This window comes from Ruegeria sp. BH6, from assembly GCF_056538105.1.
This window is the reverse complement of sequence record NZ_JBQFSR010000001.1, coordinates 115,067-341,987: the sequence shown is the minus strand read 5'-3', so window position 1 is coordinate 341,987 and position 226,921 is coordinate 115,067. Positions and strand designations below refer to the sequence as shown.

225 protein-coding genes, 4 tRNA genes, 1 other RNA gene and 2 pseudogenes (2 of these 232 cut by a window edge) are annotated in these 226,921 nt (G+C 58.2%); 104 read left to right on the top strand and 128 right to left on the bottom strand.

Annotated features, from left to right (window positions below):
* Positions 1-407 carry the 3' end of a 3-deoxy-D-manno-octulosonic acid transferase gene (locus ACR0B8_RS01700; RefSeq protein WP_264187242.1) on the top strand. It extends 904 nt beyond the left edge of the window, so 407 of the gene's 1,311 nt are visible here — the last part of the coding sequence; its start codon lies beyond the left edge, outside the window; its stop codon occupies positions 405-407.
* A gap of 53 nt (positions 408-460) precedes the next feature.
* On the opposite strand, the gene ACR0B8_RS01695 is transcribed toward ACR0B8_RS01700, so the two are convergent.
* The 8 genes from ACR0B8_RS01695 to ACR0B8_RS01660 all read right to left on the bottom strand — a co-directional run bounded on the left by ACR0B8_RS01695 (position 461) and on the right by ACR0B8_RS01660 (position 8,407).
* Entirely contained in the window at positions 461-1,624 is a 1,164-nt protein-coding gene (locus ACR0B8_RS01695) for a M20 aminoacylase family protein (protein WP_480657865.1), read from the bottom strand.
* A 58-nt stretch (positions 1,625-1,682) separates the two neighbouring features.
* Positions 1,683-2,825 carry an MFS transporter gene (locus ACR0B8_RS01690; protein ID WP_226688682.1) on the bottom strand — a complete coding sequence of 381 codons (1,143 nt, stop codon included), beginning with the start codon at positions 2,823-2,825 and terminating at the stop codon, positions 1,683-1,685.
* A gap of 61 nt (positions 2,826-2,886) precedes the next feature.
* A complete protein-coding gene (locus tag ACR0B8_RS01685) occupies positions 2,887-4,164 on the bottom strand; it encodes a DUF3422 family protein (RefSeq protein WP_170360210.1) in 1,278 nt (425 codons plus the stop codon).
* 107 nt (positions 4,165-4,271) lie between these two features.
* Positions 4,272-4,436: a VOC family protein gene (locus ACR0B8_RS01680; protein WP_319003455.1), complete on the bottom strand. Its 165-nt coding sequence runs from the start codon at positions 4,434-4,436 to the stop codon at positions 4,272-4,274.
* A 75-nt stretch (positions 4,437-4,511) separates the two neighbouring features.
* Positions 4,512-4,628: a VOC family protein gene (locus tag ACR0B8_RS01675; RefSeq protein ID WP_367647801.1), complete on the bottom strand. Its 117-nt coding sequence runs from the start codon at positions 4,626-4,628 to the stop codon at positions 4,512-4,514.
* 160 nt (positions 4,629-4,788) lie between these two features.
* Complete coding sequence (locus tag ACR0B8_RS01670; RefSeq protein ID WP_170360212.1) at positions 4,789-6,243, bottom strand: NAD(P)(+) transhydrogenase (Re/Si-specific) subunit beta; 1,455 nt, start codon at positions 6,241-6,243, stop codon at positions 4,789-4,791.
* A 13-nt stretch (positions 6,244-6,256) separates the two neighbouring features.
* Positions 6,257-7,828, bottom strand: coding sequence for a Re/Si-specific NAD(P)(+) transhydrogenase subunit alpha (locus tag ACR0B8_RS01665; protein ID WP_480636027.1), 1,572 nt, complete (start codon positions 7,826-7,828; stop codon positions 6,257-6,259).
* A 129-nt stretch (positions 7,829-7,957) separates the two neighbouring features.
* Positions 7,958-8,407, bottom strand: a complete 450-nt coding sequence (locus tag ACR0B8_RS01660) for a methyltransferase family protein (RefSeq protein ID WP_480657869.1) — start codon at positions 8,405-8,407, stop codon at positions 7,958-7,960.
* Between the two features lie 171 nt (positions 8,408-8,578).
* Between ACR0B8_RS01660 and kynU the strand changes: the two genes are divergently transcribed.
* The gene (gene kynU / locus ACR0B8_RS01655) at positions 8,579-9,772 is read left to right on the top strand and encodes a kynureninase (protein WP_480657871.1); all 1,194 of its coding nucleotides are present in this window, start codon (positions 8,579-8,581) and stop codon (positions 9,770-9,772) included.
* Here kynU and ACR0B8_RS01650 read toward each other — a convergent pair.
* The gene (locus ACR0B8_RS01650; RefSeq protein ID WP_480657873.1) at positions 9,765-10,343 is read right to left on the bottom strand and encodes a TetR/AcrR family transcriptional regulator; all 579 of its coding nucleotides are present in this window, start codon (positions 10,341-10,343) and stop codon (positions 9,765-9,767) included. The two genes, kynU and ACR0B8_RS01650, sit on opposite strands and share 8 nt — an antisense overlap.
* Before the next feature lie 99 nt (positions 10,344-10,442).
* Between ACR0B8_RS01650 and ACR0B8_RS01645 the strand changes: the two genes are divergently transcribed.
* Together ACR0B8_RS01645 and ACR0B8_RS01640 are read left to right on the top strand one after the other, a co-directional pair.
* On the top strand, positions 10,443-10,907 hold the full coding sequence (locus ACR0B8_RS01645; RefSeq protein ID WP_170348095.1) for a (2Fe-2S)-binding protein: 465 nt from the start codon (positions 10,443-10,445) through the stop codon (positions 10,905-10,907).
* 3 nt (positions 10,908-10,910) lie between these two features.
* On the top strand, positions 10,911-13,151 hold the full coding sequence (locus ACR0B8_RS01640) for a xanthine dehydrogenase family protein molybdopterin-binding subunit (RefSeq protein WP_226688686.1): 2,241 nt from the start codon (positions 10,911-10,913) through the stop codon (positions 13,149-13,151).
* Between the two features lie 40 nt (positions 13,152-13,191).
* Here ACR0B8_RS01640 and ACR0B8_RS01635 read toward each other — a convergent pair whose 3' ends face one another.
* From ACR0B8_RS01635 to ACR0B8_RS01625, 3 genes are all read right to left on the bottom strand, one after another.
* Positions 13,192-13,971, bottom strand: coding sequence for a gamma-glutamyl-gamma-aminobutyrate hydrolase family protein (locus ACR0B8_RS01635; RefSeq protein WP_170348090.1), 780 nt, complete (start codon positions 13,969-13,971; stop codon positions 13,192-13,194).
* A 220-nt stretch (positions 13,972-14,191) separates the two neighbouring features.
* The gene (locus ACR0B8_RS01630; RefSeq protein WP_170348089.1) at positions 14,192-14,617 is read right to left on the bottom strand and encodes a GlcG/HbpS family heme-binding protein; all 426 of its coding nucleotides are present in this window, start codon (positions 14,615-14,617) and stop codon (positions 14,192-14,194) included.
* A gap of 25 nt (positions 14,618-14,642) precedes the next feature.
* The gene (locus tag ACR0B8_RS01625) at positions 14,643-16,775 is read right to left on the bottom strand and encodes a malate synthase G (protein WP_480657875.1); all 2,133 of its coding nucleotides are present in this window, start codon (positions 16,773-16,775) and stop codon (positions 14,643-14,645) included.
* 206 nt (positions 16,776-16,981) lie between these two features.
* Between ACR0B8_RS01625 and pepN the strand changes: the two genes are divergently transcribed.
* The 5 genes from pepN to ACR0B8_RS01600 all read left to right on the top strand — a co-directional run bounded on the left by pepN (position 16,982) and on the right by ACR0B8_RS01600 (position 23,483).
* Positions 16,982-19,534 carry an aminopeptidase N gene (gene pepN / locus ACR0B8_RS01620; RefSeq protein WP_480657877.1) on the top strand — a complete coding sequence of 851 codons (2,553 nt, stop codon included), beginning with the start codon at positions 16,982-16,984 and terminating at the stop codon, positions 19,532-19,534.
* On the top strand, positions 19,531-19,959 hold the full coding sequence (locus ACR0B8_RS01615; RefSeq protein ID WP_226688689.1) for a hypothetical protein: 429 nt from the start codon (positions 19,531-19,533) through the stop codon (positions 19,957-19,959). Before pepN ends, ACR0B8_RS01615 begins: the two co-directional genes overlap by 4 nt.
* Positions 19,960-20,219: 260 nt before the next feature.
* The gene (locus ACR0B8_RS01610; RefSeq protein ID WP_480657879.1) at positions 20,220-21,350 is read left to right on the top strand and encodes a hypothetical protein; all 1,131 of its coding nucleotides are present in this window, start codon (positions 20,220-20,222) and stop codon (positions 21,348-21,350) included.
* A gap of 70 nt (positions 21,351-21,420) precedes the next feature.
* Positions 21,421-22,932: an Asp-tRNA(Asn)/Glu-tRNA(Gln) amidotransferase subunit GatB gene (gene gatB, locus ACR0B8_RS01605; protein ID WP_480657881.1), complete on the top strand. Its 1,512-nt coding sequence runs from the start codon at positions 21,421-21,423 to the stop codon at positions 22,930-22,932.
* Positions 22,933-23,072: 140 nt separating this feature from the next.
* The gene (locus ACR0B8_RS01600; RefSeq protein WP_170360230.1) at positions 23,073-23,483 is read left to right on the top strand and encodes a DUF4177 domain-containing protein; all 411 of its coding nucleotides are present in this window, start codon (positions 23,073-23,075) and stop codon (positions 23,481-23,483) included.
* A gap of 17 nt (positions 23,484-23,500) precedes the next feature.
* On the opposite strand, the pseudogene ACR0B8_RS01595 reads toward ACR0B8_RS01600, so the two are convergent.
* Positions 23,501-23,605: pseudogene (locus ACR0B8_RS01595) on the bottom strand (GDCCVxC domain-containing (seleno)protein); the annotation flags it as partial.
* Positions 23,606-23,757: 152 nt separating this feature from the next.
* Positions 23,758-24,012, bottom strand: a complete 255-nt coding sequence (locus tag ACR0B8_RS01590) for a BolA family protein (protein WP_226688692.1) — start codon at positions 24,010-24,012, stop codon at positions 23,758-23,760.
* A 108-nt stretch (positions 24,013-24,120) separates the two neighbouring features.
* On the opposite strand from ACR0B8_RS01590, the gene ACR0B8_RS01585 reads away from it, so the two are divergent.
* Complete coding sequence (locus ACR0B8_RS01585; protein ID WP_170348074.1) at positions 24,121-24,744, top strand: J domain-containing protein; 624 nt, start codon at positions 24,121-24,123, stop codon at positions 24,742-24,744.
* A gap of 6 nt (positions 24,745-24,750) precedes the next feature.
* Here ACR0B8_RS01585 and ACR0B8_RS01580 read toward each other — a convergent pair whose 3' ends face one another.
* On the bottom strand, positions 24,751-25,653 hold the full coding sequence (locus tag ACR0B8_RS01580; protein ID WP_226688693.1) for a Hint domain-containing protein: 903 nt from the start codon (positions 25,651-25,653) through the stop codon (positions 24,751-24,753).
* A gap of 460 nt (positions 25,654-26,113) precedes the next feature.
* Between ACR0B8_RS01580 and cobS the strand changes: the two genes are divergently transcribed.
* The 5 genes from cobS to ACR0B8_RS01555 all read left to right on the top strand — a co-directional run bounded on the left by cobS (position 26,114) and on the right by ACR0B8_RS01555 (position 32,169).
* Positions 26,114-27,100: a cobaltochelatase subunit CobS gene (gene cobS, locus ACR0B8_RS01575; RefSeq protein WP_170360236.1), complete on the top strand. Its 987-nt coding sequence runs from the start codon at positions 26,114-26,116 to the stop codon at positions 27,098-27,100.
* A 4-nt stretch (positions 27,101-27,104) separates the two neighbouring features.
* Positions 27,105-27,824 (top strand): sulfotransferase family 2 domain-containing protein, encoded by a 720-nt coding sequence (locus tag ACR0B8_RS01570; protein ID WP_226688694.1) that lies wholly within the window; start codon positions 27,105-27,107, stop codon positions 27,822-27,824.
* 210 nt (positions 27,825-28,034) lie between these two features.
* The gene (gene cobT / locus ACR0B8_RS01565; RefSeq protein WP_170348067.1) at positions 28,035-29,912 is read left to right on the top strand and encodes a cobaltochelatase subunit CobT; all 1,878 of its coding nucleotides are present in this window, start codon (positions 28,035-28,037) and stop codon (positions 29,910-29,912) included.
* A 73-nt stretch (positions 29,913-29,985) separates the two neighbouring features.
* A complete protein-coding gene (locus ACR0B8_RS01560) occupies positions 29,986-31,767 on the top strand; it encodes an aminopeptidase P family protein (protein ID WP_226688695.1) in 1,782 nt (593 codons plus the stop codon).
* A gap of 60 nt (positions 31,768-31,827) precedes the next feature.
* Positions 31,828-32,169 (top strand): DUF427 domain-containing protein, encoded by a 342-nt coding sequence (locus tag ACR0B8_RS01555; protein WP_170360242.1) that lies wholly within the window; start codon positions 31,828-31,830, stop codon positions 32,167-32,169.
* 81 nt (positions 32,170-32,250) lie between these two features.
* Here the strand turns inward: ACR0B8_RS01555 and ACR0B8_RS01550 are convergent, their stop codons facing one another.
* Complete coding sequence (locus tag ACR0B8_RS01550) at positions 32,251-32,745, bottom strand: hypothetical protein (RefSeq protein WP_226688696.1); 495 nt, start codon at positions 32,743-32,745, stop codon at positions 32,251-32,253.
* Between the two features lie 9 nt (positions 32,746-32,754).
* Positions 32,755-33,018: a hypothetical protein gene (locus tag ACR0B8_RS01545; protein ID WP_226688697.1), complete on the bottom strand. Its 264-nt coding sequence runs from the start codon at positions 33,016-33,018 to the stop codon at positions 32,755-32,757.
* A gap of 165 nt (positions 33,019-33,183) precedes the next feature.
* Between ACR0B8_RS01545 and ACR0B8_RS01540 the strand changes: the two genes are divergently transcribed.
* Positions 33,184-34,548 carry a DUF3179 domain-containing protein gene (locus ACR0B8_RS01540; protein ID WP_480657886.1) on the top strand — a complete coding sequence of 455 codons (1,365 nt, stop codon included), beginning with the start codon at positions 33,184-33,186 and terminating at the stop codon, positions 34,546-34,548.
* Here the strand turns inward: ACR0B8_RS01540 and ACR0B8_RS01535 are convergent.
* The 16 genes from ACR0B8_RS01535 to ACR0B8_RS01460 all read right to left on the bottom strand — a co-directional run bounded on the left by ACR0B8_RS01535 (position 34,545) and on the right by ACR0B8_RS01460 (position 52,347).
* Positions 34,545-36,230, bottom strand: coding sequence for a chloride channel protein (locus ACR0B8_RS01535; protein WP_170360248.1), 1,686 nt, complete (start codon positions 36,228-36,230; stop codon positions 34,545-34,547). The genes ACR0B8_RS01540 and ACR0B8_RS01535 overlap by 4 nt on opposite strands.
* A gap of 100 nt (positions 36,231-36,330) precedes the next feature.
* The gene (gene recN / locus ACR0B8_RS01530; RefSeq protein ID WP_170360249.1) at positions 36,331-37,980 is read right to left on the bottom strand and encodes a DNA repair protein RecN; all 1,650 of its coding nucleotides are present in this window, start codon (positions 37,978-37,980) and stop codon (positions 36,331-36,333) included.
* A gap of 35 nt (positions 37,981-38,015) precedes the next feature.
* Positions 38,016-38,858 (bottom strand): outer membrane protein assembly factor BamD, encoded by an 843-nt coding sequence (locus ACR0B8_RS01525; protein WP_170360251.1) that lies wholly within the window; start codon positions 38,856-38,858, stop codon positions 38,016-38,018.
* A gap of 127 nt (positions 38,859-38,985) precedes the next feature.
* Positions 38,986-39,906, bottom strand: a complete 921-nt coding sequence (lpxC, locus tag ACR0B8_RS01520) for a UDP-3-O-acyl-N-acetylglucosamine deacetylase (RefSeq protein WP_170360253.1) — start codon at positions 39,904-39,906, stop codon at positions 38,986-38,988.
* Between the two features lie 213 nt (positions 39,907-40,119).
* Entirely contained in the window at positions 40,120-41,730 is a 1,611-nt protein-coding gene (ftsZ, locus tag ACR0B8_RS01515; protein ID WP_170360255.1) for a cell division protein FtsZ, read from the bottom strand.
* Positions 41,731-42,079: 349 nt separating this feature from the next.
* Complete coding sequence (locus ACR0B8_RS01510; RefSeq protein ID WP_226688700.1) at positions 42,080-42,496, bottom strand: hypothetical protein; 417 nt, start codon at positions 42,494-42,496, stop codon at positions 42,080-42,082.
* On the bottom strand, positions 42,483-43,817 hold the full coding sequence (gene ftsA / locus ACR0B8_RS01505) for a cell division protein FtsA (protein WP_170360645.1): 1,335 nt from the start codon (positions 43,815-43,817) through the stop codon (positions 42,483-42,485). The genes ACR0B8_RS01510 and ftsA overlap by 14 nt, the downstream gene beginning before the upstream one ends.
* Positions 43,818-43,825: 8 nt before the next feature.
* Positions 43,826-44,827, bottom strand: a complete 1,002-nt coding sequence (locus tag ACR0B8_RS01500; RefSeq protein WP_170348048.1) for a cell division protein FtsQ/DivIB — start codon at positions 44,825-44,827, stop codon at positions 43,826-43,828.
* Positions 44,815-45,738 carry a D-alanine--D-alanine ligase gene (locus ACR0B8_RS01495; RefSeq protein ID WP_170360258.1) on the bottom strand — a complete coding sequence of 308 codons (924 nt, stop codon included), beginning with the start codon at positions 45,736-45,738 and terminating at the stop codon, positions 44,815-44,817. The genes ACR0B8_RS01500 and ACR0B8_RS01495 overlap by 13 nt, the downstream gene beginning before the upstream one ends.
* A gap of 101 nt (positions 45,739-45,839) precedes the next feature.
* Positions 45,840-46,769, bottom strand: coding sequence for a UDP-N-acetylmuramate dehydrogenase (gene murB, locus ACR0B8_RS01490; protein WP_170360260.1), 930 nt, complete (start codon positions 46,767-46,769; stop codon positions 45,840-45,842).
* A 792-nt stretch (positions 46,770-47,561) separates the two neighbouring features.
* Positions 47,562-47,810: a DUF2484 family protein gene (locus ACR0B8_RS01485; RefSeq protein ID WP_170360262.1), complete on the bottom strand. Its 249-nt coding sequence runs from the start codon at positions 47,808-47,810 to the stop codon at positions 47,562-47,564.
* Positions 47,807-48,055 carry a DUF2484 family protein gene (locus ACR0B8_RS01480; protein ID WP_480657890.1) on the bottom strand — a complete coding sequence of 83 codons (249 nt, stop codon included), beginning with the start codon at positions 48,053-48,055 and terminating at the stop codon, positions 47,807-47,809. The genes ACR0B8_RS01485 and ACR0B8_RS01480 overlap by 4 nt, the downstream gene beginning before the upstream one ends.
* 75 nt (positions 48,056-48,130) lie before the next feature.
* Positions 48,131-49,540 (bottom strand): UDP-N-acetylmuramate--L-alanine ligase, encoded by a 1,410-nt coding sequence (murC, locus tag ACR0B8_RS01475; protein WP_480657892.1) that lies wholly within the window; start codon positions 49,538-49,540, stop codon positions 48,131-48,133.
* Positions 49,537-50,634: a UDP-N-acetylglucosamine--N-acetylmuramyl-(pentapeptide) pyrophosphoryl-undecaprenol N-acetylglucosamine transferase gene (locus ACR0B8_RS01470; RefSeq protein WP_170360268.1), complete on the bottom strand. Its 1,098-nt coding sequence runs from the start codon at positions 50,632-50,634 to the stop codon at positions 49,537-49,539. The genes murC and ACR0B8_RS01470 overlap by 4 nt, the downstream gene beginning before the upstream one ends.
* A complete protein-coding gene (gene ftsW / locus ACR0B8_RS01465) occupies positions 50,634-51,797 on the bottom strand; it encodes a putative lipid II flippase FtsW (protein WP_170395647.1) in 1,164 nt (387 codons plus the stop codon). Before ftsW ends, ACR0B8_RS01470 begins: the two co-directional genes overlap by 1 nt.
* A 214-nt stretch (positions 51,798-52,011) precedes the next feature.
* Entirely contained in the window at positions 52,012-52,347 is a 336-nt protein-coding gene (locus tag ACR0B8_RS01460; protein ID WP_170374536.1) for a cupin domain-containing protein, read from the bottom strand.
* Positions 52,348-52,529: 182 nt separating this feature from the next.
* Between ACR0B8_RS01460 and ACR0B8_RS01455 the strand changes: the two genes are divergently transcribed.
* Entirely contained in the window at positions 52,530-53,708 is a 1,179-nt protein-coding gene (locus ACR0B8_RS01455) for a BaiN/RdsA family NAD(P)/FAD-dependent oxidoreductase (RefSeq protein ID WP_170360273.1), read from the top strand.
* Here ACR0B8_RS01455 and ACR0B8_RS01450 read toward each other — a convergent pair.
* The 9 genes from ACR0B8_RS01450 to mraZ form a co-directional block, all read right to left on the bottom strand.
* Positions 53,705-54,079, bottom strand: coding sequence for a glycine zipper family protein (locus ACR0B8_RS01450; RefSeq protein WP_226688706.1), 375 nt, complete (start codon positions 54,077-54,079; stop codon positions 53,705-53,707). The genes ACR0B8_RS01455 and ACR0B8_RS01450 overlap by 4 nt on opposite strands.
* Positions 54,080-54,184: 105 nt before the next feature.
* Complete coding sequence (gene murD / locus ACR0B8_RS01445; RefSeq protein ID WP_226688707.1) at positions 54,185-55,585, bottom strand: UDP-N-acetylmuramoyl-L-alanine--D-glutamate ligase; 1,401 nt, start codon at positions 55,583-55,585, stop codon at positions 54,185-54,187.
* 150 nt (positions 55,586-55,735) lie between these two features.
* Complete coding sequence (mraY, locus tag ACR0B8_RS01440; RefSeq protein WP_170360278.1) at positions 55,736-56,818, bottom strand: phospho-N-acetylmuramoyl-pentapeptide-transferase; 1,083 nt, start codon at positions 56,816-56,818, stop codon at positions 55,736-55,738.
* A 24-nt stretch (positions 56,819-56,842) separates the two neighbouring features.
* Positions 56,843-58,237, bottom strand: coding sequence for a UDP-N-acetylmuramoyl-tripeptide--D-alanyl-D-alanine ligase (locus ACR0B8_RS01435; protein ID WP_170360280.1), 1,395 nt, complete (start codon positions 58,235-58,237; stop codon positions 56,843-56,845).
* Positions 58,234-59,715: a UDP-N-acetylmuramoyl-L-alanyl-D-glutamate--2,6-diaminopimelate ligase gene (locus ACR0B8_RS01430; protein WP_226688708.1), complete on the bottom strand. Its 1,482-nt coding sequence runs from the start codon at positions 59,713-59,715 to the stop codon at positions 58,234-58,236. The genes ACR0B8_RS01435 and ACR0B8_RS01430 overlap by 4 nt, the downstream gene beginning before the upstream one ends.
* Before the next feature lie 21 nt (positions 59,716-59,736).
* A complete protein-coding gene (locus ACR0B8_RS01425) occupies positions 59,737-61,524 on the bottom strand; it encodes a peptidoglycan D,D-transpeptidase FtsI family protein (protein ID WP_170348030.1) in 1,788 nt (595 codons plus the stop codon).
* Positions 61,521-61,889, bottom strand: coding sequence for a cell division protein FtsL (gene ftsL / locus ACR0B8_RS01420; RefSeq protein ID WP_170360285.1), 369 nt, complete (start codon positions 61,887-61,889; stop codon positions 61,521-61,523). Before ftsL ends, ACR0B8_RS01425 begins: the two co-directional genes overlap by 4 nt.
* Positions 61,886-62,878: a 16S rRNA (cytosine(1402)-N(4))-methyltransferase RsmH gene (rsmH, locus tag ACR0B8_RS01415; RefSeq protein WP_170505331.1), complete on the bottom strand. Its 993-nt coding sequence runs from the start codon at positions 62,876-62,878 to the stop codon at positions 61,886-61,888. Before rsmH ends, ftsL begins: the two co-directional genes overlap by 4 nt.
* Positions 62,879-62,882: 4 nt before the next feature.
* Positions 62,883-63,386 carry a division/cell wall cluster transcriptional repressor MraZ gene (mraZ, locus tag ACR0B8_RS01410; protein ID WP_170348028.1) on the bottom strand — a complete coding sequence of 168 codons (504 nt, stop codon included), beginning with the start codon at positions 63,384-63,386 and terminating at the stop codon, positions 62,883-62,885.
* 909 nt (positions 63,387-64,295) lie between these two features.
* Here mraZ and ACR0B8_RS01405 point away from each other — a divergent pair.
* On the top strand, positions 64,296-64,520 hold the full coding sequence (locus tag ACR0B8_RS01405; protein ID WP_170374516.1) for a DUF1127 domain-containing protein: 225 nt from the start codon (positions 64,296-64,298) through the stop codon (positions 64,518-64,520).
* 520 nt (positions 64,521-65,040) lie between these two features.
* Here ACR0B8_RS01405 and ACR0B8_RS01400 read toward each other — a convergent pair.
* The gene (locus ACR0B8_RS01400) at positions 65,041-67,437 is read right to left on the bottom strand and encodes an ATP-dependent helicase (RefSeq protein ID WP_480657897.1); all 2,397 of its coding nucleotides are present in this window, start codon (positions 67,435-67,437) and stop codon (positions 65,041-65,043) included.
* A gap of 190 nt (positions 67,438-67,627) precedes the next feature.
* Here ACR0B8_RS01400 and ACR0B8_RS01395 point away from each other — a divergent pair, with 190 nt between their 5' ends.
* The 4 genes from ACR0B8_RS01395 (at position 67,628) to ACR0B8_RS01380 (ending at position 74,633) form a co-directional block, all read left to right on the top strand.
* Positions 67,628-69,415 (top strand): sensor domain-containing diguanylate cyclase, encoded by a 1,788-nt coding sequence (locus tag ACR0B8_RS01395; RefSeq protein WP_480657899.1) that lies wholly within the window; start codon positions 67,628-67,630, stop codon positions 69,413-69,415.
* A 39-nt stretch (positions 69,416-69,454) separates the two neighbouring features.
* Positions 69,455-70,591, top strand: a complete 1,137-nt coding sequence (locus ACR0B8_RS01390) for an alpha-hydroxy acid oxidase (protein ID WP_170360295.1) — start codon at positions 69,455-69,457, stop codon at positions 70,589-70,591.
* 146 nt (positions 70,592-70,737) lie between these two features.
* Positions 70,738-74,175 carry a pyruvate carboxylase gene (locus ACR0B8_RS01385; RefSeq protein ID WP_226688711.1) on the top strand — a complete coding sequence of 1,146 codons (3,438 nt, stop codon included), beginning with the start codon at positions 70,738-70,740 and terminating at the stop codon, positions 74,173-74,175.
* 74 nt (positions 74,176-74,249) lie between these two features.
* Positions 74,250-74,633, top strand: a complete 384-nt coding sequence (locus ACR0B8_RS01380; protein WP_170360299.1) for an MAPEG family protein — start codon at positions 74,250-74,252, stop codon at positions 74,631-74,633.
* Between the two features lie 16 nt (positions 74,634-74,649).
* On the opposite strand, the gene ACR0B8_RS01375 is transcribed toward ACR0B8_RS01380, so the two are convergent.
* The gene (locus ACR0B8_RS01375) at positions 74,650-74,802 is read right to left on the bottom strand and encodes a hypothetical protein (protein ID WP_170360301.1); all 153 of its coding nucleotides are present in this window, start codon (positions 74,800-74,802) and stop codon (positions 74,650-74,652) included.
* A gap of 148 nt (positions 74,803-74,950) precedes the next feature.
* Between ACR0B8_RS01375 and ACR0B8_RS01370 the strand changes: the two genes are divergently transcribed.
* The 3 genes from ACR0B8_RS01370 (at position 74,951) to ACR0B8_RS01360 (ending at position 76,086) form a co-directional block, all read left to right on the top strand.
* Positions 74,951-75,025 (top strand) — tRNA-Gly (locus ACR0B8_RS01370).
* 34 nt (positions 75,026-75,059) lie between these two features.
* Positions 75,060-75,134 (top strand) — tRNA-Gly (locus tag ACR0B8_RS01365).
* A gap of 85 nt (positions 75,135-75,219) precedes the next feature.
* Positions 75,220-76,086 carry a GNAT family N-acetyltransferase gene (locus ACR0B8_RS01360; RefSeq protein WP_226688712.1) on the top strand — a complete coding sequence of 289 codons (867 nt, stop codon included), beginning with the start codon at positions 75,220-75,222 and terminating at the stop codon, positions 76,084-76,086.
* On the opposite strand, the gene ACR0B8_RS01355 is transcribed toward ACR0B8_RS01360, so the two are convergent.
* Positions 76,083-76,322, bottom strand: coding sequence for an Lrp/AsnC ligand binding domain-containing protein (locus ACR0B8_RS01355; protein WP_058280212.1), 240 nt, complete (start codon positions 76,320-76,322; stop codon positions 76,083-76,085). The genes ACR0B8_RS01360 and ACR0B8_RS01355 overlap by 4 nt on opposite strands.
* A gap of 154 nt (positions 76,323-76,476) precedes the next feature.
* Between ACR0B8_RS01355 and hisB the strand changes: the two genes are divergently transcribed.
* Positions 76,477-77,064, top strand: coding sequence for an imidazoleglycerol-phosphate dehydratase HisB (gene hisB / locus ACR0B8_RS01350; protein WP_170360305.1), 588 nt, complete (start codon positions 76,477-76,479; stop codon positions 77,062-77,064).
* On the top strand, positions 77,065-77,703 hold the full coding sequence (gene hisH, locus ACR0B8_RS01345; RefSeq protein WP_170360307.1) for an imidazole glycerol phosphate synthase subunit HisH: 639 nt from the start codon (positions 77,065-77,067) through the stop codon (positions 77,701-77,703).
* Positions 77,704-77,707: 4 nt separating this feature from the next.
* Here hisH and ACR0B8_RS01340 read toward each other — a convergent pair whose 3' ends face one another.
* Entirely contained in the window at positions 77,708-78,109 is a 402-nt protein-coding gene (locus ACR0B8_RS01340; protein ID WP_170360309.1) for a DUF2147 domain-containing protein, read from the bottom strand.
* A gap of 134 nt (positions 78,110-78,243) precedes the next feature.
* On the opposite strand from ACR0B8_RS01340, the gene hisA reads away from it, so the two are divergent.
* Positions 78,244-78,966: a 1-(5-phosphoribosyl)-5-[(5-phosphoribosylamino)methylideneamino]imidazole-4-carboxamide isomerase gene (gene hisA / locus ACR0B8_RS01335; RefSeq protein WP_170360311.1), complete on the top strand. Its 723-nt coding sequence runs from the start codon at positions 78,244-78,246 to the stop codon at positions 78,964-78,966.
* A 49-nt stretch (positions 78,967-79,015) separates the two neighbouring features.
* Here the strand turns inward: hisA and ACR0B8_RS01330 are convergent, their stop codons facing one another.
* Entirely contained in the window at positions 79,016-79,462 is a 447-nt protein-coding gene (locus ACR0B8_RS01330) for a DUF302 domain-containing protein (protein ID WP_254428517.1), read from the bottom strand.
* Between the two features lie 416 nt (positions 79,463-79,878).
* Here ACR0B8_RS01330 and ACR0B8_RS01325 point away from each other — a divergent pair, with 416 nt between their 5' ends.
* The 4 genes from ACR0B8_RS01325 (at position 79,879) to ACR0B8_RS01310 (ending at position 83,736) form a co-directional block, all read left to right on the top strand.
* A complete protein-coding gene (locus ACR0B8_RS01325) occupies positions 79,879-81,921 on the top strand; it encodes a fused MFS/spermidine synthase (protein ID WP_226688716.1) in 2,043 nt (680 codons plus the stop codon).
* A 99-nt stretch (positions 81,922-82,020) separates the two neighbouring features.
* Positions 82,021-82,782 (top strand): imidazole glycerol phosphate synthase subunit HisF, encoded by a 762-nt coding sequence (gene hisF / locus ACR0B8_RS01320; RefSeq protein WP_117872606.1) that lies wholly within the window; start codon positions 82,021-82,023, stop codon positions 82,780-82,782.
* Positions 82,779-83,096: a phosphoribosyl-ATP diphosphatase gene (locus ACR0B8_RS01315; RefSeq protein WP_170360315.1), complete on the top strand. Its 318-nt coding sequence runs from the start codon at positions 82,779-82,781 to the stop codon at positions 83,094-83,096. Before hisF ends, ACR0B8_RS01315 begins: the two co-directional genes overlap by 4 nt.
* 73 nt (positions 83,097-83,169) lie before the next feature.
* Entirely contained in the window at positions 83,170-83,736 is a 567-nt protein-coding gene (locus ACR0B8_RS01310) for a hypothetical protein (RefSeq protein ID WP_170348011.1), read from the top strand.
* Here the strand turns inward: ACR0B8_RS01310 and ACR0B8_RS01305 are convergent.
* From ACR0B8_RS01305 to rlmB, 4 genes are all read right to left on the bottom strand, one after another.
* Entirely contained in the window at positions 83,733-84,203 is a 471-nt protein-coding gene (locus ACR0B8_RS01305; protein WP_170360316.1) for a CoA-binding protein, read from the bottom strand. The two genes, ACR0B8_RS01310 and ACR0B8_RS01305, sit on opposite strands and share 4 nt — an antisense overlap.
* Before the next feature lie 198 nt (positions 84,204-84,401).
* Complete coding sequence (locus ACR0B8_RS01300; RefSeq protein WP_170360318.1) at positions 84,402-84,854, bottom strand: YHS domain-containing (seleno)protein; 453 nt, start codon at positions 84,852-84,854, stop codon at positions 84,402-84,404.
* Between the two features lie 106 nt (positions 84,855-84,960).
* Entirely contained in the window at positions 84,961-85,275 is a 315-nt protein-coding gene (locus ACR0B8_RS01295; RefSeq protein WP_174821702.1) for a hypothetical protein, read from the bottom strand.
* Positions 85,256-86,029: a 23S rRNA (guanosine(2251)-2'-O)-methyltransferase RlmB gene (rlmB, locus tag ACR0B8_RS01290; protein WP_170395618.1), complete on the bottom strand. Its 774-nt coding sequence runs from the start codon at positions 86,027-86,029 to the stop codon at positions 85,256-85,258. Before rlmB ends, ACR0B8_RS01295 begins: the two co-directional genes overlap by 20 nt.
* A 116-nt stretch (positions 86,030-86,145) precedes the next feature.
* Between rlmB and ACR0B8_RS01285 the strand changes: the two genes are divergently transcribed.
* Positions 86,146-86,229 (top strand) — tRNA-Tyr (locus ACR0B8_RS01285).
* A 34-nt stretch (positions 86,230-86,263) separates the two neighbouring features.
* Here the strand turns inward: ACR0B8_RS01285 and ACR0B8_RS01280 are convergent.
* The 4 genes from ACR0B8_RS01280 to ACR0B8_RS01265 form a co-directional block, all read right to left on the bottom strand.
* On the bottom strand, positions 86,264-87,382 hold the full coding sequence (locus ACR0B8_RS01280) for an alanine racemase (protein WP_170395616.1): 1,119 nt from the start codon (positions 87,380-87,382) through the stop codon (positions 86,264-86,266).
* Complete coding sequence (locus tag ACR0B8_RS01275; protein WP_480657905.1) at positions 87,379-88,626, bottom strand: D-arabinono-1,4-lactone oxidase; 1,248 nt, start codon at positions 88,624-88,626, stop codon at positions 87,379-87,381. The genes ACR0B8_RS01280 and ACR0B8_RS01275 overlap by 4 nt, the downstream gene beginning before the upstream one ends.
* Before the next feature lie 87 nt (positions 88,627-88,713).
* A complete protein-coding gene (locus ACR0B8_RS01270) occupies positions 88,714-89,235 on the bottom strand; it encodes a DUF2478 domain-containing protein (protein ID WP_226688719.1) in 522 nt (173 codons plus the stop codon).
* 72 nt (positions 89,236-89,307) lie between these two features.
* A complete protein-coding gene (locus tag ACR0B8_RS01265) occupies positions 89,308-89,973 on the bottom strand; it encodes an NnrU family protein (protein WP_170360324.1) in 666 nt (221 codons plus the stop codon).
* 168 nt (positions 89,974-90,141) lie between these two features.
* Between ACR0B8_RS01265 and ACR0B8_RS01260 the strand changes: the two genes are divergently transcribed.
* Together ACR0B8_RS01260 and ACR0B8_RS01255 are read left to right on the top strand one after the other, a co-directional pair.
* Complete coding sequence (locus ACR0B8_RS01260; RefSeq protein ID WP_170360326.1) at positions 90,142-90,804, top strand: DNA-3-methyladenine glycosylase I; 663 nt, start codon at positions 90,142-90,144, stop codon at positions 90,802-90,804.
* A gap of 40 nt (positions 90,805-90,844) precedes the next feature.
* Entirely contained in the window at positions 90,845-91,531 is a 687-nt protein-coding gene (locus tag ACR0B8_RS01255; protein ID WP_170360328.1) for a hypothetical protein, read from the top strand.
* A gap of 3 nt (positions 91,532-91,534) precedes the next feature.
* On the opposite strand, the gene ACR0B8_RS01250 is transcribed toward ACR0B8_RS01255, so the two are convergent.
* Positions 91,535-91,939: a c-type cytochrome gene (locus ACR0B8_RS01250; protein ID WP_170360330.1), complete on the bottom strand. Its 405-nt coding sequence runs from the start codon at positions 91,937-91,939 to the stop codon at positions 91,535-91,537.
* 92 nt (positions 91,940-92,031) lie between these two features.
* On the opposite strand from ACR0B8_RS01250, the gene ACR0B8_RS01245 reads away from it, so the two are divergent.
* The gene (locus ACR0B8_RS01245; protein WP_170360332.1) at positions 92,032-92,469 is read left to right on the top strand and encodes a DMT family transporter; all 438 of its coding nucleotides are present in this window, start codon (positions 92,032-92,034) and stop codon (positions 92,467-92,469) included.
* Here ACR0B8_RS01245 and ACR0B8_RS01240 read toward each other — a convergent pair.
* Positions 92,453-93,139: an ABC transporter ATP-binding protein gene (locus ACR0B8_RS01240; RefSeq protein ID WP_480657909.1), complete on the bottom strand. Its 687-nt coding sequence runs from the start codon at positions 93,137-93,139 to the stop codon at positions 92,453-92,455. The two genes, ACR0B8_RS01245 and ACR0B8_RS01240, sit on opposite strands and share 17 nt — an antisense overlap.
* On the bottom strand, positions 93,132-94,427 hold the full coding sequence (locus tag ACR0B8_RS01235; protein ID WP_170360336.1) for a lipoprotein-releasing ABC transporter permease subunit: 1,296 nt from the start codon (positions 94,425-94,427) through the stop codon (positions 93,132-93,134). Before ACR0B8_RS01235 ends, ACR0B8_RS01240 begins: the two co-directional genes overlap by 8 nt.
* Before the next feature lie 377 nt (positions 94,428-94,804).
* Between ACR0B8_RS01235 and ACR0B8_RS01230 the strand changes: the two genes are divergently transcribed.
* Positions 94,805-95,158 (top strand): hypothetical protein, encoded by a 354-nt coding sequence (locus tag ACR0B8_RS01230; protein ID WP_170347997.1) that lies wholly within the window; start codon positions 94,805-94,807, stop codon positions 95,156-95,158.
* 2 nt (positions 95,159-95,160) lie between these two features.
* On the opposite strand, the gene ACR0B8_RS01225 is transcribed toward ACR0B8_RS01230, so the two are convergent.
* Positions 95,161-96,072 (bottom strand): glycosyltransferase family 2 protein, encoded by a 912-nt coding sequence (locus ACR0B8_RS01225; RefSeq protein ID WP_170577353.1) that lies wholly within the window; start codon positions 96,070-96,072, stop codon positions 95,161-95,163.
* The gene (proS, locus tag ACR0B8_RS01220; RefSeq protein ID WP_226688723.1) at positions 96,056-97,396 is read right to left on the bottom strand and encodes a proline--tRNA ligase; all 1,341 of its coding nucleotides are present in this window, start codon (positions 97,394-97,396) and stop codon (positions 96,056-96,058) included. Before proS ends, ACR0B8_RS01225 begins: the two co-directional genes overlap by 17 nt.
* Before the next feature lie 168 nt (positions 97,397-97,564).
* On the opposite strand from proS, the gene ACR0B8_RS01215 reads away from it, so the two are divergent.
* From ACR0B8_RS01215 to ACR0B8_RS01195, 5 genes are all read left to right on the top strand, one after another.
* Positions 97,565-98,929, top strand: a complete 1,365-nt coding sequence (locus ACR0B8_RS01215; RefSeq protein WP_226688816.1) for an FAD-dependent oxidoreductase — start codon at positions 97,565-97,567, stop codon at positions 98,927-98,929.
* Complete coding sequence (locus tag ACR0B8_RS01210; protein WP_170360342.1) at positions 98,929-99,903, top strand: isopenicillin N synthase family dioxygenase; 975 nt, start codon at positions 98,929-98,931, stop codon at positions 99,901-99,903. The genes ACR0B8_RS01215 and ACR0B8_RS01210 overlap by 1 nt, the downstream gene beginning before the upstream one ends.
* Before the next feature lie 91 nt (positions 99,904-99,994).
* Positions 99,995-101,068, top strand: coding sequence for an AI-2E family transporter (locus tag ACR0B8_RS01205; protein WP_170360345.1), 1,074 nt, complete (start codon positions 99,995-99,997; stop codon positions 101,066-101,068).
* Complete coding sequence (locus ACR0B8_RS01200; protein ID WP_480657912.1) at positions 101,069-101,758, top strand: HdaA/DnaA family protein; 690 nt, start codon at positions 101,069-101,071, stop codon at positions 101,756-101,758.
* Positions 101,759-101,807: 49 nt separating this feature from the next.
* Positions 101,808-103,352 (top strand): Ppx/GppA family phosphatase, encoded by a 1,545-nt coding sequence (locus ACR0B8_RS01195; RefSeq protein ID WP_170360348.1) that lies wholly within the window; start codon positions 101,808-101,810, stop codon positions 103,350-103,352.
* Here ACR0B8_RS01195 and ACR0B8_RS01190 read toward each other — a convergent pair.
* The 6 genes from ACR0B8_RS01190 to scpA form a co-directional block, all read right to left on the bottom strand.
* Positions 103,349-103,720: a hypothetical protein gene (locus tag ACR0B8_RS01190; protein ID WP_170347990.1), complete on the bottom strand. Its 372-nt coding sequence runs from the start codon at positions 103,718-103,720 to the stop codon at positions 103,349-103,351. The genes ACR0B8_RS01195 and ACR0B8_RS01190 overlap by 4 nt on opposite strands.
* Positions 103,721-103,758: 38 nt before the next feature.
* On the bottom strand, positions 103,759-104,736 hold the full coding sequence (locus ACR0B8_RS01185; protein ID WP_170360350.1) for an endonuclease/exonuclease/phosphatase family protein: 978 nt from the start codon (positions 104,734-104,736) through the stop codon (positions 103,759-103,761).
* A 4-nt stretch (positions 104,737-104,740) separates the two neighbouring features.
* Entirely contained in the window at positions 104,741-105,421 is a 681-nt protein-coding gene (locus ACR0B8_RS01180) for a molecular chaperone DjiA (RefSeq protein ID WP_170347988.1), read from the bottom strand.
* 9 nt (positions 105,422-105,430) lie between these two features.
* Positions 105,431-105,955, bottom strand: a complete 525-nt coding sequence (locus ACR0B8_RS01175) for a GNAT family N-acetyltransferase (RefSeq protein ID WP_170409079.1) — start codon at positions 105,953-105,955, stop codon at positions 105,431-105,433.
* Positions 105,952-106,554 (bottom strand): VOC family protein, encoded by a 603-nt coding sequence (locus tag ACR0B8_RS01170; RefSeq protein WP_480657914.1) that lies wholly within the window; start codon positions 106,552-106,554, stop codon positions 105,952-105,954. Before ACR0B8_RS01170 ends, ACR0B8_RS01175 begins: the two co-directional genes overlap by 4 nt.
* Positions 106,555-106,661: 107 nt before the next feature.
* Positions 106,662-108,788, bottom strand: a complete 2,127-nt coding sequence (gene scpA, locus ACR0B8_RS01165; protein WP_170374428.1) for a methylmalonyl-CoA mutase — start codon at positions 108,786-108,788, stop codon at positions 106,662-106,664.
* Positions 108,789-108,956: 168 nt separating this feature from the next.
* On the opposite strand from scpA, the gene ACR0B8_RS01160 reads away from it, so the two are divergent.
* Positions 108,957-109,403: a DUF4174 domain-containing protein gene (locus ACR0B8_RS01160; protein WP_170360357.1), complete on the top strand. Its 447-nt coding sequence runs from the start codon at positions 108,957-108,959 to the stop codon at positions 109,401-109,403.
* Positions 109,404-109,479: 76 nt separating this feature from the next.
* Here ACR0B8_RS01160 and ACR0B8_RS01155 read toward each other — a convergent pair whose 3' ends face one another.
* Both ACR0B8_RS01155 and ACR0B8_RS01150 read right to left on the bottom strand, forming a co-directional pair.
* A complete protein-coding gene (locus ACR0B8_RS01155; protein WP_480657916.1) occupies positions 109,480-111,525 on the bottom strand; it encodes an acetyl-CoA carboxylase biotin carboxylase subunit in 2,046 nt (681 codons plus the stop codon).
* A gap of 114 nt (positions 111,526-111,639) precedes the next feature.
* On the bottom strand, positions 111,640-111,843 hold the full coding sequence (locus tag ACR0B8_RS01150) for a hypothetical protein (protein WP_170347982.1): 204 nt from the start codon (positions 111,841-111,843) through the stop codon (positions 111,640-111,642).
* A 650-nt stretch (positions 111,844-112,493) separates the two neighbouring features.
* Here ACR0B8_RS01150 and ACR0B8_RS01145 point away from each other — a divergent pair.
* Complete coding sequence (locus ACR0B8_RS01145) at positions 112,494-113,657, top strand: DcaP family trimeric outer membrane transporter (RefSeq protein ID WP_226688727.1); 1,164 nt, start codon at positions 112,494-112,496, stop codon at positions 113,655-113,657.
* Between the two features lie 87 nt (positions 113,658-113,744).
* On the opposite strand, the gene ACR0B8_RS01140 is transcribed toward ACR0B8_RS01145, so the two are convergent.
* The 4 genes from ACR0B8_RS01140 to ACR0B8_RS01125 form a co-directional block, all read right to left on the bottom strand.
* On the bottom strand, positions 113,745-114,098 hold the full coding sequence (locus ACR0B8_RS01140) for an alpha-amylase family protein (protein ID WP_170347980.1): 354 nt from the start codon (positions 114,096-114,098) through the stop codon (positions 113,745-113,747).
* The gene (locus ACR0B8_RS01135; RefSeq protein WP_170360362.1) at positions 114,092-114,229 is read right to left on the bottom strand and encodes a hypothetical protein; all 138 of its coding nucleotides are present in this window, start codon (positions 114,227-114,229) and stop codon (positions 114,092-114,094) included. Before ACR0B8_RS01135 ends, ACR0B8_RS01140 begins: the two co-directional genes overlap by 7 nt.
* Before the next feature lie 2 nt (positions 114,230-114,231).
* Positions 114,232-114,639, bottom strand: coding sequence for a DUF6497 family protein (locus ACR0B8_RS01130; protein WP_254437221.1), 408 nt, complete (start codon positions 114,637-114,639; stop codon positions 114,232-114,234).
* Positions 114,640-114,814: 175 nt separating this feature from the next.
* Positions 114,815-116,347 carry an acyl-CoA carboxylase subunit beta gene (locus ACR0B8_RS01125; RefSeq protein WP_170347979.1) on the bottom strand — a complete coding sequence of 511 codons (1,533 nt, stop codon included), beginning with the start codon at positions 116,345-116,347 and terminating at the stop codon, positions 114,815-114,817.
* Positions 116,348-116,530: 183 nt separating this feature from the next.
* On the opposite strand from ACR0B8_RS01125, the gene ACR0B8_RS01120 reads away from it, so the two are divergent.
* Together ACR0B8_RS01120 and ACR0B8_RS01115 are read left to right on the top strand one after the other, a co-directional pair.
* Positions 116,531-117,736 carry a multidrug effflux MFS transporter gene (locus ACR0B8_RS01120; protein ID WP_170347978.1) on the top strand — a complete coding sequence of 402 codons (1,206 nt, stop codon included), beginning with the start codon at positions 116,531-116,533 and terminating at the stop codon, positions 117,734-117,736.
* Between the two features lie 65 nt (positions 117,737-117,801).
* On the top strand, positions 117,802-119,202 hold the full coding sequence (locus tag ACR0B8_RS01115; protein ID WP_170360364.1) for a helix-turn-helix domain-containing protein: 1,401 nt from the start codon (positions 117,802-117,804) through the stop codon (positions 119,200-119,202).
* A gap of 74 nt (positions 119,203-119,276) precedes the next feature.
* Here the strand turns inward: ACR0B8_RS01115 and ACR0B8_RS01110 are convergent, their stop codons facing one another.
* From ACR0B8_RS01110 to ACR0B8_RS01085, 6 genes are all read right to left on the bottom strand, one after another.
* A complete protein-coding gene (locus ACR0B8_RS01110) occupies positions 119,277-119,516 on the bottom strand; it encodes an HP1242/YdcH family protein (protein WP_170347976.1) in 240 nt (79 codons plus the stop codon).
* A 79-nt stretch (positions 119,517-119,595) separates the two neighbouring features.
* A complete protein-coding gene (gene betA, locus ACR0B8_RS01105) occupies positions 119,596-121,254 on the bottom strand; it encodes a choline dehydrogenase (protein ID WP_170360366.1) in 1,659 nt (552 codons plus the stop codon).
* Positions 121,255-121,326: 72 nt separating this feature from the next.
* Positions 121,327-122,835: a choline-sulfatase gene (gene betC / locus ACR0B8_RS01100; RefSeq protein ID WP_170360368.1), complete on the bottom strand. Its 1,509-nt coding sequence runs from the start codon at positions 122,833-122,835 to the stop codon at positions 121,327-121,329.
* Positions 122,832-123,404 carry a choline-binding transcriptional repressor BetI gene (gene betI / locus ACR0B8_RS01095; RefSeq protein ID WP_170347973.1) on the bottom strand — a complete coding sequence of 191 codons (573 nt, stop codon included), beginning with the start codon at positions 123,402-123,404 and terminating at the stop codon, positions 122,832-122,834. The genes betC and betI overlap by 4 nt, the downstream gene beginning before the upstream one ends.
* An 89-nt stretch (positions 123,405-123,493) precedes the next feature.
* Positions 123,494-124,402, bottom strand: a complete 909-nt coding sequence (locus ACR0B8_RS01090) for a DMT family transporter (RefSeq protein ID WP_170347972.1) — start codon at positions 124,400-124,402, stop codon at positions 123,494-123,496.
* Positions 124,403-124,442: 40 nt separating this feature from the next.
* Positions 124,443-125,042 (bottom strand): LysE/ArgO family amino acid transporter, encoded by a 600-nt coding sequence (locus tag ACR0B8_RS01085; protein ID WP_170347971.1) that lies wholly within the window; start codon positions 125,040-125,042, stop codon positions 124,443-124,445.
* Between the two features lie 88 nt (positions 125,043-125,130).
* Here ACR0B8_RS01085 and ACR0B8_RS01080 point away from each other — a divergent pair, with 88 nt between their 5' ends.
* Positions 125,131-126,021, top strand: a complete 891-nt coding sequence (locus ACR0B8_RS01080; protein ID WP_480657919.1) for a LysR family transcriptional regulator ArgP — start codon at positions 125,131-125,133, stop codon at positions 126,019-126,021.
* Here the strand turns inward: ACR0B8_RS01080 and ACR0B8_RS01075 are convergent.
* Positions 126,016-127,305 (bottom strand): permease, encoded by a 1,290-nt coding sequence (locus ACR0B8_RS01075; RefSeq protein WP_170374411.1) that lies wholly within the window; start codon positions 127,303-127,305, stop codon positions 126,016-126,018. The genes ACR0B8_RS01080 and ACR0B8_RS01075 overlap by 6 nt on opposite strands.
* Before the next feature lie 135 nt (positions 127,306-127,440).
* A complete protein-coding gene (locus ACR0B8_RS01070) occupies positions 127,441-128,181 on the bottom strand; it encodes a YebC/PmpR family DNA-binding transcriptional regulator (protein ID WP_170347968.1) in 741 nt (246 codons plus the stop codon).
* A 110-nt stretch (positions 128,182-128,291) separates the two neighbouring features.
* Between ACR0B8_RS01070 and ACR0B8_RS01065 the strand changes: the two genes are divergently transcribed.
* The 4 genes from ACR0B8_RS01065 (at position 128,292) to ACR0B8_RS01050 (ending at position 133,418) form a co-directional block, all read left to right on the top strand.
* Entirely contained in the window at positions 128,292-130,064 is a 1,773-nt protein-coding gene (locus ACR0B8_RS01065; RefSeq protein WP_170395579.1) for an SLC13 family permease, read from the top strand.
* Positions 130,065-130,080: 16 nt separating this feature from the next.
* Complete coding sequence (locus ACR0B8_RS01060) at positions 130,081-130,815, top strand: glutamine amidotransferase (protein WP_226688731.1); 735 nt, start codon at positions 130,081-130,083, stop codon at positions 130,813-130,815.
* 72 nt (positions 130,816-130,887) lie between these two features.
* Positions 130,888-131,745, top strand: coding sequence for a bile acid:sodium symporter family protein (locus ACR0B8_RS01055; protein ID WP_170360378.1), 858 nt, complete (start codon positions 130,888-130,890; stop codon positions 131,743-131,745).
* An 11-nt stretch (positions 131,746-131,756) separates the two neighbouring features.
* The gene (locus tag ACR0B8_RS01050; protein WP_170360380.1) at positions 131,757-133,418 is read left to right on the top strand and encodes an FAD-binding dehydrogenase; all 1,662 of its coding nucleotides are present in this window, start codon (positions 131,757-131,759) and stop codon (positions 133,416-133,418) included.
* Positions 133,419-133,428: 10 nt separating this feature from the next.
* On the opposite strand, the gene ACR0B8_RS01045 is transcribed toward ACR0B8_RS01050, so the two are convergent.
* From ACR0B8_RS01045 to ACR0B8_RS01035, 3 genes are all read right to left on the bottom strand, one after another.
* Complete coding sequence (locus tag ACR0B8_RS01045) at positions 133,429-134,169, bottom strand: YbaY family lipoprotein (protein WP_226688732.1); 741 nt, start codon at positions 134,167-134,169, stop codon at positions 133,429-133,431.
* A gap of 95 nt (positions 134,170-134,264) precedes the next feature.
* Complete coding sequence (locus tag ACR0B8_RS01040; RefSeq protein WP_170374398.1) at positions 134,265-136,043, bottom strand: SLC13 family permease; 1,779 nt, start codon at positions 136,041-136,043, stop codon at positions 134,265-134,267.
* Between the two features lie 90 nt (positions 136,044-136,133).
* Positions 136,134-136,949, bottom strand: coding sequence for a TIGR00282 family metallophosphoesterase (locus ACR0B8_RS01035; protein ID WP_226688733.1), 816 nt, complete (start codon positions 136,947-136,949; stop codon positions 136,134-136,136).
* An 89-nt stretch (positions 136,950-137,038) separates the two neighbouring features.
* Here ACR0B8_RS01035 and ACR0B8_RS01030 point away from each other — a divergent pair, with 89 nt between their 5' ends.
* Positions 137,039-137,272, top strand: coding sequence for a putative hemolysin (locus ACR0B8_RS01030; RefSeq protein WP_170347960.1), 234 nt, complete (start codon positions 137,039-137,041; stop codon positions 137,270-137,272).
* 5 nt (positions 137,273-137,277) lie between these two features.
* Here the strand turns inward: ACR0B8_RS01030 and ACR0B8_RS01025 are convergent, their stop codons facing one another.
* Both ACR0B8_RS01025 and mgtE read right to left on the bottom strand, forming a co-directional pair.
* Positions 137,278-137,841 (bottom strand): 5-formyltetrahydrofolate cyclo-ligase, encoded by a 564-nt coding sequence (locus ACR0B8_RS01025; protein ID WP_170347959.1) that lies wholly within the window; start codon positions 137,839-137,841, stop codon positions 137,278-137,280.
* Positions 137,838-139,232, bottom strand: a complete 1,395-nt coding sequence (mgtE, locus tag ACR0B8_RS01020; RefSeq protein WP_170347958.1) for a magnesium transporter — start codon at positions 139,230-139,232, stop codon at positions 137,838-137,840. Before mgtE ends, ACR0B8_RS01025 begins: the two co-directional genes overlap by 4 nt.
* A gap of 140 nt (positions 139,233-139,372) precedes the next feature.
* On the opposite strand from mgtE, the gene guaD reads away from it, so the two are divergent.
* Positions 139,373-140,662: a guanine deaminase gene (guaD, locus tag ACR0B8_RS01015; protein ID WP_480658000.1), complete on the top strand. Its 1,290-nt coding sequence runs from the start codon at positions 139,373-139,375 to the stop codon at positions 140,660-140,662.
* On the opposite strand, the gene ACR0B8_RS01010 is transcribed toward guaD, so the two are convergent.
* From ACR0B8_RS01010 to ACR0B8_RS01000, 3 genes are all read right to left on the bottom strand, one after another.
* Positions 140,659-141,993: an 8-oxoguanine deaminase gene (locus ACR0B8_RS01010; RefSeq protein WP_480657923.1), complete on the bottom strand. Its 1,335-nt coding sequence runs from the start codon at positions 141,991-141,993 to the stop codon at positions 140,659-140,661. The two genes, guaD and ACR0B8_RS01010, sit on opposite strands and share 4 nt — an antisense overlap.
* Positions 141,994-142,107: 114 nt before the next feature.
* Positions 142,108-142,899, bottom strand: coding sequence for a histidinol-phosphatase (gene hisN / locus ACR0B8_RS01005; protein ID WP_170516517.1), 792 nt, complete (start codon positions 142,897-142,899; stop codon positions 142,108-142,110).
* 46 nt (positions 142,900-142,945) lie between these two features.
* Complete coding sequence (locus tag ACR0B8_RS01000) at positions 142,946-143,317, bottom strand: helix-turn-helix domain-containing protein (RefSeq protein WP_170347955.1); 372 nt, start codon at positions 143,315-143,317, stop codon at positions 142,946-142,948.
* 338 nt (positions 143,318-143,655) lie between these two features.
* On the opposite strand from ACR0B8_RS01000, the gene ACR0B8_RS00995 reads away from it, so the two are divergent.
* A complete protein-coding gene (locus tag ACR0B8_RS00995; RefSeq protein WP_170548006.1) occupies positions 143,656-144,612 on the top strand; it encodes an NADPH:quinone oxidoreductase family protein in 957 nt (318 codons plus the stop codon).
* Here the strand turns inward: ACR0B8_RS00995 and ACR0B8_RS00990 are convergent.
* Entirely contained in the window at positions 144,609-145,490 is an 882-nt protein-coding gene (locus tag ACR0B8_RS00990) for a LysR family transcriptional regulator (protein ID WP_170347953.1), read from the bottom strand. The two genes, ACR0B8_RS00995 and ACR0B8_RS00990, sit on opposite strands and share 4 nt — an antisense overlap.
* A 127-nt stretch (positions 145,491-145,617) precedes the next feature.
* On the opposite strand from ACR0B8_RS00990, the gene ACR0B8_RS00985 reads away from it, so the two are divergent.
* Complete coding sequence (locus tag ACR0B8_RS00985) at positions 145,618-145,827, top strand: DUF1127 domain-containing protein (RefSeq protein WP_170347952.1); 210 nt, start codon at positions 145,618-145,620, stop codon at positions 145,825-145,827.
* A gap of 182 nt (positions 145,828-146,009) precedes the next feature.
* Positions 146,010-146,789, top strand: coding sequence for a Bax inhibitor-1/YccA family protein (locus tag ACR0B8_RS00980; RefSeq protein ID WP_170347951.1), 780 nt, complete (start codon positions 146,010-146,012; stop codon positions 146,787-146,789).
* Between the two features lie 167 nt (positions 146,790-146,956).
* On the opposite strand, the gene ACR0B8_RS00975 is transcribed toward ACR0B8_RS00980, so the two are convergent.
* Together ACR0B8_RS00975 and rpmG are read right to left on the bottom strand one after the other, a co-directional pair.
* Complete coding sequence (locus ACR0B8_RS00975) at positions 146,957-147,463, bottom strand: hypothetical protein (RefSeq protein ID WP_170347950.1); 507 nt, start codon at positions 147,461-147,463, stop codon at positions 146,957-146,959.
* A gap of 207 nt (positions 147,464-147,670) precedes the next feature.
* Positions 147,671-147,838 carry a 50S ribosomal protein L33 gene (rpmG, locus tag ACR0B8_RS00970; RefSeq protein WP_037309480.1) on the bottom strand — a complete coding sequence of 56 codons (168 nt, stop codon included), beginning with the start codon at positions 147,836-147,838 and terminating at the stop codon, positions 147,671-147,673.
* Between the two features lie 280 nt (positions 147,839-148,118).
* Here rpmG and ACR0B8_RS00965 point away from each other — a divergent pair, with 280 nt between their 5' ends.
* From ACR0B8_RS00965 to ACR0B8_RS00955, 3 genes are all read left to right on the top strand, one after another.
* Positions 148,119-148,754 carry a DUF1326 domain-containing protein gene (locus tag ACR0B8_RS00965; RefSeq protein ID WP_226688736.1) on the top strand — a complete coding sequence of 212 codons (636 nt, stop codon included), beginning with the start codon at positions 148,119-148,121 and terminating at the stop codon, positions 148,752-148,754.
* Between the two features lie 11 nt (positions 148,755-148,765).
* On the top strand, positions 148,766-149,587 hold the full coding sequence (locus tag ACR0B8_RS00960) for a DUF2182 domain-containing protein (RefSeq protein ID WP_226688737.1): 822 nt from the start codon (positions 148,766-148,768) through the stop codon (positions 149,585-149,587).
* Between the two features lie 85 nt (positions 149,588-149,672).
* The gene (locus ACR0B8_RS00955; RefSeq protein WP_170347947.1) at positions 149,673-150,005 is read left to right on the top strand and encodes a GYD domain-containing protein; all 333 of its coding nucleotides are present in this window, start codon (positions 149,673-149,675) and stop codon (positions 150,003-150,005) included.
* Positions 150,006-150,014: 9 nt separating this feature from the next.
* Here the strand turns inward: ACR0B8_RS00955 and rnpB are convergent.
* From rnpB to gatC, 5 genes are all read right to left on the bottom strand, one after another.
* Positions 150,015-150,430, bottom strand: an RNA gene (gene rnpB / locus ACR0B8_RS00950) — RNase P RNA component class A.
* A 44-nt stretch (positions 150,431-150,474) separates the two neighbouring features.
* Positions 150,475-151,188: an N-acetylmuramoyl-L-alanine amidase gene (locus tag ACR0B8_RS00945; RefSeq protein WP_254437222.1), complete on the bottom strand. Its 714-nt coding sequence runs from the start codon at positions 151,186-151,188 to the stop codon at positions 150,475-150,477.
* The gene (locus tag ACR0B8_RS00940) at positions 151,133-151,846 is read right to left on the bottom strand and encodes a hypothetical protein (RefSeq protein ID WP_170360406.1); all 714 of its coding nucleotides are present in this window, start codon (positions 151,844-151,846) and stop codon (positions 151,133-151,135) included. The genes ACR0B8_RS00945 and ACR0B8_RS00940 overlap by 56 nt, the downstream gene beginning before the upstream one ends.
* A gap of 40 nt (positions 151,847-151,886) precedes the next feature.
* The gene (gatA, locus tag ACR0B8_RS00935; protein WP_170360408.1) at positions 151,887-153,374 is read right to left on the bottom strand and encodes an Asp-tRNA(Asn)/Glu-tRNA(Gln) amidotransferase subunit GatA; all 1,488 of its coding nucleotides are present in this window, start codon (positions 153,372-153,374) and stop codon (positions 151,887-151,889) included.
* Between the two features lie 3 nt (positions 153,375-153,377).
* Positions 153,378-153,665, bottom strand: a complete 288-nt coding sequence (gene gatC, locus ACR0B8_RS00930; protein WP_058280141.1) for an Asp-tRNA(Asn)/Glu-tRNA(Gln) amidotransferase subunit GatC — start codon at positions 153,663-153,665, stop codon at positions 153,378-153,380.
* A gap of 228 nt (positions 153,666-153,893) precedes the next feature.
* Here gatC and ACR0B8_RS00925 point away from each other — a divergent pair, with 228 nt between their 5' ends.
* Both ACR0B8_RS00925 and ACR0B8_RS00920 read left to right on the top strand, forming a co-directional pair.
* Entirely contained in the window at positions 153,894-154,052 is a 159-nt protein-coding gene (locus tag ACR0B8_RS00925; RefSeq protein ID WP_170360410.1) for a hypothetical protein, read from the top strand.
* A gap of 149 nt (positions 154,053-154,201) precedes the next feature.
* Positions 154,202-154,765 carry a DUF4202 domain-containing protein gene (locus tag ACR0B8_RS00920; RefSeq protein WP_226688739.1) on the top strand — a complete coding sequence of 188 codons (564 nt, stop codon included), beginning with the start codon at positions 154,202-154,204 and terminating at the stop codon, positions 154,763-154,765.
* On the opposite strand, the gene ACR0B8_RS00915 is transcribed toward ACR0B8_RS00920, so the two are convergent.
* Positions 154,756-155,412, bottom strand: a complete 657-nt coding sequence (locus ACR0B8_RS00915) for a ceramidase domain-containing protein (protein WP_480657928.1) — start codon at positions 155,410-155,412, stop codon at positions 154,756-154,758. The genes ACR0B8_RS00920 and ACR0B8_RS00915 overlap by 10 nt on opposite strands.
* A gap of 60 nt (positions 155,413-155,472) precedes the next feature.
* Here ACR0B8_RS00915 and ACR0B8_RS00910 point away from each other — a divergent pair, with 60 nt between their 5' ends.
* Positions 155,473-156,165, top strand: coding sequence for a metal-dependent hydrolase (locus ACR0B8_RS00910; protein ID WP_170395542.1), 693 nt, complete (start codon positions 155,473-155,475; stop codon positions 156,163-156,165).
* Here the strand turns inward: ACR0B8_RS00910 and ACR0B8_RS00905 are convergent.
* On the bottom strand, positions 156,155-156,616 hold the full coding sequence (locus ACR0B8_RS00905; RefSeq protein WP_170347939.1) for a nucleoside deaminase: 462 nt from the start codon (positions 156,614-156,616) through the stop codon (positions 156,155-156,157). The genes ACR0B8_RS00910 and ACR0B8_RS00905 overlap by 11 nt on opposite strands.
* 61 nt (positions 156,617-156,677) lie before the next feature.
* Between ACR0B8_RS00905 and ACR0B8_RS00900 the strand changes: the two are divergent.
* The 15 genes and pseudogenes from ACR0B8_RS00900 to ACR0B8_RS00830 form a co-directional block, all read left to right on the top strand.
* Positions 156,678-157,484, top strand: a pseudogene (locus ACR0B8_RS00900) (pseudouridine synthase); the annotation flags it as partial.
* A gap of 177 nt (positions 157,485-157,661) precedes the next feature.
* Positions 157,662-158,576 (top strand): 5-bromo-4-chloroindolyl phosphate hydrolysis family protein, encoded by a 915-nt coding sequence (locus tag ACR0B8_RS00895; protein ID WP_170516532.1) that lies wholly within the window; start codon positions 157,662-157,664, stop codon positions 158,574-158,576.
* Between the two features lie 30 nt (positions 158,577-158,606).
* Positions 158,607-159,797, top strand: coding sequence for a toxic anion resistance protein (locus ACR0B8_RS00890; protein WP_170347936.1), 1,191 nt, complete (start codon positions 158,607-158,609; stop codon positions 159,795-159,797).
* Between the two features lie 13 nt (positions 159,798-159,810).
* Positions 159,811-160,767 carry a DUF2927 domain-containing protein gene (locus tag ACR0B8_RS00885; RefSeq protein ID WP_226688741.1) on the top strand — a complete coding sequence of 319 codons (957 nt, stop codon included), beginning with the start codon at positions 159,811-159,813 and terminating at the stop codon, positions 160,765-160,767.
* 22 nt (positions 160,768-160,789) lie between these two features.
* Complete coding sequence (locus tag ACR0B8_RS00880; RefSeq protein WP_170360424.1) at positions 160,790-161,938, top strand: SPFH domain-containing protein; 1,149 nt, start codon at positions 160,790-160,792, stop codon at positions 161,936-161,938.
* 35 nt (positions 161,939-161,973) lie between these two features.
* A complete protein-coding gene (locus ACR0B8_RS00875; RefSeq protein ID WP_170360425.1) occupies positions 161,974-163,062 on the top strand; it encodes a TFIIB-type zinc finger domain-containing protein in 1,089 nt (362 codons plus the stop codon).
* Between the two features lie 103 nt (positions 163,063-163,165).
* On the top strand, positions 163,166-163,834 hold the full coding sequence (locus ACR0B8_RS00870) for a nitroreductase (RefSeq protein WP_170347933.1): 669 nt from the start codon (positions 163,166-163,168) through the stop codon (positions 163,832-163,834).
* A gap of 25 nt (positions 163,835-163,859) precedes the next feature.
* Positions 163,860-164,297 (top strand): D-aminoacyl-tRNA deacylase, encoded by a 438-nt coding sequence (dtd, locus tag ACR0B8_RS00865; protein ID WP_226688743.1) that lies wholly within the window; start codon positions 163,860-163,862, stop codon positions 164,295-164,297.
* Positions 164,297-165,400, top strand: coding sequence for a glycerate kinase type-2 family protein (locus ACR0B8_RS00860; protein WP_226688744.1), 1,104 nt, complete (start codon positions 164,297-164,299; stop codon positions 165,398-165,400). Before dtd ends, ACR0B8_RS00860 begins: the two co-directional genes overlap by 1 nt.
* Before the next feature lie 51 nt (positions 165,401-165,451).
* Positions 165,452-165,853, top strand: a complete 402-nt coding sequence (locus tag ACR0B8_RS00855) for a hypothetical protein (protein ID WP_226688745.1) — start codon at positions 165,452-165,454, stop codon at positions 165,851-165,853.
* A 259-nt stretch (positions 165,854-166,112) separates the two neighbouring features.
* Entirely contained in the window at positions 166,113-167,699 is a 1,587-nt protein-coding gene (locus ACR0B8_RS00850) for an ABC transporter substrate-binding protein (protein WP_170360434.1), read from the top strand.
* Positions 167,700-167,714: 15 nt separating this feature from the next.
* Positions 167,715-168,671 (top strand): ABC transporter permease, encoded by a 957-nt coding sequence (locus ACR0B8_RS00845; RefSeq protein ID WP_170347928.1) that lies wholly within the window; start codon positions 167,715-167,717, stop codon positions 168,669-168,671.
* Complete coding sequence (locus ACR0B8_RS00840; RefSeq protein WP_170347927.1) at positions 168,668-169,483, top strand: ABC transporter permease; 816 nt, start codon at positions 168,668-168,670, stop codon at positions 169,481-169,483. Before ACR0B8_RS00845 ends, ACR0B8_RS00840 begins: the two co-directional genes overlap by 4 nt.
* Positions 169,480-171,117, top strand: coding sequence for an ABC transporter ATP-binding protein (locus ACR0B8_RS00835; protein ID WP_170347926.1), 1,638 nt, complete (start codon positions 169,480-169,482; stop codon positions 171,115-171,117). The genes ACR0B8_RS00840 and ACR0B8_RS00835 overlap by 4 nt, the downstream gene beginning before the upstream one ends.
* Positions 171,118-171,267: 150 nt before the next feature.
* Positions 171,268-172,104 (top strand): alkaline phosphatase family protein, encoded by an 837-nt coding sequence (locus ACR0B8_RS00830; RefSeq protein ID WP_226688746.1) that lies wholly within the window; start codon positions 171,268-171,270, stop codon positions 172,102-172,104.
* Between the two features lie 4 nt (positions 172,105-172,108).
* On the opposite strand, the gene ACR0B8_RS00825 is transcribed toward ACR0B8_RS00830, so the two are convergent.
* The 8 genes from ACR0B8_RS00825 to ACR0B8_RS00790 form a co-directional block, all read right to left on the bottom strand.
* On the bottom strand, positions 172,109-173,032 hold the full coding sequence (locus ACR0B8_RS00825; RefSeq protein ID WP_170360440.1) for an alpha/beta hydrolase: 924 nt from the start codon (positions 173,030-173,032) through the stop codon (positions 172,109-172,111).
* Positions 173,033-173,044: 12 nt separating this feature from the next.
* Positions 173,045-174,934, bottom strand: a complete 1,890-nt coding sequence (locus ACR0B8_RS00820; protein WP_170409025.1) for an acyl-CoA synthetase — start codon at positions 174,932-174,934, stop codon at positions 173,045-173,047.
* A 157-nt stretch (positions 174,935-175,091) separates the two neighbouring features.
* Positions 175,092-176,912: an ABC transporter transmembrane domain-containing protein gene (locus ACR0B8_RS00815; protein WP_170360444.1), complete on the bottom strand. Its 1,821-nt coding sequence runs from the start codon at positions 176,910-176,912 to the stop codon at positions 175,092-175,094.
* A 128-nt stretch (positions 176,913-177,040) separates the two neighbouring features.
* Positions 177,041-177,115: transfer RNA gene (locus tag ACR0B8_RS00810), tRNA-Gly, on the bottom strand.
* Between the two features lie 108 nt (positions 177,116-177,223).
* The gene (gene nagA / locus ACR0B8_RS00805) at positions 177,224-178,360 is read right to left on the bottom strand and encodes an N-acetylglucosamine-6-phosphate deacetylase (RefSeq protein WP_226688747.1); all 1,137 of its coding nucleotides are present in this window, start codon (positions 178,358-178,360) and stop codon (positions 177,224-177,226) included.
* Positions 178,357-179,385, bottom strand: coding sequence for an SIS domain-containing protein (locus ACR0B8_RS00800; protein ID WP_480658002.1), 1,029 nt, complete (start codon positions 179,383-179,385; stop codon positions 178,357-178,359). The genes nagA and ACR0B8_RS00800 overlap by 4 nt, the downstream gene beginning before the upstream one ends.
* Before the next feature lie 18 nt (positions 179,386-179,403).
* Complete coding sequence (locus ACR0B8_RS00795) at positions 179,404-180,153, bottom strand: GntR family transcriptional regulator (protein WP_170347919.1); 750 nt, start codon at positions 180,151-180,153, stop codon at positions 179,404-179,406.
* Positions 180,140-181,015: a glucosamine kinase nucleotide-binding domain-containing protein gene (locus ACR0B8_RS00790; protein ID WP_480657934.1), complete on the bottom strand. Its 876-nt coding sequence runs from the start codon at positions 181,013-181,015 to the stop codon at positions 180,140-180,142. Before ACR0B8_RS00790 ends, ACR0B8_RS00795 begins: the two co-directional genes overlap by 14 nt.
* 170 nt (positions 181,016-181,185) lie before the next feature.
* Between ACR0B8_RS00790 and ACR0B8_RS00785 the strand changes: the two genes are divergently transcribed.
* The 7 genes from ACR0B8_RS00785 (at position 181,186) to ACR0B8_RS00755 (ending at position 189,293) form a co-directional block, all read left to right on the top strand.
* On the top strand, positions 181,186-182,070 hold the full coding sequence (locus ACR0B8_RS00785) for an N-acetylmuramic acid 6-phosphate etherase (RefSeq protein ID WP_226688749.1): 885 nt from the start codon (positions 181,186-181,188) through the stop codon (positions 182,068-182,070).
* A gap of 23 nt (positions 182,071-182,093) precedes the next feature.
* Positions 182,094-183,347 (top strand): ABC transporter substrate-binding protein, encoded by a 1,254-nt coding sequence (locus ACR0B8_RS00780; protein ID WP_170347916.1) that lies wholly within the window; start codon positions 182,094-182,096, stop codon positions 183,345-183,347.
* 65 nt (positions 183,348-183,412) lie between these two features.
* A complete protein-coding gene (locus ACR0B8_RS00775) occupies positions 183,413-184,327 on the top strand; it encodes a carbohydrate ABC transporter permease (protein WP_170347915.1) in 915 nt (304 codons plus the stop codon).
* A 10-nt stretch (positions 184,328-184,337) separates the two neighbouring features.
* Positions 184,338-185,177 (top strand): carbohydrate ABC transporter permease, encoded by an 840-nt coding sequence (locus ACR0B8_RS00770; protein WP_170360456.1) that lies wholly within the window; start codon positions 184,338-184,340, stop codon positions 185,175-185,177.
* A complete protein-coding gene (locus ACR0B8_RS00765; protein ID WP_170360458.1) occupies positions 185,174-186,208 on the top strand; it encodes a Gfo/Idh/MocA family protein in 1,035 nt (344 codons plus the stop codon). Before ACR0B8_RS00770 ends, ACR0B8_RS00765 begins: the two co-directional genes overlap by 4 nt.
* On the top strand, positions 186,205-187,200 hold the full coding sequence (locus ACR0B8_RS00760; protein ID WP_170347912.1) for an ABC transporter ATP-binding protein: 996 nt from the start codon (positions 186,205-186,207) through the stop codon (positions 187,198-187,200). Before ACR0B8_RS00765 ends, ACR0B8_RS00760 begins: the two co-directional genes overlap by 4 nt.
* 203 nt (positions 187,201-187,403) lie before the next feature.
* A complete protein-coding gene (locus ACR0B8_RS00755; RefSeq protein WP_226688750.1) occupies positions 187,404-189,293 on the top strand; it encodes a PhoX family protein in 1,890 nt (629 codons plus the stop codon).
* Between the two features lie 39 nt (positions 189,294-189,332).
* Here the strand turns inward: ACR0B8_RS00755 and ACR0B8_RS00750 are convergent, their stop codons facing one another.
* Positions 189,333-189,896 carry a tetratricopeptide repeat protein gene (locus tag ACR0B8_RS00750; RefSeq protein ID WP_170347910.1) on the bottom strand — a complete coding sequence of 188 codons (564 nt, stop codon included), beginning with the start codon at positions 189,894-189,896 and terminating at the stop codon, positions 189,333-189,335.
* Positions 189,897-189,926: 30 nt separating this feature from the next.
* On the bottom strand, positions 189,927-190,415 hold the full coding sequence (locus ACR0B8_RS00745) for an Lrp/AsnC family transcriptional regulator (protein WP_170347909.1): 489 nt from the start codon (positions 190,413-190,415) through the stop codon (positions 189,927-189,929).
* A gap of 102 nt (positions 190,416-190,517) precedes the next feature.
* Here ACR0B8_RS00745 and putA point away from each other — a divergent pair, with 102 nt between their 5' ends.
* Together putA and ACR0B8_RS00735 are read left to right on the top strand one after the other, a co-directional pair.
* Positions 190,518-193,919 carry a bifunctional proline dehydrogenase/L-glutamate gamma-semialdehyde dehydrogenase PutA gene (gene putA, locus ACR0B8_RS00740; RefSeq protein WP_170360461.1) on the top strand — a complete coding sequence of 1,134 codons (3,402 nt, stop codon included), beginning with the start codon at positions 190,518-190,520 and terminating at the stop codon, positions 193,917-193,919.
* A 42-nt stretch (positions 193,920-193,961) separates the two neighbouring features.
* On the top strand, positions 193,962-194,705 hold the full coding sequence (locus tag ACR0B8_RS00735; RefSeq protein ID WP_170395499.1) for a rhomboid family intramembrane serine protease: 744 nt from the start codon (positions 193,962-193,964) through the stop codon (positions 194,703-194,705).
* 3 nt (positions 194,706-194,708) lie between these two features.
* Here the strand turns inward: ACR0B8_RS00735 and ACR0B8_RS00730 are convergent, their stop codons facing one another.
* Positions 194,709-195,539: an IclR family transcriptional regulator gene (locus ACR0B8_RS00730; RefSeq protein WP_170409018.1), complete on the bottom strand. Its 831-nt coding sequence runs from the start codon at positions 195,537-195,539 to the stop codon at positions 194,709-194,711.
* A 185-nt stretch (positions 195,540-195,724) separates the two neighbouring features.
* Between ACR0B8_RS00730 and bhcA the strand changes: the two genes are divergently transcribed.
* The 4 genes from bhcA to bhcD all read left to right on the top strand — a co-directional run bounded on the left by bhcA (position 195,725) and on the right by bhcD (position 200,144).
* Entirely contained in the window at positions 195,725-196,915 is a 1,191-nt protein-coding gene (gene bhcA / locus ACR0B8_RS00725) for an L-aspartate--glyoxylate aminotransferase BhcA (protein ID WP_170360466.1), read from the top strand.
* 11 nt (positions 196,916-196,926) lie between these two features.
* Positions 196,927-197,901, top strand: coding sequence for a beta-hydroxyaspartate dehydratase BhcB (gene bhcB / locus ACR0B8_RS00720; protein WP_170424820.1), 975 nt, complete (start codon positions 196,927-196,929; stop codon positions 197,899-197,901).
* 12 nt (positions 197,902-197,913) lie between these two features.
* Complete coding sequence (bhcC, locus tag ACR0B8_RS00715; protein WP_170374326.1) at positions 197,914-199,077, top strand: 3-hydroxy-D-aspartate aldolase BhcC; 1,164 nt, start codon at positions 197,914-197,916, stop codon at positions 199,075-199,077.
* Positions 199,078-199,154: 77 nt separating this feature from the next.
* Positions 199,155-200,144: an iminosuccinate reductase BhcD gene (gene bhcD, locus ACR0B8_RS00710; protein WP_226688753.1), complete on the top strand. Its 990-nt coding sequence runs from the start codon at positions 199,155-199,157 to the stop codon at positions 200,142-200,144.
* 71 nt (positions 200,145-200,215) lie between these two features.
* On the opposite strand, the gene ACR0B8_RS00705 is transcribed toward bhcD, so the two are convergent.
* Together ACR0B8_RS00705 and ACR0B8_RS00700 are read right to left on the bottom strand one after the other, a co-directional pair.
* Positions 200,216-201,001: an inositol monophosphatase family protein gene (locus tag ACR0B8_RS00705; protein WP_170347901.1), complete on the bottom strand. Its 786-nt coding sequence runs from the start codon at positions 200,999-201,001 to the stop codon at positions 200,216-200,218.
* Positions 201,002-201,097: 96 nt separating this feature from the next.
* Positions 201,098-202,003 (bottom strand): LysR family transcriptional regulator, encoded by a 906-nt coding sequence (locus ACR0B8_RS00700; RefSeq protein ID WP_170349338.1) that lies wholly within the window; start codon positions 202,001-202,003, stop codon positions 201,098-201,100.
* Between the two features lie 94 nt (positions 202,004-202,097).
* Between ACR0B8_RS00700 and metF the strand changes: the two genes are divergently transcribed.
* Positions 202,098-202,964, top strand: coding sequence for a methylenetetrahydrofolate reductase [NAD(P)H] (metF, locus tag ACR0B8_RS00695; protein ID WP_170360473.1), 867 nt, complete (start codon positions 202,098-202,100; stop codon positions 202,962-202,964).
* Between the two features lie 205 nt (positions 202,965-203,169).
* Positions 203,170-203,817 carry a DnaJ domain-containing protein gene (locus ACR0B8_RS00690; protein WP_170360655.1) on the top strand — a complete coding sequence of 216 codons (648 nt, stop codon included), beginning with the start codon at positions 203,170-203,172 and terminating at the stop codon, positions 203,815-203,817.
* A gap of 52 nt (positions 203,818-203,869) precedes the next feature.
* Here ACR0B8_RS00690 and ACR0B8_RS00685 read toward each other — a convergent pair whose 3' ends face one another.
* A complete protein-coding gene (locus ACR0B8_RS00685; protein ID WP_170504590.1) occupies positions 203,870-204,388 on the bottom strand; it encodes a YHS domain-containing (seleno)protein in 519 nt (172 codons plus the stop codon).
* 231 nt (positions 204,389-204,619) lie between these two features.
* Between ACR0B8_RS00685 and yghU the strand changes: the two genes are divergently transcribed.
* Entirely contained in the window at positions 204,620-205,498 is an 879-nt protein-coding gene (gene yghU, locus ACR0B8_RS00680) for a glutathione-dependent disulfide-bond oxidoreductase (protein WP_170547978.1), read from the top strand.
* 46 nt (positions 205,499-205,544) lie between these two features.
* Here yghU and ACR0B8_RS00675 read toward each other — a convergent pair whose 3' ends face one another.
* Together ACR0B8_RS00675 and ACR0B8_RS00670 are read right to left on the bottom strand one after the other, a co-directional pair.
* Positions 205,545-206,333 carry an SseB family protein gene (locus ACR0B8_RS00675; RefSeq protein WP_170577328.1) on the bottom strand — a complete coding sequence of 263 codons (789 nt, stop codon included), beginning with the start codon at positions 206,331-206,333 and terminating at the stop codon, positions 205,545-205,547.
* A complete protein-coding gene (locus ACR0B8_RS00670) occupies positions 206,326-206,913 on the bottom strand; it encodes a uracil-DNA glycosylase family protein (RefSeq protein WP_480657940.1) in 588 nt (195 codons plus the stop codon). Before ACR0B8_RS00670 ends, ACR0B8_RS00675 begins: the two co-directional genes overlap by 8 nt.
* Positions 206,914-207,146: 233 nt before the next feature.
* On the opposite strand from ACR0B8_RS00670, the gene ACR0B8_RS00665 reads away from it, so the two are divergent.
* From ACR0B8_RS00665 to ACR0B8_RS00650, 4 genes are read left to right on the top strand one after another with little or no spacing between them, the layout of a single operon-like run.
* Positions 207,147-207,806: an ABC transporter ATP-binding protein gene (locus tag ACR0B8_RS00665; RefSeq protein ID WP_480657942.1), complete on the top strand. Its 660-nt coding sequence runs from the start codon at positions 207,147-207,149 to the stop codon at positions 207,804-207,806.
* Complete coding sequence (locus ACR0B8_RS00660) at positions 207,784-209,358, top strand: KpsE/RkpR family capsule polysaccharide export protein (RefSeq protein WP_480657944.1); 1,575 nt, start codon at positions 207,784-207,786, stop codon at positions 209,356-209,358. Before ACR0B8_RS00665 ends, ACR0B8_RS00660 begins: the two co-directional genes overlap by 23 nt.
* A 5-nt stretch (positions 209,359-209,363) precedes the next feature.
* Positions 209,364-210,197, top strand: a complete 834-nt coding sequence (gene kdsA, locus ACR0B8_RS00655; protein WP_170360482.1) for a 3-deoxy-8-phosphooctulonate synthase — start codon at positions 209,364-209,366, stop codon at positions 210,195-210,197.
* A gap of 14 nt (positions 210,198-210,211) precedes the next feature.
* Complete coding sequence (locus ACR0B8_RS00650; protein ID WP_480657946.1) at positions 210,212-211,708, top strand: phosphomannomutase/phosphoglucomutase; 1,497 nt, start codon at positions 210,212-210,214, stop codon at positions 211,706-211,708.
* 33 nt (positions 211,709-211,741) lie between these two features.
* Here ACR0B8_RS00650 and ACR0B8_RS00645 read toward each other — a convergent pair whose 3' ends face one another.
* A complete protein-coding gene (locus ACR0B8_RS00645) occupies positions 211,742-213,700 on the bottom strand; it encodes an AsmA family protein (protein WP_480657948.1) in 1,959 nt (652 codons plus the stop codon).
* A 96-nt stretch (positions 213,701-213,796) separates the two neighbouring features.
* Here ACR0B8_RS00645 and rimO point away from each other — a divergent pair, with 96 nt between their 5' ends.
* Entirely contained in the window at positions 213,797-215,185 is a 1,389-nt protein-coding gene (rimO, locus tag ACR0B8_RS00640) for a 30S ribosomal protein S12 methylthiotransferase RimO (RefSeq protein ID WP_226688757.1), read from the top strand.
* Between the two features lie 508 nt (positions 215,186-215,693).
* On the opposite strand, the gene ACR0B8_RS00635 is transcribed toward rimO, so the two are convergent.
* Positions 215,694-216,050, bottom strand: a complete 357-nt coding sequence (locus ACR0B8_RS00635; protein ID WP_480657950.1) for a diacylglycerol kinase — start codon at positions 216,048-216,050, stop codon at positions 215,694-215,696.
* A 131-nt stretch (positions 216,051-216,181) separates the two neighbouring features.
* The gene (locus tag ACR0B8_RS00630; protein ID WP_170347886.1) at positions 216,182-216,370 is read right to left on the bottom strand and encodes a hypothetical protein; all 189 of its coding nucleotides are present in this window, start codon (positions 216,368-216,370) and stop codon (positions 216,182-216,184) included.
* Between the two features lie 229 nt (positions 216,371-216,599).
* On the opposite strand from ACR0B8_RS00630, the gene ACR0B8_RS00625 reads away from it, so the two are divergent.
* Positions 216,600-216,842, top strand: coding sequence for a CDGSH iron-sulfur domain-containing protein (locus ACR0B8_RS00625; RefSeq protein ID WP_170347885.1), 243 nt, complete (start codon positions 216,600-216,602; stop codon positions 216,840-216,842).
* Here the strand turns inward: ACR0B8_RS00625 and ACR0B8_RS00620 are convergent, their stop codons facing one another.
* The 4 genes from ACR0B8_RS00620 to ACR0B8_RS00605 form a co-directional block, all read right to left on the bottom strand.
* Positions 216,843-217,103, bottom strand: coding sequence for a DUF6455 family protein (locus ACR0B8_RS00620; protein ID WP_170347884.1), 261 nt, complete (start codon positions 217,101-217,103; stop codon positions 216,843-216,845).
* A gap of 118 nt (positions 217,104-217,221) precedes the next feature.
* Positions 217,222-217,473, bottom strand: a complete 252-nt coding sequence (locus ACR0B8_RS00615; protein WP_170374306.1) for a DUF6455 family protein — start codon at positions 217,471-217,473, stop codon at positions 217,222-217,224.
* Between the two features lie 69 nt (positions 217,474-217,542).
* A complete protein-coding gene (locus ACR0B8_RS00610) occupies positions 217,543-217,911 on the bottom strand; it encodes a YigZ family protein (RefSeq protein WP_170409006.1) in 369 nt (122 codons plus the stop codon).
* Positions 217,908-218,615: a M48 family metallopeptidase gene (locus ACR0B8_RS00605; RefSeq protein ID WP_226688759.1), complete on the bottom strand. Its 708-nt coding sequence runs from the start codon at positions 218,613-218,615 to the stop codon at positions 217,908-217,910. Before ACR0B8_RS00605 ends, ACR0B8_RS00610 begins: the two co-directional genes overlap by 4 nt.
* A gap of 122 nt (positions 218,616-218,737) precedes the next feature.
* On the opposite strand from ACR0B8_RS00605, the gene ACR0B8_RS00600 reads away from it, so the two are divergent.
* Positions 218,738-218,986: a hypothetical protein gene (locus tag ACR0B8_RS00600; RefSeq protein ID WP_170347880.1), complete on the top strand. Its 249-nt coding sequence runs from the start codon at positions 218,738-218,740 to the stop codon at positions 218,984-218,986.
* On the opposite strand, the gene ACR0B8_RS00595 is transcribed toward ACR0B8_RS00600, so the two are convergent.
* On the bottom strand, positions 218,974-219,249 hold the full coding sequence (locus ACR0B8_RS00595; protein ID WP_170360495.1) for a DUF167 domain-containing protein: 276 nt from the start codon (positions 219,247-219,249) through the stop codon (positions 218,974-218,976). The two genes, ACR0B8_RS00600 and ACR0B8_RS00595, sit on opposite strands and share 13 nt — an antisense overlap.
* A 138-nt stretch (positions 219,250-219,387) precedes the next feature.
* On the opposite strand from ACR0B8_RS00595, the gene ACR0B8_RS00590 reads away from it, so the two are divergent.
* Together ACR0B8_RS00590 and ACR0B8_RS00585 are read left to right on the top strand one after the other, a co-directional pair.
* Entirely contained in the window at positions 219,388-219,966 is a 579-nt protein-coding gene (locus ACR0B8_RS00590; protein WP_170360496.1) for a nitroreductase family protein, read from the top strand.
* A complete protein-coding gene (locus ACR0B8_RS00585) occupies positions 219,966-220,661 on the top strand; it encodes an EI24 domain-containing protein (protein WP_170360657.1) in 696 nt (231 codons plus the stop codon). The genes ACR0B8_RS00590 and ACR0B8_RS00585 overlap by 1 nt, the downstream gene beginning before the upstream one ends.
* A gap of 3 nt (positions 220,662-220,664) precedes the next feature.
* Here the strand turns inward: ACR0B8_RS00585 and ACR0B8_RS00580 are convergent, their stop codons facing one another.
* On the bottom strand, positions 220,665-220,940 hold the full coding sequence (locus ACR0B8_RS00580; RefSeq protein ID WP_170347877.1) for a DUF1467 family protein: 276 nt from the start codon (positions 220,938-220,940) through the stop codon (positions 220,665-220,667).
* 15 nt (positions 220,941-220,955) lie between these two features.
* Positions 220,956-221,360 carry a methylmalonyl-CoA epimerase gene (gene mce, locus ACR0B8_RS00575; RefSeq protein WP_170347876.1) on the bottom strand — a complete coding sequence of 135 codons (405 nt, stop codon included), beginning with the start codon at positions 221,358-221,360 and terminating at the stop codon, positions 220,956-220,958.
* A 134-nt stretch (positions 221,361-221,494) separates the two neighbouring features.
* Between mce and ACR0B8_RS00570 the strand changes: the two genes are divergently transcribed.
* Entirely contained in the window at positions 221,495-222,211 is a 717-nt protein-coding gene (locus tag ACR0B8_RS00570; RefSeq protein ID WP_170360497.1) for a response regulator, read from the top strand.
* Between the two features lie 220 nt (positions 222,212-222,431).
* On the opposite strand, the gene aspS is transcribed toward ACR0B8_RS00570, so the two are convergent.
* The 4 genes from aspS to ACR0B8_RS00550 all read right to left on the bottom strand — a co-directional run bounded on the left by aspS (position 222,432) and on the right by ACR0B8_RS00550 (position 226,683).
* On the bottom strand, positions 222,432-224,207 hold the full coding sequence (aspS, locus tag ACR0B8_RS00565) for an aspartate--tRNA ligase (RefSeq protein ID WP_170347874.1): 1,776 nt from the start codon (positions 224,205-224,207) through the stop codon (positions 222,432-222,434).
* Positions 224,208-224,285: 78 nt separating this feature from the next.
* Positions 224,286-224,957, bottom strand: coding sequence for a CPBP family intramembrane glutamic endopeptidase (locus tag ACR0B8_RS00560; protein WP_226688760.1), 672 nt, complete (start codon positions 224,955-224,957; stop codon positions 224,286-224,288).
* Positions 224,954-225,601: an aminotransferase class IV family protein gene (locus ACR0B8_RS00555; protein WP_480657954.1), complete on the bottom strand. Its 648-nt coding sequence runs from the start codon at positions 225,599-225,601 to the stop codon at positions 224,954-224,956. Before ACR0B8_RS00555 ends, ACR0B8_RS00560 begins: the two co-directional genes overlap by 4 nt.
* The gene (locus ACR0B8_RS00550) at positions 225,556-226,683 is read right to left on the bottom strand and encodes an aminodeoxychorismate synthase component I (protein ID WP_226688761.1); all 1,128 of its coding nucleotides are present in this window, start codon (positions 226,681-226,683) and stop codon (positions 225,556-225,558) included. Before ACR0B8_RS00550 ends, ACR0B8_RS00555 begins: the two co-directional genes overlap by 46 nt.
* Positions 226,684-226,859: 176 nt before the next feature.
* On the opposite strand from ACR0B8_RS00550, the gene carB reads away from it, so the two are divergent.
* Positions 226,860-226,921: the 5' portion of a carbamoyl-phosphate synthase large subunit gene (carB, locus tag ACR0B8_RS00545; protein WP_226688762.1), read on the top strand. 3,283 nt of this gene lie beyond the right edge of the window; 62 of the gene's 3,345 nt are visible here — the first part of the coding sequence; it begins with the start codon at positions 226,860-226,862; the stop codon falls past the right edge of the window.

The following is a 226,921-nucleotide window of genomic DNA, read 5'->3' as shown; positions in this document are numbered from 1 at the left end:
TCACCGACAAAACGCAGGTCTACATGGCAGATACGCTGGGTGAAACCGGCACATGGTACGCGCTGTGCCCTATTGTGTTCCTTGGCGGATCACTGAAAGAGATCGGCGGCCACAATCCGTTCGAACCGGCACAGGCGGGTGCCGCTGTAATCACCGGCCCCGGCTATTTCAACTTTGCCGAAACATTCGCCCCGCTGATCGAATCCGGCGGGGCGCTACAAGTTCAATCTGCTTCCGAACTGACCGAGGCCGTGGAAACCTGGCTATCGGACCAAACCACGCTGGACAAAGCCCGTACCGCTGCGAAATCCTGCGTAAACACCCAACAATCGGCGCTGGATGCAATTGTCGAGACGCTATGCAACGAACTCAGCTTAACTGGGTCGGGTGTAACTTCATCTAACTAAGCATGCCCCGGGTAGCGCGAGGGGCTGGCCCCTCGCGCTACCCAACGCCAAGATCAGGCCGCCGGCATCCGCTGTTCGACAATCTCAGCCCACCAGCTGCACCCTGCCGGAATGGCCTCGTCGTTAAAGTTGTACTCAGGGTGATGCACCGCCGCCGTGTCGCCATTGCCAACCAGAATATACGCCCCCGGCCGTTCTTCGAGCATAAAGGCGAAATCCTCGCCGCCCATGATCAACGGCGCTTCGTCGCAATTGCCCGCCACTGAACGCGCGACATCCGCTGCAAAGTTGGTCTGCTCGTCGCTGTTCACCATCACCGGATAGCCCAAGTAATAGGTGACATTGGCCGTTCCGCCAAACGTCGCCGCGATTCCGTTGCAAATCTCTTTGATGCGCTTTTCCGCCATTTCCCGCATTTTTGAACTCATCGTACGGACGGTACCTTTGATCTGTACCGTTTGGGGGATGACGTTAAAGGCGGTGGTCGAGGTTTCAAACGACGTAACTGAAACCACGACCTGATCCACCGGATCTGCATTGCGCGACGCCACCGTCTGCAATGCCAGAACCGCCTGCGCCGCCATCACGGTTGTATCGACTGTCTCATGCGGTTTGGCCGCGTGACCGCCCTTGCCCTCAAAGGTGATGTCGAATTGATCTGTGGCCGCAAAGAACGCGCCCGGACGAATGGCAAAACTGCCGACAGGACGGCCAGGCCAGTTGTGCATGCCATAGACCTCTTGGATGCCCCAACGGTTCATCATGCCGTCCTCGCACATCTCGCGGCCTCCGCCGCCACCCTCTTCGGCGGGTTGAAAGATCACCACGACGGTGCCGTCGAAATTTCGCGTTTCCGAGAGGTATTTCGCCGCGCCCAGCAACATCGCCGTATGCCCGTCATGGCCACATGCGTGCATCGCCCCATCGGTCTTGGATGCATACTCCAGACCCGTCGCCTCATGTATCGGCAGTGCATCCATATCGGCCCGCAGACCGATCACCTTGCCCCCCGTGTCGACCTTACCTTTGATCACCCCAACGACCCCGGTGCGACCAATTCCGGTGACAACCTCATCACAGCCGAATTCCTTCAGCTTCTCAGCAACCAGTGCGCTGGTGCGGTGCGTTTCGAATAGAATCTCGGGGTTTTCATGAATATCGCGCCGCCACCTAGTGATTTCACTCTGCAATTCGGCAAAACGGTTTTTGATCGGCATAGGCTTCTCCCATCTTTTTTTCTTTGCCCCGGCTTTATCCCGGCGCGGAATTCTCAAGTCAGTCCAAAGACGCAGGCCGCAGCACGCCGGACAGCAGGACAATCAGGATGGCCAAGGGCAACAAAACCATGAATGCCAATCGTAATGTAAGCATCTCGGCCAAAATCCCAATAAGCGGTGGGCCGATCAGTAACCCTCCGTACCCCAGCGTCGCCACACTGGCGATGGCCTGCCCCGGCGGCACATGCGGATCATTGGCTGCCCGGCTGAAGGCCAGCGGCATGATCACAGCATAACCAACCCCCATCAGGGCAAAACCCGCCAAGGCCAATCCCGCCTCTGATGTCGAGACCACACCGAACACGCCAAGTGCCGCGCAAATGCCTCCAAAACGGGCCGTTGCGACAGGACCAAACCGCGCGATTGCAAATCCGCCAGCCAGCCGAAACGCCACCATCGTCACCGAAAACACGGCATATCCCAACGCAGCGACGCTTTCGGCGGCACCGGTCACATCGCGCAGGAATATTGCACTCCAATCCGCTACGGCACCTTCCCCCAAAGCGCCGCACAGCGCAGTGAACCCAACCAGAATCAACGCACCGGACGGCAGGGCAAAGACACTGCCGTCATGTGAGACAGCTCTGCGCGACGTCCACTTAACCCAGGACAGGGTCAGCGCCAGCGCCACGACAACTCCGCCAGCCAGTAAAAAGTGCTGCATTACTGTCAGTCCCAGCTGCACCGCCCCGTATCCGCTAAGCGCCCCCAACCCGGCGCCCAAACTCCACATCGCGTGGAACGAGGACATGACTGGTTTGTCATAGGCTTGCTCGACCTCGGCGGCCCAGGCGTTCATGGCCACATCCATTGAACCGTGAAAGGCACCGAATACGAACAGGAACCCCGCCAGCGCCCAGAACCCATCGGCCACGGCCAACAGGATTAGAGACAACGTGTACAGCACCGCAATAACCCGCGTGATGGCTACGGCCCCGAACCGATCAGACAACCGCCCCGTCACCGGAAAGGAACACACTGCCCCCGCTGCCATGAACAGCAGACCATAGCCCAATGCCTCATGCGTCAATTCCAGCCTGTCCCGCACGGCTGGAATGCGAGATGCCCAAATGCCAAACAGCGCACCGTTCAGGATGAACATGGCAGCCACCGCCCGCCATGCAGACATAATTCCGATCACAGAAAACTCCCACGCGCAGCTTGCTGTTCCTAAAGCGCCCTAGGTAATTCGCAATTGCGGGCTATTGCAAACGCTTTCGAATCTGACGGATGGCAACCCAGACGCACAGAATGACAGGGATCGTCACAACTGAAGTCAACCGTCCCTGACTGATCCCATCCTGGGTCAGCGGGTAAAGAAAGTCACTGACCAGCGTCACCGCGTAGAAACTGATAGCTACCACAGACAGCCCTTCGACGGTGTGCTGCAGCCGCAGCGCAATCTGGGCGCGCCGATCCATGCTTTCCAGCAGCGCCTGGTTTTGCGCACTGCGTTCCACATCGACCCGGGTACGTAACAATTCTCCGGCACGGATCGCCCGATCGGACAAAGCCTGCAGGCGGCGCTCGGTGGATTTGACGGTTCGAATGGCCGGATCGTACCGGCGCATCATGAAATCGGCGAAACTCTGACGGCTCTCAAACCGCTCTTCTCGCAGCACTTCGATCCGTTGGTTCACGATAGCCTCATAGGCCCCCGTAGCCCCAAACCGAAAGGAACACTGGGCGGACAGGGTTTCCAGCTCGGTCGAGGTGGACAATAGATCGGGCAGCAGTTCATCTGGGTGGGCCGTGTTGTCGGTCATTTGCCCCATCAACTCGGTCAGCCTACCGTCCAATTCACCGATACGTGGGGTCAGCTGTTTGACGCGGGCAAACCCAAGCATTGACATCGCTTTGTAGGTCTCGATCTCACACAGACGCTGAATGATCCGTCCCGTCCTGCGTCGCCCTGTGCCCTTGCTGACAAACAGCGCAAAGCGCATGTGCCCGGCCGGATCGATACGGAAATCACTGGCACAAATGGCGGTATCGTCCAGCACCCGGGCCACGGCAAGGCTTTCAGGCTCGAACCAGTTCCCCAAAGAGGACCGGACCGCTTCGTCGTCCTGGCGTTCAACCACGCGGAGCATGGCCGACGTCACCCTCTGCCCTGGGCTGGCCATCAACCAATCAGGGGGAAAGACTTCGAAATCTGCCGGGTTGAATGGGCGATCGCTGACATTTTGTGTAATCGCAGTGTAAGTGACGAATTCGGTATGCTGTTCCCATTTCAACCAATGACGGCCAATCTGACCAGCGTAATGCGTCGCCTCCGGCTGCGGATGTTGTGCGCCGTGGCGATCCAGCAGATTGATCAGATGGGCCAGATCCTCATTCCGGTCCCGCGCCACGGCTGCGTCTGGCTTCTTGATCGCCAAGAACACCACCGTGCACGGCGTCGCGGCCACCGGAAAGGGGCGCGCGTGCAGTTCATTGGCCAGCGCATAGCGCAGCGGGTGATCATCAATGGGCGTCATGCAGAGCTCCGTTTTGTCCGGGGCACTATACGCCACCTCAAAAATACATCAATTCTCTTTTTATTTCATATACTTAAGTGGATACGGCTGTATACATTCCCTCTATCTCATTGATTTGGCTGCCACAGCTCAATTGTTTTGCCCTCGGGATCGTGAATGCGGGCAAACTTTCCCACCTCACTGTCCCACTCAGCACATGTTTCTACGGTGATCCCGGCGGCCTCAAGCTGCGCTATCAGTGCCGCCAAATCGTCTACTCGGAAATTGATCATCCATTGCTGATCTGCGCGGCCGAAGTATTCCGTAATTTCGGCAAATGGGGCAAAGACAGTAAACCCTTCGCGCTGCTACCAGGGCAAAGGATCGTAATGATTGACGCCCAAGTGTTTCTCATACCACGCGCTCAACGCGTCTGGGTCGCGGGCCCGAAGGAACACACCACCTATGCCGTTTACTTTCTGCATGGCTACTCTCCTGACACCCACCACGTCAGACCAGTCTATCAAAATCCGCCTGCTTCATCTGGCTACAAATATCCCCAAGGTCCGGAGGCAGAGCCTCCTTCAATACAAATAAGAAAAGGGCGCCCGAAGGCGCCCTTTGCAATTTGGTTACACCCCAAGCTCAGTCGATCATGGGAAGCAGTTTGTCGAGGCTGGCCTTTGCGTCGCCATAGAACATGCGGGTGTTTTCCTTGAAGAACAGCGGGTTTTCGATGCCCGAATACCCGGTGCCCTGACCGCGTTTGGACACGAACACCTGTTTCGCCTTCCAGCATTCCAGAACCGGCATGCCGGCGATGGGGCTGTTGGGGTCTTCCTGTGCCGCAGGGTTCACGATGTCGTTCGAGCCGATGACGATGGCCACATCCGTTTCGGGGAAGTCGTCGTTGATCTCGTCCATCTCCAGCACGATGTCATACGGCACCTTCGCCTCGGCCAGCAGCACGTTCATGTGGCCCGGCAGACGGCCCGCGACCGGGTGGATCGCAAAGCGCACGTTCTTGCCCTGGGCGCGTAGCTTGCGGACCAGTTCGGAAACGGACTGCTGCGCCTGCGCCACGGCCATGCCATAGCCGGGGATGATGATGACACTGTCAGCATCGTTCAGCGCTGCGGCCACACCATCGGCCTCGATGGCAATCTGCTCACCCTCCACGGCCATCTGTTCGCCCTGCGGGCCACCAAAGCCGCCCAGAATTACGCTGACAAAGTGACGGTTCATCGCCTTACACATGATGTAGGACAGGATCGCACCGGACGAGCCCACCAGCGCACCAACCACGATCAGCAGGTCGTTGCCCAACGAGAAGCCGATCGCCGCCGCAGCCCAACCCGAATACGAGTTAAGCATCGACACAACCACGGGCATGTCGGCACCGCCGATTCCCATAATCAGGTGATAGCCAATGAACAGCGCGGCCAGCGTCATCAGGAACAGCGGGAAAAAGCCGCCGGTCGAGGTATACCAGACCAAGCAGATCAGCGAGAGACCTGCAGCCGCCGCATTTAGCGCATGACCGCCCGGAAGCTTGGTCGCCGCCGATGTGACCTTGCCGGCCAGCTTGCCATAGGCCACGACCGACCCGGTAAAGGTGATCGCACCGATGAAGATGCCCAGGAACAGTTCGACATGCAGGATTGCCAACTCAGCCGAGGTTTTCTTGGCAATCAGCTTGGCGAATGCCCCCAGATCAGAAAGGTCCGCTTCTTTAGCGCTGTCGGCAATGGCCATGACCTGCGCCACGTTGCCAATCTCAAAATGCGCGTTGAAGCCAACGAACACAGCCGCCAGACCCACCAGCGAGTGCATCGCAGCCACCAGCTGCGGCATCTCGGTCATCTGCACGCGTTGTGCGACGTACTGACCGATCAGACCACCGCCCGCAATCAGCAGCAGCGACAGCAGCCACAGCCCCGAACCGGGACCAACCAGCGTGGCAAAAACCGCCAGCGCCATACCGACGATGCCATACCAGACCGCGCGCTTGGCGCTTTCCTGGTTCGACAATCCGCCGAGCGAAAGGATGAACAGAACAGCCGCAACAACGTAGGCGGCAGTAGTGAAGCCAAATTCCATGTGCCCGGCCTCCTTAAGATTTCTGGAACATGGCGAGCATGCGCCGGGTTACGAGGAAGCCGCCGAAGATGTTGATCCCGGCCATGAAGACAGACAGCGCCGCCAGCAGAATGACCAGGAACGATCCCGACCCGATCTGCATCAGCGCCCCAACGATAATGATCGACGAGATCGCGTTGGTGATCGCCATCAGCGGTGTGTGCAGGCTGTGTGCAACGCCCCAGATCACTTGGAAGCCCACAAAGATCGCCAGCACAAAGACGATGAAGTGCTGCATGAAGCTGGCCGGGGCGATCAGCCCCACCAACAGCATCAGCGCGCCACCGACACCCAGCAGGGTGAACTGCTGTTTGGTCTGCGCCTTGAAGGCCGCAATCTCTTGCGCCTTTTTCTCTTCCGGGGTCAGTTCCTTGACCTCGGGTTTTTTCTGCGCCGCAATCGCCTGCACCTTAGGCGGTGGCGGCGGGAAGGTGATCTCGCCCTCATGGGTCACGGTCGCGCCACGGATCACGTCATCTTCCATGTCGTGATTGATCTGACCGTCTTTCTCAGGGGTCAGGTCCGTCATCATGTGGCGGATGTTGGTCGCGTACAGAGACGACGATTGCGCCGCCATCCGGCTGGGGAAGTCGGTATAGCCGATGATGGTCACGCCATTGTCGGTCACGACCTTCTCATCCGCGACGGTCAGCTTGCAGTTGCCGCCCTTTTCCGCCGCAAGGTCAACAATGACCGAGCCCGGCTTCATCGCCTCGACCATATCCTTGGTCCAAAGCTCGGGCGCTTCGCGGTTGGGGATCAGCGCCGTGGTGATGACGATGTCCATCTCGGGGGCCAGTTCACGGAACTTGGCCAGCTGTGCCTCGCGGAACTCGTCCGACTGGACGCTGGCATAGCCGCCGGTGGCCGCGCCGTCCTGCTGGTCTTCTTCAAAATCCAGATAGACAAACTCGGCGCCCATGGATTCGACCTGTTCGGCCACTTCGGGGCGCACGTCGAACGCGTAAGTGATCGCACCCAGCGAGGTCGAGGTGCCGATCGCCGCCAGACCGGCAACACCGGCCCCTACGATCAGCACCTTCGCAGGCGGCACCTTACCGGCCGCCGTCACCTGACCGGTGAAGAACCGGCCAAAGTTGTTGCCCGCCTCGATCACCGCGCGGTAACCGGCGATATTGGCCATTGACGACAGCGCATCCATTTTTTGTGCGCGGGAAATACGCGGCACCATCTCCATGGCGATGACGTTGGCGCCCTTGGCCTTAGCCGCTTCCATCCCTTCTTCGTTCCCTGCCGGGTTGAAGAAGGAAATCAGCGTCTTGCCCTTGGTCAGTCGCTTTAGCTCGGTTGCGTCGGGCTGTCGGACCTTGGCAACAATGTCAGCCGCTTTCCACAGCGATGCGGCGGTCTTGACCAACTCAACGCCTGCAGCCTCATACGCCGCATCCGAAAAGCCCGCAGCAGCCCCAGCGCCTTTCTCAATCAGGCACTCATAGCCCAGTTTCTGCAACTGCACAGCAGAGTCCGGCGTCATCGCAACGCGGTTCTCGCCCTCATATATTTCCTTCGGTGTGCCTATCTTCACTGGCAGTCCCCCTAGTTCTCACTCAAGCTGAGCGGGTGGTCGGTATTCTTCGTTAAGCAAACATGTATCTTGCGCAACATTATTTCGCAAGTGCAGCATTCACGATATGATATTATCGGTCTGTCCATCCTAAACCCACCGGCGGGTTTTACGTTCATAACGTGCAAAATCAGCGTGAAAAGTACGGCGCAGGCGGTCTTCTTCGGGCAGAATGAACCGGCGCTCAAGCACCCAGACGAAGATTGGGATCAGGATCAGGGACAGCACCGCATCGAACCTTAAAACCAAACCAGCCAGAATCAGAACGTCGCCAACATAGATCGGGTTGCGGCTGCGTTTATATATGCCTGACTGAACCAGCGCCGAAGGTGTTTCGTGCGGGATAACGGTTGTCTTGTGACGACGAAATTCCACTATCGCCAATACCGCGATCAGGATGCCACCCCCGATCAGCAACCCGCTTAACAAGTCAGTCAATCCGCCGTCCAGCGACAACCCCAAAGGGAAATGACGCGACTGCAGCCAGGCCAGAAAAGCGAACCCAACAAGCCAGACGGGCGGTATGTCGATCCGGTGCATGCGCATCCCCGCAACTGACAACATGCACAGGCATGTCGTTTCTGGCCGATGTCCTACCGCTTTCGAACCGAATTGGCAAAAGCTCAGGTTGTCGCATCAATGGACAGGCCGATACGGATCGGCTAGGCCGAAAGAAAGCAACACAACACAACACAAAGTAGTGAGCCGCCCATGACCGACTTTGCCGCGACCAAAGCCATGTTCGATCTGCCCGAGGATGTCATTTATCTGGACGGCAATTCGCTGGGTCCGTTGCCGCTAGCTGCCAGTGATCGTGTCAGTGACATGATGGTCAAGGAATGGGGCCAGATGCTGATCACCGGCTGGAACAAGGCCGGATGGATGGGTTTGCCGACCGGCCTGGGCGACCGCATTGGCCGTCTGATCGGCGCGGAACCCGGGACGGTTGTGACCGGCGACACCCTGTCGATCAAAGTGTATCAGGCCGTGGCATCTGCGCTGGAACTGTGCCCGGACCGCAAGGTGGTCCTGTCGGATAACGGCAACTTCCCGTCTGATTTGTATATGGTGGACGGGCTGCTACGCTCGCTGGGGCCGGGTTATGAACTACGCGTTGTCGCACCCGAGGACGTGGCCGCTAACATAACCGACGACGTCGCCGTGTTGATGCTGACCGAGGTCGACTATCGCAGCGGGCGCATACACGACATGAAGGTGCTGACCGAACTGGCACATGCAAACGGGACGGTCACTGTCTGGGATCTGGCCCATTCCGCCGGAGCTATCCCAGTGGACCTGTCCGGCTGCAACGCCGATTTCGCGGTGGGCTGCACATATAAATACCTTAACGGGGGCCCCGGTGCGCCAGCCTTTATCTATGTCGCGCCACGCTTGACAGATCGCGCCCGTCCGGCCTTGTCAGGTTGGCTGGGGCACGAGGCCCCCTTCGCCTTCGATCTGGACTATCGCCCCGGCAGCGGGATCGAGAGGATGCGGGTCGGCACCCCTCCGATCCTTCAGATGACCGCCCTGTCCGCCGCGATGGACATCTGGGACATGGCGGACATGGCTGATGTACGCGCCAAATCCATCGACTTGACTGAATTGTTCATAGCCCGTGTCGAAGGCACCTGCCCTGAGTTGGAACTGGCCAGCCCACGTGATCCGCAGCAGCGCGGCAGTCAGGTCTCGTTCCGGTTTACTGAAGGTTACGCCGCCATGCAGGCTCTGATCGCGCGCGGCGTGATCGGAGATTTCCGTGCGCCGGATATCATGCGCTTCGGGTTCACGCCTTTGTATATCGACGCGAGGGACGTCGAGCGCGCTGTCGAAATCTTGGCTGACATTATGCAAAACCGTTTATGGGATGCACCGGAATTCAAAGTGCGGCAGCGGGTTACCTGACCTCAAGCCCCGCACCGATCAACGCCGCGATCTGCGCAACCTGCTGTTCATAGACCTCTGCACCTGCACCGATCAGCTTAAGCCCCTTAAGCGTGGCCGTAATCGTCCGACCAGTCTCGGCCGCACCGGCCAGCAGGCGCACCCGCCCGGCCCCTTCTTGCTGTGTCAGCCAATCCGCGTATAGCCCTGACAGTTTAGCCTCACCCTCCGCGATGATCTCGGCGGACAAGGATTTGGTGTTGTCCAGCATCTCAAGCCCATGAGGCGAGGCCAGTATCGCGGCCATCCCTGCCGTCTGCGCCTGAATCGCACTGGCTAGAACCTCGGACACTGAACCTGACGTTGCCAGCGCCTCGGCAACAGCCGCGCATTTTTCGACATAGTAGATCTCGGTCAGTTTACTGACGATCGCCTCTTTGTTCTTGAAATGCATATACAGCGCCGGCCGGGACATCCCCGCCCCCTGCGCAATGTCATCCATCGAGGTTTTTCGGTACCCATAGGCGGCAAAAGCCTGAAAAGCCGAGTTCAGGATGGTTTTTTGCCGTAAATCGTCAACTGCTTCCGTCATACCAGAACCTCTGACATTTTTTGTATATTTTGTCAATTGACACACTGACACTTTGCGCTAAATATGTCAGCAACCAGCCACAGCCAGATGAGGTGCGCCATGGCGACCACCCTGAAGATTAACGGTAAGCAACATCAGGTTGACCTGCCCGATGACGTCCCCTTGCTTTGGGTCTTGCGCGATGAGGTCGGCCTGACCGGCACCAAATTCGGCTGCGGCGTGGCGGCCTGTGGTGCCTGCACGGTTCATATTGATGGCGAGGCTGTACGCTCGTGCCAGGTGAGCCTGTCGGATGTTTGGGGCGATGTCACCACGATTGAAGGTATCGGGACGCCTGGTACGATGGCGACAATCCAGCAAGCCTGGGTCGATCATCAGGTGGCGCAGTGCGGATATTGCCAGTCGGGCCAGATCATGCAGGCCGCTGCGTTGCTGGCTGAAAACCCTGCACCTTCGGACGCCGATATTGATGAGGCGATGCAGGGCAACCTGTGTCGTTGTGGCACCTACCCCCGTATCCGCGCTGCGATCCATGACGCGGCTGGCAAACTGAAGGAGGCGTAACTCATGGCTTCTGTTGGTAAAATCCTTCGCCGCACTTTCCTGATCGGCTCGGCCGCAATTGTCGGCGGCGTAGCATTCGGCGCCTATTATGTCAGCCGCCCCGCCGCGAACCCGCTAAAACCTGGCGAGGGTCAGGCGGCGTTGAACCCGTTTGTCCTGATCGACCAAAACGGCGTAACCCTCTTTGCACCGCGCGCTGAAATGGGTCAGGGCGTCAAGACCACATGGGCCGCGCTGATTGCCGAGGAATTGGACGTGGATCTGAACCAGATCACTGTGCTGCACGGTCCGGCGGCAGCGGCCTACTATAACTCTGCCATGCTGGGGGAAGGTTTGCCCAACAAGGGTTATGACATCTCGGACTTCCAGCACAATCTGGGCGAAGCGCTGGGTGTGCTTGGCAAAGCTCTTCACCTCCAGGTCACGGGTGGTTCGACATCGATGAAGGATGGGTTCGAGCGAATGCGTCAGGCCGGTGCCTCGGCCCGAGACACGCTCAAACGCGCTGCGGCCCTTCGTTTGGGTGTTGACCCGTCGGAACTGGGAACTGCCGCAGGGCATGTCATCGCGCCAAATGGCGACAAGATTGCCTATACGGACTTGGCCGTAGACGCCGCTGGGCTTGAGCCGGTTGAAGTGCCCCTTCGCGATCCGTCCGAATGGCGTTATCTGGGCCAAACCCAGCCGCGTCTGGACATGGTCGAAAAGGCAACTGGTACCGCCGAGTTTGGCGTCGATGTTCGCCTGCCGGGGATGAAATTCGCGGCCGTGCGCATGAACCCCAAGCTGGGCGGCGCGATGAATGGTTTTGACGACAGCGCCGCGCAATCCATGCCGGGGGTCGAGAAAATCGTTGATCTGGGCACAGGTGTCGCCGTGATTGCCAACAACACGTGGCTCGCCAATCAAGCAGTCGAGGCCATCGACGTGGATTGGGGTGACGCCCCCTACCCGCCCGAGACGGATGGCATTTTCACCAAGATCGCCGAGGCGTTTGATGACTCGGCGAATTCGACAATGCGCGACGATGGCGATGTCAGCGTCACACCCGAAGGCGCAACCGAGATTACCGCAGAGTATCAAGTGCCCTATTTGGCCCATGCCACGATGGAGCCGATGAACGCCACCGCGCTGTATACCGGCGATGCGTTGGAGCTGTGGTGCGGCAATCAGGCCCCAACCCTGATCCGGTTCCGCGCGGCCAACACCGCTAATCTGGACACCGAAGCGGTACAGATCCACACCACATATCTGGGTGGTGGGTTTGGTCGCCGGGGTGAACTGGATTTCGGCGAGATTGCCACCAAGGTTGCCATGGCCATGCCCGGCACCCCGGTTCAGACGACCTGGAGCCGCGAAGAAGATATGCGCCACGACTATTACCGCCCCGGCGCCATTGCCCGGATGCGCGGGGCAGTGCAGGACGGCAAGGCAGTTCTGATTGACGGCAAAGTTTCGGCGCAATCCTGCACGCAGCAGGCCGTGACGAGATACACTGGCATGCCTGGTGCCGGCCCGGACAAGGTTCTGGTCGAAGGTTTTTTCAACCAGCCCTACGCGGTGCCGAACTACCGCATGAGCGGCCACATCCCCAAACTTGACGTCCCCGTCGGGTTCTGGCGGTCGGTCGGCAACAGCCATAACGGCTTCTTCCACGAAACCTTCATGGATGAGATGGCTTATGCCGCGGGCCGCGACCCGCTGGAATTCCGGTTGGAACTGATGAAGGGTGAACACGCCCCCTCGGCCGGTTGCCTCGAAGCAGTGCGCGAGATGTCCGGATGGACCGGGCAGACACCGGACGGCGTGGGGCGCGGCGTGGCGTTCACCTACAGTTTCGGTACTCCGGTCGCACAAGTGATCGAGGTGGTAGACGAAGACGGCACCATCCGCATCAACAAGGCGTGGATTGCCTGTGATATGGGGCTGGCTCTGGACCCCGAGAACGTCAAAGCGCAGATGTTCGGCGGCATGATGTATGGTCTGTCAGCAGCCTGCTACGGCGAGATCACCTTTGCCGAAGGTGAGGTCGAGCAATACAACTTCCCCGACTACGATGCGATCCGAATGCATACTGCTCCGCAGGTTGAGGTGCGCGTGCTGGAAACCAACCGCCACATGGGTGGCGCGGGCGAACCCGGAACGCCGCCATCAATGCCGGCGCTTGGCAATGCGTTGTTTGATCTGACCGGAGAACGCGCCCGAAAGCTGCCTCTGAATCAGCAGTTTGATCTGTTGATTTGATTGCAATGCGCCGGTCCCCTTTTGTGGATCAGCGCGACATTCACGCCCGTTGCTGTACCAGACTGGCATCCGAACCGGTGGCCCATGCCCGTACGGCGGCACCGAATGCCTCGAACAAAGGTCGGGAAACGGGATCGTTCATTGCATCCCATTCAGGGTGCCATTGCACCGATAGAGTAAAGCCTGGTGCATCCTTGATATAGATCGCCTCGGGCGTACCATCAGGCGCGTGGCCGTCGATGACAACACGGTCACCGACCGTCTTGATACCCTGCCCGTGCAAAGTGTTGGTCATCACTTCGGGCGCGCCGAATAGTTGGTGGAATACGCCACCTTCGTCCAGTGTCACCACATGTCGCAAGGCAAACTTCTCTTCCAAAGTCCCGTCCGGGGGCATGCGGTGGTTCATTCGACCCGGCAAATCGCGTATTTCAGGGTAGAGCGTGCCGCCCATGGCGACGTTGACCTCTTGAAACCCGCGGCAGATGCCCATGAAGGGCTGACCACGCTCGACACAGGCCCGAACCAAAGGCAAAGTGACCGCATCCCGCGCCCGGTCGAACTCACCATGCGCGTCAGTGGCGTCCTCGCCGTATTCTTCGGGATGTACATTCGGGCGCCCACCGGTCAGCAGGAACCCGTCGCAGACCTCAAGCAATTCCTCAACCGTGACAAAGCGCGGGTCGGATGGAATCAGCAGCGGCAGGCAATGCGAAACATTTGCCACGGCCTCAGAGTTCATCGTTCCACCCGCATGGGTAGGGTATTCATCGTTCATAAGGTAAGAGTTGCCGATGATACCGACGACAGGTCGAGACATTCCGCATTCCTTGCAGTTTCTGTAACTAACAGGGAAGCTATCCTCAGCAGAAAGAACGTGCAACAGAACACGCCCTGCATGACGGCGCAAGGACGTGTTCAACTGCGCACAAAACGTTCGGGCTATATGGCAAATGTCGGAACAGAATTACAAATGATACCAAGTTTTTGAGAGTTTTTCCCTATTCTCTGGAAAAACCAGCACCACAGACTGATCGAAATCAGGCTTCTCCGGTCAGGCCTGCCCCCTCGACCCCGGTCATACCCGCAACGACATCATTGTCCGAAGTGTCGCCTGTCACACCAATGGCCCCGATCACCGCGCCCTTGCGATCACGCAGCAAAATTCCCCCCGGAACCGGCACAACCTGACCACCATAAACGCCGTTCACCGCATTCATGAAATAAGCCTGAGCTTCGGCACGTTGCATTTGCGCAGTGCCCGCCATGCCCAGCATGACCGACCCGTAAGCCTTACCATGCGCGATAGCGAAACGGCCGGGCGCTGCGCCATCTTCACGTTCAAACGCGATGACGTGCCCGCCCGCATCCAAGACCACGACCGAGAGCGGCTTCAGCTCCATCTCGCGGCCTTTCTCAAGAGTTTTGCGAATGATCGTGCGGGCTTTGCGCAGAGAAATGGTCATGGTGTGTCCTAACGTTTTTGCGAAGTTAAAGGCTGGCTTTCAGTTCAAGACGGCGCGCATGCAGAACCGGCTCGGTATACCCCGAAGGTTGAATACGTCCCTTGAATACCAGATCACACGCGGCCTGGAAGGCGATCCCGTCGAACCCCGGCGCCATCGGCGAGTATTCAGGATCATTTTCGTTCTGACGGTCCACCACGGCAGCCATTTTTTGCATCGCAGCCATCAATTGTTCTTTACTGACGACACCATGATGCAGCCAGTTGGCTAGTGCCTGCGAGGAAATCCGGCAGGTTGCCCGATCCTCCATCAGACCCACATCGTTGATATCCGGCACTTTCGAGCAGCCCACGCCCTGATCAATCCAGCGCACGACATATCCCAAAATGCCCTGCGCGCTGTTTTCGATCTCACGCGTGATCTCATCTTCGCTGAGGTTGCGGCCATCCAGCAGCGGTATCGTCAGCAAATCCCGCAACGTGCCACGGGCGCCACCAGCGGCCAGTTCGTCCTGACGGGCCAGAACGTCGACCTTGTGGTAATGCGTGGCGTGCAGGGTCGCAGCGGTCGGTGACGGCACCCAGGCGCAGGTCGCGCCGGATTGCGGATGGCCGATCTTGACCTCAAGCATCTCACCCATACGGTCGGGCATCGCCCACATGCCTTTACCGATCTGGGCTTTGCTCTTCAGGCCGCAAGCCAGACCGATATCGACGTTACGGTCTTCGTAAGACGCAATCCAGGGCGTGTTCTTGATGTCGCCTTTGGGCAGCACCGGACCTGCTTCCATCGAGGTATGAATCTCGTCCCCCGTCCGGTCCAAAAAGCCGGTATTGATGAAAGCCACGCGCGATTTCGCAGCTCGGATACATTCCTTGAGGTTGGCCGAAGTGCGGCGTTCCTCATCCATGATGCCCAGTTTTACGGTGTTGCGCGGCAGACCGAGAATGTCTTCGACCAAGTCAAAAATCTCGACCGAGAATGCCACCTCTTCCGGTCCGTGCATCTTGGGTTTCACCACGTAAACCGACCCGTTGACCGAATTGCCGCCTTCGCGCTGCAGATCGTGCATTGCGATCACAGTGGTGCAGAGCGCATCCATTAGACCTTCACCGGTCTCATTGCCGTCGGCATCCAGTACGGCGGGGTTGGTCATCAGGTGACCCACGTTACGCACCAGCATCAGCGAGCGGCCTTTCAGCGTTGCCTGCTCGCCATCTGCGGTGGTGTAATCGACATCCTCTGCCAGCTTGCGGGTGAAGGTATTTCCGCCTTTGGAAACCTCTTGCGTCAAGTCACCTTTCATCAGGCCCAGCCAGTTGCCATAGGCCACAACCTTGTCTTCGGCATCAACACAAGCAACCGAGTCTTCGCAGTCCATGATCGTTGACAAGGCCGCTTCGACGACCACATCGGCGATGCCTGCCGGGTCGGATGCGCCAATCGTGCTGGACGGATCGATCACGATTTTGACGTGCAGACCGTTGTTCTTCAGCAGTACGAATTCGGGGTTTTCAGCGGCGGCGCCATATCCAACAAAACGCGAGGAGTCCGCCAGCGCGGGCACCAGTGCCCCGTTTTCCACACGCAGTTCCGAGACATCCGCCCACGATCCGCTGGCCAGCGGTGCAGCGTCATCCAGAAAACCTTTGGCCCAGGCGATCACCCGTGCGCCGCGTTCAGTGTCATATCCTTTGCCAATGGGAAGATCACCCATCGCATCAGTGCCATACAGCCCATCATACAAACTGCCCCAACGGGCGTTCGCAGCGTTCAGGGCAAAACGGGCATTGGTAATCGGAACAACCAACTGCGGCCCGGGGATTGCTGCGATTTCGGGATCGACATTTGCCGTTTCAATCTGGAAATCGGGGCCTTCTTCTACCAGATACCCGATTTCTCGCAGGAATGCCTCGTATGCGGCGGCATCATGGGCTTGCCCCTTGCGTTCCAGATGCCAACCATCAAGACGGCTTTGAATTTCCGACCGCTTAGCAAGCAGTTCCCGATTTTTTGGGCCAAGCTCATCAACCAAGCGGGCGAAACCGGACCAGAACACCTCGGGCGTGACACCTGTTCCAGGCAATGCCTGATTTTCGATGAAATCCGCCAGCTCCCAGGCAATCTGCAGCCCTTTCCGGGTTTCTCTGCCGCTCATAAGTCAATTCTCCCGCATTGTGTACGTTGGCATGCAGGCGTCAATTAGTGCGAAAGTTTCCGATAGGCAACAGACCCCTCAAGTTTCCGGTGGAATTTGAAGACCAAATTGACCTGCTTGGTGGTTCGGAATACCCAGCATCGGCTTGCGGCTGTCAAGTGATCCCCATAACGTCACGCCAGAACTCAACCTATACGAGGCCCCCGATGCGTGACGCTGCCCCCACCACGATCTATCTGAAAGATTACACGCCTTTTGGCTATCTTGTGGACAGCGTGCATCTGACCTTTGATCTGGCAGATCATGCCACACGCGTTACGTCTCGTATCGCGTTCCGCCCCAACCCCGAGGCAACGGATCGTACGTTTTTTCTGCATGGCGAAGACCTGACCCTTATCCGGGCGGTTGTTGACGGGGTCGAAGTCACCCCCAATGTCACCGACAAGGGCCTGACTGTTGAAGTCCCCAATGCGCCCTTCATCTGGGAGGCCGTTGTCGAGATCGACCCCGGTAACAACACCGCGCTTGAGGGCCTGTATATGTCGAACGGCATGTATTGCACCCAGTGCGAGGCTGAAGGTTTCCGCAAGATCACCTATTACCCCGACCGGCCCGACGTGATGTCCGTGTTCACTGTACGCATCAACGGTGACTTGCCGGTCTTGCTGTCCAACGGCAACCCCTCGGGCAAGGGAGAAGGCTGGGCTGAATGGACCGACCCGTGGCCCAAACCCGCCTATCTGTTCGCGCTGGTCGCAGGCGACCTGATCGCCCATCCCGGTCAGTTCACCACCATGTCGGGCCGTGACGTGGAACTGAACCTCTGGGTGCGCCCCGGAGACGAAGGCAAATGCGCCTTTGGGATGGAGGCACTGAAAAAGTCGATGAAATGGGACGAAGACGTCTATGGCCGCGAATACGATCTGGACGTGTTCAACATCGTGGCCGTCGATGACTTCAACATGGGCGCGATGGAGAACAAGGGGCTGAACATCTTCAACTCTTCCGCCGTTCTGGCCAGCCCCGAAACCTCGACCGATGCCAATTTCGAACGGATTGAAGCGATCATCGCGCACGAATACTTCCACAACTGGACCGGCAACCGAATTACCTGCCGCGACTGGTTCCAGCTGTGTTTGAAAGAGGGCCTGACGGTGTTTCGCGATGCGCAGTTTACGTCCGATATGCGCTCGGCCCCGGTGAAACGCATCCATGATGCGATCGACCTGCGCGCACGGCAGTTCCCCGAGGATAACGGTCCGTTGTCACACCCGGTTCGCCCTGAAAGCTTTCAGGAAATCAACAACTTCTACACCGCGACTGTTTACGAAAAAGGCGCCGAAGTCATCGCCATGCTCAAGCGGTTGGTGGGGGATGAGGCCTATGCGCAGGCGCTGAACCTCTATTTCGACCGTCATGACGGGCAGGCCTGCACCATCGAAGACTGGATCAAGGTGTTCGAGGATACGACCGGTCGCGATCTGACCCAGTTCAAGCGTTGGTACAGCCAATCCGGCACACCGCGCATCTCAGTTGCCGAAGACTGGCAGGATGGCACCTATACCCTGACCCTGTCACAAAGCACCAAGCCAACACCCGGCCAGCCCAAGAAACTGCCGCAGGTAATCCCCGTCGCCGTGGGCCTGCTGGGCCAGAACGGGGACGAAGTGCGCGCCACCGAAGTGTTGGAGCTGACCGAAGCCGAGCAAAGCTTTACTTTCACTGGACTGGCAGCAAAACCTGTGGCCTCGATCCTGCGCGATTTCTCGGCCCCGGTCATTCTGGAACATGACCACACGGATGCCGAACGCGCATTTTTGCTGGCCCACGACACCGATCCGTTCAACCGTTGGCAGGCAGGGAGGTCGCTTGCGCAAGATACGCTGCTGCGCATGATCCGCGAAGATGCAGCGCCGGGAACAAACTATCTGGATGGTATGTTGGCCGTGCTGCGTGACGGCGATCTGGACCCAGCCTATCGCTCTTTGATGTTGGGTCTGCCAACGCAATCCGAACTGGCTGCGGCCTTGTTTGAAAGTGGTAATACCCCTGATCCGATGGCGATATGGACCGCCGTCGAAACCCTGCGCCAAGCGACCGCACAGCATGTGCAGGACCTGCTGCCAAGGCTGCGCAGCGAAACATTGATCGACGCGCCGTTCAGCCCCGATGCTGATCAGGCCGGCAAGCGGGCACTTGGTGGCGCAGTACTGTACTTGACTTCGCGGCTGGATGGCGGTGCCAAAGCGGCCGAGGAATACGCAGCAGCCGACAACATGACCCGCCAACTGACCGCCTTGTCTTGCCTTTTGCGGGCGGGCGCGGGCCAAACCGAACTCGCGGACTTTTACAGGCAGTGGCAGCATGACCGGCTGGTTGTCGATAAGTGGTTCGGCCTGCAGGTGACAACGGTCTCTCCTGAAACTACGCCGGATGTTACGCGCACATTGACCGAGCACCCTGATTTCAATTGGAAGAACCCCAACAGGTTCCGGGCAGTCATGGGGGCGTTGGCGATGAACCACGCCGGGTTCCATCGTGCGGACGGGGCAGGATATGCGTTGTTGGCAGACTGGCTGATCAGGCTGGACCCGGTTAACCCCCAGACCACCGCCAGGATGTGTTCTGCCTTCCAGACCTGGAAACGCTATGACACCGACCGTCAGGACCTGATGAAAGCTCAGCTGACGCGTATCGCCGACACACCGAACCTGTCGCGGGATACAACGGAAATGGTGTCTCGTATCCTCGGCGTATGACCCCGTTTACTTTCCAACGCCACAACAGGACCCCACGCGCCGTCGTGATCCTGATGTGCGTCTACGCGGGGCTGATCGCGTTGGTGATTCTGTTCGATGCGGCGTGGTGGCTGGTTGGTTTGCTGAGCTTGCCCACCCTGCCCGCCCTTTGGGACATTGCGCATGGCACAAGTGCCGGACTAACCCTGGATCACCGCGCAATACGATGGTTTTCAGGCAATCGCGAGGCCGAGGTTGCCTTGGCCGATATCGACCATGTCCGGCTCGACACGCGCTGGGACTTTTCCGTGCGCACGTCACTGGTTCTGGCCTCGGGCAAGCGGATTCGGCTGCCGGATGAAGCCACACCACCCCACAAGACCCTTGAAACTGTCGTGCAAGACGCCGGACTACGGGTTGAACGGCACCATTTCACTGTTTTCTGAAACAATCAGTCCGAAAGGGACCTATTCTCCCGGCTTGTCACGCAACACCCCCCAAAAAGCTTGAATTTGAGGCGATTTTCGGTCAAAGTTTCAAGCTAGCTTACCAGTTTTTTACGGTTTCGAGTTTTACCATGTTTCGGTTTTTCAGGGCACGTGAGGCCCTTTCTTGTTTATCCAAAGGTCAATCCACGCAAAACGTGCGGGCAACCGACTGCGCGGTGACGGCATCACTGCCGGATAAAGGGCAACTGAACATTCCAGTGGCCGATAACAGGGCCGAAGACCTGACAGCCCGTAACACCATTGAAGAAGGGCGCACACTGGCCAGACAGGACCGCTGGGCCAAGCTGTCCAAAATGATGCATGCCGCCGACAAGGACCGCGCTATCGCATCGGACGCAACACCGATTGCCGATCTGTTGGCCTTTGGCGCGCGTTCCGACGTTGTATTGGCAGTGGAACATGCCCTGTCGGATGGCAGCGCGCTGTGCGAATATGACTTGCTGGGCGGTATCTCAGAGCTTGAAGACGAAATGCGTGAGCATCCGAGTGATCCGATGATTACGCTGGTGGTCGCCTTAGCACACATTGACCTAGCCTGGGCATGGCGCGGAACCGCAACGGATGCCACGTTGCCGCCCCTTCACCGGTCGCGTTGCGCGGCCCATTTCGACCGGGCCGCAGACCTTTTGCCGACATGCCGCGCTGCGTTGCCAGACAGCCCCATTGTCGCAGCCGCAAGCTGTGCCCTGTTGGCAGGTCAACGGAAGACCAACCAGCGTGTAGCCGAAGAATACGAACGCCTGATCTCCCTGGACCCGCACAATCAGCGGCCTATGCGGGCGATGGGCACGCATCTGCTGCCGCGTTGGTTTGGCAGCTATGAAAAGCTTGAAGTTCAGGCACTGCGGAACGCCGCGCGGACTGGCGACATCTGGGGCGCTGGCGGCTATACTTGGGTCCAGTTTGACGCCATCGCATTGGACGAAGAGGCCTGCGCTCGTCTGGATGTCGAGTACTTCCTGGAAGGGTTGGATGACATTTTGCATCGCCGCCCCGATCAGCAGACCGTCAACATGCTTTCGGCCTATTGCGCCATCACGATACAGAACGGTCAGGGCCTGAACGAAAAGGCCGACCTTGTGCGCTCGCAAATTCACGAAGCTGCAAACAGGCTGATCCGCGACCACATGACTGAACTGCACCCGCTGATCTGGGCACATGCCGCGAATGGGTTCAACAACTCGGTTCGCATCAATTCTGCCGAACGGTTTGCAGCCCGCGGCAAGCGCGATGCGTTGCGTGCCATCCGTGATCTGTTCCGCGAGGAACTGCGCAGCGGCACGGACGTGACCTTTACACCGTCTGGTCTGCGCCTGTCTCAACACTGATTCCCCCTTGCCCCTCGCCCCTGCCGGGCCTAATACGCAGGCTTAGACTTCTGCGGAAATGAGGCGCGCCATGCTCGACCTGACATATGAAATGCCCAAACCCAAAACCATTGCCGGGGCCAAGCACGATTGGGAACTGGTGATCGGGATGGAGGTGCATGCGCAGGTCTCGTCCAATGCCAAACTGTTCTCGGGCGCATCGACCCAATTTGGGGCCGAACCGAACGCGAACGTGGCCTTTGTGGACGCGGCGATGCCGGGGATGCTGCCGGTGATCAACGAATATTGCGTGGAACAGACAGTACGCACCGGACTGGGCCTGAAGGCGGATATCAACCTGAAATCGGCTTTTGACCGCAAGAACTATTTCTATCCTGACCTGCCGCAGGGATACCAGATTTCCCAACTTTATCACCCGATTGTGGGTGAAGGTGAAGTGCTGGTTGAAATGGGTGATGGAACCGCGCGCAACGTGCGGATCGAACGCATCCATATGGAGCAGGATGCGGGCAAATCGATCCACGACATGGACCCGCATATGTCCTTTGTCGATTTGAACCGGACCGGTGTCTGCCTGATGGAGATCGTCAGCCGCCCCGACATTCGCGGACCCGAAGAAGCGGCGGCCTATATCGTCAAGCTGCGTCAGATCCTGCGCTATCTGGGCACCTGTGATGGCAACATGCAAAACGGCAACCTGCGGGCTGATGTGAACGTCTCAATCTGTTTGCCGGGCGCGTATGAGAAATACCAGGAAACGCAGGATTTCTCGCATCTGGGCACCCGCTGCGAAATCAAGAACATGAACTCGATGCGTTTTATCCAACAAGCGATCGAGGTTGAAGCCCGTCGTCAGATTGCCATCGTCGAAGCCGGCGGCAAGGTCGATCAGGAAACCCGCCTCTATGACCCGGACAAGGGTGAGACCCGCTCGATGCGGTCCAAGGAAGAGGCGCATGACTATCGCTACTTCCCCGACCCCGACCTGCTGCCGCTTGAGATCGAGCAGGCGTGGGTGGACGACATCGCCGCCAAACTGCCGGAACTGCCCGACGACAAGAAAGCTCGCTTCATCAGCGAGTTTGGCTTGACCGATTATGACGCGTCCGTGCTGACCGCCGAGGTGGAATCGGCCGCCTATTTCGAAGAAGTTGCCAAGGGCCGCAACGGTAAGCTGGCCGCAAACTGGGTCATCAACGAACTGTTCGGTCGTCTGAAGAAAGAAGACCACGACATAACGGAATCGCCCGTGTCTCCGGCACAATTGGGTGGGATCATCGACCTGATCGCATCGGACGCGATCTCGGGCAAGATCGCCAAGGACTTGTTCGAGATCGTCTATACCGAAGGCGGCGATCCGGCGCAGATCGTCGAAGAGCGCGGCATGAAACAGGTGACCGACACCGGCGCGATTGAATCCGCACTGGATGAGATCATCGCAGCCAACCCGGCGCAGGTTGAAAAGGCCAAGGTGAACCCGAAACTGGCGGGCTGGTTCGTCGGCCAGGTGATGAAGGCCACGGGTGGCAAGGCCAACCCCAAGGCGGTGAACGAACTGGTCAGCAAGAAGCTGGGCTCGTAAAGCCTTCGAGATATCGAACAGTCGCGGCGGGGTTTGAACAAAACCCTGCCGTTTTTCTTTCCGCCACGTCCATGCGATGATGACTTTCCCAAAATCGCCAACATGTTAGATTGCCGGAACCCGGCAACCAGGAAAATCCGATGCAGCGCTACGAATACAAAGTTGTCCCAGCCCCGCAAAAAGGCACCAAGGCCAAGGGCGTCAAAACCGCCGAAGGACGGTTTGCAGCATCCGTGGAACAGCTGCTGAACGAGATGGGGCAAGACGGCTGGGAATATCAGCGGGCCGAATTGCTGCCCAGCGAGGAACGCACTGGCCTGACCGGTTCAGCCGTGAACTGGCGCAATGTGTTGGTCTTTCGGCGCGAGATCGAAGCGTCTTTTGTCTCGACCCGTAACCCAACAGAAACGCCGGACAGCGTGCCGCTGGCGCAACCCGTACCTGGACCCGAAACAGTTGCTGCCCCGGCTCCGATTGCCGAAGAGGTGAATGACCCGCCCCTGTCGCTGAAAGGGTCCGAGGCGAAATCCGAACCTCAGGAAAAGCCCTGATCGCGGCGAGTCTCAAGTCAAGCGCAGCACGTTTTTCCCTGTTGTATCGGAGGGCAAGGCACCGTTGCGTATGAGCAATAGACGCAGCAATCGCCCTCCAGAGGCTTCAGCACTTGGTGGCAGGATTTGCATTCTTAGAACCACTGACACGCGTCCGTGGGCATGGTTTCCGTTTCGACGTGCCCACAGGATGGGCAGGTCAGGGTGGACTCGAGCGTAAAGGCCGTCTCCGTTCTGGACATTTGATCCCTCCCCTCAAAGCACTTTGGGCCAGCTACCCCCCAATATCCAGCGCCAGAGCATGGATGCGCGGCACGATATCGCCCAGCGCCTTGTGTACAGCGCGGTGGCTAACGACGCGGGACTGGCCCTCGAACGCGCTGGCGCGGATGCGGACATTGAAATGGCTCTCGCCTCCGTCCTGATACCCGGCATGGCCGCGGTGGCTTTCGCTGTCGTCGATGACCTCTAGCTCACGCGGATTGAACGCGGCTTCAAGGCGCTGATGGATTTCGTCACTCACGCTCATTTTTTCGCTCAGCGGCAAAAAATTTACCGCTCCCCCTCTTCTACTTTCGGCTGCTTAGACTAAACTGCTGCCTCCGAGTCGAAAAGATGCCTTGTCGAGGATCAGAGCATGGTAAAATCAGACCCCTTCGGATTCGATATGTCCGTTTCCAGCGCAAAGAAAAAGAACCCGCGCGGGCGCCGGGGGATGTCGGGCGCATCTGAGACCTCGACGCGAATCTGCGATCACGAGGGTTGTGAGGAAGCCGGTAAGTTCCGTGCGCCCAAGGCGCCGGACGTGCTGGACGACTTCTACTGGTTTTGCCAGCAGCACGTCCGCGAATATAACAACAAGTGGAACTTCTTCGACGGCACCACCGAGGCCGAGTTGAACGCTCAGCGCTCAAAAGACAAAGTGTGGGAGCGTGAGACCAAGCCGATGGGCGACCCCGAAGCGCGTGCCTGGGCCCGTCTGGGCATCGAAGACCCGCATCAGGTTCTGGGCGAGAACGCTACTAAGAACCCCGGCCGCGCCAATTCCGGAGGACGCCGCCTGCCCCCCACCGAACGCCGCGCAATCGAGATTCTTGAAGCGCAGGACAGCTGGTCCAAGGCTGAGGTGCGCAAGGCCTACAAAAAGCTGATCAAGGTATTGCACCCGGACATGAACGGCGGCGACCGTTCCCAAGAGGAACAGCTGCAAGAGGTCGTCTGGGCCTGGGATCAGATCAAGGACAGTCGGAATTTTAAGTAAGCTCTACTACGCTGAAAACGTACCCCGCAGCGCCTGCGCTTCGGGGCGTTTCAAGCAACGCAGTTTGGTTTTTGGCACCTGCGCGCTGTCACTGAGTTCGGGAAATAGCGCGCGCAGTTCGTCAACATCTTCGCGGCTGAAAGAATTCAAAGACTGACCGCCGACATACAGGCTTTCACTTTGCAGGCCATGCGAGGACAGGATGGCATGCTGCTCGCAGGCAATGTGAAAGTAGGTGACGGGCTCATCCGCTCCTATCTGACGGATCGTATCATCGTTGACCAGATGAATAGCGGCCGAGAAGACCATCGGTTCCCCAAATAGCAACTCGGCCCGCCAGCCTTCAATCACAATCCGGTGTTGCGGGGATACGTACAGATCGCGGTTGGGCAGACCTCTGCCTAGCGCGTTGCGCTGAATTCTCACTGGGCGAAATCTTGGCTGGAGACGCAAGGTCTGAGCGCTGAGTGTTCGTTTCCCGATCCAAATAATAGGAAGGGTTTGACCATCAGATACGCAAACCCTGTCGCCAACCGACAGTTCTTCGACGGGGCAAGGGCCATTTTTAGTTTCTATCAGCGTCCCCTTCACAAAACACGGTACTGTTCCGGCAGGGAGGTCAACTGTCACACTGAGAGAGGCATTGTTACCATTTCCCGGATTCCCCGTCGTCGCCCGTATTAGAACCGTAAGTTGTGTATTCGGGGGAATGTCAGCGCCCGGCGTAAGTTCAACGGTCAAAACTCCGCTGGATGAAATCGATACAGTGTAGTCGGAAGGATTCAAGCCACCTGAGCCAGTTACGGTCACGCTCCAAGACACAGCTTTGGTCGTGGTATACTGCTGCATAACCGAGGTCGACCCGCTGGGGATCGCGATCGAAGAGGGGCCTGAAATAACAAGCGACATCGCAAAACTCACTGTTTAACGCACAACGGAAACGATATCCGGAGCTTATCACGCGTCGATTAACCCAACATTAACTTCTGAATATTCTAATTCATTAGTTTGTTTTTTGGGACCCCGATTCATGAGCTTACCCTGTTGGTTACCGTTAATTTGGTCTTGTCCCCTAGCGCCTATCTCAAGCTGAACCTGCACTCTGCCTAATTAGCACTATCAGCCAGAGCGCCAACGGTTGGAGGAAGAACGAGACCCTCGGCCTGTTTCGAATGGAACTTATTTGTGTCGCCCAAGGTTCGAATGAGCGACCACGATCGCTTGTCGCGCACTTCTATAAGGCCAGTTTCGAAGAAACATCCTCTCAGCCTCCGCGCGGCGCCTCTTTCCCTTGCCCTTCCCGGCAATATGTTGCACCACACACGGGTTCAAACCCGGCAAAACGGGCCAAAGGATAAGGACAAGGCGAATGGCTGACGGATCGATTGATATCAACGCAAAACCCACCGAGGAAATCTCGGTTCGGGACGTATTCGGCATTGATACCGACATGGCGGTCAAAGGCTTTGCAGAGCGCAGTGATCGGGTTCCAGCCATCGACCCGACCTATAAGTTTGATCCCGAAACCACACTGGCGATTCTGGCAGGGTTTTCACATAACCGCCGGGTTATGATTCAAGGCTATCACGGCACCGGTAAATCGACCCATATCGAGCAAGTTGCCGCCCGTCTGAACTGGCCCGCTGTACGTGTGAACCTGGACAGCCACATCAGCCGGATCGACCTGATCGGTAAAGACGCGATTAAACTGCGCGACGGCAAGCAGGTCACAGAATTCCACGAGGGCATCCTGCCGTGGGCGCTGCGCAACCCCGTAGCCATCGTATTCGACGAATACGACGCAGGCCGCGCCGACGTGATGTTCGTGATCCAACGCGTGCTGGAACATGACGGCAAACTGACTTTGCTGGACCAGAACGAAATCATCACGCCGAACCCGAATTTCCGCCTGTTCGCCACTGCAAACACCGTGGGTCTGGGTGACACCACTGGCCTCTATCACGGGACGCAGCAGATCAACCAGGCGCAGATGGACCGTTGGTCGCTAGTCTCAACCCTGAACTACCTGAGCCACGACGCCGAGACGATGATCGTCCTGTCGAAAGCGCCGCATTACAATACCGAGAAAGGCCGCAAAACCGTCAGCCAGATGGTGACCGTTGCTGATCTGACCCGGACCGCCTTTATGAATGGCGACCTGTCTACCGTGATGAGCCCGCGAACCGTGATCAACTGGGCCCAGAACGCCGAGATTTTCCGTGACGTAGGATACGCCTTCCGCCTGTCTTTCCTGAACAAATGTGACGAACTGGAACGCCAGACCGTTGCCGAGTTCTATCAGCGTTGCTTTGACGAGGAACTGCCGGAAAGCGCTGCCAGCACAAGCCTGGGATAAGTAGGTGCAATTTGCCGCGCAAAAATGCGTGTTCATCCACGTACCAAAAACCGGAGGAAACTTCTTTACGCGCTGTTTCCTTCGGTTCTCAGACGATGCCATCGTCACCAGCGGCCATCAAGACGGCACAGACCGGTTCGAATTAAGCGGTGACGCTACCAAATCCAAGCATCAGACACTTGCGGAATACAGCCAACTGATTGGCCCGGCCTTTGCCGAATATACCGCTTATGCCTTTGCCCGCCCCCCGGTCGAGCGGATGATCTCGCTATACTATTCGCCCCACCGATGGATGCGCGCGCAAGAAGGGGGTGGTTTCGGCCTTGATCCCCGCAGCGAACCAATAAACCTTGAGGAATTTGAGACACTTGTGTCGGCTAACAAATCCATCTCGGACTTGTTGGATATCAAAAATGTTTCAGGTAGGTTAACCGTCAACAAAAGCGCCCGGCATGCGTCAGGGGCGCGCGTGTCGCTGTTGGATTTTGCCGATTTACGGCACGGGCTTGAGACATTTGGCCGGAAAAACGGCTTTGACCTAACCGACATGCCCGGCAAGAAAGTGAACTCCAGTGCTGTAAACGATCCCATGAAGCTCAACACCGGACAGATGCGTGACTTGACGAATATCGTTATGCGCTCGCACCACGGCAAAGATCAGAAATTGTTCCGGGAAAATGGGCTTAAGGGAGTGTTTGAGGGTTTTATAGGATGGTTCAAGTAGGAACCGCCAAGTCGTTCTGGGGCGCACAAGGCTGGGCAATCTCCTAGGCCTGTAGTTCATAGTTAGTTTGACACACGCCACCCTTCGAGACACCCCATGATTTTACCATAGGTCCCGCTCTGGTTTCATGCGAAAACGGGGTTGGCCCTATGGTCAAGGCCCTGAATTGGCACTAGGTTGCCGGGACAGAACAAGACCGGACCGCCACCGATGAGCAAACCCAACGACAACCCCGCTGATCCGTTCAAGAAGGCTTTGGCCGAAGCCACCAAGGTTATGGCCGACGACCCTGAATTGAACGTGACCTACACAGTCGACCCTTCTGGTATATCGGGCGAGTCGATGCGTCTGCCGCAAGTCAGCCGCCGGATGACGCGCGAAGAGGTTTTGCTGGCACGCGGTACGGCGGATGCTCTGGCGCTGCAGCGGAAATACCATGACGACGCCACCCATGCGCGCTATGCGCCTCCGGGTGATATGGCGCGGGATTTGTACGAGGCGATGGAAGTCGCGCGATGCGAGGCGATGGGTGCGCGGGATATGCCCGGCACTGCCAGCAATATCGACGTCAAGATTGGGCATGAGGCCCTGCGGCGCGGATACGACCAGTGCAAGCAGCCTGCGGATGCACCGTTAGCGGTTGCTGCGGGCTATCTGATCCGGCACCTGGCCACGGGGCGGGACCTGCCCCCGGCGGCCTCTAACATCATGAACCTGTGGCGTGGATTTATCGAAGAACAGGCCGGTGGCACGCTGGAAAACCTAGACGAACTGCTCTCGGACCAGGCGGAATTCGCCAAGTTTGCCCGCCAGATGATCAAGGATCTGGGTTACGGCGACCAGCTGGGCGATGACCCTGATGAGTTGGACGACGAACAGGAAGATCAGGCCGAAGATGACGCCGAGGAACAGCCCGATCCCGACAGCACCGGCCAGGATGACCAAGAGGAGCAGGACGCCGACGCCACGCCCGAGCAAACGCAGGAAGAACAGCAGGACCAGTCTCAGGCTCAGGTCTCGATGGATGAGATGGCCGAAGATGAGATGGGCGATGAGGCAGAGATGCCCGAAGGTGAGGCTCCGCTGGAACCCCCTGCCCCCCCGCCGGCATCCGAAGCTGATCCCGATTACAAGGTCTATCTGAACACCTACGACGAAGAGATCGCAGCCGAAGATCTGGCCGAACCGGCCGAACTGGAACGGCTGCGAGCCTATTTGGATCAACAGTTGGAGCCCCTGAAGGGCGCTGTTAGCCGATTGGCCAACAAGTTGCAGCGTCGCCTGCAGGCACAACAGAACCGCAGCTGGGAATTCGACCGCGAAGAAGGCATTCTGGATGCGGGCCGTCTGGCGCGAGTTGTGGCAAACCCGACCACGCCGCTCAGCTTCAAGGTCGAGAAAGACACCGAATTCCGCGACACGGTGGTAACGCTGTTGTTGGACAACTCGGGCTCGATGCGCGGGCGTCCGATTTCTATTGCGGCGATCTGTGCGGATGTTCTGGCGCGCACGCTGGAACGCTGCAACGTGAAGGTTGAGATTTTGGGCTTTACCACCCGCGCGTGGAAAGGCGGATTGGCACGCGAGGCATGGCTGAACGATGGTCGCCCGCAACAGCCGGGGCGTCTGAATGATTTGCGCCACATCATCTACAAGGGCGCGGATGCCCCTTGGCGGCGCGCACGGCCCAATCTGGGCCTGATGATGAAAGAGGGGCTGCTGAAAGAGAATATCGACGGCGAGGCGTTGGAATGGGCGCATCGCCGAATGCTGGCCCGGCGCGAAGCACGCAAAATTCTGATGGTGATTTCGGATGGTGCACCAGTTGACGATTCAACGCTCAGCGTCAACCCCGCGAATTATCTGGAAAAACACCTGCGCGACGTGATCGCCATGGTGGAAAAGCGCAAAATGGTGGAACTGCTGGCTATCGGCATCGGTCACGACGTCACCCGCTATTACGACCGCGCGGTGACGATCACTGACGTCGAACAACTGGCAGGCGCAATGACCGAACAACTGGCAGCCCTGTTCGATAGTGATCCTCGCGCACGTGCGCGGGTGATGGGGATGAAAAGGGCCAGCTGAGGCTGGCCTTGCCCCGGGCCAGAGAATTTTCCAAAAGAATAAGGGGTGAACCCCCGCTTGGGAGAGGTATGTGATGTTTCAGTCCTTTGAGGTGACGGCGCGCCCGGAACAGGGGCCACCCCGGTTGGCGGCTCTGCGGGGTGAAATTGCGAACGAAGGGCTGGACGGATTCCTGATCCCGCGCACAGACGCGCATCAGGGCGAATACGTGGCCGCTCGGGATGAAAGGTTGGCGTGGCTGACAGGGTTCACGGGATCAGCAGGGTTTTGCGCCGTGTTGCCAGATATAGCGGGCGTGTTTGTCGATGGCCGGTATCGAACCCAGGTCAAGGCGCAGGTCGCCGCCGAATTCACTCCGGTTCCGTGGCCCGAGGTCAACCTGAGCACCTGGTTGAAGGAACACCTTCCCGATGGCGGCAAGGTAGGTTTTGATCCGTGGCTGCATGCAGCAGGTCAGATCACAAGCGCAAAGAATGAGCTGACCGACAGCGGCATCGAACTGGTGCGCTGTGACAATCTGGTGGACCGCGTGTGGTCCGACCAGCCCACCGCCCCGATGAACCCGGTCAAGACCCATCCGATTGAGTTTGCAGGTGAAACCGCGGACAGCAAAATCACCCTTCTGGCCGAAGCCCTGCGCGAGGCAAATTGCACAGCTGCAGTAATCACGTTGCCGGATTCGATCATGTGGCTTTTGAACATTCGCGGCTCGGATATCGGGTACAACCCGGTGGCGCATGGCTTTGCTATTCTGCATGCCGGTGGCCGGGTGGATCTGTTCATGGATCAGGAAAAACTGTCCGAGCCGTTGACGGATCAGGCTTCCGTCCACGCGCCGAGGGCATTTCTGGACGCCGTTACAGCGCTAGAGGGGAAGATACAGGTCGATTTGGGAACGCTGCCTCAGGCTGTGGCCGATGTGTTGCAGGATCGGATGGTGGATGGCGGAGATCCCTGCGCCTTGCCCAAGGCCTGCAAGAATTCGGCCGAGATCGCGGGCAGCGCCGAAGCGCATCTGCGCGATGCAGCGGCGGTTATTGAAACCCTTTGCTGGTTGGATGCGCAGGCTCCGGGTACCCTGACCGAGACGCAGGTGGTGTCCCGCCTTGAAGAGAACCGGCGCAAGGACAATGCGCTGCAGGATATCTCGTTCGACACGATTGCCGGCACAGGTCCGAACGGCGCGATCATGCATTACCGCGTGACCGAAGAAACCGACAGCCGCCTTGAAGATGGTCATATTCTGGTTCTGGACAGTGGCGGGCAATATCTGGACGGCACCACTGACATCACGCGAACTATCGCCATCGGTAAAGTCGGAGATGAGGAAAAATCCTGCTTTACCCGCGTGTTGAAGGGCATGATTAACCTATCCATGCTGCGCTGGCCTGTCGGGCTGGCCGGGCGTGACATCGAATGTATCGCACGGGCCCCGCTGTGGGCCGCGGGTCAGGATTTCAATCACGGTGTCGGACACGGTGTCGGTGCCTACCTCAGCGTTCACGAAGGCCCCCAGCGCCTGTCCAAAGTCAGCCATGTGCCCTTGCAACCCGGCATGATCCTTTCCAACGAACCGGGCTATTACCGCGAGGGCGCCTTTGGTATCCGCATCGAAAACCTCGTAGTTGTTCAAGAAGCCCCAGCCCTGCCCGGTGGTGACGCGGAACGCGCGATGCTGAACTGGCGGACCCTGACATACGTCCCAATTGACAGAAGGCTAATCGTGACTGACATGTTGACGTCGGCAGAGCGTGACTGGCTGAATACCTATCACTACGACGTTGCGAAAAAACTGCGCTCAAGGCTGGGCGACGACGCGCAACTGTGGTTGGATGCCGCAACTGCGCCGATCTGACACTGACCTGTTACATACACAGAGCAGAAGAGAGGCCGAAAATAAGACGAGGGAAGAAAAATGGTTGAGATCACAATCCGCAAAGCTCCGGGCAAATGGAGCGTTCGTTCCGGTGGTGCCGTACTGGGTGAAAGTACTGGCGCGCTGGAATTGATCGAAGGTGATCTGACTCCGGTGATCTATTTCCCCCGTACCGATATCGCGATGGCCTTTCTGGATAGCACAGACAAGGTCACCCACTGCCCACACAAGGGGGATGCCTCGCATTTCTCGATCGTCAACAAATCCTCGGTGACCGAAAACGCCGCGTGGAGCTATGAAACCCCCGTTCCCGCCATGGCTGAGATCAAGGGTTATGTGGCCTTTTACCCGGTCGAGTCGGTGAAGGTTGAGCAGATTTAGAAAACGTATTGCGGGATGCGGCGCTAATAAAGTCCGAGGGCGCCGCCTAAAGCGAATTTTGGTGCGGAGACCTCTGAACTTTCAGACCTTCTCGTATTCGAAAACCGGTGTACCGGTAGCGATTGCAAGTAACGTCCAATACTGGACGTCTACGGTGTAGTTGTAGTCTTGGTTCGAAGCGTATGGTGGATCAAACACTATGCGTTGCGAGACAGTGGAAACAACGCTTCGAAACTCTTCATACCATAACAGCATATCGCCGCTTCTAAGCTCATAATTTCCAAAATACTCGTCGGTCGCAGAAAAGTGGACGGTCACTGTACCGTCGGCGCGAAAGTTCCACTCTTCCCCATCTGTGTCACCTGTCCATAGCCCCACGATCTCGCCTGCGTTGCCGAGTGTTTTGGTATAGGTCGAGTTCCCCCATTTGAACTTGGTTCCACCACTCTGAAATACAAACGGAGCTGCCGGATCAGCAATAAAATAATAACCCTGCGCATCCACGCGATAGGTCCTATAACTGCCAGAGGCCGCCTTGGGCTTCCACGTCGCTATGAGCGCCGGATCAAAAGCCATCTTCCGACCTCAACTTACAACATAGGACTGACCACAACGTACGGTCACACTGTCTGTGTAGTTATTGGAACTGTCTGCCGAAATACGGTGCTTTACGTCTTTTATCGATCCGATCAGTTGCTTGCCATCATCGAACAGTTCGATGCGTGAACCAATTACAAACGATGCCAACTGGCCGCTGTTGTCCAGATCAAACTCGTTTTGGTGAATAATGGTGTTGTTGTCATCTTCGAAAATCAAAGCAATCGTTCCAACAATATAAGTGCGCGCCATAAGTACCTCCTGAAAAGTAAACTATATTATCAACTACTTGCTTCTGTCAAAATCCCCGCCTCACTACCCAAGTGAGTATGTCCTGCCCAACCCGCTCACACGTCTGTTCAGTGAATGTGAGCCGTGAACGATGCACACTGGACATGGACACCATCGGAGGATGCCATGTCGATCACGCGCCGCAGTTTCACTGGTATGCTGGCCGCAGCCGCATTGCCCAACGCACTTTCAGCACAGCAAGACCCCGTGCTTGAGGCCGTGAGGTCCACCTTGTACGGCAGCAGTTCTGAATTCAAACAGGGCATGGCCTTTCTGGTGCAGCGTGGCAACCCGGATGTAGTCCCGGCCCTGCTGACCGGAATGCGTTACGGAGGGCGACGTACCGACGAAATCGCCGAAGTGATGCAGACCCTGACCGGCCAGAACCTTGGCACTGACTGGTTCGATTGGATGTTGTGGCAGGAAAAGAACCCGCAGGTGGTCCCGCACCCTTCGTTGATCCCGTTCAAGCGTGAGGTTCTTCTGGGGATTGACCCGAATTTTGACGACTTCTTGCGCCCAAAATACTTGCAGCGCGACAAGATGATGATCCGGTTAGAAGAAATCACCTGGGGCGGCGTCAGCAAGGACGGCATCCCATCGCTCGACAATCCGACACTGATCTCGGCCTCAAAAGCCAGCTACATGAAAGACGACGATCTGGTCTTTGGCGTCTCGATCAATGGGGATGAACGCGCCTATCCGCTGCGGATCATGGGGTGGCACGAGATGTTCAACGAGGTGATCGGTGGCGTCCCCGTAGCGTTGGCTTATTGCACGCTTTGCGGATCGGGTATCTTGTTCGAAACACAAGTGGCGGGACGGCGGAAACCGTTTGTCTTTGGATCATCTGGTTTCCTGTACCGTTCCAACAAGCTGATGTTTGATCGCGAGACACATTCGCTGTGGAACCAATACACCGGGAAGCCGGTTGTGGGCCCGTTGGTCGGCAGTGGAATAGCGCTCCAGCAGCGCCCGGTGGTAATCACCACATGGGAAAGCTGGAAGTCCTCACACCCTCGCACGCGCGTTCTGTCTCAGAACACCGGTCATCGGCGCAACTATGGCTCTGGCGTGGTGTATCGTGAGTATTTCGCCTCGCCCGAACTGATGTTTCCAGCGCTGGTTGACCAATCCGAACATAGCCAGAAAGACTATATCTTCGCTATCCGCCAGTTTGGTGCGGCGCGGGCCTGGCCTTTGGATGCGTTTACCAAGACGCGCGTGATCAATGACGCGATTGCCAACCGGCCGTTGGTTCTGATCGGCAATCCCGACAAGCGCGCGGTACGGGCGTTTGAACGCGCCTCGTACCGGTTCACCGCGTCCGACGGCGGCCTGGTGGATCAGACCGGACAGAAATGGACCATGACCGAAGAGGCGCTGATCGGACCAGACGGAACTCGCTTGCCGCGTGTGGCTGGACATATCTCTTACTGGTTTGCATGGGACAATTATCTGGGCGACGCGGCAACGGTCTACGACGGTTAGGAATGTTCCTCGGCCGCCGTGGCGGCCAGCGCCCGGTTATAGGCCTTGAGCGCGTCGATATGAAAGAGCGCACCAACCGGGGATTCGTTACCCTCGTCGTCAATCACCACAACCGGGATGCAAGGGATGTCGTCGTGGTCGAAATAGGGCATCGCCGCCTCAAGCGTGGCACTGGCCTGTACGCATAGCCCCTGCTCTATCAACTCCTGTGCCTTTTCTTTGGTGATCGAGCGCGGATCCCCAATCGGGCGCATCACCGCCCCGGTGCGCAACATCGCCAACAAATAGGCCTGTGGTCCTGCGGCCAGATGAACATCGCGGCGCTCCAGCTGTGTCAGGAAGAACGACCGGTCCACAAGACGCGAGGCCAAGGCTGTCGACATCGAAACCGAGACCATCACCGCAATTCCGATCTGCCAATCTCCGGTCAGCTCAAAAACGATCATCGTGGTGGAAATCGGCGCACCCAGCACTGCGGCGGCCACGGCACCCATGCCCGCAAAGGCATAGAGCGTATGGGTCCCGGACACATCCGGCAACAGCCCGGTGGCGATTAACCCAAAGGCCAATCCGGTCAGAGCGCCAACCATCAGCGAAGGAGAAAACACACCACCGCCCATGCGCCCCCCCATAGTGATCGCCAAAGCAACTGTTTTTATCACGGCAAACAAGATCGCGACGGTCAGGGTCAGATCGCCAGTCAGGGCACGGATTGTCGTTTCATATCCGACCCCGATGATATGCGGAAACCAGATCGCCAGCAGTCCCAGCATCGCACCGGACACGGCGGGGCGCAGCCAACGTGGCAGCGACAGGCGATTTTGAACGTGAGTGCCGATGTCCTCGGCAAAGAAGATCGAGCGCATCAACAGCAACGACACCAGCCCGCAGATCAGCCCAAGGATCAAAAAAGCTGGCAGCTCCACATAGAATTGCAGCGAGCCCGGGGTTTCCAGAACGAACTCGGTCACATCTCCGTATTCCAGCCGATTGATCACTGTACCCGCGACCGAGGCGATAACAATGGGCGCAAATGCATGCACGGCAAAGTGGCGTAGCACCACCTCAAGCGCGAATAACGCCCCAGCGATGGGTGAGTTGAAGCTGGCTGAAACCGCTGCTGCCACAGCGCAGCCCAACAGATCGCGGCCGGTGATGCCATCCGCGTGGATACGGTCACTGACCCAGGTCGAGATCACCCCGGCCATATGCACCACCGGGCCTTCCCGACCAGTTGACCCGCCTGTGCTGAGCGTGATCAACGAGGCAAAGAACGAGGCGATCCCCGCCTTCCCCTCAACCCGCCCATTGGTCAGCGCCGAACCCTCGATCACGTCCGCAACTGAGCGTACGCGGCCGTCATCGGTGAACCTGTGCAGGATGACACCAACAATCAAACCGCCGATGATCGGCGTAATCAGGATTAGGAACCACGGCAATTTCTCAGCATGGCTGTGCAGCAACAGGATATCGTCTGTGTCGTAGACATAGGCCTGCAGCGACCGGATCGCCTTGCGGAACCCAAGGGCCATAAACCCTGCCGCAATCCCAATTGCCAACGCAATGAACCAGAACTGAATCTGGCTAGGCCCACGTCGCAACATAACCCGCCATGCATCCTTCATCGCGGCCAGAGCCTGATTGAGCTGGTTGCGCAGAACGGTGCGGGTCGTTTGGGTCATTGGCACTCGGGGATCAAGGTATATTCCTTAGTAAGCCACGGAGCCCCCTTATAAAAGTAGGATCGCGACGGTTTGAAAACCGGAAAGCGGCAAATTTAACTCAGGCGTCCAACAATGCGCGGGCGGCGGCGCGCGCCTCGTCCGTGATGGTGTCCCCTGCGACCATCCGGGCGATTTCATCCACACGGTCTGGTTCGGCCAGCGGGATAACGGTGGACAATGTCTGCCCGCCAGTTACCTGTTTTTGAACCCGCCAATGATGCGCCGCGCGGGCGGCAACCTGCGGCGAGTGGGTCACGACCAGAACCTGCCCCCCCTGTGCCAAAGACGCCAGACGGCGACCCACCGCATCAGCAGTCGCCCCACCGACACCCCGGTCGATTTCATCAAAGATCATAGTGCGGGCGCTATCGTCGCCGGTCAGACACACCTTGAGCGCCAGCAAAAACCGGCTGAGTTCCCCGCCCGAAGCGATCTTATTCAGTGGGCCAGACGGAGCGCCGGGATTGGTGGCAACGGTAAAGGCCACCGCATCCACCCCCTCAGGTCCGGGATCGGCGCCCGTGATTTCGGTTTGAAATACCGCACGCTCCATCTTCAACGGTGCAAGCTCGGCCATCACGGCCGCATCCAATTGTCCGGCCGCCTGTTGGCGCGCGGCGCTAAGTGCGGCGGCGGCGTTGTCATAGGTTTCCTGTGCAGCCGCAACCGCAGCACGCCGATCCGCCAAGTCGGCGTCACCTGAATCCAGCCGGGTCAGTCGATCACGCAGCGTGTCGGCAAAAACCCCCATATCGTCAGGCACCACATCATGCTTACGGGCCAACGCTCGGATGGCGAAAAGACGTTCTTCTGCGGCTTCAAGCTCAGCCGGGTTAAAATCCAAAGCTTGAAGGCAGGCCCTCACCCCGTTCTGCGCTTCACCCAATTCGATCAAGGCGCGCCCCAATGCGGCTATCGGGGCCTCAAGCTGCCCGCCCGCATTGTCGGACACGCCTTCCAACCAACGCACCGCGTCAGACATCGCCACCTCGGCCCCATCTGCGCCCAACAGGTCAAAAGCACGGGCAACGTCATCGCGAATGCGTTCAGCCCCTTGCATCATGCGCCGACGGGCATCCAATTCAGCATCCTCACCGGGCTGAGGGTCCAGCTTGTCCAACTCGGCAACGGCGTGGCGCAGAAACTCCTCCTCGGCGCGCATGGCGGCCAGCGTCGCCTCGGTCTCGGCCAAATCCTTACGCGCGCGGGACATATCCATCCACGCCGCGCGCACAGCTGCCAGAAGCCCCTCTGTCCCCGCATAGTCATCCAGCATTGCCCTATGCCCGCGCGGGTTCAGCAACCCGCGATCATCATGCTGGCCGTGCAGTTCGATCAACGTCTCGGACAGGGCGCGCAGTACCTCACCGGAACAGCGCCGGTCATTGACCCAAGCGGTCTTACGCCCCTCGGCTGAATTGACCCGGCGCAGGATCAGTTCCTCACCATCAGGCAAGCCTGCCTCGGCCAGAATCGCATGGGCGGGGTGACCATCTGGCAACTCAAACTCGGCTACAACCTCCCCCTGCGCAGCGCCTTGCCGAACCAATTCAGCCCGCCCTCGCCAGCCCAGCACGAAACCCAGCGAATCCAGCAAGATCGACTTGCCCGCCCCGGTTTCACCGGTCAATGCGTTCAAACCCGGCTGAAACGTCAATTCCAGCCGGTCAATGATCAGCATGTCGCGGATATCAAGGGCGCGCAGCATCGGGTCTTAGCGTCCCACGCCTTTAGCCATGACGATTACAACCACTCACCTTTAATGGTCTGACGGTAGATGGTGCTTAGCCAGTTGTTTCCACGGCTCTTCAATTCCAACCCACGCGAGGTCAGCAATGCATAGCCCGCATCGTACCATTCCGACGATTGATAGTTGTAACCCAAGATTGCACCGGCTGACTGCGCCTCATCCACCAAGCCCAGCGACAGATAGGCTTCTATCAGACGATACAGCGCCTCAGCTGTGTGGGTTGTGGTCTGGAAATCTTCGACCACGACACGGAATCGGTTGATTGCTGCGGTATAGTGATCCTGACGCAGATAATAGCGCCCAATCTCCATTTCCTTACCAGCAAGATGGTCGAAGGCCAGATCGAATTTCAGAACCGCCGACGTGGCATATTCGCTATCAGGATAAACCTCGATCACTGTACGCAATGACTGCAGCGCCTGAAAAGTCAGCCCTTGGTCGCGGCCAACCTCGTCAATCTGGTCATAGTAGCTCAGCGCCAAAAGATACTGCGCATAGGCCGCATCTTCGTCTGTCGGATAAAAGTCGATATAGCGCTGCGCCGCTGCCCGGCTTTCTTCATAGTTCTTGTCCGTGTGGAACGAGAACGCCTGCATGATCAGCGCGCGCTTGGCCCAATCCGAATAGGGATACAAACGCTCAACTTCCGAGAAGTACCACGCCGCATCATCCGAGCGATTCTGCGACAGCTCAAACTCGCCGCGTGTGTAAATCTGTTCTGGCGTAAAGCCTTCCAGGTTCTGATTGCGGTCTGCGCCTTTTCCGCCGCATGCCGTCAAAACTGCTGTCAGAAGAATCGCGCCTGCGAATCTGACTGCCGCTTTGGTGCCAACCATTCCGCCTATCCTCGTCGTATTGCTTATCGGGGCACGCCCCGGATTGGCCTTTGGTCTAGCATAGATAATTCCGGGGCAAAACGCCTTAGTACACTCACTAGCGGAATTGTCGGCAGAGTTGATCCAATCAGGCGACTTCGGGGATTTCGTCCCAAACAAGGCCCTGACCCGGCAGACGCGCGGCCTGTTCGGGGGTACACAGTACCGGACGCACCGCACCAGGTGTTTCAAACAGCTTGCGCAGCAGCGTGTTGGTCATCGCGTGGCCGGATTTGTCGCCAGTGAAGTGACCCAGAATCGGGCCTCCCGCCAGGTAAAGGTCGCCCAGAGCATCCAGCATCTTGTGGCGAACAGCCTCATCCGCATGGCGGAAACCGCCAGGGGTCAGAACTTCGTCACCCTGTACAACGACAGCGTTTTCCAGCGTCCCACCCAAGGCCAGGCCGTTTTCGCGCATCGCTTCAACGTCTGTGCGGCGGCAGAATGTGCGGCAATCGCTAAGCTCACGTGCGAACGAGCCGTTACGCATGTCCAGCGTTTTGGTCTGATGGCCAATTGCGCCGTCTTCGAAATCAATGTGGAAATCGATGATCAACCCATCTGCGGGCGCGATTGACGCGCTGGCGCCTTCGCGCGTGGCAGTGACGGGCTTGAGAACTTCGAACGCAAGAACGGGGCTGGCCTGACGACGTACACCCTTGGCCATGATACCGCGCACGAAATCAATCGACGACCCATCCATGATCGGAACTTCGGGTCCGTCAATCTCGATCAGCGCGTTATGCACGCCGCACCCAGCCAGCGCGGCCATGATATGTTCGACGGTCGACACCGAAACATTTGCATCGTTCACCAGACGGGTGCAAAGCGGCGTCCGCTCGACCACGTCATAGATCGCGGGGATCAGCGCATTGCCCAGCTCGATATCCGTCCGTTTGAACCAGATGCCGTGACCGGCGGCTGCCGGTTTCAGGACCATCGTCGCAGGCTTGCCGCTGTGCAGCCCGACGCCTGTAAACGTGATCGGAGATTTGAGCGTATGTTGCAAGGTGAACCTCGGTGAGTGGTGTCCGGCCTTTTCGGTCCGTGTTGGACATTCACCTAAGGAAGCAAGCGTCAAGGCTCAACTCACTCTTTGTAACTGAATGAAACATGAATGTAACAGATCGGCAAAAGCCTGCTTACATACAGTTAAAGCCGTGTATTTCAAAAGAAAAGGGCCGCCAAAAGGCGACCCTAAGTCGTTAATTTGTTACCGTGATCAGTTGGCCTGACGACGCAAGAAGGCGGGAATTTCGATCCGATCCTGTTCGGGGTCGGCCTCATCATGCGCAGGTGCCGTAGCGTCAGCTTGGCGCATCGGGGGCTGCTGGCGCACCGGCTGTGCCGGCGTATCAGCGGCGTGGCCGGTCATCCGGTCGATCAGGCGGTTAAAGCCGAACCGGGAACGATCCTGCCCTTCAGCCTGCGGTGCGGGGGCCGGTTGCGGTGCCTGTGGGCGCGGCGCCGCATACCCACGTTCAGAGGCCGGGACATTTTGTACAGCGGCCTGCAAACGCTGCAGCGCTTCGGGCGACGGTGTGCCTGCGGAGTGCTGTGGCTGCGGTGCTACAAAGCTTTCCGGCGCGGGTTCAACCGGTTCAGGTGTCGGTTCGAACTCAGCCACGCGGGGCTGATAGGCCGGGGGTGGCAGACCGTCATCGTCACGCTCCACCTGCGGCTGCGCCGGTTCTTCGGCGGTTTCGAACAGCGAAGGTTCACGGTTCACTTCTGGCTGGGGCGCGGGTTCCGCCACTTCGGCCACAGCAGCGGGGGTCTCATCCTGCTGCGCCTCTTCTGCGGAAACGGTGCGAGTCAGCGGCTCGGACATCGAGCGACGCGCAACCGGAACGTCGACGGGCTTTTCGCTGGCGTCGATACCAGTGGCCACAACCGACACACGCATACCGCCTTCCATCACGGTATCCAGGGTCGAACCGACGATGATGTTGGCCTCGGGGTCCACTTCCTCGCGGATGCGGTTGGCCGCTTCGTCCAACTCGAACAGGGTCAGGTCGTGCGAGCCGGTGATGTTGATCAGCACGCCCTTAGCACCCTTGAGGCTGATTTCGTCCAGCAGCGGGTTGGCAATCGCCTTCTCAGCCGCCTGAACCGCGCGATCTTCACCGGTGGCCTCACCAGTGCCCATCATCGCCTTGCCCATCTCGTCCATCACGGCACGAACATCAGCAAAGTCGAGGTTGATCAGACCCGGACGGACCATCAGATCAGTCACACCTTTAACGCCCTGATACAGAACGTCATCCGCCATCGAGAATGCCTCGGTGAACGTGGTCTTTTCGTTGGCCAGGCGGAACAGGTTCTGGTTCGGAATGATAATCAGCGTGTCGACAACCTTTTGCAGCGCCTCAACGCCGTCTTCGGCCTGACGCATCCGCTTGGCGCCTTCAAACTGGAAGGGTTTGGTGACAACGCCAACAGTGAGAACGCCAAGCTCCCGCGCGGCCTGCGCGATGATCGGCGCCGCACCCGTACCGGTGCCACCGCCCATACCAGCCGTAATAAAGCACATATGTGCGCCAGCCAGATGGTCGACGATCTGCTCGATGCTTTCTTCGGCCGCCGCAGCGCCCACGGTCGGACGGGCCCCTGCCCCCAGACCTTCGGTCACTTTCACGCCCAATTGCACCCGCGCCGAAGACTGGCTTTGCTGCAGCGCCTGCGCATCAGTGTTGGCGACGACAAAATCAACGCCGTCCAGCTGTTTCTCAATCATGTTGTTGACAGCGTTGCCGCCCGCGCCACCAACGCCAAATACTGTAATCCGAGGCTTCAGTTCGTCGTGCCCGGGCATCGAAAGATTCAATGTCATGCTCTGTCCGCCTGTTTTATTGACCCGCCAAAGCGGTGTTTTTCTTACCTATCCGCTTACAATCCTACCGATCCAAACGGCAAAGGTCACGCCAAAAATCGCCGAATCCCACAAAATATGGAGGAAATAAGGCAGTCGTCAGCGGTATTTTGCATTCATTGCCAGATGTTGCGGATAGAACTCAATCCACCACAAAGCAAGCGACACACGCGCCGCAGTCAACATGCACGCCACTCGAGGGATTCACTGATTTTTAAGATGCGGAAAACTGCTCAGGTCCTGCCGCAGGGCCTCTGACGGGCCTTGTGGATATCTTGCGGGATAAGACCGCTGGCTGCAACCCATTTCTTTAGCTAATTGGAGTACTTGGGCAATTCAAACCGTCTTCGGTAATGCTGCGCACCTCTTGAATTTCACGCCGGTTGAAGTTGGCAAGTCGCACCATAAGGCGGCCTTCGTGCTGAAAGGTCCACCAGCACACCGGCACGTCATCCGGGTCATCATCGTACAAAAAGCAGATCTGACCATTGGGTGTAGTGATCTGCCCATAGACACAACCCCGCCCCTCCATCCGCCAGACAGACAGTTTGGGGCTGAGAAATTCCTCGATCCCCACCAGAAGGCCGCTGGGATAGTCGTGAAACGTAACGGTTTTACCCTGGACAGCAGCCAGAAATGCCTCAGGCGGTATCCGTGTCTGGGCGTGTGCGGCAAGCGGGGTTGCAGCGACCAGCGCCGCAACGCCGACCGCTTTACCAATTGTCACGGAACCAGCGCATGGCGCGCTTGAAAGGTCGCGCGGCATAGGTATCGACCGGAATTTCGAAATCCCACCATTCGTCCTGCGGATGCGCAGCGAACAGGCTAAGCCCCACCGCTGACGAAAACCCTGGGCCTGTCGCCGATTGCGGCAGACCGTGAACGCGCAAGGGTCGACCCAAACGTACGCGCTGACCCAGAATGCGGGTAGCGAGGCCATCCAGCCCCATGATCTGACTGCCACCACCTGTCAAAACGATCTGCTGGCTGGGCATATGTTCAAATCCGGCGGCATCCAAACGCACACGCACTTCTTCCAGAATCTCTTCGACGCGAGGGCGCATGATACCGATCAACTCGGCCCGACTGACGGTGCGGCGGTCGTGTTCCCAATCACCGGTATCACCACCAATATCGATCAGGTCGCGGTCGTCAGCGCCAGTCGCGTGGACACCTCCGTTAAAGGTCTTGATCCGTTCGGCCACAGCCGCCGGAACACCCAGTCCCATCGAGATATCGGCGGTCACGTGGTCGCCGCCCATACGCACGCAATCGGCATAGATCATGTGTTTTTTCATGAAAATCGACACGCTGGTTGTACCGCCACCCATATCGATACAGGCGGCACCCAACTCTTGTTCGTCCTCGACCAGGGCCGAAACACCAGACACGTAGGCTGAGTTTGCGATCCCCGCCAGTTCCAGATCGCAGCGTTTGATGCAGCGCACGATGTTCTGGATCGCGACGGCATCGACGGTCAACATGTGCATGTCGACCGCAAGGCTTTGGCCCATCTGCCCGCGCGGATCGATCAGCCCCGAGCGGTTATCTAAGGCAAAATTCACCGGCTGGGCATGCAACACTTCGCGCCCTGCCCCGTAATCGGGCACGTCGCAAGCGTTCAAAACACGGCCAACTTCGGCCTCGGACACAACCTGACCTTCCAGATCAACCTGAGCGTCCAGACCATAAGAACGCGGGTTCGCGCCCGAGAAACAGGCGATTACGTGATCCACCCGGATATCAGCCATCTTCTGCGCCGCCTGCAACGCGGTACGGATGGCGCGTTCGGTTTCCTGCATGGCAGTGACTTCACCAAACTGCACACCACGCGACCGCGTGGTCGCAGCGCCAATCACCCGAAATCCGGTCTGACCGGCCAAGGACCCGATGCTGTTATCTTCGCTCAAGCGGTTTGCGCCATCGAAGCGCAGCACAAGGCAGGCAATCTTGGAACTGCCGACATCCAGAATGGCGACAACACCGCGTTGCATCGCCTGCCTGCGCATTTGCCGCATGGCCCGTTGGGACTGATAAAGATCGGTCATCATGTTCGTTACTGCCCGTTACCCACTGTCACTTTTGTATTCCACCAGTCTTCGCTGGCAGCTTTGGTCATTCTTATTGTCGGGCGCTGCCCAAGCCGCATGTCCACCACGGCCACGTCACGCTCCAACAGGTCCTGCACTTCGTTCACGGCAAGCACACGTTCCAACGCGCGCACCGGGCGTTCGGTTGGCAACATGATGCGTTGGCCGCGATCCAGAACCAGATCCCAACGTCGCTCGCCAATCCGCACCAGACCGCGAACCCGGCCACCCAAGCTGCGGGCAGTGGTCACCAGTTGTAACGCCTCGGCCACATGGGCATCCGCACCCTTGCCTGCGATCAGCGGCAGGTTGGTGTGTTCCTTACGCGAAGCGATGCGTTCCACATGCGCGCCGGTTTCATCCAACAGTTCGATCCCGCGGCGCGTGCGCCAGACGATGACGGGCTGACGCTCTTCAACATCCACTTGCAAAATACCACCTGGGCGCACCCGGACCGAGGCGGATTTGACCGGGTCCAGTCCGGTGATCGTGTCGCGAATCTGTTCGACATCCAGATCCCAGGAGCTTATCGGGAAATCCAACGGCACCACTTCGCGGATGTCTTCAGACAGATTGGTGCCCGCGCCATCAATCGCCATCAGATTGACCATGAATTCAGGCCGCTGCTGGATCGAGGTCTTGATGTCGGCCACATAGGCCACCACAGCCTCGCGCCGCTCGGCCGAGCCGAAATAGATCCCGGCCGCAGCGCAGAGCGCGAATATGGGCAAGCCAACCCGCAAGCCCCGGCGCACACCCGGCGTCAGCATCCAACGCTGCAATCGGTAATTCAGCCGCGACGGAGCCGGATCAAAGCGTTGCGATTTGCGACCGAACAGCTTGACCCCACTCAGCCGCAACTTTGGCTCCGCCTCGGACCGCGCGCCCGAGCCAAAATCCGCATCCGGTCCGGCCAGCGGCTTTGATCGGTGGATCACCGGCGCACGAGTGGCCCTTAGCGGTCGCATGAGGCGTCCTCCACCATCCACGCGCAAAGCTGGCCAAAGCTCATGCCGAAATGCTCGGCCTGTTCTGGCACAAGCGACGTTGGCGTCATCCCGGGTTGCGTGTTGGTTTCCAGCAGGAACAGCCCGTCAGCCCCCATGCCGTCATCCCAACGAAAGTCAGTGCGGCTTACCCCCTTGCACCCCAACGCATCATGGGCGCGCAATGCGTAATCCAGACAACGGTCAAAGATGTCCTGCGGGATTTCAGCTGGCAACACATGCCAGGACCCGCCTGGCTTGTATTTGGCGTCATAATCGTACCAACCACCATCGGTCATGATCTCGGTCACGGTCAGCGCGCGGTCACCCATCACGGTCACTGTCAATTCACGACCTGCGATGTATTTCTCGACCATCACGAATTCAGGCATATCCTCGGACAGTTGCGGCGGGCCGTTTGACCCTTCATGCACGATATAGATGCCGACGCTGGAACCTTCGTTATTTGGCTTGGCGACATAAGGAGGTTCCATCACGTGAACCTCGATCACCTCGATCTTTGGAACGATCACGCTGGGTACTACGGGCAGACCTACGGCCTGATACACCTCTTTGCTGCGTTGCTTATCCATCGCCAGCGCCGAAGCCAGCACGCCGGAATGCGTGTACGGAATCCGCATCCACTCCAGCAGACCCTGCACGCAACCATCCTCACCCCAGCGGCCATGCAGGGCGTTGAAAACCACATCTGGTTTGATGTCTAAAAGGCGCGCGTAAAGGTCTGGACCTGCGTCCAGCTCTACTACTTCAAAGCCTTCTCCCCGCAGGGCGGCTGCGCATTCGCGCCCAGAGCTGAGAGACACCTCGCGTTCCGCCGAGGGGCCACCCATCAATACCGCCACTTTGGGGTTTGTCCTGCTCGACTTACCCACTTAGCGCCTCAATGTCCCAGGACCTTATGTAGTGGTCCGTACTGCGTTATGCCTTTGATCCGTCGCCTGAATTTGCCTGTGATGGTCTGACGGTTGGGGCTTTATTCTTTCAGCGGATCACCGACCCGCATGATTTCCCACTCTAGCGTGATGCCGCTTGTTTCGTAAACCTTTTTTCGCACCTCTTCGCCCAGACCTTCCAAGTCAGAAGCCGTGGCAGAGCCGGTATTGATCAGGAAATTCGAATGCTTTGGGCTCATTTGCGCCCCGCCCCGCGATGCCCCGCGCATACCGGCATCGTCGATGACTTTCCAGGCCTTGAGGTCATGCACGTCATCAGCGCGACCCGTGGACGAAAAGCCTGCCGGGTTGCGAAAGGTCGAACCGGCACTGCGGTCTTTGGTGGGTTGGGTCTCGTCGCGCTTTTGCAATTGTGCCGCCATGCGGGTGTGCAATTCCTCGGGATCACCAGCCGGACCTTCGAAGGTAGCGGAAACCAATACCGCCCCGTCGGGCAGATCGGACTGACGGTAGCGAAAGTTCAGATCCTCTGGGCTCAGGTCCAGAACCTCACCCTGTCGCGTGACGATGGTGGCCTTGCGCAGCACATCCGCTGTGTAGCTGCCATAGCATCCCGCATTCATCCGCACAGCCCCCCCGATCGAGCCGGGAATGGTGCGCAGAAACGTCAGGTCCACACCCGCATCCGCCGCCTTGCGCGCCACATGCGCATCCAGCGCTGCCGCGCCAGCAGTGACGGTGTTGCCATCGACCGAAACACTGTTGAACCCGCGCCCAAGCCGGATCACAACCGCGCGCAACCCGCCATCCCGGACAATCAGGTTCGAACCAACACCCATTGGAAAGACGGGAACCTCAGCAGGCAAGTCGCGCAGGAAGTGCTGAAGGTCGTCGATATCTGCCGGCTGGAATAAATAATCCGCAGGCCCACCGACCCGAAGCCAGGTTAAATCATTCAAAGGTCGGTTTTCAGTGAGTTTGCCGCGCGGCGCAGGAAGTGTTTGAACCATGGCGCTCTGGTAGTTCGATTCTGTTCGCTTGTCATCTATCTGGACTAAGTTTTGCATACGCTTTGACCGCTGTCGGCTACGCAGACCTGTACTGAATCCCAAAACCAACCCGGTTCCCAAAGGAAAGGCTGTGAACATAACGAAAAGATTATAGAAGTCTTCGGCCCGCCACCACATCGGCTCTAGCAATCCTACGTTGTCCGAAGCCAGAAACCCATAGGCACTGGACAAAACAAGAAACAACAAAAGATAGACGGGCCCACGAAAACGACCCCGTTTAACAAGATTGTGGGATGCCAGCCCGGACAAAAATACCGGAAGCGCCATCGCCAACACGACAGCGGCTACTGCTTCAATTATCTCCAATCCGTGTCCTCATCTCAATGTTTGGTCAAAATGGTTCAGCTGTCCTCAACCAAGCGTTTCTTTGGAGCACAGCATTTTAACCTCTTGGGTTATTACACGGGCGCAATACTGGCATCAGACTTCAACTTCCTGAGCAAAATCCGGTGCAATCCACCAGTCAAAATTCCAAGGGTAAGACCTGGCACGAATTGGACGATCACGCTCGAGGTATAAGCGACTGTAAATAGCACAACGAACCCCTCGGCGCTCTGACTGGCGTACGCGCTAACAGGGGTCCAATACCACACGGCAAACGAAACAAACAATAATATAAGAAGATAGATCGGTCCTCTGAACTTCCCTTTAATAATAAGAATGTGTGAGGCTATCCAAATCAAATACAGGGGCAGAAAGAATGCGACAGTGTAAAAGACGTATTCGACCATGTCAGTGTCCAACAAGCCGTCGCACCCAACGCCCCAGATAAATCACCGGCCAGCGCAGCACCGACATGCCTGCTGCCATTACAATCAACCCGATCCACGGTCCGTTCTGAAGCGTCACGTATCCCAAAATCGGAATCCCCACCGCAATCAGGATATAGGCGCGGGTCCAGTGATTGTCTTTGCTGGGGATCATCGCTAGCAAATTCGCGGCAATTCCCCAAAGCGCGGCAAGGGCAATGGACAAGTTCATTCCTGAACCTCCGCACCGGTCCACCGGCGCCAATAATAACGGATAGGATTGCGGAACATGGATGCGAAAGCGGCGCAGGCCAGCAGCGAAAACACCCAGCCGTAGTCGTGACCCAGCCAGACTATCAATGCAGGCGCAAAGATGAATAACACAACTCCAGGCGGGAACTGCAGACGCATCGGCAACATGGCCACAATCGTCGAGGCCACGACCCACAAGGCTGCAAACATTACCGAATATGCCATATGCTCCTCCGAGGACATCCCGTCTGCGATTGCGACGTCACACTTTATAGTTGCAATAGGCGAGAGTCCATTGCCTCAGACCGCCTGTTTTTGCCGCAATCGAGCGGGCAATCCGTTGGCCCAGGCACTGATCGTGCCTGCGCCCAGGCAGACGACCATATCTCCGGGACGCGCCTGTTCGCGAACCAGACGTTCAAGATCGCCTTCGTCCAGCAATGCGCGGGCATGGCGATGGCCGTGGCGGATCAGGCCCTGCACAAGATCATCGCGGGATGCACCCTTGATCGGGTCCTCTCCGGCAGCAAAAATATCGGCGATAGCGACAACATCAGCATCGTTGAAACACGTGCAGAAATCATCAAACAGATTGGACAGGCGGGAATACCGGTGCGGCTGATGCACGGCGATGACCCGTCCCTCGGTCGCCTGACGGGCAGCTTTCAGCACAGCAGCAATTTCCACAGGGTGATGGCCGTAATCGTCAATGATGGTGACCCCATCAACCTCACCCACCTTGGTAAAGCGGCGGTTCACGCCACCGAAATTGGCCAGCGCATCACGAATTTCCGAGGTCTTCATGCCTAGGTGCCGGGCCACTGCCGCCGCAGACAAGGCGTTTGAGACGTTGTGATCACCGGGCATCGGCAAGGTACAGCCTTCGACCACCGTGTCTTCGTATTGCAGGTGGATGTCGAAATGCGCGATGCCGCCTTTGTAAGTCAGGTTAACTGCACGTACATCGGCCTGCGCATTGAAACCATAGGTCCGCACGCGCCGGTCAGTGATGCGGCCAACCAGCGTCTGCACCTCGGCATGATCGGTGCAGCACACGGCCAGACCGTAGAAAGGCAAGTTCGACACGAACTCGTAGAAACCGTCGCGCAATTTGTCGAAGTCGCCCCAGTGTTCCATATGCTCGGGGTCGATATTGGTAACAATGGCAATGGTCGCAGGTAGACGATTGAACGAGCCGTCGGATTCGTCGGCCTCGACCACCATCCATTCGCCCTGTCCCATCCGCGCGTTGGAGCCATAGGCGTGGATGATCCCACCATTGATCACCGTCGGGTCGAAATCACCGGCCACCATCAACTCGGCCATCATGGTGGTGGTGGTTGTTTTGCCGTGGGTTCCGGCAATCGCGATATTGGACTTCAGGCGCATCAATTCGGCCAGCATGTCGGCCCGGCGTACAACCGGCAGTCCGCGCGCGCGGGCACCGTCCAATTCCGGGTTGCCCGGTTTGATCGCGGTCGACACCACTACTACGGCGGCGTTTTCCAGGTTCTCGGCGCGTTGGCCGACAAAAATCTCGCCCCCCAAGCTGGCCAGACGGTCAGTGATTTTCGAGGCCTTCAGGTCCGACCCCTGCACCCGGTAGCCAAGGTTCAGCAGCACCTCAGCAATGCCCGACATCCCGATCCCGCCGATCCCTACGAAATGGATCGGCCCTACATCTTGCGGCAGTTTGGTTGCAGGATTCATGCGGTCTCCTTCTGCGCCAGTTGCTCGACAAGGGCCGTCAGACGCTCGGTTGCGTCCGGAGCTCCGGTCGAAAGGGCGGCATGGGCCATTTTTTGCGCGGCTTCAGGGTTAGTCAGAACTGCGGTGATTTGCTCGGTCAGCGAGGAAACGTCAAGGGCGTTTTCAGGAATCATGATCGCCCCACCCGCCTGTACCAGCCCGCGTGCATTGGCGGTCTGGTGGTCGCCAGCGGCAGCCGCAAACGGGATCAGGATCGAGGGTCGCCCGATGACCGAAATATCGGCAACGCTTGACGCCCCCGAGCGCGAGATAACCAACTGTGCATCCGACATGCGGCGGGGAACGTCGTGAAAAAAAGGTTTGACCTCGGCACGGATGCCATGGTCGGCGTAGAACGCCGTGACCCGTTCGCCATCTTCGTCACGTGCCTGATGGGCAACGCGAATATGGCCCCGCAGCAATTCGGGCAAAGCTGCAATCGCGCCGGGCACCACATCGCTGAGGATGCGCGCGCCCTGCGATCCCCCCATCACCAGGATCGACATCGGGTAATCTCCGGGCGGAATGTAACCCGCCGCCGCGCGTTCAAGAACGGCGGCCCGAACCGGATTGCCAGTATGGATGCCCTTTGCCCCCTCGGGCAGGTCCGTGGGCCAAATACCGCAAGCTACCTGAGACACGCGGGTCGCAAACAGCTGGTTTACCCGTCCCAGAATACCGTTCTGTTCATGGATCATGCGCGGGATTTTCAACATCGTCGCCGCGCCGAGCGCCGGGATCGAAGGGTAACCGCCAAATCCCACAACCACATCCGGCCGGTCGCGCATCATCTGCAATGACATGCTGGTCACGCCACCCGCAATCTTGGGTCCGACTAGCGCCTTTGCGGCCAAACCACCACGCGCGAAAGTGGCCGAGGACGCCTCGACAATTTCGGTCGAGTGCGGGAAGCCACTGGTATACCGTGCGCCGCGCGTATCGGTAGACAGGCGCACGCGCCAACCTTTTTGCAGCATCGCCTCGGCCAGCGCTTGTGCCGGGAACATGTGGCCCCCGGTGCCGCCAGCTGCAATCAGAAGGTAGGGTTTGTTCATTAACCTCGTCCGCGCAGAATATCGCCAAGCTCGCCCTGTGGGCGGGTGCGGGTGAAGGCCAACAACATGCCAACTGCGATACCGCCCGCAATCAGGGATGAACCACCATAACTGACAAACGGCAGCGTCATGCCCTTGGCGGGCAACAGCCGCACCGCAACGCCCATATTGATCATCGCCTGCACGCCGAACATGCAGGCCAGACCGGTGCCTGCCAGACGGATGAACATGTCCCGCTCGCGCATCAACCGCAGCAGCGAGCGTACAACTATGATCGAATAGAGCGCGATGATGATCAGCACCAGGATCAGGCCGTATTCCTCAGCCGCGACAGCGATGATAAAATCGGTATGCGCATCGGGCAGCGACCATTTCACCTGCCCCTCGCCCACGCCAACACCGAACAATCCACCTTCGCGAATGGCGTTGGTGGCATAGCCCAGCTGCGTGGTCGGATCGACCTCTTGGTTCAGGAACCCGTCGATGCGGCGGGCAAAGTGTTCCGAGTTCGAATAGGCCAGCATACCGCCCAGCACGACCGCCCCGGCCATACCCAGCAGAAGCAGCATAGGTGCCCCTGCCACAAAATACATCACGCCCCAGCCAAACAGGATCAGACAGGCTTGACCGAAATCAGGTTGCAACACCAGCATTCCAACGATGGCCATGCACAGCGCAAAGGACCACAACCGCCCCGGAGGACCGTTGATTTCCTGCGACGCGGCCAGCAACCATGCGGCCACGACAATAAAGCCGGGCTTTAGAAACTCGGATGGCTGCATCGAGGCAAAGCCCAGCGAATACCAACGGACCGCCCCCTTGCCGAAATCGGTGCCAAAGATCGGCAGAAACGCCAGCGCCACAAACGACGCAAGAAAGCCCAGCACTGCCAGACGCCGCACCAGTGTCGGGGACATCATCGAGGTCAGCAGCATCGCAACCAGAGCCAGCCCGCCAAAGATCGCCTGCCGTTCGACATAGTGGAACGGGTCAAACCCGTTGCGCCCGGCCAACGGCGGCGACGAGGCCAGCCCCAGCAACAGCCCAATGACAAACAGGATCAGCACACAGGACATGGTCCAGCGATCAATCGTCCGCCACCACTTTGGTAGAATCGGTTCTCCGCGCTGGTCCTGGACCGCGCCATACACCATCTCAGTCATGAGATACCGCCACTTACTGCCTCGTTCACGCCCCGTTTTCGGGATCTGATTGAGAGTCTACAGACATTTTTGCGTTTGGGCTAGCGGAATGAGCGGGTATGCGGAAAACGGCCCGTCAGTGGCGGTGACCTTAGCAATTGGACAAACGGCCCCAATCCCATCGCGGTGTCAAAGGGGCTGAATAATGCCCACGCAGGACAGCGCAGAATTTACGTCACTCTTTGATTGGATACCGATCCGGCTCTTCAAACACGTCGATCACACGGGTCCCGGCCTTGATCTGCCCACCGTGTTCCACCCCGGCCGGAATCGAATAGCTGTCACCGGGACGGTAGGTTTTGGTAACTCCTCCGATAGTCAGCTCGACCTCACCTTCGATGACCGTTCCCCATTGGGCCCCATGTGAATGCAATGGAAGCTCCATATCCTGAAGAAACGTAAAAAACGCCGCGAGGCCGGCGTCAGATCTTATGACCGCCGTCTGCACGACATCCTCGGGGAAAGGCACGTCCAATTTGGGAAATGCAGTAATAAAGTCCGGAAATCGCATCGATTTATCCTTTTTTGAAAACGCGCGTCAAAAGGGCAGCATGTCAGCGCGTTGGGCAGCTTGCAATCTGTATTTCTACTGACCAAAACGCCTCACGATGCAATGACCCATGAAGTCTTTTGCAGTGCGCCGAAACCGCGCTGGCTCTTGCCTTCCTTCCAATTCCACGCCATGCGCAGCCCATGACATATGACACGATCATCCTCGGTGCCGGTGCAGCCGGTATGATGTGCGCGATCCATTGCGGTGGGCGCGTTCTGGTGATCGATCATGCCAAAGCGGCCGGAGAGAAAATTCGCATCTCAGGTGGCGGGCGTTGCAATTTCACCAACATGTACGCCGGGCCGGGCAACTTCCTGTCGCAAAACCCGCATTTCTGCAAGTCGGCCTTGGCGCGATATACGCAGTGGGATTTCGTTGACCTGGTCGGGCGCCACGGCATCGCGTGGCATGAAAAAACCCTTGGCCAATTGTTCTGCGACGGGTCCTCGAAACAGATCATTCAGATGCTGTTGACCGAGATGGAGCGCGCCGGGGCCGATCTGTGGGTGCGTACCGAGTTGAAAGATGTGCGCAAGACCGAGGCCGGTTTCGCGCTGGAGGTCGACCGCGAAGGGCAGCGCCTCAGCCTGACTTGCACCAATCTGGTTCTGGCAACGGGCGGTAAGTCGATCCCCAAGATGGGTGCAACCGGCTTGGCCTATGATATCGCCCGCCAGTTCGGTCTGCGGATCACCGACACACGCGCAGCATTGGTGCCGTTCACCTTCTCGGACGGGAAATTCAAGGACCTTTCCGGCGTGTCCTTGCCCGCACGCCTGTCAAACGAGCGCACCAGCTTTGACGAGGCGCTGCTGTTCACCCATCGCGGCCTCAGCGGGCCATCGGTGCTGCAATTGTCTTCTTATTGGCGCGAGGGTGAGGCGATCCGGGTCAACCTGATACCCGATCTTCCCCTTTTCGACCTGCTGCGCGATCAGCGGCAAAGCGGAGGCCGCAAGGCCCTGACCACCGAACTTGCCCGCCACTTGCCAACACGGCTGGTGGAGTACCTAAGCCAGCATATTCCGATGCAGGGCAACCTGGCCGACCAATCCGACGCGGCACTGACCGATTTAATTACGGCCCTGTCCAATTGGCCACTGACCCCTTCGGGCACCGAAGGTTATCGCACCGCCGAGGTCACCCTGGGCGGGATCGACACTGATGATCTGTCGTCAAAAACGATGGAGGCCAGGGATGTCCCCGGCCTCTATGCGATTGGCGAAGCGGTGGATGTCACCGGTTGGCTGGGCGGTTACAATTTCCAATGGGCGTGGTCCTCGGGCCACGCTGCTGGAGTTGCAATCGCAACCCGTTAGCCGACGACGTTATAGCCACGTCCGCGCATACAGTTGCGCACGATGACTTCTTTATTCTGGTTCTTGTTGATCACGTCCGCACCGGCACCGACCAGAGCGCCAGCGACCGCTGCACGACCCAGATTGTCGCTGCTGTCCTGAACGATCCCCGTGACCGCGGCAGCACCGGCCGCGCCAATTGCGGCGTTCCCGGCGGTCGTGCCATCAACACTGGCCTGAGATGCCGCCAATTGCTGGCATTGCTGCAGATCCACGTTGTAGTTCGGGCCAATCGGACCATCGACAATCGGCTGATAATTGGCACCAACATTCGTGCAGGCTCCGACCACCAGAATGGTAGGAAGAATCAAAGAAAACTTACGGTATGGCATAGTCATTACCTCGTGTTGAATTTGCCCGGAGCCAAACGTAATTGTCACGGCGCGTCAAGCTGATAGCACTGTAGCTTGGCCCAACTGGCGGTCTATTGCAAATGACTATCCCGCCAACCGCTGCCGAACCTGTTCAGCGAAGTCCTCTCCGCGCTGTTCAAAATTGTCATACTGATCGAAACTTGCCGCTGCAGGGGCCAGCAGCACCGTCTCTCCCGGTTGCGCATCTGACATGGCCTGCGCCACGGCTTCCGCCATTGTGGTGCAGACCTGCGCCTCGGCTTCAAGTTGAAGCGCGAAATTGGCAGCTTCGCGCCCGATCACATAAGCCTTGAGCACCTGATCCGCCGCGCCGTTCAACGCTGAAAGACCACCCTCTTTTTCCAGTCCCCCACAAATCCACCGGATCTTTTTAAACGCGCTCAACGCCTTCAGCGCGCTGTCTACATTGGTGGCCTTGGAATCGTTCACATAGGTCACGCCGTCCACTTCGGCGATAATCTGGCTGCGATGCGGCAAGCCGGGATAGCTGTGCAGCGCATCCTCAATTACGCGCGGCGCCAGCCCCAACGCGCGGCAGGCAGCATAGGCGGCACAAGCGTTCTGATGGTTATGAACGCCGGGCAGGCCCTTGATCTGACGCAGGTCGATTGATCCAGCCTGCCGCCCCTTGCGGTACTCCGACAAGAACCCCTTGCGTGCAAAGACCTGCCACCCCGGCCCGGTCAGTTTGCGCGCCACCGAGACACGGATGACCCGGTCGTCAGTCGGCCCTTCGGACAGCTGACCCGCCAAAAACGCGCCTTCGTTTTCATCCACACCGATCACTGCGCGATCTGGTCCGCCCTCGGCAAACAACCGGCGTTTGGCTGCGAAATAGCCCCCCATCCCGCCATGCCGATCCAGATGATCCGGAGACAGATTGGTGAACACTGCCACATCCGGCGTCAGAGCGCGGGCCAGATCGGTCTGATAGCTGGACAACTCCAACACAACCACCGACCCGTCTCCACCCGGATCAATATCCAGCACCCCGCGCCCAATATTCCCTGCCAGCTGTGCCTCACGCCCGGCTTCGGTCAGGATGTGATGAATCAATGCAGCGGTGGTTGATTTCCCATTCGACCCGGTCACCGCAATAACGCGAGGCGGAGTGTCATAGTTGTTCCATTCCGGCCCGGCAAAGGATCGGAAGAACAGCCCAATATCGTTGTCCACCGGCACTCCGGCGTCCAGCGCAGCAGCCACAATCGGGTTCGGTTCGGGATAGAGATGCGGAATTCCCGGCGACACGATCAGCGACGCGATGTCGTCAAACGCCCCGTGGCGGTGCAAATCGGCGCAAGTGAAACCTTCTGCCTCGGCTGTTTCGCGAGCGGCGGGATTGTCATCCCAACAGACAGGCTCAGCCTTACCTGCCCGCAATGCACGGGCCGTGGCCAGACCCGATCGGCCAAGCCCCAGAACCGCAACCTTTTGCCCTGAAAACCCTTTGACCGGGATCATGCCGCCCACCTTCTTCTGACGTCCAATTGGCCGTCACACTGCGCAGAAGAAAACTCTATTGGCAAGGGCAACAAAAGGCTCGCGCGTCAGCGCGAGCCGTGCTCAACAGGTGGCAGGTGGACCACAGGTCCGCCGAACCTGGCGGGAGCGTTACCGGACTTTCAAAGTCGCCAGACCAATCATCGCCAGGATCAGCGAGATGATCCAGAACCGGATCACAATGGTCGGCTCGGCCCACCCCTTTTTCTCATAGTGGTGATGGATTGGTGCCATCAGAAACACGCGGCGACCGGTGCGTTTGAAGTACAGAACCTGAATAATCACACTCAGCGCTTCCACAACGAAAAGCCCACCGACAACGGCCAGTACCAGCTCGTGCTTGGTGGCCACCGCAATTGCACCTAGCGCGCCGCCCAGAGCCAGCGAACCGGTATCGCCCATGAATACGGCCGCAGGCGGAGCGTTATACCACAGAAACCCAAGCCCCGCGCCAAACAGTGCCGAGGTAAAGATGAAAATCTCCCCCGTACCCGGCACATAATGCACGTCCAGATATTCGGTAAAGTCGACCCGACCGACCGCATAGGCAATGATGCCAAGTGTCGAGGCCGCAATCATCGCTGGCATAATCGCCAGCCCGTCCAGCCCATCGGTCAGGTTCACGGCGTTGGCCGCGCCCACGATCACAACAATTGCGAACGGAATATAGAAAATACCCAGATTGACCAGCGTGTCCTTGAAAACTGGCACCGCCAATTGGTTCTGCAGCGCCTCAGGGTGATGCAATGTCGCCCAAAGCGAAGCCAGAACCGCAATAATCACCCCCAGCGCCATCCTTGTCTTTCCGGACACACCCTTAGTGTTCTGCTTGGACACCTTGGCATAGTCATCTGCAAAACCGATTGCCGCATAAGCCAGCGTCACAAACAACACCATCCAGACATAAGGATTGTCCCACCGCGCCCAGACCAGCGTTGAGGTCACCAGCGCACCAACGATCAGCAACCCGCCCATGGTTGGCGTACCAGCCTTGGAAAAATGCCCCTCAGGACCGTCGTCTCGGATCGGCTGACCTTTACCCTGTTTCCTGCGCAATACGTTGATCAGCGGCTTGCCGAAGATAAAGCCAAAGATCAACGCGGTCAGAAAGGCTCCGCCCGCACGGAAGGTGATATAGCGGAAGAGGTTAAAGAAATCCCCCCCATCCGACAGGGCGGTCAACCAATAGAGCATGTCAAAACCTTTCTCATGCGGAGGTCATGGGTCAAGCGCGCTCCCTTGCCCCATTTTCCGCAAACCGTCAACAATCTGAGCCAGCGCCATGCTCAGCGACCCTTTGGCCAGAACCGTATCGCCTGCCCGGATCAAATCCGGCAGATGCGCGGCCATTTCGGTGCTTGTTTCACTCCACAACCCGCGCTTGCCCTCGGGCAGCGCTGCATGCAGAGCCTTCATCAACGGACCGATACAATGAACCTGATCGACCTGCGCCATTGCCGCGACATCCGCCATTCCGGAATGCATGGCGATTTCCTGCGTGCCCAACTCTTTCATATCACCCAAAAAAGCGACCCGGCGTGTGCCCTCCGCCGCAGCCAGCACATCCAACGCGGCCTCCATCGAAGTGGGATTGGCATTATAACTGTCATCCAACAGCTCAATCTGCCCGCCCGCCGCCAGCGGCAGCACCTCGCGCACGCCCCGCCCTTTGACCGGAGACCATTGGCGCAGACCTGCGATGGCTTCATCAAGATCAACACCCATTTCAACACAGGCCGCCAATGCACCCAGCGCATTCATGGCAAAATGCGTTCCTGCCGATTGCACGTCATAGGTGATGGTGGCATCCCCAACCACAGCTTCCGCACGCACCGAGTCGCCTCCTTGCGAGACATTAGTCAAAGCGTAATCTGCAGCCTTACGGCCAAAATCAACGATACCGGCCCTGTAGTCCTGCGCGATCTGACGCAAAATTTCTGCGTGTTCGATATCTGCATTCACGATGGCCGCTCCACCGGGCTCGAGCCCTTCGAAGATCGCGGCTTTTTCCTGAGCGATACCCGCAACCGAATCGAAGGCCTCAAGATGGACCGCCGCAACTGTCGTCACCAACGCCACATGCGGGCGTGCCTGACGCGCCAACGGGGCAATCTCTCCGGGGTGGTTCATGCCGATCTCGATCACGGCGAATTCAATGTCGCGCGGCATTCGAGCCAGCGTCAGAGGAACGCCCCAATGGTTGTTATAGCTGGCCACGCTGGCGTGGGTTTTTCCCTGCTTTTCCAATATGGTCACCAGCATTTCCTTGGTCGAGGTCTTTCCGACGCTGCCGGTAACACCCACCACGCGCGCGTCAGTTCGGGCGCGGCCTGCTTGCCCCAATGCCTCTAACCCGGTCTGAACATCATCGACTATCAACAGCGGGGCGTCCTTCGAAACACCTTCGGGAATGCGCGACACCAATGCAGCACCGGCGCCTTTTTCCAACGCCTGCGCCACAAAATCATGCCCGTCACGCTCGGCTTTGAGAGCAACGAACAAGTCGCCCGGCTCAATGGTCCTGGTGTCGATTGACACGCCATTTACCGCCCAATCGGTCGTGGCGCGCCCTCCGGTGGCCTCGGCCGCCTCGGCTGCTGTCCAAAGCGTCATGCCACCCTCCCGTCCAGCGCGGCCACACTGATACTGGCCTGTTCCACATCATCAAACGGCAACACCTGATCACCGACGATTTGCCCAGTCTCATGGCCTTTTCCGGCGATCAACAGCGCGTCACCGGGTTGCAGAGCGTCAATGCCGCGCAGGATGGCTTCGGCCCTATCGCCCACTTCGGTGGCCTCCGGCGCACCCAGCAGAACAGCGGCGCGGATCGTGGCCGGGTCCTCGCTGCGTGGGTTGTCGTCGGTGACAAAGACAAGATCCGCATGATCGGCGGCTGCCTTACCCATCAGCGGGCGCTTGGTGGCATCCCGATCCCCACCCGCGCCGACAATGGCGATCAGGCGCCCCATGACATGCGGCCGCATCGCCTTGAGCGCCGTTGCCACCGCGTCCGGCGTATGGGCGTAATCGACAAATACCGCCGCGCCGTTGTCACGTGTCGCAGCCAGCTGCATTCGGCCCCGAACGGTTGTCAGGTGCGGCAAGGTTTCGAACACACGCTCGGGCTCTTCTCCGGCGGCGATGACCAGCCCGCAGGCAAGCAGGATATTCTCGGCCTGAAACCCTCCAATCAGGTTCAGACGGGTTTGCAGCACCTTGCCCTGCCAGGAAAACCGCAAGTCTTGCCCGGTTGCGTCAAAACGCTGACCGATTAGGCACAGATCGGCATCGCCCAGCCCGACGGTCAATACACTTTGACCCCGCGCTTCGGCTATTTTGCGAACCTCGACACCTTTGGGGTCGCTCATGTTGATTACCACGGTGCCGTCCTGTGGCAACACACGATCGAACAATCCCGCCTTGGCGGCGAAGTAGGCCTCGAAGGTTTCGTGATAGTCCAGGTGATCCTGCGTGAAATTCGAAAAGCCCGCAGCGGCCAGATGCACGCCATCCAGACGCCGTTGTTCGAGCCCGTGCGAAGACGCCTCCATCGCGGCATGGGTCACGCCGTTTTCCGCAGCTTCGGCCAAACAGCGGTGCAAGGTAATCGGCTCGGGCGTGGTATGCGCCAGCGGTGCGGTCCACGCACCCTCAACCCCTGTTGTTCCAAGATTGACGGCGGCCAGTCCAAGCTCCATCCAAATCTGGCGTACAAAGGTGGCCACGGACGTTTTTCCGTTTGTCCCGGTGACAGCCACGATGTGCTGCGGCTGGGCCCCAAACCAAAGCGCGGCACATCCGGCCAGCGCTTGACGGGGGTCTTCAACCACGATCAAAGCAGCGTCCGATGCGGCCAGTTCCTCCGCCGCTATTTCAGCGCCTTCAGCATCTGTCAGGATCGCAGCGGCCCCCATACGCAGGGCGAATTGTATGAACTCTCCACCATGTACGCGGGTGCCGGGAAGCGCGGCGAACAGATAGCCATCCCTCACGTCACGGCTGTCAACGGCCAGTCCAGTGACGTCGGGATTCGCCCCGCCCCGCGCAGTCAGGGCCAGTTGGCTAAGTGTTTTCGTCCTTGTGCCCATGACCCACCTCTGCTGGACAGCCTAATTTGAGGTCAGGGTTATAGCAGCGCGCGCCTCAGGCTCAAGCCGGGGACGCAACCCAAGCAGCGGGGCTATCCGTCCGATCAGCTCGGCAGCCACGGGAACTGCCGTCCAACCCGCCGTCCGGCGCTTTTCGCCGTAGGCCACGATGGACGGTTCATCCAGAGTGACGATCAACACATATTTCGGATCATAGGCCGGGAAGATCGTCGCGAACGTCGCGATTACCTTTTCATCATAATACCCACCGCGCGGCTTGGGCTTATCCGCCGTGCCGGTCTTACCCGCCACGTCATAGCCTGCAACATCGCCAAAGCTGGCAGTGCCATCTGTCACCACACGGCGCAGCATGTTCTGCGCCTGTTTCGCGGCGCTTTCGGACATGACTCGCGGCCCGTATTGAGCACCATTTTTGCGCAGAATGGTCGGGCTGACATAATGCCCGCCATTGGCTATCGCTGCATATCCGGCTGCGAGATGCATCGGGCTGGTCGATAGGCCATGACCGTAAGAAATGGTCACCGTACTCAGCTCGCCCCATTTCTTGGGCTTGAGCGGTTCACCGCCTGCGGCCTCGACAATTTCAAAGGGGGTGGGTTCGAACATGCCCAGCGCCTCAAGGAAATCCTGCTGACGGCGCGACCCGATCTGCAAGGCCAATCGGCCCGTGCCACGGTTCGAGCTGTGGACGATCACATCCGCAACGCTGATCTTACCATAGTTCTTGCCGTTGAACTCACCAATCGGGAACCGCCCGATCCGCATCGGACCAGAGGTGTCGATGATTGTCTCAGAATTCACTAACCCCAACTGAACAGCCTGCGCGGCAGTAAAGATTTTGAATACCGAGCCCAGCTCATAAACGCCCTGCACATAGCGATTGAACAATGGGCTGTCCGACGGATCAAATCCCGAGGTTGGCGGGCGCGGACGGTCGTTCGGATCGAAGGACGGCAGCGACGCGGCCGAGATGACCTCGCCCGTGTGTGCGTTCATCAGCACCGCCGAGGCCCCTTTGGCGTTCATGATCTTCATGCCGCCATACAAAACCTGCTCAACCGCTGCTTGAATGGTCAGGTCCAGCGAAAGTTGCAGCGGCTTGTTGCCGTTGGCCGGGTCACGCAGATAATCGTCGAATTGCTTCTCGACCCCTGCCACGCCGATAACTTCGGCGGCGCTGACGCCTTCGCGGCCAAAGCCCGAACCACCCAGAATATGCGCGGCCAGACGCCCATTCGGATACAACCGCATCTCGCGCGGGCCAAATAAGATGCCGGGATCGCCGATATCATGCACCGCCTGCTTCTGTTCCGGTGAGATACGTTTCTTGATCCACAGGAACTTGCGATTACCGGTGAAATCCTTGACCAGACGCTCTTTTTCCAGATCAGGGAAGATCGCCACCAGCTGGTCTGCAGCGGCGACTGGGTCGATCATTGCAGGTGGCTGGGCATAGACAGAATAGGTGTCCAGATTGGTTGCCAGAATGCGCCCCTCGCGATCCACGATATTGGCGCGCTGCATCGCAATCGCAGCACCGGGGGCGCTTGCCAGCGGCTCTTGTGCCTCGGACGTCGCAAGCATGCCCATTCGGACCCCTACCACCGAGAAAGCGCAGAAGAAGAACAGGCCCAGCACCAGCAAACGCCCTTCGGCGCGGGCGCGGGCGCGATCTTTCATGTCTTCGTGACGCTGACGGATGTTTTCCCGCTCGATCGCCTTTGGGTTTTCCCCGCGGGCGCGAGCGTCAAGAACACGGGCCAGGGGGCGCAGAGGGGTACGGGTCATGGGATCTGCACCTCGCCCAGCGCCTGAGTACTGGTGATCGCCTGCAACTCGATCGGGTCGACGATAGGCAGGTCCGGGTCCTCGGCGTAAGAAATCTGATCAGCGCGTCCGAATTGTTCGGCGCGCAGCGGCAATAGGCCCAGACGTTCAAAGTTAAGGTCGGCCAATTCGCGCAGCCGGTCGGGACGGTTCAGGTAAGCCCATTCGGCGTTCAAAACGGCCAGCCGCACCTGCGCCATGCCAATCTCGCGCTGTAGCTTCTGTGTTTCCTTCACCACTTGCTGGGTGCGGTAATTCTCTTGATACGCCCAAAGCGCCAGTCCGAACACGGCCAGAGCAGTCAACACATACAAAACACTCTTCATTTTGCCCTTCCCCCCAGTTGCGGCATCCCAATGGCGCGGGCATCAATTTCCCCTGCCGGAGCCTCAGTCCGTACCGCCACACGCAGCTTGGCCGAGCGCGCACGCGGATTTTCCTGCAATTCCTGTTCATCCGGACCCACAGCTTTGCGGGTCTTGAGCGTGAACTGCGGCAGTTCTTGTTCCATTTCAGGTGCATAGCGATTGGCACGCCCGGTCTTGCCTGCGCGGGACTGAAAGAACTTTTTGACCATCCGATCCTCGATGGAATGGAAAGTCACAACAGCCAGTTGCCCGCCTGGCTTCAACGCGCGTTCGGCAGCCATAAGCCCCTGAAACAGCTCTTCATATTCCGCGTTCACTGCAATCCGCAGCCCCTGAAAGCTGCGCGTTGCCGGGTGCGACTGCCCCGGTTTGGGGCGCGGCAAGCAAGATTCGATGATCTGAACCAGACGCAGGGTCGTCGTAATCGGCTCATCCGCCCGCGCTTTCACAATCGCCTTAGCGATCCGTCGGCTGGCGCGTTCTTCACCATAGTGGAACAGAATATCGGCCAGTTGGGCCTCGGTCGCCGTGTTCACCAGATCGGCGGCGCTCTCACCCTCTTGGCTCATTCGCATGTCCAGCGGGCCGTCCTTCATGAAGGAAAAGCCACGCTCGGCCTGATCCAACTGCATGGATGAGACGCCGAGGTCCAGCACCACGCCATCCAGATCTTGCGCGTATTCATCCATGCGGGAAAACACCCCGGGCTGCATAACCAACCGGTCGCCATAGCCACCCGCCCAGTCTGCCGCCATCGCAAAGGCCAACGGATCACGGTCCACGCCAATGACTTTGTCAGCCCCGGCCTCCAGTAGGCCACGTGTATAACCACCCGCCCCAAACGTCCCATCCAGCCAAGCACCGGACACCGGCGCCACAGCGGCCAGTAATGGGCGCAGCAGAACAGGGATATGAGGTTTGTCGGAAGGGGTGTCAGCGCCGGCCATGCCGTCACGCGTCCCCGACGCCATCTAGGAACTCCAGAGGATCGAAATCCTCGGGCTGTTCGTCCAGCCAATCTTCGGCGGCCGCCAGCTCTTCAGACTCATATGTCTCAGGCTTCCAGATCTGGAACGTATCACCCGCGGCAATAAAGAACGCCTCGTTTTCAAGCCCGATCTTGGTGCGCAACTTGGCCGGCAGCACAAGGCGACCCGTCTCATCCACAGTGGTCGGGAAAGACTGACCGTGGAACATGCGCTGCAGCATCTTCCGCTGCATCGAACCACGCGGAAGCGCGTCAATCTTGTGATCGACCTCGTCAATCGCCTGCATGGTATAGCATTCAAGGAATTTGCGGCGGTGATCTCCATAGACGATCACCAGTTCGGGGGTATCACCGGGCTGCCAGTTCGGGTCCGAAGCCTCAAGCACACGGCGAAACGAGGCCGGGATCGACACCCTACCCTTCGTATCCACCTTGTGGTGGCTTTCACCTCTAAACCTGCGCGCCAAGACGACTGTCCCTTTCGCTTGCGCCCCACCCAAAATTCACGTTCCCCCCGGATGAAAAACGGCGGGTTGATCTGCTGCCACTGATCAACCCGCCGCATTGACCCGCTTTGCGGGATGTCCAGCTGCGCGCGCCACCTGGGGGGATGTCTGCTCGCCCGCGCGCCGGATCTCTTGATTGATGAAAGCGAGATGCCTGTATGAAACCTGTTTTTATTGGTTCGGGGTCGTTTGGCGCCCCATGTGCCTCGTCCTCATCGGGTAAACAAGGGATGCCATGGGAATTCATGGAAATCAATAGGAAACTTCAATGTACTTAAGCAAGAATCGCAATATAGACGCATGGCAATCAATTAAAAACCACCCGTGCTACACCATAATTAGAATTCATATCGAGGCTAAATACCATATATAGCTAAAAATTTGCACTGAACATCATGTCCCATGAATTCCCAAAAATTTTCCAGATTCTTGAAAATTCAATCACCCAGAGGTCAATCTCACAGCTTCCACCGTACGAATCACCTTCCATTTGCGGCCCCCTATGCAAATCGCGAAGGCATTCCCAGGCGTCGCCCATGATTTCCCATGCACACCGGAACACTCTTTTAGTGAGGCAAGAGGCGCACCTTTATTTAAAGATGCTCAACTTAGAAACATCGCGCTTAAAGAAGCGGCAATTTTTACTAACCAGTAAAATTCGGAAGATTGCCACCGTGGGCAAGGCACTCATAAAACTCCTGTTTTTAAGGCCTAAAAGACAACAGCACACCAACACGTTGATATCTATGCATTTGCTGCATAGCAGCATTGACGAGTTCACCTATTGTGCATGTGCAGCATTTCCTTATCTTCATCCTCAAGCAAACGCCGAGACACAGCGGCAAAGACAAAACATATCGGGTAACATAGATGGCTGTAGCAACACATCAGACCGCGCTCAAAGGCGCACCGGCAACCGGCCTGGCATCACTGATTGAGGCTGCAAAAACCAGGTTCGTTCGGTACCGGGTCTACCGCCGGACCGTGAATGAACTGTCCGAACTGTCGAACCGAGAGCTGGCCGATCTGGGCCTGCACCGTTCGATGATCCGCCGCGTGGCAATGCAGGCGGCCGAAGAATACGTCGCGCACTAAGCGCGCACTGACATAACCGAGATCAGGTCCTTCCTCCTCCCTTTAGGATCTGTATTTCAGCGGCGATATCTCTCCTCCTCCCTGATATCGCCGCACCTTATACCGGCCCTGAAAGCCGGACACTGACACACCGGGTACTTCTCCTCCCTTTCCCGGTGTTGAAAGCGCGCGGCGACGTCTTCCTCCTCCCTGACGTCGCCGCGACTTACACATACCGGGATCAAACCCGAATTCGGATACATCGGGGCTCTTCTCCTCCCTGCCTTGATGTTGAAAGCCCGCGGCGACACCTCTCCTCCTCCCTGGTGTCGCCGCGACTTACACACACCGGGATCAAACCCGGGTTCGGATACATCGGGGCTCTTCTCCTCCCTGCCCTGATGTTGAAAAGAACGGCGGTTCCCCTCCTCCTCCCTGGGAACCGCCGTTTTTCTTTTTTCACAAATGAAACAGGGCGCCGCAGCCATGGCCGGGCGCCCCAAAAAAACCGAGCATGTGCCGTCAGGAACATTCCTTTTGATTAAAAGGGTATGTCGTCCTTGGCCGACAGGAACCGCGAGACCACCTTTTTGGTGCCCGCCTTTTCGAAATCCACCTCGACCTTGTCGCCTTCGATGCCGACCACCGCGCCATAGCCGAATTTCTGATGAAACACACGCTCGCCCAAAGTGAAACTGGCCACGGCGGTTGCATCGATCACCGTGTTGCGGGTTTCGCGCGGCTGAGACATCCCATACTGCCCCTGCCGCGCCTGCATCCGCTTCCAACCGGGCGAGTTATAAACATTTGCCTCAGCCGCGCGGGTTTCAATTCCCGCCGCAGGCTGACCGCCGCCATACAGGCCCGGAGGTGTCAGTACCTCAACATGATCCTCGGGCAATTCGTCGATAAACCGCGACGGCATCGAATTTTGCCACTGGCCGAACACGCGTCGATTGGCGGCGAAGGATATCGTACAAACTTCTTCCGCGCGGGTGATGCCCACATAGGCCAGCCGTCGTTCTTCCTCGAGACCCTTAAGGCCGGATTCGTCCATCGACCTTTGCGACGGGAACAACCCGTCTTCCCACCCGGGCAGGAACACGGCGGGAAACTCCAGCCCCTTGGCCGCGTGTAGGGTCATGATCGAAACCTTGGCCCCGTCCCCTTCCTGCTCATTATCCATGACCAGGCTGACATGTTCCAGAAACCCTTGCAGGTTCTCGAAATTGTCTAGCTGGTTGACCAGTTCCTTGAGGTTTTCCAGCCGTCCCGGCGCCTCGGGCGTTTTTTCGTTTTGCCAATGGGTGGTATAGCCGGACTCATCCAGAATGATCTGTGCCAGTTCGATATGCGACACCTCCGGCTCGCCGAACCGCGCGGGCGTAGTACCGTCATCAATAACCGAATCGTCGTCGACCTCGATCCGAGGCCCACGCGTCATCGCATTCCACCGTGCCAGCCCGTCGATCAACTCGCGCAGCGCCTTGCCGCCCTTGCCCTTGATCAACCCGTTATCGACCGCGATCCGCGCGCCATCGACCAGTGACACGCCATGCTCGCGCGCTGTCATCTGGATCGTCTGCTGCGCCTTATCTCCAAGGCCGCGTTTCGGAGTATTCACAATCCGCTCAAACGCCAGATCATCGCCGGGGCTGACCACCAGCCGGAAATAAGCCATGGCATCGCGGATCTCCATCCGCTCATAGAAACGCGGGCCGCCAATAACCTTGTAGGGTAAACCGATGGTCAGGAACCGGTCTTCAAACGCGCGCATCTGATGCGAAGCACGGACCAGAATGGCAATCTCATCCAGATTAAAGGGCCGCGCACCCCGAGTTCCGCCTTGCATCGCGTCGATTTCTTCGCCGATCCAGCGGGCCTCCTCCTCGCCATCCCAGTGGCCTATCAGACGAACTTTTTCGCCCTCTTGCGCGTCGGTCCAAAGTTCCTTGCCCAGACGGTTTTCGTTTCCGCGGATGACATTCGACGCAGCGGCCAGAATATGCGGGGTCGAGCGATAGTTCTGTTCTAACCGCACCACATAAGCGCCGGGAAAGTCCTTTTCGAACCGCAGGATGTTGCCTACTTCGGCCCCGCGCCAGCCATAGATCGACTGGTCATCATCGCCTACGCAGCAAATGTTCTTATGCGCCCCGGCCAGCAGGCGCAGCCATAAATATTGGGCCACGTTGGTATCCTGATACTCGTCCACCAGAATATAGCGGAACCAGCGTTGATATTGCTCCAACACATCCTGATGCGCTTGGAAGATCGTGACCATGTGCAACAGCAGGTCGCCGAAATCCACCGCGTTCAGCTCGCGCAGGCGGACTTGATACTGAGCGTAAAGCTCAATGCCCTTATTGTTATAGGCCCCGGCATCCGCTGTGGGCACCTTGTCTGGCGTCAGAGCGCGGTTTTTCCAGTCGTCGATGATTCCAGCCAGCATTCGTGCGGGCCAGCGTTTGTCGTCGATATTGGCGGCCTGAATCAACTGCTTAAGCAAACGCAACTGATCATCCGTATCCAGGATGGTGAAATTCGACTTCAACCCTGCAAGCTCAGCATGGCGCCGCAGTAGCTTGACGCAGATAGAATGAAAGGTGCCAAGCCAAGGCATCCCTTCGGCCGGTTGACCCAACAGGCGACCCACCCGGTCTTTCATTTCACGTGCGGCCTTGTTGGTGAATGTCACCGACAGAATCTCATTCGGTCGCGCCCGCGCAGTGCTGAGCAAGTGGGCAATACGCGCGGTCAAGGCCTTGGTTTTACCCGTCCCCGCCCCGGCCAGCATCAGAACCGGACCGTCCAACCGCTCAACCGCGTCACGTTGCGCCGGGTTCAACTCATCCAGATAAGGTGCGGGCCGCGCTGCCATAGCGCGTGCCGAAAGCGATGCGCCCTCAAAGGCGTCCATTTCGTCGAAACTGCTCATGCCTCCAAACTACGCTGGTTCCGCGACAAGGGAAAGGGTTTGTTCACGGCTTGTTCGCCTAAAAAGCAACAAATCCTTAGCTACAGCTCTGAGCAATTCGAGCTTTTTTTGTCTGCTCCTATGCCGGTCTCGTTAACTCTCTCTCAAACTCTGGCCTCAATGCTGATGTCAGATTGCGGGAGGACGGGATATGAAACTCATGGCTCGGGGACGGCTTGCCCATCGGGTAAAATGGGCGGGAATCACCGTTTTGTTGATAGCGCTGGCGGCGGTTGCAGGTTGGGGAGTCTATTCTCTTCCGGCACCGGTTGTGGACCGAATGCTGAAAACTGACATATTGAATCAGTCCGAACTGTGGAAACGCCGCGTTGTTCTGCATCTAAAAGATCCCGAAACGGCGCTGCAAACCGGCAAGATCGACCCGCATGATGCCGAATTTCTTTCTTCGATGCCCGAAGCGTCGGATGTGTATCGGTTCAAAATGTTCGACACGGCCGGGCGCGTTGTCTGGTCGACACGTCCCGAGGAAATCGGATCCTACGAAACGCGTGCCTTTTTCCGCAGTGATGTTGCACGCGGAATGACGCATTATATTCAGGAAGCGCTCCCACTGTCTGAGATCGACGGACTCGACCTGCATTCCGAAAGTACGCGTACCGCCGTGCAACATCAGGTGGCTGAGGTGTTCGTTCCGATCACAAAAAACGGACGCTTCATCGGCGCGATTGAGTTTTTCACCGATTTCACCGATCTGCGTACAACATTTATTACCCGACTGAGGGTTTCACTTTCGATCCTTTGCGGCATTGCTCTGTTCGCTTTGGCCAGCGTCTCATTGGTGACATATCGCACCAACCGTCTGCAGGTACGCGCGCTGCAACGGCAATCAGCCAAAGAACGCAACCTGATGGATGAACAACTTAGGTTGGCGCGTGAGGTACGCCTGTTGGGCGAATTGAATGAATGGCTACAGTCGAGCCGATCTCTGGATGAACTGTTCGACATGGTTTCACGATTTATGACCCACATCCTGCCCGAGGCAGAGGGCAGCGTGTATGTCTACTCCAACTCGCGCGATGTTCTGGATGGCTGCGCAAGCTGGAACGGCGGCACTCACAAGGCGCATATCCACCCTGAAGGATGCTGGGGTCTGCGTCGCGGTCGCACATACCAATACGGCGCGTCTGAGATTGATTTTGTCTGCGAACATGCCGAACCCCATGATGGCCGCCCCTATTTCTGTTTTCCCATTCTGGCGCATGGCGAAACAGTTGGCCTGCTCCATCTGCGGGCGCATGAAGGCAGCCAAAAAGTGTTTCATTCCAATAGAAAACTGGCCCAACTGTGTGCAGAACAAATCAGCATGGCGATTGCAAACGTGCGGATGCGGGACCAATTGCATGACCAATCGGTCCGTGATCCGCTGACCGGCTTGTTCAATCGTCGGCATATGACCGACACGTTGCGCAAATCCATTAGCCGCAGCCAACAGACAGGCGCACCGCTTAGCTTGATCGCTGTGGATGTGGATCACTTCAAGAAATTCAACGACACCCATGGTCATGATGCGGGCGACATGGTGCTGCGCGCGGTGGGCTCGGCCTTGGAACAGGGCTGTGACCGGGACGAGGTTGCCTGCCGCATCGGAGGTGAGGAATTCATGCTGATCCTGCCCGACAACACCCCCGAAGACGCCATGACCCGGGCCGAACAATTGCGGCAGGCGGTCGAGGCCGTCTCGGTCCGCTATGGTGAGAAATCACTGCCGCGCATCACGATTTCCGTTGGCGTTGCCCATTATCCTGCGCACGGTTCTATGCCGCAGGATTTGATGCGTGCATCGGATGACGCCCTGTATGTGGCCAAAGACAAGGGTCGAAATCAGGTGCATGTCGCCAATGGCGCTGATCCGGCACAGGGTAAAAAAAGCAAGCCCGAGCAACCGACCAAATCGACAACTCAGGCATCAGCGGCCTGAAAACCTTGCAGAATCACTGTGTAGGTCGGATCAATTCGTATGGACCTGCACAGCTCATTCCCCAGCATTGGCGATCTGAAACGCCACGCACGGCGCAAGGTTCCGCATTTCGTCTGGGAATATCTGGATAGCGGTACAGGGTCCGAGGTCACGCTGCACAAAAACAGGGCCGCACTGGATGATGTGGAGTTTTTACCCTCAATCCTGCACGGTCCTATCGAATGTGACACCAGAACACAGTTTTTGGGCCAAGACTTTCCCTTGCCCTTCGGTATTGCGCCGATTGGAATGTCGGGGCTGATCTGGCCGGATGCTGAGAAACTGCTGGCCCTCGCCGGTGCCAAGGCAGGGTTGCCGTATACTTTGTCGACCGTCGCCAGCCAAAGCCCCGAAGATCTGGCTCCTCATCTTGGTCAAAACGCCTGGTTTCAACTTTACCCTCCAAAGGACCCGGATATTCGCGCGGACATGTTAGGTCGCATCAAATCCGCCGGGTTTTCAACGCTTGTGCTGACAGTTGACGTCCCGGTTGCATCGCGGCGCGAACGGCAGGTGCGATCTGGCCTGACCCATCCACCCCGACTGACGCCACGTTTGCTGGCGCAGATCGCCCAACGCCCGACTTGGGCCTTGGGCATGGCGCGACATGGTATGCCGCGAATGAGGACGCTCGACAAATACATCGATGGCGATAGCGCGCTGTCCCCCACGGCGCATATCGGATACCTGCTGCGCACATCGCCGGATATGGACTATGTCAAATGGTTGCGCGATGCATGGGATGGTCCGTTCGTTGTGAAAGGCGTTATGCGCGCCGAAGACGCGACTCGCCTGAAACAAGCCGGTATTGATGCGCTCTGGGTCTCGAATCACGGTGGGCGGCAGTTCGATGGCGCCCCGGCTAGCATTTGCGCACTTCCGGCCATACGAGCGGCCACAGACTTGCCGCTGATCTTTGACAGTGGCGTTGAAGGCGGGCTTGATGTTCTGCGAGCTTTGGCGCTTGGGGCGGATTTCGTCATGCTGGGGCGGGGTTTTCTTTATGGGTTGGCTGCCCTTGGGTCACGCGGCCCGGCCCATGTCATCGACATTCTGCGACAGGACATGCTGGCGAATATGGGCCAGATGGGTTTGGCAAAGTTGGATCAACTTACGCTACGTCAATACAGCAATTGATGCTGCAGCGCAGAATTGCTAGTAAGTTTGCGCCACCAAGCGGCGTTTGCGAGCGTTAACATGCCGGTTCTACCCAGAACGACTGATATACGAGCGCGTATTGTCCGCCTATGAATACGGCCAAACCACCAAGACCGGGACCTGATATGACCAACTTCAACAAGATCCTGATCGCCAATCGCGGCGAGATAGCCATTCGCGTGATGCGCGCAGCAAACGAGATGGGCAAACGCACCGTCGCTGTCTTCGCCGAAGAAGATAAGCTGGGCCTGCACCGGTTCAAGGCGGATGAGGCCTATCGCATCGGCGAGGGGATGGGGCCGGTTGCCGCCTATCTGAGCATCGACGAGATCATCCGCGTGGCCAAGGAATGCGGCGCGGACGCGATCCACCCGGGCTATGGCCTGCTGTCCGAGAACCCCGATTTCGTGGATGCCTGCGTTCAGAATGGCATCACCTTCATCGGCCCCAAAGCTGAAACCATGCGCGCGCTTGGTGACAAGGCCAGCGCACGACGTGTGGCTATCGCGGCGGGCGTACCCGTCATCCCGGCGACCGAGGTTCTGGGCGATGACATGGACGCGATCCGCAAGGAAGCTGCCGAGATCGGTTATCCGCTGATGCTCAAGGCCAGTTGGGGTGGCGGCGGACGCGGGATGCGCCCGATCGAATCCGAGGACGAGCTGGAAGAAAAAGTTCTGGAAGGCCGCCGTGAGGCCGAGGCTGCGTTCGGCAACGGCGAGGGGTATCTGGAAAAGATGATCACCCGCGCCCGCCATGTCGAGGTGCAAATTCTCGGCGACAAACATGGCGAGATCTATCACCTCTATGAACGCGACTGTTCGGTCCAGCGCCGGAACCAGAAGGTCGTGGAACGCGCCCCTGCCCCGTATCTGTCCGAAGAACAGCGCACGGAAATCTGCGAACTGGGCCGTAAAATCTGCGCCCATGTGAACTATGAATGCGCGGGCACTGTCGAATTCCTGATGGATATGGAAACCGGCAAGTTCTACTTCATCGAAGTGAACCCGCGCGTACAGGTGGAACACACCGTCACCGAAGAAGTCACCGGCATCGACATCGTGCAGGCGCAGATCCTGATCGCCGAGGGCAAAACCCTGGCCGAGGCCACAGGTGCCGCCAGCCAGGCCGATGTGCATCTGAACGGTCACGCGCTGCAGACCCGGATCACCACCGAAGACCCGCAGAACAACTTCATCCCCGATTACGGCCGCATCACCGCCTATCGCTCGGCCACGGGCATGGGTATCCGTCTGGATGGCGGCACGGCTTATGCGGGTGGCGTGATTACGCGGTATTATGACTCGTTGCTGACCAAGGTAACCGCCAAGGCCCCAACGCCCGACGCGGCGATTGCCCGGATGGACCGGGCCCTGCGCGAGTTCCGAATTCGCGGCGTCAGCACCAATATCGACTTTGTCATCAATCTGCTGAAACACCCGACCTTCCTGTCGAATGAATACACCACCAAATTCATCGACACGACGCCGGACCTGTTCACCTTCAAGCGTCGTCGCGACCGCGGCACCAAGGTTCTGACCTATATAGCGGATATCACCGTGAACGGGCATCCCGAGACCGCAGATCGTCCCGCCCCGCGCGCTGATCTAAAGGAAGCCAAAGCCCCCGCGCCCAAGGCCGAGCCGCAAATGGGCACCCGCAATCTGCTGGAGCAAAAGGGCCCGCAGGCTGTGGCCGACTGGATGAAGGCGCAGCGTCAGCTGCTGATCACCGACACCACTATGCGTGATGGCCACCAGTCGCTGCTGGCCACCCGGATGCGCTCAATCGACATGATCAAGGTGGCACCGACCTATGCGGCCAACCTGCCACAACTGTTCAGCGTCGAATGCTGGGGCGGTGCAACTTTCGATGTGGCCTATCGCTTCTTGCAGGAATGCCCGTGGCAGCGCCTGCGTGACCTGCGCGAAGCGATGCCGAACCTGATGACCCAAATGCTACTGCGCGGGGCGAACGGCGTTGGCTACACCAACTATCCAGACAATGTGGTACAGGAATTCGTACGTCAGGCGTCCAAGAATATCGACGTGTTCCGCGTGTTCGACTCGCTAAACTGGGTCGAGAACATGCGCGTTGCGATGGATGCAGTGGTCGAGAATGGCAAAATCTGCGAAGGCACCGTTTGCTATACCGGTGACATTCTGGACCCGGACCGCTCCAAGTACGACCTGAAATACTATGTCGGCATGGCGAAAGAGTTGCGCGATGCAGGGGCACACGTTCTGGGCCTGAAGGACATGGCAGGTTTGCTGAAACCGGCCTCGGCCAAGATTCTGATCCGGGCGCTGAAAGAAGAGGTCGGGCTACCGATCCACTTCCACACGCACGACACCGCCGGCATCGCCAGCGCCACCATTCTGGCCGCATCCGAGGCCGGCGTGGACGCGGTGGATTGCGCGATGGACAGCTTCAGCGGCAACACCTCGCAGGCGACGCTGGGCACTGTGGTCGAAGCGCTGCGCCATACCGAGCGCGACACCGGACTGGATATCAAGGCAATCCGGGAGATCAGCGATTACTTCGAGGCAGTGCGCGGCCAGTACGCGGCTTTTGAGTCCAGCCTTCAAGCCCCCGCGTCTGAGGTGTATCTGCACGAAATGCCAGGTGGTCAGTTCACCAATCTCAAGGCACAGGCGCGCAGCCTCGGCCTTGAAGAGCGTTGGCACGAAGTGGCGCAGATGTATGCGGACGTGAACCAGATGTTCGGTGATATCGTGAAAGTAACGCCGTCATCCAAGGTCGTCGGTGACATGGCGCTGATGATGGTCAGTCAGAACATGACACGTGACGATGTGGAAAGCCCGGATTCTGACGTGGCCTTCCCCGACTCGGTCGTCGACATGATGCGTGGCAATCTGGGTCAGCCTCCTGGAGGGTTCCCGGACACCATCATCAAGAAGGTGCTAAAAGACGAGGCCCCGAACACCGACCGCCCGGGCAAGGACGTGCCGGCGGTTGATCTGGAAGCCACCCGCGCCGAGCTGTCCAAGCAATTGGAAGGCAAAGAGGTCGATGACGAGGATCTGAACGGCTACCTGATGTATCCCAAGGTCTTCCTGGACTACATGGGCCGTCACCGCGTCTATGGTCCGGTCCGCACCCTACCCACGCGCACGTTCTTCTATGGCATGGAGCCAGGCGAAGAGATCACCGCCGAGATCGACCCGGGCAAGACACTGGAAATCCGCTGTCAGGCCATTGGTGAGACCGACGAAAAAGGCGAAGTCAAAGTCTTCTTCGAACTCAACGGCCAGCCCCGCGTGATCCGGGTGCCGAACCGCATGGTCACCTCGACCACACAGGCGCGGCCCAAGGCCGAAGCAGGCAACCACGACCATGTTGGCGCGCCAATGCCTGGCGTGGTCGCCACTGTCACTGTGGCTGCCGGTCAACAGGTCAAAGAAGGCGACATGCTGCTGACCATCGAAGCGATGAAGATGGAAACCGGCATCCACGCCGAACGCGACGCGACGGTCAAGGCCGTTCACGTGCAGCCCGGAGGCCAGATTGACGCTAAGGACCTGCTGGTCGAACTGGAATAACCGGTTTAGCTTTCTAAATTAACAAGGGCCGCGCGGGGAACCGGGCGGCCTTTTTTACGCCGAGGAGGATCAAGATGCTGTCCGTCACCCCAATCTACGCCGCATTGCTGGCGATTTTGTACGTCGTGCTGAGTGCCAAGGTCATCAGCCAACGTCGCAGCGACAAGATTTCCTACGGCGACGGCGGGAATACGGCGATGCTCAAAGTGATGCGGACGCATTCCAACTTTGTCGAATACACACCCTTTGCCCTGCTGCTGATCGCGATGGTCGAACTGCAAGGCGCGAGTGGGCTGCTGCTGAACCTGCTGGGACTGGCGCTGCTGACCGGACGGGTGATGCATGCCTATGGCTTCGGTCGCAGTCCACAGATCGTGATTCTGCGCCAGATCGGGATGCTGCTGACCTTCACGGCCATTCTGGTGGCCGCAATTGCAAATCTCGTGCTGGCGCTCTGATCCGGCTAGCGGGGGCTTATCCCGCCAATATCTGCGTCTCAATCAGTGGTGCGTTCATTAGGACCGGCTCAACCTCGACCAGTTTGCCCTCATCTTCCGCACAGAACACGGCCGTCAACACGATCAGTGCGGCCAGCAGTGCCATTTTCATATCTGCAACCCGTATCATTTCCTCTCCTCGAACCCTCTTGTTTTATAATGCTCTGTGGTTTGAACGTGCGGCGGCGGGGTTTCCGTCGAAAGATTTTTCCGCCTTTTTGTCTTTTTCTGCTTGCAGGCCCGCGTGGGAATTAATACATCCCTCCTCACTCAACGGCGCGGGCGTAGCTCAGGGGTAGAGCATAACCTTGCCAAGGTTAGGGTCGGGCGTTCGAATCGCCTCGCCCGCTCCATTGAGAGGTCTTCGGACCAACATATGTATCTGATGCGGGCGTAGCTCAGGGGTAGAGCATAACCTTGCCAAGGTTAGGGTCGGGCGTTCGAATCGCCTCGCCCGCTCCAGATACAAACCCTTTCAAACACACTGGTTTCTTCGTAAGCGTTGCGCCATTCTGGCCGTGATTTCAATCATGCACGGAATTCGCCCATGTCGGACTATATCATTCGCCCCCTTACTGCCGCCGAAGTCGAACACGCCGTGGATTGGGCCGGTCGCGAAGGGTGGAATCCGGGCAAACATGATGCCGAGTGCTTTCGCACGACAGACCCGGATGGGTTTCTGGGTGGGTTTCTGAATGGCGAGATGATCGCGTCGGTATCAGCGGTAAATTACGACGAAACCTTCGCATTCCTGGGGTTCTATATCGTCAAACCCGAGTTTCGCCACCATGGCCACGGGCTTGAGATCGCTCAGCATGCGTTGGCCCATTGTACCGGGCGCAATATGGGGCTGGATGGCGTGGTCGAGCAACAGGACAATTACCGCAAGTCCGGCTTTACCTTTGCCTATAACAACTATCGTTTTGCCGGCACGAAAAGTCGGATGTTGGCTAAGCTGGGAACCAGACAGAACGATCAAATCACCGATCTGACCCAAGCATCCGACGCCTTGAAAGACTATGATCGCGAACTGTTTCCCGCGCCACGCGACTTGTTTCTGGGCAACTGGCTGAGTGCCTATAGCCACGTATCGAAAGTCTTTACCGAGAACGGCAGAATCAGAGGGTACGCAACACTTCGCCCCTGCCTCACTGGGTATAAGGTTGGCCCCCTGTTTGCGGATAACTCCGACATCGCAAGGGCTTTGCTGGCCGCAATTCTGACTGCAATCCCTGAGGATCACAATGAGCATGAGGTCTTCGTGGACATGCCTCAACCCAACCCATCAGCGTTCGCGCTGTCCGATGAACTTGGGTTGGACAAGGTGTTCGAAACAGCCCGGATGTATTCAGACTACGAACCAGACATCGATCTGAGCCGCATCTTTGGCGTAACGACCTTTGAGCTTGGTTAAAACGCCTTGAACGTCATCGTGGTCAGCGACCGTTCGATATTGGGAATCACCAGCAGATTTTCATTGATGAAATGGCCTACATCTTCGGTCTCGGGGATGTAGAGCTTTAGCAGCAGGTCAAACTCACCGCTGGTCGAATACAGCTCAGAATGGATTTCGCGCAGGGCGATTTCCTCGGCCACCTTGTAGGTAGAGCCGGGTTTGCAGCGAATCTGGATGAAAACGCAAGTGGACATGGGCCGTGCCTTGTTGGTTCAGTTTCCCGCAGGCTGGCATGGGCCGCGACCGGGCGCAATCCCCTGCAACAGTTTGCGGTGAATGCCACGCTTGGTCTGGATAAGGCGGGCCATCCCCGTCTATAAGCGCGCCTGTAGCAAAAGGAATTCGCCCATGCGCAGCGCAAAGATCAGCCGTCAAACCGCCGAGACCGAAATATCGGTCGAGGTCAATCTGGACGGCACCGGCACCTATGACAACCAGACCGGCGTCGGTTTCTTCGATCATATGCTGGACCAGTTGGCGCGCCATTCGCTGATCGACATGACGATCCGCGCCAAGGGTGATTATCACATCGACGACCACCACACGGTCGAGGATACCGGCATCGCGCTGGGTCAGGCGTTGACCCAGGCCCTAGGCGACAAAAAAGGTATTCGCCGCTATGGCGAATGCCGCCTGCCCATGGATGACGCCCAGGTGCAGTGTGCGCTGGATCTGTCGGGCCGTCCGTTCCTGATCTGGAACGTGGACCTGCCGACGCCCAAGATCGGCGCGTTCGACACCGAACTGGTACGCGAGTTCTTTCAGGCGCTCAGCACCCATGGCGGCATCACGTTGCACATCGACCAGTTGCACGGCTTCAACAGCCACCACATTGCCGAGGCCGCGTTCAAAGCCGTCGCCCGCGCCCTGCGTCTGGCGGTTGAGACTGACCCGCGCAAGGCCGATGCGATTCCGTCGACAAAGGGCGCGCTGTAAATGCTCACAGCCATTATCGACTACGAAAGCGGCAACCTGCACTCGGCCGAAAAGGCGTTTCAGCGCATGGCGCGCGAAATGGATGCCGGTCAGGTCGTTGTGACCTCGGACGCGGATGTTGTGGCGCGGGCCGACCGTCTGGTTCTGCCCGGTGACGGCGCATTTCCAGCCTGCGCGTCCGAACTGCGCGGCCACAAGGGCATCTATGACGCGATGGTCGAGGCTGTGGAACAAAATGGCCGCCCGTTTCTTGGCATCTGCGTCGGGATGCAACTGATGGCCTCAAAAGGTCATGAATACACCGAGACCGACGGCCTGGATTGGGTGGCAGGTGATGTGCTGCGGATCGAACCCTCGGACGATGCGCTGAAGGTGCCCCATATGGGTTGGAACGATCTGGTGCTGGAAAGCGATCACCCAGTGTTCAGTGGCGTCAAAACGGGTGATCATGTTTATTTCGTCCACTCCTACCATTTTCGGGTAACAGACCCGGCTGAGCGGTTGGCTTATGTGGACTATGGCCAAGAGGTCACGGCCGTGATTGGCCGCGACACAATGGTTGGCATGCAGTTCCACCCCGAGAAAAGCCAGGACGTGGGCCTACGCATGATCGGAAACTTCCTGACCTGGACGCCCTGAACGGTTACTGAACCCGCGTCCAGGTCTGCCCACGGCAGACCAGACCACCAGCAACACAGCCTTTGACAGTCAGCTCATTCTGACTGTCCAGTGTCATTTTCGAGTTGTAGGTCTTGTCGCGGTCTGGCGCCCAGATTTTTCCGCTGTCGTACTGACCATCCCCCTCGGGCACCATATCCCAGATGATCTGTTTGCCCAGGTTTTCATATTCCAACTGTTGGTTGCCATCACCGTCGAAGGCGCTGTCAATTGTGCCGCAAATCGCACTGCCACATTCCGCAATGGTTACATGCAGATAGCCGCCCGTATCCCCCGGCTGGGTCTTCCACAGCCCATCAACCGGGTCAGCCGCAAAGGCGGTGGTCGCCATGGTGGCAAAACCTGCTGCAAGTAGAAATTTCTTCATAATGCTCTCCCTGTGTTGCGAACACTCTGGCCCGGCGACCGGCTTCGGGCAAGAATGACTTTGCGTCGCGTTGCATCCCCTGCCCTGACTGTGCGATATCCCGCGCGACTGACCAAGATATAGGGCCGCCCGACATGATCCTCTACCCCGCCATCGACCTCAAAGACGGCCAGGCCGTGCGCCTGCTGCGCGGTGAAATGGACAAGGCCACCGTGTTCAACGACGATCCGGCCGCGCAAGCCCGCGCCTTTGTCGAGGCCGGGTGCGAGTGGCTGCATCTTGTCGATCTGAACGGCGCTTTTGCGGGTGAGCCGGTCAATGCCGCGCCGGTCGAGGCCATTCTGAAAGCCTGCAACGTGCCCGCGCAGTTGGGTGGCGGCATTCGCGACATGGCCACAATCGAAACCTGGATCGAAAAGGGCCTCGCTCGCGTAATTCTGGGTACGGTTGCAGTGGAAAACCCCGATCTGGTGCGTGAAGCAGCAAAGGCATTCCCCGGCAAGGTCGCTGTGGGCATTGACGCGCGGAACGGTATGGTGGCCACCAAGGGCTGGGCCGAAGAGACCGACGTTCAGGTCACCGATCTGGCCCGCAGTTTCGAGGATGCAGGCGTCGCAGCCATCATCTACACAGACATCAACCGCGATGGCGCGATGCAGGGCCCGAATATTGAAGCAACCGCCGATCTGGCCCGCGCCGTCTCAATCCCGGTCATTGCCTCGGGAGGTGTCAGTTCGCTGGATGATCTCATCGCCCTGCGCGATTGCGGCGTCGAATTGAACGGGGCGATTTCTGGTCGGGCGCTCTATGACGGAGCCCTCGATCTGAAAGAGGCCCTGGCCACCCTGAGCAACTAGAGCGGGCCCAAATGCGCCAGCAAGAAGTGCAGCTGGCGCATTCCTGATGTTATTGAGCCGCGACCGAAGTCAGTTTGGCCAACGCACCGCGCATCTTTTCGATGACCGGAGAATTCTCGACGTCGTCAAGCTCATCCATGGTCTCTTTCGGGTCTTCATAAGCCAGCCAAACCTGACCGTTTTCATCCTCATAGGCTTGAACTTTCAGTGGCAGGAACAATCCCGCCCGCGGGTCGATCTGCATCGCGGGCGTTCCCAGCGCCGGATTGCCGAAGATCAGCACCTGATTGGCTGGGATACTCAGCCCGACCTTTTCCGCACCAGCCGCGTGATCAACGCGCGCAAATACGGTCGCGCCTGCATTGCCAACGGCGGCTTCAAGTGCATCCATTACCTCGGGCACGGATTTAGCTGTGTTTACCTTGATGATATCGTCTGCCATCGCTGCGACGGTCCCCCCAAATACAAAAGCGGCTGTCAAAAAAAGTTTACGCATCTCTTTGATCTCCTGATGAATTTGGGCGCAGTGTTCACAGTTTTGAACCGGGTGGCAATCACATCTCCGGCATCGGCGAGGCTTTGCCGGTTGCGAATTAAATGGGTTTCAATGGGCCCGCCGCGACCGATGACAAATCGTGAACAATTCCACGTTTCCGGTAAGAGTTTGCACATATCAGCCGCAAAATAGTCTTATTCCGTCGCTAGGGCTGAACCGCAATCTAATGCCGGAGTTTCACTGTGTCCGTTTCAAACGTATCTCAACCGACTGAAAATTGGCGCTATTATGCTCCGGTCATCAGTTTTTGCGCGACAATTTTTGTCAGCGCCAGCCTTCTGTTTTTTGTTCAACCACTTTTCGCAAAACTCGTCTTGCCCAAAATCGGCGGTGCACCGGCGGTTTGGACAACAGCTATGCTGTTTTTCCAACTTATGTTGATCATGGGATACCTGTACGCCCATATCCTGACCCGGTGGTTTAGCCTGCGTTGGCAACTTGTTACACATCTGGCCCTTTGGCTGATCGCCCTCAGCTTTTTGCCCTTGGCCACGCAAGAAGGCTGGAGATTTGATTCTTCGCAATCTATTGCCCTTCAAACGCTGATTCTGTTTGCGGCAGGGGTCGGCGTTCCATTTGCAGTGCTGTCCGCAAATGCCCCGCTTCTTCAGGCCTGGTATTCGCGCTCTGGCGGTCCATCGGCCAACGATCCATATTTTCTGTACGCAGCCAGCAATGTTGGATCGCTGCTGGCCCTGTTGGCGTTCCCACTGATGGCCGATCCTTTCTTTGGTGCGCAAGACATCAGCCTGTTCTGGTCCGTCGGATTTGTCGTGTTTGGTATACTTATGGCCGTCAGTGGTATGTTTGCCCTTCGTGGTGGAACCGAACCTGTCGCCGTACATGAACCGCAAACGACAGGCAGCGCCCTGAGCATCAAGACAATTTCCACTTGGGTGTTCATTGCATTCATTCCGTCATCCCTGATGCTGGCCACAACAACCAAGCTCAGCATCGATCTTGGTGCCATCCCGCTAATCTGGGTTCTGCCACTGGCGACATATATCCTGACCTTCATTCTCGCTTTTACCAAATGGCGTCGCGTCACCCTGGATAGTCTGAAAGTTCCGGTTTTGATTGCGCTGGCAATCGCCGTGGTCCTGCTGTCCAAGGTTGCACCAACGCACAAGGCCTTGGCGCTGATGATGCTGTATATTCCGATCCTCTTTCTGGTCGCCCTGTTTGCGCATAGGCTTCTGTATGAACTTCGGCCACCAGCCGAGCATCTGACTGTCTTCTATCTGGCGCTTTCGGTTGGAGGGGCTTGTGGAGGCCTGTTCAACTCGATCATTGCGCCGGTCTTCTTTGACCGCGAGATCGAATTCGCCCTGACACTCATTGCGACCGGTGGACTGTTTCTGCTGCACGCAGGTACTTTCAGTATCCGTCACGTTGCCATTGGAATCATTGCGTCGATTCCGCTGTTGTTCGTGACAGGCGCACTGCGCTTCAGCCTCGTGTTCGACTCTCGCACACTTGGTATCTTGGTGGCGTCCTCACTTGTTGCCGCAGTGCTACTGGCCTTTAGAAATGCCCCGACCCGATTGGCGACAGTTCTGCTGATCGTTTTGGCACCGAACCTGATCTCGAAGACTCAGGTCTATTTCCGCGATCGCAGCTTTTTCGGAACCCACGCCGTCTATGATTTCAAAGAGTTCCGGGTCTACAAGAACGGAACCACCGTACACGGCTGGCAAAGGCAAACACCGCCTAGTACGCGGCCGGTCGGGTCCTCGTATTATCATCCGAACGGGCCAATGGCCGAAATCCTGACATCGGAATACGGTCAGAACTCGGACAATATCGCAATTGTCGGCCTTGGGACCGGTGCGTTGGCTTGCTATGGGCAACCGCATCAGACGTGGGATTTCTTTGAGATCGACCAAACCGTTGATCGCATTGCACGCGACCCTGAACTATTCACGTATATGTCCACATGTGCACCGGACACGACCACCCATCTGGGCGACGCCCGGATCGTTCTGGAATATCAAAAGTTCGACTTTGATATCATGGTGCTGGACGCCTACAGTTCAGACGCGATACCGCTCCACCTGATCACGCAGGAGGCAATCGAGGTCTATCTGAACCATCTGGATCAGGATGGCACGTTGGTCTTCCATATCTCGAACCAGTATTACGATCTTTCACCGCAACTGGCGCGAGCCGCAGCAACGCTGAACCTGCACGCAGCACTTCAAATGGACGATGCCACCGAGGAAGAAGAAAAAACCGGCGCGTCTGACACGCATGTCGTCATCCTGAGCCGAGACAAAAATCGCATCGAATCGTTCATCGATACCGGCAAGTGGGAGCCTTTGGTCACCGACGGTCAGGTTCCGTGGACGGATGACAAGGCGAACCTTCTGTCGGCCCTCAAGATACTGCACACAAACTGATTGCACATAACGCAACCTGTGCCCCGCCACAGTCAGGCTGTTCAGCACTGGCATCGGCGGGGCTTTGTAGGTAGAGGTGCGGCAACAAAGGATGCCGACATGCTGAAAACCCGCATCATTCCCTGTCTGGATGTCGCTGATGGCCGTGTGGTCAAGGGCGTGAATTTCGTTGGCCTGCGTGATGCTGGTGACCCGGTTGAATCGGCCAAGGCCTACGACGCCGCCGGCGCAGATGAGATCTGCTTTCTGGACATCCACGCCACCCATGAAAACCGCGGTACAATGTTTGACGTGGTACAACGCACCGCCGAGCAGTGCTTTGTGCCCCTCACCGTGGGTGGCGGTGTGCGTACTAAAGATGACGTGCGCGCTCTGTTGCTGGCTGGTGCGGACAAGGTCAGTTTCAACTCGGCCGCCGTGGCAAACCCCGATGTGATTGCGGAATCGGCTGATCAGTTCGGCAGCCAGTGCATTGTCTGTGCCATCGACGCCAAGACCGTCAGCCCCGGCAAGTGGGAGATTTTCACCCACGGCGGCCGCAAACCCACCGGCATTGACGCGGTGGAATTCGCCAAAACCGTCGTCGCCAAAGGTGCCGGGGAAATCCTGCTGACGTCAATGGACCGCGACGGCACCAAGGCCGGGTTCAACCTGCCCCTGACCCGCGCCATTTCCGACGCGGTGGACGTACCAGTGATCGCTTCGGGCGGGGTTGGAAACCTTGACCACCTGGTCGAAGGTGTGACCGAAGGCGGGGCCAGCGCAGTTCTTGCCGCCTCGATCTTTCATTTCGGCGAATACACTATCCGCGAGGCTAAGGAACACATGGCCGCTGCAGGTATTCCGATGAGGCTAACATGAGCATTCTGCACGACCTGGCCGCCACCATTGAGGCCCGTAAAGGAGCTGATCCTGACTCCAGTTGGACCGCCAAGCTACTGGCAAAAGGGCCCGAGAAATGCGCCGAAAAATTCGGCGAAGAGGCCGTCGAAGCCATTATCGAGGCCGTCAAGGACAACAAGGCCGCGCTTACGGCAGAGGCGGCGGATGTGCTCTATCATCTGCTTGTCATGCTGGCTGCGCGGGATGTGGCACTGGATGATGTGCTGGCGGAATTGGAACGTCGTCAGGGCACCAGCGGCATCGCCGAAAAATCCGCGCGCCCCAAGGGGTAATCGGCAGGGTTTCGTCATACCGCTCAACCCTTTATCATCGTGTTTCATGCTTTGCAGATCGAAGGGCACGCAGATGATCAAAGCTTTGGCCTTGGTGCTGGCCCTTCTGACGTTGGGGGCATGCGCGTCCCCTCCCCCTTCGACCGGAGATGAAGTTCAACGGCTGGCCAGCGAAATACGCAGCCTCGGCCCCGATATCGACCCGGAAGAGGCTGACCGCGCCGCGCGTATTGCCTATTCCTATACGGCGCAATTGGTGCAGGAATACGAAATCACCGACCCTCCGTTGATCCACAACGCCAAGGTCAACAAGGGTCTGCGCCCGCGCGGGCTGTGCTGGCATTGGGCCGAAGATATCGAGCGCCGCCTGAAGCAGGAAAACTTCCAGACGCTTGACCTGCACCGCGCCATCGCCAACGCCGACAACCCGTTCAGAATCGATCACAGCACGGCTATCATCAGCCGCAGAGGGGAAACGATGTATGACGGTGTGGTGTTGGATCCGTGGCGCTATGGCGGAGTGCTGTTTTGGTCGCCGCTGATCGAAGACACAAAATACGAATGGGTGCCACGCGACGTCGTTTTGGAGAAGCGCCGCGTGGAACAATACGGCGATCTCTTGCCCTATACCGGCGGCTAGATTTTGGACGAGATGACACCAGTGGCAAATCCGCCCATGCGCAACTCACCAAACAGGCGCTGATATTCGATCTTGGGGCAACGGTTCATCACCACATCCACCCCGCGCGCCTGCGCTTTGGCGGCGGCATCGGCGTTTTCAACTCCGATCTGCATCCAGACGGTGCGCAGGTTCGGGAAGGCATCCAATGCCTCATCCACAATCGGTGGCACAGCTTCCGACCGGCGGAAAATATCGACCATATCCACGGGCTCAGAAATCTCGGATAGCGAAGCCCTGACGGTCTGACCAAATAGCGCCTTGCCTGCGTGGCCCGGATTGACCGGAATGACAGTAAAACCCTTCAACGACAGATATCGCGCCACGTAATAGCTGGGGCGTACGGGGTTCATTGAAACGCCTACAACGGCGACCACCTTGGTGCGCTGCAGAACCTCTTTCAGGTGCTTATCGGAATAGTCGGCCATCTGCGCACCCTATGCCGTCCTTACCGAAGAAAAAAGCGCCCAGGTCGAACCTGAGCGCCAGTTGTTGGAACGAGGGACAGTGAAATGACCCGCGGCAGTTCCGTTCCGCGGTCACTGTGACATTTAGGCATAAGTTGAGAGAAAAAAAGAGGGGATGCGCATTTTTGTGATGACAGATCACGAAAAGCGGAAACCCGCCTATTGCTCGTAAAGAATTACAGGCCAATGCGCTTCGGCCATACGGATATATTCCGTCCTGGCTTCACGCCACATTGCTTCGATTTCGGGTGAGTGGGTCAGATACAGCCGACCGTCCACTACCTGCCATGCCTTGGGATCGGTGCTAACAAGCGATCCATGCGCCATGGCGTAGGCGCAATATCCACCGAATTGAGGGGCAAAGGCACGTGGATCACGTTCAAACGCGTCACGGTTCTCAGCGGTTGCAAAGTGCCATTGGGCCCCTTTCCAGACGACGGCGTATTTCGGCTGACCATGAACCGGAGCATCGCCATTGAAATACGACACCACGTCATACCCGGACATCGCGGTGCCATCGGTCACGTAGAAGACAGGTATCTCCTGCGCTGTTGCGGCAGGAGTGATCAAAGCGGCGGCAATCGCGCCCAGAAGAAAACGTCGGGTCAACATCACAGAAATCGGAACAAGGTCATCAGGGTCTCAAGATGCAAGTTTTATGACCAAGTGACACCCCACTTAACGGGCTTGTGATCACCTGTGTCGCCCAGGCGCCACATCAATCAAAGATGTCTTCGATGACATCCCATGCCTCATCCAACACGCGTGAGAAGACACTCTTTTTCTTTTTCTGCTTCTTTTTCTTGTGGCTTACAGTCGGCTTTGCCGCACCACGCTTTGATTGGCTTTCGGACAATTTACGCTTGGGCATCATCTTGAGGTTATGCAATGGCGCCCCGCAGCTGGAACAGCTCAGCTCATGACGGTCCTGACCTTTCAGAACCAGCGCAGCGCGGGTCCCGCAATAACAACAGGTGGCGATTTTGGACGGGCTGGGAATGGCGCTCTCCTGTCTATCTGTGCCTTGAGGCATATAGGGCAATTGCGGCAGCATTTGAGACGTTAAGTGACCCAAACCCGCCCGCTGCGTCGATTTTCACCAGTTGATCAACTGTTTCTTTGGTTTTTTGCCGCAAGCCCGGCCCCTCGGCCCCCAATACCAACGCAACCGGCTGATCAAGTTTGCCACCCAACGCTGTCTCGATGGTCTCTTCGGCCTCTCCATCCAAACCCAGCACCAGAAAGCCCATATTCTGAAGCTCGACGATGGAGTCGGCCAGATTGCGGACCCGCAAATACGGCTGGCGTTCCAATGCGCCGCTAGCGGTTTTGGCCAGCGCCCCGGTTTCCGGCGCCGAATGGTGCCGCGTGCCGATCACCGCACTGGCCCCCAAAACCTCGGCTGAGCGCAGAATCGCCCCGACGTTATGCGGGTCGGTCACCCGGTCCAGCAGAATCACGCGAGGATGTTCGCGCCCGATGCAATTCTCGGCCAGCCCACCCCAATCCAGCGGTTTAACCTCAAGCGCTGCGCCTTGATGGACAGACCCCGGATCAATCGGCGCGGTGAATTTGCGCGGATCGACCATTTCGGCCTCAATCCCTGCAAAATCAATGGCCTCTGTCAGCTTGTCCTGCGCATTTCGCGTCACGATCAAACGCAGTTTTTGCCGCTTCGGATTCATCAACGCATCGCGTACAGCGTGAAGGCCAAACAGCCAGACAGTTTCGGACGCAGCCGCTTTACGGGCTTGTTCTTTCTCAACGACCCACTTGGGTTTCTTCATTTCTTGGGCCTCCGGGCCGGGAAATCGGTTTCCTGCGTCAAAGCGGTATTTTCCTGTTGACGCTCCTTTAAGGCGCTAGTAATCACGCCTCCACGTCAGGTGCAACGCCTGACAGTGGGCGACAGGCCGCAAGGTGTGGCAGGGGACTGTAACTCCCTCGCGGAGACGCACGCCTGGTTCGATTCCAGGGTCGCCCACCATCTTCTTCTGATGGTGACAAAGTGCAAGGGGCCGTTAATTCGGCAGGCATTCCCATTCGTCCACTACCTGACCACCCCTAACCGCCAATACGATCCCGAACTGGTTCAGCACAGCCTCGCTCTGGCTTGGGTGTAGCAGGGCGATGTCGCCGGGTTTGACGGGCGCATCAGGTGGGCCTGCCCAGACCTCCTGATTGGTTGAACGTCCGAAAATGGAGGAATAGCCAAAGCCGTTGGGAAATACCGGTTTAGCGCGGAAATACCCCCCGAAAATCGCAAGATCGGTTTTGCGCCGGGCCAGAAAATCCAATCCCGGCAGCGAATTACCGGGCATGGTTTTCAAAACCGGAGTCGCGATGAACGCTGCGGGTTGAAATCCCTGTGTCGTTTTGTGGTCGAAATCTGTGGGTTTCACGAGGACCGACCCAAAAGCGATCTCGGTGGTCTTACCTGTTGTGCGGTAGGACTGAAAAGTCAGACTGCCACCCGTGTTCAGGCACAGCCCCTTGGCCTCATTCGGCAGGCTGGAAACGGCGTGATCGAACGCATCCGCGCTGGCCCGAAAGGCACGCTTGCCCAAGAAATGCGGCAGTTTGGCCAGATGCGCCTCGTACCCCATAACACCGGACAACCGCGCATTAGGGTTTGTCGCAATTTCTTGCGCAATGCCCGCAACTTGATCTGGTTGAAAGCCACCGCGATGCAGGCCGATATCAACCTCAAGCGACAGACGCAGGGCTAGCTGACGATCCGCTGCAAGGGCCAGATAGGATTGCAACCGATCCGACGAGTCGATCAGCCATTGAACCCGCGCAGCAGCGTCTGGACATTCGCTCAGAACCCGCGCAGCTGACCGGACCGGCAACGGTTTGCCGATCAAATGGTCGGCTTTAGGCTCGGCCTTCAAAAGCGCCAGCAGCATGGGCTCGGAAAACGTCATCAGGCCCGAGGTCTGGATCAGGCCCCGAACATGATCCAGCAGCGGCAAACAAGGCAGGGATTTGGCGACCAATCGACGGTCCAACCCATCATCCGACCTGTCCACCGCCAAGGCACAATTTGCATCGAGCCTGTCCAGATCAACCACCGCGACCGGCTTGTCCACGCCATACGCTCGCAGCGTTTCAGAGAGGGATTGCAGATAGTTCGTCATGGTCGAAACAGCCTGGCAAGCGCGGGCATTAGGAACTTGTCCGACGGGTCCAATTGTTCCCGCAGCGCGCAGAAACGGTCGAAATCAGGATACATGGTGGATAGTTCTGTGAAGCCCAAGCTGTGCATTTTGCCCCAATGCGGTCGTCCGCCCGCTTCGACAAATAATGGCTCAATCGCGTCAAAGTATCGCCGGTGATCCTCGTCCGCATCTGTGTGGATTGCTATTGAAATGCGCGGCCCGCCCTGAAATGGGGATAGGCAGGCCGAGTCGCCCGCAGTTTGGCGGACTTCAATTGGAAAATAGATATCCTTGTGGTCGCGATGCAGCCGGGTAATGACCTCTTGCAGAACATCTTGGGCGACGTCAGGCGGCAGGTGGTATTCCATTTCCTTGAACCGAATATGCCTGTCACTGCACAGTACCCGCCAGCTTTCGCCCACATAATCTTCGTCCGATTGCGCCATGGTCAGTAGTCGCAACAGCAAATCGCGTAGCCCACTGCTGAGCCGACCAACATTGCGCGCCAGCTTCAGCACTTTGACGGCAATCATGTCCAGATCACGTGGTGCCCTGCTTTCGGCTGCGTCTGAAATTTCATGGCGCAGCTCGACGGCCTTACCGGTGAAAGGGATATAGAAGAACTCGAAATTTCGGTTCTGGACCCAGTTCTGGTGCATGTTGGCGATGCAGTCCTGCAGATCAGCCAATCGTACCCTTCGGCGCAGGTTGTATTTCGGCACGACCGAGACTTGGGCCTCGGTCAAAATGCCCAACATGCCCAAAGTGACTTGCGCCATCTCAAGCGGAATGTCGTCGGTTGTCAGAATATCCCCACCCGCGCTGACCAGTTTTGCGGCGGTGATTTCCGCTGCCAGACAGGGCAGCGAGCGTCCGGTGCCGTGTGTGGCGGTTGATACTGCACCGGCCAAAGACTGTGTGTTGATGTCACCGAGATTGCGAAAGGCCATCCCCTGCCCCGCCAAGGCCGGAGACAAGTCGCGCAGCCGGGCATTTGCGTTCACCCAAACCTTGTCTTCCCCGACTTCTCCGACCACTGGCAAGTCGATATCCGACAAGTCCAGTATCCGATCCCCACCGGCAACAATGGGTGTGAACGAATGACCGGCCCCAACGACCCGCAGCGTGCCTGACTGCGCCACGGCTTGCTGCAACTCGGAAATCGAGGTTGAGCGTTTGATCGGCGTCTGCGTACGCTGGTTTCCGGCCCAGTTGGTCCACATGTGCAATATCCTCCGAAATCGAAGATTGCAGCACAGGTGGAACGAAACAAGTCAGGATTACAGAGGTTTACCCAACGAGAGGTTAACTCAGGCCGCAGCCGCGCGTTGCGCGTTGACCCGGTCGAACCAAGCAGAGATGGCTTCGAGGTTCGGCTCCAGCTGCTCGGCCGCGCCGCCGGTGAACTCTTGAAACTTTTCCTTGTTCAAACCGTTCACGCCGACCAGCACGGGGATATCCAGTGTCAACGCTTCGGCGATCACCGGGCGAAAACCGCGCCCGTCAGCCTCATGCTTGCCGAACTTGTTGATGATCAGCAACTGCGGCGCATCCTCAAGCGAGTTGGTGACACACCCCACAGCCCGCTCCAACGCAGCCGGGTCCAGCCGACAACCGCGCGAATGCTCGCCCAGAGATTGCGAGATGCGGATGGTCTCGCCATCTGGCAGCACACGGACATCCATGTCGCATTTGCTGCTGTCGGCGCATTCGGTGTTAGTTTGAACCACGCCGACCAGACGGGCATCGTTGGCCAGAAGATGTTCGGCAACGGCGCTCAGCAGGCGGTCGGTCGCGCCGCGATCGGTGGTGGTAACATAGGCCAGATACATTGAAAGACCCTCATAGTCCTAAAGTGTGACTTTCCAGATAGCACGCATGACCCTGTCCGGCCACTCCTTGCGTTATGGCAGGGGCGAAAGGCCGATCACAGGCGGGTGCAGGTGAAGCAGAACCACAAATGCGGCCAAGGAAATCAGCGCGATCCCCAAGCCAGGCCAGGGTTGCGGCGCGCGCAGGGAAAACCGCGCCGTATTGCGGGATAGGCGTACCCATTCGATCCCCATATCGCGCGCCTTGCGCTGATCGATCAGCGCCATGCCCCACGCCGCAAAACCTGCAAAAAGACCAAATAAGATGACATGCGACAGGCTGCCATTCGCCAGAAGATGCGCCAAGGCCCACAGCATCATGGCAGCAAGAAGCGGGTGACGCGTGGTGCGCAGGATACCGGGGTTTTCGGGGTCGAACCGACGGTGACCCAGGCCGCCAAAAGAAAACGGATTTTGGATTGTCAAACCTGCCACCGCCAACCAGCACACCACAGGCATGGTCAACAGCGGCACCCAACGCAGGATGGGAAGCGGTGGAATTACTTCAACATAGGGCGCTTGCGCTGCGGCGACGATCAGCCAGCCCAAAACTAGCAGGGACAACGCGGAATACGCCGTAAAATACCCCCTGCGTCCCATCACGTCGATCAACCGCCCGCGCACGACGGGTCGGGCGGGGATGGCGTGGGTCAGCAGAAAGGTGATCAGTGCGGCAAGGAAAAGGGCCCAACCCAGCATGGTATTCTCCGTTAATGTTGGCCCCTATTTAGGTCCGTGACGCGGCATGATCCTTGTCCGAAATCAAGTCGGGTGCGGCGCATGGGCTTTCCGCGCATGTTCTGGGCATATTGTTTCAACGCTTGCAACCCGACAATGAACAGGCAACCCTGCCTGCGGAGGACACCGATGCACCATTTCGATGAGATCTACACCATGGCTGCCAATCGCCACGGTGGACCCGACGCGTTGCGGGCCAAGCTGAGCAAACCTAAAAGCGTGGCTGAGTTGACCGCCCTGCCCGATGATCGCTGGCTGTCGATCATCACGAAATGCGTCTTTCAGGCCGGGTTCAACTGGAAGGTTATCGAAAACAAATGGGTTGGGTTTGAAGCTGCCTTTGATGGTTTTGACGTCGGTCGCTGTGCCTTTATGGATGATGAGAAGTTCGACGCCCTGCTGCAAGACACCCGCATTGTCCGCAACGGCACCAAGATCGCCACGGTCCGCGACAACGCCGCGTTTCTGTTGGAACTGCGTCAGGAAGGTGGCGTGGGAAAGGTGCTGGGCGGCTGGCCCTCGTCTGATTACGTCGGCTTGCTGGCGATGCTAGGCAAGCGCGGGTCGCGTCTGGGTGGGGCCTCGGCGCAATACGCCATGCGATTTGCCGGGCGCGACAGTTTCATCCTGTCGCGGGATGTCACCGCCCGATTGATTGCTGAAGGCGTGATCGACAAAGCGCCAAGCTCCAAGAAGGCGATGGCTGCCGTTCAAGACGCATTCAACACCTGGATGGACCAATCCGGGCGGTCGTTGACGGAAATCAGCCGGGTTTTGGCGATGAGCCTGTAAAACCGGTTGCAGTGCGGGTGCTTCACACTAGGCTCACTTCATGACCTGCCGCATTTTGATGATGGTTCTCCTTCTGCTTGCATCCTGCGGTCGCCCGCTGACCGAGCAGGAACGTGCTTTTGCCACCGCTGTTCAGGGCGAGTCGCTGAATCTGGATCGGGTGCGCCTGGTCGAGGGGGCTCCGGTCGCGCCAATCACGTTTTACCGCAAGGAACGGCCCCGCCTGGCCTGCCGTGAACGCATATTGCCAGCCCCGACCGAAGGGGTCGTCACAGCAAAGCCCGCCGCCGTGGCCCTGTTCAACAAGGTCTATTTCACGCGTGAGTGGTATCTTGAGGACTATATGTCCGACTTCCCCGAGCAGATGAACCTAATCGCCGGAATGCTGCTGGCGCATGAGCTGACACATGTGTGGCAATGGCAGAACCGGAAAACCACAGGCTATCACCCTTTGCGTGCAGCGGCCGAGCATGGTGGCAACAAGGACCCCTATCTGTTTGATATCGAAACCTCGTCCGACTTCCTATCCTACGGGTTTGAACAACAAGGCGCGATTGTCGAGGAGTATGTCTGCTGCCGGGCGCTGGACCCTCAAGCCCCCCGCACCCAACGCTTGCACGACATGCTGGGCGCGCATTTCGACATTTCACCCCTGCCGACCCAACCGCGTGAGCGTGACATCGTGATACCGTGGAGCGAGGCAAAGATCGAAGGTATTTGCCGTTAGACGTTACCCGCCCTGTAATGTTTCAAGATAGGCGATCAAATCCACGATCGGCTGGCTGGTCAGAATCGGCTGCCCCTCGGGTGTTTTCATCGAGGTATCCTGACCGTCGAAGTATGGCCCATAAACTGGCATCGGGCTACCGTGGCTGACCAGTGGATCGCGCCCGTCAATCCGCGCAACAACGCGCGCAGTTGGGAAAACACCGTCTTCTTCGGCCAGCTTAGTCAGATCAACCGGCTGAATGACCAATATCCCAGCCATCGGTCCATGCCCGGTCGCATCGATACCGTGGCAGGTTGCACAATAGTGCTGATACAGTTCGGCCCCGGTATCCACGTCTTGCGCCGCGACCTGCGCAGCGGTCACAAGCACTCCGAACGAAACGGCAGTCATTAGGGGTCTGGGCATCGCATCCTCCTGTCAAGATTGACATATACAGGCTTGCCCGAGGGCCGGCTTGGCGCAATGATCCAGATCAACGAAGCAGATGGGTACGGGCAATGACACAATATGCAGTTATCATGCTGGCCGCTGGGATTGGCGTTCCAATCCTTGCCGCTCTGAACGCGGCGCTTGGAAAGCTGATCGGATCACCGACCACCGCCGCCGTCATCCTGTTCGCCATCGCGTTCGCAGCATCCGCGCTGGTGATGGTTCTTTTTACCGGCACGGGCGCGCTGCCCAAAGTCACGCAGGCCCCGAAACACCTGCTATTGGCCGGTGTCCTGATCGCCTTTTACGTCCTATCCATCACCCATGTCGCACCGCATTTCGGTGTCGGTAATGCGGTGTTCTTCGTTTTACTCGGGCAACTGATCAGTACGGCAGCCATCGACCACTTCGGACTTTTCGGCGCGCAAGTCACGCCACTGACATGGATACGCGCAGGTGGGATCGCCGTGATGGCCGCGGGCGTTGCGATCACTCAACTGGCCTGAGTACACCGCCCTCCAACCGCAGCTTGCGGTCCATCCGCGCGGCAAGTTCCATGTTATGCGTGGCGATGAGTGCCGACAGCCCCTCGTCCCGCACCAGTGCCATCAGCGCGTCAAACACCTGATCCGAGGTTTCGGGATCCAGATTTCCTGTCGGCTCATCCGCCAGCAGAACGCGCGGCTTGTTGGCCAGCGCCCGGCAAAAAGCAACCCGCTGTTGTTCTCCACCTGACAGCGCCGCCGGGCGGTGATCAGCGCGCGGTGCCACGCCAACGCGGTCCAGCAAAGACTTCGCCCGCGCCTGTGCCGCCGCCTCGGACACCCCGTTGGCCAGTTGCGGCAAAGTGATATTCTCCAGCGCCGTGAATTCGGGCAGCAGATGGTGGAACTGATAGACGAACCCCACGTCCTGACGCCGCAAAGCGGTGCGGGTCCGGTCGCCCTTACCTTTGACATTCTGACCCGCAATCTCGACCGAGCCGTCATCCGGCGTGTCCAGCAAACCGGCCATGTGCAAAAGGGTCGACTTGCCCGCGCCGGATGGTGCAACCAGCGCCACCGCTTCGCCCGCGTGCAGTTCCAGATCGGCCCCACGCAGCACCTGAACCTCGCCCGGTGTGCCCTTCAGATAGGTCTTGGTCAGACCGCTCAATCGCAATGTCACATCATTCATAGCGCAGCGCCTCAACCGGATTCAGCCGCGCCGCGCGGCGGGCGGGGAAATAGGTGACGAAAAAGGACAGGCCCAGCGACAAGCCGATTGCCTTCAACACGTCCGACAGGTGCAGTTCGGCGGGCAGGGTATAGATGCCGCGAATGGAAGGGTCCCAGACGCCGCCACCCATGACGTAGTTCACGAACGAAAAGATCGGGTCGATATAAATCGCGAACAAGCAACCCAGAACAACACCCATCACGGTGCCTATGATGCCGGTGAATGCACCGCAGATGAAGAACACCCGCAGTACGGACCCCTCGCTCAGACCGATGGTGCGCAGGATGCCGATATCGCGCCCCTTGTTCTTCACCAGCATGATTAACCCCGAGACGATATTCATCGCCGCAATCAACACGAGGATCGACAGGATGATAAACATCACGTTGTCCTCGACCTCTAACGCGCGCAGGAACCCGCCCGAGGCGTCCTGCCAGGTCCAGATCTGACTTCGTTCGCCGGCGGCCTCAAGAATAGGGATCAGGATCGGTGTCAGTTCTTCAGGGCGGTCAACCATCACCTCGATCTCATCCGCAACGCCCTCGCGGTTGAAAAAGCCCTGCGCCTGTTCGAACGGCATATAAACGCGGGTGCGGTCGATATCATAGCGCCCGGCCGAGAAGACATAGACCACCCGATAGGCATTCACACGAGGTGAGGTACCAAAGGCCGTCTTCACCCCGTTAGGGGACGTCAGTTTGACCGTATCCCCCACAGTTGCCCCAATACTGCGCGCCACGCCCGAACCGATGGCGATAACGTCCTCTCCATTCTGGAATTCGGAAAGATCCCCAACCGCCTGTTCGCTTTCGGCGACGCCGGGCAAGTCCAGCAGGTCGTCAGGCTGAATGCCAAAGACCTCAACCCCGCTGCTGCGCTCGCGATTGGTAATCAGCACCTGCCCTTTGACCAAGGGCGCGGCGCGTTCAACGCCGGGCACCTGCGCAACGCGCTCAGCCACTCCGTCATAATCCGCGATGGTGCGGTCCAGGTTACCCTGCGCATCGAAATTACCCGCCGAGTAGACAGTGACATGCGCATTGGCCCCCAGAATGGTACCCACGAACTCGGATCGGAAGCCGGACCGAACGGCCAGCGTCGCGATCAGGGCAAACACCGCCAGTGTAATTCCGATCAGTGAAATCCAGGTCATCACGCTGACACCGCCCTCGGCACGGCGTGCGCGCAGGTATCGCCAGGCGATCTTCCATTCGAATGGGGCAAAGGGCGGGGGCGTCTTGGCCATGTCTGCTCCGGGGCTTTTTGGTTTGCGCGACCCTTTCGGCATTTGCCGGGATGGTCAAGGTGGTTATGCGCGTCCCGCCCGGCGATAGGCAATCCTGCGACTTTTATTGGCATGGCCCAATACGAATCACCCTAGGTGTCGGGAAGCTCGCTCTGGCGAAAGGAGAGAGAAAAGATCCAGATTACACCCTTGGTTGTGACCCCCTTCACAGACAACCCCCAATTGTTTCAGCTATGAAGTCAATAGGGCCGTTGCGTGAGTTACTGAACTCAAAATGCAACATTGATTAAGCAATATTCTTTCGCCTTTTGCTTATTTTTTAAAACTTTGTCACCCTAGATGTAAGGGGGATATCATTTTTAGAGCGGGGGTCGCTCATGTTTGTAAAGAGTAATAAGGAATTGTTGGACCCGATTTTGGTCCGAAACGCATCTTCAGAACTGGATTGTGAAACAGCAGCATTGTTGCGCGCAGTCATTCGCCCTGTTTTCGATACAGCGGCAAGCTGGGCAAGTTTGACCGATATCCTGAAAGACAAAGGATACCGATTGGCGTTCCGTCAGGGGCGGCTGTGCATTACGGATCGCACGACCGATCAACGGGTTTGTGGGATACGCTTTCTAGGGTTCGAATACAAAGATCTGGTCAGACGTCTGGGCCGTCCGATTGTCGTTGCACGCGGCAACAGTGCGGATGGTGAAATTCTGACGGAACGACCGGAACCGCAGTGAACCTAGAAAGACCGCCAGAACTGAGCCTTGCGACGTAACGTCTTTGTCAGGCTGTAAAGCGCGGCACGCGCGATAGCAGGCTGCGATAGCGATTTCAGCAAAATGGCGCCTGAAACCCGAACCGGCAAATGGCCTTGCTTGTACCACCCAAAGCGCTGCGCGTCCGAGTACCCGGACAGATCGCAGAACTGACTGTAGTTTTTCAGCCAACATGCGGCCATTTCGGCCCCGGCAGCGTCTGTGTCTGCTGATACTCCACCGATCCGAAACAGTGATATTGGGGCCTGCAACCGCTGGCCGGAATGGCCAGACAGGATCATTCGCAAAACCATGTCATAGTCCGCGGCGATACGGAATTGCAGGTCGTGACCGCCCAATTCCTGAAACAACGCCCGTTTCAGGACCATCGCATTGTGACCGAATGGTAAGCGCTGCAAGATGGATTTCGGGGTTAGCCGACGGGCATGACGGCGGTTGCCCTCATCATCGAAAAAGACGGTTTCACCATACACAAAATCGGGCTTATCGGGCTCGATAGCTTTTTGCACCCTCAACAGGCTGTCAGGGTCTGCAATCAGATCGTCCGAGTTGAGAAACAAGACATACTCGCCGCGACACCGATCAACCGCCTGGTTCATCGCGTCATACAGGCTTTTGTCTGCCTCACAGAAATACCGCACAGGAATGGGGTCGCCCGACTTCGAGAATTTCTGAATCGTGTCTTTCAGCAGGTCCTGCGTTCCGTCATCGGATTGGCCGTCCCAGATCACATGCTCGATGTCACGGAGCTTTTGCGACTGCACGCTGTCCAGGGCGGCGAGGACTTGCACCTCGCGCCCTGCTTCGATCAGGTTCCGCGTAACGGTGACGACCGAGATCAGCGGCCGATGATCCTGTTCAGGCGATTTGCTCATAGATTTCGGCAACTTTCGTGACGGCAGCTTCGGGGCTCAACTCCTCGCTTTCACCGGTACGGCGGCAGGTCAGCTCAACGACGCCGTTTTTCAGACCCCGCGGCCCGACGGTGATACGCCACGGCAAGCCGATCAGGTCCATGGTGGCAAACTTGCCCCCTGCCCGTTCGTTGCGGTCATCATACAGCGGCTCAAGACCCAGTGCGGTCAGCGCGCCATAGAGTTTGTCGCAGGCGGCGTCAGCCTCATCATCACCCTGCTTGAGGTTTACGATACCGCAATGGAACGGTGTTACGCCCTCGGGCCAGATGATGCCCTTGTCGTCATGGCTGGCTTCGATGATCGCACCGATCAAGCGGCTGACACCAATGCCATGGCTGCCCATATGGACCGGCGTTGGCTTGCCATCGGGGCCTTGAACAGTCGCGCCCATCGCCTCGGAATACTTGGTTCCAAAGTAGAAGATCTGGCCCACCTCGATCCCGCGCGCCACACGGCGACGCTCTTCGGGCAACTGATTGAACAGCGCCTCGTCATGGGTTTCATCGGTACGGGCGTATTTCGAGGTGAACTCTTCCAGAATGGCCTGACACTGCGCCCGGTCGTCATAGTCGATCTGACGGTCGCCAAACGTCAGGTCAGTGACGGCGCTGTCATAGAACACCTCGGATTCACCTGTATCAGCCAGCACGAGGAATTCATGGGTGTTGTCTCCCCCGATCGGGCCGCTGTCCGCACGCATCGGGATCGCCTGCAGGCCCATGCGTTCATAGGTGCGCAGGTAGGTAACCAGATGACGGTTATATGCGTGCAGCGCGTCCTCTTTGGTCAGGTCGAAATTATACCCGTCCTTCATGTAGAACTCGCGCCCCCGCATCACGCCAAAGCGCGGGCGGATCTCGTCACGGAACTTCCACTGGATTTGGTACAACGTCAGCGGCAGGTCCTTGTAGCTGCTGACGTGGCCGCGGAAGATATCGGTGACCAGCTCTTCGGCCGTGGGCGTGAACAGCATATCCCGGTCATGCCGGTCCTTCATACGCAGCATTTCCTGACCGTAGTCATCATAGCGCCCGGATTCACGCCACAGGTCTGCCGATTGGATAATCGGCATCTGGATCGCGATATGGCCTGCGCGCGCCTGCTCTTCATGGATGATATTTTCCAACTTACGCAGAACTTTGAAACCCAGCGGCAGCCAGGAATAAATCCCGGCCGATGCTTGCTTGATCATCCCGGCGCGCAGCATCAGCCGGTGGCTGACGATCTGGGCCTCGGACGGGTTTTCCTTGAGAACGGGCAGAAAGTAACGGCTGAGGCGCATTGTATGACCTTCACGGGTGAGAATTCGACTTCAAAGGTCCTTATTCCAAAGCCCCGCCGGGGGCAATCGGCCATTGGTTATTTTGCGACCTCGGGACGGTCGGAATTTTGATTGACCCGCCAGCCAAGGTTTTCAATGGTGGCTAAAATGCAAACCCATGAGGCGCCGATGCAAACCATTCAGGAACCCACCCGTCAAATTCCCGTCGTTCATAAAACCGACGTTCTAGTCGTGGGCTCCGGCCCCGCGGGGCTGGCCGCTGCCTTGGCAGCAGCGCGCGCAGGGGCCGAAGTGTCTCTGGTCGACCGCTTTGGCTGCATGGGTGGCAATATCACCGCCGTGGGAGTCGAAGGATTTGCTTGGTACCGCCATGAGAAAACCGTCGAAGCAGGCGGCATTGGTCTGGAATTTGAAACCCGCGCCCGGGACATGGGGGCAGCGGTGCCAGAAAGCCAGTCGCTCAGCTATGAGTTGGACAGCGAAGGGTTCAAACTGGTTGCTGACAAGCTGGTCGAAGAGGCCGGGGTGCATCCGATGTTGCACCGTCAATTCGTTGCTCCAATCATGGATGGTGACCGGATCACCGGCGTCATCACCGAATCCAAAGCCGGGCGTGAGGCGGTTTTGGCCAAGGTAGTGATCGACGCCACCGGGGACGCGGATGTAGCCCATCGCGCAGGCGCGCCCACCTACAAGACCGCGCGCGAGGATATGATGGCCGCTTCGGTCATGTTCCATCTGGCAGGCGTCGACAAGCGCGCCTTCATGGAGGGCGTCAAGGCCGACCCGCAGACCTATAAGGACTGGGGCGGCGGTGGCGAGTGGAACATTGAAACCAGTGGCAAAGAGGACGACATGTTCTCACCCTTCGTCAAGAAACCGTTCCAGCAAGCCATCGAACAGGGTCTGATCCCACCGCATCTGAACACCATCGCCGGCACTTGGGGCGCGGTCCACGATACGGGTGAGCTGACTTATATGAACCTGATCCATATGGACGGGATAGACGGCACTGATCCCGACAGCCTGACCCGTGGCGAGATCGAGGGCCGTCGTCAATCGATGCTGGCCATCGAGGCGCTGCGCCGTTTCATGCCCGGCTGCGAAAACGCGCGTCTGCGAAATTTCGGCATGACCATCGGCATTCGCGACACCCGCAAGATCGATGCGATCTACAATATGACCGAGGACGACGCCCGGCATCAGGGTCGGTTCGAGGATACGATCGGCATCTATCCCGAATTCATCGACGGCTATGGCATCCTGATCCTGCCGACCACGGGCCGGTATATGCATGTGCCCTACCGTTCGATGCTGCCGAAAGGCGTTAAGGGGCTGCTGGTTGCAGGCCGGTCGCACGGGGCGGACAAGGTGGCCCATGCCGCCACCCGCAATATGTCCTGCTGTGCGGTCATGGGTCAGGGGGCCGGGATTGCAGCCGCCCTGTCGCTGAAAAGCAATCAGGACTTGCATGGGCTGAACCTAGCCCCGGTTCATGCTGAACTTGATCGCCAAGGCGTCAGGGTTCACTGATGGGTCGCATTCCCACAATCGACATCGCCCCGCTGTTTAATGCGTCCCATGCGGACTATGAGCATACCGTTCAGCAGGTCATGAGCGCCTGCACCGATATCGGTTTTTTGTCGATCACTGGAACTGACATATCCACTGACACGGTTCAAAACATGCGCGTCTGTGTGCAGGCCATCTTTGACGTTGAAGAAGGTGCCAAGTGGGATCAGGCCATCACCCGCGACAATTATCGCGGGTTCATCCCGCTGGGGTTCTTCACCCCAAATGACGGGTCTGGCAAGGCGGACAAATACGAAGGCTACAAGTTGCACCATGAGGTCGCCAGCGATGCGCCGATCCGCAATGATTGTGCCTTGTACGGCCCGAATGTCTGGCCGTCGCAGGTGCCAGACGCTCGCGGAATGATCCTTGACTACTGGTCCCAACTCGACCGCGTTGCAGATGCCTTGCTGGGTGCGTTGGAAACAGGTCTGGGCCTGCCCCCACGCCAATTGCGGGACGCTTTCCGCGACCCCATGACCAACATGACTCTGCTGCACTATCCTCCTCAAGCCCCCGATGAGGGCGGCTATGGCATTCATCCCCACAAAGACACCGATGCCTTGACCATCATCGCCCCTGACCCCGTTGGCGGGCTCGAGGTGCAAACCATGGACGATAGTTGGGTCAGCCCTGACTGCCCGCCGGGCGGGTTTGTCGTCAATATCGGGGATATGCTGGAGCTGTGGTCCGGCGGGCGGCTGAAATCTACGCCGCATCGGGTGGTGAATCGCTCGGGACAGGAACGCTACTCGTTTCCATATTTTGCCGTGCCCCGCCATGACGTGGTGGTTTCACCTCTGGTCGACCCCCTGCCCGGCTTTGAACGGCCCGCGGTACATTGCGGCCATTGGTCTGCGGAAATCTGGCGCACCAACTGGCCGGACGAGGCCGCCCATGACGCCACGCCTGAACTGGGAACGCTCAGCGATTAGCGCCCGGGAAATGTACGGGCGATGAAGCGCTTGCATCATGGGGCTGCATGCGCCAAGAACACTGGCAAGAGCCGAAAACAAGGGGACAGCCATGGCTTTGCCGGTGAAGGATCAGCTCAGGTACTGGGGCATAGCCGCTGTAGTTTTTGTGCTTCTATTGTGGGCACTTGGCGACGTTCTTTTGCCCTTTGTGATTGGCGGAGCAATCGCTTACTTCCTTGATCCAATTGCAGACCGGTTGGAAAACTTGGGGCTGTCGCGAATGGCCGCGACAGGGATCATCACCATTGTCGGCGTTCTGGGATTTGTGCTCATGGTGCTGATGGTGGTGCCCGCGCTGATTACCCAGTTGATCGATCTGGTCGAAGTTATGCCCAGTCTGCTTAAAGAACTGCGCGGCTTCATCGAAAAACAATTCCCATCCCTGCTGGATACCGAATCCAGCTCTCACCAATTCCTTGTGTCGCTGGGCGAGACGTTGCAATCCAAAACTGGAGACGTTCTGCAATCCGTCGCCGCTTCGCTGGGATCAGCCATCAACGTGGTGGTTCTGCTTGTCATCGTGCCGGTGGTCGCCGTGTATCTGTTGTTAGATTGGGATCGTATGATAGCCCGCATAGGAGAGCTGCTACCTCGTGACCACGCCCCAACGATCAAGCGGCTGGCGGGTGAGATTGACGATGTTCTTGCCTCATTCGTCCGCGGCATGGGAACCGTCTGTCTGATCCTGGGCACTTATTACGCCGTTGCGCTGATGATCGTTGGTCTGCAATTCGGCCTGATCGTGGGCTTCATCGCGGGGCTCGTGACATTCATCCCCTATCTGGGTGCCCTGATTGGCGGCACGTTGGCTATCGGCCTTGCGCTGTTTCAGTTCTGGGGCGATTGGCTTCATATCGGCCTGGTGGCAGGCATCTTCGCGCTGGGACAGGTGACCGAGGGCAATTTCCTGACGCCCAAGCTGGTTGGCAGCTCGGTCGGGTTGCACCCTGTCTGGCTGCTGCTGGCCCTGTCCGTCTTTGGTGCGCTGTTCGGCTTTGTGGGTATGCTGGTTGCTGTTCCGGTTGCCGCAGCGCTGGGCGTGGTCGCCCGGTTCCTGACCTCAATCTATCTGGACAGCCGCCTGTATACCGGCCTCGACGGGTTGAAGCAGGAAGACGAATAAATGGCCCAACAACTCAGCTTTGATCTACCGGCCAAAACCGCACTGGGCCGCGAGGATTTTTTTGTCTCGCCCGCCAATGCGCTGGCCGTTGCGATGATCTCGGCGACGTCGTGGCCCGGCAACAAGCTGGTCCTCAGCGGCCCTGCCGGGTCTGGCAAAACGCATCTGGCCCATGTCTGGGCTGCCGAAACCGGCGGGCGGATCATTCAGGCTCGCGATGTGCGGTACGAAGACGTGCCCGCCTTGGCCAACACTCCGATAGCGGTCGAAGATATTCCGATGGTCGCAGGCGACCTCGATCAGCAGAAAACCCTGTTTCACCTGCACAATCTGCTGCTGGCAGAAGGCCATGCGTTGTTGATGACCGGGCGGTTGGCGCCAAAGCTGTGGGAACTGCCACTGCCCGATCTGCAAAGCCGGATCGAAGGGGCGCATCACGTGGCGCTGGACCCACCGGACGATGCCCTTTTGGGGGCCGTTCTGGCCAAGCTGTTTGTCGACCGCCAACTGAATCCCGGACCAGACGTGATTGCCTATCTCGTCAAGCACATGGATCGGCGGTTCAAGACCGCAGCCGAGGTCGTAGCCCGGTTGGATCATCTGGCCTTGTCGGAAAAGCGGGAAATCACCCGCGCTCTTGCGATCCGGGTGCTAAACGCGGACATGACAGATGTCGCATCCGACAATTGACCCGCACACTGCGATTTCGCATTCTGCCACCCGAATATCTGGAAAAGACATGGATCAGATCGCAGAAGCCAAAATCCCGGACTGGGGATCGTTCGGCAAGCCCTTGTTCGACAACCCCGAGGCCCGCGCCCTGTCGCGGGTGGGCGTGGTCGACGTTGGATCGAACTCGGTCCGGATGGTAATCTTTGACGGGGCCGCGCGATCCCCGGCTTATTTCTACAATGAAAAGATAATGTGCGAGCTGGGTGCGGGCCTGTCGGAATCCGGGTTCCTTAACCCGCGCGGACGCAAGCGTGCGCTGTCCGCTTTGCGCCGGTTTCAGCAATTGGCCAATGATCTGGACCTACCGGGCCTGCATGTCGTGGCAACCGCTGCAGTGCGCGAAGCCAAGGATGGACCGGATTTTTGCAATCAGGTTCATTCGGAAACCGGTTTGACCGTTCAGGTCATAGACGGCGGCGAAGAGGCGCGCTTGTCCGCGCAGGGTGTGTTGCTGGGCTGGCCCGGGGCTTATGGCCTGATCTGCGACATTGGCGGTTCATCCATGGAACTGGCCGAGATTGGCGACGGTCAAGTCGGGCGCCGTCTGACCTCGGCCCTGGGGCCATTGAAACTACGCGATATCAAGGGCGGGCGGCGCGCGCGCAAGGCCCATATCAAGGCCACCATGGAAGAACTGCGGGATCAGCTGGGACCGCAGCGGGATCGCCTGTTTCTGGTGGGCGGCAGCTGGCGTGCTTTTGCACGTCTGGACATGCTGCGCCGTGGCTATCCCCTGAACGTGCTGCATGAATACCGGATGACCACAAAACAAGTCCGTGAGACCATAAAGTTCATCGAAAAAGGTGATCCGGATCAGCTGCGCAGTCAGGCGGGCGTGTCTAGTTCCCGCATGGCGCTAATCCCTTATGCGATGGACGTTCTGGCGCGGCTGATCCGCACTTTCAAACCCAAGGACATCGCGATCTCAAGCTATGGCATCCGCGAGGGGCTGCTGTACGAGCAAATGCCGCAGATCCTGCGCGACCGTGACCCGTTGATCGAAGCCAGCTACTTCTCCGAAGCCAAGGATGCCCGTCTGCCCGGATTTGGCAAACACCTGTTTGATTTTGTCATGCCGTTGTTCAAATCCGCTCCAGAGGCACGCGTGCGCCTGATCAAGGCTGCCTGCCTGCTGCACGACGTCAGCTGGCGCGCCCATCCCGATTACCGGGCCGAGATCTGTTTCGACAATGTCACCCGCGCCAATCTGGGCGGATTGAAACATTCTGAACGGGTTTTTATCGGCCTCGCCCTGCAACACCGTTATCGCAACAAACGCGAGGGCAACCGGTTCGAGCCGCTTTACAAACTGCTGGACGAGAAAGGTCAGAAACAGGCTGAAATTCTGGGCAAGGCCATGCGCTTTGGCGCCATGCTGTGGATGCACCACGATGTCAAAATGGGCACGCTGCGATTCTATCCCAAAAAGCGTCAGCTTGAACTGCGGCTGCCCAATGCCGCAGAGCCATTGTTCAGTGAGGTGGCCGAAGCGCGCCTGAATTCCTTGGCGAATGCCCTAAAGTCAGAGGTTCACGTCACTATCCGAGGTTAGATTTCCGTCGCTCCGTCGGCTTCTTCTTCGATTTGCTCGGGCTCTTCTGGTTGATCCTCAGGCTTTTTGCGGATGATGATATCCCCATTGGGCAATATCTCAGGTGCTTCATAGGCGCTCCAGTCCTCGATCTCACCCGCCAGTTCGGCCAGGGCTGGGCCCATCTCTTCAAAGAATGACTGCATTGCTGGGCCAAATTGGCTGACCAGCCCCTGCAAGTCTTCCAGCGCGGGTTCCATTTCCTTGCGCAAACCTTCAAAGAACAGCTCGGCCCCCTGCTCCATCAAGGATTTGCCAGTATCTTCCTCGGCCTGTGCGGGCAAGGCCAGCGCGACCGATAACGCGCAGATCGCAATGAGATGTTTCATGTCAAAGAATATAAGCAGAGCCTTCCGTCGAAAAAAGGTCACAACGCGATATCCAGAGTAACGGGGAAGTGGTCGGACGCGGTCAACAAGGCCTGATGCAAGTCCTCTGACGCACGAAGGCCTGCGTCTTTGAAAGGGTGCCAGATACGCCACGCCGGACGTTTGGCGCGCAGGTTTTCACTGACCATGATGTAGTCCAGCAGCGCCTCAAGATACCGCCCACCCTCGCGGGCAAACCGGGCGGTTGACGGCTCTGCGTCCGTCCCCGCGGCATGCGGGTCAAACAGTCCGGCCTGCAGCAGAATTTCGACCGAGGATCGGCCAAACAGGTGTTCAAACTCATCCAGCCCCGGCCCATCGTTCAAATCGCCCAGCAGGATGACCTGTTCCTCGGCCTCGACATGCGCTTTGACACGCCGAGACAGCCACACGGCCTGCGCCAGTTGCTTGCGGCGATTCGCGATCGAGATGCGGATCGCCTCATCCCGCGATCCCGCCCCGTGCGGGGCCTTGGATTTCAGATGCGCCCCGATCAGGCGAAGCTGCGCGCCGGATCGGATCTGCACCGCCAGTTCCATCGGGGGTTTGGAAAAACGCACAAGATCCTCGGTCGCATCGATATCGAGGTCGATATGGAACACGTCGTCGAACCTGGGGGCCGCATCGTTGCCCGCAACCGGGTCGTGCCGCGCTTGCAGCACATTCGGATCGTAAAGCAGCGCCAGCTCTTGATGGGTATCGTTGGGAAACCCCATCACCGCGTGTGAGGTGCGCAGATCAAACGCCTCGGCAAAATTCTGCAAAGCACGGATGGTGTCCTGCGATTTCCCGGAATTGGGGGCTTCGACAATCAAAACTGCATCCGCGTCAATTGCCGTCAGAACCTTGGCGATGGCCTCGACCTGCTGCGCTTTGGTGACGTTGTGACGACCGGACCAGCGATCATTGACGACCAAATTATCATTGCGGTCAAACAGGTTGGCGAACCATTCTATATTGTAGGTCGCCAACCGCATTCGCCTACGCCTGTGCGCCGTTGATCTCGTCCCAGGCGCGGTTGATGTCGATCATCTTTTTCTCGGCCAGACGGATGGCTTCCTCGGGCACGCCGCGGGCCATCATCGCGTCGGGATGGGTATCACGAACAAGTTGCCGCCAGATCTTGCGGATTTCAGGCAGCGGCATGTCGTGCGGCACTCCCAACACGGTATAAGGGTCATTGGGTGCGTCAGGCACAAACCGCGCGCGCAAGGCCATGAACTGCGCGTCGGTCTGACCAAAAATGCGGCTGACCTGTTCCAGAAATTCGTTCTCGTTCGGGTGATAGAACCCGTCGGCCATGGCGATGTGAAACAGCCCCTCCATCAGGTCACACAGCGTGGTGCTGTCATCGGCAAACATGCGGGCAATCTTGCGGGCATAGTCCTGATAACCGGCAACGTCCGTCCGGGCCATGTCGAAAACACGTGCGGCACCGGCCTCATCATCGCGGGCAATCTGGAAGACATCGCGAAAGGCGGTGACCTCATCCCGCGTCACCTGCCCGTCAGCCTTTGCCATCTTCGCACCCAGCGCGATCACGGCAATTGCAAACGCAACCGAGCGTTCCGGCGGCGTGCGCAGTTTTTCAAATACGTCCGTAAGGCTTTCACCCTGGGCAAGCGCACTTAGCGCATCGGATATGCGGGTCCAGATCGACATGGGCGCACCCTAGCGTCCGAAATCGCGACTGTCAGGTACGACAGGTGGGTCAGAGGAAATAATTTTCTGCATCAGCACAAGATCCAACCGTTTGCCCCATTTGAATCCAACCTCTGGCATGTGCCCCACTTGCTTAAACCCCAGCGCCGCGTGGAATGCGACCGCCCCAGGATTCGCCGAGGATATCCCGGCCACCAGCACATGCACACCTTCCACCCGGGCGGCGGTCTCAAGCGCCGCCATCAATGCCCTCCCAACCCCTTGCCCCCGCGCATAAGGGGCCAATTGGATCGTAAGCTCGCGGCACTGCGCATAACCTGGCCCGGAGCGATATGGGCCGTAGGTGGCAAAACCCACAACTTGCTTGCCTTTTCCCGCAACCCAATAGCCGTCCCCACGAGAAACGATATCCTTGGCGATGCTTTCGACGCTGCGCTCATCCGTGGTGAAGGTCACAAGCGTATCGCGGATGATCGTGTTGGTTATTTCCGCGATTGAGGCGGCGTCCGCGACCTTTGCGCGCCGTATTTTCATTCCAGCACGCGGGGGCCATGCGGGGTTTCGAACTCGGCCCGCAAGGCGGCCGGACCGGTATCGAACACCACGGTTTCCAGATTACCCAGCAACCGCGCCAGATCCAAAGCGTCAGGATGAAAGACCACCAAACGTCTCAGGCGGCATCCACTGTCTTGCAACATACGTGCCGGGTGTAGATCGCCGTGCCATTGAATGAGCGCAGGAAATAGATTGTCGAATGGCAGCCGCCCGTTGGGCGGGACCGCCATTTGCCACCTCAGCGCGCCTCGGGTCAGGTCAATTGGTTGGCCTACGCCATCTGGGAATATGGACAGTGCGGCCTGGATATCTGAGACCCGGCATATCCAGTTTGTTAGGCGCGGCTGGCCAGAAAATCGATCCAGATCGAACCACCGTGTGCGCTTTAGTTTTGGTGCCTGCGGATCAATCGCGATGGCCTCGAGATAGAGCTCATCCCGCAAACCCAGTAACCGGTTGTGCGTGCGGAAAGCATCATGTTTACCGCCCGCCTGCAGTGGCACTCCCAATGCCTGTTCGATATGGGCCGAGGCTTCTTCCAATGTCTCGCCCGCAACGGCCAAATGATCCAGTAACACGTGCGCTGCCTCCAACAAAAAACGACCAGATCCTGATGGATCTGGTCGCATGTTTTCGCCAACGGCGGTGAATCACAAGATTTTTCGGCGAAAAATCTTGGCTGGCCTCAGCCTTTTGCTTCTCGGATCAGACGCAGGATATCCTGCGCGGCCTCGGGGATATTGGTTCCCGGACCAAAGATCGCCTTCACGCCATGGTCATAAAGGAACTGATAATCCTGCTGCGGGATCACGCCGCCACAGATCACAATGATGTCCTCTGCCCCGGCTTTCTTGAGTTCCTCAACCAGTTGCGGCGCCAGTGTCTTGTGCCCCGCGGCCTGCGAGGAAATGCCAACCACATGCACATCGTTATCAACTGCGTCTTGCGCAGCTTCGGCAGGTGTTTGGAACAACGGGCCAACGTCCACGTCAAACCCGATATCGGCAAAGGCTGTGGCGATGACTTTGGCACCCCTGTCATGCCCGTCCTGCCCCATCTTGACCACCAGCAAACGGGGGCGACGGCCTTCGGCTTCGGCGAACTCCTCAATGGATTTCTGGATCGCAGCAAAGCCCTCATCACCTTCGTAAGCCGCGCCGTAGACACCGGCCAAAGTCTTCACCTCGGCGCGGTGGCGGCCGAATTCTTTCTCCATTGCCATGCTGATCTCTCCTACGGATGCGCGGGCGCGGGCGGCCTCGACCGCAGCAGCCAGCAGGTTGCCACCCTCGCGGGCGGTCTTGGTCAGTGCGTCCAGCGCTTGTTGGCACGCAGCTTCGTCGCGGGTGGCGCGAATGCGTTCCAGACGTGCCACCTGAGCCTCACGCACGGCGACATTGTCGACGTCCAGGATGTCGATCGGATCTTCCTGTTCCTTGCGGTATTTGTTGACCCCGACGATAACCTCGTCACCCCGGTCGATCATCGCCTGACGACGGGCGGCGCTTTCTTCGATCCGCAGTTTCGGCATGCCCGAGGCTACGGCCTTGGTCATACCGCCCATTTCCTCGACTTCTTCCATCAATGCCCAGGCCTTTTCGACCAGTTCATTGGTCAGGCTTTCGATGTAGTAGGACCCGGCAAGCGGATCGACCACATCGGTCACGCCGGTTTCTTCCTGCAGTACCAACTGAGTATTCCGCGCGATACGTGCCGAGAAATCGGTGGGCAGCGCAATCGCCTCGTCCAGCGCGTTGGTATGCAGCGATTGGGTACCGCCCAGAACCGCACTCATCGCCTCATAGGCGGTGCGGATCACGTTGTTGTAAGGGTCCTGCTCTTGAAGCGACACACCAGAAGTCTGGCAGTGGGTGCGCAGCATCTTCGACCGCTCGGATTTTGCTCCGAACTCGGTCATAACCCGGTGCCACAAGGTGCGTGCGGCACGCAGTTTGGCAATCTCCATGAAGAAGTTCATGCCTATGGCAAAGAAAAACGACAGGCGTCCAGCGAATTTGTCCACATCCATCCCGGCCTGCGTTGCGGCGCGTACGTATTCACGCCCGTCCGCCAAAGTATAGGCCAGCTCCTGCACCAAGTTCGCTCCGGCTTCCTGCATGTGATAGCCGGAGATCGAGATCGAATTGAATTTGGGCATCTCATTCGACGTGAATTCAATAATATCCGAGATGATCTTCATCGAAGGATCGGGCGGATAAATATATGTGTTGCGCACCATGAACTCTTTCAGAATGTCGTTCTGAATAGTCCCCGACAGAACGGATTTGTCGTGCCCCTGCTCTTCGCCCGCCACGATAAAGCTGGCAAGGATGGGGATCACCGCACCGTTCATCGTCATCGATACCGAGACCTTGTCCAACGGGATGCCATCGAACAGGATTTTCATATCTTCAACGCTGTCGATGGCCACACCAGCCTTGCCGACATCGCCAACCACGCGCGGGTGGTCACTGTCATAGCCCCGGTGCGTCGCCAGATCGAAAGCAACCGAGACGCCCTGTTGGCCCGCAGCCAGATTGCGGCGGTAAAAAGCGTTCGATTCCTCGGCCGTCGAGAACCCGGCATACTGGCGAATTGTCCACGGCCGCCCCGCATACATCGTCGCCTTCACTCCGCGCGTAAACGGACCGAAACCGGGCAACGATCCCATATGCGGAAGATTGGCAGTGTCCTCCTGCGTATAGAGCGGTTTGACGTCGATGCCTTCCAACGTCTCTTTCGTCAGATCCTCCAACGGACGCCCGCGCAGCTCTTTTTCGGCTAGCGCGTGCCAGTCTTTCGTATCGGTCATAGCGATATCCTTTTTTTAATTCGGGTCGCGCTGGGGCCTGGCCTGCGCGTTGTGGTGTTCGGACGGGTTGGTTCAGACAGCGCTTTACGCAAAATTTTGAACCTTTGATGCAATTCGCCGGTCGCATTCACCGACGCAGGGGCTATATTCAATTCAACAGGAGGCCCCATGATACGAACGCTTGCCCTTGTTTTCTCGGCACTATTCCCGCTGGCCGCCTTGGCTGCCGACGGGTCCGCACCGGTGGAAGACGAATTTGTTCGCCCTACTGGTGACAGTGATCTCAGTGAGTTTCTTTGGGTCAAACGGCCCATCGTCGTTTTTGCCGACACGCCAGCCGACCCGCGGTTCCAGCAACAGATCGATATGCTGATCGAAGGCGAGGCAGCGATGCGCGACCGTGATGTGGTCGTGCTGACCGACACCGACCCTTCGGCGCGGTCTCCGATCCGGTCGCAGTTGCGGCCTCGCGGGTTCCAAATGGTATTCGTCGACAAGGACGGCGTGGTCAAACTGCGCAAACCGTCCCCATGGAGCGTGCGTGAAATCGGCCGGTCCATCGACAAAACCCCCTTGCGCGAACGCGAGATTCGCGAGCGGCGCCAGGGCGGCTGAACGCATTCGCCACGCCCAAAGCACCCGGCGCAAAACGCCGGGACCATTTGGATATATGACGAACGCGCGGACATGATCACTCGAACTCGATGATCACGTCGTCCACGGCCAGACTGTCGCCGGGGCCTGCGTTGATCTTGGCTACCACGCCTTTCTTCTCGGCGCGCAGGATGTTTTCCATCTTCATCGCCTCGACCGTACAAAGCGCCTGACCTTCCTGAACCTCCTGACCTATTTCGACGTCGATCTTCACGATCAGGCCGGGCATCGGGCACAGCAACATTTTCGAGGTATCAGGTGGCAACTTCTCGGGCATCAGCTTGGCCAGTTCTGCCTGACGCGGTGTACGGACATGAACTTTCAGGTCAGCCCCTCGATTGCGAATACGGAAGCCGCCAGAGATTTTGCCGACCTTCAGAACAAGCGGAGCGCCGTCTACATCTAGCAACGCAAGCTGATCGCCCGGTGTCCAATCTGATGCAACACGCATCACCGCACCGTCAGTGAACGTAACCGTTGACCCGTCATGATCCGCCTCGATGGCAAGTTCGAAATCCTGACCTTGCAGGGTGACGGTCCAATCGGTTCCGACCTTACGCTCGTGATTATCCATGCGGCCGGAAACACGGGTGCGGCGAATCTCAGCAACACGATGCATCGCCGCGCATGAGGCCGCGATGCGACGCAAGTCGGCCTCGGGCAAGATTACACCTTCAAACCCGTCGGGATATTCTTCGGCGATGAAGGCCGTTGTCATATCGCCGCTGACGAATTTCGGGTGATCCATCACTGCGGACAGGAACGGCAGGTTGTGACCGATGCCTTCGACCTCGAAACTGTCCAGCGCTACACGCATCGCCTCAATCGCGGCTTCACGGGTCGGGGCCCAGGTACACAGCTTGGCGATCATGGGGTCGTAATACATGCTGATCTCGCCGCCCTCATAGACACCGGTATCATTGCGCACGGCGGCCTCACCATTGGGCGCATCACCCTGCCACTTGCCGTTGTCCAGCATCGGGCCAGCTGCGGTTTCCTGCGGCGGGCGATAGCGGGTCAAACGGCCAATCGACGGCAGGAAGTTGCGATACGGGTCTTCAGCATACAGACGGTTTTCGATGGCCCAGCCGGTCAGGGTCACGTCGTCCTGCGTGATGGACAGAGGCTCACCCGCAGCAACGCGGATCATCTGTTCGACCAGGTCGACGCCGGTGATCAACTCGGTCACTGGGTGTTCCACCTGCAGGCGTGTGTTCATTTCAAGGAAGTAGAAGTTCTTTTCGCCATCCACGATGAATTCCACCGTACCCGCGCTGGCGTAGTTCACAGCCTTGGCCAGAGCGACAGCTTGTTCGCCCATCGCCTTGCGGGTTTCGGGGTCAAGGAAGGGCGACGGGGCTTCTTCCACGACTTTCTGGTTGCGGCGCTGGATCGAGCATTCGCGTTCTCCCAGATAAATCCCGTTGCCGTGGCTGTCGCACAGTACCTGAATCTCGATATGGCGCGGCTGGGTCACAAATTTCTCGATGAAAATCCGATCATCGCCAAACGAATTTGCGGCCTCGTTCTTGGAGGACTGGAACCCCTCGCGCGCTTCTTCGTCGTTCCACGCGATCCGCATGCCTTTACCGCCACCACCAGCGCTGGCCTTGATCATGACCGGATAACCGATTTCGTTCGAAATCTTCACCGCCTCATCGGCGTCTTCGATCAGGCCCATATAACCGGGAACAGTCGAAACACCCGCATCCTGCGCGATTTTCTTCGAGGTGATCTTGTCACCCATGCTTTCAATCGCACCAACCGGGGGACCCACAAAAGCCACGCCTTCGGCATCCAATGCCTCGGCGAATTTGGCGTTTTCAGACAGAAAACCGTAACCCGGATGCACCGCCTGCGCCCCGCTCTTGCGGATGGCATCCATCACCTTGTCGATCACAATATAGGACTGGTTCGCGGGCGGCGGGCCGATGTGTACGGCCTCATCTGCCATCGATACATGCAACGCTTGTCTGTCCGCGTCCGAGTATATGGCAACTGTGCCGATACCCATCTTGCGTGCAGTCTTGATGACCCGGCAGGCGATCTCACCCCGGTTGGCGATCAGGATCTTGTTGAACATGGAACGTCCTTTGTCTTGATGTTCTGGAAACGCAAAACGCCGCCGCAGGGCGTAAACCCTGCGACGGCGTGATGCGCAATGGCAACCGGAGCGGCGGGCGCCCCGAATTCTTGGTTAGTAACAGTTCTTCTGTGTTTTGCAGTACAGCACGTTGCCCGCAGCCCCGACTGCTGCGCCGACAAACGGATCCGCTCCGATGACCGCCGAACCCAGTGCCCCTGCGCCGCCGCCAAGCAACGCCTGTTCACCGAATGAGTCGCCGCAGGCAGCAAGGCCCGCGCAGGTCGCAACGGCCAGGAAGAATTTTGAGATTCGCATGTGTTCTGCCCCTTTAGATTTCTTGATGCATTGGGGCGCAGATGCCGGAACCAAGCGCTGTTATTCAATAACAAGCGCTGGAAATGGATGTTTTGCGCAGATTTATGCCGCATTACGCCTGCATTGTACGCAAAGAAAAACGCGGGCAGGATTTTGTGGGTTTCACAAACCTGCCCGCGGAAGGAAGGGGTACGGAATAGTAGGTGCTTGTGCGGCGCAGGCAAAGTAGAGCCGCACGGCCCGATCACATTGCACGGCACAAATGAGGCCGCAAACAAAGTATTGTTTCCATCCAAATTTCCGGCCAGAATTCGCCCATAAGGCGAATTCCCGCGCAAAATCGTGCCGACACCGGGTCGTCCCGACTTGAAAACGCCATCCTCTGAATCAGTCACACTTCCGTTACAATTCGCGCTTCCGAGGCAATTTTCTGCATGTGCAACATCACGTTTCAGTTCGCTGATCCCATTTGAAAAAGTCTTTGTGAACGTATGGTTGACAGATCTGTTCACCTTGCTGTGAAAAATATCGACTCTTTGCACAATTTTGCTTGAGGAAAACGGCGATTTCTTTGCCGTTCTCGTGATTTCCCCCACTGACGTTTGCGTGAAACTTTGCGTGGGCACACTCGCACACAAGGAATCAACTGCATGATTACAAATAGAAAAAAGGCACTCTTGCTTACTGCCTCTGCGCTTTGCGTCACGGGCACGCTCGCGCTCGCTCAAGATGCCGGAACCCAGGCCGAACTGGATGCGCTGCGCGCCCGCGTCGAGGCGCTGGAGACCGCAAATACCGGCTCTGGGGGCGGAGACGGAGACCTGAGGATCGGAAACACCACCTTGGATCTCTATGGCTACGTCAAGGCCGACTTTTTCTACGATACGGATTTTGAACTTGGCGACTTGGCCGATACGTCGCGGATTGGTGAGCCCCAATTTGCCACGGATGGAACCTTTGGCGCCACGGTTCGCCAATCTCGGGTCGGATTGCGCACGACGACGCCAAGTGCGTTGGGCGATATCGGTGGTCAACTGGAACTGGACCTTTTCTCCGGCGGTACGGACGGTCCGGCCGAATTGCGTCTGAGACACGCCAACATCACAATCGGTGACCACTGGTTGATCGGTCAGTACTGGACCAACTTCCAGCCGCTGGATACCTACCCGACCTCTGTGGAATTCAACGGCCCCGTTGGTATCCCCTTCGCGCGTGTCCCTCAGGTACGCTATACGAATAAGATTGGCGGCAACGCAACCTTTGCCCTTTCGGTTGAAGAAAATGTCGGCGCTTCGAATTCCGATGATCCGGTTCTGACGGCGTCGGCGGAATATAATGACGGGAAATACATCGCCCGAGCCTCGGCCTTGTACGGCAGGGCACAATCCGGTGATGTCGAAGTTGATCAAACCGGCTTTACTCTGTCGGCTGGTATCCGTCCCTGGGAAGGTGGTCTGTTTCAAGTCAACTACGTCGACGGCGAAGCGCTTGGCCCATATCTGATCGGCTTCGGGGACGCCATCGTCGGTGGAGAAGCCAACGACGTTGACGGATTTACCGTCGAATTCCGGCAGCAAATTAGCGAAAAATGGAATGTCGGCATTGCCTATGGCGAAGAAGATTACGACCTGCCCACCTCGACCGGAACTCTGGCTTTTACCGAGCTTGAGACAATCCACGTCAATGCCTTCTACAAGGCAACCGACGACCTGACGTTCAGCGCCGAATATTTCTTTGGCGAACGCAACGACGCGTCTACAGGCCGGACATTTGACTCGGACCGTGTTCAATTCGCGGCCCAGCTGAATTTCTAGGCACACAAATCCACCCTGCCCGATCCTGGGCAGGGTTTTTTCCGAAGTTTCCCCCGAATGGATATGCGCGACAGCGGGTTGCACGGATCAGCGTATCCCGTCGAAGATATCGGGGAACGACATGCGCGCCGCGTCCACATCAATCACCAGCAGCGCATCATAGCTGGCCGGATCGAACGGATCTTCGGCCGCGATCACCTCACGCTCGAACAACCAGCTTAGGCGACCGGCGTCCAGGTTGCCACGCTCGAACGGCTGGTCTCCGAAATTCTGCCACAGCGCTTCCATAAACGCCGCATCCGCGCGGCGATCGGCGGGTTTGCGGTCACGGAACCGCTCGCGCCGGGCAATCGGGGTTACGCCCTTGGGATTGGCGCGGCGAATGGTGAACTGAAAATCAGTTCCGGCCAGACGTCCGGGGAATCCGCGGTGCTTCAGCATGCCAGCACCTCGTTGTTCGATGTATTCGGGGAAACAAACTCGTACCCGATTGCAGACGGGGTCATTTCGCGCACCTCCAAAGTCGCTTTGGTGTCTAGGAACGCTCGGACGTGGTGAAAACGGGGTTTCATGGTCAGAGCCCCTCCCAGATACATTGGGATTGCTCCAACCGGTAGGCTTCAAAGAACTGAGTTGCGTCAGGTGAAGATCGCCCGAATTCAAGGGGTCGATCAGACAAGGAGATTACGACCCGCGCCGGATCAAGCTCGTATTTCGCGACATAGGCCACCGCAAGGGTTTGGCACAGATGTTCCATGTCCACCGAGGCCACATCATACCCGATCCGTCCAACGTCCGATCCGATCTTGGGCGCGATAAAACGGAACCTGACCCACAGCTCGCCCGGGTTGTTGTCCAGCAGCACATCACTCAGATGCACGGGCTGACCAGAGGGGACAGGCAACAGGTTTTCGGGTTGAGCGATTGCTGGGGAAGTCCATGCCAGAAACGCCAGTACAAAAGCGCGATCCCAGACCCACAAGTGGGCTCCTCTCTCCGGGATCGCGTGCGCATGGCTTTCGGCCGGCGCGTGTTTGTATCTGGTAAGACGTCTCATCTAGCAGCTTTGGCCTCAAAGTCAAACGTAACGACAGTTACCCTTGCCACGACCCGCCCAAGGAGCATTCTGCAAAGGGCAGGTCATTCAGCGCAGTCCGTTACAGCGGAATGTTGTCGTGCTTTTTCCACGGGTTTTTCAGCTGCTTGTTGCGCAAGCTTGCAAACGCGCGCGACACTCGACGGCGGGTGGATTGCGGCATGATCACCTCGTCGATGAAACCGCGCTCAGCCGCAACAAAGGGGTTGGCAAAGCGATCTTCGTAGTCCTGCGTGTGCTGCGCGATCTTCTCGGCATCGCCCAGATCGGCACGGTGGATGATCTCAGTCGCGCCCTTGGCACCCATCACCGCGATTTCAGCTGTGGGCCAAGCATAGTTGAAATCGCCGCGCAGGTGCTTGGAGGCCATAACGTCATAGGCGCCACCATAGGCTTTGCGAGTAATCACGGTGACCTTTGGAACCGTCGCTTCACCATAGGCAAACAACAGCTTGGCGCCGTGCTTGATCACCCCACCATATTCCTGCGACGTCCCCGGCAGGAATCCGGGCACGTCCACCAGCGTCAGGATCGGGATTTCAAAACAGTCGCAGAACCGCACGAACCGCGCCGCCTTGCGCGAGCTGTCAATGTCCAGACATCCGGCCAGAACCATCGGCTGGTTCGCCACGACACCCACGGTCTGCCCTTCCAACCGGATGAAACCAGTGATGATGTTCTTGGCGTAATCTTCCTGAATTTCGTAGAAATCGCCCTCATCCGCCACCTTGGTGATCAGCTCTTTCATGTCGTAGGGCGTGTTGGGATTGTCCGGGATCAAAGTATCCAGCGAGGTTTCAACCCGTTCGGGGCTGTCAAAGAACGGACGAACGGGCGGTTTCTCTTGGTTGTTCAGCGGCAGGAAATCGACCAGACGGCGCACCTCGGCAAGTGCTTCGACGTCGTTTTCAAACGCGCCATCAGCGACCGAGGACTTCTTGGTGTGGGTCGACGCACCACCCAGTTCCTCTGCCGTGACAACTTCGTTTGTCACGGTTTTCACCACATCGGGGCCGGTCACAAACATGTACGACGTGTCTTTGACCATAAAGATAAAGTCGGTCATCGCCGGGCTGTAAACCGCACCGCCCGCACATGGCCCCATGATCACGCTGATCTGAGGAACGACGCCCGAAGCCATGATGTTGCGCTGAAACACTTCGGCATAACCGGCCAGCGAAGCCACGCCTTCTTGGATTCGCGCACCCCCCGAGTCGTTGATTCCAATTACAGGCGCGCCGTTTTGGATCGCCATATCCATGATCTTGCAAATCTTCTGCGCATGGGTTTCCGACAGCGAACCACCAAACACGGTGAAGTCCTGACTAAACACATAGACCATGCGGCCATTGACTGTGCCCCAGCCTGTGACCACACCATCACCCGCAGGCTTTTGATTTTCCATCCCAAAGTCAGTGCAACGATGGTTGACGAACATATCAAACTCTTCGAAACTGCCCTCATCCAACAACAGTTCGATCCGCTCGCGTGCTGTCAACTTACCGCGGCCGTGCTGCGCGTCGATACGCTTTTGCCCACCCCCAAGACGGGCGTCGTTGCGGCGGTCTTCAAGCTCAGTCAGGATGTCTTTCATGGCGCTAATTCCCTGTGAAATTTAGGCGGACACTATACGCACGGATGCCGTTGCCAAAGTACATTTCGGCAAATTTGCAAACCTTTGGCAACAAAGTTATGGAAAACTGTAAAATTGCTAAGTTTCATACTGAAACACCGTCTTGGATAGCATTCCCTGAAACGGTCATTATACCTGTGAACCATGCAGTTTAGTTCGCCTATGGCGCGTCGGTCGCCACCCACCATTTTCACGCTGGTTTTGCTGTCGGGGCTGTCCGCCCTCAGCCTGAACCTGTTCTTGCCCAGCCTCCCAAATATGGCGCTGCATTTTCAGACCGACTACAAGGTCATGCAACTGTCCATCGCGCTGTACCTGCTGGTCAATGCGGTGCTGCAGGTACTGATCGGCCCGATTGCGGATAAAGCGGGGCGTCGCCCGGTTTTACTATGGGGGTTGGCTCTGTTTCTGATCGCCACGCTGGGCTGTATCTATGCGCCGACGGCCGAGGTTTTTCTAGCCTTTCGAATGTGCCAGGCCATCGTGGTGGTCGGCATGGTGCTGAGCCGAGCAGCCGTCCGGGATCTTTATGATCAGGATCAGGCGGCCTCGATGATCGGCTATGTGACCATGGGCATGGCCATCGTACCGATGATCGGCCCTGCCATCGGCGGCCTGCTTGAGGAAAGCTTTGGGTGGAAAGCTAATTTCTGGCTGCCTTTCGGCCTGGGCGCTTTGACGCTGGCCTTGACCTTTGTCGACTTTGGGGAAACCTCCGCCAAAAGCGGTAAAACGCTGGTACAGCAATTCCGAGAATATCCAGAGTTGCTGCGCTCACCTCGTTTCTGGGGCTATTCCTTGTCCTCTGCCCTGTCTTCGGGCGCGTTTTTTGCCTATCTGGGCGGTGCGCCCTTCATCGGTACGGAATTGTTCGGCCTCAGTGCCGCGCAGGTCGGCATCTATTTCGGCGCTCCTGCTGTCGGGTATTTTGTCGGCAATTTTCTCAGTGGTCGATACTCGGTCAGATTTGGCGTGAACCGAATGGTATACTGGGGATGTTGGCTAAACGCGATGGGTGTTGCCTTGTCGGCCATCCTGTTTCTGGCAGGCTTTGGCACCGCGCTCAGCTTCTTTGGCCTAATGACCTTTGTGGGCCTTGGCAACGGCATGACGATCCCCAACGCCACCTCGGGCGCCCTGTCGGTGCGTCCACATCTGGCCGCCACCGCCTCGGGCCTCAGCGGCGCGATCATGCTGGGCGGTGGTGCGGGCCTCAGCGCCCTGGCCGGGACGCTGCTGACCCATGAAACCGGCGCCATGCCCCTGCTTTGGCTGATGCTGGCAACATCGGCGCTGGCGATCTGCGCGATTGCGTCCGTCATCCGACGCGAGAGGCAACTGGGCTTGTAACACAGCTTGCACCGCATGGTTTGCAAAGTTAGCTTGCCACAACGGAAAAGTTGCAAAGAAACGCCATGGCCACTCAAAAGCTATATGCCGGTGCGAAACTGCGCGAAATGCGCACACGCCTGACCCTGACGCAAAAGGAATTCGCCACCAAATTGGGCGTCTCATTGCCCTACTTAAACCAGATGGAGAACAATAACCGGCCGATCTCGACCACAGTTGTTCTGGCTCTGGCACAGGAATTCGGTATGGATGTGACCGAGCTGAGCACCGGCGACAGCGAGCGTCTGGTCTCGGACATGCGCGAGGCTTTGGCCGACCCGGTTTTCGATGACGCCACACCACCACTGGCCGATCTGCGCCTGACGGCCTCGAACGCCCCTGCGCTGGCGCGCGCGTTCATCGCACTGCACCGCACCTATCGCCAAACCCATGAACGGCTCGCTTCGCTGGACGAAGCCTTGGGTCGCGAGGACGCGCAGATTCAGGCCAGCCCCTGGGAAGAGGTGCGTGACTTTTTCCATTATTGCGACAACTACATCGACGCGGTCGACCGCGCGGCCGAACATTTTTCGACCCGCGCTGGTAAAGCCGATGGCATAAGGGCGGAAGCGATCAACAGTCTTAATGAGCGCGACATTCGGGTGCAATTTGTCGATATACCCGAAACACGGAAATACGACGCTGACAGCAAGACACTGCAACTCTCGTCCCGTATCGCGCCGCAAACACAAGTGTTTCAACTGCTGCTGCAGTTGGCGCTTATCAGCCAGGACAAACTGCTCGAAGCCACCCTGGACTTCGCCAAGTTCCAAAGCGAGGAAGCCCGCGCCATCGCCAAGATCGGTTTGGCCAACTATTTCGCCGGGGCGTCGTTGATGCCTTACGACGCCTTTCTGACCGCAGCGCAGGATTATCGCCACGATCTGGAACTGCTCAGCAACCGGTTCGGCGCGTCAATCGAACAAGTGGCACACCGGCTTTCCACACTGCAACGCCCCGGTGCCAAAGGCATCCCGTTCTTCTTTGTCCGCGTTGATCAGGCTGGTACGATTACCAAACGCCATTCGGCCACTCGACTGCAATTTGCACGTTTCGGCGGTGCCTGCCCCCTGTGGAATGTCCACCGTGCCTTTGAAACGCCCGGCCATTTCCTGCGGCAACTGGCGGAAACACCCGACGGCGTGCGCTATATCTCTCTGGCTCGGGATGTTTCGAAATCGGGCGGTTCCTATGGCGCGCCGGTGCGTCGCTATGCCATCGCGCTTGGTTGCGAAATCCGCCACGCCGAAGCGCTGGTCTATGCCGACAATCTCGACATCAATAACGCCAGCGCCTATGAGCCCATCGGCATCTCGTGCCGTATCTGCGAACGGCAAACCTGCCACCAACGCTCGGTCCCGCCGCTGGAACGCCGCCTGTCGATCGACGCCCACACCCGTGGAACCCTGCCATATAAGGTCACCTGATCTTCACCTGGCCTGAAAATACTTCGGGGGAGTCGCGGCCTGCGGCGACGGGGGCGCCGCCCCCGCCTTAAGGTTTAGGCTTTCGACAAGATCGCCCAGATCTCATCCTTGAGCGCCGCGCGCTTCTTGCGCATTTCACCCTCGGTCAGATCTTCGACTGGTTCGATGTTGGTCTCGGCCCGATGCACGATGCGGTTGATCTCGTGATACTCATCCGCCAGCCGGGCAAAATGTGCATCCGATTGCTTGAGCTGGCTCATCAGCTCGACCTTGTCCGGAAACTCTTCGGCCAGTTCATGCGGGGTGTGGGACATTCCTGTTCGCTCCTCAAAATATGTCGTTGCGATTCAGGTCTATACGTCTTTTCCACACCCTGCTTTGACGCGGATCAAATCACCGCTGCGCTGTTGCCCATGCCGGATGAATCCACGGACGGTCATTGGCTTTCGGCAGAGCTTCTTTACCCAACAGATGATCCGACATTTTCTCACCCACCATGATCGACGGCGCGTTGAGGTTGCCGTTGGTGATCTGCGGAAAGATCGAGCTGTCGGCGACGCGCAGGCCGTCCACACCAATCACACGACCCTCAGGATCGACCACCGCATTCTTGTCATCGGCCCGACCCATGCGACAGGTGCCGCAGGGGTGATAGGCGCTTTCGGCATGTTCGGCGATGAAGCCATTCAGCTCTTCGTCTGTCTGCACGTCGGCACCCGGCTGGATTTCCTTGCCCGCATAGGGTTTGAACGCATCTTGCCCGAAAATCTCGCGGGTCAGGCGGATACATTTGCGGAAGTCCTCCCAATCCGTTTCGTGGCTCATGTAGTTGAACCGGATCACCGGCGCGTCCTCGGGCTTGTTCGAACGCAGCGTGACAGCCCCACGCGAAGGCGAACGCATCGGCCCTACATGCGCCTGAAAGCCATGCCCCTCGGCCGCCGCCTGCCCGTCATACCGGACAGCAATCGGCAGGAAGTGATACTGGATGTCCGGGTATTCGACACCGGGGTTCGACCGGATGAAGGCCGCGCTTTCGAACTGGTTCGAAGCGCCAAGGCCGGTTTTGGTAAACAGCCACTGCGCCCCGATCAAGCCCTTGCTGATCAGGTTCCAGTGCTTATACAGCGTGATCGGCTGCAGCGAAGCCTGTTGGATATAAAGCTCCAGATGGTCCTGCAAATTCGCCCCCACACCGGGGCGATCAGCGACAACTTCGATCCCATGTTCGGCCAGATGTGCCGCCGGACCAATGCCCGACAACATCAACAGCTTGGGCGAGTTGATCGAGGATGCGGCCAACACCACCTCGCGCCGCGCACGGATAATTTCCTTTTTACCGTCACGCACCAGCTCAACACCCGTCGCACGGCCGTTCTCCATCACCACGCGCGCGGCCAGCCCGCGCACGATATCGCAGTTTTCACGATTGAGCGAAGGCTTCAGGTAAGCATTCGCAGCCGACCAGCGCCGCCCTTTCCAGACGGTCTGCTCCATCGGGCCAAAGCCTTCCTGTTTTTCGCCGTTATAATCTCCAGTAACTTCATAGCCAGCTTGCTGACCAGCATCGACAAAGGCCTGAAACAGCGGATTTTCACGGGGACCGCGTGAAACATGCAGCGGCCCATCAGTGCCGCGCCATTCAGGATCACCACCATGGCCACCATCATGCCAGGTCTCCATACGCTTGTAGTAGGGCAGCACATCCGAATAGGACCAGCCATCAGCCCCCATCTCGGCCCAGGTGTCAAAGTCACGCGCATGACCTCGCACATAAACCATGCCGTTGATCGAGGATGACCCACCGATCACCTTGCCACGCGGACAGGCCAGACGGCGGTTATTCAGGTGCGGCTCGGGTTCGGAATGATAGCCCCAGTCATAGCGCGACATATTCATCGGATAGCTCAGCGCCGCGGGCATCTGGATGAACGGACCGGCATCGGTACCGCCATGTTCGATCACCAGAACCGAGGCCCCAGCCTCGCTCAGGCGATAAGCCATCGCGCATCCTGCGGATCCTGCGCCAACGATGACGAAATCTGCTTCCATTATTTGGTCTCCATGCCCCGCCGAACCAAGTTGCGAATTTTCGGCGAGGTATCTTCGATTAGGTTGATAAGTCTATTCGCCACGCGGAAAACGCGCGTTTTCCTCAACGACATTCAGATCCATGTGATTGCGCATGTAGCGTTCCGATGCCTTCTGCAGAGGCTGGTAGTCCCAAGGGTAATAGCCACCCTGCCGCAGCGCCTCGTACACCACCCAGCGGCGGGCCTGGCTGGCGCGGACATCCGCGTCGAACTGATCCAGATCCCAACGGGCGTCGGACTTGGCGCGCAGCGTTTCCAGCGTTCCAGCATGCGACGGGTCTTCGGCCAGATTGACCTGCTCTTGCGGGTCGGTCTCAAGATCGAACAACTGATCCGGGTCCAGCGCGCAGCGGTTGTATTTCCACTTGCCATAGCGCAGCGAAACCAGCGGGGCATAAGATGCCTCGGCCGCGTATTCCATTGCTACGGGCGCGGTGCGCTCAACGCCCTTGGCCAGCGGCACGAGGTCTTCCCCATCGGTCCAAGGTTCGATCTCGGCCATATCGACACCTGCCAACGCACCCAATGTCGGCGTCACGTCGATTGTCGAAACTGGCGTGTCGATCCGGCCGGCAGGCAAGTCAGGGGCCGAAATCATCAGCGGAACACGGGACGAGCCCTCGAAGAAGGTCATCTTGAACCACAATCCACGCTCACCCAGCATATCGCCGTGATCCGAGACAAAGAGGATGATCGCTTCTTGCCGTGTACTTTCCAGCACTTCAAGAATCTCGCCTATCTTGTCGTCCAGATACGAAATATTGGCAAAATAGGCCCGGCGGGATTTGCGGATATCTTCTTCGGTGATGTCGAAGCTGCGCCAGTCATTGGCGTCAAAAATCCGTTTGGAGTGCGGGTCTTGGTTGTCATAGCCAAGGTCCGCGACCTCGGGCAGCAGATGTTCGCAATCCTCGTACAGGTCCCAATACTTGCGGCGCGCCACATAGGGATCATGCGGATGGGTAAAGCTGACGGTTACGCACCAGGGTCGGTCATCCTTACCGCGCGCCAGATCATACAGCTTGGTTTTGGCGTTATAGGCGACCTCGTCGTCGTATTCCATCTGGTTGGAAATCTCGGCCACGCCAGCGCCCGTCACCGAGCCCATGTTGTGATACCACCAATCAATCCGTTCACCCGGTTTGCGGTAGTCGGGCGTCCAGCCGAAATCGGCCGGATAGATATCGGTGGTCAGGCGATCCTCGAACCCGTGCAACTGATCGGGGCCGACAAAATGCATCTTGCCGGACAGGCAAGTGTAATACCCCGCACGGCGCAGATGGTGCGCATAGGTGGGGATGTCGCTGCGGAATTCAGCGGCGTTGTCGTAGACACCGGTCCGCGACGGCAACTGGCCGGACATAAAGCTGGCCCGCCCCGGCGCGCATAGCGGCGAGGCCGTATATGCATTGGCGAACCGTGTCGACCTTTCCGCCAATTTCTTCAGATTGGGTGCATGCAGCCAGTCTGCGGGACCATCTGGAAAGAGTGTCCCGTTGAGCTGATCCACCATCAGGATCAGAATGTTCGGTTTTGTCATTTTTCAGCCTCGAGCAGAGTGTTGAGGACACGCAATGCGTGATTAACCGCCAGTTGCGGCTTTTTCGGCGCGCTCAGCGCGGCGCGGATATACAGCCCGTCAATCAGAGCAATCATATTCTCGGCCGCTTCGACCGGGTCGCTCATCAACGGGCGCAGGGCATCAATCAGATTGGAACGGATACGCGCCTGATAGATCTGCCACAGGCGCAGCGCGTCATCGTTGGTTTGGGCCAGAACGTAAAACGTCATCCATGCGGCAATGACATCGGGCGTAAAGCACGAGGGCGCAAAACAGGCCCGGATGATGGCCTGCGCCCGCTCCTGCGGTGCGGCTGCCTTAAGCTCGCTGCGCGCCTCGGCACCGAAATCGGACAGGATGCGTTGCATCGCCGCCAGAAAAATCTGGTCTTTGCCACCGAAATAGTGATGCGCAAGGGCGCTGGACATGCCGGCCCGCTTGGCGATTTGGCTGACGGTCACATCTAGGGATTTCTTCGACCCAAGCTCGGCAATCGTCGCCCTGACGATTGCGTCACGGCGGATCGGCTCCATTCCGAGTTTCGGCATAGCTGTCCCCTCCCTATGACTGGTAGGAAAACGCTACGGTGTTTTTATTGACTCGTCAATCAATAACCATTTCCGCACGCTGAAACCTGCTAGAGTTTTGGAGCTATACTGGGCGTGGTCAGGTTGCTGCGGTTCAGAACCGCTTCGCGCCAGGCGATGAAGCTGACGGCAGACAGGATCAGCGTACCCCCAGCAACAACCCAGATGTCAACACTTTCGTGAAAAACCAACGCGCCCAGCAGCGTGGCCCAGATCAATTGCAGGAAGGTCACCGGCTGCGTGACCGCCACCGGAGCCGCCTGCAAGGCCAGCGTCATGAAATAGTGCCCCGCGGTGGCAAAGCAGGCGACCAGAAACAAAACCCAGATGTCACGCAAGCTGGGCGGCTGCCAAACGGCGATGGCAAAGGGGATCAACGCCAGTGTCACCCAAATCGACAAATGCGCCACGACCACCGATGGTGGAATATCGCGCACCAGCAGTTTGGCCAGCAGGTAGGACCCTCCAAGCAGCAGAGCAGTTCCTAACATGGCCAGGTGACCGGTCGAAACCTCTCTGAACCCCGGGCGCAGGATGATCACCACACCGACCAACGCCACCATTATCGCCGCAATCCGGCGAAAGGCCAGCGGCTCACCCAAGAACAGCGCCGCACCCAACGTGACATAGACCGGCGTCATATAGTTCATCGCCGTGACCTCGGCCAAGGGGATCTGGGTCATTGCATAGAACCACAGCATCACAGCAAAGGCGTGAATGATCCCACGCAGCCCGAACAGGGTCAGATGACGCTTTGTGAGATGAGTCGACAGGATCAAACGCAGGGCCGGCAACAGAAATACCAACCCCAGAGCATAGCGTATGAATGCCGCCTGGATCGGACTCATTGTTGTGCCCAGCGATTTGACCAAGGCCGTCATCACCACAAAGGACAGCCCGGCGGCAAACATCCAGAACATGCCCGCAAGGGGCCGGTATGAGGTTGCAGACGTTTTCATGCCGAAACCTGAACACTGAAACCTGCGCAGGTACAACCCTTCACATGGCAACAAGTTTCAGTGCGATCCCCAGCATGACAATACCGATGACCACATCCAGAATCTGCCAGGCACGCGGTCTTACAAAGACCGGGGACAGCACCCTGGCCCCATAACCGAGGGAAAAGAAGAACACGAAGCTGGACAGCATCGCACCGCTCGCAAAGGCCAGACGGTCATCATACTGGGCCGAGATCGATCCGATCAACACTACCGTATCCAGATAGACATGCGGGTTGAGCCAGGTAAAAGCCAGCACCGTCAGCAGCACTGACCGCAGGCTGGCGCGTTGGCCTTTGGTCACGTCCATCGCCGCCCCGCCCTGCCACGCAGATTGCAGGCTGCGCAGCCCGTACCACGTCAGAAAGATCGCCCCTCCGTATCGCATGACTGTCTCAAACCAAGGTGCCGCTTCGGCCAGCGCCCCAAACCCCGCGACACCTGCGGCTATCAGGATGGCATCCGACACTGCGCAGGTCAGACACAGGGGAAAAACGTGTTCGCGCCGCAATCCCTGACGCAACACAAAGGCGTTTTGTGCTCCGATGGCTAGGATGAGACTGAAGCCCAGTAAAAAACCGGCGAAAAGGGATGCGGACATGATGCCTCCTGTGCGTTCAGGGGCATTGACTATGTGCATTTTTGCATCCTATCAAATTAAAGATGTTGATCCTAATTAAGTTTAGCTAATGATACTCGACCCCAACCACTTGTCGGCTTTGTCGTCGATTTTGCGGCACGGCAGTTTTGAGGCCGCTGCGACGGAACTTACGGTGACGCCTTCAGCCATATCCCAGCGGATCAAGGCACTGGAAGATCGCGTGGGGGCAGCGTTGATCAATCGCGGACCGCCTTGCACCGGAACACCGGCGGGGCTGCGTATTGCCCAGCATGCTGAGGATATCGGTTTGCTCGAAGCGAATTTGGCCCGCGAACTGACATTGGATCAAGGCACCGGCCCGGCCCGTGTCCGCGTGGCAGTGCCTGCCGACGTTCTGGCCACGTGGTTCATTGATGCCATGGCACAGGTGGATGGGTTGTTGTTTGATCTGGTGGTGGATGATCAGGATCACTCGGCCGAGTGGTTGCGGCGCGGCGAGGTTAGCGCCGCCATCACAGTAGGCGGTCAGCCGGTTTCGGGGTGCGACTCCTATGCCTTGGGCGCGCTGCGCTACATCGCGACCGCCAGCCCGGCCTATATGCAACAATGGTTTGCCGAGGGTGTAAACGAACGCTCGCTGGCCCTTGCCCCTTGCTTGACCTTCAACCGCAAGGACAACCTTCAACGAACGTGGATCATCGAACAGATGGGGTGCCGGATTTCCCCACCCTCGCATTTTCTGCCGTCTCCGCAAGGGTTTGTGGATGCGGCCATCGCTGGGTTGGGTTGGGGCATGAACCCTGTCGGGCTGGCGAAGAGCGCGCTAAATGATGGGCGACTACGTCCGCTGCTGCCTGACGCCCCTCTTGACGTGGGTCTGACTTGGCAGGTGGGGCGCGTTCTGTCCTCTGCGCTGGTTCCGCTGACCCGCGCGGTCAGACAAACCGCGGCAAAGGAGCTTCTTCCGTCGCAATCATGACTGTCCTGGTTGCGCGCCCTTGGCCTTTTCCGCGTTGGGAAGGACCACGCGGTAACAGGTGAGGGCAGCAAACAGACTGACCATAGTGATGAACACAATGGCCCACGCAACCTCATGCATATGGGCGACCCCGGCCAAGGCCGCCGACAGGATCACCGCCGTGATCCGGCAAATACTTTTGATCGCCGCCGCGCCTTTGACACGTTGATCCTTGGGGGCCACGTCCAAATAATACAACTGCCGCGCACCGCTTATGCCAGTTACGGCCACGGTCACAACGAACAGCGCGATAGCATGCAGATGGACTGCGTGATCAATACCCAGAAAGTGGACAGTGACCAACGTGGCACCTGTCGCGGCAACCATCAGGTTTCCGGCCACCATGACGGCGCGGTGGGATTTCATGTTCACCAGCTGCCACAGCGGTGCCGAGACCAAATATCCCGACGCGGATGAGATGATCATGGCCGTCAGTCCCTTGGCTGAGGCATGATGTGCCTCGGCCGCGATCAGGGCAAAAAATGGCACCGACAGGGAGACCACGACCAAGGGCAGCCGCATGACCAGATACCGACGGAACCAAGCCTGGTCGAACATGGCGGCAATATCGGTAAAGTTCTCTGAGAACTTCCGTTTCCGCACCCTTTGCGGTGTGTCCTTGACCTCATCCCCTCGTGCGATTTCCGAGATCGCAAGAATGGACAGGCCAGACAGAACGAAAAAGGCCACCGAAACCGCAATCACGGTGGAATGGCGGGAAAACGGTGGGTTTTCCTTGGTGATCTCATGGACCAGCAGCGCCAATCCGATGGCTCCCAACCCGCCTATACCTAATTGAAGATAGTGCATGATCATCCGCGATTTGGATTGCACTTGATCCCCTATCAGATCCGTTAACATCAACGACTGGATCTCTTCGATCAGACCAATCACGAAGAACGCCGCGACAAAGGCCAACGCAATCGCAGGGACAAACCCGGTCGCGGCCACCAAAACAGCCATGACAAGACAGGCGCCTATACAAACCTCGGTAAGGGCAATCCCGCGTTTCTTCTGCTGTCGCGCCGAAATCGGCTGTGCCAGAAAGATATCCGAAATCATGCTGCCGACCATCCGAATGGACACCAATGCGCCTGCGATGAACATGGGCAATTCAAAAGAAACGGCCAGAAACGGCAGCACGATAGAAGGGCTGCCAAGCGTCCACGCGACCTGAGACAGGATGCTCTGACCGGTCAGAACAGGAATGTTGCGTTTGGGTTGGCTGGCTGGGCTGTCCGTCATTCGCTCAATCAGATTATGTGCCGTTTGGGCACAGATATTCTGGTCAAGCCTATCGGGTTCTGTCCAACCGGCCAAGAACCCACAAAGCAAAAAACCCGACCAGAGGCCGGGTTTTCCAACAGAAATTCAAAACGCTTAAAGCTGCGCCATGACCTCGTCCGTTGCCTCAAAGTTCGTGGTCACGCGCTGTACGTCATCGTCATCTTCCAGCGCATCGACCAGCTTCATCAGCTTTTGCATGTCTTCCAGCCCCAACTCGGTTGTGGTGGTGGGTTTCCAGATCAGCTTGGTAGATTCGGATTCGCCCAGCGCGCCCTCCAGTGCGTTCGACACATCATTCAGGTCGGTGTCAGCACACCAGATGATGTGACCATCCTCCGAGCTTTCGACGTCTTCGGCGCCGGCATCGATGGCGGCCTCAAAAACGGTGTCCGCATCGCCTGCAGTGGCCGGATACACCACCTCGCCCTTGCGGTCGAACATAAACCCGACCGAGCCGGTTTCACCCAGATTGCCGCCATTCTTGGAAAAGGTTGAACGCACGGTCGAGGCGGTGCGATTGCGGTTGTCAGTCATCGTCTCGACGATCACAGCCACACCGTTCGGGCCGTAACCCTCATACCGGATTTCTTCGTAATCGTCGCCTTCACCCGCAACCGACTTTTTGATCGCCCGGTCGATCACGTCCTTGGGGACTGAGTTCGACTTGGCCTCTTTAACTGCCAAACGCAGGCGTGGGTTCTTTTCGGGATCGGGGTCGCCCATCTTGGCGGCGACAGTGATTTCTTTCGACAGTTTGGAAAACAGCTTGGACCGCGCGGCGTCCTGACGTCCCTTGCGGTGCTGGATGTTGGCCCATTTGGAGTGGCCTGCCATGGTGCGTCCTCGTGATAGTGATTGCGTATTCGGCGCTCATATAGACGTTTGCAGGGCATGGGATCAAGAGAGCGGCTTGCGAGACGCCTCCTTGCGGGTATGTTGGCGGGATGACGACAGATCAGATTATTCTTTTCACCCTTTTTGCCACTGTATTCGGAATGCTATTGTGGGGGCGGTTTCGCTATGATCTTGTGGCGTTTTCTGCGCTGTTAATCGGGGTCGTTCTTGGCGTCGTGCCGGTGGACAACGCCTTCGCCGGGTTTGGACATCCGGCAACCATTATTGTGGCGTTAGTTCTGGTTGTCTCAGCAGGGCTGGTTCGGTCGGGGGCGGTGTTTCTGATCACGCGCACGCTGGTTGATGCCTCGCGCGGGCTTGGCGCGCATATCGCACTGATGGGCGGGATCGGAGCTGTTCTATCGGCTTTCATGAACAACGTGGCCGCACTGGCCTTGTTGATGCCGGTCGACATTCAAACCGCGCGCAAGGCGGGGCGGTCGGTAGGCCTGACCCTGATGCCGCTGAGCTTTGCCACCATTCTGGGCGGAATGGCCACCCTGATCGGGACGCCGCCAAATATCATAATCGCCTCGATCCGTGCCGAAACATTGGGCGAGCCGTTCCGGATGTTCGATTTCGCCCCTGTCGGCGGGTTAGCGGCCATTGCCGGGCTGACCTTTGTGTCTTTGATCGGATGGCGTCTGATCCCGAACCGCGGCCCGCAAGAGGAAACGTCCGAGGCGCTGGCGGAATACATCGCCGAACTGACTATTCCTCCGGAATCAGCGCATATCGGCAAGCGGGTCAGCGAATTGTATGAGGCCGCCGAGAAATCCGACGTCGCTATCATCGGTTTGATCCGCGATGGCAAGCGGCGCTATGGACGATCGGCCCATGCCACCTTGAAACCGGGCGACGCGCTGGTGCTTGAGGCGCGGCCCGAGGCACTGGATGAATTCCGTGCAGCGCTGAACCTCGATTTTTCGGACACGCGGAGGCAGGAGTTGCTGACGGCCGAGGGCGACGGGCTGGAAGTGATCGAGGTTGTTGCCACCGAAAGCGCCCGCATCACCGGACGCACCGCGCAAGGGTTAGGGCTTGCCTGGCGGCAAAGCACTGTGCTGATGGGCATCTCGCGCCAAGGTCGCCGTATCACCGAACAGGTCCGAAAGACCGAAGTCGAGGCAGGCGATATTCTGCTACTGCTCTGCCCTCGTGACCGCAGTGCCGACGTGACCGAATGGCTGGGCTGCCTGCCGCTGGCCACGCGTGGCCTGAACGTCACCGCCAATGACAAGGCCTGGCTGGCCATCGGGCTGTTTGTCGCTGCGGTGTTGGCCGCAAGTGTCGGGCTGATCTACCTACCGATTGCCCTGGGGTTTGTCGTAGTCGCCTATGTGCTGACCAAAATCTTGCCGATTGCCGATCTCTATAACCATATCGAATGGCCGGTCGTTGTGCTGCTGGGATCGATGATCCCGCTGGGTAGTGCTCTGGAGACATCAGGCGGCACCGAATTGATCGCCAATGCGCTAGTGCAACTGACGGATGGCCTGCCCGCATGGGCGATCCTGACGGTATTGATGGTTGTAACAATGACCCTGTCGGATGTGCTGAACAACACCGCCACAGCCATCGTCGCCGCCCCCGTTGGCATCCAAATGGCGCGCACGCTTGAAGTCTCTCCCGATCCGTTTCTGATGACGGTTGCTGTGGCAGCTTCGGCCGCGTTCCTTACCCCGATCGGGCACAAGAACAACACGCTGGTGCTGGGGCCTGGCGGATATCGGTTCGGGGACTACTGGCGCATGGGGCTGCCGCTGGAAATCCTCATCGTTGCAGTTTCCGTTCCTGCCATCCTTGTCTTCTGGCCGCTTTGACGGGTAAGGGCACTGCATGAAACGATTTCTGATCCTGCAATTGCGCCCCGAGACCGAAGCTTCGGATGCCGAATACGCCTCGATTCTGGACAAGACCGGTCTGTCGACGGACCAGACCCATCGTATCCGTCTGGATTGTCAGGGCCTGCCCGCGGGTCTGGATGTGGCAGATTATGCCGGCGTTATCGTAGGTGGAGGCCCCGGTTGCGTCAGTGATGATCCGGCGACGAAATCCGAGATGGATGCAAGTATCGAAGCGGCCATCATGGGTTTGATGCCGCAGATCACCGCAAATGATCACCCTTTCATGGGCTGCTGTTACGGATTGGGCATTCTCGCGGCGCATCTGGGCGGCGATGTCAGCAAGAAACAGTTCGGAGAACCCGTCGGCCCCTCGACCTGCCAACTAACAGATGAAGGCGCGCTTGACCCGCTGACCGCCGGGCTGGGCGACAGTTTCGAGGCTTTCGTCGGCCACAAAGAGGCTGTTCAGTCCCTGCCCGACGGATGTGTCCACTTGCTGGCCTCGAACCCCTGTCCGTTTCAGATGATCCGCTGGGGTAAAAATGTGTATGCCACGCAGTTCCACCCCGAGGCCAACGCGCAAGATTTCGAACAGCGCATCAATATCTACAAGGATTTCGGCTACTTCCCGCCCGAAGACGCCCAGCGTCTGATCGATATCTGTCACGCCGCCGAGGTCACCAAGCCCGGCGAAATCCTGCGCCGTTTCGCCCAACGCTATATGTGACCTAACGGCGCGGTTGCCTGCGCCTTGAACACTCGCTTAGGCTGATCCGAACGGCTGAGGGAGGAGTTGTTCTTGGATTTGCTAATAAATGTCGGGCTGCCGTTGTCGCTGGCCATTATCATGCTGTCCCTTGGTGTTGGGCTTCAGGTATCTGACTTCCAACGGGTGCTGCGCCGGGGTTATCCTTTTGCCATAGGCGCGCTAAGCCAAGTTGTTTTGCTACCCGTCGCAGCTTTCATCATAGTCAAACTCTTCGCTTTGCCGCCCGAGATCGCGGTGGGGTTCATGCTGCTCAGCTTTTGCCCCGGAGGGGTCACCAGCAACATCCTGTCCAAACTGGCCAAGGCCGATGTCGCGCTGTCGGTTAGCCTGACTGCCGTGATCAGCCTGTTGTCCTTGATTACCGTTCCCGTTTTGGCGGCTTGGACCATCGCTCACTTCATGGGCGAAGACGCGCCCGACGTGTCGATCACCGGGCTGGCAATTGCAATGTTCCTGATCACCACACTGCCCGTCGCCATCGGCGTCAGCCTGCGCCATTTCGCAGCCGGATTTGCCGAACGGATCGACGCGCCGCTGTCCAAGACGGCCACCGTTCTTTTCGTTCTGATCGTGATCGCCGCGCTTGCCGGGAACTGGCAGTTGTTCGTCGACAACCTTGGGATCATGGGCGCGAGTCTGATCACGCTGAACGTTGCGCTGTTGGCGATTGGATTGGGAATTGCCCGTGCCGCGAAGCTGTCGTGGACGGAAAGCAAAACGGTCTCAATTGAAACCGGCATTCAGAATTCGACGCTAGGGATCACGTTGGCGGCGCTGATCACCGGGACAGACAGCGGGTTCAGCCCGCTGGCTCTGCCCTCGGCCGTCTACGGGATCATGATGTATGTCGTGGCCCTGCCCTACATCGCCTGGCTCCGCAGCCGCTGAAAGGACAAGACATGACCAACACTACTGCTGACGCCATTGTCGTGGGCACCGGACTGGCCGGGCTGGCCGCTGCGGCTGAGTTGGGGGATCGTGGCAAGAAGGTGATCGTGCTGGATCAGGAGCCTGAGCATTTTCTGGGCGGGCAAGCGCATTGGAGTTTGGGCGGTCTTTTCATGGTCGACACGCCAGAACAGCGCCGGATGGGCATCAAAGACAGTCAGGACCTTGCGCTGCGCGACTGGATGGGCAGCGCGCAGTTTGACCGCGAAGAAGACGCATGGCCCCGCAAATGGGCCGAGGCCTATGTGGAATTTGCCGCAGGTGAAATGCGTCCGTGGCTGTATGAGATGGGCCTGCGCTGGTTTCCTATCGTTGGCTGGGCTGAACGCGGTGGGTCCTATGCGGATGGTCATGGAAATTCAGTGCCGCGGTTTCACATCACATGGGGCACCGGACCGGGCGTTCTGAAGAACTTTGTCCGACGCGTGCGCGAACATGTCAGCGCCGGTCTGATCGAGTTAAAATTCCGCCATCAGGTCAGCCACATCATTATGCAGAACGGTTGCGCCAAAGGGGTCTCGGGCGAGGTTCTAGCCGATGACACGGCACCCCACGGTGCCAAAACCAACCGCGATGAAGTGGGTGAGTTCGAGGTCTATGCGCCCTCGGTCATCGTTACCTCGGGTGGGATCGGCGGCAATTTTGAGATGGTGCGCAAAAGCTGGCCCCGCGATCGGCTGGGTGAGCCGCCCAAAGATATGGTGGCGGGCGTTCCGTTTCACGTGGATGGTCGTATGATTCCCATAAGCGAAAAGGCCGGCGGGCACGTCATCAACGGCGACCGGATGTGGCACTATACTGAGGGTGTGCGGAACTGGAATCCGATCTGGCCCGCACATGGCATCCGTATCCTGCCCGGCCCCAGTTCATTGTGGTTTGACGCGCGTGGCAATCGGTTGAAACCGCCCTTCATGCCGGGGTTCGACACGCTGGGCACGCTGCAGGAGATCCTTAAAACAGGATATGAATACAGCTGGTTTGTGCTGACCCAAAAGGTGATCAAAAAGGAATTCGCCCTGTCGGGTTCGGAACAGAACCCAGACATGACTGATGGCGGCTGGCGCGAGGTGCTGTTCCAGCGCGTCCTGACCGGCTCAAAAGCCACCGCGCCTGTCGAGGCCTTTAAGGAACATGGTGAGGATTTCATTGTCGCAAACACTCTGACGGAACTGGTCAGCGGTATGAACCAGATGGGTGGTGGTCTGATCGACGAGACCCATCTGCGGGCGCAGATCGAGGCGCGGGACTCACAGGTCGACAACCCCTTTACCAAAGACGCGCAGATGGCCGCCATTCTGGCTGCTCGTAACTATCGTGGCGACAAGCTGATCCGCACCGCCAAGCCGCACAAGTTTCTTGATCCCGCAAACGGCCCGCTGATCGCCGTGAAACTGCACGTGCTGACACGCAAAACGCTGGGTGGATTGCAGACCAATCTCGACAGCCAGATGATCGGCGCGGATGGTCAGGTTGTGCCCGGCCTGTTTGCGGCAGGCGAGGTCGCCGGGTTCGGCGGCGGTGGCTATCACGGTTACAACGCTCTTGAAGGCTCGTTTCTGGGCGGCTGCATATTCTCGGGCCGCAATGCCGGGCGATCTAGGGCCGTCGCCTGACGGCCCCGCCTTACCGGGTGCGCACGAATTTGATAACCGGTTCGCCTGCGGCATCCAGAAAGGCCAGCGCATCGCCTTCAACCGCGTAAGTGGTGACGCTTTGCAAGGCTTGAAAGAATTGCCGCTCAACCTCTTCCAAGGCCGGAGGACACGCCATCAGCGTGGCAGCCATATTGTCAGGGAATGCGATAGTCACACCGGAAATGTCGGCCTGTCCGTTGAACCGGTTGCAGCCACCGCTGCCTGAAAAGGCACCATCTTGGGCAAAGTTAATCTCTGGGCGGCGCTCTGCTTCAATCGGTGCGCCGTTCAGGGCGGCGGCCGTCCACTGCGTGTTGTCCAGCATGTTTCCCCCCTTTACTTGCACCAGCATAAGGTCTGCGGAATTTCCTGCCCCATCGGTCAGAACCGGATAGGCCGTATCGGTGGTGAACAGCAGGTCTTGCCCCTGGCTGATCGAGGCCCGCACCACATAGCGGTGCCCGTCCTTGATCAGCGCGTCATCGAATGTCAGCTCGAACTGCGCGGGAACGCTGTCCATTGCATAGCGTTTTGCAGCAAGGGACACTGCCGGTGCATCGGCCAGAGAGACATCCTGAAGCTCGACATATAGCGTCGCATCGGGCGGCACGGCAATCCGCTCGCGATAGGCAGCGGTTCCCGTTACGGTTCCAGCATGGCTTTGGCTGCCCAAAATAGTCAGGACAAGAGCGCAGACAACGATGGCCTGGCCGAGCTTTGGAAATGGCATGACACAATCCTTTCACTTCCACTTTGGTGAAAAGATCGTGGCCAGATCAGTATTTACAAGACCTAGTGATCCAAATCGGCGATTCCACGCCTGATTTACAGGGGCCAGATCAGCGGGATCAACAACGACGCCAGCAGCCCAACAGTCAGGTTCAGCGGAATGCCGACCTTCATGAAATCGACAAACCTGTACCCGCCCGGACCATAAACCATCATGTTGGTCTGATACCCGATCGGCGTCGCGAACGAGGCTGAGGCCGCCACCATCACCGCCACCACCAGCGGGCGCGGGTCAATCCCGACCGCCTGAGCCAACCCGATGGCAATCGGTGTCACCACCACGGCCACCGCGTTGTTTGATACCAGTTCGGTCAGCACCGAGGTCAGCAGGTATACGGCCCAGATGATCAGGAAGGGCGGCAATGAGCTGAGGCCCGGAGCAATCGCCTCGACAATCAGCGATACGGCCCCGGATTTATCCAGCGCGGCCCCTATAGCCAGCATCGAGAAGATCAACGCCAGCAAGCGGCCCTCGACAAAAGAAAATGCCTCATCCGCGTCGATGCAGCGCGTGATCAGGACCACCGCAACTGCCAGAACCGACAGCAACAGGATCGGCGCGACACCCAACGCGGCCAAGGCGACGATACCGACCAGCGCGCCAATCGCAATGGGGGCATGGCTTCGCCTGAACGCACGTGCCGACGGTTGCGAAACGTCGACCATGTCCATGTCGGCGGCCAGTTTCTGAATGTCAGCGGGCGATCCTTCCAGCAGCAGCGTGTCGCCGACCCGCACCACAAGATCATCCAGTTGACGCCCGATATTCTGGTTCCGTCGGTGTACAGCCAGCACATAGACACCATACCGACGCCGCAAACGCAGCGTGCCCAGCGTCCGACCCACCATGCGGCAACCTGGGGTGATCAGAACCTCGACCGTCTTGGTCTCAACGGCCGAGACCTGATCGACGCGCTTTAGTTCCTTGTTGCTTTGCAAGCTCAGCAATTCGGTCATTTCAGTTCGCAGAACGACACGGTCGCCAAGTTTCAGCTCAACACCTTTCAGATTACGCCGCAGCGACTCATCCCCGCGGATTACGTCGATCAGCCGCACACCGGGGCGCTTGAACAGCTGAACCCCTGTGACCTCTCGACCGATCAGGTTGCTTTCAGGCGGAATGACAGCCTCGGTGAAAAACTTCATTTTGGATCGGTCAGACAACAACGTCGCCATGCTGTCCCGATCCGGCAGCAGGCGCGGCGCGATGAAGCGCAGGTAGACCATACCGTAGATCACCAGAGCGATGCCCAACGGGGTCACCTCGAAAATGGTGAAGGCAGTCATCCCCTGCGCACGGGCCACACCATCCACCAACAGGTTGGTCGAGGTTCCGATCAACGTCAGCGTGCCGCCTAAAATCGCTGCATAGCTCAGCGGGATTAGCAGTTTCGAGGCCGGAACATTCAGCGTGCGCGCGATCTGTACAAATACCGGGATCATCACGACAACCACCGGCGTATTCGACACCACGGCCGACGCCAGCACAACAAACGCCATCAGCAGCCCGATGGCGAAACGCGGGTTTACCTGTGCCTGCTTTTGCGCGGTCGAGGTAAATGCGTCCAGCGCGCCAGTGCGCACCAGAGCCCCCATGATGATGAACATCGCCGCAATCGTCCACGGCGCCGGGTTGGATAGAACCGCCAGCGCGCTTTGATACGGCAAGATACCCGTCACCAGCATGATGGCGACACCGCCGATGGCAACGACCTCGGTCGGGTAGACCTCACGCAGGAACATGACGAACATGCCCGCGACGACCAAAAGCGCCAGTATTGCGCTGCCTGTTTCTGTCAGTTGAAGGAATTGCATTCTTGGTATTCTGTCCGAACCCTAGCCTGGCTTGCGCGCCCGGCAGCCAGTTTCACGCATTGCGCGCGGCAGAGCAAGCCTGACATCGCCTTATTGCGGCCCGGCCTGCTGCAAACGCCCACCGACGCGCACCATTTGCACAGATTTTGCCCGTCCGTCGCGGTCATCGGTTTCAACGAACACACCGCTCAGCGTTGCTTCGCCATTGGCCGGGGTGAACCGCGCCTTGGGCATGCCGGTGATAAAGCGGCGCATCGGCTCGACCTTGTCCATCCCGATCACTGAGTCATAGTCGCCACACATCCCCGCATCGGTCAGATACGCCGTGCCACCCGGCAGGATCTGTGCATCCGCAGTTGGAACATGCGTATGAGTGCCGACCACAAGGCTTGCACGTTTGTCACAATAATGGCCCATCGCCATCTTCTCGGACGTTGCCTCGCAATGCATATCGACGATGATCGCCTGGGCCTGCCCGCCACGCGGGTGGGACTTCAGAATGGGCTCAACCGCCGAGAACGGATCGTCAAAGGGCCGTTTCATAAAGACCTGCCCCAGAACCTGCACCACCAGAACCTTGCGCCCGCCCGGCGCGGTGTACAACCGATGCCCCCGCCCCGGCGCACCCTTCGCAAAATTCACCGGGCGCACGATACGCGGTTCGCTCTCGATGAATTGCAGCATATCTTTCTGATCGAACGCGTGATCGCCCAGCGTTAGACAGTCCGCGCCCGCGTCCAGCAGCAGCTTGGCATGATCGCCGGTCAGACCCATCCCGTTCGAGGCATTCTCGCCATTGACCACAACGAAATCCAGCCGCCATTCGTCGCGCAAACGCGGCAAATGTTGCTGAATGGCCGTGCGTCCCGCACGGCCCATGACGTCACCCAGAAAAAGTATCCTCATCCAACCTGTCCTAAGTGTGGTAATGACCAAGCACAAGTGATTAAGCTGCCTGCATAATCTGCCAAAGCCTTTAAAGCAGGAGAATCTTGATGACTCGCATCCTTTTGGCCGTTGCTGGCCTGTTCGCACTTGCCGCCTGCGACGAAACCCCAGCAACCGATTCCACCACGCAACTGGCGAACCCCGCGGCGACCTATTGCATCGACAGCGGCGCACAGTACGAGATACGCGACGGTGACAACGGCCAAACCGGCGTTTGCATTCTGCCGGATGGGCGCGAGGTGGATGCCTGGGAGTTCTTCCGTGAGAACCACCCGAGCTAAGGCGATCAGCCCGAGAACGTCAGAACCCGGCTTTCGGTAATCACCATATCCAGCGGCTGATCCGTGGGCTCTAACGGCAGCTCTTTGGCCTCTTGCGCGTCAAAGGCAAAGCCAATGGCCAGTGTCGGGCGCTTGGCGCGCAGACCCTGCAACGTGCGGTCGTAAAAACCGCCGCCATAGCCCAGCCGCCCGCCCAGCGCATCGAAAGCAACCAATGGGACGATCAGAATTTCGGGGTCGAAGTAATCGTCGACCTCGGGCACCTTGGCCCCAAACGGGCCGTCCTTCAGCGTGCCTTCAGGCGTCCAGCGCGAAAACTTTAGTGGCTGACCGGCAGCCTGAATGACCGGCACACCAACCGGACCATAGGCCGATGCTTCTGCCATCGCCGCCACTGGATCAATCTCGGTACGGATCGGCATATAACCGGACAGAGGTACGCCACGGTGTCCGGCCAGAACCTCGGACAAGCGCCCCGCAGCACCGGGCAGGCGGGTGTCAAAAGCAACCTTGCGGCGTGCAAAAGCCGCCTTGCGCGCGGCGGCTTTGATTTCGGTCAGATCGGTCACAGTAGCACCACGCTGGCAAGCCCCAGGAACAGGAAGAACCCCATGACATCCGTTGTGGTCGTCACGAAGGTGCCGGAGGCAAGCGCCGGGTCAGCGCCCAATCGGTCCAGCACCACAGGTACTACCGTACCGATGAACCCAGCGATGATCATGTTCACGACCAAGGCAGCGCCGATCACGACACCCAGCATCGCAGAATCGAACCACATCATCCCCACGGTTCCCAAAACGATGGCGAAACACAGGCCGTTCAACATCCCCACCAGCAGTTCCCGCCGGATCACGCGCAATACGTTCGACCCCGTAAGGTCGCGCGTCGCCAAAGCCCGCACCGCAACTGTCAGCGATTGAGTGCCCGCATTGCCGCCCATCGACGCCACGATCGGCATCAGAATGGCCAGCGCCACCAACTGATCAATCGCCGCCTCGAACTGCGAGATCACCAACGAGGCGCAAATCGCCGTGCACAGATTCACCGCCAGCCACGGCAGGCGACGCTTGCTGGTCGCGGCAACGCTGTCGGACAGCGAGCTCTCGTTGCTGACACCCGCAAGGTGCAGCATGTCCTCTTCGTATTCCTCATCCAGAACAACCATCGCGTCGTCGATGGTGATCACACCGACCAGCCGCCCGTCTGCATCGACCACGGGCGACGAGATCAGGTGATACTGGTTGAACGCATATGCCACGTCCTCTTCGTCCTGATCGACAGGAATAGTGTGGAACTCTTCTTCGGCGATGTCGTGCAGCGGCACCTCACGCCGAGCGGCCATCAGCTTGCCCAGCATGACCTGCGCTACCGGTTTCAACCGGGGATCGACCAAAACAACGTGATAGAACTGTTCCGGCAGGTCGTCATTGGCCCGCATGAAGTCAATGGCCTGCCCAACTGTCCAATGTTCGGGGGCCATGACAACCTCGCGCTGCATAAGGCGACCGGCCGAGTTTTCGGGGTAGGACAGCGCCTGCTCGGCCGCGATCCGTTCGGAATCCTCCAGCGCGTCAAGGATGGCCTCTTGCTGCGGTTCTTCGAGGTCTTCCAGAAGGTCGACAACATCGTCGCTTTCCATGTCCCGTACAGCGTCGGCCAGAACGTCCGGGCGCAGAACCTCGATAACCTCTTCACGAACGGCCTCATCCAGTTCCGACAGGATATCGCCGTCGAATTCCTTGTCGTACAGACGGATCAGTTGGGCGCGTTCCTGAGGGCTGATCTGTTCCAGAAGGTCGGCGATGTCCGCAGCGTGCAGCGGATCCATCAGCTCGATCAGTTTGTCGCGATCATCCACTTCGACCGCGTACAGGATATCCGCCACAGTCTTGCGATCCAGCGCATAGACGTCTTCGTCACTTGTGGATTCGGTTACGGGTTCATCAAAGCCTGTTGTCATGTCTGCCCCCGTTTCGCGCGCTCATTGCCCCCTAATTAGAAGAAGCAGCTACCGGAAAACAATGACAATGCGCCGATTTACCGGCAAGTTTCGCCCGCCTATGCTGTTTCACAGTCCTATTCAGGCGGAGATGGATGAAAATGGCGCAAAAAACGCTGCTGAAAGGTCGTGTTCTGAGCTTTACGGGTTCCCCTTTTGAAGGAGAACCGACCGAGGCCGTGAAAATCAGCGGGGCCGTTCTGGTTGAAGACGACCGAATATCCGCTGTTGGGGATGCCGAAAGCCTGCGCGCCAACAACCCCGAGGCCAACGTGGTGGATCACGGCCAGAACGTGATCATGGCAGGTTTCGTCGATGCGCATGTCCACTATCCCCAAACAGCGATGATCGCCAGTTGGGGCAAACGTCTGATCGACTGGTTGAACACCTATACCTTCCCCGAAGAGATGAAGTTCGGCGATCCGGCCTATGCCGGTGAAATCGCCAACCGGTATCTGGACCTGACAGCTGCGCATGGAACGACGACCATGTGCAGTTTTTGCACCATTCACCCCGAAAGCGTTGATGCATTTTTTACCGCCGCCCAAAAGCGCAACCAACGGGTTGTGGCGGGCAAAACCTGCATGGACCGCAATGCGCCCGAGGAGCTGCGGGACACGGCGCAAACGGGTTTTGATCAGTCCCAGAAGCTGCTTGAGAATTGGCACGGCATAGATCGCCTGTCTTATGCCATCACCCCACGTTTTTCGCCCACGTCCACGCCGGAACAACTGGAAGCCATGGGCGCGCTCTGGGCCGATTACCCGCATTGCCTGATGCAAACCCACCTGAGCGAACAAACCGATGAGATCGCCTGGGTCCGCGAGCTATTCCCCGAGGCACGCGATTATTTGGATACCTATGAAAAATTTGGCCTATTAGGGTCGAACGGCCTGTATGGCCACGTTATCCATCTTGAGGCACGCGAACGCGATCGCCTGCGCGAGGTCGACGCGGCGCTAATCCACTGCCCGACCTCGAACACATTCATCGGCTCTGGCTTGTTCGATATGGCGGGGTTGATGCGTGACGGCCATCGCGTCGGGTTGGCGACGGATACCGGCGGCGGGTCCAGTTTTTCGATGCTGCGAACGATGGCAGCAGCTTATGAAATCGGACAACTGCGCGGGGCGCCGCTGCACGCCGCGCAACTTTTGTGGCTAAGCACGGTTGGCTCAGCACGTTCGCTAAGGATGGACGATTGCATCGGCAACGTTGCACCGGGGATGGAGGCTGATCTGATCGTACTCGACCTCGCCTCGACCCCCGCCATTGCCCAGCGCGAAGCCTGCGCCGAGAACCTGTGGGAGGCCATCTTTCCCACCATCATGATGGGCGACGACCGGGCGATCACAGAGGTCTGGATCGCCGGTCAACGCGTTTCCAACTAGACTTGCAGGGCGCGGGCCAGCTGGTTCTGCCGCGCGATCACGCGGGGCATGTCCAAACTGGTGACATGCCCGTCACACACGATCTGGCGGCCCTCGACGAACAGGTGCTTGACCTTCACCGGTCCGGCCAACAGCAAAGCCGCCGGGTCCCAACTGCCGGCGCTTTCGATACAGCTTGTGTCCCAAATCGCGATGTCAGCGCGTTTTCCGGGCTTCAGACGTCCGCAATCAGGACGGTTCAGCACATCTGCACCACCGCGTGTCGCAATCTCTAGCACTTCGCGCGACGACATGGCATCCGCGCCGTTGGCTACCCGTTGCAACAGCATGGCCTGACGCGCCTCGAGGATCAGGTTGCCGCTGTCATTGCTGGCTGAACCATCCACGCCCAGTCCAACAGGCACGCCGTGATCCCGCATCTCGCGCACCGGCGCGATTCCCGAACCCAGCCGACAATTGGAACAGGGGCAATGCGCGACGCCGGTTTGTGTTTTGGCGAACAGGTCTATTTCCACCCCATCCAGTTTGACGCAATGGGCGTGCCAGACGTCCGTGCCGGTCCAGCCCAAATCCTCGGCATATTGGCCCGGACGGCAACCAAACTGGGCCTGCGAATAGGCGATGTCCTCGTCATTTTCCGCCAGATGAGTATGCAGCATAACGCCCTTGTTCCTAGCGAGAAGCGCAGCATCGCGCATCAGGTCACGGCTGACGGAAAATGGCGAACACGGTGCAAGCCCTACACGGCACATTGCGCCTTCGGACGGGTCATGAAACGCGTCGACCACACGGATCATGTCGTCCAGAATCGCTTGCTCTTTTTCGACCAAGGCGTCGGGCGGCAGACCTCCGTCGCTTTCCCCGATACTCATCGCACCGCGCGTCGGATGGAAGCGCATTCCGATCTCGGCGGCGGCAGCAATCGTGTCATCCAGCCGGGCACCGTTGGGGTACAGGTAAAGGTGGTCGGAACTGAGTGTACACCCTGACAGCGCCAGCTCGGCCAACCCGATCTGGGCCGAGACAAACATTTCTTCGGGCCCAAAGCGGGACCAGATGGGATACAGCGTCTTGAGCCAGCCAAACAGCAGCGCATCTTGCCCACCGGGCACTGCGCGGGTCAGGCTTTGGTAAAGGTGGTGATGGGTATTCACCAGACCCGGCGTGACGACACATCCTGTGGCGTCATGCACCTCTCCGGTTGTTTGCAGTCCGTGGCCGATCTGGTCGATCTGTCCACCGCGGATCAGGATATCCGCGCCGGAAAGCTCGCGGCGTGTGTCATCCATCGTCAGGATGGTGTCTGCGTTCTTGATCAGGATTTCGGTCATGTCGCCCTCCTTGCATCCGCCCGTTTCGTGCAAGAAGGTAAGGGCTGGCGGAAAACGGGCATAAGAACCAGCCGGGCAGAGATTACCTGACCAGCCTTAACCCGACAAGCTGTTTCAGTAGTTGCGCAGAAGCTTTAGCGCCGCCGCATGTAATTCTGCATTTGCCGCAGCCAATACCCGTCCGCCCTCATGGGCTGGACCACCTTGCCAATCTGTCACGATACCACCTGCGGCCTCGATCACCGCAATGGGGGCTTGAACATCATAAGCATTCAGGCCCGCTTCGATCACCAGATCGACCTGCCCCGCCGCCAGCAAAGCGTAAGCGTAGCAATCCATGCCATACCGGGTCAGTTGCACCTGTTGGGCCACAGCCTTGAACCCGGCGCGTTCTTCAGGGGTGCCGACCTCGGGGAAGGTCGTGAACAGAATGGCCTGATCCAGATTGGAGGTTTTGCGAGTTTTCAGCGGCATAGTTCCGGTCGGCCCGGTCGCCTGTGCAACATCCGCTGATCCAAGGAAACGTTCGCCGATATAGGGCTGATCAATGACGCCCAAGAACGGACCGTTCTGGTTGCTCAGCGCGATCAGCACGCCCCATGTCGGTGTGCCGCTGATAAAACCGCGGGTGCCATCGATCGGGTCCAACACCCACGTCCGGCCGGAACTGCCCTGAGTCTGGCCGAATTCCTCGCCGAAAATGCTGTCATCGGGGCGGTGCTTGGCCAGAACCTCACGCATGGCCTTTTCCGCGTTCCGATCCGCGACCGTGACCGGATCAAAGCCGTCGACCAGCTTGTTCGAAGTCTCAATATTTGATTGTCTAAAAAACGGAAGAATGGCCGCACGCGCCGCGTCGGCCATTTCTTCGGCTACATCCAGATCACTTAAAGTTGTCTCTTGCATGCGCTACCCGTGCGGATCACACGTGCCAGAGTCAACCCCGGTTCTCTCAGGCGACGTCGCTCAGGACGCGGGCAAGTTCGAACAAGCGGCGGCGCTGGTTTTCCGGAATCGCATAGTAAGAGCGCACCAGATCCAGAGCTTCCTTGTCCCCCATCAGATCGGCCGGAACCGATTTTTTGCCGGCTGTTTCCTTTTCAGATTCTTCCAAACCTTCAAAGAAAAAGCTGACGGGAACATCCAATGCCTCGGCAATGTCCCAAAGGCGCGACGCGCTGATCCGGTTGGCCCCGGTCTCGTATTTCTGAATCTGTTGAAACTTAATACCAACCTGCTGCGCCAACTGCTGTTGGGTCATGCCAATCAGCCAGCGGCGATGCCTGACGCGTTTGCCCACATGGACATCGACGTGATGGGTCATTGGTATTCTCCTCTTAACTACACACACAACTAATTCGGGTGTGCGACATGCATGTACTACCGCAACACTAGCGAGCCGCCCTTAACCACTCCCTAATCAGGAACATGCCCCCCAAATCAGCACCTGGGACAATATTGCTCTTTTTGGGCTTTTTTTCAAGAAGGTTGAATCTGTTTCGCCATGCACAGGACTAAGGTTGTGCCCTTTCGATCCCGCACACGCAGTTACCGTAGGCAAGCCTGAGACGTCATCCACACAGTCCTTTCCGCCGCGCCGGGTAAGCGATTGACATTCCCCGGTCAGCACGAACCTATGCGCCAAACCACAGGAGCCCGACCATGCTGGCCTATAGAATTTCATCTACGGACGCCGCCGCCCAGCTTTGCGACATTGACGTGCCGACCCCACAAGAAGGCCAGGTCCGTGTCGCGATCAAGGCATGCGGTCTGAACTTTGCCGATCTGCTGATGCAGAAGGGAACGTACCAGGACACGCCGCCCGCGCCGTTCACTCAAGGAATGGAAATCGCCGGCGTGGTCGAAACAACAGGTCCCGGCGTTTCGCATCTGAGCGCCGGTGATCGCATTGCGATCTATTCAGGTCAGGGCGGCCTGGCAGAATTCGGTGTGTTTGACGCTGAACGCGCAATTCCCCTGCCCGATTCGGTCAGCTTTGAGGACGCCGCCGCGATTCAGATCGCTTATGGCACCAGTCACATCGCCCTGGATCACCGCGCCCAACTACAACCCGGAGAAACCCTGCTGGTCACTGGCGCGGCTGGCGGTGTTGGGCTGACCGCCGTCGAGATCGGCAAGCTGATGGGGGCAACCGTAATTGCGCAGGCGCGCGGCGCAGACAAACTGGCGGTCGCTCAGGCAGCGGGGGCGGATCACCTGATTGATGCGTCCGAGGATTTACGCGCGCGTGTCAAGGAACTGGGCGGAGCGGACGTGGTGTATGACGCCGTTGGCGGCGACGTGTTCAAAGCCGCCTTTCGCGCCACCAACCCCGAAGGCCGCCTGCTGCCTATCGGTTTTGCAGGCGGAGATGTGCCGCAGATTCCGGCCAATCATCTGCTGGTTAAGAACCTGACGGTGATCGGCTTTTACATCGGTGGTTATCTGACCTTTCGGCCGCAGATCGTTCAGGACAGTTTTGACACGTTGTTTCGGTGGTGTGCCGAAGGGCGGATCAAGCCGCATATCAGCCACGTGCTGCCCCTGTCGGATACCGAGAAAGGCTTGCAATTGTTGCGCGACCGTGCGGCAACCGGCAAGGTCGTGATTACGCCCTAACCGACCACAGCCTTCAGGGGCGCACTGCCGAGCATGCGGAAATTCTGTCGAACCAAAGCTGCAAGTGCCTCAACCAACGGCCCGCGTCCGGTATCGCCTCCGTACAGGTTGATCATATGTTCGGGCAGCTCAGGCAATACACCGCCATCATCGATTTGAACCAAATGCGCAGCCTCGGTTCCGTCGAGCATGGCGTGGACGGCCAAGTCAGCGGCAACGGTCGCCTCGATGGTGCGATCATTTTCGGTTTCAACCGACAGCTCCCACGGGATGCCAGCCTCATCCAATGCCGCGATGACCTGTGGCCGGAACATGCAGCGACGGCCAAGCGCTATTGGGATCGGCCGCTTGCGCCACGCCGACCCACCCGGCGCCCCGATCCAGCGCAACGGCAATTCGGCGATGATTTCGCCCCCCTCGCCGGCACTTGCCTCAGTTGTGAGGATCAAATCGCATTCGCCGCGTTTGAACATTTCCTTCAACTGCATCGTGTACGAAGAAATCAACTGCACCCGCACCCGCGGGAAATCCACGTTGAAACGCTGCAGGACACGCGGAATAGCCGGGTAAACGATGTCATGCGGCACACCCAGAACGACTTCGCCCTCAAAGGCTTGGTCAGTGAGTTTCGAGATCACCTCATCGTTCAACGCAATCATCCGGCGGGCATAAGCCAACAGTTGTTCTCCGGAAGCTGTCAGCGCGATGGTTCGGCCACTGCGATCCAGCAGTTCCAGTCCCAGCAGCTCTTCCAGACGCTTCAACTGCATTGAAACGGCTGATTGCGTCAGGTGCAGGAACCCGGCGGCACGTGTCACTCCACCCTGATCCGCCACCGCCACAAACGATCGCAATGTCGTAATGTCCAAATTCCGCATGTTCACGAATCCTTATGCATCACTTCAAAAACATTCATTTTTAAAATGTCTCATAGTGCGCCATATAAATCAAGGAACTTGATGAGAAAGCAAAAACTCATCGAGGATCAATGAAAGGACATATATTATGACCCAAATTGCAATTCACAGACCTTGCCCGCCCCGTCGTCGTTTTGGCCTGACCATGTTGTTGGATGCGTTCTCGCTGCGTCGCCAGCGTTGCACGCTTGCCAGATTGGATGCACGAGCACTAGAAGATATCGGAATCACCCGCGAACAGGCCGATGCCGAAGCTGCTCGCCCCTTCTGGGATGCACCGGAATTCTGGCAAAAATGACCCTGACACTCATGTTTTCCTACTGAATGGCGGCCCGCTGACGCAGGTCGCCATTTTGTTGCATGTTTTAACCGGTTTCCCACTCTAAACTCTTGAAACACGGCCCGCAGTTGCCGATATTTGCTGGGAACGGGGTCCGGGTTTCGGACCGCGAAAAGAATTATGTGAAGGGAGACCCTTTAATGGCACAATTTGACACGATCCGGACGGCTGCCGGTACGCGCGCTGCCCAGATTGACGAGGGCCTGCGCGCCCATATGAACAAAGTCTACGGCACGATGTCCGTGGGCATGCTGATCACGGCGCTCGCCGCATGGGCGATTGCCGGTCTTGCTGTGACGTCTGATCCAACCAACGCCGTGGCCCAGATCGGCGCTGACCGTTACCTGACCAGCCTGGGTGGGGCACTATTCATGTCACCGCTGAAGTGGGTTGTAATCTTTTCACCGCTGGCCTTCCTGATCTTTGGCTGGGGTGCGCTTATGCGGCGCGGGTCGGCTGCAGCCGTACAGCTGGGCTTCTTCGTCTTCGCCGCCGTAATGGGCGTGTCGATGAGCTCGGTGTTCATGATCTACACCCCCTACTCGATCGCACAGACGTTCATCGTGACCTCGATTGCCTTTGCTGGCCTGAGCCTCTTTGGCTACACCACCAAGCGCAACTTGAGCGGCATGGGCACGTTCTTGATGATGGGCTTGATCGGCCTGCTGGTGGCCATGGTCATCAACATCTTCCTGCAATCGCCTGCAATGATGTTCGCAATCTCGGCAATCGGTGTACTAATCTTTGCTGGTCTGACCGCGTTCTACACCCAAGACATCAAGAACACCTACATTGCGCACGCAACCCATGGTGATCAGGAGTGGTTGAACAAAGCCGCGATTGACGGCGCGCTGAGCCTGTATATCTCGTTCCTGAACATGTTCCAGTTCCTGCTGATGTTCATGGGGCAGCAAGAATAACGCGCTTCAACACTGCACCAATCAAACAGGGCGGGTCCAAAACGACCCGCCCTTTTCTTTTGCCTATTTAGCCTTTTCACTGCCCGGCGGACACCTCGACCGGTGCCCCAAAAAGACAAAGGCCCCGCTCAAATGGCGAGGCCTTGGAAGTTAGAAAGAACGGGGTCTTAGCTGCAGTTCAGCGGCACCGCAAAACCCGAGCTGCTGTCGGAAGAGCCCTTGCGGTAAACGTCACCCGCAGGCAGACAGCCGGTAAACTGTTCCGCGTTGCGACCAAAGTTGGCACCGATCTGATTATCGACGCGCGTGCTGTTGTTCGGGGTGCGCAGAACACCATAGAGGGTGCCGTTCACATTGACGGTGCTGAGGAACAGATTGGTGTCCTGCCCGGTCAGAACCACCGAGTCCGTATCGCTGCGTCCACCATTTTCAATTGCAACTCGGGCAACTTTCTCTGCCTCAGTCTCATCCGTCGTGACGGCCACGGCAGGCAGAACAGCCAGTTCAGCCGGCACATTCGTTGCAGGCGGAAGGATGCCCACTGCACCGGGTACATCCGAAAGCGAGCGCGGTTCACCATCGATACCCGTGAATCCGATGCCTTCGCGGTTATAGGGATCTTCACAGGCTGCAAGGGCCAGAATGATCGTAGAGGAAAACAAGATTTTTTTCATGACGGCCAACATTTTGGAACGAGTTGTTGAAGCGTATGAGTAAGACGTCAAAAAAAGCAACCCGTCGACGATCCGATTGCCCCAATTGCTGATGCTTCGTTGCAACGGCGCGAAACGCCACAAGCGCGATCCCATCGGGATATGCGCAAAAAAAAGGGTCCTGCCGCGGCAGAACCCTTTAAAAAACTGTCCAAGCTGGACGGCAGATTACTTAATCTTGCCTTCCTTATACTCGACATGCTTCCGAACGACCGGATCGTATTTACGAATGGTCATTTTCTCGGTCATGGTGCGCGCGTTTTTCTTGGTCACGTAGAAGTGGCCCGTGCCCGCGGTCGAGTTCAGACGGATCTTGATTGTCGTCGGCTTCGCCATGGTTATCTCCTGCGTCCGGAAAGGCAGGGGCCTTTCGGTTGAATTCCTATGAGCGTGCGCTTTTACTCGGTCGCGCAGCCGAGTCAACCAGATTCCGCGCACAAAGCGCACAATTCCTGCAGTCGCACCCTGCCCCGGTTTGGCGCGATCACGGTTCTGTGATAAGGTCCCGCCGTTCTATCCCACAAAGAAGCCGACGACAGGCTCGTATTTCGAAACGGCAGCAACAGGCGAAACCCTCTGCGAGCAGAGGTTTTAAGCATGTTTTTGGGGGGCTATCATGACGGAATGGAAACTTCAGGGTGAAGAATTGGCCAATTGCAACTGCAACTTTGGTTGCCCGTGTCAGTTCAGCGTCCTTCCAAGCCATGGCAATTGCGAGGCTGTTGTCGTGTTCGATATCGAGTCCGGGAACTATGGCGACACCGATCTTGCCGGAGTACGCGCGGCTGGCGTGTACCACTGGCCTGGCCCCATTCACGAAGGCAACGGCCAGATGCAGCTGATCATTGACGAAGCCGCCAGCGCCGACCAGCGCGCCGCTATTGAAGCCATCATGAAAGGTGAAGACACCGACGAAATGGCGACCATGTGGTACGTCTATAGCGCCATGGCCCCTACAAAACATGAGACTTTGTATGCCCCGATCGAATTGAAGTGGAACCGGGATGAGCGTGCTGGATACGCCAAAGTTTCGGGTATCTTCGATGTAGAGGTCAGCCCGATCCCGCATATCGTCTCGGGCATGCCGCATCGTGCTTCGATACAGTTGCCCAACGGGTTTGAGTATCGCCACGCCGAGGCAGCCTCGGGGACTGCCAAGACTACGGGCGGCGCGATCAATCTAACCTTTGATGCTACACACGCGCATTTGGCGCATCTCAACATCTCAGGCCACGGAGTCCTCGGCGCGTAGCGGAGGCTGACATGAGCACGGTCCCTCCCCGTCCCGGAGTCGTAGATCGGGTGCTGCGGCGCGACAGCGGCATCGTTGTGTTCTGCGTTCTGCTGATCATTCTGGGCGCGTCCTGGTACACGGTTGCGGGCATCGGTATGAACATGTCCGCAATCGACATGACCCGAATGGCTGGCCCGATTGGCGAGCCGATGAGTATGGCGACTGAAACACGCTGGACACCGATCTACGCCGTTCTGACTTTCCTGATGTGGTGGGTCATGATGATTGCCATGATGACCCCCAGCGCTGCCCCCACCGTTCTGTTGTATACGGCGATCAAACGAATGGGGCCTGACAAGTTGCGGGCGTCGCGTCTCAGCCTGCTTTTTTTGACGGGCTATCTGGTTGCCTGGGCGGTGTTCAGCATCATTGCAACCGGGGCGCAATGGGCGATGGAAAGCGTCGGACTGTCCGATGGGCCGATGATGACGATCCACTCGAAATTTTTTGCCGGATGCGTACTGGTCGCTGCCGGTTTGTACCAGTTGTCCAGCTTGAAAACCGCTTGTCTGCGCCACTGCCGCAGCCCCGCCCAATTCCTGGCCGACCACAACAGGCCCGGTGCCTATGGCGCGTTTCGTACCGGCGCGCTGCATGGTGCGTTTTGCCTGGGATGTTGCTGGGCGTTGATGTTGCTGCTGTTCGTGGGCGGAGTGATGAACCTTTATTGGATTGTGGGCATTGCCGTTTATGTCGCGTTGGAAAAGCTGATGCCGCGGGTGCGGTGGTTCGTTCCGCTCACTGGTGTTGCGTTGATCGTCGTGGGCGTTTGGCTGATCGCAATCTCATAGATCGCGACAGGCTGAAACGTTCATAAGGGCTGAAGGACCGGCCAAATTTCGGGTTCTGCATTAACTTTTTTGACAGGAGGTAGTCATGCCTATTTTTATCACCTACGCGTCCTATTCGCCGGAAGGCGTTAAGGGAATGCTCAAGAAACCCGTGGACCGTTCGGGCGCGGTCAGGGCATTGCTGAAAAAAGCCGGCGGTAAGCTGGTGGCGTTTTACATGACCTCTGGCGACAATGACGTGGTGGTTGTCAGCGAATTGCCGGAAAGCACGGATGCAGTTGCTATAGGCATGGCCGTTGCAGCATCAGGCGCGGTGTCAAAAGTTGAAACCGTGCGCGCATGGAAGGCAAAGGACTTTGTCGCTGTGACCAAAAAAGCCGCAAAACTGACCGGAGCCTACAAGGCGCCGGGCCGTTAATCGGGATCTACGCGCGGAGGGCCTGTAAGCCGGATCTTGTTCCAGGGTTACCCCCTTCGATGACCATTCCTCTAGGCCGTGCATTGCTGCGCGGCTCAAGCTGCCAACCCGGTCCCTCTCGGCCAAGACGCGCTTAGCGGCGGTATCGGCTGACGCCGACCGGCCCGCGCGAGGACCCTATTTGGCATTGCTCCCGGTGGGGCTTGCCGTGCCGCCGCTGTTGCCAGCGGCGCGGTGGGCTCTTACCCCACCGTTTCACCCTTACCGCGTTTTGCCAAAGGCGAACCTCTGCAATGGTGCGGCGGTCTGATTTCTGTGGCGCTTTCCGTCGGGTTGCCCCGCCCGGGCGTTACCCGGCACCGTTGTCTTGTGGAGTCCGGACTTTCCTCTCGGGCATACGCCCCAGCGGCCATCCGGCCCTCCGCGCGGGATGTGGGTATGCTTTGGGTACGGCGGCGTCAAGGGTGGATCAGGTTTTCTTGATCAAGGGTATAAGGTCAGCCGGTTCCAACGGGCCGTCACCCCATGGACGATATCTGAGGCGCACCGCGGCCAGAAGCGTGTCATGGTCCGTCTCCGCCGAGTAGCCTGCGGCGCGCGCCAACGCATTGAACGTATTTAAAGGGGTTTTGCCAGGGTCGTGTTGAGAGCGCTTTCCGGCAAGGGCCATGTGTTCCAGCCGCTGCCAAGGGAAGCGCGGACCGGGATCGGACTTACGGCCCGGTGCCATGTCGGAATGGCCAATTACATGTTCAGGGGGGATAGCCCACCGGTTCATGATCTGGTGTAACAGGGTTTCCAAAACGTCCAACTGCAGCTCGGAAAAAGGGTGCGCGCCGGTGTTGTCCAGTTCAATTCCGATCGAACGGGAATTGATATCGCTCTGGCCATGCCACTCACCCGCCCCGGCATGCCAGGCCCGATCCTCCTCGCGCACCATCTGCCAGAGTGTACCATCCCCACCGATCAGGTAATGCGCGGATACTTCATAGGCAGGGTCGCACAGCCGGTCCAGCGCCTCGGTTGCGCTGTCCATCGCGGTATAGTGCAGCACGATCAGCGACGGGGTCAGCCCATCCCTGCGTTCGCCAAAGTTAGGGGACGGGTGCCAGTTAGGCGTCAGCGGCTCAGTTGTTGACGGCACTGCGGAACGGGCTGGGGTCCCAGCCACAGGCGTAGCCATCGCCATCCGGGTCAAGTCCCTTGCGGTCGCGTTGCGGGCCACCGTTGGACAGGAACTCAATCTGAGCTTGATCCGGGGATGGAAAGCGGGCGCAATTGCGCTGCGCCTTGGCTTGCAGGTTCAGACCTGCACGGCTGTATAGCTGGGTCCCGACCGGGTTTGATGTGTTCAGCGCGTATTGCACGATATTGGGCTGACCATCCGTTCCACGTTCCGGAACGGCGGTGGGCGCGACCACCTCATAGGTCTGGCGGTTCTGTTCGATCAATGCGGCGTCGGATTCGATGGTGCGACGGTCAGAGACCGCTCCAAAATCCTGCTCATCGGAAATCGCGTTGCTGATGGGGTCTTCGACGGGCGACGGTGCCGGAGTGATCGCGCCTTGTCCTGAGGTGCCAGCCAGCGCAGCCGCGGTCGCCGAAGCGATGTCGGCATTTTCGCCGGTTGGCAACGGGGCTACTGTGCCAGGCGCGCCCAGCTGCTGTTCTGACACGTCTGGAGGGCCAAGCAGCGGGTTACCAGTATATCCCTGCCCCGCCAACTGCGCCTCTCGCTGTGCCTGATAGGTGGGGGTGTTGAAATCCGTGCCACCTATCGGGGCCACCGTATTACAGGCGGCCACGAACCCGATTGCGGGGATCAGAAGCGTAAAGCGCATCCAGCTGCTCCGTATTGCGTTGTCTTGCCTGACTTGAGGATTACCACCATTTGCCAGGCTTGGCCACAAACCCGGCGGCGTTTTCCAGCGCATAGGCCGTGTTGAGCAGATCGCCCTCTTCCCACGGGCGACCAATCAGCTGCAGACCCAGCGGCAGGCCCTGTTTGTCCAGACCGGCAGGCACAGAGATGCCCGGCAGACCGGCCAGGTTCACTGTCACCGTAAAGACGTCGTTCAGATACATCTGAACCGGGTCCGCCTCGGTCATTTCACCCAGGCCGAAAGCGGCCGACGGCGTTGCCGGGGTCAGGATCGCGTCGACACCTGCGGCGAAGACATCTTCGAAGTCTTTCTTGATCAGGGTACGGACGCGACGCGCGCGATTATAGTAAGCGTCGTAGAAACCTGCGGACAGCACATATGTACCGACCATGACGCGGCGCTGCACTTCGTGACCAAACCCTTCGGCGCGGGTCTTTTCGTACATCTCGGTGATGCCGTCGCCCTGTGCCAACTGCGCGCGGCGGCCATAGCGGACACCGTCATAGCGCGCGAGGTTCGACGAGGCCTCAGCCGGTGCGATCACGTAGTACGCAGGCAGTGCGTATTTGGTGTGCGGCAGCGAGATATCGACGATCTCGGCCCCTGCCGCTTTCAGCATTTCGGCCCCTTCAGACCACAGCTTTTCGATCTCGGCGGGCATGCCATCCATGCGGTACTCTTTTGGGATACCGATTTTCTTGCCTTTGATGTCACCCGTCAGCATCGCCTCGAAATTCGGAACGGCCAATTCGGCGCTTGTCGAATCCTTGGCGTCGTGACCGCACATGGTTTCCAACATGATCGCCGCATCACGTACGTTCTTGGTCATCGGACCGGCCTGATCCAGCGAGGATGCAAATGCCACGATACCCCAGCGCGAACAACGACCATAAGTCGGCTTGATACCGGTGATGCCAACAAAGGCGGCAGGCTGACGAATCGAGCCGCCTGTATCGGTGCCTGTTGCGGCCAGGCACAGGTCGGCTGAAACAGCCGAAGCGGACCCACCCGACGAGCCACCTGGTGTCAGCTGCGCGTCATCATTACCACGGCGCCAGGGGCTTACCGCGTTGCCATAGACGGACGTCTCGTTGGACGAGCCCATGGCGAATTCGTCCATGTTCAGCTTGCCCAGCATCACGGCACCCGCATCGGCCAGTTGCTGCGACACGGTGGATTCGTATTCAGGCTTGAAGCCATCCAGAATCTTTGACGCGGCCTGCGATGGAACGCCCTTGGTGCAGAACAGGTCCTTGATACCAATCGGCAGACCACACATTGACGGCGCGTCGCCACCCTTGATCCGCTCATCAGCCGCTTTGGCGCGTTCCAAGGCAATCTCGGGCGTTTTATGGACAAAAGCGTTCAGCGCGTCCGCGTCGTCAATAGCCTTAAGGCAGGATTCGGTCAGCTCGACCGAAGTCACATCACCCTTACGCAGCGCGTCGCGGGCCTCGGCCAGGCCAAGTTTGTTCAGATCGCTCATGTCTTACTCCACCACTTTGGGGACTGCAAAAAAGCCTTCGCGTGCGTCGGGGGCATTGGCCAGAACCTTGGCCTGCTGATTGCCGTCGGTGACCACATCCTCGCGACGTTTCAGGCGCATCGGCTCGACCGAGACCATCGGCTCGACGCCTTCGACATCGACCTCATTCAGTTGCTCGATGAACCCAAGGATTGTGTTGAACTCGGATGCCAGCGCGGGCAGCGCGTCATCCTCAACCTTGATCCGGGCCAGTTTGGCCACCTTGGCGGCGGTGCTTTGGTCAATCGACATCGGAAAACCTCATATGCGTTAGGGGGCATTTACCCGTCTGATGCCCGGGTCGCAAGTCCGCCGAAGAGCGGATGTGACCCTGTTTCCGTCGTGGGCGCGTCCAGCCATTCAAAACTGAATAACCAGTATACGCAAAAGTAAACCAATTAGTTCAGTTTTCGCCTTGAAAAAGTGAACCAAACTGTTCACCTCATGATCCATGGCACAGCCAGATACCGGAGAAAGAAAATGAAAACCTTCATTACCGCAGCCCTTTTGACCGCAACCATTCTGAGCACCCCCGCCATGGCCTTCGGCCCTACGACGCAAACCCTGATCCCCGACGTCTCGTTCCCGACCCCCTCGCCCGAGACGGTGACACAGGATAGCGCCAAAGTCGGCAAATAAGGTGCCTTTTGCCGCCGGGCCAGAATCCCCCCGACTGGCCCGGCCAGGGTGCAATTGACTGCTGCATCCGATGAAACCAACCGCTACGATGGTGCGAACTAACCGGTCGGATTGCATCGTAAATCCGGCAAAACCCAACGGAGCGGAAGATGAGCGCACGAAAGCAAGCGGTTCTGGACGCAATAGATGCGGCCAACAGGCAAGACCCCACAATCGAAGATGGCCAACCCGCTGCCCTGCTATACGGCCAGAGGATGAGCGCCGAGTTGGACCGGCTGTTTCCAGACGCGTCGGACCCATTGCAGATCGCGGCACGCGGTCAGCATGTGGAACGCTGGAAGCTGGCTCGTAGCGAATACCCCGAAGACCGAACCGGATACCTGACCTGGCGCAAGGCACAGGCTGAACATCACGCCGAGATTGTCATGGGGCTGATGGAGCAAGCTGGATACAGCAAAGACGAGGCCGAATCCGCCGGTCGCATGCTGCGCAAACAGGGCATCAAGCGCGATGACGAGGTTCAGGCGCTAGAAGACGTCATCTGTTTCGTTTTCCTCAAGTGGTATTTCGCGCCTTTCGCGGAAAAACACTCGGCCGAGAAAATTCAACGCATTGTGGAGAAAACCGCGCGCAAGATGTCAGGCGACGGACGGACGCGGGTGCTGTCCGAATTTAACCTCCCGGAACATCTGGCCGCCGCGTTTCAGGTCTGAGACACGCGCGCCAGATGCCTACGATAGACCTCGATCATCCATCCCAGCATGGTGGCGTTCAGGATGTGCCACATGAAATGCATGCCCAGCGGCACCTGCGCACAAATGGGGTCATCGAGCGCACGAAATGCAATCGAGACGATAAGGATCACCGCCCCGATGGCCAGTCCCTGCGCTGTATCCGGCGCCCGATTGCGCAGCAGGAATGCATAAATCAGGATCAGCAGCGGAACCGGAGCGTAAGCCGCTGATCCGCCCAGTCCCGGTACAAGTTGGAACACGGGCACGGTCAGCGTCGCGTAAGGTATGAACAGGGCCGTCAAGATTGCCGCGATCATCGGTCTAAACCGCCAGACATCCCGGTTGATGGCAAAGATATAGACCAGAATGTACAGCAGGATCGGCACGACATCCGCCATGGCCGCCCAGGTCTGCGCATGGGTATGGAACAGAAAACTGCCAACACCGATGGTGGCCAGAATGACCACAAGCGCCATTGCCAGCGGCATCCCCCGCCCCTGAACGCGCCGCCACATAACAAACGCCGAGATCAGAAACGCCGCGTTTGTCACAGCGTTGATCGGCTCGGCCCAATAGGCGGGCGACAGACGCTCACAATAGCCGTCAATTTCCTGAAACCAGTCCATGCACTTTTACATAGCCGATGCTAGGTTGATGCCAACAGTATGATCAGGAGGATTTTTTCAATGAATATCATCTGGCTGGGCCACGGTAGTTTCCGTATTGAAACCGGTGGGCAGGTGCTGTTGATCGACCCGTGGCTGACCGGTAACCCGGTGTTGTCCGAGGACCACCATGACAAAGCGCTGGATGGTGCGACGCACATTCTGCTGACGCACACACATTTCGATCACGTCGCAGACGTGGTGTCGCTGGCCAAGCATCTGAAGGTTCCCGTGGTCGGCCAATACGACCTGATGGGGTATTGGAGCGAAACCGAAGGGCTGGAAACCGTCGGCTTCAACAAAGGCGGCACAGTGGATTTGAACGGGGTCAAGGTATCCATGGTGCCTGCCTCGCACAGCTCGACCTTTTCAACGCCGGACGGCCTGCGGACCGGAGGCAGCGAGGTCGGCTTCATGATCGCCTCGGAAGATCACATGCTTTACGTGTCAGGGGACACCGACATCATGGCGGATATGGAGTGGATGGGCGATTACTACAAACCCGACATCGGCATCCTGTCAGCAGGCGGACATTTCACCATGGACATGAAGGGCACGGCCTATGCGGCCAGACGGTATTTCAACTTCAAGACGGTGATTCCCTGTCACTACAAAACTTTCCCAATTCTGGAACAGTCTGCTCAGGCGCTGATTGATGGGTTGCCGGGGGTGGACGTGATCGAACCTGAGTTGATGAAACCTATCACTCTTTAATATCACGGCGTGCAGCGAAGAAGGCTCTCAGAAGATCGGCGGCTTCTTGGGCTGCGATGCCATCGTAAATCTCGGGGACATGGTGCGCCTGTGTGTGGGTGAAAACCCGCGCTCCATGGGCCACACCGCCAGATTTCGGATCGGCAGCCCCATAATAAATGCGCCGGATACGCGCCGCGGCCAAAGCTGCCGCGCACATGGCGCAGGGTTCCAGCGTGACGTAAAGGTCGTGATCCGGCAGCCGTTCGGACCCGGCCTCGGCGCAGGCTGTGCGCAGGGCCAAAATCTCGGCATGGGCAGTGGGGTCGTTCATTTCGCGTGTCCGGTTGCCCGCCGCAGCCACGATCCGGCCGTCAGGCGCGACAATTACGGCCCCAACCGGAACCTCTCCGCGATCTGCCGCAGCGCGCGCCTCGACCAACGCCTTATCCATATGTGATTTGAACGTCATGCCTCTGACTGCATCAGAAACCTGTCTTTCGCAAGCGGGCGGGATGCGCTATGGGCTGCGGATGACAAAAACCCCTCCTCCCGGCGACCGGATCGCCAAAGTGCTGGCCCGCGCGGGCGTTGCCTCGCGCCGTGAAGCGGAACGCATGATCGAAGCTGGCCGCGTGGCAGTGAATGGCAAGCTTATTGATAGCCCAGCCCTAAACGTAACCGCCAAAGACAAGATCGTCGTCGACGGCAAACCTGTGTCGGAACCTGAACCCTCGCGTCTGTGGCTGTATCACAAGCCGTCCGGTCTGGTGACAACGACCCGCGACGAAAAAGGCCGCGCCACCATTTTCGACAACCTGCCCGAGGACATGCCCCGCGTCATGAGCGTGGGGCGGCTGGACCTGAATTCCGAAGGGTTGCTGCTGCTGACCAATGACGGCGGCATCAAACGCAAGCTTGAGCTGCCTTCGACCGGTTGGCTGCGCAAATACCGCGTTCGTGTGAATGGCCGCCCCAAGGACGAAGACTTTGCACCGCTGCGCAGGGGGCTTGTGATCGACGGAGAACGCTTTCTGCCGATGGACGTGTCTCTGGACCGCCAGCAAGGCGCAAACGCATGGCTGACCATCGGCCTGCGCGAAGGCAAGAACCGTGAGATTCGCCGCGCAATGGAGGATATCGGCTATGCCGTGAACCGCCTGCTACGGGTATCTTACGGACCGTTCCAGCTGGGCAGTCTGAAACCCGGCGAGGTTGAAGAGATCCGCCGCCGCGTTATGCGCGACCAACTGGGTCTGGACGCTGAGCCCGAATCCAAACCCAAACGCCCTGCTCGTCCGCAACGAAAACGACCGCCGGTCGGCAAGAAATCTCGCAAGTGACGCGGGTTTAGCAACCTTCCCCCTAGCGCCAAGCCCACGTATCGCCTAAATTTTCCGTAAGTTATTCCACGGGGGAACGCCATGTCAGGGACCGGAGTGCAAAAACTGGCCTATGCGGCCCTTCTTGTGCTGATGTTTGGTGTTTGCACCGGTGTGCTGGGGGGGCTATAGCGCATGGCTAAGCGGTATGGCGGAAAATTCAGCCCCGAAGGCGGCAGCTCTGACGACGACCAACCGCAGCGCGGGCAATTTCATGGCGCGCGCGTCGAACCGGCAGGTGCACGGGCCAATATCCTGTTTCTGCCTGCCATTCCCCTGGTGTTTCTGTCGTTAAACGATGGTGCAGTCGGGATGACGATTGGGCTGGTCGCCGCTGGCCTGCTGACCGCCGCTGCCTTTCTGTTGCGCGAAGGGTTGCGCGCCGAGGCCGAATTTAACACACGTCGCACCGCGAGACGCCCTGCCTTTCCACGCAAGATTTTCGCTAGCGTGTTGACCGGTATTGGTGTCGCTGTGGCCGCGTACCGGACGGAATACCTGGATGCCGAAACTGCTGCTCAGGCCGGCCTGCTGGCCCCGATCCTGTTCGGAGCGGTGGCAACGGTCCTGCATTCCGTGTCCTTCGGTCTGGACCCGATGAAAGACAAGGGCATGGAAGGGATCGATACCTTTCAGCAAGACCGCGTGGCCCGTGTGGTTGAAGATGCCGAAACCCATCTGACAGAGATGACCGACGCCATCAAACGTGCGGGCGACCGCCGGATCGAAGCGCGTGTCGAACGGTTTCAGGACACCGCCCGCGATCTGTTTCGCACGGTCGAAGAAGACCCGCGCGATCTGGCCGGTGCCCGCAAATACCTGACTGTCTACCTGCAGGGTGCCCGTGATGCGACCGTGAAGTTTGCCGATGTCTATGCCCGCACGCGGGATGCGCAGGCATTGGCTGACTATTCGTCTCTGCTGGACGATCTGGAACAGAATTTCGCGGCCCGCACCCGCAAGATGTTATTGGATGACCGTAGTGATCTGACGGTCGAAATTGACGTGTTGCGCGAACGGCTGCAGCGCGAAGGCGTCCGGTTGGACTAACCGGCCCATTTTTTGAGAAAGGATTACCCCATGTCCGATGAGATCAAGAACAAGGCGGTCGAAGCAGAAACGCTGGTACAGGAAGTGACCGCCGTTGCGTTGCCTGAACCCACGGCCGAAGTCATCTCGCTGGAAGACGCAGACGACCCTGTCGGCGCTGAAATCCGCAAACGCATGGACGAGCTGGATATGAGCAACACGAATTCGATCGTATCATTCGGTTCGTCCGCTCAGGCGGAATTGCAGGAAATCAGCCAGGCCATGCTGGCAGATGTGCGCAACAAGGATGTGGGTCCCGCTGGTGACAGCCTGCGCGATATCGTCACCTCGATCCGGGGCTTTTCGGTCAGTGAACTGGATGTGCGCCGTGAACGCAGCTGGTGGGAAAAGCTGATCGGCAAAGCTGCGCCCTTCGCCAAGTTTACCGCACAATACGAAGAAGTTCAGAGCCAGATCGACAGGATCACTGACGACTTGCTGGGTCATGAACACACGCTGTTGAAAGATATCAAGTCACTGGACTTGCTGTATGAAAAGACCCTTGGGTTTTACGATGAGCTGGCGCTTTATATCGCGGCGGGCGAGGAAAAGCTGACTGAACTGGACAGCCAGGATATCCCTGAAAAAGAGGCTGAGGTTCAAGCTGCACCCGAGGATCAACAAGTGATGAAAGCGCAGGAGCTGCGCGACATGCGCGCCGCGCGGGACGATCTGGAACGCCGCGTGCATGACTTGAAACTGACGCGGCAGGTGACAATGCAATCGTTGCCCTCGATTCGGTTGGTTCAGGAGAACGACAAGTCGTTGGTGACCAAGATCAACTCGACGCTGGTTAATACTGTACCACTGTGGGAAACCCAGTTGGCCCAAGCCGTGACCATCCAACGCAGCGCCGAGGCCGCCTCGGCCGTGCGCGATGCAAATGACCTGACCAACGAATTGCTGACTTCGAATGCTGCGAACCTGCGTGAATCGAACAAGATGATCCGCGAGGAAATGGAACGCGGCGTGTTCGATATCGAAGCGGTCAAACAAGCCAATGCCGACCTGATCGGCACCATCAATGAAAGTCTGGCCATTGCCGACGAGGGCAAGGCCAAGCGTGCCGCCGCCGAGCAAGAGCTTCAGAAGATGGAGGCCGAACTGCGCGATACGCTGGCCGCGGCCAAGGCCCGCAAGGATGGTATTGGCGACAATGCCGGCACGGCGGTTCCGGGCTGACAGCGTGCGAAGGATGCGGTTTTCGGGATATCTGAAGCCGGTCATGGGCTTTCTATTGCTATTGGCTCTGGCCAATTGCGATGAAACGCTGACATCCTCTGTCGTTCCGCAACCGCGCCCAGAGGCACTGGCGCCTGCCGCCAATGCCTATGTCCCCCCATCCGCTGCCAGTCAGGACCTGGCCCGGTTCTATCAGCGGGTCGAGCGGGATCTGCTGACCCGCGGTTTGCTGCGAACGGACGGAGGAGGCCCTGACACACCGTATGACGCTGATGATTTAGCCCGTAATTTTGGCAAAATTGCTTTCATCAACGAACACTCCGGCAAATCCGCCGCATTTGTCAGCGGCCCGAGCGAGATTAAGTTAAATCGCTGGAAGAGCCCAATCCGCATCAGGACTGAGTTTGGTCCGAGCGTTTCTATGGAAAGCCGCGAAGCTGATCGGCAAACCATTCAAAACTATGCCAAACGGCTGCAAAAAGCGACCGGGCACAACGTTCGAAGTGTAAATGGTGACGGGAACTTTCTTGTTTTCATAGCAGGTCAGGACGACGTGGCTTACGCTCAGGATAGATTAAAATCACTTGTTCCGGGTATCCCTGACGACAGGTTGAATTTGCTGAGGACGCTGGACCGGCCGTTTTATTGTTTTGTCTTTACGTTTTCCGGCCAAGAGGACACCAATACCGTAATCCGTGCCGTAGCTTACATACGTGCAGAACTACCCAATCTGCTGCGGTTGAGTTGCATCCACGAAGAAATTGCGCAGGGACTTGGCCTTCCAAACGACAGCCCCGCAGCGCGGCCTTCGATTTTCAACGACGATGATGAGTTTGCGCTGCTGACCAGCCATGACGAAAAACTACTGACCATGCTTTACGACCCGCGCCTTCAGCCCGGGGTGACGGCGGATGACGCCCGCCCCGTGGTGCGGATCATTGCACGCGAATTGATGGGCCAGCAGCTCTGAGCCCAAGGAAAGGAGACCCCAAATGGGTATTTTCGATTTTCTGACCGGAGAATTTATTGATGTCATTCACTGGGTCGACGACACCCGAGATACGATGGTCTGGCGGTTCGAGCGTGAGGGCCATGAAATCAAGTACGGCGCTAAGCTGACGGTGCGCGAAGGTCAAGCCGCCGTGTTCGTGCATGAAGGGCAGTTGGCGGATGTGTTCACGCCGGGTCTCTATATGCTTGAGACCAACAATATGCCGATCATGACGACCTTGCAGCACTGGGATCATGGCTTTCAGTCGCCCTTCAAGTCCGAGATCTATTTCGTCAATACGACCCGGTTCAATGACCTGAAATGGGGCACCAAGAACCCGATCATGCTGCGGGATCCCGAATTCGGCCCGACGCGCATCCGGGCTTTTGGTACTTATACAGTACGGGTAAAGGATGCCGCGAAGTTCCTGATCGAGATCGTTGGCACCGACGGTGAATTCACGATGGATGAGATCAGCTTTCAGATCCGCAACATCATCGTGCAGGAATTCAGCCGAGTGATCGCCGGATCAGGCATTCCGGTTCTGGACATGGCCGCAAACACTGCCGATCTGGGCAAGCTGATTGCAGCCGAGGTTTCCCCAGTGCTGGATGGCTACGGTCTGGAGATGCCGGAATTCTACATCGAAAACATCTCACTTCCGCCTGCAGTTGAGGCGGCCCTGGACAAACGGACCTCAATGGGGTTGGCGGGCGATCTTGGCAAATTCACTCAGTATTCCGCCGCCGAGGCGATGACAGCCGCGGCCAACAACCCCGGTCAAGGCGGCGGCATGGGCGCCGGGCTTGGCATGGGTATGGGAATGGCGATGGCCCAACAAATGTCGAACATGGCAGCGGGTCAACCCAGCGGCCCGTGGGGCAGTTCCGCCCCTGCTGCACCGCAACCGGCAGCACATGCCGCACCGCCACCTCCACCTCCGGTCGAACATGTGTGGCATATCGCGGTGGACGGGCAGACCAGTGGGCCGTTCTCGAAAGCCAAGATGGGACGCATGGCAACGGACGGAGAGATCACCCGCGACACCCATGTCTGGACCGCCGGTCAGGACGGTTGGAAAAAGGCCGGAGACGTGCAGGAACTGGCGCAGCTGTTCACCATCCTGCCGCCGCCACCGCCTGGAGCCTAATGCGCCAGTCACCGGCGTAAGAATAAGGCTACACGATGAACGAAGAACACAGATTTCCCTGCGAGCAATGCGGCTCAGACTACCGATTCAACCCCGGCGACGGCAGCCTGACCTGTGACCATTGCGGGCATTCCGAAGCGATTGGCGCAGGCCCCTGGGGCGGTGCCAGTTTGAAAGAACTGGATTTCAACGCCGCCATCGCAGAACAGCTTCCGGACAGCGAGATCGAGGAAACGCGTGTTCTGTCCTGCCCCAATTGCGCGGCTCAGGTCGAGTTCGACCCCGCCACCCATGCCGCCGAATGCCCGTTCTGCGCGACGCCCGTAGTAACGGATACCGGCGTCAACCGGCATATCAAACCGCGCGGTGTGCTGCCCTTTGCGCTGGATGAACGCACGGCGCACAAGGCGATGGGGGATTGGCTGGGACGGCTCTGGTTCGCGCCCAACGGGTTGAAAGAATATGCCCGCAAAGGTCGCAAAATGCAGGGCATCTATGTGCCGTATTGGACCTTTGATGCGGACACCACGTCCAACTATCGCGGTGAGCGGGGCGTTGTTTATTACGAGACCCGCACCGTTATGCGCGACGGAAAGCGCGTACAACAGCAAGTGCCCAAGGTGCGGTGGTCTCCGAAATCCGGGCGGGTCGCGCGATTCTTTGACGACGTGTTGGTGTTGGCATCACAGTCTTTGCCCAAAAGCTATACCGACGCATTGGAGCCCTGGGACCTGCCGGCGTTGGAACCTTATCAGCCAGAATATCTGGCCGGATTCCGCGCCGAGGCCTACACTGTGGAACTGCAGGAGGGCTACACCGAGGCCCGCGGGTACATGGCGCGGGTGATCGAACGCGACGTGCGCTTTGATATCGGTGGCGACCGTCAGCGGATACACGCGATTGACACCGATGTGCGAAACGTGACCTTCAAACATATCCTGCTGCCGGTCTGGATGGCGGCCTACAAATACCGTGGGCAAACCTATCGGTTCGTCGTGAACGGACGCACGGGCCGCGTTCAGGGAGAGCGCCCCTGGTCCGCCATCAAGATCACCATTGCCGTTGTACTGGGCCTGCTTGTGGCGGCAGGCGTCGGGTATCTGATGGCAACTGGCCAACAGTGAAAGAGCTGTCGGCAAACCAAGAAATCAGTCGATGTTAGCGCTTGAACTTCCCGCTGCGTGACGCCATCCTCCACGGTGTCGACGCCTAAGGGGAGAGGCCAGAGTGACACTATCCGATCTGAACCGGTTGCTGGCCTCCCGGTATTCCTGCCGGGCCTTTCGCCCCGATCCGGTGCCCAAGGATCAGATCAAACAAATCCTGAACAGCGCCGCGCGTGTGCCTAGCTGGTGCAACGCTCAACCCTGGCACGTCACTATCACCAGCGGCGCAGAAACAGACCGGTTTCGCACGGCAATACAGGCCGAGGCCGCAACGGGCACCCCCTGCCCCGACATTCCCTTTCCAACCTCTTATTCCGGTGTATACCAAGATCGCCGTCGAACCTGTGGTTGGGCTTTGTACGAGGCTGTCGGGGTTGAGCGCGGTGACCGCACTGCTTCGGCCCGGCAGATGATGCAGAATTTCTCTCTGTTCGGGGCACCCCATTGCGCCATCGTCACAAGCCCGGCTGAGCTTGGCACTTATGGCGCGCTGGATTGCGGCGGGTTCATCACCGCATTTTCACTGGCCGCTCAGGCGCTTGGCATCGCCACAATCCCGCAGGCCGCACTTGCCACCTACAGCCCGTTCCTGCGCAGGTATTTCGATATCCCGGAAGACCGGTTGATTTTATGCGCGATTTCCTTTGGCTATGCGGATACAGATCATCCCGCCAACGGCTTTCGCACCGACCGCGCCGATCTGAGTGAGATCGTAAACTGGGTCGGATGACAAGCACACCAAGCGGAGAACGATTTTGCGCGCTGTTCTACAACGAGTTTCACGAGCCAACGTCTCGGTCGACGGTCAGGTGATCGGTCAGACCGGACCGGGGTTGATGATTTTGATCTGTGCCATGCAGGACGATGACGAAGCCAAGGCAGATCAGCTTGCCGCCAAGGTCTCCAAGCTGCGTATCTTCCAAGATGATGCCGGTAAAATGAACCGATCGGTGAAAGATATCGAAGGTTCCGCGCTGGTGATCAGCCAGTTCACACTTGCGGCCGATACGTCTCGCGGCAACAGGCCCGGTTTTTCCGAAGCCGCCGCACCGGATGTCGGCAAACATTTGTATGAGGTCTTTGCCCAGCGGTTGCAGGCCCATGGTGTGTCGGTAGAGACCGGACAATTCGGTGCTGATATGGCCGTGGAACTGGTCAATGACGGGCCCGTCACGATTTGGATGGAAAGCTGATGGACAGGAAAGAACAGGCAATTCGCGTCTGGCAGGCCGGGGTCGACGCTGTGGGCGGCCACGTAGCAACCAGCAAGGTTTTGCAGGACATCCCCGAACCCGATCAGATACTGGCTGTCGGCAAACCCGCCGCGTCCATGGCGCGCGCGGCGCTGGAACATTTCGGCCCGCGCCCAACGCTGGTTGTCACCAAGGATGACCACGGGCGTGATCTGCCGGATTATGTGACTGTGATCGAAGCCTCGCACCCCGTTCCGGACGCGCGCAGCCTTCAGGGAGGTCAGGCATTGCGCGAGGCGGTTGAGGTAATGAAGCCGGGCTCGCATTTGTTGTTGCTGGTTTCGGGCGGGGCATCCTCGCTGGCCGAGGATTTGCTGCCGGGTAAGACACTGGATGATCTGGAAAAGCTGAACAAAAAGCTGTTGTCCGAAGGGCTGGACATCACCACGATGAATGCGGAACGGCGCAAACTGTCGCGGATCAAGGGGGGCGGATTGCTGTCCCATTTCCAGGGCGACAGGGCGACCGTTCTGGCGATTTCGGATGTACCGGGCGATGATCTGAATGTTGTCGGGTCGGGCATCGGAGCGCTGCCGGGTAAGGTTGATTTTGCGGCGACGACTCAGATCGTGGCCTCAAACGCCCACGCCCGCGGAGCCGCTGCTGAATTGGCAAATGACGACGGCATCCCGGTACACGCCAACGAAGAATGCCTGCACGATGATTTCCTGAAAATTGCCGAAGCGCTTGGCGAACGTATCCGCACCATGCCCAAAGGGGCATTGATCTTCGGCGGTGAACCAACCGTCGTACTACCCGACAATCCGGGGCGCGGCGGGCGCAATCAGGCGCTGGCACTGGCGCTCGCGCGCGAGATTGCAGCGTACGATGGAATCACGGTGGTAGTCGGCGGCACCGACGGCACAGACGGGCCGACGCAAGCCGCCGGAGCTGTCGTCGACGGCACCACTTGGGGCGACGGCGCCGAGTTGGCGTTACAACAGGCAGACAGCGGCAGCTATCTGGATCGCGTGGGCGCCTTGCTGGTGACGGGTCCGACCGGAACAAACGTGATGGACTTGCTTGTCGCGATCCGCACATGATTTGACGGTTTTCGAACTGCCCGGGTTATAAAACACCCGGACAATATCTGAATGACGCCGCCCTCAAACGCGCTACACAACATGCAAGACCTTTCCAACGTAGGCACTAGTATGCGCGATGATTGTCGCCGGTCGGCCCGCGTGTCCCGCCCCTCGGATGCTCTGAAAACCTCTGCCCCCGCCATTTTTGGCATTCTGCTTTTTGAGAAACGCGACGGCGTCTCGATATGGGATACGCTGGCCCCTTTGCGGTTCGCGGAACACGGCTGTGGACGCATTCGTTTGGATATGCGCGGCAATTACAGCAGCGAAGACCTGATAAGAGAAGTTTACACCCGCCAAGCGCTAGACAACAATTGGTGGCGCTGCTCGGTCTGGGAAATGTTCGGGGCAATCAAAGCCATGAATAATGCCGCCGCAGGCAGGAAATCAGTCGGATTGGTATCGATTTGAGAAAAGGGACGTCTTGCGAATTGCAGGAAGAAGAACCGACATTCTACCCCTTGGCAGAAATGAATGCCTTTGATGGTGAATGCTTGCTATCAACAAAGCAGGTGGAGGATACCAATTCACGCGATCAAATATAAATCATTCGCCGGATTGAGACAGACATTTACCCTTGCTCGGCTGACCGAAATGCGCCTACTTTGACTCATGCGTCAATAAAAAGCCCGCAAAGGGCTAATAATCCAATCAACTGGGAGATCTTTGAATGAACGAACAACTCACTCACATGACCAAGCAGGTCACAGCGGGCAAGCTGACCCGCCGCGAATTCATGGGGAAAGCAGCGGCTCTGGGTGTCACCGCAGCGATGGCAAGCACCATGTTTGCAGATGCCGCGCGTGCGGCAGGCCCGAAAAAAGGCGGTGATCTGAAGTTCGGCCTTCAGGGCGGTGAATCCACCAACTCGCTTGACCCAGCAACCTATGCAAGCTCGGTGCCATTCCAGAACGGCAAGCAATTTGGTGACCAGCTGGTAGAGGTTGCACCCGACGGCTCGATCGAACCTCGTCTGGCAGAAAGCGTAGAAGGCAGCGCGGATGCCAAGGTCTGGACCTTCAAACTGCGTCAGGGCGTCGAATTCCACAACGGCAAGACCATGACCAGTGAAGACGTGCTGAAGACCATGGAGCGCCACTCAAACGAAGATTCGAAGTCCGGTGCTCTGGGCATCATGAAAGGCATCGAGTCGATGAAGGCCGATGGCGATAACTTCCAAGTCACCCTGACAGAACCAAACGCCGACCTTCCATATCTAATGGCCGACTATCACCTGATCATTCAGCCAGACGGCGGTATGGAGAACCCAGGTGCGGGTATCGGCACTGGACCATACAAGGTAGAAGTGGATGAGCCCGGTGTACGTCACCTGTACACGAAGTTTGAAAACCACTGGAATCCCGACTTCGGAAATTTCGACAGCGTCGAAGTAATTGTCATCAACGATGCGACCGCCAGAACGGCTGCTCTACAGGGTGGGCAGGTTCACGCGATCAACCGCGTTGAGCCGAAGGTTGCTGACTTGCTGGGTCGTGCACCGAATTTGACCGTGCATTCGACGGCGGGACGCGGGCACTATGTGTTCATCATGCACTGCGACACCGCGCCGTTCGACAACAACGAACTACGTCTGGCACTGAAACACGCCATTGACCGTCAGGACTTGGTCGACAAGGTTCTGCGCGGGTACGGCACAGTTGGCAACGATATGCCTGTTAACGCAGCATACCCGCTGTTTGATGGGTCAATTCCTCAGCGCGAGTTCAGCCTTGAGAAAGCGGCTGAGCATTACAAGAAGTCGGGCCATGACGGTTCGCCGATCGTCCTGCGCGTTGCAGATGGCGCCTTCCCAGGTGCCGTGGATGCTGCGGCCCTGTTCCAGCAAACAGCAGCACAGGCCGGTATCCCACTGGAAATCAAGCGCGAGCCCAACGATGGCTACTGGTCCGAAGTCTGGAACGTGCAGCCCTTCTGTGCTTCCTACTGGGGCGGTCGTCCGGTGCAGGATCAGATGTACTCAACCGCTTATCTGTCTAGTGCTGATTGGAACGATACCCGTTTCAAGGTTCCAGAATTCGACGAGATGTTGTTTGCAGCGCGCGCTGAGTTGGACAACGACAAACGCAAGGACATCTACAGCAAGATGGGCATGATGGTCCGTGACCAAGGCGGCCTGATCTGCCCAATGTTCAATGACTTTGTCGAAGGCGTCACTAATCAGCTGGAAGGTTGGGAAAACGATCCGACCCAAGAGATGATGAATGGCAACATGTCGCGCAAGATGTGGTTCTCCTGATAGGGCCCACGGATAATGCATCCTATCATTAAATTGGTTTCCCAGCGCCTTGCGCTGGGATTCCTGCTTCTCTTCGGTGCATCGGCTCTGATATTCGGCCTCACCGAAGCCCTTCCTGGGGACGCTGCGCAAGCGGTCCTAGGCCAAGCTGCAACCCCCGAGGCGCTGGCAAACCTGCGCGAGGAAATGGGCCTCAACCGGCCTGCCCTGACCCGTTATTTCGAATGGCTGGGCGGCATTGTTCAGGGTGATCTTGGTCAATCCCTGACCAATAAACTGGATATTGCTGACTCTATTGGCAGTCGTCTGGGCAACACGCTGTTTCTGGCCTTCTGGGCCGCCGTTGTATCGGTTCCGCTGGCCATCTTTCTGGGCCTGCTGGCCGTGCGTTATCGCAACCGCTGGCCGGACAAGCTGATTTCAGCGGTTACACTCACAACCATCTCGATCCCCGAGTTTCTGATCGGTTACGTGCTAGTCTATTTCGTTGCCGTTAAGCTGGGCATGTTCTCGCCCCTGGCGATGATCAATGACAGCATGTCCTTTTGGCAAAAGCTGAATTCGATCGCTCTGCCCGTTATCGTTCTGACGCTCGTTGTTCTGGCGCATATGATGCGCATGACCCGCGCCGCGATCCTGAACGTGATGCAGTCTGCATACGTCGAAACCGCAGAGCTGAAGGGTCTGAGCAATTTTCAAGTTATCTATCGCCACGCCTTCCCGAACGCCGTCGCGCCCATCGTCAACGTGGTGATGCTGAACCTGGCCTATCTGGTCGTCGGCGTCGTCGTGGTTGAGGTGGTGTTCGTCTATCCCGGCATGGGGCAGTACCTTGTGGACCACGTGACCAAGCGTGACGTTCCGGTGGTTCTGGCCTGCGGCGTCATCTTTGCCGCGATCTATATCGGACTGAACATGATTGCAGACATTGTTGCCATTCTGGCCAACCCAAGGCTGAGGCATCCGAAATGAAGAACATCCCTATCTCTGCAATGATCGGGCTGGCCTTTACAGCCCTGTACTTCATCATCGCCCTCCTCGCCCCTCTGCTGGCCCCTTATGGCATGGCTGAGGTCGTGGGAGATGTATGGGAGCCGTCCAGCTCGCAATTCTGGCTGGGTACCGACAACATTGGCCGCGATCTTCTTAGCCGGATGATCTATGGCGGGCGCACGACGATCTTTATCGCCACGGCGGCCACGATCCTTAGCTTCGTGACCGGGTCCATCCTTGGTTTCCTGGCCGCAGTGCTGGGTGGTTGGGCCGATCAGGTCATGTCGCGCGCGGTGGATTTGATCATGTCGATCCCGACACTGATCTTTGCGCTGGTTGTTCTGGCCATGGTGCCGGTGACAATCCCGGTTCTGATCCTTGTCATGGGCCTGTTGGACGCCACCCGTGTCTATCGTCTGGCCCGCGCCGTTGCCGTGGATATTGCGGTCATGGACTATGTCGAGGCCGCGCGCCTACGTGGTGAGGGCCAGGTCTGGGTCATCTTTCGTGAAATCCTGCCCAACGCCCTGTCGCCGCTGGTTGCGGAACTGGGCCTGCGGTTCATCTTCATGGTTCTGTTTGTCTCAACCCTGTCGTTCCTGGGTCTGGGCGTTCAGCCGCCGCTGGCGGACTGGGGCGGCATCGTGAAGGAAAACAAGGATGGCATCGTCTATGGCATCGGCGCAGCGCTTTACCCTGCTGTCGCCATCGCAACGCTGGCGATCTCGGTCAATCTTGTGGCTGACTGGGTCCTGAACCGTACCACATCGCTGAAAGGAGGCCGGGGATGACAGAAGCCCTTCTCAAGGTCCGCGACCTCAAAATCGGCGCGACCGTCTACCCGCCGGGTGAAAAACCCCATGACATCGAAATCGTGCACGGGGTCAGCTTTGACCTCGCGCCTGGCAAGGTGCTGGGGCTAATTGGCGAATCCGGTGCCGGTAAATCGACCATCGGCCTGGCCTCGATGGCTTATGGCCGGGGTGGCGTGGAAATCACCGGTGGTGAAGTTTGGGTCAACGGGCGCGATATCCTCAAGACATCGCATGGCGATATCCGCAAGCTGCGCGGGGGTGAAGTCACATATGTGTCCCAATCCGCCGCAGCCTCCTTCAATCCCGCTAAAAAGATCATGGATCAGGTGGTTGAAGCCGCGGTCGAACAGAAAAAGTTCAGCCGTAAAGAGGCCGAAGGCCGCGCCCGGGAACTGTTCGCCAAGCTGGGTCTGCCCGATCCGGATAACATTGGTGATCGTTATCCGCACCAGGTTTCAGGCGGTCAGCTACAGCGTTGCATGACGGCGCTGGCGCTATGCCCCGAACCTGATCTGGTGGTGTTCGACGAACCCACCACCGCGCTGGACGTGACGACTCAGATCGACGTTCTGATGGCCATTAAAGAGGCCATTGCAGACACCGGCGTTGCCGCGCTTTACATCACCCATGACCTTGCGGTCGTGGCGCAGGTAAGTGACGACATCATGGTGCTGCGGATGGGCAATACGGTCGAGTATGGCAATACCGACCAGATCATCAACAACCCGCAGGAAGAGTATACGCAGGCTCTGGTCTCGGTCCGCTCGATCGAGCACGAAGAAAAGAAACCCACACCAGATCCCGTGCTGAGCGTCGACGGCATCACCGCGCGCTACAAAGGGTTGAATTTCGATGTGCTGCACAACGTAAATGTCGAGCTTCATCCGGGGCAAACGCTGGCTGTTGTGGGCGAATCCGGTTCGGGCAAGTCCACGCTGGCGCGAGTAATCACCGGCCTGCTGCCGCCGCGCGATGGTGAGATCACCTTTGCCGGTCGCAAGCTCAGTGGCGATCTGAAAGGCCGCACCCGCGAAGACCTGCGCGAGTTGCAGATGATCTATCAGATGGCTGACGTGGCGATGAACCCACGCCAGACCGTCGGCACGATCATCGGGCGTCCCTTGGAGTTCTACTTCAACATGCGCGGCGCGGAAAAGCGCAAGCGGATCATCGAACTGCTGGATGAGATCGAGCTGGGCGAAAAGTTCATGGATCGCTATCCGGCCGAGCTGTCCGGTGGTCAGAAACAGCGTGTCTGTATCGCGCGGTCGCTGGCGGCCAAGCCCAAGATGATCATCTGTGATGAGGTCACCTCGGCGCTTGATCCACTTGTGGCGGACGGCATCCTCAAACTGTTGCTTGACCTGCAAAAAATCGAGGACGTGGCCTATCTGTTCATCACCCATGATCTGGCGACGGTTCGAGCCATTAGCGACAGCATCGCGGTGATGTATCAGGGTCGCGTGGTCCGCTATGGTCCCAAAAGCCAGGTGCTGAGTCCGCCGTTCGACGATTATACCGACCTGCTGCTCAGCTCGGTGCCCGAGATGCATCTGGGTTGGCTGGAAGAGGTTGTCGCCCATCGCAAGATGGAGAGTGCCGGGAACTGACTCGGTTCGCGACAGGTTGAAAAAACTGAAAATCCCGGCGCTTTGTCTGATGACAGGTGTCGGGATTTTGCTATTGGGGGCGGGAACAGGCAGCCCATATGCAACGAATCCCCTAGGGTCACCTGAGGGACTTTAAGAAAGGGTCAGGGAATGGACCGAAAACTCCTCCTCATCATTCTAGACGGTGTTCCGTGGCGCAATTTTCGCCGCCTGTTCGGCAACCTGGAAGGGTGGGTCGACAGTGGCGAGGCGCAGGTTTGGAAGCATCGCGCGGTGCTGCCATCGATCTCGGCCAGTTGCTATGCTTCGATCCACACCGGCGTCACGCCGCAGGAACATGGCTGTACCGGCAACGGCAACGTCTTCCGCCTAAGCCACAAGGACGTCTTCAGCCAGGTCCGCGAAGCGAACGGCGTGACCGGGGCGGTGACCCACAGCTTTTGGTCGCAATTCTTCAACCGTCACCCGTTCGATTATGTCCGTGACGTCGAATATGACGAGCCCGAGAGCAAAACGATCAACCATGGCCGGTTCCACTCGATGACCGGCTACAGCAAACTGAACCAGATGACGCCGTCGGACGTTGATCTGTTTGGCACTCTGACCAATCTGTGCCTGCGCTTTGGGCTGGATTACGGCGTCCTGCACACTTGCACGCTGGACAGTATGGGTCACCGGTTTCATCACGACTGCGAGGAAATGGACCACGCCTGTTTCGTTATGGACGAAATGCTGGCCCCTTTCATCCCGCGCTGGCGGCAACTGGGGTATGAGGTCATCGTGACCGCCGATCACGGTCAGGACGAACGTGGCCATCATGGCGGGCGCAGCCCGCTTCAGCAGGAAACTGCATTGTATTATTTCGGCGATGCCGAAGGCCCAGAGGCTGATGCGGTGATCGACCAGCTGCAACTGGCACCCACGATCCTGAATCGCATGGGCGCACCGATCGCCGAGACGATGAAAGCCAAGCCTTTCCTGAAGTAACGGATCAATCGTAGGGCCAGATCTGCTGGCCCAGCGCCTCGATCGCAACTGATATCCGTTCAAAACTGTCTGCGGCGCGTTTCACTGAAGTGCGCGCCCGCAGGTACCCGTGCACAAGGCCGGGCTCATTCACCCAATGCGCCCTCCCGCCCGCTTCGGTGATCTTAGTGCAATAGGCCAGGCCATCGTCGCGCAACGGATCGCAATCGGCAGTGACCACCACAGTAGGCGGCAGGCCTGAGAAGTCTTTATCCTGCAGCGGCGCAAACGTGGGATCGTTCTGCGGCGCAGGTCCGCCACAGCGCACTTTCTCGTAGAACCGGATTTCTTCCAGCGTCAAAAGCGGTGCCTGGGCGTGCTCGATATATGACCCTGTGTATGTGTCCCCGCCAAGACCGGGATAAATTAGGACCTGCCCCAGCACTCCATCAAGCCGCCCCCGTGCATGCTGCGCCAACGCGGCGACCAGATTGCCACCCGCGCTGTCACCGGCCAAGATCAACGGGTCGCCGTATTGCTGCACCACCCAATTCGTTGCGGTCCAGCTATCCTGAAACTGTGCCGGGTGCACATGTTCGGGGCACAGGCGATAATCTACGGCAACAACCCGATACCCGGTCTGAACGCAAATCTCAGCACAAACGTCATCATGGCTATCCAGCCCACCAACGACGAAACCGCCGCCATGAAAATAGACGACGGTTCGGGTCGGATCTCCGGCGGTGTAAACCCGGACAGGCACGCCATTGGCGGACCTGTCCTGCACATCCAGACCTGCAGGCCGGGGTTGGCGAAAGTCCTGACACATCTTGTTGTAGACACGGCGCTGATCTTCGATCGAAAGGTCGACAGCGTCATCAGGATAGCTTTCAGCCGTTCGTCTAATGAACGCCCAAGTCTCTTCATCAATCAGACGTTCATAGTCCATTGTCCCTCCCGGTCAGGCAGCCCATTCCCATGGCCGGGTAAACGTTCCCAGCACCTTACCGACATCGTCGTCCGAGCAGCCGTTCGCGTCAAGCTGCGCGACAAGCCCGCGCTTTTTGTCGTCAAGCACGGATACGACGCGCGCGTCCAGCCCGGCCTCTTCCAGCGCGCCATTATAGATGCGGGTGATTGCCTGCTTGCGTAGTTCGGGTTTGAAGACCTTGCCCACGGCGGTTTTCGGCAATTCGTCCAGAATGGTCATGTGCTTGGGTCTTGCCGCACGTTCGTGAACATGCACGCCGCAATACTCCATCAATTCCTTCTCGGTCACACTGGCCCCGTCGACCAGTTCTACAAAGGCGCAGGGCACCTCGCCCGAATGCGCGTCGGGCTGACCAATAGCGCCGGCAAAGGCAACGGCATCGTGGCCCAGCAAAGCCTCTTCGATTTCGGCTGGGTCGATATTGTGGCCGCCGCGAATAATCAGGTCCTTGGCGCGGCCGGTGATCCACAGATACCCATCGTCGTCAAACCGACCCAGATCGCCTGTGCGCAGGTACTTGTCGAAATGGTACAGGTCAACGTTCTTGTCCGCCTCGGTATAGGTGTTGCCCGCATAGACGCCGGGATTCGAGATACAGATTTCGCCGATCTCATCCGCGCCGCATTCCTTGGGGCCGTCCGGTCCGTTCTGCAGGATTTTCACATCCGTATAGGGGAATGGAATCCCGATCGATCCGATTTTCTTTTCGCCATCCACCGGGTTGCACGACACCAGACAGGTTGCCTCGGTCAGTCCATAGCCTTCGACGATGGTCACACCCGTCGCTTCTTCGAACCGGCGGAACAGTTCGACCGGCAGCGGGGCCGAACCCGAGAAGGCTGTTTTCACGCTTGAGATATCGGCATCCACCGGGCGTTGCATCTTGGCGGCAATCGCGGTGGGGACGGTGATGATGAAACTGACCTTCCAGCGCTCGATCAACTTCCAGAAGTTATCAAACACGCCATCGCCCCGATACCCGGCAGGGGTCGGGAAGACCACATGCGCGCCCGACGACACCGCAGCCATCACGATCACATGCACAGCGAAAACGTGGAACATCGGCAACGGGCACATGATCACGTCTTCGTCCGAGAACAACAGCGTGTTTCCTAGCCAGCCGTTGTAGATCAGGCCCGAGTATTTATGCTGCGCCACCTTGGGCATACCGGTGGTTCCGCCGGTGTGGAAATAACAGGCGACACGATCTTCGGTGCTGTCCTCGAAGGTCAGCGTAGTGGGCTGTTTGGCCAGTTCCTTGTTGAAGTTCTTATAATCCGCATGCGCAAGATGTTCCTTGTCGCCCATCTTGGGACGCAGGAGCGGCACCAGCCAGGATTTCGGCGGCGTCAAATAGCGGTTGAGGTCGATCTCAAGAATGGTTTTGACGTTGGGCGCATGGCGCACGGCCTCTTCGACCTTTTGCGCCACGTCGGCCTTGGGGAAGGATTTCAGCGTAACCACGACCTTGGCGCCGGTTTCGCGCAGGATCGCGGCTATCTGCTCGGGCTCCAGCAACGGGTTTATAGGGTTCACGATCCCTGCAACCGCGCCACCCATCATGGTGATCAGCGTCTCGTTACTGTTGGGCAGCACGTAGGCCACCACATCCTTTTCACCGATCCCGAGCGAGCGGAACAGGTTGGCGGCCTGATTGACCTTACCCAGCAGCTCGGACCAGGTCAGCGTTTCGGCCTTGTCGGTCGGCCCGGACAAAAGCTGAAAACTGATCGCATTGCTGTTGGGGAACTTGCTTGCCGTGCGCGACAACAACTGATGGAAGGTGACCGGAACATCGCGGTCCTCCCACGGCATTTCCTGCTCCATCCTTGCCTTGTCTTCCAAACCCACAAAGGCCATATGACTCCTCCCTTATCTCTCCCGTGTCCGGCACGGGTTTTGTATCCACCGCCAAGATGGAAGCAAAACCGTGCATGATCAAGAAAGGGCTTAGCTGTGAAGCCCGGAAAGAGGTAGAATTACGCTGCGGAGCGAATTGCCCTGCCCCCGCGTCACTTTATTCTGCCGCCATGCCGTCGGTGAACTGCAGACGCGCCAATCTGGCATACAGGCCGTCCTGTGCCACCAGATCGTCATGGGTGCCCTGCGCCACGATACGGCCGGCCTCCATCACCACGATCCGGTCAGCCTTTTTCACCGTCGCCAGCCGGTGCGCTACGATCAACGTGGTGCGCCCGGCGCGCATCTGATCGACAGCGCCTTGAACCGCACGCTCGCTTTCGGCATCCAGCGCCGAGGTCGCCTCGTCCAACAGCAGTACCGGCGCGTCCCGCAGGATCGCACGAGCGATGGCGATACGTTGCTTTTGCCCGCCAGACAGCATCACACCCCGTTCACCAACGAAACTGTCGTAACCTTCGGGCAAAGCCGAAATGAAATCGTGTGCGGCGGCGGCCCGGGCGGCGGCCTCAACCTCGGCATCGGTGGCGTCCAGACGACCAAACCGGATGTTTTCACGCGCCGAAGAGGCAAAGATGATCGGGTCCTGAGGCACCAGCGCCATGTGGCGGCGGAACTCGGCCCGGTCGATGTCACGCAGATCGACGCCATCAAGACTGACCTGCCCCGAGACCGGATCATAAAACCGCTGGATCATCTGGATGACGGTTGTCTTGCCCGCCCCCGAGGGGCCGACAAATGCAACCGTCTCGCCGGGGTTAACCTGCAATGACAGATGTTCCAGCGTGACAACATCGGGGCGTGACGGATAGCGGAAGGTCACATCGTCAAAGCGGATCTCACCCCGAACCGGTAATGGCAGCGTCTTGGGATTGGACGGATCGGTGACGGTGTCCTGTGCATTCAGCAATTCCACCAGTCGTTCAGTTGCGCCTGCGGCGCGCTGCAATTCACTCCAGATTTCAGACAAGGCCGCCACAGAACCCGCCATGATAATCGAATAGATCACGAACTGGATCAGTACGCCTTCGGTCATCACGCCGTTGCGGACATCATTTGCGCCCATCCACAACACGCCAACAATGCCCGAAAACACCAGAAAGATGACGATCACGGTCAGAACCGCACGAGTCTGAATACGGCGCAGCGAGACGACGTAAGACGTTTCCGTCATATCCGCGAATTGCTTGCGGCTGGCCTGTTCATGAGTAAAGGCCTGCACCGTTTGCACCGCGCTCAGCGCCTCACCTGCGTTACCGGACGAGGCTGCGATCCAGTCCTGATTTTCGCGGCTGATCACCCGCAGGCGGCGCCCCAGCACCAAAATCGGCACCACCACCACCGGGATCAACAACAAAACCAAACCTGTCAGCTTGGCCGATGTCAGCAGCATCAACACCAGCCCGCCGAAGAACAACAACATGTTGCGCAGCGCGATGGACACAGACGAGCCAAGCACTGACTGGATCAGCGTCGTGTCGGTGGTTATCCGGCTCAGGACCTCGCCGGTCATGATACGTTCGTAGAATTCGGGGCTCATTCCGATGACGCGGTCGAACACCGCCTCGCGGATATCGGCGACCACCCGTTCGCCCAGCCGGGTCACCAGCGCATAGCGCAGGCCGGTGCCCACGGCCAGAACCCCGGCGATGCCCAGCGCGGCCAGAAAGTACCACTCTAACAACTCACCATCTTCGATGCGGAAATTGTCAACCACACGGCGCACGGCCAGTGGCAGCGCAAGAGTCATGCTTGCCGTCAGCACCAACGCCAGTGTCGCACCGGCCATCAACATCCGGTAGGGGCGCATGAAGGGCCACAACGACGCCAGAACGCCAATTTTCTTGGACCGGGCGCGCTCTTCACTGGCGCCGGGTGCGGGTTGTTGTGCTGGACTGGCTGGTGCGGTTCTTGCCATGCGTGGCCCTTAGTTCAAATTCGCAATCAGGTGGTCGCTTCTTGGCGGCAGCAGACGGCGGGGTCAAGCAGCGCGTCACCAATTCACGGCCTGTAAGGGCCATTTGACGCAGAATTTCGGGGCTGATTTGGAGCGGGCGGCGGGAATCGAACCCGCTTCATCAGCTTGGAAGGCTGAGGTAATAGCCAGTATACGACGCCCGCTCAGCGCAGGTCGGTTTAAGGGATGCGTCTGGTGTCGTCAAGCGCCCTTCGGCGCAGGAAATCAATTTCTGTAATCGCGCTCTAATGCAGGAGACAGACGCCCTTCCCTCAACCCTGTGAACATATCCAAGAACAGGATTCGAGATCCGAGGAAATCCGGATCATCGACTCGGCACGCAGCGGTTGCGCAACCGGCTGGCCGATCAGAGACGCCGGATAGGTCGTGGCTGCAGCCAGCGCCTCCTTAAGCGGCACGTCAGCATGTATGACCAGAATGCGGATCGCAGTGGTCAAGTCCAAATCGGCCCCAGCCAGCGTTCCATCCTCAAGTGTCAGGCGTCCGTCCGTCCGCGTGATCCGGCGACCCTCCAGCTCGAACGCGGCCTGATCCGTACCCGCAACAGCCATGGCATCGCTGACCAGAAATATCTGGCCTGGCGCTTTCTTGGCAGCCCAGGCCGCGCGGATCACCTCGGGGTGGACATGGATACCGTCGGCGATCACCCCCGCCGACAGTCCGCCGGTTGCCAGTGCGGCCCCCACCAGACCGGGTTCGCGGCTGCCCAACTGGCTCATGGCGTTGAAAAGGTGTGTGACACAGCGCGCGCCCGCCGCGGCATAAAGCAGACACGTCTCGAAATCTGCATTGCTATGTCCTAGCGACACCAGAATCCCGGCGTCCGACAAAGCTTGCACTTGCTGCAGAGACACGGATTCGGGCGCAAGGGTCACCTTCAGGCACGGCAATTGCTCTGCTGCCGCAATCAGCATGGTCAGGTCCGCGTCCTCCATCGGACGAATTAGCGCCCCGTCATGCGCCCCCTTTCGCGCCACCGACAGGTGTGGCCCTTCAAGATGCAGCCCAGCCACACCCGGAACCCCCGCGCGAACCGCCTCTATCGCGGCTGCAACGGCGGCTTCGGTTTTTTCGGGCGTGTCGGTGATTAGGGTCGGCAGCAAGGACGCCACACCTAGACGGCGATGCGCTTCGGCGATCTGCCGGATCGAATCAACCGAGGGGTCGTCGTTGAACATCGCGCCGCCGCCGCCGTTCACCTGCAGGTCGACGAAGCCGGGGCACAAGATATCCCCGTTCAGGTCGATGACTTGCCCTTCGATCTGTGCGGTCTCCTCAGCCGCAAGCGCGGCAAGGACGCCGTTGCGAAAGGTCATGACTTGATCAAAATGCAGGCGCTCTCCATCGAACAGGGCACCATTGCGAAATGTCATGGATTCTGAGGTCATACCGTCTCTGTCACCTTTCTCAGATGGCGCGGAGTATCTGGGTCGATCCCGCGCGCCTGCGCCACGGCTTCGACCATGCTGTAAAACGACGTGATCGTGGCAATGGGGTCAGTCAACCAGTGATCGGTTCGGGTTACCGGCAGGCTATGCGCTTTGGTGACCTTATCAGTGGCCGCGAAAACAGCCGCACCTTTGCCTGCCAACGCATCAGCCGCCTCGGCTGTCGTTTGCTCGGCGGCATCTGCGGCGGCAAAAACGATGGCGGGAAACCCCTGTTCAACGATTGAGACCGGACCATGCAGAACCTCGGCCGCCGAATAGCTTTCGGCGTGAATCTGGCAGGTTTCCTTGATTTTTAGAGCAGCTTCATTGGACATCGCAAAGGACGGACCGCGGCCCAGCGTGAACAGTGACCGGCCGGTGATTGCATCAGCCGCCGCCGACCAATCGCATTGCGCGGCCTGCCCCAAATGACCGGGCAAGGATCGGATCGCGGCCGTCAAATCACCATCCCCCTTGATTTCAGCCAACAACCACAACCCCGCCACAAGCGAGGTGACAAAAGTTTTGGTCGCAGCGACACTCAGTTCCGGCCCTGCGTGCAGGGGCAAGACCGCATCCGTCACTTCAGCAAGGCGCGAGGCCGTGTTGTTGGTGATCGCAACCGTCACCCCGCCCGAAGATTTCAGCGTTCGGGTCATCCCTACAATGTCTGGACTTTGGCCCGATTGCGACACCGAAAGGCACACCGCCCCAGCCGCACGCAGATCAGCCCCATAGATCGAACTGACCGACGGCCCGACCGAGGCCACAGGCAGGTTCAGCAACAATTCGGCAGCGTATTTCAAATACGCGCAAGCGTGGTCCGACGACCCCCGCGCCACTGTGATCAGAAACCGGGGATCGGCCTCTTTCACCCGCCTTGCCGAATCCTGAATATTGGCGGCACCCTGGCTTAGCAATCGGTCAACGGCGTCGGGGATTTCCAAAACCTCCTGACGCATTTTCGAACTGTGTTCTGACATGCTCACTTGCCTTTCCGGCTACAGCCGCAACTCGGCGACAAAGTCATAGGTGTCGCCTCGGTAGAGGGATCGGGTCAATTCCGCGACCCGCCCGTTTTTAAGAAATGAAACGCGTTCGATGTTCAGTCCGGCGGCCCCTTCGGGCACCTCCAGCAACTCAGCCTCTCGCGCTGCGAGGTTAAGGGCCGATATCTTCTGTACCGCGCGCACTGGTCGTCGCCCCAGACCGTCTAGCACCTCATAGAGCGAGGTGGTCACCTCGATCGGGTTTGGCAGGATATCCAGCGGCAGCGCAGCACGTTCCAGCGCCAGCGGGCGGCCATTTGCCTCGCGCAGGCGATAGATTCGGGAAATTTGCTCGCCCTCTTTCAGGCTCAGGGCCTGGACCTCCTCGGGGGTAGGTGCAAAGACGCCGCGTTCCAGCCATTTTGAGGTGGTCTGCATACCGCGGCTCGACATGTCCTCGGTGAACGAGGTCAAATGAGTCAGCGATTGTTCGACCCGCGCCACACGTTCGCGAATGAACGAGCCTGACCCCTGACGTTGTTCGATCACACCTTCCTGCACCAGTTCCTGAATCGCTTTACGAACGGTAACGCGCGAAAGATCGGTGATTTCAACCAGCTCACGTTCCGACGGCAGCGAGGAATTCGGAGGCAACACGCCGGTGTCGATCCCCTCTTGCAGCCTGTGCCTTAGCTGAACATAGCGCGGCCCTTTGTCCGGGCTCAGCCACAAATCGGCGCGCAGGAAGTCAGAGATGCTCATGTCGGATCTCCTTCGCAAGGGCCAAGGCCCCGGTCAGCGGCTCACCCAGCGAAGGGCGAACGGCCGATTGCATGTCATCAGGTAAATAGTGCGCATATTGCCCCGCAATTCCACCGGTCAGGCAGATCGTCTGACCCGCCTGCCAGCCCAACTGTTTGGCGGTATCCGCGATATAGCCAGCCCCCGCCCGTAGAATATGTACGGCAACCGCATCGCCCTTTTTCGCAGCGGACGTCACTGTAGGTGCGAGCACTCCGAATTGTGCGGGCGTGGCCGTTCTAGCAAAGCGCACAATACCAGCCGGGCCCTGAAGGTCAGCCAACAGCATTTGCGTCAGATCGGTTTCGGCTTGCGTGCCATCATATGCACGCAGCGTCTCAGCCAAGGCTCTGCGCCCAACCCACTGGGCCGAGGCCTCATCCCCCAGAATCGAACCCCAACCTCCGGCAAAACGCATCGCGCCATCCGCCTGCACCGCAAGAAAAGACCCGGTGCCGCAATGCGCGATCAAACCGTCCCGCGCGCCCAATGCCCCCCGCACGGCGGCGGGCCGGTCATCTTCGACCCGCGCGCAGGTCAGGCCCAGCGCATCCCGCAACCGCCCTGCGATCGCGGCATCAGTAACGCCCGCCAGTCCCACAAAAGCAGGCAGAGTGATTATATCCCCTATGGTCACCTCGATCTGACGCGACAATTGATCCAACCCAGCCCGAATCTGCGCCAGCGCGCTGTCAAAATCGGTCGAAACATTGGCCGCTCCGGTCTCGACACTATGGACCACACCCCCGATTTCACAGGCGGCGCGGCATCGCGTCCCCCCGCCATCAACGGCCAACACAGCATTATCTCGAGACTCATTCATGACAATACCATTATAATACCTTTCAGCGATAGAAAAGGCCAAATTCAACACCGAATGACCACATCGCCAACTAAACGGATGAATTACATCGATAAGTCTCAGTCAGAAATAAAATTCTAGACAAGTGGTATTAGATAGGTATTGTATTAGGGAAACGTGGGAGGATTCTCTTGGCGCTGCCGTCAACCGAACAATTACACCCTGATGCCGCGCGCCTGTCACCAGGCGATCTGGCCACTTCGGCTCGCGCGTTGGCCGAAGGTCAAATCAAAGCTGCCGCAGCCGTTCGCGACGCCGAGGACAACATCGTCCGGGGCGCCAAGGCCATGGCAGAAACCATGCGCGCAGAGGGGATATTGCACTTTGTGGCCGCCGGGTCATCTGGCCTGATGGCAGCTGCTGACGCGCAAGAGCTGGGCGGCACATTCTCGATCCCCCCTGCCCGTCTGCGCATACATATGGCAGGTGGCCTGCCCACCGGGGTTGAAATGCCGGGCGGGGCCGAGGATGCGACCGAAGGGTTGGAACAAGCCTTGGACAGCTTACAAGCCAAAGACACGGTGATTGCGGTTTCAGCAAGCGGCTCTACGCCGTACACAGTGGCTGCCATGAACATCGCCCGCGCCAAGGGCGCAACTGTGATCAGTATCGCCAATAACGGCGGCACCCCCTTGCTGCTCGGCGCTGACATTCCCATCCTGTTGGCCACGCCGCCCGAGCTGATCTCAGGCTCCACACGCATGGGTGCTGGAACAGCACAGAAGATTGCGCTGAACATGCTGTCTTCGCTTATGGCGGTTGAGCTTGGCCATGTGCATGGCGGCATGATGGTCAATCTACGTGCCGACAACGACAAACTGCGGGGCCGCGCCGCCGGGATCGTCGCCCGCATCGCCGAAGTGGATACAGATACGGCGCAAAACGCGCTGAACGTTGCGCATGGCGACGTAAAACCCGCCATTCTGATTGCCGCACAAGACCTGTCGTTGACGCAAGCGGATGCTCGCCTGCGAACCACGAACGGAATTCTGACCGCAGCATTGGCCAAGGATTAACAACTAAATAATGGGAGAGAGAGATGAAACATAAAAGCCTGAAGCTGGCCTTATTGGGGACAACCCTGATGGCCACAACTGCCTATGCCGAAGACGTAACCCTGACCATCGAAAGCTGGCGCAATGATGACCTGACCCTGTGGCAGGACCAGATCATTCCCGCGTTCGAAGCGCAGCACCCCGGAATCAAGATCGACTTCACCCCGTCAGCACCGGCAGAGTATAACGCCGTTTTGAACTCGAAACTGGACGCGGGGTCAGCCGGTGACCTGATCACCTGCCGCCCCTTTGACGCCTCTTTGGCGCTGTATGATGCAGGACACCTGACCGATCTGTCCGGAGTCGATGCGATGAGCAACTTCTCGGACGTGGCAAAATCGGCCTGGCAGACGGATGATGGCGCGGTCACATTCTGCGTTCCGATGGCTTCGGTAATTCATGGGTTCATATATAACAAAGACGCATTTGCTGAACTTGGGATCGAAGTTCCAACGACCGAGGATGAGTTCTTTGCCGCGCTCGACAAGATTCGGGAAGATGGCACCTATATTCCGATGGCAATGGGTACCAATGACCAGTGGGAAGCCGCCACGATGGGTTACAACAACATCGGGCCGAACTACTGGAAGGGTGAGGAAGGCCGTCAGGCCCTGATCGCGGGCGAGCAAAAGCTTACCGATGAGGCCTGGACAGCCCCTTATGCCACATTGGCACGCTGGGGTGAGTATCTGGGCGACGGGTATGAGGCACAGACCTATCCCGATAGTCAGAACATCTTCACACTAGGTCGCGCGGCGATCTATCCCGCAGGCTCATGGGAAATCTCGGGCTTCAACACACAGGCCGATTTTGAGATGGGTGCATTCAAGCCGCCAGTCCGTAACGCTGGCGACACCTGTTATATTTCGGACCACACCGATATCGGCATCGGCATGAACGCCGCGACTGAACATCCCGAGGCCGCCGAGACATTCTTGACCTGGGTCGCAAGCCCGGAATTTGCAGAAATTTTCGGCAATGCCCTGCCCGGCTTCTTCCCACTTTCCAACACGCCTGTCGAATTGCAAGATCCACTGGCCAAGGAAATCGTGGGCTGGCGCGACGAGTGTGAATCGACCATCCGCTCGACCTATCAAATCCTGTCGCGCGGTACACCGAACCTTGAAAATGAAACCTGGGGCGCATCGGTTGCCGCCATCAAAGGCGCCAAATCCCCCGAGGATCTGGGTGCAGAATTGCAGGAAGGCCTCGCCTCCTGGTACGCACCACACCAGTAAACCCAATCATACCCGGGCGGCGGTGATCGCCCGGGTAAACCCGACACCCCATTGAAAGCAGTCCAATGAACCGCCCCCGCTTCCGCTGGCATATCGTCGTGTTTCTGGCACCGGCCGTGCTGGTCTATACCGCGGTTATGATCTTTCCGCTGTTCAACACGCTGCGTCTGGCGCTGTTTACCGAGGTCGATCAGACCCGTGTGTTCGTAGGCCTACAGAATTTTCGAACGCTGTTCTTTGACCCGATCTGGTCCGAACAGTTCTGGAATGCACTGGGGAATAACTTCTGGTTTTTCCTGATCCATATGCTGGTGCAAAACCCCATTGGCATCGCACTGGCCGCGCTTCTCAGCCACCCACGGCTTCGATTTGCGGCCTTGTACCGGTCGGCGATCTTCATCCCTACGATCCTCAGCTTTGTGATTGTCGGCTTCGCCTGGAAATTGATCCTGTCGCCGATCTGGGGCATCGCTCCGTCGATGCTGGACGCGATTGGGCTGAAATCCCTGTTTGCTCCGTGGCTAGGAAAAGAGGAATACGCCCTGACCACGCTGGCGCTGATCTCGGTTTGGCAGTTCGTGGGCATACCGATGATGCTGATCTATGCCGCCTTGTTGACCATCCCCGAAGAAATCCTTGAGGCGGGTGAGATTGACGGCATCACCGGGGCCTCGGCCTTTTGGAAAATCAAGCTGCCGCTGATCCTGCCGTCGATCGGGATCATCTCGATCCTAACCTTCGTAGGCAATTTCAACGCGTTCGATCTGATCTATGCGTCTCAAGGCGCGCTGGCCGGGCCGGATTTCTCGACCGATATTCTGGGTACATTCATGTATCGCACTTTCTTTGGCTTCCAATTGCAACTGGGCGATCCGCATATGGGATCAGCCATCGCCGGGGCCATGTTTGCCATCATCCTGGTGGGTGTCTGCATCTATCTGTTTGGCATCCAGACCCGGATGCGCCGGTATCAACTGTGAGGGTGAACGGATGAACAAAGCACGCCAAAATCCCTTCAACACCGCCGCGATGCACGGTGCGTTGATCCTGTATACGCTGATCGCCCTGTTCCCGGTCTTTGTCATTCTGATCAACAGCTTCAAAACCCGCCGCGCGATCTTTCGCGAACCCCTGGCCCTGCCCAGCGCAGACAGCTTTTCACTGATCGGGTACGAGACGGTGATGAAGCAGGGGGATTTCTTCCTCTACTTCCAGAACTCGATGATCGTCACGGTCGCATCGCTGTTCTTCATCCTACTGCTTGGCGCCATGGCGGCCTATGCGCTGTCTGAATACCAGTTCAAAGGCAACCTGCTCATGGGGCTTTATCTGGCGCTGGGGATCATGATCCCTATCCGCATCGGCACTGTGGCGATCCTTGAGATGATGGTGGCGACCGGGCTCGTGAACACGCTGTGGGCGCTGATCCTTGTCTACACAGCGCAGGGGTTACCGCTGGCCGTATTCATACTGTCTGAATTCATGCGGCAGGTCAGTGATGACCTGAAAAACGCAGGCCGCATTGACGGTCTGTCGGAATACACGATCTTTTTCCGACTGGTCCTGCCACTGGTTCGTCCGGCAATGGCAACTGTAGCCGTGTTCAACATGATCCCTATCTGGAATGACCTGTGGTTCCCGCTGATCCTTGCCCCGGCTGAGGAAACCAAAACGCTGACATTGGGCAGTCAGGTCTTTATCGGCCAGTTCGTGACCGACTGGAACGCGGTTTTGTCCGCCCTGTCGATGGCAATCCTGCCGGTTCTGGTTCTCTACGTCATCTTCTCGCGCCAACTGATCCGTGGCATCACATCCGGAGCTGTCAAATGACCCGTGTACTGATCGCAGGTCTGGGCAATATGGGGCTAAGCCATGCGCTGGCCCATCACCACCACCCCGATGCGCAAATCGTCGGGCTGGTGAACCGATCCGGGCGCGTAGACCACCCCGAACTTTCGGATTATCCCGCGTATTCGGATTTCGAAACTGCTCTGAATGAGACCCGCCCCGATCTGGTTGTGATCGCGACCTATTCCGACAGCCACGCCGATTACGCCTGTGCGGCGATGCAGGCAGGCGTGCATGTCTTCGTCGAAAAGCCGCTAGCCACCAACGTCGCTGACGCGCGGCGGGTGGTGGAAACCGCCACGCGGCTGAACCGCAAGCTGGTCGTGGGCTATATCCTGCGCCACCACCCGTCTTGGATGCGCTTGATCACCGAAGCGCGCAATCTCGGCGGGCCATATGTGTTCCGTCTGAACCTGAACCAGCAATCCTCGGGCGCGGAATGGGAAACGCATAAGGCGCTGATGCAAACGACCTCACCCATTGTCGATTGCGGAGTTCATTATGTCGACGTCATGTGCCAGATCACCGAGGCGCAGCCTGTCCGGGTTCATGGGATGGGTCTGCGCCTATCCGATGAGATCGCCGAGGACATGTACAATTACGGTCAGTTTCAGGTGGTTTTCGATGACGGCTCGGTCGGCTGGTATGAGGCCGGATGGGGCCCAATGATGTCTGAAACAGCATTTTTCGTGAAAGATATCGTGTCGCCCAACGGATCGGTTTCAATCACCGATGGCAATAAAGGCGCATCTTCCGATATTGATGGGCATACAAAGGTCGGCGGCCTTCTGGTCCATACGCCACAAGGTGATCGAACCATCGATATGCCCGATGAACCCGGCCATCAGGAACTCTGCGATGCCGAACAAGCCTATATGCTGCGCGCAATCGCCGAAGACATCGACCTGACCCGTCATATGAATGACGCCGTTCAATCCCTCGCCATTTGTCTGGCCGCGGATGAAAGCATCCGCACCGGCCAGCCCGTTTCCCTTGAGGAGCCCGCAAAATGACCGCCCTGACGTTGAGCAATGTGAACAAATCCTTTGGCAATGTGCATGTCCTCAAGGACATCACGCTTGAGGTTGAAGAAGGCGAGTTTGTTGTCTTCGTCGGTCCCTCGGGTTGCGGCAAGTCCACCCTGCTACGTGTGATTGCGGGGCTCGAAGATGCCTCCTCGGGCGAAATCAATATCGGTGGTCAACAGGTCAATCTGGTGCCGCCATCCAAGCGTGGCATAGCTATGGTGTTTCAAAGCTATGCACTTTACCCGCACCTCAGCGTGCGCGGGAACATGACGCTGGCGCTGAAGCAGGAAAAGCAGTCCAAAGCGGTGATAGAGGAACGCGTTGCCAATGCCAGCCGGATGCTGAACCTCGAGCCCTATCTAGATCGCTATCCGTCTGAATTGTCGGGAGGTCAACGCCAGCGGGTCGCTATCGGCCGCGCCATTGTGCGGGAACCCAAGCTGTTCCTGTTTGACGAACCACTGTCGAATCTGGACGCCGCCCTGCGGATGAATACACGGATCGAGATTGCGAACCTGCACCGGGCACTGGACGCCTCGATGATCTATGTTACCCATGACCAGACCGAGGCGATGACACTGGCCGACAAGATCGTCGTTCTGCGTGACGGGCGGGTGGAACAGATCGGCAGCCCGATGGAGCTGTACAACAACCCTGCAAACCAGTTCGTTGCCGGATTTCTAGGCTCACCGTCTATGAATTTCCTACCCGAAAGCCTGTTGGGGGATAGCGGCCAGAACATCATTGGAATCCGCCCCGAAGACCTGTTTCTGTCCGACGACGGCCCGCTGACAGCTCAGGTCAGCCATGTGGAGAAACTGGGTGGGGATACAAACGTTATCGCCAAAATACACGACCAATCCGTGACCGCGCGGCTATTCGGTCAGCACGCCATTTCCGAAGGTCAGGAATTGCGGCTCGCCTATACTGCTGACAAGGCCTATCGGTTCGACGCAGCTGGTCAGCGTTTGCGCTAAATGTCGCAGGCACGCGTGTTTTTCTGCGGAACAATCGCGCACCAGAACGCGCGGATTCCCGCAGAGAAAAGGCCTTTTCCCTTTTCATTGCACGCAAAATTCTGAAAGATCAGGCCTCTCCCTTAATGGGGTTGTTATCAAGCTGTCACAAAGAAATTCTAATTGCCTTTCATCTGCTATTTTCTGACAGCCAGGAGCTATCCATGAAAGACATTGATCCCACCACCCTGTCCGCCGACGATTGGGACGAGCTGCATTTCCCCCGCCCCGAAGAAAACGACTTTGACCGTGTTGTAGAAAGCGCCATTTCGCGCCGAGGTTTTCTGGGTGGTGTGCTAGCATTTGGATCAGGCGCTGCCGCTATGGGCGCGGGTCTGATGGGGTCGACTGCCGCTCATGCCGTCACCACGTCGCGCTTTGCATTCACGCCGATTGCTGCGCAGACCGATGGCACCGTGCATGTGCCCGAAGGGTATGAGTGGAAAATTCTGATGCGTTGGGGCGATCCACTGTTTTCCGATGCCGACGGCTATGACCTGACGGATGGCGGCCCATTGGACAAATCAGACCGTATCTTCGGTGAAAACACTGATGGGATGGAGACATTTTCGTTTCGGGGTCATGAGCTGATCGCCATCAACCACGAATACCCGAACCGCAAGATCAACATGCCAGCTGCGCAGGAAGGCGTGCCCGCCAACGCGGACGATGTTTTGAAGCTGCAGAACCTTCAGGGTGTGACCGTGATGGAGATCGCCGAAGGCCCCAACGGCTGGTCGGTTGTCAAAGACAGCCCATTCAATCGCCGTATCCACCACAATACGCCGATGAAGATCGTAGGCCCCGCTGCAGGTCACGATCTGCTGAAGACGCAGGCCGACCCAACCGGCACGGCGTCTCTGGGCACCATGAACAACTGTGGCGCAGGTAAAACGCCATGGGGCACATACCTGACCTGCGAAGAGAACTTTAACGGCTACTTCGGATCGTCCGATGAAAACGCCAGCTACGACCAGAAGGTGGCAGACGGCTTCAAGCGTTACGGTGTCAAAGCCGAAAGCTGGAACGGGTATGAGCTTTTCGATCCGCGTTTCGACACGTCAAAAAACCCAAACGAACCGCACCGCGCGGGTTGGATCGTGGAAATCGACCCGACCAAGCCGAACAGCACGCCGGTCAAGCACACCGGCCTGGGCCGCTTCAAACACGAAAACGCCGAGGTGACACTGGCCGCAGATGGCCGTGTGGTTGTCTATATGGGCGATGACGAGCGCGGCGAGTACTTGTACAAGTTCGTCTCGAACGGCACCTATCAGCCAGGTGGCGAAACCGAGAGCTTGCTGAATGACGGAACGCTGTACGTTGCCAAGTTCAACGACGATGCGACCGGTGAATGGCTGCCACTGACGCCGGAAACGACTGGCATGGATGATGCTGAAATCCGGATCTTTACCCGCATGGCAGCGTCTGCCGTAGATGGCACCACTATGGACCGCCCAGAATGGGTGGCGTCGAGCCCGGTTGCGGTCGAGGCCTATTGCTGCCTGACCAACAACAAGAACCGTGGTGTCAAACCGAATGCCGGTGGTGACGACACTTCGGTCAATGCCGCCAACCCACGTGAGGCCAACAAGTACGGTCAAATCGTCCGCTGGCGACCCTCGAATGACGATCACGCCGCAGACACGTTTGACTGGGATCTCTATGTCATGGCGGGCAACCCGACGGTGCATTCCGACGACCGCGCTGGCTCGCCGAATGTGAATGAGGGTAACCTGTTCAACTCGCCCGATGGCATGGTCATCGACTCGACTGGCCTGATCTGGATTCAGACCGACGGTAAGGACAACAATGAGGGTGACTTTGCTGGCAATGGCAATAACCAGATGCTGGTTGGCGACCCGGTGACCGGCGAAATCGTACGGTTCATGACGGGCCCCAATGGTTGCGAGGTCACCGGCTTGGCCTGGTCCAACGACCTGCGCACCATGTTTGTGGGCATTCAGCATCCGGGCAGCAACTGGCCCGATGGCGGTACACCGCGATCATCGGTCATCGCCATCAAGCGCTCCGACAACGGTTTGGTCGGCTAAACGTCGAAAAAGCCCCCACTCTATAGTTGGGGCGTTTTGTCAGATATCCTCACCCGGAGGCGCCAGTGGCCCTCCGGGTGCCAGAAGATGACGCTCCGAAAGCCACGGGTTCAGTTCCAGTGCTTGGTTCAAAGCTTCGCGCGCCTCGTCAATCCTTTGCAATCCCAACAAGGTCAGGGCGCGCCCGCTGATGGCCGCCACATGGTTAGGCGACAGTTCGATCGCCTTGTCCAGATCTGGTAACGCGGCCTGAAAATCCTGCCGCAAATAATGCGCAAAGGCGCGCTGGTTGTACCCTTCGGCATATGACGGGCAATAGGCGACCAGCTTGTTGAAATCCTCGATGGCGCCCAGCAGGTCCCATGCGTTTCGGCGCGTCATGCCTCGGTCCAGAACCGCCTGCGCGCTTTCATCAGGTGCGTCCGTCCAAAACTCCCACAATTGGTTCGACAAGAGACGGGCGGCCTGTTCGTTTTCGGCCTGTTGTATCTGGGCGATTACGCCACTGACATCGGCGCTGTGATCCGGCGCAACAGGGCATTCATCGGCATGCGCTGTTGTGGATGTTATTAACAGGATGGTGGCATAGGTGATCTGTTTCATGACCCAATGGTGACGCGTGCGGGGTTTTCGTCAACCCATCCCGTCAATGGCACCGGACACGCCCGTCTCTTTCACCGCTTCCATCGCGACGAAGGTCGATGTGTTGGCCACATGCGGCAGGGATGAGATTTTCTCGGCCAGCACCGCGCGGTATTCCGACATCGAGCCGGTGCGAATTTTCAACAAATAGTCAAAATTTGACGCAATCATATGGGCTTGCTCGATCTCGGCCACCCTACGCACTGCCGCGTTGAACTCGGCAAGGGCCTTTTCGCGCGTGTCGGTCAAGCGCACCTCGACAAAGGCGACGTGATCCAGACCAAGACGGATCGGGTCCAGCAGGGCACGGTATCCGGTGATGATACCCTCGGCCTCAAGTCTTTTCACACGTGCTTGAGTTGGAGATTTCGACAACCCGATCCGCCGCGCAAGGTCGGCAACCGAAATGCGCCCGTCCTCGGCCAGAATCGCCAGAATCGACCGGTCGAACCGATCCAGATCGGGATTACCTTTTTGCATCGCTGAGCCTCGAAATTTCAGAACATTCGCCTACCATTTTTTGAACTTAAGGCGATTGTCCTGAAAAATCGACTGTATACTCCCCAAAAGCCCGGAGGATACATGACACACAGCCTGCGCACCCATATCGACGGCCAGACCTATGCTGACCAGTCTGCAGTATTGGATCAGTTGGTCGAACAGACCAACCTGCCCCAAGCCGACCGCACGGCGATCTGTGCAGCAGCGGCTCAGTTCGTGCGTGACATCCGGTCCAGTACTTCGCCCGGCATGATGGAGGTGTTTCTGGCCGAATACGGCCTGTCCACCGACGAGGGCATCGCGCTGATGTGTCTGGCCGAGGCGCTGCTGCGCGTCCCTGATGCCGACACCATCGACGCGCTGATCGAGGATAAGATCGCACCGTCGGATTGGGGCAAACATCTGGGGCAGTCATCGTCTTCGCTGGTGAACGCGTCAACCTGGGCGCTGATGCTGACCGGAAAGGTTCTGGACGAGGGCAAAGCGTCGCCCGTCGGCGCCCTGCGTGGGGCCATCAAACGATTGGGCGAACCGGTGATCCGTACGGCCGTTGGCCGCGCGATGAAGGAAATGGGCCGTCAATTCGTACTGGGTGAGACTATCCAGTCCGCCATGGACCGGGCCGCCGGGATGGAGGCAAAGGGTTACACCTATTCCTACGACATGCTGGGCGAGGCGGCGCGCACCGAAGCTGACGCCGCCCGTTATCACCTGTCTTATTCTCGCGCTATCGCGGCCATTGCCGATGCCTGCACCCATGACGATATCCGGGCCAATCCGGGGATATCGGTAAAGCTGTCAGCCCTGCATCCGCGCTATGAGTTGGCGCAGGAACAACGGGTGATGGAAGAGCTTGTCCCTCGCCTGCGCGCCCTGTGTCTGTTGGCCAAAGCCGCCGGTATGGGCCTGAATGTTGACGCCGAAGAAGCCGACCGCCTGTCGCTTTCCCTGCAAGTGATCGAGGCCGTTATGGGTGAGCCCGCATTGGCCGGTTGGGATGGTTTCGGCATTGTCGTGCAAGCCTATGGTCCGCGTGCGGGGCTTGTTCTGGACACGCTCTATGACATGGCAGAACGTCATGACCGCAAACTGATGGTCCGGCTGGTCAAAGGGGCCTATTGGGATACCGAGGTCAAGCGCGCGCAGGTCGAGGGTGTCGACGGTTTCCCGGTTTTCACGCGCAAGGCGGCGACCGATATCTCGTACATCGCCAATGCCCGCAAGCTGTTGGGTATGACCGACCGGATTTACCCGCAATTTGCCACCCATAACGCCCATACGGTCAGCGCAATCCTGCATATGGCCGACGCGCAACCGTTCGAGTTTCAGCGTTTGCATGGCATGGGCGAAACTTTGCATCAGATCGTTCGCGATCAAAGCAACACTCGCTGCCGAATTTACGCTCCGGTCGGAGCACATCGCGATCTTTTGGCCTATCTGGTGCGGCGTTTGCTTGAAAACGGTGCGAACTCATCCTTCGTGAACCAGATCGTCGATGAAAATGTGCCACCCGAGGAGGTCGCCTCGGACCCGTTCGACACCATTGCAGAACCAAAATCACCGCTGCCAACCGGCCCTGAACTGTTTCAACCCGAGCGACCCAATTCTAAAGGGTTCGATCTGCAACACACACCGACGCTCGATCGGATTGACGCCGCCCGCGATGCGTTTCGCGCACATCACTGGTATGCGCAGCCGCTTCTGTCACAAGACGCGCATCCCGACGCTGACGAACCCGTCACCAATCCGGCGCATCCACAGGACCGACCGGGCGCGGTCGCCCCGGCCAGCGCTCAGGATGTCGAACTTGCGTTGGCCACGGCGGCTCCGTGGAATGCTCCGGCTGAACAACGGGCGCAGGTATTGAATACAGCAGCTGATCTGTACGAAGCACATTATGGTGAGCTTTTCGCTCTGCTGGCGCGAGAGGCTGGCAAATCGATTCCCGATGCGGTCGCTGAACTGCGCGAGGCGGTCGATTTCCTTCGTTATTATGCTGCTAACATCCCCGCGGCTGAACCAGCGGGCACGTTTACTTGCATCAGCCCCTGGAACTTTCCGCTGGCAATCTTTACCGGGCAGATTTCGGCGGCTTTGGCCACCGGCAACGCCGTTCTAGCCAAGCCTGCGCCGCAAACACCGTTGGTCGCGCACCGGGCTGTCCAACTGCTGCACGAGGCCGGAGTACCGCGCGACGTTCTGCAACTGCTGCCCGGTGGGCCGTCCGTCGGGGCGGCCTTGACGTCAGACCCGCGCGTGTCTGGGGTCGCCTTTACAGGCTCGACCGCCACCGCATTGAAAATTCGTTCAGCAATGGCAGAGAACCTGAAACCTGGCACGCCTTTGATCGCGGAAACCGGCGGATTGAACGCCATGATTGTGGACAGCACCGCACTTCCTGAACAAGCCGTGCAATCCATCATCGAAAGCGCATTTCAATCTGCGGGTCAGAGATGCTCGGCCCTGCGCTGCCTCTATGTGCAGGAAGATATCGCCGACGACTTGCTGACCATGCTGACCGGCGCGATGGAGGCTTTGCAGGTCGGTGACCCATGGCTTTTGTCGACCGACTGCGGCCCGGTCATTGATCAGGACGCGCTGCAAGGCATTGCGGACCACATCGCGCAAGCGCGCGCAGCAGGCCGGGTGGTGAAGGAACTGAACACGCCCCCCGAAGGGACTTTCATCGCCCCTACCCTGATCGAAATCCCCGGTATCAGCGCACTGCAGCGTGAAGTGTTTGGCCCGGTCCTGCATGTCGTCCGCTTCAAGGCTGCTGAGATTGATCAGGTCATCGCCGACATCAATGCCACGGGTTATGGGCTGACTTTCGGCCTGCACACCCGCATCGATGACCGGGTGCAACACATCACCGAGGCCGTTCACGCGGGCAACATTTATGTCAACCGCAACCAGATTGGTGCGATCGTGGGATCTCAGCCCTTTGGCGGCGAAGGTCTGTCGGGCACTGGACCCAAGGCGGGTGGACCGAACTACATGGCACGCTTCTGTGCTCCGGATCGTCAACACAGCACGGCGAATTGGAACAACACGATGGGCGATCTACCCGATCCGCAAGGCCAGCCTGCTGCCGTACGCACGCAATCCCTGCCCGGTCCGACCGGCGAATCCAACCGACTGAGTGAATTCCCCCGCGCGCCATTGTTGTGCATGGGGCCAGGACCCGAGGCCGCACAAGCGCAGGCCGAAGCAGTCGCAGCCCTGGGTGGCACCGCCATTCTAGCGACCGGCATGGTGGACCTGCACAGGCTAGAGAACATCGCCAATATCTCAGGAGTTCTGTGGTGGGGAGATGACGAAACCGCGCGCGAGATCGAACGCCACCTGGCCCGCCGTGACGGCCCGATCCTGCCGCTGATCCCTGGTCAACCTGACCGGGCGCGGGTTCTGGGCGAGCGTCACGTCTGCGTCGACACCACCGCCGCCGGAGGCAATGCAGCCTTGTTGGGAGGTGCGGCGTAACCGTACCTTGACGCTGGGCCGGGAAAAGCCCAGCGTCCCCCCATGTTTCCGATCCGTGACCACAATCCGTCGGGGCGCACGCCCTATGTCGTTTACCTACTGATGGCAGCCAATATCCTGATTTTCTTCAGCTATGTGGGGATTATGGATAATGCGCCGCTGATCAACAGGCTGTATTTCGACTATGCTATCATCCCAGCGCGGATCACCGATGGATTTGCGTTCGAAACCCTTGTGACGTCGATGTTTCTGCATGGTGGATGGATGCATCTGGCCGGGAACATGCTGTTTCTCTGGATTTTCGGGGACAATCTTGAGGATGAGATGGGCCACCTGCCCTTCCTGCTGTTCTATTTGCTGGCTGGTGTCGGCGCAGGCCTGATCCACGTTGCCACCGCGCCGGATTCGGTGGTGCCGACCATTGGAGCCTCGGGTGCGATTGCCGGGGTGATGGGCGGCTATCTTTTGCTGTTCCCCAAAGCGCGCGTGGACGTTCTGCTGATTCTGATCGTCTATTTTCGGATTTTCACCATCCCGGCTTTCATCATGCTGGGCATCTGGTTGGGCCTTCAATTCATGGGCAGCCTTGCAAGCAACCCAGACGAAGGTGGAGTTGCCTATTGGGCGCACACGGGGGGCTTTTTGGTCGGCCTGGTCCTGTGCCTCCCGCTTTGGCTAAAACGAGGTGGTCCCGCGTTTTGGGGCCGCACCCATGGCCACCCGCCCCACCCCGAACACAAATACAAATTATCCCAATCCCGCATTCCACGGGTCCCGCGAAAATAGGCGCTAGTCCTCAGGCGGCTTCGGTAGTCGACCGCCGCTGAGCTGCGTGATCTCTTCTGCGGCGTCCCGAACCAACGCACCCAGTTCTGTTGCCCGGTCGGCAATGAACCGGACAGACGGCCCAGACACGGAAATCCCGGCACAGGGTTCGCCCCGGTCATTGTAGATGGCGGCGCCGATACAGGACATGCCTTCGTACCGTTCCTCATGATCATGCGACCAGCCGCGGGCATGGGTTTTAGCCAAATCCGCCTCTAACCCTTCGTTCGGCAGCAACGTATGTGAGGTGAAACGAACAGCGTCAGCCGCCAATGCTTTGCTGGCCGCAGACTCGCTCATCGCGGCCAATATCGCTTTGCCAGTGCCGGACGCGTACATCGGCGTCCGCGCACCCGGTGGGAAAAACGCCCGGATCGGGTTCGGCGTTTCAACCTGTCCGACAAAAACCACTTCGGACCCGTCTGGCACGGCCAAATTCGCGGTTTCGCCACTTTCTTGCATCAAACGCCGCAAGATCGGTCGCCCGATTTCAATCACGCTGTTTCGACGCAGGAACGAAGCGCCGGTGCGATACGCTTCAATCCCGATCATCCATTCCTGCCGCTCGTCATCGAAGGCGACAAACCCATGTTTCTGCAACGTCGCCAGAATGCGGTGCGTAGTGGCTGTAGGTACATCCACTTCGCGCGCAAGATCGCTTAGCGCAGCGCGTTCCATTCGTGCCACAGCGGTCAGAACAACCAGCGCCCGATCCAGTGATTGCATGGTCCCGGCCGAGCTTTCCTTGAACAGCGATTTGGGCCTGCCGCGCGGCCTTTTGGGGGTGTCCGTCACTGATTTCTCCTTTCAGCCCGGCAAAGTTTTTTCATCCCGCTTTCTGAAACTCAAAAATGAAAAACGGAAAATCACATTTATTCAATGGATTATTTATTTAATTGCAAAAATGAAAATATTTTTCAAGAAAATTGCACCAAGGAGCGATTTCTACAACACTCTTCTTCAAATCGGAGGATCTAGAAATGTCCAATCAAAACCCGGTATTCATTCCCGGCCCCACCAATATCCCGGATCGGTTGCGCCTAGCGATGCAGGTCCAGACACAGGACCACCGCGCGCCTGATTTTGTCGAAACCTTTGCCCCTGTGCTGGAAGACACCAAAAAGGTGTTTGGAACCAAAGAAGGGAAGATCATCACCTTCCCGGCCAGCGGAACAGGCGGCTGGGAGGCATCGGTGACCAATACTCTCAGCCCCGGCGACAGCGTACTGGTTGCGCGCTATGGCATGTTCAGCCATCGCTGGATCGACCTGTGCCAACGGCACGGCCTGGATGTCCGCATCATCGAATGCCCCTGGGGCAGCGGCGCGCCCGCCGATAAGTTTGCCGAAGCTCTTGCCGCAGACAAAGAGCATAAGATCAAAGCAGTTCTGGTAACGCATAACGAAACGGCGACCGGCGTACGCTCGGATATCGGAGCGGTGCGCAAGGCAATGGATGCCAGCGACCACCCGGCGATGCTGTTTGTGGATTGCGTCAGTTCACTGGCCTCGATGCCGTTCGAGTTTGATGGCTGGGGCGTCGATATCGCGGTGTCGGGTTCGCAAAAGGGCTTCATGCTGGCAACCGGTATGGCGATCCTGTGTGTCAGCCCCAAGGCGCTGGCTGCGATGGAAACGGCCCAACTGCCGCGCACCTTCTTTGATTTCCGCGACATGATGAACGCAAATGCGTCGGGCGGGTTTCCCTATACCCCACCGCTGCAGCTGATCTATGGTATGCGCGAAAGCCTGAAGATGCTGTTCGAGGAAGGGCTGGACAACGTATATGCCCGCCATTTCCGTCTGGCCGAAGGGGTCCGCAAGGCAACTGCCGCCTGGGGGCTGGAGTTGGTGGCGCAATCGCCCGACCTGTATTCCGATACCGTCAGTGCGATTTACGTACCTGAAGGCTTTGACAGCAATGCGCTGACCGATCACGCCTTTAATGCCTATGGCGTAAGCTTTGGCATCGGGTTGGGCGAAATGAACGGCAAAGCCTTCCGTATCGGCCATCTGGGCAGCCTGACGGATGTAATGGTTCTGTCCGGTCTGGCCACGATCGAAATGGCGATGGCTGATCTGGACTATCCGATCACGTTGGGCAGCGGTGTTGCAGCAGCGCAGGAGTACTTCCGCAGCGGCAGCGCCACACCGATGCAATCCGCAGCTTAAGGAGGAGCTTGATGTTGGACGCACTCACCACAGCTGAAAGCCTGACGCTGGCCGACATGCGCGAAGCGCACGAACGGATTCGGCCACATATCAACCGCACCCCAGTGATGCGTTCGGACTATCTGGACGAACTGACCGGCGCACAGCTGTTCTTTAAATGTGAAAACTTCCAAGAAGCCGGGGCCTTCAAAGTGCGCGGGGCCTGCAATGCGGTCTTTGGGCTGGATGACGACGCTGCAAAGCGCGGCGTGGCCACCCACTCTTCGGGCAACCATGCGCTCAGTTTGTCATATGCAGCCGGACGGCGGGGTATTCCCTGTAACGTCGTGATGCCGCGCACGGCACCGCAAGCCAAGAAAGACGCGGTGCACCGTTATGGCGGGATCATCACCGAGTGTGAACCTTCGACCACCTCGCGTGAGGCCGTGTTTGCCGAAGTGCAAGGCCGGACGGGCGGTGAGTTCGTTCACCCCTACAACGACCCGCGCGTAATTGCAGGGCAAGCCACCTGTTCGGCCGAACTGCTTGAGCAAACCGACGGTGTGGACGCTGTAGTCGCACCCATTGGTGGCGGCGGCATGATCTCGGGCACGTGCCTGACCCTGTCGAACGCGGCCCCCGAGGTAAAGATATACGCCGCCGAACCGGAACAAGCCGACGACGCCTATCGCAGCTTCAAGGCCGGGCACATCATCGCGGATGACGCGCCGATCACTGTCGCCGACGGTCTGAAAGTGCCGCTGAAGGAAAACACCTGGCACTTCGTGTCCCGCTTTGTCACCGACATTCAAACCGCCAGTGAAGACGAAATCGTCGAGGCGATGAAGATCACCTGGAAATACCTGCGTGTCGTGATGGAGCCCAGCAGCGCCGTGCCATTGGCCACCATCCTGAAACACCCCGAAGTGTTCAAGGGCAAACGCGTCGGCGTGATCATCACTGGTGGCAACGTGGATTTGGATAAATTGCCCTGGATCAAGGGCTGAGGAGGAAGAAATATGAACAAGCCTGTGAATATTGATCAGCTTGAAGTTGGCTTTGACATTCCTGCCGCGATTGGCACGGACGAGGCCGAAATTCAGACGCCGAGTCTGGTGCTGGATCTGGACGCGCTAGAGCGCAACATTAAAAAGATGGGTGACTATGCCAAGGCCCATGGGATGCGTCACCGGGTGCATGGCAAGATGCATAAATCCGTCGATGTGGCAAAGCTGCAGGTCGAGCTGGGCGGGGCCTGTGGGGTATGTTGCCAGAAAGTCTCTGAGGCCGAGGTCTTTGCCCGCGGCGGTATCAAAGACGTTCTGGTCTCGAACCAAGTGCGCGACCCGGCCAAGATCGACCGCCTTGCGCGCATGCCCAAGCTGGGCGCACGGACGATCTGCTGTGTCGACGACATCGACAATGTCGCCGATCTGTCCGAGGCGGCACAACGCCATGGCACCCAGATCGAATGTCTGGTGGAGATTGACTGCGGCGCAGGTCGCTGCGGCGTGACGACGACGCCCGAGGTAATCGCCATCGCCAAAGCCATCGACGCGGCTCCGGGGCTGAAGTTCTCTGGCATTCAGGCTTACCAGGGCGCGATGCAGCACATGGACCTTTATGAGGACCGCAAGGCCAAGATCGACGTTGCCGTGGCACAGGTCAAAGACGCAGTGGACGGGTTGGCCGCAGAAGGACTGGAGTGTGACATTGTCGGCGGTGGCGGCACCGGGTCTTACTATTTTGAAAGCACTTCGGGCGTATACAACGAACTGCAGTGCGGTTCCTACGCCTTCATGGACGCCGATTATGGTCGTATCCTTGATCAGGACGGCAACCGCATCGACCGTGGAGAATGGGAGAACGCGTTCTTCATCCTCACCAGCGTCATGAGCCACGCCAAGGCCGACAAGGCCATTGTCGATGCAGGCCTCAAGGCGCAGTCGGTGGACAGTGGCTTGCCGGTGATTTTTGGGCGCACCGATGTGGAATACGTCAAGTGTTCGGACGAGCACGGTGTTGTCGCTGATCCCGATGGTGCGCTGAAGGTGAACGACAAACTGCGCTTGGTTCCGGGTCACTGCGATCCCACCGCCAACGTCCATGATTGGTATGTTGGGGTGCGCAACGGCAAGGTCGAAACCCTCTGGCCAGTATCCGCTCGCGGTAAGGCGTATTAAGCCGAACCGCATTGATCCGGGCGGCGGTTCTTCCCTTCCCTGCCGCCCGGACCTGCCCTCAAGCTAAGGAAAAGGTCATGAAAGATATGTCGGAAAAACCCTTGCTGATCGTCGGAGAAGATCTGTGCCAGCAACTGGTTGGCCGCAGCGACGCGTTTGACGCGGTGCAGGACGTGTTCGCCGCAATGGCGCGCGGAGATGCTTACAACTTTCCGGTCATCCGTGAAGCGATTGGCTATGCCGATGCGCTTTATGGATTCAAATCCGGCTTTGACCGGGCCGGTCAGGTGCTGGGTGTCAAATCTGGCGGCTACTGGCCGGGCAATCTGGACAAAGGGTTGACCAACCACCAATCCACTGTCTTCCTGTTCGACCCGGACACCGGGCGTCTGTCTGCACTGGTCGGCGGCAACTACCTGACCGCCGTGCGCACGGCTGCATCGTCTGCCGTTTCCATCGCCCATCTGGCCCGAAAGGATTCCAAGGTTCTGGGCATGGTTGGCGCTGGCCATCAATCCGCCTTCCAACTGCGCGCCGCAGCCGAGCAACGCGACTTTGAAAAAGTCGTTGCCTGGAACCCCCACCCCGAGATGCTTCCGCGTCTGGGTGAGGTCGCGAAAGAAATCGGCCTCGACTTCGAAGCTGTTAGTCAAGAAGAGCTGGGCGCACAGGCGGATGTCATCATCACTATCACGTCGGCGTTTGAACCTTTGCTGATGAAAGACTGGATCAAACCGGGCACCCATCTGGCCTGCATGGGCACCGATACGGTGGGCAAGCAAGAAGTCGACGCCGCGCTGGTTGCCAGTGCAACGGTTTACACCGACGAAGTTGCCCAATCGGTCACCCTTGGCGAAGCTCAGCATGCCATCGCAAACGGCTCGTTGACCGAAGATCAGATCACCCCAATCGGTGCCGTCATCAATGGCGACCATTCGGGGCGGGCAAGCGCGGATGAAATCACCTTGTTCGACGGAACCGGTGTTGGGCTACAGGACCTGGCGGTTGCATCTGTTGCTGCACGGCTGGCGGAGGAAGCCGGGCTGGCGCAGCGCGCAACCCTCTGAATCCAGTCTCTTTGAATCGACAAAGCGCGCCTGTAACAGGGCGCGCTTTTTTTAATGGATATGCAGTAAGCTTAGCCCCGGATCACCTTGGCGAACTGGTCAAAGATCGGCTCATTGGCGCAGATCACCTCGCCATCCTCAAGCACGTTGCCTTCGGGGTTCAGGGCTTGCACAAAGCCACCGGCCTCTTTCACGATGATGATCCCAGCGGCCACGTCCCAGGCGTTCAGGCGACGCTCCCAGAACCCTTCATAGCGGCCTGCGGCCACATAGGCCATGTCCAGCGCCGCAGCGCCCCAGCGGCGCACACCAGCGCAGGCAGGCATCAGCCGGGCCAGATCCTGCAACGTGGCAGGCAGGTCCGAGCGGCCCCCGAATGGCAAGCCGGTCGAAAAGATGGACTCGATCATGCGATGACGGCCCGAGACACGGATGCGGGTATCGTTCATCCATGCGCCTTCACCTTTTTCGGCAAAGAACATCTCATCCTTGGCGGCGTCATAGATCACTCCGGCCACGATCTTGCCCTTGTGTTCCAGCGCAATCGACACCGCCCAGTGCGGCAGGCCGTGCAGGAAGTTGGTTGTGCCGTCCAACGGGTCTACGATCCAACGGCGGGTTGGGTCCTCACCATCAATTGCGCCGCCCTCTTCGGCCAACCAGCCATAGGTTGGACGCGCACCCAGCAGTTCTTCTTTCAGGATTGCCTCGGCGGCAATATCGGCCTTGGAGACAAAGTCGCCCGCGCCTTTCATCGACACCTGAAGGTTCTCGACTTCACGAAAATCCTTGACCAAAGAACGCCCCGCCTTGCGCGCGGCTTTGATCATGATGTTGAGGTTTGCACTGCCAACCATTGTCCAAAGGCTCCTGTCCGGTCAAACCGCGCGTATACTGGTGCAACGCGCCCTTGCCAAGAGGAATGATGCGCATAGCAGACCCGCGTTTATTACCTATTGCTCTTGCAGCTTGCGCGCCTCGGTTCCCGCCAGCTCGATCAGTTCCTGCACATAGGGTTTTTCCAGGTCTTCCGAGCGCACAGCCGCGTACAATGTGCGGGTAATTCCGTTTTCCGTCAGCGGGCGGGTGACATAGTCCGAGTTGTATTTTACCTCGCGCACGACCCAGTCAGGCAACGCAGCAACGCCCCGGTTCGAGGCCACAAGCAACAGGATCACTGCCGTCAATTCCACCTGCCGGATTGCGGCCGGTTCAACGCGTGCCGGGATCAGCAATTGGCTGAACACATCCAGACGTGTGCGTTCGACCGGGTATGTAATCAGGGTTTGCCCTCGGAAATCCTCGGCCTCGATGAACTCTTTCTGCGCCAAGGGGTGCGAGGACGACGCGACAAAGACCGCGTCATAGTCAAACAGTTCAATGAACTCTATACCCGGCAGCTCCTCAGGGTCGGACGACACCACCAGATCGACCTCTTCCTTCTGCAGGGCAGGCAAAGCGTCAAAGGCCAGACCCGGGCGGATATCGACATCTACATCGCCCCAGGATTTGCGGAAAGACTCCAGCACCGGGAACAGCCATTCGAAACAGGCGTGACATTCGATGGCGATATGCATCCGCCCCGTGCGCCCGTCCCGCAGAGAGGAAAATTCCTGTTGCGTCGCCTCAAGTTGCGGCAGAATTTGCTCTGCCAGCCGTAACAGACGCAAGCCAGCCGCCGACAGTTTCATCGGCTTGGACCGGCGCAGGAACAATTCGACCCCCGCCTGATCCTCCAACCCCTTGATCTGATGGCTCAGCGCGGATTGCGTGATGTTCAGCTGATCCGCCGCACGGGCCAGGCCGCCGCATTCATGGATGGCCTTAATCGTACGCAGGTGTCGGAATTCGATGTGCATTGTAGTGTGGCTCATGTTGTTCTTGAGTAATATGAGTTTGTCTCACAATGCACAAACTGGCACAAGGGCCACAGATAGGACCAGTGAGGCAGCCATGACGAAACCAGAAATTTCATTCGAGTTTTTCCCGCCGCAAACGCTCGAGGCCTCATTCCGCCTGTGGGATACGGTTCAGACGCTGGCCCCGCTTGAGCCGCGCTTTGTCTCGGTCACCTATGGGGCGGGCGGTACAACCCGCGAACTGACCCGCGATGCCGTGGCCACCCTGCACAAATCATCCGGCCTTCCTGTGGCCGCGCACTTGACCTGCGTTGATGCTTCTCGCCAGGAAACTCTGGAAATCGCCGACGCCTTTGCGCGTGCCGGTGTTCAGGACATTGTCGCCCTGCGGGGTGATCCGCCGAAAGGTCAGGATCGGTTCGTGCCGCATCCCGATGGGTTCGCAAACTCGGTCGAGTTGATCGAAGCCCTGGCTGAAACCGAAATGTTCAGCATCCGCGTCGGCGCCTATCCCGACAAGCACCCCGAGGCACAGGACTTTTCCGCCGATATCGATTGGCTCAAGGCCAAGCTGGATGCCGGTGCGGACGAAGCCCTGACGCAGTTCTTCTTTGAGGCCGAGACCTTTTTCCGCTTCCGCGATGCCTGCGAAAAAGCCGGGATCGACAAGCCCATCGTGCCCGGCATTCTGCCCATCGAGAACTGGAAAGGTGCCCGCAATTTTGCCCGCCGCTGTGGTGCGCATATCCCTGACTGGGTCGAAAACGCCTTTGAAAAGGCGATTCGCGATGATCGAGAGGATCTGCTGGCCACAGCACTATGCACCGAACTGTGTTCGGACCTGATCGACGAAGGCGTGGACAAGCTGCATTTCTATACCCTGAATCGGCCTGAACTGACGCGCGACGTGTGTTTTGCACTGGGTATTACTCCAAAGGCCGAATTGCAAAACGTCGCCTGATTTGATCCCTGTTAGTTACTTTGCCCGGACCCTACCAAGGCTCCGGGCTTTTTTTGTGGGATCACAAGTGCAAGCGGGATGTGAACAATAGCGCGCCCCCTTTCGAACTGTCCCCCAAATAGCGATAAATTTTTGATAAAGTTTGACAAATTCGCGAGCCTCCACACACTGAGTTCGTAGTGTTTGTTTAATGAGTGTTTTGGCTATGGAGCCTGTTGAAAAGATAAATGCACGCGTTGACGCGCTCGAAGCTTTGGGCTTGGACCAGAATGCAGGGTCCGACGATATCCGAGATGCTTGGCGCCACATCGCATTTCACGCACATCCAGACCACAGAAACGGCGATTGCACACATTTCGCGCGCGCCAAAGAGGCGTATGATTTTTTACGCCGCGAAGGGCTGACCGTCAAAGGACGTGCCACCGGCATGCCGCGCCGGCCGAAGCTACGCAAACGTGTCATTGAATTGGAAAGCGCTGATATCGACGCCTGTCGCGTGTTGCTGAACACAGCTCTGGCGCACAGCCCGGATGGCGCAAACCCGGATTCTCAGACCTCAATCGAAGCAGACCATGTCCCCGAAGCCGTTGGGTTCTATGGCCGTCATCTGACTTATTTTGTTCCAACACCGGTTTGTGAGGGGTCCAACCGGGTGGCGCTGCCAACCTCGGTTCTTGCCTCGGCCCGGCGGACGGAAACCGAAGTGCTGAGCTTTCAGTCGAACGATGCAGGGGCCGGTGAAGTCGTGGTTCCCGACACGATCACCGAACGAAAGTTTCCCGGCGCGAAAAGCGTTCGCATCAAGTTCGACGCGGATCAACAGATGCGCGACGACTTCTGGCTGGCTGGCTAACAGCAAAAACCCGGCCTAGTGTGGACCGGGTTTAGCTTCGGTGAGTAGCGTATTAGTTTGCGATCGGACCTTCCGAGGTGAATTTCGGAATAACGCTAGTCGATGCGTCATCACCTTCGATCCCAGGCCAGTTGCCTTCGGCCAGATTGATGTTGCCGGGGATATCCTCTTCAAAAAAGCCGACAACAACATCAGTGATGTTCAGGTACAGCTTGTCATCGACAATCCGCCACAGGTTCGGGTTCGCCGGAACCTTGCCACCACGCGATACACCGTAAGCGCAATGCCCATCATAGGCCGGGGCGTAATAGGCGGGGTTTTCAAGAAACTTATCGCGGTTCTCTTCGGTCGAGAACGCCCAGGTGGCACCGTTATAGTCCGCTGTAATATCAGAACGGCCACGCACGGCCTCGGGCTGGGCTTGGCCAACCGACGCCTGATCCAGGCCACGATAGGCGACAACGTCGTAACCCGACACGGCAAAGCCCGTGCCGTCTACATACTGATCACCGGCGAAAGCCGGCACGGCAAAGGCCAAAGCTGTCACGAAAGTCAGGGCAAAGCGTTTCATGTGGTAAATCCTTTTGTCCTCGGGGTTGGGCACTTGCTGAGAGAATAGATATTTTCGCCCCAATGGGCAGTCCTGCTCGCGCCGCTGTGACATCGCATGAAGAAATGTGAGAGGTCCGATCCCGAATGTTACAAAACTGCCCCAACATCCGGGGTTGGACTCGGGGCTTTGCAACATTAGCTGTTGAGACGGACATAAACTTTACCAGAACGCAGCTGAGAAAGACGACAGATGAGCGAGCAATCCCCATACACGCCCCCCGCAGTCTGGACATGGGACAGCGAAAGCGGTGGTCGATTTGCCAATATCAACCGACCCATTGCCGGGGCGACCCACGACAAGGACCTGCCGGTCGGAAAGCATCCACTACAGCTTTATTCACTGGCCACCCCAAACGGCGTCAAAGTCACAGTGATGCTGGAAGAACTACTGGCGCTAGGTCACGAAGGCGCTGAGTACAATGCATGGTTGGTTAATATCGGCGAGGGGGACCAATTCAGCTCGGGCTTTGTCGACGCCAATCCGAACTCAAAAATCCCTGCGCTTTGGGACCGCTCGGGTGATGCGCCTGTGCGTGTTTTCGAAAGCGCCTCCATCCTGTTCCATCTGGCCGAAAAGTTCGATGCTTTCCTGCCGAAATCGGGTCAGGAACGCACCGAGGTGATGAACTGGGTGTTTTGGCAGATGGGCAGTGCGCCTTATCTTGGCGGCGGTTTTGGCCATTTCTACGCCTATGCGCCTGAGAAATGGGAATACCCGATCAACCGCTTCGCGATGGAGGCCAAACGGCAGCTGGACGTGCTGGACCGGCAACTGGCTGAAAACGCTTATATTGCAGGCGAAGACTATACCATTGCTGATATGGCCATCTGGCCCTGGTATGGCCAACTGGTGTTGGGCCGCCTCTACAGCGCCGCCGAGTTCCTGGATGTCGAGTCCTATAAAAATGTGATGCGGTGGGCCAAGGCGATCGACGCGCGCCCCGCTGTTCAGCGTGGCCGCATGGTCAACCGTGCGTTTGGTGAGCCGCATACGCAGCTGCACGAACGCCATGACGCAAGCGATTTCGACACCCGCACACAAGACAAGCTGGAAGCAGCAGCAGAATAGTAGCGACGCCCCGCGGTTCGTTGGATCGCGGGGCTTGCCTGACCACCTATTTCAGGATTGGTGGCTTATCCGGATCACTGCCCGGCGTAACCTGTTCGATGACCCGCGCCTCGGGCTGTGGCAAGTCGAACCGTAAGCCAACCCGTGCCAGTGCCGCTGATGCTGGATCATGCGGGCCAAAAAAACCAACATCCATCGCCCCAGCCTCGATCCCGGAAAAGGTCAGTGCCTCGGACGCGGCTTTGGCCAGTGCGGGCTCAGCCCCCTCAACCGCGCCGACAAAACCAAGAAGGTGGCCCATGCCGCCCTCTTCCGTCTTGGTCCCAACAAGAAACGCAGCTTCGGCCAAGCCGACGGCTGTGGCCAGTTTCGTGTCCAGCGCTGTCAACAGATCATCCGGCATGCCCTTTGGCGGCAGGAACTCTGCCAGACGTTGCTGTACCTCTTCTGGTGCATGTTCCAACGTGGTGGCCAGCCAGCCCAGCGCTTCGGCCGGGATCAGCATGGATGAAGGTGCGACCTCAAGGTTCAGACCCAGCCCGATCCCCTGCCCTGCCAGCATCGTCGACAGCACCCGCCCCGACAGCGCGACGTAAGGCACGGGACGTTCCGCAAATCGGGCCAAACGGTCGTGGCGATCAAAGGCCAGTACAAAGCGGCCATCCGCAACATCGAACAGCTCGGGCGAGATATTCTCGTCCTGCGCTTCTTCGGCCAGCAACAGAAACAGCTCAGAGTCTGCCAGGCGCTCAAAAAACCGCAGACGCGCCGCGTCATCCTGCGGATTTGCCTCCATCGTGGCATGGGCGGCGTCAAGGGCCGTGGCGTCAGTCATTCAGAACCTCTTGCACCCGCGCACGCAGAACCGGCAGCAGTTCAGCTTCGAACCACGGGTTTTTCTTTAGCCATGCCGTATTCCGCCAAGACGGATGAGGCAAGGGAAAGACGCGCGGCGCATGGCCTCGCCAGTTGCGCACGGTTTCGGTCACGGTCGTACGTACACCCAAGTGATATTTGTGCGCATGCCCCCCGACCAGAACCGTCAGCGGTACCTCCCCTAACTCATCCATCACCCTGTCATGCCATGTCTTTCCGCAGATGGGCGGCGGTGGTAGGTCGGCTTTGCGCTCGTTATATCCAGGAAAGCAAAAGGCCATCGGAACGATCGACACGCGGGCGCGGTCATAGAATACGGCCTCGTCAATCCCCAGCCAGTCCCGCAGACGGTCGCCAGAGGGATCGGTGAACGGACGCCCCGAGGCATGGACCCGCGCGCCAGGTGCCTGCCCTGCGATCAACAATGGCGTACCAGACCGAAACCAGACCACCGGACGCGGCTTATGCGCGGTAAACGTGGTCTGAAACCTGTCTGCGCAAATACGGCAGGCCTCAATTTCTTTCTGTAGCGAATTCATCAGATCGCAAGACTTCCTGCATCAAATTGGTTGACGGTCGAAAGGAAAGATAGTCAACGGACACCCCAAGGCCAACAGATGCAAAAGTCACAAAACCAACAGCACAGCGACGGTACGCATTGATCATTTGTTTCACAATTCGACATAATGTAGCCAACATGGACCAATAAATTTGTCGATGGTTTACCAACCTGGGCGGTGTACCAAACAAACGCCCGAGCAGCAGGCCGTGAATGCTTGAGTTTGAGAATGTCAGTAAGTCCTTTTGGACCGGGACCCGCCGCAAGGTGATCCTGGATCGGGTCTCGTTCCAGATCGAACTGGGCCGGTCGATTGGCATATTGGCCCCAAACGGCACCGGCAAGACGACATTGATCAACATGATGGCCGGGCTGGAAAAACCGGATGAAGGTGTGATCCGCAAATCCTGCCGCATCTCGTTCCCGATGGGGTTTTCCGGCGGTGTGGTCAAAAAGCTTTCGGCCCTGGAAAACGCCCGCTACATCGCCAAAATCTATGGAATGGATCCCGACTATGTCGAGGCGTATTGCAGCTGGCTGTGCAATCTGGGTGAGTATTTCAACCAGCCTATCGGGACCTATTCATCCGGTATGCGGGCTCGCTTTACCTTTGCACTGATGCTGGCGCTGGATTTTGACATGTACCTGATTGATGAGGGCATGCCCTCATCCACGGATGTAGAATTCAACCGAAAAGCAGGTGACATCCTGCGAGAGCGTTTGCGGACAACCACACTGGTGATCGTGTCCCACAATCCCGACGTTCTTGAGAAATTTGCACAGCAGGCGGCCGTTCTATTGGACGGTCAGCTTTACATGTTCGAAACCTTGGAAGAGGCACGACAGTTATATGACTACCAAACCCAAGGCTAAAAAATATCGCTGGCGCCGCAATCGTCAGGGCTCGGATTCCGCAGACGCACGGGCCGACGCGATATCGCGCATCAGAAAAGCGACGCAACCGTCTGAGGCGGCAAATAACCCGTCTCCCTCGACCGATATTGAGGCGATCAAGCGCGAAGGGCTAACCGGTCGCCAACTGCGTGTGGCACGTCGTCTGGCCCAGAAAAACGGGCTTGCTGCAACGTCGGATTACGACGCGGTGCGGCTATTGCGTAAAAAGGGCATCGATCCGTTCGAACGTGCCAACTTACTGGATTTGGCAGCCGAAAAAAAAGGTTCGAATGATCAGGCAAAGGACAAGATCAAGATCCAATTGCCGCAGACGATTTCGGACTCTTCCCAAGGCCTGACCGGTCCGGAGCTAACGCCAGCCGAGCGGCGAAATCTTGAAATCGGTGAAATTCAGAAGGACATCGCACGCCGCCGCAAACGTAAGCTGTTTGCGCTGTTTGCGCGTCTGGCAGCCTTTGTACTGCTGCCGACCCTGATTGTGGGCACCTATTTCTATCGGTACGCAACACCGATGTACGCCAGCGATTCCGCCTTTTCAATCTTGCAGGCAGACGGCGGCGGGGCGTCCTTTGGTGGGTTTCTTGCAGGCACTCAATTCGCCACTGCACAAGATTCCGTTGCCACGCAAGAATTTTTGGAATCCAAAGACGCGCTGGTGCGACTTGAGAACGACACCAATTTTTCCGAAATCTTCAAGCAGGATTGGATCGATCCGATTCAACGCCTGCCGCAGGATGCATCTCTTGAGGATACCTATAAGCTTTACAAGCGGATGATTACCATTGGGTACGATCCCAGCGACGGTATCATCCGGATGGAAGTTGCGGCACCAAGCCCCGAGATTTCAGTCGAACTTTCCAATCTTCTACTGTCCTATGCCGAGGAAACCATCAACGGTCTGACCGAATTGAAACGCGAAGACCAAATGCGCGATGCCCGGGCCGGTTTTGAATTGGCTCAGAACGAACGTCGGAAAGCTCAGGAGGAACTGATCGAACTGCAGCTTCAGGGGGCGGTTTTGGACCCAGAAAACGTCCTCCTTGGCCTGCGCGAACGGATCAACGTAATCGAAATCGAGTTGCAGGAAAAAGAACTGCAGCTGGCCGCACTTTTGGACAACTTGCGCCCGAACCAAGCCAAAGTGGATGGTGTCCGTGCGGACATTCAACGACTTGAAGTTGCCCTGGCAGAACTGAACGCCGAAATGCTGGACGCGTCAGCAGGCGAAAACTCGCTGGCGCGTTTAAGCGTGCGAATTCAGATGGCCCAGGCCGACCTTGTGGCTCGTGATTTGATGCTGCAAACCGCAATGGAACAGATGGAAACCACACGAACCGAAGCCAACCGCAAAGTGCGTTATCTGACGGTTTCAGTGAACCCGGTCGCCAGTGAGGAACCCAGCTATCCGCGCAAGTTTGAAAATACGATTTTGGCTTTCCTATTGTTTGCTGGTATCTACCTGATGATCTCGCTTACCGCGTCGGTCCTTCGTGAACAGGTATCCTCGTAAGACACATGAAACATGTAAAAATCTCCGATCTCACGGTCGGTAATGATCTGCCTCTGACGATCATTGCCGGCCCCTGCCAACTTGAAACCGCCGATCACGCCCAGATGATCGCTGGCAAAATGAAAGAGGCCTGCGACGCCGCCGGTGCTCAGTATGTGTTTAAAGGCTCGTTCGACAAGGCCAACCGCACCTCTGTAAACGCAGCTCCTGCACTGGGCCTCGACAAAGGTTTGGCAGTGCTGCAATCGGTAAAGGACAGCATTGGCGTGCCAGTCACTACGGATGTGCATGAGAAAGAACAATGCGCGTCCGTTGCCGAGGTGTGTGACATCCTGCAAATCCCCGCGTTCCTTTGCCGTCAAACCGCCCTTCTAAAATCCGCAGGCGCAACAGGCGCGGTGGTCAACGTCAAAAAAGGTCAGTTCCTGGCCCCTTGGGACATGCAGAACGTCGCGGCCAAGATCGAAAGCACCGACAATCACAACATCATGCTGACGGAACGCGGTGTCAGCTTTGGCTACAACCGCCTCGTGGTGGACATGCAATCTCTGCCGGAAATGGCTCGCACCGGGTACCCGGTGATAATGGACGCCACCCACACTGTGGCTCAGCCCGGTGGATTGGGTGGTGCATCCGGTGGTCAGCGCGAATTTGCGCCCGTTATGGCACGCTCGGCTGTTGCCGTTGGTGTAGCCGGTGTATTCATGGAAACACACCAAGATCCGGACAACGCCCCCTGTGATGGCCCCAACATGATCTATCTGGATCAAATGCCTCAATTGATTGACACATTGATGCGCTTTGATGCATTGGCCAAGGCCAACCCGATTCAGATTTAAGCAAGAGCGATAGTATGACCAAACCCATCCCCGAGGTGACTCCGAACACCTGGAGTTTTCTGCGCGACCCGATGATCAAACCCACCGGGTTTCGCGAATATGACGCCCGTTGGAAATACCCCGAAGAGATCAACCTGCCGGGCATGACGGCGCTGGGGCTGGGTTTGGGCACTCAGATGCGCAAGCGTGGAATCGCGCCTGTGATCGCGGTCGGCAACGACTATCGCGACTATTCGCTGGCAATCAAGAATGCGTTGATCCTGGGCCTGATGCAGGCTGGAATTCAGGTCAAGGATATCGGCCCGGCACTGAGCCCTATGGCCTATTTCGCCCAGTTCCATCTGGATGTCCCTGCCGTGGCCATGGTCACCGCCAGCCACAACCCGAACGGCTGGACCGGCGTAAAGATGGGCTTTGAACGCCCGTTGACCCACGGCCCGGACGAGATGTCGGAATTGCGCGACATCGTTCTGAATGGACAAGGCGTCCCCCACGAAGGGGGTTCGTACGAATTCGTGGACGGCGTGAAAGAGGCTTATATCGACGACCTGGTTGGTGACTTCAAAATGTCCCGGCCGCTGAAAGTTGTCTGTGCGACGGGTAATGGTACAGCGTCAGCCTTTGCGCCCGAGATTTTCGAACGGATGGGGGTCGAGGTCGTGCCCAGCCACAACCGGCTGGACTACACCTTCCCCAACTACAACCCTAATCCCGAAGCCATGGAGATGTTGCACGACATGGCCAACACCGTGAAATCCAGCGGCGCCGACATGGCGCTGGGATTTGACGGTGACGGAGATCGCTGCGGTGTTGTCGATGACGAGGGTGAAGAGATTTTCGCCGACAAGGTCGGCGTGATCATGGCCCGCGATCTGGCCAAGCTGTACCCCAATGCGACCTTTGTGGCGGACGTCAAATCAACCGGGCTGTTTGCCAGCGACCCCGAGTTGCAGGCCCACGGCGTCAAAGCCGATTACTGGAAAACCGGCCATAGCCACATGAAGCGCCGGGTTAAAGAAATCAATGCTCTGGCAGGGTTCGAGAAATCGGGCCACTACTTCCTGGCAGAGCCGATCGGGCGCGGCTATGACTGCGGCATGCGGGTCGCGGTCGAGATCTGCAAACTGATGGATCGCAACCCGGACAAAAGCATGTCGGACCTGCGCAAGGCGTTGCCAAAAACCTGGTCGACGCCGACCATGTCGCCCTATGCCTCTGATACCGAGAAATACGACATTCTCAAACGGTTGGTGGACAAGCTGGTTGCCAAGGCCGATGCGGGTGAAACCCTGGCAGGCCGCGCGGTCAAAGAGGTCGTCACCGTCAATGGCGCCCGCGTTATTCTGGACAATGGCAGCTGGGGGCTGGTGCGGGCGTCTTCGAACACGCCAAACCTGGTTGTGGTCTGTGAAAGCAGCGAAAGCGAAGAAGAAATGCGCGCCATATTTGCCGATATCGACACCGTCATCCGGACTGAGCCCGGCGTTGGCGATTACGACCAAACCATCTGATTTGGGATTGGGGCGCCTAAGGCGCCCCGCCCTTTAATTTCCGCCCAACAGTTTGAACAAGCCTTTCTTGGCCTCTTCTTCCAGCTTATTTTTCAAAGCATCCTCGACACTTTCACTGTCAGTCACTGCCGTACCCAGTTCATCACCCACTTTGTCCAGAACCTTTTGCTTGGCGTCGTCCTCAAGGTCTTTTAGCTGACCTTCGGCGGCCGCCTCGATCACTTTGGACAAATCGGGTTTGATCGAAGGGTCGCTCCACGGCCCGACAATCCGCACTGGCACCGACAAACCCTGCCCCGAGTTGGCCCGCAGCGCGGTTGGGGTAAACAGATAATCGATCCTGCGCGCGCCGATATTGACCTTGCCCGTCCCATCTGCACGGAAATTGTCCAGTGACATCAGCAGGTCGCTATTGGTCAGCACACCCTGATCAATGGTAAAACTGGCTGTCAGGCTGTTGAACACGGTTGTCCCACCCGAACCTTTGCCGCGCCCCATCAGGCGATCCAGATCAAAACCCGAAATCACGCCCTGCCCCACATTCAGATTGCCCGTGCCACTGAGGGATCGCATGATCTGGTCTTCGGTCTGCCCGACGCCTAGAAATTCAAACTCACCCGTTCCTGTACCCGTAAAACGCTCAATCCCCGCGAGGGTGGACAGGGCTTGTTGAACGTTCATGTTTTTCGCCTTCAGCTTACCGCCGACTGACAGGCCATTGCGATTGTTGGCCACCACCTGCCCGTTCACCTGACCCGAGAACAAAGTGGCCGGGTTCATCTGCAACACAGCACGGGACCGGTCGAGTATCAGCGTCAGGTCGCTGGCTCCCAGTTCTAGGTCGGGCAGGACAATGGACGAGGTCGTCAGGCGTATTTCTCCATTGGCCAGCGACAGGGCTGAGGCATCAATCGGGGCCTTGGACCACCCACTGTCAGGCGAGGACGCCGTTCCCGACCCACCCCCGCTCGATGCCGGCGCGTCATTGAAACGTGACAGGTCAATATCACCACTCTTGAGCCGCGCGGTGATTTTCGGCGGATCCGAAATCTCGATATCCGTTTCTCCGGTAAAGCGGTTGTGGTCCAACTGCGCCACCATGTTGCGCAGTGAGATACGGCCCTCGCTGGTATAGGTCATCTGCCCAGACACATCGGCCTTGCGGCCCAATCCCAGCGGCACCCCGACACCCGCCTGTCCAAAAGCGGCCAGCATTTCCTCGGTGTTCCTGGTTTTGACCGCAAGCGCGCCGTCCATTTCTCCAGCAAGGTTGACGCGGCCATCGAACCCAACTTCGCCGCCCGGCGCGGTCAGAGCCAATTTCAAAGGTGCGACAGCGCCGGACGCAAAGGTCGGCAGGTCCGGTATTTCGAGGTCAACTTTCACGTGGCCGCCTGGCACTGCCATCCGCGCCTCCAAGACCATGGGCGAGGTCGGCCCCGGCCAACTGGCCGACAGATCAACGTTTGAGAAGTTGAATTTTGTTGTGCCGTTTTCGATGTAAACCAACTGTGCATTGGTCAGTTCCAGACGGTCCAGCGTCACGGCACCTTGCGGCGATGCAGATGACGCGCTGGTATTGCTTCCGGTCGTCGCCTGCGAGGCAACCGGAGCGCTTAATTCCCAATTGCCGCGTCCATCGGATAACTCGAGCCTCAAAACCGGATTATCCGCGACAACCCGCCTTATCCGTAAATCCCCGTTCAGCAACGCCGAAGCATCCACGCCGACGGCAAGGCTTTCGGCGCTGAGCATCGGTTCGGACCCGGCCCAGGGTGCGTTGCCAAACGTGACAGGGCCGGTCTCCATCCCCAGAACGGGCCAGAACGACAGGTTCACATCCCCTGACAATGTCAGGTCGCGCCCCGTTTCGCTTTTGACTTGTTCCGCTAGAATCGCCGCCAGCTTATCCCCCGGCATCAGCAATAAGGCGCCGATGACCAACCCGATTGCGGCCGCGAATAAGAAGAGTATGCGCACCAGCCACTTCATTTTTCTGCTCTCCGCTTATTTGGCATGCGTTGAAAAGATCATCCAAAGCCCAGCCCGTATTTGCAAGAGGAAGCGTTCCCCACTATATGCCGCGCCATGAGCACGAACCCACCAAACCTCCGCCCTGACCTGGCGCCCGCCGCCCGGATGCCTGATACGCCACGTACCAACCAACCAACCATTGGTATGGTGTCGCTGGGCTGCCCCAAGGCCTTGGTCGATAGCGAGCGGATTTTGACCCGTCTTCGTGCAGAAGGGTACGGCATTTCGCCAGATTATTCCGGGGCCGATGCCGTAATCGTGAACACTTGCGGGTTCCTTGACAGCGCCAAGGCTGAGTCTCTGGACGCCATTGGCGAGGCTTTGGTAGAAAACGGCAAGGTCATTGTGACCGGCTGCCTGGGGGCCGAACCCGACTATATCCGTGAACACCACCCGCGCATCATGGCCGTGACCGGGCCGCATCAATACGAACAGGTGCTGGATGCGGTGCATTCAGCAGTTCCCCCCGATCCTGATCCATTCGTTGATCTACTGCCCGCCGCCAGCGTGCAGTTGACCCCGCGCCATTACAGCTATCTCAAGATATCCGAGGGCTGTAACCACAAGTGCAAATTTTGCATCATCCCAGACATGCGCGGGAAACTGGCCAGTCGTCCCGCCCACGCCATATTGCGTGAGGCCGAAAAGCTGGTCGACAATGGCGTGCGCGAATTGCTGGTGATCTCGCAGGATACCTCGGCCTATGGGCTGGACCGGAAATACGATGTGAACCCGTGGAAGGACCGTGAGGTGCGCAGCCACATTACCGATCTGGCGCGTGAGCTGGGGCAGCTGGATGCCTGGGTTCGTCTACACTATGTCTACCCCTACCCGCATGTGCGCGAGCTGATCCCCCTGATGGCCGATGCCGGGTGCAACATCCTGCCCTATCTAGACATTCCGTTCCAACATGCCCACCCGGACGTTCTGAAACGCATGGCCCGCCCGGCGGCAGCGGCGAAAACACTGGACGAGATCGCAGCATGGCGCGCGACCTGCCCCGATATCACCTTGCGCTCGACCTTTATCGTCGGCTATCCCGGCGAGACCGAGGCTGAGTTCCAGACGCTTTTGGACTGGATGGATGAGGCGCAATTGGATCGTGTGGGATGCTTCCAATACGAAAACGTGGATGGCGCACGCTCGAACGATCTGCCCGACCATGTTCCGGCCGAGATCAAACAAGAGCGCTGGGAACGGTTCATGGAGAAGGCACAGGCGATCTCCGAGGCAAAGCTGGCCGCAAAGGTCGGCCAGACCATCGAGGTGATCGTGGACGAGGTCGATGGCGAAGCCGCCACTTGCCGCACCAAATCCGACGCGCCCGAGATCGATGGGAATCTGTTTATCGACGAAGGGTTTGAAACCCTCAACCCTGGCGACATCGTCTCGGTCGAGGTCGATGAGGCTGGCGAATATGACCTTTGGGGCAAGCTGACCTGATCCGGTCACCCCAGTTGGGCAAAGCGTGAGGCAAGTTTATTGGCGTTTTGCGCCAGACTCGTGGATTATGACGGGACATACCGCCTTATAGGAAGGAAGTTCCAATGTCCTGCCTACGCCCCTTTGGCCTGAAATGCATAACGGTTATACTTGCTGCCCAACTTTATGCCGTTCCCGCTGTTGCGGACAACGTCCGCGCGGGCGGTTTCATAATTATTGGGTCCGAACCGCTGAGCCTGCACCTGCGCAGCAAACACCATGTGCAGCGATACTATGGCGCATCTAAAGTTTATCATCGGTCCAGCAAACACAAACATCAAACCAAGCCGAAAGTGTACCACCACAAGAGCAAACCCAAGGTTCATTACGTCAAACCGGTCAAACGACACCACCGGTCAAGGCAAGCGTTCAGCAACAAACATGCCTCGCCTTATTACCTTCCACGGAGTTACGGAATTCAAAACCGGGGATATCGCTATGGTACAAAACGGCGGTGGTATTGATGGCTTCAGAACAGGCTTAGAAGCCCGATGACCCAAGCCAATCCCGCCGCCAAAGCCGTTAACGCAACAGCAGCACTGGCGGCGTCCTTGGCCTGCCCCGCCAGTTTATTGTGATCGGTCGAGGTGTGATCGACAGCGCGCTCAATCGCGGTATTGAACAGCTCGGCCACCAAAACAAGCAGGCCAAAAATCAGGATCAGGGCGCGTACCCCTTCACCGAGCGGCAACCAAACGGCCAAAGCAGCCGAGACCAGATTTGCCCAAACCCAGGCGCGGAACGAATACTCTTCACGCCAGGTTGCGACCAGCCCTTGCCAGCTCCAACGCGTTCGATCCTTGAGATGTGTAAGAAGGTTTTTCATCAGCCTTCAACTTTTCGGTGTACGGAACTGAAGCCGCATTGATTTATGGAGGGCAAGAAAAAACCGCCCCGAGGGCGGTTTTTTGTCGAGAATGTGCGGGCAGCCTTAAAATCGGGCCACCCGCGGAATAGTTATTGTGCGACCGGATTACAGACGGTCTGGCCTGCTTCTGTCGTGGCCAGCTCAGTTCCTGCCGGGCAGCTAGGTGTGCCGAATTTGTCGTACTCAGGCGTGATATAAACCGGCGCCGGTTCTTCCTGCTGCGAGCAAGCAGCCAAAACAAGGGCAAATGCACCAACGGCAGCAAATTTGAGTTTCATGTCCGTCATTCCTCTATTAATTTCCTGATATTGCCCAAGAATCCGGGGCCGGTCTCACAATACGACTTGAATGGCATATTTGCAACGAATTCGATCACGCGATCGTGAAGAAAGGCGAAACAACGCCGGTAACCCCCTCAGAAACAGCGGATTTATGAGCATAGGCTACCGATTTTCGCGTATCGCTCTACACTGGTAGAGTGACATCAGCAAAAGACGGAGTAGCCACATGTCTGACAGCCCCACCATCGCGCAAAAAGGTCCCTTCCCGGTCGAAGTGATCGAAGGGAAAAGCTATTTCTGGTGTGCATGCGGCCGATCCAAGCGGCAGCCGTTTTGCGATGGATCGCACAAAGACACCGGGTTCGAACCGGTAAAGTACACGGCGGACAGCAGCAAAAAAGTCTTTTTCTGTGGCTGCAAACACAGCGGGAATCCTCCGCTGTGTGACGGGTCGCATTCCAAACTGTAATCAGGTCTTCAACGCGTTCAACAGATCAGCGTTGGCACAGAATTCGGGTGCGGTGTGGGCCTCGGATTGTTGTTCAGACAACCAGATGGCACATTGGTTGCTGCACTGCGATGCCCGGCAGCGTGTTACCAGTTCGGCATAGCGATCCGGTGTCAGCCGTTTCTCTGCCATTGCTTCGGTCAACGAGATTTTCATACATCGCGCCACCGAACGGGTTAGCCAAAAGTGTTTTTCGACATCCCCCAAAGAATTTCGCGCCATCAGTTTTCCTGCTTTGATCATGTTTTCAACACAGCAAACCGGTGTTGGTTTCTGCTAGTCTGTTGGTCACCTATCGCGTCCGGTGACCACTCTAATGCGGCATGAAACCTTCCTGTCGTTAAGGCTGCAGTTTTCGGAGCATTTCCTGATTGCGGCAGTATTCCGGCGTTTGGCCCGCCTGCGCGGGCTGCTGTAGGAAGCTCTGGCAATGATTGGGATTTGCACAGCCCGTACACCTCAGAACAGCATCGGAAAGCTGATCGATCGAAACATCACCTTCAATCGCGGATTGCTGCAGATCCACACCAAGTTTCGTAGCCATCTGATCCACAAGACCTGCATGGAATTTCAAGACTTCTTGATCGGGCATGAGAGGTCCTTTCCTGCCATCTGTCCGCAGCAGGATATCTCAGCCCTGCGCTTGGGCCTTTGACTCACATCAAGGCCCGGCGCCGATATGATCCAGATAGGCTCGGGTCGCGTCCTGCACGCGCCTAAATCGATCCCCACCCAGCTTTTTTCCGCCGTACCAGCGGGTGACGATGACCACATGACTGTCCAACCCGGCCCGTTCAAGCATCCTTAGAATCACCATGCCCGCACCGCTTTCCCCGTCATCGGCCTTCAACGCCCCGGTCGGCAAAATGGCCGCCCAGGTGTTGTGCGTGGCTTTGGCATAAGCCTTGTCTGACTTGAGCTCTTGCAAGACTGCATCAACATCGGCCCGCGTGCCAACGGCTGCGCCTGTTACCGCGTATTTCGACCCCCGGTCCGTCAGGATCACGCCCAGCCGTGTCAAAGCGGTCATTGCGTCAAACCCAATTGTCTTGCGGTTTCAAGAACGATCTGAACTCGGTCGGTATTTGGGGGGTGCGTTCCCAGAAACTGATCCCCCGGATCGGGAAGGCGATCAAAATATTTGGCGCCAATTAAAGGGTTGTATCCCGCCTTATGGGTGATGATCGTGCCCAGTTGGTCCGCCTCAAGCTCGAACGCTTTCACGTTCACCTGCACACCCAATTCGGCCCCCAATTTCTGCGTGCGTTCAAGGTCTTTGCCTTCCTCGCCATGCAGCTTACCCAATTCGCTGAAGATCGCGGCACTTTCCTGGGCGTTTTTCGACTGCCGGGCGATGTGCCCCAAAACATGATGCGCTGCCTCGTGCCCCATGACAAACGCCAGTTCATCAGGATTCTTCGCAGATTGGATCATCGAACGCGTGAATATGATTACCGGCTGATTGTCATCATCCAGAGTCTGAAAGGCATTTGCCGGTGCGCGCGGGTTCAGGTCGACCAATATCGTGAAATCGCAATTTTCTACCTTGGCCTGGCGCAGACATTCGGCGCGGGCTTCGTCGCCGACCTGACGGCTGATTTTCCGAAACGCGGCGGCGTCGACCTGAAATTCACTCGAATCCAGCGACCATTCATTTGCCGGTTGCACACGCAGAACACCCGCACTGCAGGCCGTCAGCACCAGAGGAAACAGCAAATAGATCAGACGGCGCATTTATATTCCTTTGAAACGGTGATCCCGTTTGAAAAACCATAGCGCGACACCTGGGGGACCGCCACCGTCGGATTGCACGGGAACGGGTTGCATTGCCGCCTTGCTCCCTGCACTCTGCCTATATGTTTTCGATTGAGCATGAATTCGACTCGACAGTCATTACTCTGGTGGACGAAGGCCCCAAACCTTTGCAAGAGGATGTCGTCATCAACAGCTTCGCCGAATGTGTGACGCTTGAGCAGCTGGACCCACGCACAGACAAGATACAGAAAATAACTCTGTCTCCTGAGCAAGTCCGAGATCTGGCCGCTGCGCTGGATTTGCCGGAAGGGGTGTATCAAATTCACGAACGACCCAGTCAAGGCGCATAGACAAACAGCTTGTCCCGCGCAGTCTGCCCTTGTTTTAGGGTCAGCGTCGAAGGGGCCACCTGCATGGCCGTGGCCAGTATCCGGCGCACAGCTTCGTTGGCCTTGCCGTTTTCGGGCGGCACAGTGACCGTAATGCGGATTACGCCCTTGTCTATCGTGATGCTGTCCTTTGCGGCTTTCGGCGTGACCCGAACCGGAACCGCCGTGCCAGGGACGGCATGGGCGCTTAGGTCGGGTATGTCGCGCAGTTTCGGCCTGGCCATCTTTTCACCTCTTGCCTGTAAACACCCTTGCATGGGGCACCGGAGAATGAAAATGATCCGGCCTATCCAGCTGATTGCACTTGAAACGCGCCAGATACTCAACCAGATACAGACTGCTCATGTAAAGGAAGTTAACATATGTCCTTGAAAAACCCGGCTGCCCTGGAATTTCTGCAATCGCGCCGGTCTCGCCCTGCCAAAACGCTGATTGCACCGGCCCCGACGCGGGATGAGCTGTTGCCGCTGTTGACCGCCGCCGCCCGCAGCCCCGATCACGGCAAGCTGGAACCGTGGCGCTTTATCGTGCTTGAGAAAGGCGCAATGCCGCGCCTGTCCGGGTTGACGCGCGAGCGGGGCGTTGCCCTGGGCAAGACGCCCGAGGACATCGCAAAAGCGCAAAGCCAGTTTGACATGGGCCATCTGGCCGTTGCCGTGGTCGAGGTGCAGAAACCATCCGAAAAAATCCCGGCGATTGAACAGACCTATTCGGCTGGTGCTGTCTGTCTGGCCTTACTGAACGCGGCGCTTGCAGCGGGTTGGGGGGCGAACTGGTTGTCCGGCTGGCAAACCCATGATCCAGAATTCTGCCGTCAAGCCTTTGGCTTGCAAGACAATGAGCGCATCGTTGGCCTGATCCACATTGCTACCGAAGGCACGGCCCCGCCAGAACGCCCTCGCCCGGATGTGGCAGCGCTGACCGAATGGGTCGAGGAATGATGATCCTCAACGCGTTTTTTGCGGCGCTTGGTCAGATCGGAGACTCCAAGTTCCGTGCCGTTCTTTTGCGTGGCGTTGGTCTGACAATCGTGTTGTTGATCGCGGCCTGCGCCGGTGCAATCTGGCTGATCAACAGACTGTCTGGGGATGAGATTTCGCTGCCCTGGATCGGCGCAGTCCCGTGGCTGAACGATGTTCTGAATTATTCCGGCATCTTTGTGGTGCTGATTCTGCCGGTGTTTCTGATGATGCCAGTCGCCTCGGCGATTACGTCTTTGTTTCTGGAAGAGGTCGCGCAGGCGGTCGAGGATAAACACTATCCCACCTTGCCCGCCGTTCCAGGCATCCCGTTCAACGAAGGGTTAAGGGATGCGGTTAACTTCATGGGCGTGCTGGTTGTTGCCAACCTGCTGGCGTTGATCCTCTATGCGATGTTCCCACCACTGGCGCCGTTTATTTTCTGGGCAATGAACGGGTTTCTGCTGGGTCGGGAGTATTTTACGCTGGCCGCGATGCGTCGTATCGGGCGGGACGGCGCGCGCAAGCTGCGCGCCAAGCATTCCGCCACCATCTGGCTGGCCGGCACCTTGATGGCCATTCCCCTCTCGGTGCCGCTGGTGAATCTGGTGATCCCAATCCTGGGGGTTGCCACTTTCACCCATATCTATCACAAGCTGTCAGGTCCCTCGACCTGACGCTCAGTTCCGCGGTTCCAGTTGGTTCAGCCAGTCGAAATCGCGCACCGAGATCACACCAGAGATGATAATCCCCGCAATAACAGCCCAGAGCACCACCGAAATCCCGGTGGTGATCCACATCTTTTTCTTCATGTGATGCACCTCCGGCGCGCCCGCATGGGTGCCCGGAACGATATCACCCAGATCGCCCTGCGTTTTGATACGGATGGGCAACACAACCAACAACGTCATGAACCAGATGACGGCAAACAATACCAGTGCAGCAGTGATCGTCATGACAGCCTCGCTTGATTAAACCTGTTCTAGTTCGACCAGACAGCCGTTAAAGTCCTTGGGGTGCAAGAACAGTACCGGTTTGCCATGCGCGCCGATCTTCGGCTCGCCCGATCCCAGAACACGGGCACCGGTTTCCTTTAGGTGATCACGGGCTGCGATAATGTCTTCGACCTCATAGCAAACATGGTGGATTCCGCCTGCCGGGTTCTTTTCCAGAAAGCCGTTGATCGGGCTGTTTTCACCCAGCGGGTACAGCAATTCGATCTTGGTGTTGGGCAGTTCGATGAACACAACGGTAACGCCATGATCGGGCTCATCCTGCGGCGCGCCGACCTTGGCGCCCAGTGCATTGCTATATTGCGCGGACGCGGCCTCAAGATCGGGTACGGCAATGGCGACGTGGTTCAGACGACCAATCATTGAACTCTCCTGTGTTCTGCGTTGCCGCGGTTATGGGGGCAGTTTGGCCAAAGAACAAGTGCGCCAAATTGCCGTTAACCCTGTGTTAGCCAGAAGTTCCTAGCTTAGGGCATCTGCTGATTAGGAGTTCTGCCATGGACGATTCGAGCCCCTTCGCCTCACCCGCGCAGCCGACGGCCACGCGGCCTCTGCTGGGTCAAACCATTCTGGTTGTCGAAGACAGCCGCTTTGCCTGTGACGCGATCCGGCTGATGTGCCTGCATAGCGGTGCGCGTATCCGGCGAGCGGATTGCCTGACCTCGGCTCGGCGCCACCTGCAGATCTATCGCCCTTCTGTCATTCTGGTGGATATCGGCTTGCCAGATGGGTCCGGTGCCGACCTGATTGCCGAATTGGCCGAAGCAACCCCACGTATCGGCGCTATTCTGGGCATGTCCGGCGACGATCACAGTCAGGAGGCTGCGTTGCAAGCAGGTGCCGATGGGTTTTTGAACAAACCCCTGAAATCACTTTCTCATTTTCAGCAGTTCATTCTGGAAAACCTGCCCCAGGATCGTCGACCCAACAATCTGCACGCCATTCGGGATGAGGTTATCCACCCGGACCCGATGGCCTATCAAGACGACATGGCCCATATCGCAGATGTACTGGCCGGGCCGAACGATCACCGCACTTTGGATTACGCCGCCCAATTCCTGCTAGGCGTTGCCCGCGATGCCGAGGATACGGTTCTGGCGGATGCCGCGCTGAAACTGGCCGAAACGCGCGCAGGCGGAGGACCAGTTACGGCGCTGGCCGCAAAGGTCGCCGGCATCGTTCAGGCGCGACTGGAACAGCGCGAGGCGATCTGAATTGATAACGGCGTATTTTCTGACATCCACGATCCTGACGATCTGGGCCTATTCTCAGACCCGTGCAACAGCCCGGAACATCCGTGTTGCACGCGGATCAAAATCCTGTCCGTTGACCGACACTGAAGCAACACAGCAATTACCGCAGAATATTAACCACAGGCTTGTGGCTCCTGATCCAAAGGAAAAACCCACCGCAGGGGCTGCGGCGGGTGATTGATCAATCCTGTGGGATGATCCGCAATCCCAATTCCATCAACTGATCCGAGGTCGGATCGGATGGCGCGTCCATCATCAGGTCTTCGGCGCGCTGGTTCATCGGGAACATCATGACTTCGCGGATGTTGGCCTCATCAGCCAATAGCATCACGATCCGGTCGATCCCCGCAGCACAACCACCGTGCGGCGGAGCGCCATAGTGGAAGGCGTTGAACAGCGCACCAAAGCGACTTTTCACCTCATCCTCGCCATAACCTGCCAGTTCAAAGGCTTTCAGCATGATCTCGGGCTTGTGGTTCCGGATCGCACCCGAGACCAGCTCATATCCGTTGCACGCCAGATCGTACTGATAGCCGCGCACGTCCAGAGGATTACCCTGCAGCGCCGCCATACCACCTTGCGGCATCGAGAATGGGTTGTGTTCAAAGTCTATGGTGCCGGTTTCTTCGTCCTGTTCGTAGATCGGGAAATCTACGATCCAGGCAAAGGCAAAGCGGTCTTTCTCGGTCAGACCCAACTCCTCACCGATCACATCGCGCGCCTTACCCGCCACCTTTTCAAAGGCCTTCGGCTTGCCGCCCAGGAAGAACGCGGCGTCACCAACACCCAGACCCAGCTGTTGACGGATTGCCTCGGTCCGCTCGGGACCGATGTTCTTGGCCAACGGACCTGCGGCCTCCATGCCTTCGCCCTGATCGCGCCAGAAGATATAGCCCATGCCGGGCAGACCCTCTTTCTGGGCAAAAGCGTTCATGCGGTCACAGAACTTGCGGCTGCCACCCGTCGGCGCAGGAATGGCGCGGATTTCGGTGCCTTCCTGCTCCAACAGCTTCGCGAATATCGCGAAGCCAGAATCGCGGAAGTGGTCGGAGACCACTTGCATTTTAATAGGATTGCGCAGGTCCGGCTTGTCGCTGCCATACCAAAGTGCCGCGTCCTTGTAGGAGATTTGCGGCCACTCCTGATCAACCTTGCGACCACCGCCGAATTCCTCGAACACACCGGTCAGAACGGGCTGGATCGTGTCGAACACGTCCTGCTGTTCAACAAACGACATCTCAAGGTCAAGCTGGTAGAAATCGGTGGGTGAGCGGTCGGCGCGTGGGTCTTCATCGCGGAAACACGGCGCGATCTGGAAGTATTTGTCAAAGCCCGACACCATGATCAGCTGCTTGAACTGCTGCGGCGCCTGCGGCAACGCATAGAACTTGCCCGGATGCAGACGCGAAGGCACCAAGAAGTCACGCGCGCCTTCCGGCGACGACGCAGTGATGATCGGCGTCTGATATTCGCGGAACCCCTGATCCCACATGCGACGGCGCATGGACGCCACAACGTCCGAGCGCAGCGTCATGTTCTGCTGCATCGCCTCGCGGCGCAGGTCCAGATAACGATAGCGCAGGCGGGTTTCTTCGGGGTATTCCTGATCGCCGAACACCATCAACGGCAGCTCATCAGCAGCGCCCAGCACTTCCAATTCGCGCACGTAAACTTCGATCTCGCCGGTGGGCAGTTTCGGGTTTACCAGCTCAGCGTCGCGCGCTTTGACAGTGCCGTCGATACGGATACACCATTCCGAGCGGACCTTTTCCAGCTCGGCAAAGGCGGCGCTGTCGCCATCGCACAGCACTTGCGTGACGCCGAAATGATCGCGCAGGTCGATGAACAGCACGCCACCGTGATCTCGGACACGATGCACCCAACCGGACAGGCGGACGGTTTCACCGACATTGGCGGCGGTCAGAGCGGCGCAGGTGTGGCTGCGATAGGCATGCATGAAAATATCCCTTCGGGCGCAGAATTCGTCGCGCCGATACACCCTGTCAGGCATGGAAAGTCAAGGCAGGTCGCGCTGTCAAAACGGCCTTTGCACGTTGCCCGAGTAGAAATAGATACCCAGACCGGCGGCAAAGATGATGTTTCCCGCAATCGCGTGCAATAAGACCGCGCAGAAAAACGATCCGCGTTTGCGATAGGCCCAGGTGAACAGCAACCCTCCGGCAAAGGTCATGACGGCGACGATCCAGCTCCAATACATCAGATGTGCCAGTGAAAACAGCGCAGCGTTCAACAGATAGGCCGCGCGTCCGTTTGGCAGGATTTCGTGATAGCGGCGGAAGAACAGGGACCGGAACAAAAGCTCTTGCGGCAGGGCCGACAGCAATGGGTAACCAATCCAAATCACCAGAAGGAATTCGGGTCGATTTCGCAGCAGGAAAAACGCCGCTTCGGGTCGCATTGCCATCACAACCACGGCGCAAAAGATCGTCATGGCAAAGGTAAACAAAGCAACCTCGCGCCAGGACCATTTGCGCCAGTTGTACCGCAGTTCAGCCCAGGCAAAGCCGGGTGTAATGTGCAGCAACACAATCCCGATGGCCGTGAAGGTGAATAATGACGGGAACATCCAGTCGGGTGGAAAGAACACCGCGATCAGCACCGGCACGGCGATGAAGAACAATCCAAATTCCAGCCGCAATCGCAGATACGGCACCCCGCTGTCCGCCCAATCGGTTTGTTTGCTCACTGTATTGCCAACTCCGCCCGGATCAGGCCACGCAACGAATTTCCCATATAGAGTTTTTCTGCGTTTTTCAGGTCGGTCAAGGTCAGGGTGGCTTCGGTAACCTCTTTATTACTCAGTAATTCTTCGCGCAGAATGCCGGGTAGAACGCCGCTGGACAACGCAGGCGTTAGGCGACGGCCATCCAGCATATGCAGAAACAGATTGGTGATGGTGCCTTCGCACAACTCGTCGCGTTCGTTCAGAAACAGGACCTCGTCTATGCCATGAGGCAAAGTCGCCCGAGCGGTGTCGTATATGGCACGCTGTGTTGTTTTGAGCTGCAACCAGATGTCAGACGCGGTCAGGCGCGGTTCGGCAATGGCGATCCGCCAGATCGTCGGACTATCGGCCAATGCTCCGGTCGTTATATCCAGCTGACCACCTGCAGCCAGCGTCAGTCGACACCTAAGCGGTGATGAGCCACCCACGCCGTTCAACAGATCAATGGCGCGGTCCGCGTCAAAGGAAATCCCAAAGGCTTGGGCGGATCGGGCCATCCGAGCCAAATGCCGATCACGTCGCACGAACCCCTGTTCTGGCCGAAAAGCCAGCGTTTCGATTATGCGGAAGTCAGGATCAGCTGGTGGGCAAAGCGGGCTTTCCATAGCGCTTCCTCGTATTCCGATGGGGCTGTGCTGTCCCAGACCAAGCCGCCGCCCACGTTCAGAGTGGCTTTTCCATCCTCAACCATTAGCGTGCGGATCGCCACGTTGAACTCGGACCGGCCGTCCGGCGCGGCCCAACCGATGGCGCCGCAATAAATGTCACGGGGCCAGGGTTCCAAATCGGCCAAAATCTCCATCGCACGGATCTTGGGCGCACCGGTGATTGAACCACAGGGGAACAGCGCCATCAGGATATCGGACAGCTCGGCCCCCAAATGCAGCTGCGCCTGCACCAACGAGACCATCTGATGCACAGTCGCATAAGTTTCGACTTTGAACAGCTCGGGCACTTTGACCGATCCGGGCAGCGCAACACGGCTAAGGTCATTTCGTAGAAGATCGACGATCATCAGGTTTTCGGCCCGGTTCTTTTCGTCAATCGACAGAAAGGCCCGGCGTCGCGCGTCCTCGGCCATATCATCGCTGCGAGGTTGCGTGCCTTTCATCGGGCGGGTTTCAATCCCTCGATCCGCATCGGTACGAAAGAACAACTCGGGCGAGCGGCTCAACAAATCAGGCAAGCCGTCCTGCTGTACCAGCGCGCCGTGACCCACCGCTTGCCCGGAAGCCAGTGCGGCATATAGCGCGGTGCTGTCGCCCTGGATGGTCAGGTCGATAGGAAAGGTCAGGTTGGCCTGGTAGATATCCCCGGCCCCGATGGCGTCATGAACCTGTTGAAAGGCGCGCGTATACCGTGCCTCATCCCAGCGGGGCTCAAATCCGGTGACGCCACCAGCTGCCGAGGGAAGATCGCGTTGCACTGGGGCCTCATAAACGCCAAAGCACAGCAAAGGCAGACGGCGATCCGCGGGTAGTCGGTCAGCCAAGCGCGGCTCAAGCACATAGCCCAGCTCATAACTGGCATAACCGCCAAGCCACGCACCGTCGGCGCGCGCCTCATCCAGCGCCACCAGGGCTTGGGGCACGTCGTCCGGCTTGTCTGCACGGATCACACTGGCTGGCCGGTCGAAACTTGTTCCGGGTCCGGCTGGCCCCTGATCGAAACGAATACGCAATTGCATCCTCATTTGTCGTGCTGCGCGGTATAGAGAATACGACGGCAAGGGAAAGAGGGGAAAGCGGCAATTTCGTCACCGTTTCCGATACCCCTTGAACCTTTTCGCGCGGTCCCTATAACGCAGGACAATTTGGGCGCATGGGGGCGCCCTGACTCGCAGTTAACCGAAGGAACCAGGCCATGCCCAGAAGAACCGACATCCAGTCGATCATGATCATCGGAGCGGGGCCCATCGTCATCGG

Coding starts and splice junctions, on each gene's coding strand:
- ACR0B8_RS01695 (WP_480657865.1), bottom strand. CDS start 1,624: ATGCCGATCAAAAACCGTTTTGCCGAATTGCAGAGTGAAATCACTAGG.
- ACR0B8_RS01685 (WP_170360210.1), bottom strand. CDS start 4,164: ATGACGCCCATTGATGATCACCCGCTGCGCTATGCGCTGGCCAATGAA.
- ACR0B8_RS01680 (WP_319003455.1), bottom strand. CDS start 4,436: ATGATCAATTTCCGAGTAGACGATTTGGCGGCACTGATAGCGCAGCTT.
- ACR0B8_RS01675 (WP_367647801.1), bottom strand. CDS start 4,628: ATGCAGAAAGTAAACGGCATAGGTGGTGTGTTCCTTCGGGCCCGCGAC.
- ACR0B8_RS01670 (WP_170360212.1), bottom strand. CDS start 6,243: ATGGAATTTGGCTTCACTACTGCCGCCTACGTTGTTGCGGCTGTTCTG.
- ACR0B8_RS01660 (WP_480657869.1), bottom strand. CDS start 8,407: ATGCACCGGATCGACATACCGCCCGTCTGGCTTGTTGGGTTCGCTTTT.
- kynU (WP_480657871.1), top strand. CDS start 8,579: ATGACCGACTTTGCCGCGACCAAAGCCATGTTCGATCTGCCCGAGGAT.
- ACR0B8_RS01650 (WP_480657873.1), bottom strand. CDS start 10,343: ATGACGGAAGCAGTTGACGATTTACGGCAAAAAACCATCCTGAACTCG.
- ACR0B8_RS01645 (WP_170348095.1), top strand. CDS start 10,443: ATGGCGACCACCCTGAAGATTAACGGTAAGCAACATCAGGTTGACCTG.
- ACR0B8_RS01640 (WP_226688686.1), top strand. CDS start 10,911: ATGGCTTCTGTTGGTAAAATCCTTCGCCGCACTTTCCTGATCGGCTCG.
- ACR0B8_RS01635 (WP_170348090.1), bottom strand. CDS start 13,971: ATGTCTCGACCTGTCGTCGGTATCATCGGCAACTCTTACCTTATGAAC.
- ACR0B8_RS01630 (WP_170348089.1), bottom strand. CDS start 14,617: ATGACCATTTCTCTGCGCAAAGCCCGCACGATCATTCGCAAAACTCTT.
- ACR0B8_RS01625 (WP_480657875.1), bottom strand. CDS start 16,775: ATGAGCGGCAGAGAAACCCGGAAAGGGCTGCAGATTGCCTGGGAGCTG.
- pepN (WP_480657877.1), top strand. CDS start 16,982: ATGCGTGACGCTGCCCCCACCACGATCTATCTGAAAGATTACACGCCT.
- ACR0B8_RS01615 (WP_226688689.1), top strand. CDS start 19,531: ATGACCCCGTTTACTTTCCAACGCCACAACAGGACCCCACGCGCCGTC.
- gatB (WP_480657881.1), top strand. CDS start 21,421: ATGCTCGACCTGACATATGAAATGCCCAAACCCAAAACCATTGCCGGG.
- ACR0B8_RS01600 (WP_170360230.1), top strand. CDS start 23,073: ATGCAGCGCTACGAATACAAAGTTGTCCCAGCCCCGCAAAAAGGCACC.
- ACR0B8_RS01590 (WP_226688692.1), bottom strand. CDS start 24,012: ATGAGCGTGAGTGACGAAATCCATCAGCGCCTTGAAGCCGCGTTCAAT.
- ACR0B8_RS01585 (WP_170348074.1), top strand. CDS start 24,121: ATGGTAAAATCAGACCCCTTCGGATTCGATATGTCCGTTTCCAGCGCA.
- ACR0B8_RS01580 (WP_226688693.1), bottom strand. CDS start 25,653: ATGTCGCTTGTTATTTCAGGCCCCTCTTCGATCGCGATCCCCAGCGGG.
- cobS (WP_170360236.1), top strand. CDS start 26,114: ATGGCTGACGGATCGATTGATATCAACGCAAAACCCACCGAGGAAATC.
- cobT (WP_170348067.1), top strand. CDS start 28,035: ATGAGCAAACCCAACGACAACCCCGCTGATCCGTTCAAGAAGGCTTTG.
- ACR0B8_RS01560 (WP_226688695.1), top strand. CDS start 29,986: ATGTTTCAGTCCTTTGAGGTGACGGCGCGCCCGGAACAGGGGCCACCC.
- ACR0B8_RS01555 (WP_170360242.1), top strand. CDS start 31,828: ATGGTTGAGATCACAATCCGCAAAGCTCCGGGCAAATGGAGCGTTCGT.
- ACR0B8_RS01550 (WP_226688696.1), bottom strand. CDS start 32,745: ATGGCTTTTGATCCGGCGCTCATAGCGACGTGGAAGCCCAAGGCGGCC.
- ACR0B8_RS01545 (WP_226688697.1), bottom strand. CDS start 33,018: ATGGCGCGCACTTATATTGTTGGAACGATTGCTTTGATTTTCGAAGAT.
- ACR0B8_RS01540 (WP_480657886.1), top strand. CDS start 33,184: ATGTCGATCACGCGCCGCAGTTTCACTGGTATGCTGGCCGCAGCCGCA.
- ACR0B8_RS01535 (WP_170360248.1), bottom strand. CDS start 36,230: ATGACCCAAACGACCCGCACCGTTCTGCGCAACCAGCTCAATCAGGCT.
- recN (WP_170360249.1), bottom strand. CDS start 37,980: ATGCTGCGCGCCCTTGATATCCGCGACATGCTGATCATTGACCGGCTG.
- ACR0B8_RS01525 (WP_170360251.1), bottom strand. CDS start 38,858: ATGGTTGGCACCAAAGCGGCAGTCAGATTCGCAGGCGCGATTCTTCTG.
- ftsZ (WP_170360255.1), bottom strand. CDS start 41,730: ATGACATTGAATCTTTCGATGCCCGGGCACGACGAACTGAAGCCTCGG.
- ftsA (WP_170360645.1), bottom strand. CDS start 43,817: ATGACCGATCTTTATCAGTCCCAACGGGCCATGCGGCAAATGCGCAGG.
- ACR0B8_RS01500 (WP_170348048.1), bottom strand. CDS start 44,827: ATGCGACCGCTAAGGGCCACTCGTGCGCCGGTGATCCACCGATCAAAG.
- murB (WP_170360260.1), bottom strand. CDS start 46,769: ATGGTTCAAACACTTCCTGCGCCGCGCGGCAAACTCACTGAAAACCGA.
- ACR0B8_RS01485 (WP_170360262.1), bottom strand. CDS start 47,810: ATGAACTTGTCCATTGCCCTTGCCGCGCTTTGGGGAATTGCCGCGAAT.
- ACR0B8_RS01480 (WP_480657890.1), bottom strand. CDS start 48,055: ATGGCATATTCGGTAATGTTTGCAGCCTTGTGGGTCGTGGCCTCGACG.
- murC (WP_480657892.1), bottom strand. CDS start 49,540: ATGAATCCTGCAACCAAACTGCCGCAAGATGTAGGGCCGATCCATTTC.
- ACR0B8_RS01470 (WP_170360268.1), bottom strand. CDS start 50,634: ATGAACAAACCCTACCTTCTGATTGCAGCTGGCGGCACCGGGGGCCAC.
- ftsW (WP_170395647.1), bottom strand. CDS start 51,797: ATGACTGAGATGGTGTATGGCGCGGTCCAGGACCAGCGCGGAGAACCG.
- ACR0B8_RS01460 (WP_170374536.1), bottom strand. CDS start 52,347: ATGCGATTTCCGGACTTTATTACTGCATTTCCCAAATTGGACGTGCCT.
- ACR0B8_RS01455 (WP_170360273.1), top strand. CDS start 52,530: ATGACATATGACACGATCATCCTCGGTGCCGGTGCAGCCGGTATGATG.
- ACR0B8_RS01450 (WP_226688706.1), bottom strand. CDS start 54,079: ATGCCATACCGTAAGTTTTCTTTGATTCTTCCTACCATTCTGGTGGTC.
- murD (WP_226688707.1), bottom strand. CDS start 55,585: ATGATCCCGGTCAAAGGGTTTTCAGGGCAAAAGGTTGCGGTTCTGGGG.
- mraY (WP_170360278.1), bottom strand. CDS start 56,818: ATGCTCTATTGGTTGACCGCCCTGTCGGATGGGGGGGATTTCTTTAAC.
- ACR0B8_RS01435 (WP_170360280.1), bottom strand. CDS start 58,237: ATGACGCTTTGGACAGCAGCCGAGGCGGCCGAGGCCACCGGAGGGCGC.
- ACR0B8_RS01430 (WP_226688708.1), bottom strand. CDS start 59,715: ATGGGCACAAGGACGAAAACACTTAGCCAACTGGCCCTGACTGCGCGG.
- ACR0B8_RS01425 (WP_170348030.1), bottom strand. CDS start 61,524: ATGACCCGTACCCCTCTGCGCCCCCTGGCCCGTGTTCTTGACGCTCGC.
- ftsL (WP_170360285.1), bottom strand. CDS start 61,889: ATGAAGAGTGTTTTGTATGTGTTGACTGCTCTGGCCGTGTTCGGACTG.
- rsmH (WP_170505331.1), bottom strand. CDS start 62,878: ATGGCCGGCGCTGACACCCCTTCCGACAAACCTCATATCCCTGTTCTG.
- ACR0B8_RS01405 (WP_170374516.1), top strand. CDS start 64,296: ATGGCTGTAGCAACACATCAGACCGCGCTCAAAGGCGCACCGGCAACC.
- ACR0B8_RS01400 (WP_480657897.1), bottom strand. CDS start 67,437: ATGAGCAGTTTCGACGAAATGGACGCCTTTGAGGGCGCATCGCTTTCG.
- ACR0B8_RS01395 (WP_480657899.1), top strand. CDS start 67,628: ATGAAACTCATGGCTCGGGGACGGCTTGCCCATCGGGTAAAATGGGCG.
- ACR0B8_RS01390 (WP_170360295.1), top strand. CDS start 69,455: ATGGACCTGCACAGCTCATTCCCCAGCATTGGCGATCTGAAACGCCAC.
- ACR0B8_RS01385 (WP_226688711.1), top strand. CDS start 70,738: ATGACCAACTTCAACAAGATCCTGATCGCCAATCGCGGCGAGATAGCC.
- ACR0B8_RS01380 (WP_170360299.1), top strand. CDS start 74,250: ATGCTGTCCGTCACCCCAATCTACGCCGCATTGCTGGCGATTTTGTAC.
- ACR0B8_RS01375 (WP_170360301.1), bottom strand. CDS start 74,802: ATGATACGGGTTGCAGATATGAAAATGGCACTGCTGGCCGCACTGATC.
- ACR0B8_RS01360 (WP_226688712.1), top strand. CDS start 75,220: ATGTCGGACTATATCATTCGCCCCCTTACTGCCGCCGAAGTCGAACAC.
- ACR0B8_RS01355 (WP_058280212.1), bottom strand. CDS start 76,322: ATGTCCACTTGCGTTTTCATCCAGATTCGCTGCAAACCCGGCTCTACC.
- hisB (WP_170360305.1), top strand. CDS start 76,477: ATGCGCAGCGCAAAGATCAGCCGTCAAACCGCCGAGACCGAAATATCG.
- hisH (WP_170360307.1), top strand. CDS start 77,065: ATGCTCACAGCCATTATCGACTACGAAAGCGGCAACCTGCACTCGGCC.
- ACR0B8_RS01340 (WP_170360309.1), bottom strand. CDS start 78,109: ATGAAGAAATTTCTACTTGCAGCAGGTTTTGCCACCATGGCGACCACC.
- hisA (WP_170360311.1), top strand. CDS start 78,244: ATGATCCTCTACCCCGCCATCGACCTCAAAGACGGCCAGGCCGTGCGC.
- ACR0B8_RS01330 (WP_254428517.1), bottom strand. CDS start 79,462: ATGCGTAAACTTTTTTTGACAGCCGCTTTTGTATTTGGGGGGACCGTC.
- ACR0B8_RS01325 (WP_226688716.1), top strand. CDS start 79,879: ATGCTGTTTTTCCAACTTATGTTGATCATGGGATACCTGTACGCCCAT.
- hisF (WP_117872606.1), top strand. CDS start 82,021: ATGCTGAAAACCCGCATCATTCCCTGTCTGGATGTCGCTGATGGCCGT.
- ACR0B8_RS01315 (WP_170360315.1), top strand. CDS start 82,779: ATGAGCATTCTGCACGACCTGGCCGCCACCATTGAGGCCCGTAAAGGA.
- ACR0B8_RS01310 (WP_170348011.1), top strand. CDS start 83,170: ATGATCAAAGCTTTGGCCTTGGTGCTGGCCCTTCTGACGTTGGGGGCA.
- ACR0B8_RS01305 (WP_170360316.1), bottom strand. CDS start 84,203: ATGGCCGACTATTCCGATAAGCACCTGAAAGAGGTTCTGCAGCGCACC.
- ACR0B8_RS01300 (WP_170360318.1), bottom strand. CDS start 84,854: ATGTTGACCCGACGTTTTCTTCTGGGCGCGATTGCCGCCGCTTTGATC.
- ACR0B8_RS01295 (WP_174821702.1), bottom strand. CDS start 85,275: ATGCCTCAAGGCACAGATAGACAGGAGAGCGCCATTCCCAGCCCGTCC.
- rlmB (WP_170395618.1), bottom strand. CDS start 86,029: ATGAAGAAACCCAAGTGGGTCGTTGAGAAAGAACAAGCCCGTAAAGCG.
- ACR0B8_RS01280 (WP_170395616.1), bottom strand. CDS start 87,382: ATGACGAACTATCTGCAATCCCTCTCTGAAACGCTGCGAGCGTATGGC.
- ACR0B8_RS01275 (WP_480657905.1), bottom strand. CDS start 88,626: ATGTGGACCAACTGGGCCGGAAACCAGCGTACGCAGACGCCGATCAAA.
- ACR0B8_RS01270 (WP_226688719.1), bottom strand. CDS start 89,235: ATGTATCTGGCCTATGTTACCACCACCGATCGCGGCGCGACCGACCGC.
- ACR0B8_RS01265 (WP_170360324.1), bottom strand. CDS start 89,973: ATGCTGGGTTGGGCCCTTTTCCTTGCCGCACTGATCACCTTTCTGCTG.
- ACR0B8_RS01260 (WP_170360326.1), top strand. CDS start 90,142: ATGCACCATTTCGATGAGATCTACACCATGGCTGCCAATCGCCACGGT.
- ACR0B8_RS01255 (WP_170360328.1), top strand. CDS start 90,845: ATGACCTGCCGCATTTTGATGATGGTTCTCCTTCTGCTTGCATCCTGC.
- ACR0B8_RS01250 (WP_170360330.1), bottom strand. CDS start 91,939: ATGCCCAGACCCCTAATGACTGCCGTTTCGTTCGGAGTGCTTGTGACC.
- ACR0B8_RS01245 (WP_170360332.1), top strand. CDS start 92,032: ATGACACAATATGCAGTTATCATGCTGGCCGCTGGGATTGGCGTTCCA.
- ACR0B8_RS01240 (WP_480657909.1), bottom strand. CDS start 93,139: ATGAATGATGTGACATTGCGATTGAGCGGTCTGACCAAGACCTATCTG.
- ACR0B8_RS01235 (WP_170360336.1), bottom strand. CDS start 94,427: ATGGCCAAGACGCCCCCGCCCTTTGCCCCATTCGAATGGAAGATCGCC.
- ACR0B8_RS01230 (WP_170347997.1), top strand. CDS start 94,805: ATGTTTGTAAAGAGTAATAAGGAATTGTTGGACCCGATTTTGGTCCGA.
- ACR0B8_RS01225 (WP_170577353.1), bottom strand. CDS start 96,072: ATGAGCAAATCGCCTGAACAGGATCATCGGCCGCTGATCTCGGTCGTC.
- proS (WP_226688723.1), bottom strand. CDS start 97,396: ATGCGCCTCAGCCGTTACTTTCTGCCCGTTCTCAAGGAAAACCCGTCC.
- ACR0B8_RS01215 (WP_226688816.1), top strand. CDS start 97,565: ATGCAAACCATTCAGGAACCCACCCGTCAAATTCCCGTCGTTCATAAA.
- ACR0B8_RS01210 (WP_170360342.1), top strand. CDS start 98,929: ATGGGTCGCATTCCCACAATCGACATCGCCCCGCTGTTTAATGCGTCC.
- ACR0B8_RS01205 (WP_170360345.1), top strand. CDS start 99,995: ATGGCTTTGCCGGTGAAGGATCAGCTCAGGTACTGGGGCATAGCCGCT.
- ACR0B8_RS01200 (WP_480657912.1), top strand. CDS start 101,069: ATGGCCCAACAACTCAGCTTTGATCTACCGGCCAAAACCGCACTGGGC.
- ACR0B8_RS01195 (WP_170360348.1), top strand. CDS start 101,808: ATGGATCAGATCGCAGAAGCCAAAATCCCGGACTGGGGATCGTTCGGC.
- ACR0B8_RS01190 (WP_170347990.1), bottom strand. CDS start 103,720: ATGAAACATCTCATTGCGATCTGCGCGTTATCGGTCGCGCTGGCCTTG.
- ACR0B8_RS01185 (WP_170360350.1), bottom strand. CDS start 104,736: ATGCGGTTGGCGACCTACAATATAGAATGGTTCGCCAACCTGTTTGAC.
- ACR0B8_RS01180 (WP_170347988.1), bottom strand. CDS start 105,421: ATGTCGATCTGGACCCGCATATCCGATGCGCTAAGTGCGCTTGCCCAG.
- ACR0B8_RS01175 (WP_170409079.1), bottom strand. CDS start 105,955: ATGAAAATACGGCGCGCAAAGGTCGCGGACGCCGCCTCAATCGCGGAA.
- scpA (WP_170374428.1), bottom strand. CDS start 108,788: ATGACCGATACGAAAGACTGGCACGCGCTAGCCGAAAAAGAGCTGCGC.
- ACR0B8_RS01160 (WP_170360357.1), top strand. CDS start 108,957: ATGATACGAACGCTTGCCCTTGTTTTCTCGGCACTATTCCCGCTGGCC.
- ACR0B8_RS01155 (WP_480657916.1), bottom strand. CDS start 111,525: ATGTTCAACAAGATCCTGATCGCCAACCGGGGTGAGATCGCCTGCCGG.
- ACR0B8_RS01150 (WP_170347982.1), bottom strand. CDS start 111,843: ATGCGAATCTCAAAATTCTTCCTGGCCGTTGCGACCTGCGCGGGCCTT.
- ACR0B8_RS01145 (WP_226688727.1), top strand. CDS start 112,494: ATGATTACAAATAGAAAAAAGGCACTCTTGCTTACTGCCTCTGCGCTT.
- ACR0B8_RS01140 (WP_170347980.1), bottom strand. CDS start 114,098: ATGCTGAAGCACCGCGGATTCCCCGGACGTCTGGCCGGAACTGATTTT.
- ACR0B8_RS01135 (WP_170360362.1), bottom strand. CDS start 114,229: ATGAAACCCCGTTTTCACCACGTCCGAGCGTTCCTAGACACCAAAGCG.
- ACR0B8_RS01125 (WP_170347979.1), bottom strand. CDS start 116,347: ATGAAAGACATCCTGACTGAGCTTGAAGACCGCCGCAACGACGCCCGT.
- ACR0B8_RS01120 (WP_170347978.1), top strand. CDS start 116,531: ATGCAGTTTAGTTCGCCTATGGCGCGTCGGTCGCCACCCACCATTTTC.
- ACR0B8_RS01115 (WP_170360364.1), top strand. CDS start 117,802: ATGGCCACTCAAAAGCTATATGCCGGTGCGAAACTGCGCGAAATGCGC.
- ACR0B8_RS01110 (WP_170347976.1), bottom strand. CDS start 119,516: ATGTCCCACACCCCGCATGAACTGGCCGAAGAGTTTCCGGACAAGGTC.
- betA (WP_170360366.1), bottom strand. CDS start 121,254: ATGGAAGCAGATTTCGTCATCGTTGGCGCAGGATCCGCAGGATGCGCG.
- betC (WP_170360368.1), bottom strand. CDS start 122,835: ATGACAAAACCGAACATTCTGATCCTGATGGTGGATCAGCTCAACGGG.
- betI (WP_170347973.1), bottom strand. CDS start 123,404: ATGCCGAAACTCGGAATGGAGCCGATCCGCCGTGACGCAATCGTCAGG.
- ACR0B8_RS01090 (WP_170347972.1), bottom strand. CDS start 124,402: ATGAAAACGTCTGCAACCTCATACCGGCCCCTTGCGGGCATGTTCTGG.
- ACR0B8_RS01085 (WP_170347971.1), bottom strand. CDS start 125,042: ATGTCCGCATCCCTTTTCGCCGGTTTTTTACTGGGCTTCAGTCTCATC.
- ACR0B8_RS01080 (WP_480657919.1), top strand. CDS start 125,131: ATGATACTCGACCCCAACCACTTGTCGGCTTTGTCGTCGATTTTGCGG.
- ACR0B8_RS01075 (WP_170374411.1), bottom strand. CDS start 127,305: ATGACGGACAGCCCAGCCAGCCAACCCAAACGCAACATTCCTGTTCTG.
- ACR0B8_RS01070 (WP_170347968.1), bottom strand. CDS start 128,181: ATGGCAGGCCACTCCAAATGGGCCAACATCCAGCACCGCAAGGGACGT.
- ACR0B8_RS01065 (WP_170395579.1), top strand. CDS start 128,292: ATGACGACAGATCAGATTATTCTTTTCACCCTTTTTGCCACTGTATTC.
- ACR0B8_RS01060 (WP_226688731.1), top strand. CDS start 130,081: ATGAAACGATTTCTGATCCTGCAATTGCGCCCCGAGACCGAAGCTTCG.
- ACR0B8_RS01050 (WP_170360380.1), top strand. CDS start 131,757: ATGACCAACACTACTGCTGACGCCATTGTCGTGGGCACCGGACTGGCC.
- ACR0B8_RS01045 (WP_226688732.1), bottom strand. CDS start 134,169: ATGCCATTTCCAAAGCTCGGCCAGGCCATCGTTGTCTGCGCTCTTGTC.
- ACR0B8_RS01040 (WP_170374398.1), bottom strand. CDS start 136,043: ATGCAATTCCTTCAACTGACAGAAACAGGCAGCGCAATACTGGCGCTT.
- ACR0B8_RS01035 (WP_226688733.1), bottom strand. CDS start 136,949: ATGAGGATACTTTTTCTGGGTGACGTCATGGGCCGTGCGGGACGCACG.
- ACR0B8_RS01030 (WP_170347960.1), top strand. CDS start 137,039: ATGACTCGCATCCTTTTGGCCGTTGCTGGCCTGTTCGCACTTGCCGCC.
- mgtE (WP_170347958.1), bottom strand. CDS start 139,232: ATGACAACAGGCTTTGATGAACCCGTAACCGAATCCACAAGTGACGAA.
- guaD (WP_480658000.1), top strand. CDS start 139,373: ATGGCGCAAAAAACGCTGCTGAAAGGTCGTGTTCTGAGCTTTACGGGT.
- ACR0B8_RS01010 (WP_480657923.1), bottom strand. CDS start 141,993: ATGACCGAAATCCTGATCAAGAACGCAGACACCATCCTGACGATGGAT.
- hisN (WP_170516517.1), bottom strand. CDS start 142,899: ATGCAAGAGACAACTTTAAGTGATCTGGATGTAGCCGAAGAAATGGCC.
- ACR0B8_RS01000 (WP_170347955.1), bottom strand. CDS start 143,317: ATGACCCATCACGTCGATGTCCATGTGGGCAAACGCGTCAGGCATCGC.
- ACR0B8_RS00995 (WP_170548006.1), top strand. CDS start 143,656: ATGCTGGCCTATAGAATTTCATCTACGGACGCCGCCGCCCAGCTTTGC.
- ACR0B8_RS00990 (WP_170347953.1), bottom strand. CDS start 145,490: ATGCGGAATTTGGACATTACGACATTGCGATCGTTTGTGGCGGTGGCG.
- ACR0B8_RS00985 (WP_170347952.1), top strand. CDS start 145,618: ATGACCCAAATTGCAATTCACAGACCTTGCCCGCCCCGTCGTCGTTTT.
- ACR0B8_RS00980 (WP_170347951.1), top strand. CDS start 146,010: ATGGCACAATTTGACACGATCCGGACGGCTGCCGGTACGCGCGCTGCC.
- ACR0B8_RS00975 (WP_170347950.1), bottom strand. CDS start 147,463: ATGAAAAAAATCTTGTTTTCCTCTACGATCATTCTGGCCCTTGCAGCC.
- rpmG (WP_037309480.1), bottom strand. CDS start 147,838: ATGGCGAAGCCGACGACAATCAAGATCCGTCTGAACTCGACCGCGGGC.
- ACR0B8_RS00965 (WP_226688736.1), top strand. CDS start 148,119: ATGACGGAATGGAAACTTCAGGGTGAAGAATTGGCCAATTGCAACTGC.
- ACR0B8_RS00960 (WP_226688737.1), top strand. CDS start 148,766: ATGAGCACGGTCCCTCCCCGTCCCGGAGTCGTAGATCGGGTGCTGCGG.
- ACR0B8_RS00955 (WP_170347947.1), top strand. CDS start 149,673: ATGCCTATTTTTATCACCTACGCGTCCTATTCGCCGGAAGGCGTTAAG.
- ACR0B8_RS00945 (WP_254437222.1), bottom strand. CDS start 151,188: ATGGCTACGCCTGTGGCTGGGACCCCAGCCCGTTCCGCAGTGCCGTCA.
- ACR0B8_RS00940 (WP_170360406.1), bottom strand. CDS start 151,846: ATGCGCTTTACGCTTCTGATCCCCGCAATCGGGTTCGTGGCCGCCTGT.
- gatA (WP_170360408.1), bottom strand. CDS start 153,374: ATGAGCGATCTGAACAAACTTGGCCTGGCCGAGGCCCGCGACGCGCTG.
- gatC (WP_058280141.1), bottom strand. CDS start 153,665: ATGTCGATTGACCAAAGCACCGCCGCCAAGGTGGCCAAACTGGCCCGG.
- ACR0B8_RS00925 (WP_170360410.1), top strand. CDS start 153,894: ATGAAAACCTTCATTACCGCAGCCCTTTTGACCGCAACCATTCTGAGC.
- ACR0B8_RS00920 (WP_226688739.1), top strand. CDS start 154,202: ATGAGCGCACGAAAGCAAGCGGTTCTGGACGCAATAGATGCGGCCAAC.
- ACR0B8_RS00915 (WP_480657928.1), bottom strand. CDS start 155,412: ATGGACTGGTTTCAGGAAATTGACGGCTATTGTGAGCGTCTGTCGCCC.
- ACR0B8_RS00910 (WP_170395542.1), top strand. CDS start 155,473: ATGAATATCATCTGGCTGGGCCACGGTAGTTTCCGTATTGAAACCGGT.
- ACR0B8_RS00905 (WP_170347939.1), bottom strand. CDS start 156,616: ATGACGTTCAAATCACATATGGATAAGGCGTTGGTCGAGGCGCGCGCT.
- ACR0B8_RS00895 (WP_170516532.1), top strand. CDS start 157,662: ATGGCTAAGCGGTATGGCGGAAAATTCAGCCCCGAAGGCGGCAGCTCT.
- ACR0B8_RS00890 (WP_170347936.1), top strand. CDS start 158,607: ATGTCCGATGAGATCAAGAACAAGGCGGTCGAAGCAGAAACGCTGGTA.
- ACR0B8_RS00885 (WP_226688741.1), top strand. CDS start 159,811: ATGCGGTTTTCGGGATATCTGAAGCCGGTCATGGGCTTTCTATTGCTA.
- ACR0B8_RS00880 (WP_170360424.1), top strand. CDS start 160,790: ATGGGTATTTTCGATTTTCTGACCGGAGAATTTATTGATGTCATTCAC.
- ACR0B8_RS00875 (WP_170360425.1), top strand. CDS start 161,974: ATGAACGAAGAACACAGATTTCCCTGCGAGCAATGCGGCTCAGACTAC.
- ACR0B8_RS00860 (WP_226688744.1), top strand. CDS start 164,297: ATGGACAGGAAAGAACAGGCAATTCGCGTCTGGCAGGCCGGGGTCGAC.
- ACR0B8_RS00855 (WP_226688745.1), top strand. CDS start 165,452: ATGACGCCGCCCTCAAACGCGCTACACAACATGCAAGACCTTTCCAAC.
- ACR0B8_RS00850 (WP_170360434.1), top strand. CDS start 166,113: ATGAACGAACAACTCACTCACATGACCAAGCAGGTCACAGCGGGCAAG.
- ACR0B8_RS00845 (WP_170347928.1), top strand. CDS start 167,715: ATGCATCCTATCATTAAATTGGTTTCCCAGCGCCTTGCGCTGGGATTC.
- ACR0B8_RS00840 (WP_170347927.1), top strand. CDS start 168,668: ATGAAGAACATCCCTATCTCTGCAATGATCGGGCTGGCCTTTACAGCC.
- ACR0B8_RS00835 (WP_170347926.1), top strand. CDS start 169,480: ATGACAGAAGCCCTTCTCAAGGTCCGCGACCTCAAAATCGGCGCGACC.
- ACR0B8_RS00830 (WP_226688746.1), top strand. CDS start 171,268: ATGGACCGAAAACTCCTCCTCATCATTCTAGACGGTGTTCCGTGGCGC.
- ACR0B8_RS00825 (WP_170360440.1), bottom strand. CDS start 173,032: ATGGACTATGAACGTCTGATTGATGAAGAGACTTGGGCGTTCATTAGA.
- ACR0B8_RS00820 (WP_170409025.1), bottom strand. CDS start 174,934: ATGGCCTTTGTGGGTTTGGAAGACAAGGCAAGGATGGAGCAGGAAATG.
- ACR0B8_RS00815 (WP_170360444.1), bottom strand. CDS start 176,912: ATGGCAAGAACCGCACCAGCCAGTCCAGCACAACAACCCGCACCCGGC.
- nagA (WP_226688747.1), bottom strand. CDS start 178,360: ATGACCTCAGAATCCATGACATTTCGCAATGGTGCCCTGTTCGATGGA.
- ACR0B8_RS00800 (WP_480658002.1), bottom strand. CDS start 179,385: ATGTCAGAACACAGTTCGAAAATGCGTCAGGAGGTTTTGGAAATCCCC.
- ACR0B8_RS00795 (WP_170347919.1), bottom strand. CDS start 180,153: ATGAGCATCTCTGACTTCCTGCGCGCCGATTTGTGGCTGAGCCCGGAC.
- ACR0B8_RS00790 (WP_480657934.1), bottom strand. CDS start 181,015: ATGAATGAGTCTCGAGATAATGCTGTGTTGGCCGTTGATGGCGGGGGG.
- ACR0B8_RS00780 (WP_170347916.1), top strand. CDS start 182,094: ATGAAACATAAAAGCCTGAAGCTGGCCTTATTGGGGACAACCCTGATG.
- ACR0B8_RS00775 (WP_170347915.1), top strand. CDS start 183,413: ATGAACCGCCCCCGCTTCCGCTGGCATATCGTCGTGTTTCTGGCACCG.
- ACR0B8_RS00770 (WP_170360456.1), top strand. CDS start 184,338: ATGAACAAAGCACGCCAAAATCCCTTCAACACCGCCGCGATGCACGGT.
- ACR0B8_RS00765 (WP_170360458.1), top strand. CDS start 185,174: ATGACCCGTGTACTGATCGCAGGTCTGGGCAATATGGGGCTAAGCCAT.
- ACR0B8_RS00760 (WP_170347912.1), top strand. CDS start 186,205: ATGACCGCCCTGACGTTGAGCAATGTGAACAAATCCTTTGGCAATGTG.
- ACR0B8_RS00755 (WP_226688750.1), top strand. CDS start 187,404: ATGAAAGACATTGATCCCACCACCCTGTCCGCCGACGATTGGGACGAG.
- ACR0B8_RS00750 (WP_170347910.1), bottom strand. CDS start 189,896: ATGAAACAGATCACCTATGCCACCATCCTGTTAATAACATCCACAACA.
- ACR0B8_RS00745 (WP_170347909.1), bottom strand. CDS start 190,415: ATGCAAAAAGGTAATCCCGATCTGGATCGGTTCGACCGGTCGATTCTG.
- putA (WP_170360461.1), top strand. CDS start 190,518: ATGACACACAGCCTGCGCACCCATATCGACGGCCAGACCTATGCTGAC.
- ACR0B8_RS00735 (WP_170395499.1), top strand. CDS start 193,962: ATGTTTCCGATCCGTGACCACAATCCGTCGGGGCGCACGCCCTATGTC.
- bhcA (WP_170360466.1), top strand. CDS start 195,725: ATGTCCAATCAAAACCCGGTATTCATTCCCGGCCCCACCAATATCCCG.
- bhcB (WP_170424820.1), top strand. CDS start 196,927: ATGTTGGACGCACTCACCACAGCTGAAAGCCTGACGCTGGCCGACATG.
- bhcC (WP_170374326.1), top strand. CDS start 197,914: ATGAACAAGCCTGTGAATATTGATCAGCTTGAAGTTGGCTTTGACATT.
- bhcD (WP_226688753.1), top strand. CDS start 199,155: ATGAAAGATATGTCGGAAAAACCCTTGCTGATCGTCGGAGAAGATCTG.
- ACR0B8_RS00705 (WP_170347901.1), bottom strand. CDS start 201,001: ATGGTTGGCAGTGCAAACCTCAACATCATGATCAAAGCCGCGCGCAAG.
- ACR0B8_RS00700 (WP_170349338.1), bottom strand. CDS start 202,003: ATGCACATCGAATTCCGACACCTGCGTACGATTAAGGCCATCCATGAA.
- metF (WP_170360473.1), top strand. CDS start 202,098: ATGACGAAACCAGAAATTTCATTCGAGTTTTTCCCGCCGCAAACGCTC.
- ACR0B8_RS00690 (WP_170360655.1), top strand. CDS start 203,170: ATGGAGCCTGTTGAAAAGATAAATGCACGCGTTGACGCGCTCGAAGCT.
- ACR0B8_RS00685 (WP_170504590.1), bottom strand. CDS start 204,388: ATGAAACGCTTTGCCCTGACTTTCGTGACAGCTTTGGCCTTTGCCGTG.
- yghU (WP_170547978.1), top strand. CDS start 204,620: ATGAGCGAGCAATCCCCATACACGCCCCCCGCAGTCTGGACATGGGAC.
- ACR0B8_RS00675 (WP_170577328.1), bottom strand. CDS start 206,333: ATGACTGACGCCACGGCCCTTGACGCCGCCCATGCCACGATGGAGGCA.
- ACR0B8_RS00670 (WP_480657940.1), bottom strand. CDS start 206,913: ATGAATTCGCTACAGAAAGAAATTGAGGCCTGCCGTATTTGCGCAGAC.
- ACR0B8_RS00665 (WP_480657942.1), top strand. CDS start 207,147: ATGCTTGAGTTTGAGAATGTCAGTAAGTCCTTTTGGACCGGGACCCGC.
- ACR0B8_RS00660 (WP_480657944.1), top strand. CDS start 207,784: ATGACTACCAAACCCAAGGCTAAAAAATATCGCTGGCGCCGCAATCGT.
- kdsA (WP_170360482.1), top strand. CDS start 209,364: ATGAAACATGTAAAAATCTCCGATCTCACGGTCGGTAATGATCTGCCT.
- ACR0B8_RS00650 (WP_480657946.1), top strand. CDS start 210,212: ATGACCAAACCCATCCCCGAGGTGACTCCGAACACCTGGAGTTTTCTG.
- ACR0B8_RS00645 (WP_480657948.1), bottom strand. CDS start 213,700: ATGAAGTGGCTGGTGCGCATACTCTTCTTATTCGCGGCCGCAATCGGG.
- rimO (WP_226688757.1), top strand. CDS start 213,797: ATGAGCACGAACCCACCAAACCTCCGCCCTGACCTGGCGCCCGCCGCC.
- ACR0B8_RS00635 (WP_480657950.1), bottom strand. CDS start 216,050: ATGAAAAACCTTCTTACACATCTCAAGGATCGAACGCGTTGGAGCTGG.
- ACR0B8_RS00630 (WP_170347886.1), bottom strand. CDS start 216,370: ATGAAACTCAAATTTGCTGCCGTTGGTGCATTTGCCCTTGTTTTGGCT.
- ACR0B8_RS00625 (WP_170347885.1), top strand. CDS start 216,600: ATGTCTGACAGCCCCACCATCGCGCAAAAAGGTCCCTTCCCGGTCGAA.
- ACR0B8_RS00620 (WP_170347884.1), bottom strand. CDS start 217,103: ATGGCGCGAAATTCTTTGGGGGATGTCGAAAAACACTTTTGGCTAACC.
- ACR0B8_RS00615 (WP_170374306.1), bottom strand. CDS start 217,473: ATGCCCGATCAAGAAGTCTTGAAATTCCATGCAGGTCTTGTGGATCAG.
- ACR0B8_RS00610 (WP_170409006.1), bottom strand. CDS start 217,911: ATGACCGCTTTGACACGGCTGGGCGTGATCCTGACGGACCGGGGGTCG.
- ACR0B8_RS00605 (WP_226688759.1), bottom strand. CDS start 218,615: ATGCGCCGTCTGATCTATTTGCTGTTTCCTCTGGTGCTGACGGCCTGC.
- ACR0B8_RS00600 (WP_170347880.1), top strand. CDS start 218,738: ATGTTTTCGATTGAGCATGAATTCGACTCGACAGTCATTACTCTGGTG.
- ACR0B8_RS00595 (WP_170360495.1), bottom strand. CDS start 219,249: ATGGCCAGGCCGAAACTGCGCGACATACCCGACCTAAGCGCCCATGCC.
- ACR0B8_RS00590 (WP_170360496.1), top strand. CDS start 219,388: ATGTCCTTGAAAAACCCGGCTGCCCTGGAATTTCTGCAATCGCGCCGG.
- ACR0B8_RS00585 (WP_170360657.1), top strand. CDS start 219,966: ATGATCCTCAACGCGTTTTTTGCGGCGCTTGGTCAGATCGGAGACTCC.
- ACR0B8_RS00580 (WP_170347877.1), bottom strand. CDS start 220,940: ATGACGATCACTGCTGCACTGGTATTGTTTGCCGTCATCTGGTTCATG.
- mce (WP_170347876.1), bottom strand. CDS start 221,360: ATGATTGGTCGTCTGAACCACGTCGCCATTGCCGTACCCGATCTTGAG.
- ACR0B8_RS00570 (WP_170360497.1), top strand. CDS start 221,495: ATGGACGATTCGAGCCCCTTCGCCTCACCCGCGCAGCCGACGGCCACG.
- aspS (WP_170347874.1), bottom strand. CDS start 224,207: ATGCATGCCTATCGCAGCCACACCTGCGCCGCTCTGACCGCCGCCAAT.
- ACR0B8_RS00555 (WP_480657954.1), bottom strand. CDS start 225,601: ATGGAAAGCCCGCTTTGCCCACCAGCTGATCCTGACTTCCGCATAATC.
- ACR0B8_RS00550 (WP_226688761.1), bottom strand. CDS start 226,683: ATGCAATTGCGTATTCGTTTCGATCAGGGGCCAGCCGGACCCGGAACA.